The sequence below is a fragment of the Rhodococcus sp. W8901 genome, from assembly GCF_013348805.1.
GTDB lineage: Bacteria > Actinomycetota > Actinomycetes > Mycobacteriales > Mycobacteriaceae > Prescottella.
Window position 1 is genome coordinate 5,084,901 of the sequence record NZ_CP054690.1, and the last position, 230,686, is coordinate 5,315,586.

At 67.8% G+C, this 230,686-nt stretch carries 196 protein-coding genes and 7 pseudogenes (1 of these 203 running past the window's edge); 75 read left to right on the plus strand and 128 right to left on the minus strand.

Features of this window, described 5'->3' with window-relative positions:
* Positions 1 to 1,078, minus strand: partial view of a penicillin-binding transpeptidase domain-containing protein gene (locus HUN07_RS23715; protein WP_174913333.1) — the 5' portion only. It extends 686 nt beyond the left edge of the window; 1,078 of the gene's 1,764 nt are visible here — the first part of the coding sequence; the start codon lies at positions 1,076 to 1,078; its stop codon lies off the left edge, out of view.
* 107 nt (positions 1,079 to 1,185) lie between these two features.
* Here HUN07_RS23715 and HUN07_RS23720 point away from each other — a divergent pair, with 107 nt between their 5' ends.
* On the plus strand, positions 1,186 to 1,773 hold the full coding sequence (locus HUN07_RS23720) for a hypothetical protein (RefSeq protein ID WP_114723268.1): 588 nt from the start codon (positions 1,186 to 1,188) through the stop codon (positions 1,771 to 1,773).
* Between the two features lie 89 nt (positions 1,774 to 1,862).
* Here the strand turns inward: HUN07_RS23720 and HUN07_RS23725 are convergent, their stop codons facing one another.
* Positions 1,863 to 2,099: a hypothetical protein gene (locus HUN07_RS23725; RefSeq protein WP_174913336.1), complete on the minus strand. Its 237-nt coding sequence runs from the start codon at positions 2,097 to 2,099 to the stop codon at positions 1,863 to 1,865.
* Positions 2,100 to 2,106: 7 nt separating this feature from the next.
* On the opposite strand from HUN07_RS23725, the gene HUN07_RS23730 reads away from it, so the two are divergent.
* The 3 genes from HUN07_RS23730 (at position 2,107) to HUN07_RS23740 (ending at position 3,510) form a co-directional block, all read left to right on the plus strand.
* A complete protein-coding gene (locus HUN07_RS23730; protein WP_174913339.1) occupies positions 2,107 to 2,520 on the plus strand; it encodes an alpha/beta hydrolase in 414 nt (137 codons plus the stop codon).
* A gap of 122 nt (positions 2,521 to 2,642) precedes the next feature.
* Complete coding sequence (locus HUN07_RS23735; RefSeq protein WP_174913342.1) at positions 2,643 to 3,107, plus strand: hypothetical protein; 465 nt, start codon at positions 2,643 to 2,645, stop codon at positions 3,105 to 3,107.
* A gap of 4 nt (positions 3,108 to 3,111) precedes the next feature.
* Entirely contained in the window at positions 3,112 to 3,510 is a 399-nt protein-coding gene (locus HUN07_RS23740) for a YbaB/EbfC family nucleoid-associated protein (RefSeq protein ID WP_114723266.1), read from the plus strand.
* Between the two features lie 187 nt (positions 3,511 to 3,697).
* Here the strand turns inward: HUN07_RS23740 and HUN07_RS23745 are convergent, their stop codons facing one another.
* The 3 genes from HUN07_RS23745 to HUN07_RS23755 all read right to left on the minus strand — a co-directional run bounded on the left by HUN07_RS23745 (position 3,698) and on the right by HUN07_RS23755 (position 7,340).
* Entirely contained in the window at positions 3,698 to 5,023 is a 1,326-nt protein-coding gene (locus HUN07_RS23745; RefSeq protein ID WP_174913344.1) for a YncE family protein, read from the minus strand.
* Positions 5,024 to 6,263: 1,240 nt separating this feature from the next.
* Positions 6,264 to 6,863, minus strand: a complete 600-nt coding sequence (locus HUN07_RS23750; RefSeq protein WP_114723263.1) for a hypothetical protein — start codon at positions 6,861 to 6,863, stop codon at positions 6,264 to 6,266.
* A 78-nt stretch (positions 6,864 to 6,941) separates the two neighbouring features.
* Entirely contained in the window at positions 6,942 to 7,340 is a 399-nt protein-coding gene (locus HUN07_RS23755) for a carbonic anhydrase (RefSeq protein WP_114724323.1), read from the minus strand.
* Positions 7,341 to 7,611: 271 nt separating this feature from the next.
* Between HUN07_RS23755 and HUN07_RS23760 the strand changes: the two genes are divergently transcribed.
* From HUN07_RS23760 to HUN07_RS23780, 5 genes are all read left to right on the plus strand, one after another.
* On the plus strand, positions 7,612 to 9,207 hold the full coding sequence (locus HUN07_RS23760) for an ATP-binding cassette domain-containing protein (RefSeq protein WP_114724324.1): 1,596 nt from the start codon (positions 7,612 to 7,614) through the stop codon (positions 9,205 to 9,207).
* A gap of 656 nt (positions 9,208 to 9,863) precedes the next feature.
* Positions 9,864 to 10,538 carry an energy-coupling factor ABC transporter permease gene (locus HUN07_RS23765; protein ID WP_114724364.1) on the plus strand — a complete coding sequence of 225 codons (675 nt, stop codon included), beginning with the start codon at positions 9,864 to 9,866 and terminating at the stop codon, positions 10,536 to 10,538.
* Entirely contained in the window at positions 10,535 to 10,882 is a 348-nt protein-coding gene (locus HUN07_RS23770; protein ID WP_114724326.1) for a PDGLE domain-containing protein, read from the plus strand. Before HUN07_RS23765 ends, HUN07_RS23770 begins: the two co-directional genes overlap by 4 nt.
* Before the next feature lies 1 nt (position 10,883).
* Entirely contained in the window at positions 10,884 to 11,642 is a 759-nt protein-coding gene (cbiQ, locus tag HUN07_RS23775) for a cobalt ECF transporter T component CbiQ (RefSeq protein ID WP_174913347.1), read from the plus strand.
* Between the two features lies 1 nt (position 11,643).
* Positions 11,644 to 12,411 (plus strand): energy-coupling factor ABC transporter ATP-binding protein, encoded by a 768-nt coding sequence (locus HUN07_RS23780; RefSeq protein WP_114724328.1) that lies wholly within the window; start codon positions 11,644 to 11,646, stop codon positions 12,409 to 12,411.
* On the opposite strand, the gene HUN07_RS23785 is transcribed toward HUN07_RS23780, so the two are convergent.
* The 19 genes from HUN07_RS23785 to HUN07_RS23870 all read right to left on the minus strand — a co-directional run bounded on the left by HUN07_RS23785 (position 12,383) and on the right by HUN07_RS23870 (position 28,793).
* Positions 12,383 to 13,165 (minus strand): DUF6390 family protein, encoded by a 783-nt coding sequence (locus tag HUN07_RS23785; RefSeq protein ID WP_174913349.1) that lies wholly within the window; start codon positions 13,163 to 13,165, stop codon positions 12,383 to 12,385. The two genes, HUN07_RS23780 and HUN07_RS23785, sit on opposite strands and share 29 nt — an antisense overlap.
* Positions 13,162 to 14,292, minus strand: coding sequence for a hydrogenase formation protein HypD (hypD, locus tag HUN07_RS23790; RefSeq protein WP_114724330.1), 1,131 nt, complete (start codon positions 14,290 to 14,292; stop codon positions 13,162 to 13,164). Before hypD ends, HUN07_RS23785 begins: the two co-directional genes overlap by 4 nt.
* 28 nt (positions 14,293 to 14,320) lie before the next feature.
* On the minus strand, positions 14,321 to 14,593 hold the full coding sequence (locus HUN07_RS23795) for a HypC/HybG/HupF family hydrogenase formation chaperone (protein ID WP_174913352.1): 273 nt from the start codon (positions 14,591 to 14,593) through the stop codon (positions 14,321 to 14,323).
* 32 nt (positions 14,594 to 14,625) lie between these two features.
* The gene (hypE, locus tag HUN07_RS23800) at positions 14,626 to 15,723 is read right to left on the minus strand and encodes a hydrogenase expression/formation protein HypE (RefSeq protein ID WP_174913355.1); all 1,098 of its coding nucleotides are present in this window, start codon (positions 15,721 to 15,723) and stop codon (positions 14,626 to 14,628) included.
* Positions 15,724 to 15,725: 2 nt separating this feature from the next.
* Positions 15,726 to 16,442, minus strand: a complete 717-nt coding sequence (locus tag HUN07_RS23805; RefSeq protein WP_174913358.1) for a D-sedoheptulose-7-phosphate isomerase — start codon at positions 16,440 to 16,442, stop codon at positions 15,726 to 15,728.
* Positions 16,439 to 17,194, minus strand: a complete 756-nt coding sequence (locus HUN07_RS23810; RefSeq protein ID WP_174913361.1) for a hydrogenase assembly protein HupF — start codon at positions 17,192 to 17,194, stop codon at positions 16,439 to 16,441. Before HUN07_RS23810 ends, HUN07_RS23805 begins: the two co-directional genes overlap by 4 nt.
* A complete protein-coding gene (gene hypF / locus HUN07_RS23815; protein ID WP_174913364.1) occupies positions 17,191 to 19,596 on the minus strand; it encodes a carbamoyltransferase HypF in 2,406 nt (801 codons plus the stop codon). The genes HUN07_RS23810 and hypF overlap by 4 nt, the downstream gene beginning before the upstream one ends.
* On the minus strand, positions 19,593 to 19,859 hold the full coding sequence (locus HUN07_RS23820) for a HypC/HybG/HupF family hydrogenase formation chaperone (RefSeq protein WP_174913367.1): 267 nt from the start codon (positions 19,857 to 19,859) through the stop codon (positions 19,593 to 19,595). Before HUN07_RS23820 ends, hypF begins: the two co-directional genes overlap by 4 nt.
* A 3-nt stretch (positions 19,860 to 19,862) precedes the next feature.
* Complete coding sequence (locus HUN07_RS23825) at positions 19,863 to 20,357, minus strand: hydrogenase maturation protease (protein ID WP_114724337.1); 495 nt, start codon at positions 20,355 to 20,357, stop codon at positions 19,863 to 19,865.
* Between the two features lie 4 nt (positions 20,358 to 20,361).
* Entirely contained in the window at positions 20,362 to 20,481 is a 120-nt protein-coding gene (locus HUN07_RS27665) for a DUF6893 family small protein (RefSeq protein ID WP_397484761.1), read from the minus strand.
* Complete coding sequence (locus HUN07_RS23830; protein WP_174913370.1) at positions 20,478 to 21,926, minus strand: hypothetical protein; 1,449 nt, start codon at positions 21,924 to 21,926, stop codon at positions 20,478 to 20,480. The genes HUN07_RS27665 and HUN07_RS23830 overlap by 4 nt, the downstream gene beginning before the upstream one ends.
* The gene (locus HUN07_RS23835) at positions 21,923 to 22,564 is read right to left on the minus strand and encodes a DUF6084 family protein (protein WP_174913373.1); all 642 of its coding nucleotides are present in this window, start codon (positions 22,562 to 22,564) and stop codon (positions 21,923 to 21,925) included. Before HUN07_RS23835 ends, HUN07_RS23830 begins: the two co-directional genes overlap by 4 nt.
* On the minus strand, positions 22,561 to 23,232 hold the full coding sequence (locus HUN07_RS23840; protein ID WP_174913376.1) for a DUF5947 family protein: 672 nt from the start codon (positions 23,230 to 23,232) through the stop codon (positions 22,561 to 22,563). Before HUN07_RS23840 ends, HUN07_RS23835 begins: the two co-directional genes overlap by 4 nt.
* Positions 23,229 to 24,161, minus strand: a complete 933-nt coding sequence (locus HUN07_RS23845) for a NifU family protein (protein ID WP_174913379.1) — start codon at positions 24,159 to 24,161, stop codon at positions 23,229 to 23,231. The genes HUN07_RS23840 and HUN07_RS23845 overlap by 4 nt, the downstream gene beginning before the upstream one ends.
* An 8-nt stretch (positions 24,162 to 24,169) precedes the next feature.
* Positions 24,170 to 25,963 (minus strand): nickel-dependent hydrogenase large subunit, encoded by a 1,794-nt coding sequence (locus HUN07_RS23850; protein ID WP_174913382.1) that lies wholly within the window; start codon positions 25,961 to 25,963, stop codon positions 24,170 to 24,172.
* Positions 25,964 to 26,003: 40 nt separating this feature from the next.
* On the minus strand, positions 26,004 to 27,089 hold the full coding sequence (locus HUN07_RS23855) for a hydrogenase expression protein HypE (RefSeq protein ID WP_114724365.1): 1,086 nt from the start codon (positions 27,087 to 27,089) through the stop codon (positions 26,004 to 26,006).
* 117 nt (positions 27,090 to 27,206) lie between these two features.
* Positions 27,207 to 28,022, minus strand: a complete 816-nt coding sequence (gene hypB, locus HUN07_RS23860; RefSeq protein WP_174913385.1) for a hydrogenase nickel incorporation protein HypB — start codon at positions 28,020 to 28,022, stop codon at positions 27,207 to 27,209.
* A 3-nt stretch (positions 28,023 to 28,025) separates the two neighbouring features.
* Positions 28,026 to 28,355 carry a hydrogenase maturation nickel metallochaperone HypA/HybF gene (locus tag HUN07_RS23865; RefSeq protein WP_174914986.1) on the minus strand — a complete coding sequence of 110 codons (330 nt, stop codon included), beginning with the start codon at positions 28,353 to 28,355 and terminating at the stop codon, positions 28,026 to 28,028.
* A gap of 84 nt (positions 28,356 to 28,439) precedes the next feature.
* Positions 28,440 to 28,793: an ArsR/SmtB family transcription factor gene (locus HUN07_RS23870; protein ID WP_114724344.1), complete on the minus strand. Its 354-nt coding sequence runs from the start codon at positions 28,791 to 28,793 to the stop codon at positions 28,440 to 28,442.
* Between the two features lie 54 nt (positions 28,794 to 28,847).
* On the opposite strand from HUN07_RS23870, the gene HUN07_RS23875 reads away from it, so the two are divergent.
* The gene (locus HUN07_RS23875; RefSeq protein WP_174913388.1) at positions 28,848 to 29,636 is read left to right on the plus strand and encodes an alpha/beta fold hydrolase; all 789 of its coding nucleotides are present in this window, start codon (positions 28,848 to 28,850) and stop codon (positions 29,634 to 29,636) included.
* 54 nt (positions 29,637 to 29,690) lie between these two features.
* Here the strand turns inward: HUN07_RS23875 and hutC are convergent, their stop codons facing one another.
* Positions 29,691 to 30,446: a histidine utilization repressor gene (gene hutC, locus HUN07_RS23880; protein ID WP_174913391.1), complete on the minus strand. Its 756-nt coding sequence runs from the start codon at positions 30,444 to 30,446 to the stop codon at positions 29,691 to 29,693.
* Positions 30,447 to 31,173: 727 nt separating this feature from the next.
* On the opposite strand from hutC, the gene HUN07_RS23885 reads away from it, so the two are divergent.
* A complete protein-coding gene (locus tag HUN07_RS23885; protein WP_174913394.1) occupies positions 31,174 to 32,049 on the plus strand; it encodes an HpcH/HpaI aldolase/citrate lyase family protein in 876 nt (291 codons plus the stop codon).
* Positions 32,050 to 32,635: 586 nt separating this feature from the next.
* Here the strand turns inward: HUN07_RS23885 and HUN07_RS23890 are convergent.
* Genes HUN07_RS23890 through HUN07_RS23900 form a run of 3 tightly spaced genes read right to left on the minus strand, consistent with a single transcriptional unit; the run spans position 32,636 to position 35,257 of the window.
* Positions 32,636 to 33,352 (minus strand): maleylpyruvate isomerase family mycothiol-dependent enzyme, encoded by a 717-nt coding sequence (locus tag HUN07_RS23890; protein WP_174913397.1) that lies wholly within the window; start codon positions 33,350 to 33,352, stop codon positions 32,636 to 32,638.
* A gap of 8 nt (positions 33,353 to 33,360) precedes the next feature.
* Positions 33,361 to 34,182, minus strand: coding sequence for a fumarylacetoacetate hydrolase family protein (locus tag HUN07_RS23895; protein WP_174913401.1), 822 nt, complete (start codon positions 34,180 to 34,182; stop codon positions 33,361 to 33,363).
* A 4-nt stretch (positions 34,183 to 34,186) separates the two neighbouring features.
* Complete coding sequence (locus tag HUN07_RS23900) at positions 34,187 to 35,257, minus strand: cupin domain-containing protein (RefSeq protein ID WP_174913404.1); 1,071 nt, start codon at positions 35,255 to 35,257, stop codon at positions 34,187 to 34,189.
* 237 nt (positions 35,258 to 35,494) lie between these two features.
* Here HUN07_RS23900 and HUN07_RS23905 point away from each other — a divergent pair, with 237 nt between their 5' ends.
* From HUN07_RS23905 to HUN07_RS23915, 3 genes are read left to right on the plus strand one after another with little or no spacing between them, the layout of a single operon-like run.
* A complete protein-coding gene (locus tag HUN07_RS23905) occupies positions 35,495 to 36,628 on the plus strand; it encodes an LLM class flavin-dependent oxidoreductase (protein WP_217487159.1) in 1,134 nt (377 codons plus the stop codon).
* Positions 36,629 to 36,646: 18 nt separating this feature from the next.
* Positions 36,647 to 37,243, plus strand: coding sequence for an NADPH-dependent FMN reductase (locus HUN07_RS23910; protein WP_174913407.1), 597 nt, complete (start codon positions 36,647 to 36,649; stop codon positions 37,241 to 37,243).
* Positions 37,240 to 38,700, plus strand: coding sequence for an aldehyde dehydrogenase family protein (locus tag HUN07_RS23915; RefSeq protein ID WP_174913410.1), 1,461 nt, complete (start codon positions 37,240 to 37,242; stop codon positions 38,698 to 38,700). The genes HUN07_RS23910 and HUN07_RS23915 overlap by 4 nt, the downstream gene beginning before the upstream one ends.
* Positions 38,701 to 38,754: 54 nt before the next feature.
* Here HUN07_RS23915 and HUN07_RS23920 read toward each other — a convergent pair whose 3' ends face one another.
* From HUN07_RS23920 to HUN07_RS23940, 5 genes are all read right to left on the minus strand, one after another.
* Positions 38,755 to 39,756 carry an AraC family transcriptional regulator gene (locus HUN07_RS23920; protein ID WP_254623044.1) on the minus strand — a complete coding sequence of 334 codons (1,002 nt, stop codon included), beginning with the start codon at positions 39,754 to 39,756 and terminating at the stop codon, positions 38,755 to 38,757.
* A 141-nt stretch (positions 39,757 to 39,897) separates the two neighbouring features.
* Positions 39,898 to 40,737: an IclR family transcriptional regulator gene (locus HUN07_RS23925; RefSeq protein ID WP_174913416.1), complete on the minus strand. Its 840-nt coding sequence runs from the start codon at positions 40,735 to 40,737 to the stop codon at positions 39,898 to 39,900.
* Between the two features lie 112 nt (positions 40,738 to 40,849).
* The gene (gene dmpG, locus HUN07_RS23930) at positions 40,850 to 41,881 is read right to left on the minus strand and encodes a 4-hydroxy-2-oxovalerate aldolase (RefSeq protein WP_114724359.1); all 1,032 of its coding nucleotides are present in this window, start codon (positions 41,879 to 41,881) and stop codon (positions 40,850 to 40,852) included.
* Positions 41,878 to 42,822: an acetaldehyde dehydrogenase (acetylating) gene (locus tag HUN07_RS23935; RefSeq protein WP_174913418.1), complete on the minus strand. Its 945-nt coding sequence runs from the start codon at positions 42,820 to 42,822 to the stop codon at positions 41,878 to 41,880. Before HUN07_RS23935 ends, dmpG begins: the two co-directional genes overlap by 4 nt.
* Positions 42,819 to 43,643: a 2-keto-4-pentenoate hydratase gene (locus tag HUN07_RS23940; protein ID WP_174913421.1), complete on the minus strand. Its 825-nt coding sequence runs from the start codon at positions 43,641 to 43,643 to the stop codon at positions 42,819 to 42,821. The genes HUN07_RS23935 and HUN07_RS23940 overlap by 4 nt, the downstream gene beginning before the upstream one ends.
* 69 nt (positions 43,644 to 43,712) lie before the next feature.
* Here HUN07_RS23940 and HUN07_RS23945 point away from each other — a divergent pair, with 69 nt between their 5' ends.
* A complete protein-coding gene (locus tag HUN07_RS23945) occupies positions 43,713 to 44,474 on the plus strand; it encodes an IclR family transcriptional regulator (RefSeq protein ID WP_174913424.1) in 762 nt (253 codons plus the stop codon).
* Positions 44,475 to 44,476: 2 nt separating this feature from the next.
* On the opposite strand, the gene HUN07_RS27170 is transcribed toward HUN07_RS23945, so the two are convergent.
* Entirely contained in the window at positions 44,477 to 44,701 is a 225-nt protein-coding gene (locus tag HUN07_RS27170) for a hypothetical protein (protein ID WP_254622655.1), read from the minus strand.
* Between the two features lie 22 nt (positions 44,702 to 44,723).
* Positions 44,724 to 45,218, minus strand: a pseudogene (locus tag HUN07_RS27550) (Lrp/AsnC ligand binding domain-containing protein); the annotation flags it as partial.
* Between HUN07_RS27550 and HUN07_RS27180 the strand changes: the two are divergent.
* Both HUN07_RS27180 and HUN07_RS27185 read left to right on the plus strand, forming a co-directional pair.
* Positions 45,209 to 45,361, plus strand: a pseudogene (locus HUN07_RS27180) (M20/M25/M40 family metallo-hydrolase); the annotation flags it as partial. The pseudogenes HUN07_RS27550 and HUN07_RS27180 sit on opposite strands and share 10 nt — an antisense overlap.
* A 64-nt stretch (positions 45,362 to 45,425) precedes the next feature.
* Positions 45,426 to 45,767: a M20/M25/M40 family metallo-hydrolase gene (locus HUN07_RS27185; RefSeq protein ID WP_254622656.1), complete on the plus strand. Its 342-nt coding sequence runs from the start codon at positions 45,426 to 45,428 to the stop codon at positions 45,765 to 45,767.
* A 133-nt stretch (positions 45,768 to 45,900) separates the two neighbouring features.
* On the opposite strand, the gene HUN07_RS23960 is transcribed toward HUN07_RS27185, so the two are convergent.
* The 3 genes from HUN07_RS23960 to HUN07_RS23970 all read right to left on the minus strand — a co-directional run bounded on the left by HUN07_RS23960 (position 45,901) and on the right by HUN07_RS23970 (position 48,644).
* Positions 45,901 to 46,542: a TetR/AcrR family transcriptional regulator gene (locus HUN07_RS23960; protein ID WP_254622657.1), complete on the minus strand. Its 642-nt coding sequence runs from the start codon at positions 46,540 to 46,542 to the stop codon at positions 45,901 to 45,903.
* A 127-nt stretch (positions 46,543 to 46,669) separates the two neighbouring features.
* The gene (locus HUN07_RS23965) at positions 46,670 to 47,770 is read right to left on the minus strand and encodes a CaiB/BaiF CoA transferase family protein (protein WP_174913429.1); all 1,101 of its coding nucleotides are present in this window, start codon (positions 47,768 to 47,770) and stop codon (positions 46,670 to 46,672) included.
* Positions 47,771 to 47,864: 94 nt separating this feature from the next.
* Positions 47,865 to 48,644, minus strand: a complete 780-nt coding sequence (locus HUN07_RS23970) for an enoyl-CoA hydratase (protein ID WP_114724363.1) — start codon at positions 48,642 to 48,644, stop codon at positions 47,865 to 47,867.
* A gap of 229 nt (positions 48,645 to 48,873) precedes the next feature.
* Here HUN07_RS23970 and HUN07_RS23975 point away from each other — a divergent pair, with 229 nt between their 5' ends.
* The 7 genes from HUN07_RS23975 to HUN07_RS24005 all read left to right on the plus strand — a co-directional run bounded on the left by HUN07_RS23975 (position 48,874) and on the right by HUN07_RS24005 (position 56,765).
* The gene (locus HUN07_RS23975) at positions 48,874 to 49,674 is read left to right on the plus strand and encodes a crotonase/enoyl-CoA hydratase family protein (protein ID WP_174913432.1); all 801 of its coding nucleotides are present in this window, start codon (positions 48,874 to 48,876) and stop codon (positions 49,672 to 49,674) included.
* A 59-nt stretch (positions 49,675 to 49,733) separates the two neighbouring features.
* On the plus strand, positions 49,734 to 50,927 hold the full coding sequence (locus HUN07_RS23980) for a thiolase family protein (protein WP_174913435.1): 1,194 nt from the start codon (positions 49,734 to 49,736) through the stop codon (positions 50,925 to 50,927).
* 28 nt (positions 50,928 to 50,955) lie between these two features.
* Entirely contained in the window at positions 50,956 to 51,717 is a 762-nt protein-coding gene (locus HUN07_RS23985; RefSeq protein WP_174913438.1) for a 3-hydroxyacyl-CoA dehydrogenase, read from the plus strand.
* Positions 51,718 to 51,963: 246 nt separating this feature from the next.
* On the plus strand, positions 51,964 to 52,965 hold the full coding sequence (locus tag HUN07_RS23990; RefSeq protein WP_174913441.1) for an NAD(P)H-dependent flavin oxidoreductase: 1,002 nt from the start codon (positions 51,964 to 51,966) through the stop codon (positions 52,963 to 52,965).
* Positions 52,966 to 52,985: 20 nt separating this feature from the next.
* Positions 52,986 to 54,143 (plus strand): acyl-CoA dehydrogenase family protein, encoded by a 1,158-nt coding sequence (locus tag HUN07_RS23995; RefSeq protein ID WP_174913444.1) that lies wholly within the window; start codon positions 52,986 to 52,988, stop codon positions 54,141 to 54,143.
* Positions 54,144 to 55,069: 926 nt separating this feature from the next.
* The gene (locus HUN07_RS24000; protein WP_174913447.1) at positions 55,070 to 56,071 is read left to right on the plus strand and encodes an LLM class flavin-dependent oxidoreductase; all 1,002 of its coding nucleotides are present in this window, start codon (positions 55,070 to 55,072) and stop codon (positions 56,069 to 56,071) included.
* A gap of 97 nt (positions 56,072 to 56,168) precedes the next feature.
* Positions 56,169 to 56,765 carry a TetR/AcrR family transcriptional regulator gene (locus HUN07_RS24005; protein WP_174913450.1) on the plus strand — a complete coding sequence of 199 codons (597 nt, stop codon included), beginning with the start codon at positions 56,169 to 56,171 and terminating at the stop codon, positions 56,763 to 56,765.
* 66 nt (positions 56,766 to 56,831) lie between these two features.
* Here HUN07_RS24005 and HUN07_RS24010 read toward each other — a convergent pair whose 3' ends face one another.
* The 4 genes from HUN07_RS24010 to HUN07_RS24025 form a co-directional block, all read right to left on the minus strand.
* Positions 56,832 to 57,932 carry a nuclear transport factor 2 family protein gene (locus HUN07_RS24010; protein ID WP_174913453.1) on the minus strand — a complete coding sequence of 367 codons (1,101 nt, stop codon included), beginning with the start codon at positions 57,930 to 57,932 and terminating at the stop codon, positions 56,832 to 56,834.
* Between the two features lie 16 nt (positions 57,933 to 57,948).
* Entirely contained in the window at positions 57,949 to 58,806 is an 858-nt protein-coding gene (locus HUN07_RS24015; RefSeq protein ID WP_174913456.1) for an aspartate/glutamate racemase family protein, read from the minus strand.
* 189 nt (positions 58,807 to 58,995) lie between these two features.
* Positions 58,996 to 60,654: a long-chain-fatty-acid--CoA ligase gene (locus tag HUN07_RS24020; protein ID WP_174913459.1), complete on the minus strand. Its 1,659-nt coding sequence runs from the start codon at positions 60,652 to 60,654 to the stop codon at positions 58,996 to 58,998.
* Between the two features lie 311 nt (positions 60,655 to 60,965).
* Positions 60,966 to 61,817 (minus strand): helix-turn-helix domain-containing protein, encoded by an 852-nt coding sequence (locus HUN07_RS24025; RefSeq protein WP_174913462.1) that lies wholly within the window; start codon positions 61,815 to 61,817, stop codon positions 60,966 to 60,968.
* Positions 61,818 to 62,393: 576 nt separating this feature from the next.
* Here HUN07_RS24025 and HUN07_RS24030 point away from each other — a divergent pair.
* The 3 genes from HUN07_RS24030 (at position 62,394) to HUN07_RS24040 (ending at position 63,845) form a co-directional block, all read left to right on the plus strand.
* Positions 62,394 to 62,762 (plus strand): nuclear transport factor 2 family protein, encoded by a 369-nt coding sequence (locus HUN07_RS24030; RefSeq protein ID WP_174913464.1) that lies wholly within the window; start codon positions 62,394 to 62,396, stop codon positions 62,760 to 62,762.
* Positions 62,763 to 62,907: 145 nt separating this feature from the next.
* Positions 62,908 to 63,480 carry a VOC family protein gene (locus HUN07_RS24035; RefSeq protein ID WP_114722033.1) on the plus strand — a complete coding sequence of 191 codons (573 nt, stop codon included), beginning with the start codon at positions 62,908 to 62,910 and terminating at the stop codon, positions 63,478 to 63,480.
* Positions 63,481 to 63,485: 5 nt separating this feature from the next.
* Positions 63,486 to 63,845: a nuclear transport factor 2 family protein gene (locus HUN07_RS24040; RefSeq protein WP_254623046.1), complete on the plus strand. Its 360-nt coding sequence runs from the start codon at positions 63,486 to 63,488 to the stop codon at positions 63,843 to 63,845.
* Positions 63,846 to 63,948: 103 nt separating this feature from the next.
* Here the strand turns inward: HUN07_RS24040 and HUN07_RS24045 are convergent, their stop codons facing one another.
* From HUN07_RS24045 to HUN07_RS27190, 6 genes and pseudogenes are all read right to left on the minus strand, one after another.
* A complete protein-coding gene (locus HUN07_RS24045; RefSeq protein ID WP_114722035.1) occupies positions 63,949 to 64,731 on the minus strand; it encodes an IclR family transcriptional regulator in 783 nt (260 codons plus the stop codon).
* Complete coding sequence (locus tag HUN07_RS24050; RefSeq protein ID WP_174913470.1) at positions 64,728 to 66,305, minus strand: long-chain-fatty-acid--CoA ligase; 1,578 nt, start codon at positions 66,303 to 66,305, stop codon at positions 64,728 to 64,730. The genes HUN07_RS24045 and HUN07_RS24050 overlap by 4 nt, the downstream gene beginning before the upstream one ends.
* Entirely contained in the window at positions 66,305 to 67,453 is a 1,149-nt protein-coding gene (locus tag HUN07_RS24055; protein ID WP_174913473.1) for an alpha/beta hydrolase, read from the minus strand. The genes HUN07_RS24050 and HUN07_RS24055 overlap by 1 nt, the downstream gene beginning before the upstream one ends.
* 2 nt (positions 67,454 to 67,455) lie before the next feature.
* Positions 67,456 to 68,031, minus strand: coding sequence for an NADPH-dependent FMN reductase (locus HUN07_RS24060; RefSeq protein ID WP_174913476.1), 576 nt, complete (start codon positions 68,029 to 68,031; stop codon positions 67,456 to 67,458).
* Positions 68,028 to 68,489, minus strand: a complete 462-nt coding sequence (locus tag HUN07_RS26700) for an ABC transporter ATP-binding protein (protein ID WP_254622658.1) — start codon at positions 68,487 to 68,489, stop codon at positions 68,028 to 68,030. The genes HUN07_RS24060 and HUN07_RS26700 overlap by 4 nt, the downstream gene beginning before the upstream one ends.
* Before the next feature lie 59 nt (positions 68,490 to 68,548).
* Positions 68,549 to 68,653 (minus strand): annotated as a pseudogene (locus HUN07_RS27190) (hypothetical protein); the annotation flags it as partial.
* A 1,078-nt stretch (positions 68,654 to 69,731) separates the two neighbouring features.
* Between HUN07_RS27190 and HUN07_RS24070 the strand changes: the two are divergent.
* The 5 genes from HUN07_RS24070 to HUN07_RS24090 all read left to right on the plus strand — a co-directional run bounded on the left by HUN07_RS24070 (position 69,732) and on the right by HUN07_RS24090 (position 76,021).
* Complete coding sequence (locus HUN07_RS24070) at positions 69,732 to 71,339, plus strand: ABC transporter substrate-binding protein (RefSeq protein WP_174913479.1); 1,608 nt, start codon at positions 69,732 to 69,734, stop codon at positions 71,337 to 71,339.
* A gap of 460 nt (positions 71,340 to 71,799) precedes the next feature.
* Entirely contained in the window at positions 71,800 to 72,753 is a 954-nt protein-coding gene (locus tag HUN07_RS24075) for an ABC transporter permease (protein WP_174913482.1), read from the plus strand.
* Positions 72,746 to 73,876: an ABC transporter permease gene (locus HUN07_RS24080; protein WP_174913485.1), complete on the plus strand. Its 1,131-nt coding sequence runs from the start codon at positions 72,746 to 72,748 to the stop codon at positions 73,874 to 73,876. The genes HUN07_RS24075 and HUN07_RS24080 overlap by 8 nt, the downstream gene beginning before the upstream one ends.
* A gap of 28 nt (positions 73,877 to 73,904) precedes the next feature.
* Entirely contained in the window at positions 73,905 to 75,035 is a 1,131-nt protein-coding gene (locus HUN07_RS24085) for an ABC transporter ATP-binding protein (RefSeq protein ID WP_174913488.1), read from the plus strand.
* On the plus strand, positions 75,035 to 76,021 hold the full coding sequence (locus tag HUN07_RS24090; protein WP_174913490.1) for an ABC transporter ATP-binding protein: 987 nt from the start codon (positions 75,035 to 75,037) through the stop codon (positions 76,019 to 76,021). Before HUN07_RS24085 ends, HUN07_RS24090 begins: the two co-directional genes overlap by 1 nt.
* Positions 76,022 to 77,042: 1,021 nt before the next feature.
* Here HUN07_RS24090 and HUN07_RS24095 read toward each other — a convergent pair.
* The 11 genes from HUN07_RS24095 to HUN07_RS24150 form a co-directional block, all read right to left on the minus strand.
* The gene (locus HUN07_RS24095) at positions 77,043 to 77,804 is read right to left on the minus strand and encodes an SDR family oxidoreductase (RefSeq protein WP_174913493.1); all 762 of its coding nucleotides are present in this window, start codon (positions 77,802 to 77,804) and stop codon (positions 77,043 to 77,045) included.
* A 209-nt stretch (positions 77,805 to 78,013) separates the two neighbouring features.
* Complete coding sequence (locus HUN07_RS24100; protein WP_174913496.1) at positions 78,014 to 78,748, minus strand: class II aldolase/adducin family protein; 735 nt, start codon at positions 78,746 to 78,748, stop codon at positions 78,014 to 78,016.
* The gene (locus tag HUN07_RS24105; protein ID WP_174913499.1) at positions 78,745 to 79,947 is read right to left on the minus strand and encodes an NAD(P)/FAD-dependent oxidoreductase; all 1,203 of its coding nucleotides are present in this window, start codon (positions 79,945 to 79,947) and stop codon (positions 78,745 to 78,747) included. Before HUN07_RS24105 ends, HUN07_RS24100 begins: the two co-directional genes overlap by 4 nt.
* The gene (locus HUN07_RS24110) at positions 79,944 to 80,141 is read right to left on the minus strand and encodes a ferredoxin (protein ID WP_031940479.1); all 198 of its coding nucleotides are present in this window, start codon (positions 80,139 to 80,141) and stop codon (positions 79,944 to 79,946) included. Before HUN07_RS24110 ends, HUN07_RS24105 begins: the two co-directional genes overlap by 4 nt.
* A 41-nt stretch (positions 80,142 to 80,182) precedes the next feature.
* Positions 80,183 to 80,965: a 3-(cis-5,6-dihydroxycyclohexa-1,3-dien-1-yl)propanoate dehydrogenase gene (gene hcaB / locus HUN07_RS24115; RefSeq protein WP_174913501.1), complete on the minus strand. Its 783-nt coding sequence runs from the start codon at positions 80,963 to 80,965 to the stop codon at positions 80,183 to 80,185.
* Positions 80,962 to 81,273: a hypothetical protein gene (locus HUN07_RS24120; RefSeq protein ID WP_072844410.1), complete on the minus strand. Its 312-nt coding sequence runs from the start codon at positions 81,271 to 81,273 to the stop codon at positions 80,962 to 80,964. Before HUN07_RS24120 ends, hcaB begins: the two co-directional genes overlap by 4 nt.
* Positions 81,270 to 81,857, minus strand: coding sequence for a 3-phenylpropionate/cinnamic acid dioxygenase subunit beta (locus HUN07_RS24125; RefSeq protein WP_174913503.1), 588 nt, complete (start codon positions 81,855 to 81,857; stop codon positions 81,270 to 81,272). The genes HUN07_RS24120 and HUN07_RS24125 overlap by 4 nt, the downstream gene beginning before the upstream one ends.
* Before the next feature lie 2 nt (positions 81,858 to 81,859).
* Positions 81,860 to 83,287, minus strand: coding sequence for an aromatic ring-hydroxylating oxygenase subunit alpha (locus HUN07_RS24130; RefSeq protein WP_051919460.1), 1,428 nt, complete (start codon positions 83,285 to 83,287; stop codon positions 81,860 to 81,862).
* A 36-nt stretch (positions 83,288 to 83,323) separates the two neighbouring features.
* Positions 83,324 to 83,779 (minus strand): hypothetical protein, encoded by a 456-nt coding sequence (locus HUN07_RS24135; protein WP_174913506.1) that lies wholly within the window; start codon positions 83,777 to 83,779, stop codon positions 83,324 to 83,326.
* A 218-nt stretch (positions 83,780 to 83,997) separates the two neighbouring features.
* A complete protein-coding gene (locus HUN07_RS24145; protein WP_174913509.1) occupies positions 83,998 to 84,546 on the minus strand; it encodes a hypothetical protein in 549 nt (182 codons plus the stop codon).
* 205 nt (positions 84,547 to 84,751) lie between these two features.
* Positions 84,752 to 85,996 carry an acyl-CoA dehydrogenase family protein gene (locus HUN07_RS24150; protein ID WP_114722055.1) on the minus strand — a complete coding sequence of 415 codons (1,245 nt, stop codon included), beginning with the start codon at positions 85,994 to 85,996 and terminating at the stop codon, positions 84,752 to 84,754.
* A 164-nt stretch (positions 85,997 to 86,160) separates the two neighbouring features.
* Between HUN07_RS24150 and HUN07_RS24155 the strand changes: the two genes are divergently transcribed.
* On the plus strand, positions 86,161 to 86,643 hold the full coding sequence (locus HUN07_RS24155) for a MarR family winged helix-turn-helix transcriptional regulator (RefSeq protein WP_114722056.1): 483 nt from the start codon (positions 86,161 to 86,163) through the stop codon (positions 86,641 to 86,643).
* 35 nt (positions 86,644 to 86,678) lie between these two features.
* Positions 86,679 to 87,077, plus strand: a complete 399-nt coding sequence (locus tag HUN07_RS24160) for a DUF5313 family protein (RefSeq protein ID WP_114722057.1) — start codon at positions 86,679 to 86,681, stop codon at positions 87,075 to 87,077.
* On the opposite strand, the gene HUN07_RS24165 is transcribed toward HUN07_RS24160, so the two are convergent.
* Entirely contained in the window at positions 87,074 to 88,276 is a 1,203-nt protein-coding gene (locus HUN07_RS24165; protein WP_174913510.1) for a PucR family transcriptional regulator, read from the minus strand. The two genes, HUN07_RS24160 and HUN07_RS24165, sit on opposite strands and share 4 nt — an antisense overlap.
* A gap of 131 nt (positions 88,277 to 88,407) precedes the next feature.
* The gene (locus HUN07_RS24170; RefSeq protein WP_174914990.1) at positions 88,408 to 89,115 is read right to left on the minus strand and encodes a MerR family transcriptional regulator; all 708 of its coding nucleotides are present in this window, start codon (positions 89,113 to 89,115) and stop codon (positions 88,408 to 88,410) included.
* A 112-nt stretch (positions 89,116 to 89,227) separates the two neighbouring features.
* Here HUN07_RS24170 and HUN07_RS24175 point away from each other — a divergent pair.
* Positions 89,228 to 90,446 (plus strand): annotated as a pseudogene (locus tag HUN07_RS24175) (erythromycin esterase family protein).
* A gap of 479 nt (positions 90,447 to 90,925) precedes the next feature.
* On the opposite strand, the gene HUN07_RS24180 reads toward HUN07_RS24175, so the two are convergent.
* The 3 genes and pseudogenes from HUN07_RS24180 to HUN07_RS24190 all read right to left on the minus strand — a co-directional run.
* Entirely contained in the window at positions 90,926 to 91,072 is a 147-nt protein-coding gene (locus tag HUN07_RS24180) for a hypothetical protein (protein WP_174913513.1), read from the minus strand.
* A gap of 508 nt (positions 91,073 to 91,580) precedes the next feature.
* Complete coding sequence (locus HUN07_RS24185; RefSeq protein ID WP_441346786.1) at positions 91,581 to 91,985, minus strand: hypothetical protein; 405 nt, start codon at positions 91,983 to 91,985, stop codon at positions 91,581 to 91,583.
* Positions 91,986 to 92,740: 755 nt separating this feature from the next.
* Positions 92,741 to 93,079: pseudogene (locus HUN07_RS24190) on the minus strand (transposase); the annotation flags it as partial.
* 69 nt (positions 93,080 to 93,148) lie between these two features.
* On the opposite strand from HUN07_RS24190, the pseudogene HUN07_RS24195 reads away from it, so the two are divergent.
* Positions 93,149 to 94,262: pseudogene (locus HUN07_RS24195) on the plus strand (IS3 family transposase).
* Between the two features lie 1,328 nt (positions 94,263 to 95,590).
* Positions 95,591 to 96,171, plus strand: a pseudogene (locus HUN07_RS24200) (HNH endonuclease); the annotation flags it as partial.
* 16 nt (positions 96,172 to 96,187) lie between these two features.
* Here the strand turns inward: HUN07_RS24200 and HUN07_RS24205 are convergent.
* The 4 genes from HUN07_RS24205 to HUN07_RS24220 all read right to left on the minus strand — a co-directional run bounded on the left by HUN07_RS24205 (position 96,188) and on the right by HUN07_RS24220 (position 99,766).
* The gene (locus HUN07_RS24205) at positions 96,188 to 97,468 is read right to left on the minus strand and encodes an RNA polymerase sigma factor (protein ID WP_174913519.1); all 1,281 of its coding nucleotides are present in this window, start codon (positions 97,466 to 97,468) and stop codon (positions 96,188 to 96,190) included.
* 6 nt (positions 97,469 to 97,474) lie between these two features.
* Positions 97,475 to 97,822: a YciI family protein gene (locus HUN07_RS24210; RefSeq protein WP_114722061.1), complete on the minus strand. Its 348-nt coding sequence runs from the start codon at positions 97,820 to 97,822 to the stop codon at positions 97,475 to 97,477.
* Between the two features lie 114 nt (positions 97,823 to 97,936).
* Entirely contained in the window at positions 97,937 to 98,914 is a 978-nt protein-coding gene (locus HUN07_RS24215; protein ID WP_174913522.1) for an alpha/beta fold hydrolase, read from the minus strand.
* A 9-nt stretch (positions 98,915 to 98,923) separates the two neighbouring features.
* Complete coding sequence (locus HUN07_RS24220) at positions 98,924 to 99,766, minus strand: alpha/beta hydrolase (RefSeq protein ID WP_174913525.1); 843 nt, start codon at positions 99,764 to 99,766, stop codon at positions 98,924 to 98,926.
* 92 nt (positions 99,767 to 99,858) lie between these two features.
* Here HUN07_RS24220 and HUN07_RS24225 point away from each other — a divergent pair, with 92 nt between their 5' ends.
* A complete protein-coding gene (locus HUN07_RS24225; RefSeq protein WP_114722158.1) occupies positions 99,859 to 100,479 on the plus strand; it encodes an FHA domain-containing protein in 621 nt (206 codons plus the stop codon).
* 5 nt (positions 100,480 to 100,484) lie between these two features.
* Here HUN07_RS24225 and shbA read toward each other — a convergent pair whose 3' ends face one another.
* The gene (gene shbA, locus HUN07_RS24230) at positions 100,485 to 101,102 is read right to left on the minus strand and encodes an RNA polymerase sigma factor ShbA (RefSeq protein ID WP_114722064.1); all 618 of its coding nucleotides are present in this window, start codon (positions 101,100 to 101,102) and stop codon (positions 100,485 to 100,487) included.
* Between the two features lie 156 nt (positions 101,103 to 101,258).
* On the opposite strand from shbA, the gene HUN07_RS24235 reads away from it, so the two are divergent.
* On the plus strand, positions 101,259 to 102,248 hold the full coding sequence (locus HUN07_RS24235; protein ID WP_114722065.1) for a sigma-70 family RNA polymerase sigma factor: 990 nt from the start codon (positions 101,259 to 101,261) through the stop codon (positions 102,246 to 102,248).
* Between the two features lie 3 nt (positions 102,249 to 102,251).
* Here the strand turns inward: HUN07_RS24235 and HUN07_RS24240 are convergent, their stop codons facing one another.
* Positions 102,252 to 102,656 carry a VOC family protein gene (locus HUN07_RS24240; protein WP_114722066.1) on the minus strand — a complete coding sequence of 135 codons (405 nt, stop codon included), beginning with the start codon at positions 102,654 to 102,656 and terminating at the stop codon, positions 102,252 to 102,254.
* A 157-nt stretch (positions 102,657 to 102,813) separates the two neighbouring features.
* On the opposite strand from HUN07_RS24240, the gene HUN07_RS24245 reads away from it, so the two are divergent.
* On the plus strand, positions 102,814 to 103,059 hold the full coding sequence (locus tag HUN07_RS24245; RefSeq protein ID WP_114722067.1) for a hypothetical protein: 246 nt from the start codon (positions 102,814 to 102,816) through the stop codon (positions 103,057 to 103,059).
* Between the two features lie 31 nt (positions 103,060 to 103,090).
* Here the strand turns inward: HUN07_RS24245 and HUN07_RS24250 are convergent, their stop codons facing one another.
* Positions 103,091 to 103,381 (minus strand): hypothetical protein, encoded by a 291-nt coding sequence (locus HUN07_RS24250; protein ID WP_114722068.1) that lies wholly within the window; start codon positions 103,379 to 103,381, stop codon positions 103,091 to 103,093.
* 225 nt (positions 103,382 to 103,606) lie between these two features.
* Here HUN07_RS24250 and HUN07_RS24255 point away from each other — a divergent pair, with 225 nt between their 5' ends.
* Positions 103,607 to 104,488 (plus strand): alpha/beta fold hydrolase, encoded by an 882-nt coding sequence (locus HUN07_RS24255; RefSeq protein ID WP_174913527.1) that lies wholly within the window; start codon positions 103,607 to 103,609, stop codon positions 104,486 to 104,488.
* Here HUN07_RS24255 and HUN07_RS24260 read toward each other — a convergent pair.
* Positions 104,443 to 104,703 (minus strand): hypothetical protein, encoded by a 261-nt coding sequence (locus HUN07_RS24260; RefSeq protein ID WP_174907159.1) that lies wholly within the window; start codon positions 104,701 to 104,703, stop codon positions 104,443 to 104,445. The two genes, HUN07_RS24255 and HUN07_RS24260, sit on opposite strands and share 46 nt — an antisense overlap.
* Before the next feature lie 5 nt (positions 104,704 to 104,708).
* Here HUN07_RS24260 and HUN07_RS27195 point away from each other — a divergent pair, with 5 nt between their 5' ends.
* The 8 genes from HUN07_RS27195 (at position 104,709) to HUN07_RS24300 (ending at position 114,094) form a co-directional block, all read left to right on the plus strand.
* Complete coding sequence (locus HUN07_RS27195) at positions 104,709 to 105,266, plus strand: hypothetical protein (protein ID WP_254622659.1); 558 nt, start codon at positions 104,709 to 104,711, stop codon at positions 105,264 to 105,266.
* A 17-nt stretch (positions 105,267 to 105,283) separates the two neighbouring features.
* Positions 105,284 to 107,740: a LuxR C-terminal-related transcriptional regulator gene (locus HUN07_RS24270; RefSeq protein WP_254622660.1), complete on the plus strand. Its 2,457-nt coding sequence runs from the start codon at positions 105,284 to 105,286 to the stop codon at positions 107,738 to 107,740.
* 126 nt (positions 107,741 to 107,866) lie between these two features.
* A complete protein-coding gene (locus tag HUN07_RS24275; protein WP_174913532.1) occupies positions 107,867 to 108,832 on the plus strand; it encodes a pirin family protein in 966 nt (321 codons plus the stop codon).
* Between the two features lie 211 nt (positions 108,833 to 109,043).
* Positions 109,044 to 109,808, plus strand: coding sequence for a pirin family protein (locus HUN07_RS24280; protein ID WP_174913534.1), 765 nt, complete (start codon positions 109,044 to 109,046; stop codon positions 109,806 to 109,808).
* A gap of 45 nt (positions 109,809 to 109,853) precedes the next feature.
* A complete protein-coding gene (locus tag HUN07_RS24285; protein WP_174913537.1) occupies positions 109,854 to 110,087 on the plus strand; it encodes a hypothetical protein in 234 nt (77 codons plus the stop codon).
* 39 nt (positions 110,088 to 110,126) lie between these two features.
* The gene (locus HUN07_RS24290; RefSeq protein ID WP_174913540.1) at positions 110,127 to 111,059 is read left to right on the plus strand and encodes a PaaI family thioesterase; all 933 of its coding nucleotides are present in this window, start codon (positions 110,127 to 110,129) and stop codon (positions 111,057 to 111,059) included.
* 93 nt (positions 111,060 to 111,152) lie between these two features.
* A complete protein-coding gene (locus HUN07_RS24295; protein ID WP_174913542.1) occupies positions 111,153 to 112,073 on the plus strand; it encodes an intradiol ring-cleavage dioxygenase in 921 nt (306 codons plus the stop codon).
* Positions 112,074 to 112,135: 62 nt separating this feature from the next.
* Entirely contained in the window at positions 112,136 to 114,094 is a 1,959-nt protein-coding gene (locus tag HUN07_RS24300) for a M13 family metallopeptidase (protein ID WP_174913545.1), read from the plus strand.
* 64 nt (positions 114,095 to 114,158) lie between these two features.
* Here HUN07_RS24300 and HUN07_RS24305 read toward each other — a convergent pair whose 3' ends face one another.
* From HUN07_RS24305 to HUN07_RS24350, 10 genes are all read right to left on the minus strand, one after another.
* Positions 114,159 to 114,485 (minus strand): YnfA family protein, encoded by a 327-nt coding sequence (locus HUN07_RS24305; protein ID WP_174913547.1) that lies wholly within the window; start codon positions 114,483 to 114,485, stop codon positions 114,159 to 114,161.
* Positions 114,486 to 114,507: 22 nt separating this feature from the next.
* Positions 114,508 to 115,602 (minus strand): ABC transporter ATP-binding protein, encoded by a 1,095-nt coding sequence (locus HUN07_RS24310; protein WP_114722076.1) that lies wholly within the window; start codon positions 115,600 to 115,602, stop codon positions 114,508 to 114,510.
* 21 nt (positions 115,603 to 115,623) lie between these two features.
* Positions 115,624 to 116,955 carry an ABC transporter substrate-binding protein gene (locus HUN07_RS24315; protein ID WP_174913550.1) on the minus strand — a complete coding sequence of 444 codons (1,332 nt, stop codon included), beginning with the start codon at positions 116,953 to 116,955 and terminating at the stop codon, positions 115,624 to 115,626.
* 36 nt (positions 116,956 to 116,991) lie between these two features.
* On the minus strand, positions 116,992 to 117,894 hold the full coding sequence (locus tag HUN07_RS24320) for a carbohydrate ABC transporter permease (RefSeq protein WP_441346787.1): 903 nt from the start codon (positions 117,892 to 117,894) through the stop codon (positions 116,992 to 116,994).
* Entirely contained in the window at positions 117,891 to 118,823 is a 933-nt protein-coding gene (locus tag HUN07_RS24325) for a carbohydrate ABC transporter permease (RefSeq protein WP_174913552.1), read from the minus strand. Before HUN07_RS24325 ends, HUN07_RS24320 begins: the two co-directional genes overlap by 4 nt.
* Before the next feature lie 150 nt (positions 118,824 to 118,973).
* On the minus strand, positions 118,974 to 119,996 hold the full coding sequence (locus HUN07_RS24330; protein ID WP_174913555.1) for a L,D-transpeptidase: 1,023 nt from the start codon (positions 119,994 to 119,996) through the stop codon (positions 118,974 to 118,976).
* Between the two features lie 113 nt (positions 119,997 to 120,109).
* The gene (locus HUN07_RS24335; RefSeq protein ID WP_174913558.1) at positions 120,110 to 121,801 is read right to left on the minus strand and encodes an FAD-dependent oxidoreductase; all 1,692 of its coding nucleotides are present in this window, start codon (positions 121,799 to 121,801) and stop codon (positions 120,110 to 120,112) included.
* Between the two features lie 132 nt (positions 121,802 to 121,933).
* Positions 121,934 to 122,140: a dodecin gene (locus HUN07_RS24340; RefSeq protein ID WP_114722081.1), complete on the minus strand. Its 207-nt coding sequence runs from the start codon at positions 122,138 to 122,140 to the stop codon at positions 121,934 to 121,936.
* Between the two features lie 13 nt (positions 122,141 to 122,153).
* Positions 122,154 to 123,302, minus strand: coding sequence for a serine hydrolase domain-containing protein (locus tag HUN07_RS24345; RefSeq protein ID WP_254623049.1), 1,149 nt, complete (start codon positions 123,300 to 123,302; stop codon positions 122,154 to 122,156).
* Between the two features lie 280 nt (positions 123,303 to 123,582).
* Positions 123,583 to 125,076 carry an aldehyde dehydrogenase family protein gene (locus HUN07_RS24350; RefSeq protein WP_174913561.1) on the minus strand — a complete coding sequence of 498 codons (1,494 nt, stop codon included), beginning with the start codon at positions 125,074 to 125,076 and terminating at the stop codon, positions 123,583 to 123,585.
* A gap of 125 nt (positions 125,077 to 125,201) precedes the next feature.
* Here HUN07_RS24350 and HUN07_RS24355 point away from each other — a divergent pair, with 125 nt between their 5' ends.
* The 7 genes from HUN07_RS24355 (at position 125,202) to HUN07_RS24385 (ending at position 134,433) form a co-directional block, all read left to right on the plus strand.
* Positions 125,202 to 125,807: a TetR/AcrR family transcriptional regulator gene (locus HUN07_RS24355; protein ID WP_254622661.1), complete on the plus strand. Its 606-nt coding sequence runs from the start codon at positions 125,202 to 125,204 to the stop codon at positions 125,805 to 125,807.
* 42 nt (positions 125,808 to 125,849) lie between these two features.
* Positions 125,850 to 128,093: an acyl-CoA dehydrogenase gene (locus tag HUN07_RS24360; RefSeq protein ID WP_174913564.1), complete on the plus strand. Its 2,244-nt coding sequence runs from the start codon at positions 125,850 to 125,852 to the stop codon at positions 128,091 to 128,093.
* 34 nt (positions 128,094 to 128,127) lie between these two features.
* The gene (locus tag HUN07_RS24365; protein ID WP_174913566.1) at positions 128,128 to 129,747 is read left to right on the plus strand and encodes a class I adenylate-forming enzyme family protein; all 1,620 of its coding nucleotides are present in this window, start codon (positions 128,128 to 128,130) and stop codon (positions 129,745 to 129,747) included.
* Positions 129,744 to 130,580: an SMP-30/gluconolactonase/LRE family protein gene (locus HUN07_RS24370; RefSeq protein WP_174913569.1), complete on the plus strand. Its 837-nt coding sequence runs from the start codon at positions 129,744 to 129,746 to the stop codon at positions 130,578 to 130,580. Before HUN07_RS24365 ends, HUN07_RS24370 begins: the two co-directional genes overlap by 4 nt.
* Positions 130,581 to 130,601: 21 nt before the next feature.
* The gene (locus tag HUN07_RS24375) at positions 130,602 to 133,211 is read left to right on the plus strand and encodes a hypothetical protein (RefSeq protein ID WP_174913572.1); all 2,610 of its coding nucleotides are present in this window, start codon (positions 130,602 to 130,604) and stop codon (positions 133,209 to 133,211) included.
* 402 nt (positions 133,212 to 133,613) lie between these two features.
* Complete coding sequence (locus HUN07_RS24380; protein WP_114722088.1) at positions 133,614 to 134,156, plus strand: HNH endonuclease; 543 nt, start codon at positions 133,614 to 133,616, stop codon at positions 134,154 to 134,156.
* 25 nt (positions 134,157 to 134,181) lie between these two features.
* Entirely contained in the window at positions 134,182 to 134,433 is a 252-nt protein-coding gene (locus HUN07_RS24385; RefSeq protein ID WP_114722089.1) for a WhiB family transcriptional regulator, read from the plus strand.
* An 86-nt stretch (positions 134,434 to 134,519) separates the two neighbouring features.
* Here the strand turns inward: HUN07_RS24385 and HUN07_RS24390 are convergent, their stop codons facing one another.
* Positions 134,520 to 135,152 (minus strand): TetR/AcrR family transcriptional regulator, encoded by a 633-nt coding sequence (locus HUN07_RS24390; RefSeq protein WP_368077025.1) that lies wholly within the window; start codon positions 135,150 to 135,152, stop codon positions 134,520 to 134,522.
* 108 nt (positions 135,153 to 135,260) lie between these two features.
* Here HUN07_RS24390 and HUN07_RS24395 point away from each other — a divergent pair, with 108 nt between their 5' ends.
* A complete protein-coding gene (locus HUN07_RS24395; RefSeq protein WP_174913575.1) occupies positions 135,261 to 136,406 on the plus strand; it encodes a hypothetical protein in 1,146 nt (381 codons plus the stop codon).
* A complete protein-coding gene (locus HUN07_RS24400) occupies positions 136,399 to 137,430 on the plus strand; it encodes a phosphotransferase family protein (RefSeq protein WP_174913578.1) in 1,032 nt (343 codons plus the stop codon). Before HUN07_RS24395 ends, HUN07_RS24400 begins: the two co-directional genes overlap by 8 nt.
* Before the next feature lie 32 nt (positions 137,431 to 137,462).
* On the opposite strand, the gene HUN07_RS24405 is transcribed toward HUN07_RS24400, so the two are convergent.
* The 5 genes from HUN07_RS24405 to HUN07_RS24425 all read right to left on the minus strand — a co-directional run bounded on the left by HUN07_RS24405 (position 137,463) and on the right by HUN07_RS24425 (position 142,106).
* Positions 137,463 to 138,509 (minus strand): DNA polymerase domain-containing protein, encoded by a 1,047-nt coding sequence (locus HUN07_RS24405; RefSeq protein ID WP_174913580.1) that lies wholly within the window; start codon positions 138,507 to 138,509, stop codon positions 137,463 to 137,465.
* Between the two features lie 3 nt (positions 138,510 to 138,512).
* Complete coding sequence (locus HUN07_RS24410) at positions 138,513 to 139,586, minus strand: ATP-dependent DNA ligase (RefSeq protein ID WP_174913583.1); 1,074 nt, start codon at positions 139,584 to 139,586, stop codon at positions 138,513 to 138,515.
* A 63-nt stretch (positions 139,587 to 139,649) separates the two neighbouring features.
* Positions 139,650 to 140,177: an OsmC family protein gene (locus HUN07_RS24415; protein WP_114722163.1), complete on the minus strand. Its 528-nt coding sequence runs from the start codon at positions 140,175 to 140,177 to the stop codon at positions 139,650 to 139,652.
* Positions 140,178 to 140,426: 249 nt separating this feature from the next.
* Positions 140,427 to 141,587, minus strand: coding sequence for a magnesium and cobalt transport protein CorA (locus HUN07_RS24420; protein WP_174913586.1), 1,161 nt, complete (start codon positions 141,585 to 141,587; stop codon positions 140,427 to 140,429).
* A 237-nt stretch (positions 141,588 to 141,824) separates the two neighbouring features.
* Entirely contained in the window at positions 141,825 to 142,106 is a 282-nt protein-coding gene (locus HUN07_RS24425; protein WP_254622662.1) for a hypothetical protein, read from the minus strand.
* A 21-nt stretch (positions 142,107 to 142,127) separates the two neighbouring features.
* Between HUN07_RS24425 and HUN07_RS24430 the strand changes: the two genes are divergently transcribed.
* Positions 142,128 to 142,367 (plus strand): hypothetical protein, encoded by a 240-nt coding sequence (locus HUN07_RS24430; protein ID WP_254622663.1) that lies wholly within the window; start codon positions 142,128 to 142,130, stop codon positions 142,365 to 142,367.
* Here the strand turns inward: HUN07_RS24430 and HUN07_RS24435 are convergent.
* Complete coding sequence (locus HUN07_RS24435) at positions 142,357 to 143,208, minus strand: helix-turn-helix transcriptional regulator (protein ID WP_174913588.1); 852 nt, start codon at positions 143,206 to 143,208, stop codon at positions 142,357 to 142,359. The genes HUN07_RS24430 and HUN07_RS24435 overlap by 11 nt on opposite strands.
* 147 nt (positions 143,209 to 143,355) lie before the next feature.
* Here HUN07_RS24435 and HUN07_RS24440 point away from each other — a divergent pair, with 147 nt between their 5' ends.
* Complete coding sequence (locus HUN07_RS24440) at positions 143,356 to 144,960, plus strand: acyl--CoA ligase family protein (protein ID WP_174913591.1); 1,605 nt, start codon at positions 143,356 to 143,358, stop codon at positions 144,958 to 144,960.
* Positions 144,961 to 145,134: 174 nt separating this feature from the next.
* On the opposite strand, the gene HUN07_RS24445 is transcribed toward HUN07_RS24440, so the two are convergent.
* Complete coding sequence (locus HUN07_RS24445) at positions 145,135 to 169,674, minus strand: non-ribosomal peptide synthase/polyketide synthase (RefSeq protein WP_174913593.1); 24,540 nt, start codon at positions 169,672 to 169,674, stop codon at positions 145,135 to 145,137.
* Positions 169,675 to 169,899: 225 nt separating this feature from the next.
* Between HUN07_RS24445 and HUN07_RS24450 the strand changes: the two genes are divergently transcribed.
* From HUN07_RS24450 to HUN07_RS24465, 4 genes are all read left to right on the plus strand, one after another.
* Positions 169,900 to 170,667: a TetR family transcriptional regulator gene (locus HUN07_RS24450; RefSeq protein ID WP_114722096.1), complete on the plus strand. Its 768-nt coding sequence runs from the start codon at positions 169,900 to 169,902 to the stop codon at positions 170,665 to 170,667.
* A gap of 178 nt (positions 170,668 to 170,845) precedes the next feature.
* Positions 170,846 to 172,003 (plus strand): acyl-CoA dehydrogenase, encoded by a 1,158-nt coding sequence (locus tag HUN07_RS24455; protein WP_174913596.1) that lies wholly within the window; start codon positions 170,846 to 170,848, stop codon positions 172,001 to 172,003.
* A 166-nt stretch (positions 172,004 to 172,169) separates the two neighbouring features.
* Positions 172,170 to 172,343 carry a hypothetical protein gene (locus HUN07_RS24460; RefSeq protein ID WP_174913599.1) on the plus strand — a complete coding sequence of 58 codons (174 nt, stop codon included), beginning with the start codon at positions 172,170 to 172,172 and terminating at the stop codon, positions 172,341 to 172,343.
* Between the two features lie 162 nt (positions 172,344 to 172,505).
* A complete protein-coding gene (locus HUN07_RS24465) occupies positions 172,506 to 173,354 on the plus strand; it encodes a 3-hydroxybutyryl-CoA dehydrogenase (RefSeq protein WP_114722098.1) in 849 nt (282 codons plus the stop codon).
* Positions 173,355 to 173,526: 172 nt separating this feature from the next.
* Here HUN07_RS24465 and HUN07_RS27320 read toward each other — a convergent pair whose 3' ends face one another.
* The 5 genes from HUN07_RS27320 to HUN07_RS24485 all read right to left on the minus strand — a co-directional run bounded on the left by HUN07_RS27320 (position 173,527) and on the right by HUN07_RS24485 (position 178,364).
* Positions 173,527 to 173,655 (minus strand): hypothetical protein, encoded by a 129-nt coding sequence (locus HUN07_RS27320; protein WP_258557907.1) that lies wholly within the window; start codon positions 173,653 to 173,655, stop codon positions 173,527 to 173,529.
* Between the two features lie 294 nt (positions 173,656 to 173,949).
* Positions 173,950 to 174,129 carry a hypothetical protein gene (locus HUN07_RS24470; RefSeq protein WP_254622665.1) on the minus strand — a complete coding sequence of 60 codons (180 nt, stop codon included), beginning with the start codon at positions 174,127 to 174,129 and terminating at the stop codon, positions 173,950 to 173,952.
* Between the two features lie 44 nt (positions 174,130 to 174,173).
* Complete coding sequence (locus tag HUN07_RS24475) at positions 174,174 to 175,334, minus strand: Rieske 2Fe-2S domain-containing protein (protein WP_174913605.1); 1,161 nt, start codon at positions 175,332 to 175,334, stop codon at positions 174,174 to 174,176.
* A gap of 113 nt (positions 175,335 to 175,447) precedes the next feature.
* Positions 175,448 to 177,799 (minus strand): ATP-binding protein, encoded by a 2,352-nt coding sequence (locus tag HUN07_RS24480; protein WP_174913608.1) that lies wholly within the window; start codon positions 177,797 to 177,799, stop codon positions 175,448 to 175,450.
* A gap of 112 nt (positions 177,800 to 177,911) precedes the next feature.
* Positions 177,912 to 178,364 carry a hypothetical protein gene (locus tag HUN07_RS24485; protein ID WP_174913611.1) on the minus strand — a complete coding sequence of 151 codons (453 nt, stop codon included), beginning with the start codon at positions 178,362 to 178,364 and terminating at the stop codon, positions 177,912 to 177,914.
* Positions 178,365 to 178,592: 228 nt separating this feature from the next.
* Here HUN07_RS24485 and HUN07_RS24490 point away from each other — a divergent pair, with 228 nt between their 5' ends.
* The gene (locus HUN07_RS24490) at positions 178,593 to 180,056 is read left to right on the plus strand and encodes an MFS transporter (protein WP_174913613.1); all 1,464 of its coding nucleotides are present in this window, start codon (positions 178,593 to 178,595) and stop codon (positions 180,054 to 180,056) included.
* A 7-nt stretch (positions 180,057 to 180,063) separates the two neighbouring features.
* Here the strand turns inward: HUN07_RS24490 and HUN07_RS24495 are convergent, their stop codons facing one another.
* From HUN07_RS24495 to HUN07_RS24530, 8 genes are all read right to left on the minus strand, one after another.
* Complete coding sequence (locus HUN07_RS24495; protein WP_174913616.1) at positions 180,064 to 181,482, minus strand: amidase; 1,419 nt, start codon at positions 181,480 to 181,482, stop codon at positions 180,064 to 180,066.
* A 40-nt stretch (positions 181,483 to 181,522) separates the two neighbouring features.
* Entirely contained in the window at positions 181,523 to 182,512 is a 990-nt protein-coding gene (locus HUN07_RS24500; RefSeq protein ID WP_114722104.1) for an ABC transporter ATP-binding protein, read from the minus strand.
* Positions 182,512 to 183,591: an ABC transporter ATP-binding protein gene (locus HUN07_RS24505; RefSeq protein ID WP_174913619.1), complete on the minus strand. Its 1,080-nt coding sequence runs from the start codon at positions 183,589 to 183,591 to the stop codon at positions 182,512 to 182,514. The genes HUN07_RS24500 and HUN07_RS24505 overlap by 1 nt, the downstream gene beginning before the upstream one ends.
* Positions 183,588 to 184,697, minus strand: coding sequence for an ABC transporter permease (locus HUN07_RS24510; protein WP_114722106.1), 1,110 nt, complete (start codon positions 184,695 to 184,697; stop codon positions 183,588 to 183,590). The genes HUN07_RS24505 and HUN07_RS24510 overlap by 4 nt, the downstream gene beginning before the upstream one ends.
* Positions 184,690 to 185,643: an ABC transporter permease gene (locus tag HUN07_RS24515; protein ID WP_174913622.1), complete on the minus strand. Its 954-nt coding sequence runs from the start codon at positions 185,641 to 185,643 to the stop codon at positions 184,690 to 184,692. The genes HUN07_RS24510 and HUN07_RS24515 overlap by 8 nt, the downstream gene beginning before the upstream one ends.
* Before the next feature lie 63 nt (positions 185,644 to 185,706).
* The gene (locus HUN07_RS24520; RefSeq protein WP_114722108.1) at positions 185,707 to 187,320 is read right to left on the minus strand and encodes an ABC transporter substrate-binding protein; all 1,614 of its coding nucleotides are present in this window, start codon (positions 187,318 to 187,320) and stop codon (positions 185,707 to 185,709) included.
* A gap of 31 nt (positions 187,321 to 187,351) precedes the next feature.
* Positions 187,352 to 189,016 carry an amidohydrolase gene (locus HUN07_RS24525; RefSeq protein ID WP_174913625.1) on the minus strand — a complete coding sequence of 555 codons (1,665 nt, stop codon included), beginning with the start codon at positions 189,014 to 189,016 and terminating at the stop codon, positions 187,352 to 187,354.
* A gap of 176 nt (positions 189,017 to 189,192) precedes the next feature.
* Complete coding sequence (locus HUN07_RS24530) at positions 189,193 to 189,903, minus strand: GntR family transcriptional regulator (RefSeq protein ID WP_174913628.1); 711 nt, start codon at positions 189,901 to 189,903, stop codon at positions 189,193 to 189,195.
* A 561-nt stretch (positions 189,904 to 190,464) separates the two neighbouring features.
* Here HUN07_RS24530 and HUN07_RS24535 point away from each other — a divergent pair.
* Positions 190,465 to 192,069, plus strand: a complete 1,605-nt coding sequence (locus HUN07_RS24535; RefSeq protein ID WP_174913631.1) for an ABC transporter substrate-binding protein — start codon at positions 190,465 to 190,467, stop codon at positions 192,067 to 192,069.
* 73 nt (positions 192,070 to 192,142) lie between these two features.
* Here the strand turns inward: HUN07_RS24535 and HUN07_RS24540 are convergent, their stop codons facing one another.
* From HUN07_RS24540 to HUN07_RS24550, 3 genes are all read right to left on the minus strand, one after another.
* Positions 192,143 to 193,876, minus strand: coding sequence for an N-acyl-D-amino-acid deacylase family protein (locus HUN07_RS24540; protein WP_174913633.1), 1,734 nt, complete (start codon positions 193,874 to 193,876; stop codon positions 192,143 to 192,145).
* Complete coding sequence (locus HUN07_RS24545; RefSeq protein ID WP_254622666.1) at positions 193,869 to 194,849, minus strand: alpha/beta hydrolase; 981 nt, start codon at positions 194,847 to 194,849, stop codon at positions 193,869 to 193,871. The genes HUN07_RS24540 and HUN07_RS24545 overlap by 8 nt, the downstream gene beginning before the upstream one ends.
* 79 nt (positions 194,850 to 194,928) lie before the next feature.
* On the minus strand, positions 194,929 to 195,555 hold the full coding sequence (locus HUN07_RS24550; RefSeq protein WP_174913636.1) for a TetR/AcrR family transcriptional regulator: 627 nt from the start codon (positions 195,553 to 195,555) through the stop codon (positions 194,929 to 194,931).
* 97 nt (positions 195,556 to 195,652) lie between these two features.
* Here HUN07_RS24550 and HUN07_RS24555 point away from each other — a divergent pair, with 97 nt between their 5' ends.
* Together HUN07_RS24555 and ilvD are read left to right on the plus strand one after the other, a co-directional pair.
* Complete coding sequence (locus tag HUN07_RS24555; RefSeq protein WP_174913639.1) at positions 195,653 to 197,302, plus strand: flavin-containing monooxygenase; 1,650 nt, start codon at positions 195,653 to 195,655, stop codon at positions 197,300 to 197,302.
* 65 nt (positions 197,303 to 197,367) lie between these two features.
* On the plus strand, positions 197,368 to 199,080 hold the full coding sequence (gene ilvD, locus HUN07_RS24560) for a dihydroxy-acid dehydratase (protein ID WP_174913642.1): 1,713 nt from the start codon (positions 197,368 to 197,370) through the stop codon (positions 199,078 to 199,080).
* A gap of 16 nt (positions 199,081 to 199,096) precedes the next feature.
* Here the strand turns inward: ilvD and HUN07_RS24565 are convergent, their stop codons facing one another.
* From HUN07_RS24565 to HUN07_RS24580, 4 genes are all read right to left on the minus strand, one after another.
* Entirely contained in the window at positions 199,097 to 200,398 is a 1,302-nt protein-coding gene (locus tag HUN07_RS24565) for an MFS transporter (RefSeq protein ID WP_114722115.1), read from the minus strand.
* A gap of 44 nt (positions 200,399 to 200,442) precedes the next feature.
* Positions 200,443 to 202,080 (minus strand): class I adenylate-forming enzyme family protein, encoded by a 1,638-nt coding sequence (locus tag HUN07_RS24570; protein ID WP_254623051.1) that lies wholly within the window; start codon positions 202,078 to 202,080, stop codon positions 200,443 to 200,445.
* Between the two features lie 305 nt (positions 202,081 to 202,385).
* A complete protein-coding gene (locus HUN07_RS24575) occupies positions 202,386 to 203,042 on the minus strand; it encodes a S1 family peptidase (RefSeq protein WP_174913645.1) in 657 nt (218 codons plus the stop codon).
* A 188-nt stretch (positions 203,043 to 203,230) separates the two neighbouring features.
* Positions 203,231 to 204,013: a DUF6319 family protein gene (locus tag HUN07_RS24580; RefSeq protein WP_114722118.1), complete on the minus strand. Its 783-nt coding sequence runs from the start codon at positions 204,011 to 204,013 to the stop codon at positions 203,231 to 203,233.
* A 191-nt stretch (positions 204,014 to 204,204) separates the two neighbouring features.
* Between HUN07_RS24580 and HUN07_RS24585 the strand changes: the two genes are divergently transcribed.
* On the plus strand, positions 204,205 to 205,248 hold the full coding sequence (locus HUN07_RS24585; RefSeq protein WP_174913647.1) for an adenylate/guanylate cyclase domain-containing protein: 1,044 nt from the start codon (positions 204,205 to 204,207) through the stop codon (positions 205,246 to 205,248).
* 6 nt (positions 205,249 to 205,254) lie between these two features.
* Here the strand turns inward: HUN07_RS24585 and HUN07_RS24590 are convergent, their stop codons facing one another.
* Complete coding sequence (locus HUN07_RS24590; RefSeq protein ID WP_174913649.1) at positions 205,255 to 205,938, minus strand: TetR/AcrR family transcriptional regulator; 684 nt, start codon at positions 205,936 to 205,938, stop codon at positions 205,255 to 205,257.
* Between the two features lie 73 nt (positions 205,939 to 206,011).
* On the opposite strand from HUN07_RS24590, the gene HUN07_RS24595 reads away from it, so the two are divergent.
* Positions 206,012 to 207,577 carry an MFS transporter gene (locus HUN07_RS24595; protein ID WP_174913651.1) on the plus strand — a complete coding sequence of 522 codons (1,566 nt, stop codon included), beginning with the start codon at positions 206,012 to 206,014 and terminating at the stop codon, positions 207,575 to 207,577.
* A 19-nt stretch (positions 207,578 to 207,596) separates the two neighbouring features.
* On the opposite strand, the gene HUN07_RS24600 is transcribed toward HUN07_RS24595, so the two are convergent.
* The 13 genes from HUN07_RS24600 to HUN07_RS24660 all read right to left on the minus strand — a co-directional run bounded on the left by HUN07_RS24600 (position 207,597) and on the right by HUN07_RS24660 (position 221,148).
* Positions 207,597 to 208,841, minus strand: a complete 1,245-nt coding sequence (locus tag HUN07_RS24600) for a phytanoyl-CoA dioxygenase family protein (protein WP_174913653.1) — start codon at positions 208,839 to 208,841, stop codon at positions 207,597 to 207,599.
* An 86-nt stretch (positions 208,842 to 208,927) separates the two neighbouring features.
* Positions 208,928 to 209,734 (minus strand): ATP-binding cassette domain-containing protein, encoded by an 807-nt coding sequence (locus HUN07_RS24605; protein ID WP_114722122.1) that lies wholly within the window; start codon positions 209,732 to 209,734, stop codon positions 208,928 to 208,930.
* Positions 209,731 to 210,786, minus strand: a complete 1,056-nt coding sequence (locus HUN07_RS24610; RefSeq protein ID WP_174913654.1) for an ABC transporter ATP-binding protein — start codon at positions 210,784 to 210,786, stop codon at positions 209,731 to 209,733. The genes HUN07_RS24605 and HUN07_RS24610 overlap by 4 nt, the downstream gene beginning before the upstream one ends.
* Positions 210,773 to 211,660, minus strand: coding sequence for an ABC transporter permease (locus HUN07_RS24615; RefSeq protein WP_254622667.1), 888 nt, complete (start codon positions 211,658 to 211,660; stop codon positions 210,773 to 210,775). Before HUN07_RS24615 ends, HUN07_RS24610 begins: the two co-directional genes overlap by 14 nt.
* Positions 211,657 to 212,598: an ABC transporter permease gene (locus tag HUN07_RS24620; RefSeq protein ID WP_114722124.1), complete on the minus strand. Its 942-nt coding sequence runs from the start codon at positions 212,596 to 212,598 to the stop codon at positions 211,657 to 211,659. Before HUN07_RS24620 ends, HUN07_RS24615 begins: the two co-directional genes overlap by 4 nt.
* Positions 212,599 to 212,634: 36 nt before the next feature.
* Positions 212,635 to 214,206 carry an ABC transporter substrate-binding protein gene (locus tag HUN07_RS24625; RefSeq protein ID WP_174913656.1) on the minus strand — a complete coding sequence of 524 codons (1,572 nt, stop codon included), beginning with the start codon at positions 214,204 to 214,206 and terminating at the stop codon, positions 212,635 to 212,637.
* Positions 214,207 to 214,569: 363 nt separating this feature from the next.
* On the minus strand, positions 214,570 to 215,718 hold the full coding sequence (locus tag HUN07_RS24630) for a steroid 3-ketoacyl-CoA thiolase (RefSeq protein ID WP_174913658.1): 1,149 nt from the start codon (positions 215,716 to 215,718) through the stop codon (positions 214,570 to 214,572).
* An 80-nt stretch (positions 215,719 to 215,798) separates the two neighbouring features.
* Positions 215,799 to 217,019: an alpha-hydroxy acid oxidase gene (locus HUN07_RS24635; RefSeq protein WP_174913661.1), complete on the minus strand. Its 1,221-nt coding sequence runs from the start codon at positions 217,017 to 217,019 to the stop codon at positions 215,799 to 215,801.
* A complete protein-coding gene (locus tag HUN07_RS24640) occupies positions 217,016 to 217,933 on the minus strand; it encodes an NAD(P)-dependent oxidoreductase (protein WP_174913664.1) in 918 nt (305 codons plus the stop codon). The genes HUN07_RS24635 and HUN07_RS24640 overlap by 4 nt, the downstream gene beginning before the upstream one ends.
* Positions 217,930 to 218,241, minus strand: a complete 312-nt coding sequence (locus HUN07_RS24645) for a galactose-1-phosphate uridylyltransferase (protein WP_114722129.1) — start codon at positions 218,239 to 218,241, stop codon at positions 217,930 to 217,932. The genes HUN07_RS24640 and HUN07_RS24645 overlap by 4 nt, the downstream gene beginning before the upstream one ends.
* Positions 218,238 to 218,993, minus strand: a complete 756-nt coding sequence (locus HUN07_RS24650; protein WP_174913667.1) for a class II aldolase/adducin family protein — start codon at positions 218,991 to 218,993, stop codon at positions 218,238 to 218,240. The genes HUN07_RS24645 and HUN07_RS24650 overlap by 4 nt, the downstream gene beginning before the upstream one ends.
* Before the next feature lie 65 nt (positions 218,994 to 219,058).
* Entirely contained in the window at positions 219,059 to 219,931 is an 873-nt protein-coding gene (locus tag HUN07_RS24655) for an alpha/beta fold hydrolase (RefSeq protein WP_174913670.1), read from the minus strand.
* Between the two features lie 11 nt (positions 219,932 to 219,942).
* Complete coding sequence (locus HUN07_RS24660) at positions 219,943 to 221,148, minus strand: amidohydrolase family protein (protein ID WP_174913673.1); 1,206 nt, start codon at positions 221,146 to 221,148, stop codon at positions 219,943 to 219,945.
* Positions 221,149 to 221,246: 98 nt separating this feature from the next.
* Between HUN07_RS24660 and HUN07_RS24665 the strand changes: the two genes are divergently transcribed.
* On the plus strand, positions 221,247 to 221,978 hold the full coding sequence (locus HUN07_RS24665; protein WP_114722133.1) for an IclR family transcriptional regulator: 732 nt from the start codon (positions 221,247 to 221,249) through the stop codon (positions 221,976 to 221,978).
* Between the two features lie 13 nt (positions 221,979 to 221,991).
* On the plus strand, positions 221,992 to 222,201 hold the full coding sequence (locus HUN07_RS24670; protein ID WP_174913676.1) for a transposase: 210 nt from the start codon (positions 221,992 to 221,994) through the stop codon (positions 222,199 to 222,201).
* 56 nt (positions 222,202 to 222,257) lie between these two features.
* Here the strand turns inward: HUN07_RS24670 and HUN07_RS24675 are convergent, their stop codons facing one another.
* Positions 222,258 to 223,619, minus strand: a complete 1,362-nt coding sequence (locus tag HUN07_RS24675; protein WP_174913678.1) for a flavin monoamine oxidase family protein — start codon at positions 223,617 to 223,619, stop codon at positions 222,258 to 222,260.
* A gap of 841 nt (positions 223,620 to 224,460) precedes the next feature.
* On the opposite strand from HUN07_RS24675, the gene wzm reads away from it, so the two are divergent.
* Positions 224,461 to 225,324 (plus strand): galactan export ABC transporter permease subunit Wzm/RfbD, encoded by an 864-nt coding sequence (wzm, locus tag HUN07_RS24680; RefSeq protein ID WP_174913681.1) that lies wholly within the window; start codon positions 224,461 to 224,463, stop codon positions 225,322 to 225,324.
* 398 nt (positions 225,325 to 225,722) lie between these two features.
* Here wzm and HUN07_RS24685 read toward each other — a convergent pair whose 3' ends face one another.
* Entirely contained in the window at positions 225,723 to 226,910 is a 1,188-nt protein-coding gene (locus tag HUN07_RS24685) for a glycosyltransferase 87 family protein (RefSeq protein WP_254622668.1), read from the minus strand.
* Between the two features lie 482 nt (positions 226,911 to 227,392).
* On the opposite strand from HUN07_RS24685, the gene HUN07_RS24690 reads away from it, so the two are divergent.
* Complete coding sequence (locus HUN07_RS24690; RefSeq protein ID WP_174913686.1) at positions 227,393 to 228,481, plus strand: TetR/AcrR family transcriptional regulator; 1,089 nt, start codon at positions 227,393 to 227,395, stop codon at positions 228,479 to 228,481.
* A gap of 44 nt (positions 228,482 to 228,525) precedes the next feature.
* Positions 228,526 to 229,821, plus strand: coding sequence for an ATP-dependent Clp protease ATP-binding subunit ClpX (gene clpX / locus HUN07_RS24695; RefSeq protein WP_174913689.1), 1,296 nt, complete (start codon positions 228,526 to 228,528; stop codon positions 229,819 to 229,821).
* Positions 229,822 to 229,988: 167 nt separating this feature from the next.
* On the opposite strand, the gene HUN07_RS24700 is transcribed toward clpX, so the two are convergent.
* Together HUN07_RS24700 and HUN07_RS24705 are read right to left on the minus strand one after the other, a co-directional pair.
* On the minus strand, positions 229,989 to 230,222 hold the full coding sequence (locus HUN07_RS24700; protein WP_174913692.1) for a hypothetical protein: 234 nt from the start codon (positions 230,220 to 230,222) through the stop codon (positions 229,989 to 229,991).
* Positions 230,219 to 230,644 carry a hypothetical protein gene (locus tag HUN07_RS24705; protein ID WP_174913695.1) on the minus strand — a complete coding sequence of 142 codons (426 nt, stop codon included), beginning with the start codon at positions 230,642 to 230,644 and terminating at the stop codon, positions 230,219 to 230,221. The genes HUN07_RS24700 and HUN07_RS24705 overlap by 4 nt, the downstream gene beginning before the upstream one ends.
* Positions 230,645 to 230,686: the final 42 nt, after the last annotated feature.

A 230,686-nucleotide genomic window follows, 5' to 3' on the forward strand; every position in this document is an offset into this window, starting at 1 on the left:
ACGTCGTCACGGTCTTGAACGTCGACCCGGGCGGGTACAGCCCGGTCAGCGCGATCGCCCCCTGCGCGTCGGCCGCGGCGTTCTGCGCGACCGCGAGCACCGCCCCGGTGGACGGCTGCAGCGCCACGATCGCGGCCGGTTGCGCCACGCCCGCGAGCGCGTCCTCGGCCGCGGTCTGCAGCCGCAGGTCCAGCGTCGTGTCGATCATCGGTGCCGGTGCCGCGTCCCGGCCCGCGAGCCGACGCGCCGTCCCGTCCGGGCCGACCATCTGGACCGCCCACCCGGCGGAGGCGTCCTGGCCCGCCTGCCACACGTTCGCGAGGTCACCGAACACCGGCGACGCCAGCGCCCGGTCGACGGTGAGCAGACGCGTCTGCTGCGCCAGGTCCACGCCCGGGATCGCGGACAGCCGGTCTCGGATGGGTGCAATGTCGGATTCCCGCAACGTGATCGCGGTGGTCGGCTTGCCGTCGGCCTTCGCGAGCTCGCCGCGCAGCGACTCCGCGGTGATCGTCGGCACGATCGGGGTGAGCAACGGCGCCACCGCTGCCGGGTCCGCCGACGGCTGTAGATTCACCAGGGTGACCATCTGCTCGGCCATGATCGGCCGGCCGTCGGCGGCGCGCACCTCCGGTGGCCTGCCCGTGGTCGGGGTGAAGCGGACGGTCGAATCGGCACCCAACTCCGGGACGAGCAGCTCAGGAGTCCACGAGAGTTTCTGTTGCCCATCCAGATTCACGAGCGTTCCGTTGGTGGAGTAGGTCCAGTCCCGTCCGTCACCGAAATCCCAGTCGGCCTCGAGCGTGAACGCGTCCCCGCCCGTCGAGACGGTGAAGGAGTGCACCTGTGCGCCCAGTCCGTCGAACATCGCGGTGATCGCGGCGGACGCGGCGGCGGGATCGCTCGTGAGGTCCGCGGCCGCCTGGACGTTGCCGCCCGCGAGCGCGTCGGCGAACTGCTGCTCCGGCGACGGCGCATCGCCGCCACCGCATCCCGCCAGCACGAGGGCGGACACCGCCGCCAGCGCGGTCAGTGACGTTCGGGGGCGCAACGGCAATCGCAAGGGCAATACGGACATGCCCTGATGATGCCCCAGAAACCGACCTCGTGGACGGTGGCGCACGGCCGTGAACGGAGTAATCATGTAATCAGTGCAGCAAGTGGATCGACCCGAGGAGGACGATCATGAGAAGAGCACACGGCCACGGCGGATACGGACCCGGTGGCCGCAGATTCGGAAGGCCCGGCGGCTGGCAGCAGGCCGACGCCCCGGACGCCTCGGACGCCGTCGACTGGTTTGCCGGACGGCTCCCGGACGACTGGTTCGTCGGACCCGCCACCGTCGAGGTGGACCGGGAGGAGATCGTCGTGACCGGCGAACTGCCACCACCCGAGGAAACCGAGGGTGCGGAGAATCCGGCGGCCACGGCGGAGGGCCGGGTCGCCCGGTTCCGCGAATCCACCCGACCCGAACGCATGCAGATCGCCGACGAGGCGGAGGCCCGCTACGGACGAAAGGTTGCGTGGGGTGTCACGATCGGTGATCAACGAATCCTGTTCACGCACCTGGCCGTTCCGGTGATGACACGACTGCGACAGCCTGAACGCAGGGTCCTCGACACTCTCGTCGACGCGGGGGTCGCGCGCTCCCGCTCCGACGCGCTCGCCTGGACCGTGAAACTCGCGGGCCAGCACAGCGAGGAGTGGCTCGCCGAGCTGCGCGAGGCGATGCGCAAGGTCGACGACCTCAGATCGGAGGGGCCGAAGATCTAGTCGAGGCGCGCTCTCGCGGCCCTCGGAGCCGGATTCGTCAATGTTAGTGTGTCGCTTGATTCGTAACCGGGGGGATTATGAGCGTGCCTTTACAGGTCGACGTCGATGCGCTGCGGGGACTGGCGAAGTCCCTGCGCGACATCTCCGCCGACATCGGCGCCATCAGTGTGCCCGCAACTACCGAGATGCCGGGCTTCCGGATCGAGGCCGTCGCACGCGACGCCCAGGCCGCAGTTCTCGATGCCTACCACGGTCTCGGCGAGAGCATCCACTCCATGGCCGAAGCCGCCGACGTCGACGCGACCGGTTACGAAGCCGCCGAGCACGCCTTCCGTGAGCAGCTCACCCGCTCACAGCTACGGCACGACGGTGATCGGGCACGCCGCCAGCGACGGTCACACCCTGGACGCCGATCAGCTCCTGCTCGTCGCGAGCCCGGGGATCGGGGTCTTCGAGGCGACCGAGCTGTCGCTCACCGGCGTCGATCCGAGCCCGACCGGTGACCACGTCTTCGCGACGACCAATGCCCACGATCACATCCGGTTCACGCCCGACCAGGTGCATTTCACGCAACCGATCGACAACGATTTCGGTGCTCGTGTCTTCACCGCCGACGAGGATTCGAAGGGCCCGTGGTGGGCGCTCGGGATCGATCTGGACCTGCACAGCACCTACGGGGACCGCGACAACCCCGCGTTGAGCAAGATGGGGCAGATCGTCGCCGGGAAGGGAGACGAGGTCGCGTGACACTGCGGACCAGGATCGGCGCTGCCGTCGTGGCGGCAGCTGTCGTGACGACCCTCGCGGCCTGCTCCAGCGACCCCGGGGATGCCGTTGTCGCGCAGCCAACCACCCAGGAGAGGGTCACCATGAGTCCACCACTGACCGAGCGCGAGGCCCGAGCTGCGATCGAGGACCATCTTTCCGGGACCCTCGCGGCCCTGCCCCGACAGATCTCGTTCTCGCTGCAGAACCCCTTCGCCGCGCACGCGAAGTTCACCGGCGGCGGCAGCGTTCCGTGTGACGAGGCAGCGTCCGGGCCCGATGCCGATCTGACGTTCAGCGTCACCTACTGGGTGATCGGGGTTCCGGAGTCCGAGACCGGACGCTATCTGGACGTCTTCCGTGCGGCGTGGCAGCAGCAGGGGTGGAATCCCCTCGCGAACGCCGGCGACGGACCCGAACGGCGTGTCCGGGCCCGGACCCCGGACGGTTACGGGTTCACGGTCACCGACAACGGTCAGGGCATTCTGACGATCGCCGCCTCGTCGCCGTGTTTTCCCGGCGGGACCCGCGACGGGGGATCGATGCCCGCCGACATCACCAATCCGTGACGCGATGATCGACAGTGGATTCGAGGAGTTCGGCGCGAAGGTGCGCCGCGCACAGGACGTGGTGGAGCGGCTCCGCGGCCGGGCCGGCCGGGACGGGGTGACCATCGAGGTCGATGCCGGAAATCGTCTCACCGCAATCGAACTCGCCCCCGAGACGATGCACCTCGGCGCCGATCGCCTCGCCGAGCTGATCCGCAGCACCTTCGCGGGCGCGGTCGCCGACCTGCAACCACGGATGCGACAGGCGCTCGCCGAGGTCACCGATGATCCACAGGTGGCCGGCTTGAACAGATGGATCAGGTCGCAGGGACCCGAAGCCGCCCCACGGCCGTCGTCGTGCCGCGACGACACCGACGAGCCCAGCTACCTGGATCAGCGGGGCGGCAGCATCTTCGAACGCTGATGCACGGAAGCTACGAGCGGTTCTCCCACTAGCGCTGATGTCGGTCGCGCGACGCCGGTCGAATACCGTCCCGTGCAGTGCCAACGACAGGGGGCCGTCCCACTGTGCTGTCGGCGTGAAGGCCTGTGGCCGCCTACCCCGGTCGGGTGGGCGGCCACAGGACGTGAGCGGTGATGGTGCTGGCGGATCAGAATGTCCAGCTCGAGGAACCGACACTGCCGAACGAACCGAACGAACCGGCCGCGGGCGGGGTGGTGTCGGTGATGTCGAGAACGATCGGCAACACGGCAGCATCGCCGATGCCGTTGGTGGCGGTGAGAGTCAATTCGAATCGTCCACTGGTGGTGGGGGTTCCGGAGAGCACCCCGTCCTGCGACAGTGTCAGTCCGTCGGGCAGAGTGCCGGCGAGGACGCTCACGGTGGGGGCGGGCTGCCCGGTGACGGTGAAGGTGTGGCTGTAGGGCTGGCCGATGATTCCCGTGGCCGGGGTTCCGGCGAGGGTGGGGGACTCGTCGATCGCGATGACGGACACCGTGCCACTGCCCTGGTTGGTGACGTAGACGCGGTTGCCGCCGACCGCCACCCCGGACGGATTCGTGCGGACATCGATGGTGTCGATGACCGCGGGCGGGGTCGCGGCGGTGTCGATCACCGACACCGTCCCACTGGTGCGGTCGGTGACGTAGGCGCGGTTGCCGTTGACCGCCACCCCGTACGGATTGGCGCCGACCCTGATGGGTGCGCCGATGACGGCGGGCCGGCTCGCCACGGTGTCGATCACCGACACCGTGCCACTGCCCTGGTTGGCGACGTAGGCGCGGTTGCCGTTGACCGCCACTCCGTACGGATTGGCGCCGACCCTGATGGGTGCGCCGATGACGGCGGGCGGGATCGCGGCGGTGTCGATCACCGACACGGTGCCGTCGCCCCAGTTGGTGACGTAGGCGCGGGTGCCGTTGACCGCGACCCCGGACGGCGACGCGCCGACCTCGATGATGTCGGCGACCGCGGGCGGGGTCGCGGCGGTGTCGATCACCGACACGGTGCCGGGACCCCAGTTGGTGACGTAGGCGCGGGTGCCGCTGATCGCGACCCCGGACGGCGACGCGCCGACCTCGATGATGTCGATGACCGCGGGCGGGGTCGCGGCGGTGTCGATCACCGACACCGTGCCGTCGCTCTGGTTGGTGATGTAGGCGCGGGTGCCGCTGATCGCCACCCCGACCGGATTCGCGCCGACCTCGATGATGTCGATGACCGCGGGCGGGGTCGCGGCGGTGTCGATCACCGACACCGTGCCGTCGCTCTGGTTGGTGACGTAGGCGCGGGTGCCGCTGATCGCCACCCCGACCGGATTCGCGCCGACCTCGATGGAGTCGGTGACGGTGTCCGCGCCGGCCGGGCCGGCAACCGCGGTGGTCAGGACGGCGGCAACAGCGAACCCGCCGACGGCAAGTGCCGCCGCGCTACGAGACAGTCGCCCACGTGGGCGTAGCCGATCAACGATGGCCATAAGAGGATGTTCCCTTCCAGAGTGGTCCGCACCCCGTGCCGGGCACGCGGCAGCCACCGTCCGACAGCCACCTGGTAAAGAACATAACGGACATCCGTCCAGAAAAAGCCTGCGCCCGGCCCACATCGGCATCGGCATCGGCAACACCCCAACAGGTCAGCCGCTCGACTCGGGTCACATCGCCAAAGCCCTCGGCTTCAGCCGCGCCACCCTCTACGGCTACATCAACACCCACATGCCGGACCATCGCCGAACAGTGCACGACACTTCCGGCACGCAAATGTCAGAAGCCGACAGCACACGACGGTAAAACGCCAGGTGACAGCGCAGTCCACTTCTGAAACTGACAGCCGATCGACTGACTCACCGGAATCCTGCTCGTCCGACTTCCCCGAGGACCCGAACGCACCTGGCCGGCCGGCGGAAGTGATCACCGCGGACGGGTCGGCAACGCGCGGGCGCAGTTGCGCGCCAACCGATCAGACACGTGGTCACCACTCCAGCGTCTGACCGTCCACTCGAACACGGCCGAAGAACCGCTTCTCTATGTCTGACCCGTTGCGGTTGTAGCCGTTCATGATTTCCGCAAGCTCGCCGGCGAGGGCTCGTAGCGCAGCGCTGACGGTCTCGACACCACCTTCGCCGTCCCATCCCCAATCCCTGGGGACGCCACGAATCGTGATGTCGATATTGCATCATGCGGCGTCTCCACAGTGAAGCTGATCCCCCGAGGGGCATCGCCGATTGGATCATTGACAGCGACCTGTTCTGGTGCAGCCGCCGCCGGGAACGTCACTCGCGCAAGCGCAATGTCTTCGCGGATCATGTCTGCGATTCGCGACAGACTGGCATGCCGACCCACCCGATCGTGGCGCGCACCGTATGTACGGTCACCGTAGCCGCACTGGGTGCGTGACTTGTTCAGAACTGCTCGAGCATTCGTTCTGCTGCTGCCCGTTCACTGTCTCCAGTGCGTGGGTGCTCGATCAGAGCTCGCAGGCGCATGATGCGAAGGCTAGCGTTGTCGGCCACCCACGCAGGGTATCGCGCACCTACCTTCGGTGTGCTCAGACCGGATTCCGTGGATCGTATGTGCTTCAACCGCCACCGATCGCAGGCCCGAATGGTGCCCTGTATGACGATCGTTGAACCACGGTCGCCGGGATCGACTCCGGATCGAACGGGTATGGCGAGGCGATCGGGGTGGGGCTCGTGACGTCTCGTCGAGCCCGGGCAGCCGCTAGGGCTGGGGGCTACCGGCCTGCCTGCTGTGCCGGCCGGTCAGCCAGGCTCCCCGGACGAGCATCAGCACGCCCAGAGCGATGCCCCATCCGAGTTCCGAGAGCACGACGCCAACTCCTGACTGGCCGGTGACATCAGTACTGGCGACCGCACTGAACGCGGTCGTGAACCCGGCCGCCGTGCCCGCCGCGGCGGCCAGCCCGCCGGCCACCGCCCAGCGGGAGAGCTGAGCCGAGGCCAGACACAACAGCACCACAGTCACTCCGCAGGCAACCACTTGCCAGGTGGGGAACTGGTTCGGTGCGGGCAGTCCGGGGCCACGGAACTCTCCTCGGTAGTCGGCGGACCAAGTCAACCAGCCCGCACACGACAGGAACCCCAGCACAAACGCCATCAGGCCGGTCGCCCATAGCCCCAACCTGCCACCGCCGGTCTGCATTCCGACCAGATCCCCTCTGCCCGAGGAGTACGCCAGGCCGGCCCGCTCCGACCGCCAAGCGGACCGGATGATGCCCGCACCGAAGATGGTGGGCACACCCACGAAGATGAATTCCATCCAGAGGAACTGCGACCAGGAAAGGTCGAAATCGACTGTCATGGAAGGAGTATGCACGCATACGAACTCCCGATCTCCCTGGCCGGGGCGGACCTCTGGTTTGTTCCGGGTCGGCTCCCGCTAGCGCCAGTCCCCGACCTCGGTGAGCCGCCCGGTGGCGACGTCGAACACGAAGCCGCGCAACGACTCGGTGAGCGTGACGAACGGGCTGCTCGCGACGCGGCGCAACGACTGCCGGACGTCTTCCTCCACGTCCGGGAACGCCTCGGCGGACCAGTTCGGCTTGATGCCGGTCTCGTCCTGAATGGCGCGCTTGAACGCGTCGTCGGTGACGACGCCGCCCGCATTGCGGATCACGTGCGCCTCGCCGTCACCGAGCCCGAGGATCCGGTATACGTCCAGTCGCGCGTCCATGCAGGCGACCACCGCGACGTGCCTGCTCGGCGGCAGCGGCAGCGGGCCGGAAAAGGTCTCGGCGTAGCGCTTGTTGTTCTCGAGGTATTCGTCGGTGACCGTCATCGATGTCTCCCGGGTTCCTGGGGGTCGCATGGGTCGAGTACCCGCACACGAGTTCCATGATCGTCGTGGTCACCGGTCTGCGGAACCCTTCCGCTCCCCGCGAGCGGAATAAATGGGTTGCGCGAGCGTTGAACCGCCCATAACGTGTTCGACGTCGATGTTCCCGTTCGATCGGAGAGAGCCCTTGCTCCTGTAGAGGTGACCCCGCGCCAGAGCGCGGCGTGTGCTGCGGCACACGCCTGCGCACCGCACGCAACCTCTCGGAGTATTCATGGCACATCCTTCCTCGTCCGTCGCCCTGTCCGACCTCACGTTCTCGTGGCCCGACGGCACCCCCGTCCTCGACGGACTCGACGCCGTGTTCGGCTCGGGCCGAACCGGCCTCGTCGGTCTCAACGGTTCCGGCAAGTCGACGCTCCTGAAACTGATCGGCGGACGGTTGCGACCGGACCGTGGTTCCGTCACCGCGCACGGCACCGTCGCGTATCTGGCGCAGGACCTGACACTCGACCCGACTGTTCGGGTGGACGTCGTGCTCGGCATCGCCGACATTCGACAGGCGCTGTCGCGCATCGAATCCGGGGCGGGCACCGAATCCGATTTCGCCACGGTCGGCGACTCGTGGGACATCGAGGAACGCGCCGTGTCGACGCTGCACCGCCTCGGACTGCAGCGCATCGTCACCGGCGTCGGCGATCTCGACCGCACGGTGGGCGAGTTGTCCGGCGGCGAGACCACACTGCTCGGGCTCACCGCGCAACTACTGCTCCAACCGGACGTCCTGCTGCTGGACGAGCCCACCAACAACCTCGACGTGGACAGCCGCGACCTTCTCACCGCCGCGGTCCTCCAGTTCCCCGGCACCGTGCTGACCGTCAGCCACGACCGCGGCCTGCTCGAGACGATGGACTCGATCGCCGAACTGCGGGACGGTCGAATTCGCTTGTTCGGCGGCAACTTCAGCGACTACCAGACGGCCGTCGAGGCCGAGCAGGAAGCCGCCCGCGCTGCACTGCGCGACGCCCGCAGCGACGTCCGGAAGCAGGGACGCGAACTCGTCGAGGCGCAGATCAAGCTCGACCGTCGAGCGCGGTACGGCAAGAAGATGTCCGAGAACAAGAGGGAACCGAAGATCGTGATGGGCCTGCGCAAGCGCGCAGCGCAGGAGTCGGCCGGCAAGCTGCGGGGCAATCACATCGAGAAGCTCGACGACGCCAAACGGATTCTCGCCGATGCGCAGGACCGGGTGCGGGACGATCGCGAGATCCGCGTCGATCTGCCCGACACCGAAGTGTTTCCGGGACAGCAGGTGATCGAGCTGACCGGCACGCGCCTGCGTTCCGGTCAGTCAGTCGACCTCACCGTCACCGGTCCCGAGCGGATCGCGTTGACCGGACCGAACGGGATCGGCAAGACCACGGCGCTGCAGGAGATCGCGCGGAGCGGCACGAAGGTTCCGTTCGCGCTACTCCCCCAGCGTCTCGACATCTTCGACGACGAGAAGTCGGTGGCCGCGAATGTTGCCGCCGCCGCCCCACACGCGTCGGCCGAACAAGTCCGCGGCAGTCTGGCGCGATTCCTGTTCCGGGGAGCCGAATCCGACGCGGCGGTCGCGACGCTGTCGGGCGGCGAGCGGTTGCGCGCCGCGCTCGCGATGCTCCTCGCGGCCGATCCCCCGCCGCGGTTGCTGATCCTCGACGAGCCCACCAACAATCTGGACCTGCCGAGCCTTGCCCACCTGGTGCAGGCGATCAACGGGTTCCGCGGGGCGCTGATCGTCGTCAGCCACGATCGGCAGTTCCTCGACGACATCGGTATCACGCGCCGGCTCGAACTGGACGATTCAGGCCTACGGGAAATCGACTGACCCACGAATTGCACGCTGAGCCGGGAGTGACAATTCTCTCCATCTGCGGGCCGATTTCGCCGGCGCTGCCACGAGCGGCCAAGGCGTACCAGTGCCGAAAGACCCCAATGGACTCGGCCGCGTCGAGTCCTGAGAAGAACAGACCATTTTCGTTGAATTTACTGTCGTCAACGAATACGAAAGCGGGTCGGTGGGCCACCCGAATTCCATTAGCATCGAATCCGGCGCAGCGCGACAAAACCCCTTCCAACCAGCACGATCCCATCGAACACGTGCGAAAGCCCCAATGAACAGTCTCGATCACCTCGACCCGCAACTCGACCTGATCGATTCGCGGTCCGACGAAACCGATATTCGACGGCCCGCCCGCCCCTCCAGGCGGATCCCGCTGATTCTCTGCGCGGTCCTCTTCACGATCGGCCCGACCGTCCTCGCCCTTGCCATCGGAGTGAGAGTGGCCGAGTCCCTCAGAATCCTGGTCCTGACCGCGACAACGTTGGGATGCGCATACGTCCTCCTGCGCCCCCGATAGATCGTTGGCAGACACCGGAACCGGACGATTCCGGAAAGCCTGTTCAACTGTTCAGATGACTCGATAGACTGCGGGTACCGATCCCCGGCCCCAGGAGGGCACCGTGGTCATCGAATACTCCGCAATGCACATGAGCGACGGCATCCTCGACGCTCCCACGTCGGCCCTGTTCTGGGCTGTCGCGGCCGTGGGTGTCGGCATCGCGATCTGGCGCGCGCGAACCGAATTGGACGAGCGGACCGCCCCGATGGCGGGACTGGTCGCGGCATTCATCTTCGCGGTGCAGATGATCAATTTCCCGATCCTGCCGGGAGTCAGCGGCCACCTGCTGGGGGGCGGTCTCGCGGCGATCCTGGTGGGGCCGTACACCGGCGCACTGTGCATCACGATCGTGCTGACCGTGCAGGCGCTCCTGTTCGCCGACGGCGGTCTCACCGCACTCGGCGCGAACATCACGAACATGGCGCTCGTCGGGACGGCGGTCGGGTACACCGTGGCCGTCGCGTTGCGGCCCTTGCTGGTTCGAGGCGGCGATGCCGGGATCGGCATCCTCGCGTTCTTCTCGGCCTGGTGTGCAACGGTTCTCGCAGCATCGATGTTCGTGGTGGAGTACGCGATCGGCGGCGCCGCCGTGACGTCGCTGCACACCGTCGCCGCGTACATGTTCGGCACCCACGCGCTGATCGGGGTCGGCGAGGGGATCATCACCGCGTTCACGGTCGTTGCGGTCGCCCGCGCCCGCCCGGACCTGGTGTACCTGCTGCGCGCGCGGCCGGTGCGGGCGGCGGTGACGCCATGACCAGGACCGTCCGCACCCGCTCGTGGTTCCTGGTCGGCTTCGCGGTCGCAGCACTGCTGATCGCGGGCGTGCTCTCGTACTTCGCCAGTTCCAGCCCCGACGGCCTGGACGCGACCACGCAGCGCGGGTGCGAGGTGGTCGAGACCGATGGCGCCGAGCAGTTGGTGGGCGACTGCATCGCGCAGAACGCCACCGATCACCACCTGTCCTCGTCGCCGCTGGCCGACTACTCGATCCGCGGCAACTCCGCGCTCACCGGCGTGGCCGGGATACTCGGGGTGGTGGCCGTGTTCGTGGCGGCCGGATTGCTGTTCCGCGTCCTCGCCCGCCGCCGGGGGCCGTGACGTGTCGGGTTCGCACACCCACCCGCTCTATCTCGAGGGCGCATCCCCGGTACACCGACTGCCCGCCGAGGTGAAGATTCTCGCCGCGTTCGTCGGGGTGTTCGCGATCGTCGCCACACCACGCGAGGCGGTGTGGGCGTTCGCGCTGTACCTCGCGATCCTCGTGGTGGTCTGGTGTATCGCGGGCATCGGATTGCGTTGGCTGGCACCCCGGATGCTCATCGAACTGCCGTTCGTCGTCCTCGCGGTGCTCCTGCCGTTCGCCGAGTCCGGTGACCGGATCACCGTCGTCGGGCTGTCTCTGTCGGTCCCGGGGCTTCTCGCGGCGTGGAACATTCTGGTCAAGGGCACCCTCGGCGTGCTGGTGTCGCTGACGCTGGCGGCCACGACCCCCGTCCGCGCACTGCCGGCCGGGCTGTCCCGGCTGCACGTGCCCGACATCGTCGTCACGGTCGTGACGCTGATGCTGCGCTACGTCAATATCCTTGCCGGGGAGATCGATCGGATGCGGACCGCGCGGATCGCCCGCGGTGACGACCCCCGCACGCTGCATCAGGTGGGAGCCACCGCCCGTGGCGTCGGCGGAGTCTTCCTGCGCGCCTACGAGCGAGGAGAACGCGTGCACCTGGCGATGGCGTCCCGGGGTTTCACCGGCACGGTGCCGCTGTCGAGCGCGCCCGCCGGCCGGGTGGACTGGTGTGTCGGCCTGGCGCCGACCGTATGCGCGGTGGCGATCGCGACGACTGCATGGATGGTGTGAGATGGCTGCTCCGACAGCGATAGACGTCCGGCAGCTCACCTTCGAGTATCCGGACCGGCGCCGCGCGCTGGACGGCATCGATCTCACGGTCACCGAGGGCGAACGGGTCGCGGTGCTGGGACCGAACGGCGCCGGCAAGACCACCCTGATGCTCCAGCTCAACGGCGTCCTCACCCCCACGGCCGGCAGCGTGCGGATCGGCGGGCTCGAACTGGGCCGCGATACCGTCCGCGAGATCCGACGCCGGGTGGGTGTCGTCTTCCAGGATCCCGACGACCAACTGTTCATGCCCACCGTCGCCGAGGACGTCGCGTTCGGCCCCGCCAACTTCGGGGTCCGCGGCAGCGACCTCGAACACCGGGTGGCCGACGCCCTCGAACAGGTGGGGATGACCGAGCACGCGCAGCGCAGCGCCGGGCACCTCTCCGCCGGGCAGCGCCGCCGGGTCGCCCTCGCCACGGTGCTGGCGTGCCGGCCGGAGGTCCTGGTGCTCGACGAGCCGTCGAGCAACCTCGATCCTGTGGCCCGACGCGAGCTCGCCGAGGTCCTGGGCGGGCTGGACACCACGCTGCTGCTCGTCACGCACGACCTGCCCTACGCGGCGCAGCTGTGCGGGCGGGCCGTCGTACTGGACGACGGGCGCGTGGTCGCCGACGACCGGATAGAGCGGGTCCTCGCCGACGACGCCCTGCTCGCGGCACACCGCCTCGAACTACCGTGGGGCTTCGTGCTTCCGGCGGCTACACCGGGCCCTGGGACGGGGCACTGACGGCCTCGCTCGCGAGCCGCTCGTTGGTCCGCCCCAGCTGCCAGTCGGTCCAGTGCTCCAGGGACGCCGCCTCGTCGGTGTCGAGCCGGTCGCACACCAGGTCCCAGTGCACCGCCACCCGGTCGCCCATCCGCAGGTCCGGTACGAACGAGCCGGCCGGGACGCGTCGGCGCACCGCCCGGTCCTCGAGCGGGCCCAGCATCAGCTTCGTCCCGTCGAACTGCAGTCCCCGCGAACGCACGACGGCGGTGTCCGGCCGCAACTCCAGGACGACGCCGTTGCGGATCCGGCACGAGTCCAGCACGTGCAGCGGCTGCGGCATCCCGGTGCCGAGCAGTCGGGTCCACGGGTACACCCCGAACACGTGGAAGGCGTGGGTGGGCGCGGCCTCGGGCAACAGGTCGTCGGTGAGGTACTTCCAGTAGTGTCCGGCCCGCTCCCCCAACCGGACCAGCAACTCCCGGCCGAACCGTTCCCGGTCCACGGCGGCAGTCAGTTCGTTGCCGGTCCAGTAGCCGCGCACCACCCTCTCGTCGAGCGGGTCGTCCATCCCCGCCAGCTCGGCGAGCAACTGCTGGTACGGCCACGCACCACTGAACTGCCGGGCCGCGGCACCGACGTCGACGCCCGATCCGGTCCCGCACGCCACCGCCTCGAGGCCCACGGCGCCGGCCGGACCGCAGTAGCCCAGCGCGTTCGGCGCATAGGCGTACCGCGCGAACAGGATCCGTCCGGAATCGATGCCGGTGGTCACTCCGGTCTCCGCCCCACCAGCAGCGCCGTCTCGCGGTGCAGCCTGCCGAAGTTGTAGTACGCCGCACACGCGCCCTCCGGCGACACCATGCACGTGCCGATCGGGGTCTCCGGTGTGCACGCGGTACCGAACACCTTGCACTCCCACGGCTTGATGACACCCTTGAGGACCTCTCCGCACTGGCAGGCCTTGGGATCGGCCACCCGCACGCCCGGCATCGAGAACCGTTCCTCCGCATCGAATTCGGCGTAGTCGGGGTGGATCTTCAGGGCGCTCTGCGAGATGAATCCCAGCCCCCGCCACTCGAAGTGCGGTCGCAGCGCGAACGTCTCGCTCATCAGCTTCAGCGCCTGCGTGTTCCCCTCCGGGCGCACCACACGGATGTACTGGTTCTCCACCTCGCAGCGACCGTCCCGGATCTGCTGCAGCAGCATGCAGACCGACGCCAGGATGTCGAGGGGTTCGAACCCGGCCACCACCATCGGCTTGCCGTACACCTCGGGGACGAACCGGTAGGGCCGCAGGCCCACCACCGTCGACACGTGTCCCGGGCCGAGGAACCCGGACAGTCGCAGATCCGGCGACTCGAGGATCGCCTTGATCGGAGGCACGATCGTCACGTGGTTGCAGAAGATGCTGAAGTTGGTCACCCCCATCTGCCGGGCCCGCACCAGGGTCACCGCGGTGGACGGTGCGGTGGTCTCGAATCCGACCGCGAAGAACACCACCTGCTTGTCCGGGTTGTCGACGGCGATCTTGAGGGCGTCGAGCGGTGAGTACACGAACCGCACGTCGGCACCGCGGGCCTTGGCCTCGATCAGGTTGCCGTGCGATCCCGGCACCCGCATCATGTCGCCGAAGGTCGTGAAGATGACGTCCGGCTGCTCCGCGAGGTACATCGCGTCGTCGACGCGGCCCATCGGGATCACGCACACCGGGCAGCCGGGTCCGTGCACCAGTTCCACGGACTGCGGGAGCAGGTGCTCGATGCCGTGCCGGTAGATGGTGTGGGTGTGGCCGCCGCACACCTCCATGAACTTGAACTCGTCGTCGCCGGCGAGTTCGGTGATGGACCGGACCAGCGCGCGAGCAGCCGCCGGGTCGCGGAATTCGTCCACGAATTTCATGCTGCAACCTCCTCGTACCGGTGCCGCTTCAGTTGATGCGCGACGAGTTGAAGGCGTCGATCTCGTTGACGTAGTCGGCGCCCATCTTCTGGACCTGGTCGAGCGTGAGCGCGGCCTCGGCCTCGTCGATCTTCGCCATCGCGAAACCCACGTGGACCAGCACCCAGTCGCCCACCATCAGTCCGTCGTCGGCCAGCAGTCGCACACTGATCGTCCGTTGGACACCGCTGACATCGACCTTCGCGAGGTGTTGCTCGGTGTCCACCATCTGCACCACCTGGCCCGGGATACCCAGACACATGATCGTTTCCTCCTCTCGAACCGCTCGTCCGCTCAACAGATGCGGGGCAACGGATCTCCCACCAGCATGTCCACGATCCGACTGCCGCCGAACGCCGTCCGCAGCGCGACGATGCCCTCGGGCTCGGCGAGCACCTCCCCGACGACGGCGGCGTTCTCGCCACCCGGACAACTGCGCAGCGCCGTGACCGCTGCCTCCGTCTCGGCTTCCGCGACCACCGCCACGAACTTGCCCTCGTTCGCGACGTACAGCGGATCGATGCCGAGCAGGTCGCACGCGCCCAGGACCTGCGGCTGCACCGGCAGCGCCTCCTCGTCGAGGACGACGGCGAACCCGGTGGACTGGGCCAGCTCGTTGCACACCGTGCCGACGCCGCCACGCGTCGCGTCGCGCATCCATCGGGTCGACGGGGCCGCCTCGAGCAGCGCGTGCACCAGACCGTTGACCGGGGCGGTGTCGGAACGGATGTCGGCCTCGATCGCGAGTTCGCCGCGGGCCAGCATCACCGCCATGCCGTGCTCGCCCATGGTGCCGGAGATCAGCAACCGGTCCCCGGGACGGACGTACTCCGGCCCCAGCTTCCGGTCGACGGGCAGTGAGCCGACGCCGGCGGTACAGATGTAAACGCCGTCCGCCGCACCCTTGCCGACCACCTTGGTGTCCCCGGTGACCACGTGGACACCGGCCTGCGCCGCCGAATCGGCGATGTCCCGGACGATCTCGCGCAGCAGCGCGATGGGGAAGCCCTCCTCGATGACGAACGCCGCCGACAGCCACAGCGGCCGGGCACCCGAGACCGCGAGGTCGTTGACGGTGCCGTGGACGGCGAGGTTGCCGATCGATCCTCCCGGGAACTGCAACGGCTGCACCACGAACGAGTCCGTGGAGAACGCGATCCGCTCCCCCGCGGGGAGGGTGAGGGCGGCCGCGTCCCCCAACTGCTCGAGCTGGGGATTGCGCAGCGCCTCGACGAACACCGAGTCCACCAGCGCGGCGGACGATTTCCCGCCTGCTCCGTGCGCCAGCGTCACCACGTCCTCGAGCAGCCGGGGCCGGCGCTTACGGAAGGATGCGATGCGGTCCAGCACCCGGTCCTCACGCTCGGCGGCCGTCGTGGGTTCTGTTGCCATGGCTAACCCTCCTGTCCCGTTGTCGCGGTCGAATGGTCGTGTGACGTGTGTTGCCGTGCCATGTGTTCCTGGGCCGCCGACCACAGCCGGTAGCCGACGAGGGCGTGGCTCTCCTGGATGCGGTGGATGCTCTGCGACCGGATGGTGAAGCAGTAGTCCAGGTCGTCGCTGACGGCCATGCGGCCGCCGTCGTGCCCGGCGAAACCGATCGTGAGGAGCCCGCGCCGCCGCGCCTCCGCGAGGGCGATCATCAGGTCGTCCGAGTTGCCGGACGTCGACAACGCGATCGCCATGTCCTGCGAGCGGGCGTGCGCGATGATCTGCCGCGAGAAGATCAGATCGAACCCGACATCGTTGCCGAGCGCGGTGACCACCGCCTGGTCCGCGGCCAGCGACCACGCCGCGACGGGCCGCCCCAGGGCCGGTCGGCTGAAGAGCGACGCGAGCGTGGCGGCGTCCGTGGAACTCCCGCCGTTGCCGAAGGTGTAGAGCCGACCGCCGTCGGCGAACCGCTCGGCCATCCGGGCACCGGCCTCCCGGATCTGCTCGCCCCATTCGGAGATCGAGTCCCGCTGCAGCCGGGCACTTTCCGCGGCCTTGCCCCGGGCCGATGCGGCGAGGTCGTCCAGTAGCGCGTCGGCGCCCTCCTCGTGGGCGTCGATGAAGGGGTACAGGAAGTCCGTGCCCTGCGAGCCGGATTCCGGTGTCGTGCCGGTCATGACCGCGCCTCCTCGTCGGGATGTACCCGGGTGATCGCCGCGCCGCCGTGGATCAGCAGCAGATCCCGTTCGGCGACGTCACCGATCAACGTTGCGTCCACCCGCTCCTCCCCCGCCGCGGTGCGAACGAGTACCTCGTCGAACGAATTCACCGGTACCATCACCACTTCCGCGAGCCTGCCCTCGTCGCTGCACGTGACGCACACGTCGTCGGCACAGTCGGAGGCGTCGGTGCCGTCGGAGGCACGGAGCAGTCCCGGATGCTCGAAGCACACGTGAGTGAGCTCCCACAGCAGGTGGTACATCAGCACGAACCGTCCGGTAGCGGGAACCATCGGGTCGTCGGAGTCCACCCACAGGATGTGGGTGGCCGCGCCTGCGTCGGGTCGTGGTCCCGAGCCGATCCAGATCGTGTCGGTGCCCCACGCCGGAGCGCGGCGCATGATGTCGCGGACCTGCGACTGGTCCGCGGACGCCACCGCGAGGATCACGTCGCCGGGCCGAGCCGCGACGCGGCACTGCGCCACCGGATCCGGTTCCACGAGCGACACCGACGGCAGCGCACGTTTACCCATGATCACCGGGTGCACGAACTCGACCGCCACGTGGTGTGCGTGCGGTTCCCACTGCGGCGAGACCACCCACAACGTCGCGCCGTTCTGGAACCTGCGGGCCAGCGACAGCGCCGCCGACGCCAGATCCGCGGACAGTTCGCGGTCGATCAGTTCGCCCCTGGTGTCGCTCGTTGTCATGGTTGCACCCCATCGATCGCTTCGGTCCTTGTCCGGCGCTCCGCCCCGAGTACCGCGAGCCCCAGCACCGCCTGCCCCAGCGAGAGTCCACCGTCGTTGGGCGGCACCACGTGGTGGGTCAGCACCGTCAGGCCCGCCACCTCCAACCGGCGCCGCAGCAGCGACGTCAGCAGCCGGTTCTGGAACACTCCGCCCGTCAGTCCCACCGTGTCCATTCCTGCCTCCCGCACGAGGGCGACGGCGAGCCCGGCGGTGGCCTCGGCCAGTGCGCGGTGGAATCCGAGCGCCAACTCCGGAACCGGCACTCCTGCACGGAAACCCGTCACGAGCCCATCGAGCAGGTCCCCGAGGAGCAACTGCCCGTCGGCGACCCGCATCTCGATCGGCGCCGGGGTGCGGGCGGTGCGGGCCAGCGCCTCGAGTTCGATCGCGGCCTGCGCCTCGTAGCTGACCCGGTGCCGGACCCCGAGCAACGACGCGACGCCGTCGAACAGCCGACCGACGCTCGTGGTCCGGACGCACCCCCGTCCGGACGCCAATTGGGCGGTGACCACGGCTCGTTCGTTCGCCTGCAGCGCGCGTACGCACGGCAGATCACCCGTGTCCGTCGTGTCGGTGATGTCGATACCGACCTCGTGCAGCAGCGCCAGCGCCACCCGGGCCGGGTTGCGGACCGCGACGTCGCCGCCCGGCAGCGAGAACGACTGCAGGTGCCCCACGCGGTCGGTGTCGAGGAGGTCGGCACCCACCCGGATCAGCTCACCGCCCCACACGGTGCGGTCGCAGCCGTAGCCGGTGCCGTCGAAGGCGATGCCCAGCAAAGGCGATCCGATCAGCCGGTGCTCGGCCGCCAGCGCCGCGACGTGCGCGTGATGGTGCTGGACGGTGCACAGGTCCACGCCGGTCCGGGCACTGAAGTCCTCCGCCCAGCTCCGGGTCGAGTACCCGGGATGGTCGTCGGCCACCACCAGTGCGGGCCGGACGTCGTGCAGCGCCGACAGCAGCGTCACCGTCGCGTCGAAGGCGCGTCGGCTCTCCAGGCTGCCCATGTCGCCGAGATGCCCCGAGCAGAAGGCGAAGTCCTGCCGGGTGAGGCAGAAGGTGTTCTTCACCTCGGCGCCCACGGCCAGCACGGTCGGGCCGGCCCGGTCCAGCAGCACCGGCAGCGGCGCGTAGCCGCGGGACCGCCGGATCGGCGCCGCGTCGCCGTCCACGACCGTCAGCACCGAGTCCTCGCACGGGACCGCGATGTCCCGGTCGTGCATGAGGAAGACGTCGGCGATGCCGCCGAGCCGGTGCCGCGCATCGTCGTTGTCGAAGCACAGCGGCTCGCCGCCGCGGTTGCCGGACGTCATCACCAGCAGCCGCGGCGGCCGGACGTCGCTGCCCGGCACCGGGGCGAACAGCAGGTGGTGCAGCGGCGCGTACGGCAGCAGGACGCCCAGCTCGTCCAGGCCCGGCGCCACCTCCGGCACTCCTGCGGTTCCGGCCGCCTTCCGCAGCAACACGATCGGCCGCGCCGGACTCCGCAGAACCTCGCGCTCGGCGGTGCTCACGGTGCACACCTCCTGCGCCACCGACGGGTCCGCCGCCATCACCGCGAACGGCTTGGCGGGACGGTGCTTGCGCTGTCGCAGTCGGCGCACCGCCCCCGGATTGCCGGCATCGCACACCAGGTGGAAACCACCGATCCCCTTGACCGCGACGATGCCGCCCGCCGCGAGCTCCCGGTGCACCCGCTCGAGCACCGCGTCGTCGCCGTCGATCCGGCAGCCGTCCGTCTCGAGGAAGATCCGCGGTCCGCAGTCCGGGCAGCAGATCGGTTGCGCGTGATACCGGCGGTCGGTGGGGTCGCGGTACTCGCGGGCGCACGGCGGGCACATCGGGAACACCGCCATCGTGGTTGCGGGCCGGTCGTACGGCAGGTCGGTGACGACGGTGAATCGGGGACCGCAGTTGGTGCAGTTCACGAACGGGTGCCGGTACCGACGGTCGGCGGGGTCGGCCATCTCGCGCGCACAGTCCACGCAGATCCCCACGTCGGGCGGGACGAGGGTGCGCGCACCGACGGTGTGCACGCTGGGCACGATCCGGAACTCCCGGGCACCGTCTCCGTGTGCCGGTATCTCCTCGACCGTCACGCCCAGCACCACGGCCAGCGGCGGCGCGTCACATCTGAGGCGCCGCGCGAACTCGGTCAGTGCACCGGACGGACCCTCGGCCTCGACGAACACGGACACCTCGTCGTTGCCGCAGTGCCCGGCGAGGCCGAGGTCCTCGGCGAGGCGCGCGACGAACGGGCGGAACCCCACCCCCTGCACCACCCCGCGCACGGTCAACCGGTGCCGCACCACGGCGGCCCGGCCCGCGACCACCGCAGTGTCGGCGGCCTCGGCCGTCACGGCGGACCGCCGCGGTCGCCCTGCGGTTCCCGGGGGCGCCCCATCAGTTCCAGACCCGCCATCGCCTGCTCGGCACCGGCCTGGTCGACGCGTTCCACCGCGAAACCCATGTGGATCACCACCCAGTCGCCGGGGGCCAGGCTCGCATCGTCGAGCATGCCGATGTTGACCTTGCGTTCGCTGCCCTCCACGTCCACGAGTGCCAGTTGACCGCCGTAGCCCTCGAGCATGCGGACCACCCGCCCCGGGATTCCCAGACACATCGCTCAGCCCTCCACTCCGACACCGGCGCCGAGGTCGGCGAGGACCGCACGAACCACGTCCGCGGCGGCAGGCACCGCCCGCGCGACCGGTGCGGACAAGCCGATCCCCTCGTCGACGTCGCGCACCTGACACCCGACGACGACGGTCCGCGGCAAGGTGCCGCCCAGGGCCGCGAGGCTCGCGAACACCGACGCCGGGTCCATCCCGTGCGCGTCGAGTTGCGGTGCCGTGTCGGGATGCTCGCGGCCCACCTCGAACGCGCGGACCGCGCCGGGCGTACCCCGGTCCGGCACCGCGTCCACCAAGATCAGGCCGTCCCAGCCATCCAGAAGGTCGTACGCCAGGTGCATGCCCCGGATCCCGTAGTCCACCGCGCGCACACCGGCCGGGAGCGGGCCGCCCGCCACCGCCTTCAGCACCGCCGGCCCGAAACCGTCGTCGCCGAGAAAAATGTTGCCGATGCCCGCGAGAAGGACACGCGGCGGGGCGGACGTCATGTCGTCACATCCGACGCATCCGCAGATACCGCTGCATGTCCGGGATCGAGCGCACGGCGATCCACGCACCCGCCGCCGCCACCGCCGCGAACAGCACGGTGGAGAACATTCCTACTGCCCTCATGACTCATTCTCCTCTCGCTCGTTCGCCGAAATGCCCTGCGAATCGAGTGGTTCCACTTCGTCAGGCGCGAAGTACAGGTAGCGGCCGTACCAGTCGTGCAGTTCGGCCGCGGGATCGTCCACGAGCACCACCCCGACGTGTGTTCCGCCGTCCACATCCGCGTGCACGGTCGCCACCCGGGCCACCTGGCCCGCGAAGAACAGGTCCTGCGCGTCGGCGCGCCGCGACGGCCGCAGCCGCACCAGACTCCCCTTCGCGACCCGCACCCCGCCGACGAGGACACCGTCGACGCCGGGCCGAACGGTGGTGTCGGCGGCGGGATCCCACCACGGGACGTCGTCGGGCACCTCGGGAACGAGGCCACCGGGGGTGACGAACGTCGGGGGCTCGGCGAGCCCGGATCCGAAGGCGCGCGGATCGCGGAGCGCACCGTGCAACTGCTGCATCTCGGCGGGCGTCATGCTGTCGCACCGATCGATGATCTGCGCCGCCCGTGGATCGGTCGCGCGGGCCTGCGCCTTCTCCGCGTCGGTCATCGTCATGACGCGCAGGGTGAGGATCTCGTCGATCTCGGTGGCGTCGAACAGGTCTCCGCCGCTCTCCTGCGCCACCTCCGGGTGGTCGTACAGGATGATCGGCGACGCCAGGACGATGTCGCTGGTCCCCGGTGCGAGCGGATCCTGATCGCCCGCGAGCACCGGGTAGCACCGGAACTGGCGGCAGCCGGCCACCGCGTCGGCGAACCTCGCGGGCGGGTCGAGCAGCGACACGAAACGCACACCGCCGGCCGAGAGGACCAGGTGCGCGCCGATGAACGAATGCCGGATCGCGGTGTCCTTGTCCGTCACCCCCGACCGCACCAGGTCGTCCAGCCGCCCGTCGTTCGTGACGTCGACGCCCAGCCGGACCGCGCCGTCCACGTCCACCGCACGCAGATCGACCCTGCCCCGCAACGGGAACCGCTCGCGGACCAGACGTCCCGCGGCGCCGAGCTGTTCGGTGTCGGTTCCGCCCGGCACCCGGATCTCGCTGCCGGCGCCGACGAGCAGTTCGGGCAGCGTGAACGCGCCGAGCGGGATCTCCACCTCCACGGCCTCGTCCCAGTTCACCCACGTCTGCCCGGCCGACACGAGTTCGGGAACGGGCGTGTAGCCGCCCCCCTCTGCCGCCTCTGCTGCCTCGGCCGTGCGGACCTGCAGCTGCAGGAACCGCAGCACCGGCTCGAGCACGACGTCGTCGGATGCTCGGTCCAGCACGCAGTCGACGTGCATCCACGAGTCCTCGCCGATGCCCCGCTCGCCGGCACCGACGGGACCCACTACACCGAACTGCCAGCGCGACTGGTTCTTTCCCGATGTGGACCGATAGGGGTAGAGCAGGTAGCCCTCGTAGAGGACGGCGTCGGCCACCGCCCGCAGCCGCGCCAGATCGCCGACCCCCGTCATGTCGCCACCTCCCCGGCACCGTCGAGCAGTTCGGTCACGGCCTGATCGATCCCGAGCAGGCCCCGGGCCGCCTTGAACCGCGCCAGCGCCGCGATCGTGTCGTGGTCCAGCCGCACCCATCCGTTCGACGGGAAGTTCTGCCGCACCACGTCGCGCCACACCTCGACCGGCATGTCGAACTGCGCCTCGCGATCCCACGGGACCTGCTCCACCGAGAACCCGCCGGCTCCCTTCGTGAAGACAGTGCCGCTGAACAGGAAACTGAGGGGGACCGTGTCACCCTCGAGTGCGTGCAGATACTTCGACGCGGTCACCTCGAAGTCGTACGTGCACGGCATCACCAGTTCGGTCACACATTCACCCGTGAACCCGGGCACCACCGCCGTGGTGTGCAGCCACGGGAAGGTCGACAGCGTCGACCCCCAGCGCTCCCGCGGCCCGAACAGGTCCAGCAGACCCGCCTCCTCGGCGTCCGAATAGCGACGGCGCCGCGGCTCTATCCGGATCTGGCAGCGCAGCACCAGCGCGTGCACGGTCGCGCCCGTGCTCTCGGCGATCCGCACCCGCGCAATCAGGTTGGGGGTCACCGAGAACGGCTCCGGCCCGATCGACAGCACCGAGAAATCCACCGACGTCACGGCGCACCTCCCTCGCCGGCGGCGACACTGCGGCGTTCGATCCGCGCGAAGAAGTCGTCGAGTTCGCGGCGGGCGTCCTGCCCGCCGTCGAAGCCGCGCCAGCAGCGCCGCAGCCGGCCGACCAGTTCGTAGCACGCGTCGATCGGCAGCAGGTGGCACTCGGCGCCACCGGGTCCGGTGGTCGGGACCCGGATCAGCAACGCCTCCACGTCGGCGACCACGGTGCGGAGCGCGGGATTGGCCGCCACCACCGAATCCCAGGCGGCGATCGGCAGATCGGATTCCGTCGCACCGGCGGGTCCGGGGTAGAACGCGACCGTGCGATCCTGCTCGGAGTTGCGGAAGAAGAAGGCCAGGCCCACCGGGATCTCCAGCCCGTCCCATTCGCCCGGCCCCAGCCGGAAGTCCGGGAACGACAGGTACCGGTCGGGCACGGCCCGATACTTCAGCGCCGCATCGGGTTCGGTGAACAGCAGGTAGCACGGACGGCACACGCACATCAGCTGACGTCCGGCCATGTTCACGACGTGCGAGTGCTCGTCGGCGATCGGGGCCGCGCACATCTCGCACCGCTCGCCCACCGGCGCGTCCGGTCTGGTCACCGCGATACGACGCAGCACCCCCAGGGCCGGTCCGGTGGGGGTGCCTGGGCCACGCGGCGCGGTCACCCGGTCACCGCCGTGGGCACGGCCACCGAGAGCACGCCGTCACGCACCAGGACCGGTAGCGGGTCGAGGTGATCGTCCGGCACCTCCACCCCGGCGCCGGCCCGGCGGACGTCGTAGTGGGCGCGACAGCTCGGGCACCGCAGGACCGCATCGTTCACCGGCCCACCGGCGCGGCGCGCCATCGTGGTGCCCGCCATCGAGTTCCCGCACGCGGGGCATCGGTCCCGGTACGCGAAGAGATCGTCGCCCACGCGACAGACGAGCATCGTGAGTCCCCCGACGGTGAACCCGCCGACCTCCCCCGGAGCGAGCTCGGCGAATTCCGGTACCGCCAGCCAGTTTCCGTTCTGCGGAGTGGTCTCACGCACGTGCGAGAGCAGCGAATCGGCGGTGAACACGCCCGGCGTGGGTGCGGTCTCGCGCTCGTCGGTCTCCACCTCGATCGTCGTGGTCTCCGGGGCCGCGGCCTGCACGGCGCCCTCCACCGCGAGCTGTAGCGTCACCGCCGACGACGGACAGCCGTGACAGCTGCCGAGCAGGCGCAGGCGCACGACGCCGTCCGACACATCCACCAGTTCGACGTCGCCGCCGTGCGAACCCAGGTAGGGGCGGACGCTGTCGAGCGCCGTCCGCACCCGTGTCTCGACGTCGTGCGGATGCAGACCGCTCACCAGCAGCACGCTCGACACCAACTCGTCCCGCGCCAGCTCGTCCACCAGCCCGGGGGTGCAGCCGGCGGCGGTCAGGATCCGGTCCAACGCCTCGCCGTACAGGTCCACCACCTCGCGGACGAGCTGCTCGGCCCGTTCACGCGCGACCGGACCTCCCACCGCGGAGGCGTCGAGCAGCGCCTCGATCCGATCGCCGGCTCCCCGCCAGCGATCGGATTCGTGCGGCTGGATCCGTGTCTCGTCGTCTATCGGCCCCATTCCTCACCTCATTCCCCGGTCATGGACTGCGTCGGAGAATGGAGCTTGTCGAGACTCTTCCCGTCGCCGAGGTACATGTGCACACCGCACGGCAGGCAGGGATCGAAGCTGCGCACGGTACGCATGATGTCGATGCCCTTGAAGTCGTCACGGCCGTTCTCCTCGTAGATCGGAAGATCCGTGACCGCGTCCTCGTACGGACCCGGGATCCCTTCGGCATCACGCGGACTCGCGTTCCAGGGCGTGGGCGGGTACGGGTGGTAGTTCGCGATCTTGCCGTCCCGGATCACCATGTGGTGCGACAGCACCCCGCGCACCGCCTCGGTGAAGCCGCAGCCGATGCCCTCGTCGGGCACCTCGAACGACTCCCACGTCTTGGTGCGGCCGGCGTTGATCTCGACGAGCGCCTTGCGCGCGAAGTGCAGGGCCATCGCGGCCGCGTACGCCTGGAAGTAGGTGCGCGCCCGGTTGCGCTCGATCGTGTTGCTCCACTGCGGGATCCGCCACTCGAAGCTGGCCGGGCCCTTCAGCGCCGTCTTCGGGAAGTCGATCTTGACGCTGTGCCCGGTGGCCATGACCTCGTCGGTCTCGACCATCCCGGCCAGCGCGGTGGACCACATCCGGGCCAGGGCACCGCCGCCGGTGTCGAGCGCGAGATTGCTCTTGCCGTCGAACCACCGCGGCGACATCACCCAGCTGTACTTGTCCTCGAGGTCGCGCTTCTGCGGCTTGGGATTGGTGTGCTGGTTCCACGGGTGGCGACGGTCCACGGGATTGCCCAGCGGATCGGTACTGACGAACATCTCCTGGTCGGACCAGTCGTCGTAGTACGACGACCCCAGCATGATGCGGATGCCCAGGTTGATGTCGACGAGGTCCGTCGTCACCAGCTTGTTGTCCACGACCACGCCCGGGGTGACGAACATCTTCCGACCCCAGTCCGTCATGTCCTTGTACGCGAAATTGCACACCTCGGGATCCTGGAAGGCACCCCAGCACCCGAGCATCACCCGACGCTCGCCGACGTGCTCGTAACCCGGCAGCGCCTCGTAGAAGAAGTCGAACAGGTCGTCGTGCATGGGCACGACCTTCTTCATGAACTCGATATAGCGCATCAGGCGCGTGGTGTAGTCGGTGATCAACTGCACCGTCGCGACCGTCCCCACTCCACCGGGATACAGCGTCGACGGGTGGACGTGCCGACCCTCCATGAGGCAGAACATCTCTCGGGTCAGTCGACTGACCTGGAGCGCCTCCCGGTAGAAGTCGCCGGTGAACGGGTTCAGTGCCCGCATGATGTCGGCGATGCTCCGGTAGCCGTGCTCGTCGGCGTGCGGCGCCGGGGTGTTCTCGGCCTGGGCGAGCACACCGGGATTGGTCTCGGACACCATCTTCTCGCAGTAGTCCACCGCGACCAGGTTCTCCTGGAAGATGTTGTGGTCGAACATATACTCCGCGGCCTCGCCGAGATTGGCGATCCACTCCCCCAGATGCGGCGGCTGGACCCCGTACGCCATGTTCTGGGCGTAACACGAGCAGGTCGCGTGATTGTCGCCGCAGATCCCGCAGATCCGGCTGGTGATGAAGTGCGCGTCGCGCGGATCCTTACCCTTCATGAACAGCGAGTAGCCGCGGAAGATCGACGACGTGCTGTGGCACTCGGCGACGGTCTTGTTCTTGAAGTCGACCTTGGTGTAGATCCCGAGACTGCCGACGATGCGGGTGATGGGATCCCAGGCCATCTCGACGAGGCCCTTGTCGTCGGTCGCCCCCTGTTTCGGCTCGGGCACGGTTGAAGTCATCGAGATGCCTCTTTTCCCTCGGCGATCGCGTGTGTTCGCGCTACCAGGTGCGGACGGCCCCCGTCCTGAGCAGGCGCCCTGGCGCGCGCCAATGCGGTTCCTTCTCGAGCGTCCTGCCGGTGACGTTCCGCAGCGTGCGGATCACCGATCCGTACACCTCGGACACCGAACTCGAGAGAATGCCGCCTGGGGGTTCGTCCATGAACGGCATGAACTTGTCCGGGAAGCCCGGCATCGTGCATCCGATGCAGATGCCGCCCACGTTGGGACAGCCACCGATGCCGGCCATCCAACCACGCTTGGGCACATTGCATTTCACGACCGGACCCCAGCATCCGAGCTTGACGATGCATTTGGGTGAGCCGTACTCGGTCGCGAAATCGCCTTGTTCGTAGTAGCCGGCGCGATCACAGCCCTCGTGCACCGTCTGCCCGAACAGCCACTGCGGCCGGAGCTGTTCGTCGAGCGGGATCATCGGTGCCTGCTCGGTCACCTGGTACAGCAGGTAGGTCAGGGTCTCGGACAGGTTGTCCGGCTGGATCGGGCAGCCCGGCACGCACACGATCGGCAGGCCCGCCTTGGACTTCCAGTCCCATCCGAGGTAGTCGGGTACGCCCATCGCCCCGGTCGGATTGCCGGCCATCGCATGGATACCGCCGTAGCAGGCGCACGTGCCGGCCGCGACGATCGCCGTCGCCTTCGGCGCGAGCCGGTCGAGCCACTCGCTCGTCGTGACGGGCTGCCCGGTCTCCGGGTTGTTGCCGAATCCGCACCAGTAGCCCTCGTCGTGCAGGTTCTCGTTCGGGATCGAACCCTCGACGACGAGCACGAACGGCTCCAACTCTCCGCGGTCGGCCTTCCAGAACCATTCGAGGAAGTCGTCGGCGCCGCCCTCGGGCCCGCACTCGAAGTCGATCAACGGCCAGTGCACGGCGATCTTGGGCAGTCCCGGCAGTGCGCCGAAGACGATCTCCTCGACGCTCGGCTGGGTGGCGGCGGTGAGCGCGACGGAGTCACCGTCGCAGCTGAGCCCCGCATTGATCCACAGGATGTGGATGAGCCCCTCGTCCGTCTCGTCGGCCTTGGCGTGCTCTGGCTTCTTCGCAGCTTTGGTCGGTGTCGACATGTCGGCCACTCCCCGGGGCTCACCCGCCCCTGCGTCACCGGAGTCGACCCTCGGCCCACTTGCGTGACGCCCACCACAATTAAGGCGCGGACCGGGAGATATGTCAACGGCAGATGGTCATCCCAGCCGACGCTCGGCGATCCACCGGTACCACCGGTCCATCCCCTCGCCGCTGGTCGCGGACAGATTCACAACCTGCACACCGGGATTCACCGATCTTGCGTTCCGTTCGCACACCGCAGGGTCGAACGAGACATACGGGAGCAGGTCGGTCTTGTTGACGATCACGAGGTCGGCGACCGCGAAGATGTGCGGGTACTTCAACGGCTTGTCGTCGCCCTCCGTCACCGATATTAGGACAACCTTACCTTGCTCGCCAAGGTCGAACAGGGCGGGGCACACCAGATTTCCGACATTCTCCACGAACACCAGCGACTCGTTCGCGGGACGCAGCGTGTCGAGCGCGCCGCGCATCATCTCGGCGTCGAGGTGGCATCCCGAGCCCGTATTCACCTGTACCACAGAACATCCCGTGGCTCGAATGCGTTCGGCGTCGAGCAGTGTCTCCTGATCGCCCTCGATCACCGAGATCGGACCGGTATCCGACAGGTCTCGCACTGTGCGCTCGAGCAGCGTGGTCTTTCCCGAGCCGGGCGAGCTCATCAGATTGAACGCGAGCACCCCGCGCTCGGTGAGCCACGCGCGGTTCTCCTCCGCGAGGACGTCGTTCTTGGCCAGGATCTTCTCTTCGAGCGTGATCGTCTCGGTCCCGGTCGGCTCGTGCGAGTGGCCGTGCCCGTGCGCATGGCCGTGACCGTGTTCGTGTTCGTGTTCGTGTTCGTGCTCGCGAGGGTCCACGCCGGGGACACTGATCCGGGTTCCGGCCGTCCCGCCGGCCTCGTCGACCTTGCCGCAGCCACACGTTGCACACATGGTTCAACCCACTTCCATCGACATGATCCGCAGTTCACGGCCCGAGAGGACCTCGACGTCGGCGCTGCCGCACGGACACAGCAGAACCAGATCGCGTAGGGGGAAGTCCGTGTCACAGCCGCGGCAGTGCGCCAGTCCGGGAGGCTCCTCGATATCGAGGCGGGCGCCCTCGGCGACCGTCCCCTCCGTGACCAGTTCGAAGCAGAACTGCATCGCATCGGGCACCACCGCGCACAGGCAACCGACCTGCAGTCGGATGCTGCGCACGTTGCGGTCGCCGGCGCGCTCGCACACCGCGTCGACGACACTCTGGGTGATCGCCATCTCGTGCATCACGGGTCCCCTCCGGACGGAGGCTGTCCGAAGTCACGATAGGCCGCACCCGCGACCGGCAACAGGGGATTCGGTGAAGCGACGTCAGCTCGCGTCGTGCTCGTGGAAGTGGGTGGCCCCGATGGTGTGCAGCAGCTCGTGCACGGTGTCGTCGACCAGGCGGTAGCGGACGGTGCGGCCGGACCGCTCGGCCGACACCCAGCCCTGTTGCCGCAACAGACGCAGCGCGTGGGACACCGCGGTGCCCGTCATCCCAAGGGCCACCGCGAGATCGGTGACGCAGATGTCGGGGGCGTGGTGCAGGCACAGCAGCAGCCGCAGCCGGTTGGGGTCGGAGAGCAGCTCGAAGCGGTTGGCCCACGCTCCGATGTCCGGCGTCTCGAGCGCCAGCGCCGCGCGGCGGGCGTGATCCGGGTCGATAGCGGGAATCTCGGGCACGGCCTCAGTGTAGGTCTGCTAATCCCGATCGCGACCTAACGTAGAGGGGTGGTCATGCAGCAGGCAGTCAACCCCGTCGACGGTGTCGGGATCGCGTATCGGGTGATCGGCGACGGGCCACCGTTGGTGCTGGCGCACGGCACCGCGCTGTCCAGTGCGATCTGGCGCGCGTTCGGGTACGTCAAGGCCCTGCGCGATCAGTACCAGTTGATCCTGCCGGACATGCGCGGCCACGGCCGCAGCGATACGCCGTACGACGCGGACTCGTACGCGATGGACCTGGTGGTGGGCGACATCGTCGCGGTGCTCGACGCGTTGGGTCACGACCGGGCCCATTACCTGGGCTACTCGTTCGGCGGACGCGTCGGGCTCTCGCTCGCGGTGAGCGCCCCCGAACGCCTGCGCACCCTCACCGTCGGCGGCGGCAGTTCCCGTCCACAGGCCGGTTCGTTCGACAAACTGTTCTTCCCTGGTTGCATCGATGTCCTCGACCACGAGGGCATGACGGCCTTCCTCGACCGGTGGAACGCGTACCGCCCCTGGCCACTCGACGCCGCCACCCGGGCCGCGTTCGACGCCAACGACACCCGCGCCCTGGTCGCGTACCTCCGCCGGTCCGAGACCGAGCCCGGAGTGCCCGACGCGGCACTCGAAACACTCGACCTGCCGACACTGCTGTTCGTCGGGTCGGAGGACCGTCCGCGGCTGTCCGACACGAAGAAGCTGGCGTCGCTCATTCCGGGGTCGCGGCTGGCGGTCATTCCCGGCTTCGACCACGCCACCACGGTCGCGGCGTCCCCCGAGGTCCTGGCGGTCGTGAAGCCATTCCTGGAGGAGCACTGATGGTCAAGGATTTCCGACGGTATCCGTCTGAGATCCTTCACCATCAATGCCTCCTCAGCGAGCGAAGGCACCCTCGAGCCGGTTGTGCGATCCCGGGTGGATCAGCCGCGCCGTACTCACCAACCCGTGCTCGGACCAGGTCCGGCGCCGGATCAGCAGGCACGGCTCACCGCGGTCGATCTGCAGCAGGCGGCATTCCTCCGGGCTGGCCAGGACGGCTTCGACCACGTGTTCGCCCCGCACGAGCGGCGCGACACGACTGAGGTAGTCGTTGGGCGTGATCGTGGTGAAGTCCTGGTCGAGGTAGTCCGGCGCCTCGGCCGGGTTCACCAGACGGTCCTCCACCTGGATCGGCTTGTCGTCCTCGTAGTGCACGAGAACCGAGTGAAACACCTTGGCACCGACCGCATCCCGGAGGAATGCCTGCGAGTGGTCGGCCTCCTCTTCGCGCACGAAGATCACCTCGGTGCGGTGCCGGTGACCCCGCTCCTGGATCTCGTCGGCGATGTTCTTGACCTCGAACAGCGGTGACGGGGTCTTGGTGCTCGCGACGAACGTGCCGATACCCATCATCCGGACGATCAGGCCGTCACTGGTCAGTTCGCGCAGCGCGCGGTTGATCGTCATCCGGGACAGACCGAGCGCGCCTACGAACTGGTTCTCGGACGGCAACTGGTCGCCCTCCGACCAACGGCCCGAACGGATCTGCTCGGCCACCAGCTTCTTGACCCGTTCGTAGGCGGGCACGGACTCGCCGCCGACCTCGCCGAACAGCGCGGCAAGTTCCGCGTCGACGTCAACAACTGCCATAACCTGCACCCACTCCTCGCGACGAGGTCTCACCGCCCCGTTCGTCGACTCGGTCCACGAAGTCTACCGACCAACTCGACCCACCATCCGCCGCAACGGGCCGAACGCTGCGATCTCCGCCAGCGCCGTTCGAGCCGGCCGGAGCCTCGGCTCGTTGCGCCTGTCCGCGAGCAAAGACGCTGCTCGGTGGCGTCCGCGTCGCCAGAACCTCGGCCCCGAGGTGCTCGACGATGCTGCGGGCCCCTTGACACAAGCTTGTATAGGCAGGAATATACAAGTCATGGTTGCGGAACGTGAGCCAGCGCACAACAGCTACGCCCACGCGGGTGCGGACGACACCAGAGTCGGCCCACAGACGCGTGAGCCGGCCGCGTCCTCACCGCCCGGCCACTAGGAGTCACCCGATCGACATCACCTCACCCGGCCACGAGCTGCACTGCTTCTTCAGCCCGCCTGGGCAGCGAATCAAAGTCTGGGCAACAAGCGTGTTCACCCGATCAGAACCCGTTGTCGAGCACGACCGCCATCCCGGCGGGTTGAAGGTTCGTCTGCCACCGACGGATTCCGCGGCCGACCATCGAGAGCCCACCCCCGAACAAGAGCCTCCGCTACCGCCGGCCACCGATGACTTACGCCAGCTACCGACGACCTGGGCTGCCGCAGGCCGACACGGCCGCCTGAATCGACACACCACCGACAGCGACGAGCAAGAACGGTTTTGAGCAGAATGACCCACCAACCCCCGATCACCCACCGCCACCACCTCGACGCCTCCCACGCTCGATCGTGGCTTCTCGTCCCTGCCGACAAGCCTGAGCGCTTCGCCGAAGCCTTCGAGTCCGCCGCCGACGCCGTGATCCTGGATCTCGAAGACGCCGTCATCGCGTCCAACAAGGACAAAGCTCGTGCAGAACTGACACGGTGGACGCGGTCCGGCGGCCGAGCATGGGTCCGCATCAACGACGCGACCACAGAGCACTGGAACAACGACCTCGCAGCTATCGCAGCACTCGACAACATCGAAGGCGTGATGCTGGCGAAGACCGAAACAGCGGAACAAGTCGACGCAACCGCGCAGCGACTCCATCCCGGAACACGAGTCATCGCACTGGTAGAGACCGCGGCCGGCATGGTCGCGGCCACCTCGATCGCGCAGTCGCCCGCGACTTTCCGACTGGCATTCGGAAGTGGGGACTACCGCCGCGATACAGGCATGGATCAATCACCGCTTGCCATGGCATACCCGCGATCGCACCTGACGGCCGCCAGTCGCGCGGCAGGACTTCCCGGACCGATCGACGGGCCGACCGTGTCCTTCAGACAGTCCGTTCTGGAAGATGAGACCACGAATGCTGCTTCACTCGGCGCGACGGGCCGGCTGTGTATGCGACCCGAGCAGACCTCGACGGTGAACAAGCTCCTCTCGCCCACCGACCACGATGTGCGCTGGGCTCGCAAGGTGATCGATACGCTCGGCGAGGACGGTGAACGCGTCAACGACGGCAGCGACCTGCCGCGTCTGGCTCGCGCCCGGCGCATCACTCGCCTGGAGAGGCTCTTCGCCGCATACGGTCTTCCGTCCGACCTGACATCGACGTCGTGAACCATGACGGCAACGACGAACCTCGCCCCTCGAATCCACTGTGGCAGCGGTGACTTCAGCATGAACGACCAGAACTACAACTACATGGTCACCTTCGCCAGGAAGCGGCGCCATCGGGGCGGCGGTTCCGGTGAGGACATTCTGGTGGAATTCGGGCTCTCACAGTCCGAGTACTTTCGCCAACTACAGAGCCTGCTCCGTCAACGTATCGGCGCCGCTGCCGATCTTCCCGAGGACCTCCGCGAAGAACTCACAGCTATCTGTCGGCAGCGGCTGGGTCGTCTGCCAGTTCCAGCAGTGGACCGCAGATCTCCCGCTCGAGCAAGGTCGCACCGAATCTGATTGCGGAAGGATACCGATGCCGACCTCCACCGAAAGTGTGTACCCACCAATCGCTTTCACCGAACGCGGGGGCGAGCAGCAGGTGATGCCGGATCAGCGACCCACGTCCCTGTCGATGACCGTATCGCGGACCGCGCGGGTGTGCGATCGGATGAGCGCGAGCGGGAAGCCTCATCCACCGCATCGTCACCGGGCACGTTCCACCGGCGCGCTGAATCGACAACGGCGCCGTCCAGGTTCGGATCTACAGCCAGCGAGGCGGTTGTAGATCCGAACCGGCGGTCAGCCCGACCGCCCCACGACCGGACGCCCAGCGCACGACGGACACGAGTGAGCCCACGACCACGCCCGTGACCGGCGCGTCCTCCTGCACGACCACCAGCCTGCGCCCGCCGACCTCGAGCACGAGCCCCGCACCGTCGCCCCTGCGTCGCCACATCCCGACGACGTCGTCGAGGAGCGAGTCGAGGACGACGTCGGGGAACTCGTCGAAGCGCCCACCGTTCCCGAGGTCGACCGTGTGGATCCACACCTCGCGGCTGCGCATCCATGCGGTCTCCGACGCCGGCACCATCCGCCCCTGCGCGGTCCGCACCTGCGCGGCCCACGCCTCCCGAGGGACGGTGCGCCACTGCTCGTCGAGCCGGGCGGCTGTGTGGGTGAAGAGGTTTCGCAAGGACCCGACACTCAGCGTGGCGCCCTCGTCGATCTCCCGGGCCCGCTGCTGCATCGATTCGTACATGGGCGTCTCCACACCCGTCGCAGCCCAGTCGAGGATCCGGCACAGCGCGGCGGCGTTGTAGCCGACGTGCGCGACGAGGTGCTTTCGCGTCCACCCTTCGAGCAGGCTCGGACCCGACAGGTCCGCGTCGGACACCGCCGCGAGCCGCTGCGCGAAGTACGCGGTCCCCTCACGCGCGAGGTCCAGCCGCTCGGACAGATCCAGATCGTTGAAGGCCACGAACGCTCCTACCTGACGACGGTCTTGTTGCGCACCGAGCCCAGTCCCTCGATGCTCACCTCGACCGTATCCCCGTCACCGATGTAGCGCGCGGGCTTGCGGGCATGGCCGACACCCCCGGTGGTACCGGTGATGATCACATCACCGGGCTGCAGCGTGACGATGTGCGAGATGTAATCGACGAGCCCAGCCGGGGTGAACACCAGGTCGTCGGTGGTAGCCGACTGCATCACCTCGCCCTCGAGTCGGGTCTCGATGCGGGTACCGAGCCGATAGTCCGTATCGAGGACCGGACCGAAACCGCTGGTCTTCTCGAACGTCTTGCCCTGGTCCCACTGCAGCGTGCGGTACTGGTAGTCACGCATCGTGTAGTCGTTGATCACCGAGTATCCCGCGATGTACGCGTCCGCGTCTGCCTCGGACACCTGGTAGGCCTGCCTGCCGATCACCACCGCCAATTCTGCTTCCCAGTCGAGCTGCGATGCGGCATAGGCGGGCACGATCACATCGTCGTACGGCCCGGTGAGCGCCTCCTTGAACTTCGAGAACAGCGTCGGATACTCGGGTAGTTCCCGGCCCATCTCCCGGATGTGGGTGCCGTAGTTCAGACCCACGCACACGATCTTCCCGGGGCTCGGGACCACCGGGGCGTAGTCGGCGCCGACCAGATCCACGGTCGCGCCGGACGCGGTCGCGGCGATCGACCTCCATTCCGGGTGATTCAGCAGGGCAGACAGATCCGGGTATCCCTCGATCACGGTCGCGGTGGTGTCGGAATCGACGCGGACGGCAGCGGTGCTGCCGGCCAGGCGCAGAGTGGCGAGACGCATGGGATCAGGCTCCTTCAGAAACATGGGTGCGATGAAAATGCAGACGCTCAACGATCGGAGCATCCGAGAAGGCGAACAGGTCTATGCCCCCACCGGTTTCGAGGGACCACGGCACCCACGACGGGACGACGACCATGTCACCCTTCACGACGTCATGTGCCTGATCGCCGAGTAGGAAACGTCCCTCGCCGTCGAACACCTGGAACACCGTCGACCCGACATCCCGGCGCGTGCGGGTCGTCCCACCGCCACGCAGACGGTGGAACTCGGCCCGGATCGTCGGCATCACATCGCCACCCGTCGTGGGATTGGTGTACCGGATCGCAGCGTGACCCGGCTCCGGCGTCGCGGCATAGCCCTCGTCCTCGAGAGCCAACTGCTCCGAGAGGGCACGGTCGGTGTGCTCCCAGCGGTAGCACGCGATCGGTGAACTCGTCTTCGCATCCACGCCGACCAGCGGCCGCAGGCCCGGGTGCGCCCAGAGCCGTTCGGAGCGCGAGACATCGGGAGTCGAGGTGTCAGTGACACCATCCGAGCCGAACTCGAAGAACCCCGTGTCCGTGTAGTGCACGAACGGAATGTCGAGCCCGTCGATCCACGCCATCGGCTCGTCTGTCTCGTTGTGGTGGCCGTGGAACGCCCACCCCGGGGTGAGCAGGAAATCACCGCGGCGCATCGCCACCGGATCCCCGTTCACGACCGTCCACACCCCCTCGCCCTCGACGACGAATCGGAAAGCGTTCTGCGAGTGACGATGTTCCGGAGCGGTCTCGCGGGGTCCGAGATATTGGATCGCCGCCCACAACGTGGGCGTGACGTACGGAACGCCACCCAGACCCGGGTTGGCGAGCGCGATCGCACGACGCTCACCACCCCGTCCGACCGGGACCAGATCCCCCGCCCGCTGTGCGAGCGGATACAGCGTGGACCACTTCCACACGAACGGAACAGCTTTCGACGTCGGCACCATCGGCATCAAATCGCCCAGCTGCGTCCACAGCGGGTTGAGATTCTCGGCGGCGAAATCGGCGTACAGCTGATCCAGCTCGGGTTCGTGGGTTTCGGCGGCAGTCATGCACCCTCCTCGTGAGCACTCACGTACGACATCCGCATCAACGTACGTAGGAGACCCACGGAAAGCCCATGCAATTCTTCTATGCGGAACTTGGCCCGGCCGCTGCGCAAATCGGCCGGGCCACTTGCGTTTCGTGCATAGTTCCGGCGCCTTTCCCCTGCCTACCTTGCCTGCACACGACACGGACCGACGTGGAAACCTCCCGTTCGATGGCGTGTCCGTGCAGAGGAGAACGGTATGACCACCCCGAGAATGTCCTATGACGAACTGCTCGAGGCCCGCCGTGCGAGCGGTGTGGCGATGTTCAACGACAACCGTATGAAGCTCGGTATCTTCGGCTCGAACGTGAGCCACGGGCTCATGGCCACCCATGCCGAGACCACGTACGAGCTGACATGGGAACACGGTAAGAAGATCGCGCAACTGGCCGACCGTCTCGGCTTCGAGGCGATGCTCCCCGTGGCGCGCTACCGCGGCATGGGCGGGGAGACGAACTTCAACGGCTCCAACTACGAGACCCACGCGTGGGCTGCCGGCATCGCCGAGGCCACCGAGAACATCATGGTGTTCACCACGATTCACGTGCCGACCAAGCACCCGATCGTGGCCGCGAAGGAGTCGGTCACGGTCGACCACATCTCGGGTGGCCGGCACGGCCTGAACATGACCATGGGCTGGTACAAGGCCGAGATGGAGATGTTCGGCGGCACCCAGCGCGAACACGATGTCCGCTACCGCTTCGGCTCCGAATGGATCGAGATCGTCAAGCGCATGTGGACCGAGGGCGAGGGAGTCAACTTCACCGGAGAGTTCTTCGAGATCAAGGACGCGTTCTCGTCCCCCAAGCCGATCCAGCAGCCGTACCCGGTACTGGTGAACGCCGGCAACTCTCCGGCCGGACTCGAATTCTGCGCTCGTGAATGCGATTTCAACTTCATCGCGTTCTCCGACCCCGCCGAGGCGAAGGACACCGCGTCACGCGTGCGCGGCATCGCCCAGCAGCAGGGTAGCGACCTCGGCATCCTCAGCTACGGGAACATCATCTGCCGCGACACCGAGAAGGAGACCAAGCAACTTCTCGACCACATTCTCGAGCAGGGCGACTGGGACGTCGCGCGCCAGGTGTCCGGCGGACTGGGTTCCGAGAGCGGGTCCTTCGACAAGATCAAGGCGATGCAGGAGCGGTTCATCCTCGGCTACGGCGGCTACCCGCTCATCGGCACCCCGGAGCAGATCGTCGACCAGCTCCTCGAGCTGGAGCAGGCCGGCGTCGGCGGGATGATGGTCGGATTCCTCGACTACGTCCAGGAACTCGAGTACTTCGGTGAGCGAGTGCTGCCGCTCATGCGCGAAGCCGGCCTGCGTCAGTGACCCGGAAGCGGTTGTGACATGAAACTTCTCACCGTCTACGGGAGCCCGACACCCCCGGGCAAGCTCGCTCGCGCGCTCGGCCTGATCGAGGACGACGTACGGGCCCGGTATCCGGGTTGGATCGTCGATCGTCTGTGCCCCGAACCCACCGCGGATCCCGTCGTAGGGCTGTGGGGCGACGATGCCGTCGACCGCGTGCGTGCCGCGGACACGGTGGTACTCGCCTCCCCGGTGTTCCGCGGGTCGTTCACCGGCACGCTGAAGCTGCTCGTCGACGCTCTGCCCAACGAGGCACTGCGCAACAAACCCGTCGGGATCCTCACCGTGGCGGCCGCCCCGCACCACTTCCTGTCCGCGGAGCGGCACCTGCGTGACGTCCTGGCCTGGTTCGGCGCGCTCACCGCCCCGAACGGCGCGTTCTTCGTGGACCGCACGTTCGCGTCCGACGACGTTCCCGCCGACGCTCGCGCCGACCTGCGCGAATTCGTCGAGCAGGTGACGGTGCTGGCCGAGCGCCTTCCCGGACACCACTTCGGTCCCGACCCCCTCCATGTGCGATTCACCCGGTCGCAGGCGTCCGACGCCTCGACCCCGGCGACAAGGAAGACGACATGACCACGATCGAGTCGGCGCTGCGAGCCGATACGGCCCGCAACTACATCGGCGGCCGCTGGGTGCCGTCGGAGACGACCGGCACCTCGTACTCACCGGCGACCGGCGAACCCCTCGGCACCTACTACGAGGCCGACGCCGAGCAGGTGCACGACGCGATCCGGATCGCCAAGGACACCTTCGCCACCCACGCGTGGCGCCGTGACCGCCACCTGCGGGCCCGGGTACTCGAGGAAATGGCGGACCGCATCGAGGCCGCCTCCGGCGAACTCGCGATGCTGCTCGCTCGCGAGAACGGAAAGATCCTGCCGGAAGCCGACTTCGAGCTGAGCCTCACGCCGTCGAAGCTGCGGTACTACGCCGCGCAGGCACTCACCGATTCCGGCCGGGGCGGTCGGGTACGGGACGGCGTGTACTCGATGCTGCTGTCCGAACCGATCGGGGTCGCCGGCGTGATCGTGCCGTGGAACTCGCCGGTCGTGCTGTCGGTGCGATCGTTCGCGCCCGCGCTCGCCGCCGGATGCACGGTCGTCATGAAAATGGCGGCACAGACTGCACTCGTCAACGCCCGACTCGCCGAGCTTCTCGCCGACTGCCCGTCCCTGCCGGACGGCGTGCTCAGCATCTTCACCGAATCCGGCAACGACGGAGCGAGACTGCTCGTGTCGTCGCCGGATGTGAACGCCCTGAGCTATACCGGGAGCACAGCCGTCGGCCGGCAGATCATGGCCGACGGGGCGGCCACCCTCAAGCGGCTGTCACTCGAACTGGGTGGCAAGACACCGATGATCGTGTTCGACGACGCCGACCTCGGTGCCGCGATCGGCACGATCGTCGCCGGTATCACCACGTTCACGGGACAGTTCTGTATGACCGGAAGTCGCATTCTCGTCCAGCGGTCGGTCGCGGACCGAGTACGGGAGGCACTCGTCGAGGCACTCGAGCGGGTGAAGGTGGGTCCGGGCGACGAGGACACCTCCCACATGGGCCCGATGATCGACGTCGCGGCGCGGGACCGACTGGAAGCACTCCTCGCCGAGCACGCCGACGACGCCCGGGTCCTGGTCCGGGGTGGACGTCCCGACGATTCCGATCTGGACCGGGGCGCCTACTTCCGTCCTGCACTGCTGGCCGTCGACGACGTGGACTCGCCCCTCGTCCAGCGCGAACTGTTCGGTCCGGTTGCGACGTTCGAGGTGTTCGACACCGAGGACGACGCCGTTCGGATGGCGAACGCCACCGAGTACGGGCTGGCTGCCTCGGTGTGGACACGCGACGGTGCGCGTGGACTGCGTATGGCGGACACTCTGGACGCCGGCACTGTCTGGACCAACGGATGGGCGGTCGTGCTCGATCAGTTCGAGGAGGGCGGCTACAAGCAGAGCGGGCTCGGACGTCTCAACGGCCACCGGGGGCTCGAGGAGTTCCAGGAGTACAAGCACGTGGTTCAGGTGATCTGAGCCGCACGGGGGTGGGGCGTCGACGCACCGGACGACGCCCCCAACCCGCCGGCATCACGAGCGGCACCGCCGCAGAGTCTCCGACGGGGACTCCCCGTACGCCTCCCGGTACAGCGACGAGAACCGTCCCAGGTTGTAGAACCCCCACGCCGTGGCGACGTCGGTGACCGTCACCTCCGGCGCGGACGGATGCAGCAAGTCGTCGCGCACGCCGCGCAGCCGCACGTCGCGGATGTATTGGAGCGGCGAGCGGTCGAAGTGACGCAGGAACTGGTTCTGCAGGGTGCGGGCACTCGCGCCGGCCGCCACCGTGAGGTCCGCCAGCGTCGGCAGGGTCCGCGCGTGGTCGTGGACATAGTCGACCGCGCGCTGCAGTGCCTCGGGCACGTCCGGTGCGAACGGTTGGTCCAGCAGCTCGCGATGCGGTCCGCCCGCGGCCAACACGAGATTCGTGAGCGTCAACGATTCCAGATGCCGACGGGAATTGTCGTACCTCGTGAGAATTCCTTCGTCGTCCCATTCGGAACGAATGAACTCTATACAGCGAATCAATCCGCGGCCCGCCGCCGAATTCAAATCAACCACTAGGTCGAAATCAACGGGATCGACAATTCGCGTCCGGGTCAAATTCCCGAGATGACCCTCCAGGTCTACTCTCGGCACCCGAAGTGCGAACTGCGCGGTGTCGGAATCCCATTCGATCGTCTGGAGATGATGTGGCACCAACATCGCCGCGCCTGCCATTGCGGTGGTCTCGCCCCGAACCGAATCTCCGCGAGAGACGCGACTGCCGCCCAACAGAGTGATGTTGACGTGATACCAGTGCTCGCTCGGCGGCAGCGTAATTGTCGCTCCCACACCATAAGTCAGATAACCTAACGTGAGCGACCCGTTCTGCACGGCGTTCAGTCGCGCATCGAGGCGACGCTCCCCCCGAGGTTCCAGAACGTGCGGTTCGTATACCTCCGACACGACCGCCTGGGCCAGGTCGACGTCGTCGGTACGTAATCGCCCGTGCTGATGGAGCGGTTCGAACGCCGAGGATGGCAGCGACATTCCGACCTCCGCGAGAATGGTTTCCGGACAGGGGATTCCCGACAATCCCCGGCAATATCGTCGATGATAGCCAGGAGAACGACGGAGATCGACCCCTCGGAACAATTCGCGGGAATCACCGCGGTGCGGAAAACGTCCGCCTCAGCCGACGTGCGCGATCTCGACTTCGATGTCGCGCACGGTGCTGCGCAGTTGCGCGACCAGACGCCCGTCGACGTGCTGCCGGTACCGAGCCGTCGGAACCGCTGCGGTGAGCGCGGCGATCGCCTGTCCCCGACCGTTGCGCAGTGCCAGGCCGAACGCGGCGACACCCGCCTCGGTCTGTTCGACGTTGACCGCGAAGCCCACGGCTCGTGCCGCCTCGAGTTCTGTACGGAAGATCTGGAACGCGCCCCTCTCGAGCCGACGGTCCACGTCGTAGCCCGGCGTCGACATCGGGTCGACGTCCGGCTCCTCCGGCTGCCGCAGGTACAGCTGTTCGAGCGTCTCCGGCGACAGCTCGGCCAACAGGATCCGTCCGCCCGCGGTGCGTTCGGCGGGCAGTACCTGCCCCTGTCGATCACCCACCCGCAGCGTGGAATCCGTCTCGGCCGAGTAGAGGAAACGTACCTGCGAGCCCACGCGGACGAGGAGGTTGACCGTCTCACCGCTCAGCTCGGCCAGGGCGTCCAGATGTGGGCGACACACATCCGTCAGCTCTCGGGTCCACCCGTGCTGTGCGGGGCCCACTCCCATCGCCGGCCCAGGGTGGTAGACACGCTGCTCGTCCTGAACGGCGAACCCGCGGTACATCAGCATCGCGAGCAGTCTGTGCGCGGTGGACGGCGCGGTCCCCAGTTCCTCGGCGGCCTCCTTCAGCCGGAGGGCGCCCACGTCACGCAGCATCTGCAGCAGACGCAGCGCGTTGTCGACCGATCCGAGCGCGTACGGCGGCCGAGTGATCGTCGTCGATGCCTTGGTGGTCGACGGTTTCTTCTGCATGACCGAACTCTATGGCTCCCGGATCCTCGGACGCACGTGCCGCAACCCTCGAAAACAGCTCGGGCGCTGTGACCGGAGAAGGTCACAGCGCCCGAGAGGGAGATGCCCGAGATCAGGCGCTCTGGCCCTCGCGCTCGGCGACGAGCGTCAGCGCGATGTCGACGAGCATGTCCTCCTGGCCACCGACGAGGCGACGCTTGCCGGCCTCGAGGAGCAGCGTGCGGACGTCGACGCCATAGCGGGCCGACGCGGCCTCGGCGTGACGCAGGAAGCTCGAGTACACGCCGGCGTAGCCGAGGGTGAGAGTCTCGCGGTCGACGCGGACCGGGCGGTCCTGCAGCGGGCGGACGATGTCGTCGGCGGCGTCCTGCAGCGCGAAGACGTCGCAGCCGTGCTTCCACTCGTGCAGGTCTGCGACGGCGATGAAGGGCTCGATGGGGCAGTTGCCCGCACCGGCGCCGTGCCCGGCGAGCGATGCGTCGACGCGGTAGACGCCTTCCTCGACGGCGACGACGCTGTTCGCGACCGACAGCGAGAGGTTCTCGTGCGCGTGGATGCCGATCTCGGTGCCCTCGTTGAGGACCTCCTTGTAGGCGCGGACGCGGTCACGGACACCGTTCATGGTCAGGCGTCCGCCCGAGTCGGTGACGTACACGCAGTGCGCGCCGTACGACTCCATGAGCTTGGCCTGCTTCGCGAGCTCCTCGGCGGGCGCCATGTGGCTCATCATCAGGAAGCCGGAGACGTCCATGCCGATCTCGCGGGCCGTCTCGATGTGCTGCGCGGAGACGTCGGCCTCGGTGCAGTGCGTCGCGATGCGGACCGAGCGCACACCCAGCTTGTAGGCGTGCTTGAGCTCCTCGATGGTGCCGACACCCGGCAGCAGCAGGGTGGTCAGGCGGGCGTTCTCGAGGACGTCGGCCGCAGCCTCGATCCACTCCCAGTCCGTGTTGGAACCCGGGCCGTAGTTCACGGAACCGCCGGCGAGCCCGTCACCGTGCGCGACCTCGATCGCGTCGACACCGGCAGCGTCGAGAGCCTTGACGATGCGCTTGACGTCCTCCGGCGAGATGCGGTGACGCACGGCGTGCATGCCGTCGCGCAACGTGACGTCCTGGACGAAGATGGTGGGGTTCGTGCTCATCGGGTGGCTTCCTTCTTCTGGGCGATCCGCTCAGCGATCTGCAGTCCGGCAGAGGTCATGATGTCGAGGTTGCCTGCGTAGGCGGGCAGGTAGTGCCCTGCGCCCTCGACCTCGAGGAAAATCGACACCTGGTGGGTCGGGCGATTGCCGCCGTCGATCAGGGTCTCGACCGGCTGATCGGCGGGGATCTCCGAGATCTGGACCTGCTGCTTGAGACGGTAGCCGGGCACGTACGCCGAGACGTCGCCGACCATCTTCGCGACCGACTCGCGGATCTGGTCGTGGGTGGCCGGGTCCGACGCGTCCACGAGGCAGAAGACCGTGTCGCGCATCATCAGCGGCGGCTCGGCCGGGTTCAGGATGATGATCGCCTTGCCGCGCTTGGCGCCACCGACGGACACGATCGCACTGGACGTGGTCTCGGTGAACTCGTCGATGTTGGCGCGGGTGCCCGGGCCGGCGGACTTCGACGCGATCGACGCGACGATCTCGGCGTAGGCAACCGGGACGACCCGGGAGACGGCCGCGACCATCGGGATCGTGGCCTGGCCACCGCAGGTCACCATGTTGACGTTCGTGGCGTCGAGGTGCTCGTCACCGTTGACGGCGGGCACGACGAACGGGCCGATCGCGGCGGGGGTGAGGTCGATCATGCGCTTGCCCAGCGGGCGCAGACGCTCGTCGTTGACGACGTGAGCCTTCGCCGACGTCGCGTCGAAGACGATCTCGATCTCGTCGAAGTTGGGAAGGCCGACGAGACCCTCGACGCCCTCGGCGGTGATCGGCACGCCCATGGACGCGGCGCGCGCGAGACCGTCGGATGCGGGGTCGATGCCGACCATCGCGCCCATCTCCAGGTGCTCCGAATGGTTCAGCACCTTGATCATCAGATCGGTGCCGATGTTGCCCGATCCGATGATCGCGACCTTGACCTTGCTCATGCCTCGGTTCCTTCCTTGAAACGGGTGGTCACGACACCGAGTCCGGACACGGAGACGGTGACGACGTTGCCGGCCTGGACCGGTGCCATCGGGCCGAGCGCACCGGACAGGATGACCTGACCGGCCCGCAGCGGCTGACCCAGCTCGCGCGCCGTGCGGGCGAGCCACACGACGGCCTCGATCGGGTCGCCGAGGCAGGCTGCACCGTTGCCGCTGGACACCTCACGACCGTCGACGGCCATCGACATGACGACGTCCACGGGCTCGAACTCGTCGAGGGTGCGGCGCTGCGTGCCGAGGACGTAGACGCCGGACGACGCGTTGTCGGCGACGGTGTCGCCGAAGCGGATGTCCCAGTTCTCGATGCGGCTGTCGCAGATCTCCAGCGCCGCGACGGCGTACTCGATCGCGTCGCGCACCTGGGCGGCGTCGAGCGGGCCGTCGATGAGATCGGCGCCGAGCACGAAGCCGACCTCGCCCTCGATCTTGGGCTGGATCAGCACGTTCATCGGGATTTCTTCACCGTCGGCGAACTGCATGTCGTCGAACAGGACGCCGAGATCGGGCTGGTTGACGCCGAGCTGCTGCTGGACAGCCTCCGACGTGAGGCCGATCTTGCGGCCGACGACGACGGCGCCCGCCTGCATGCGCAGGTCGTTGACGCGGTTCTGCACGGCATACGCGGCCGCGAGGTCGTCGGCGCCGATCAGGTCGCGGATGGGCGCACAGGGCACACCGGCCGCGGCGGCCGACGCGAGGCGTTCCGCGGCAGCGGCGATAGCGGACTCGCTCACCGCGGTGGAGTTCGTGGGCTGGCTCATGACGCCTACTGTGCTGGGCGGAAGCCCCGCAGGCCAACCTTTCGTCTCACTCAGCGATACGCTCGATGCATGACCGGCGCCACCAACCTCGACACGGTCCTCGGCAAGGCGGTGACGATCCTGCGTGCCTTCCGCCCCGAGGACCACGTGGTCTCCCTCGCCGAGCTGGTCCGCCGGACCGGACTGCACAAGGCGACCGTGCACCGCCTCGCGAAGGAACTGGTCGCGAACCGACTGCTCGACCGCGTGGACGACGGCTACCGCCTCAGCGGCGGCCTGTTCGAACTCGGCATGCTCGCCTCGCTCGAGCGCAGCCTGCTCGAGATGGCGATGCCGTTCCTGCAGGACCTGTACGAGCGCACCCACGAGACCGTGCACCTCGGGGTGCGCGACGGCCACGACGTGGTCTACGTCGCGAAGATCGGCGGCCACCGCCAGGCGAACGCCCCGTCACGCACCGGCGGACGGATCCCCCTGCACTGCTCCGCGATCGGCAAGGCACTGCTCGCGAACTCCGATCCGGAGCTGCGCCGCGAGGTCCTCTCCTCCCCGATGGTCCGAAGGACCCCGCACACCGTCGTGGCGCCGGGAATCCTGCGCGGCCAGCTCGACAAGGTGATGGAGACCGGGGTGGCCTTCGAGCGCGAGGAGTCGGCGCTGGGCATCGCGTGCGTGGCCGCACCGGTCTTCGGACCCGACGACCGCATCGTCGCGGCGATCAGCGTCACCGGGCCCACCACCCGCTACCGGCCCGAGAGCCAGGTCGACGCCGTCCGGGCGGCCGCCGAGGGGCTGCGCAGCACCATGTCCCGCCGCGAGCGGCTCCGCTGACGTCAGCCCCGCGCCGCCTCCACCGGATCCGACCAGACGTCCATGGGAACGCACTCGACGCTGCGCCCGACGTCGTCGAGGATGCGCCCCATCCGCTCGAAGAACCGGAGGGTGATGGAGCGGTCGAGAATCTCGAGCGACGGCACCGCCCGCCGCAGCAGTTGCTCCACGCGGTGCACGTCCTCGAGCGAACGGACCCAAAAGTCGGCGGCGTGCGGTACTGACACTGCAGTCGACTTCCGCCGCGATGTCGGTGAGGGGCGTGCGGCCGTCCTGGAACAGGGCCCGGATCAGCGCCCGGTCCGCCTCGCCGAGCGGGCGCGGCGGCGACGCGGCCCGCTGCCCGCGGGCGTCCATCTGTGCACGCTGGTCCGCATCGAGGGCCTGCAACTGCCAGTCGCCGCCCATCGCGTACGGACGGATCACGAGATGCGTTCGGGTCGATCGGATTCCGGGAAGCGACTCGACGGAGGTCAGCAGCATGTCCGATAGCGACGCCAGGTCGGGCACGCTGACGGTGAGTAGCAGATCCCTTGAGCCACTGGTGTGTTCGACGGTCAGCACGTGCGGCCACCGCACCAGGGCCTCGGCGGTCGCGAGCACCTGTCCGGCCTCGCACTCGATCTCGACGAGTGCGGCCGTCTGCGGCCCTGCGGGATGCGCCGTGACCCAGGCCGACGCTCCCGGTGGGTGAGCGCGTGAACATCGACTACGCCTCGACGGTCCCGGGACACATGCACGCATGCGGACACGACCTGCACACGTCGATGCTGGTGGGCGCCGCGCACCTGCTGTCGGCGCGGCGCGAGAACCTCGCCGGCGACATCGTGTTCATGTTCCAGCCGGGCGAGGAGGGATACGACGGTGCCGGACACATGCTGGCAGAAGGAGTCCTCGAGGCGTCCGGCACGCGTCCGGTGGCCGCGTACGGTCTGCACGTGAGGCCTGCGCGTGGACGTCGACTACTCCGAGCAGTATCCGGTGACCGTCAACGACGACACCGAGGCCGAGTTCGTCGCCGATGTCGTCTCGCAGGTGCACGGCCCGGAACGGTTCGCGTGGCGACCGGACCCGGCGAGCGGGTCCGAGGATTTCTCGCGGGTGCTGACCGAGATTCCGGGCGCGTTCGTGTTCCTCGGCGAGTGCCCCACGGACCGGGATCCGACGGCGGCCGCGTACAACCATTCGCCGCTCGCGGAGTTCGATGACAGCGGCCTCGGCGACGGCGCCGCCCTCTACAGCGAACTGGCGCTGCGCCGACTGGCTGTGGCGGCCCCGGAACAGGCAGCCTGATCCGGTCCCCGGTCCGCACGTTTTCCCCACGCGGGCCGGGGACGGGATCACGTGGCCAGTAGTCCCTTCGAGATGCATCACCTGAATCTCGTTGCTGCCAAGACTTTCAGCCCACCCGTTGGTCGTGCCGCGCCTACCCCGAGACCTCGGGCATGTCCGGTACCCGGGTCGCACCGACCATCCTGAGAGCGATCACGACGTACTTCCGGGCGACTACCTCCGGGCTGTGTATGCCCTCCGCGTGGTACCACCGGGGAATCACCTGGCACATACCGAGAATCGCCCGGGTGGTCTCGGCGGGATCGTCCACGTCGAACTCCCCGGTCCCGTTTCCGTCAATCACGATGTCGAGCACCAGGCCCTCGACACCCTTCCGGACCGCGCGGTAGCGCTCCCAGTTCTCCGGCCCCAGGTACCGCGCTTCGCCCTCGAGGGCAGCCAGCAGTGCACGGTTGGTCATCTGCAATACGATCGTGAAGATCACGTTGGCCAAGCGCTGTACCGGATCGTCGTCGCCTGCGGCGTTCGCAGCGAGCGACCGGGAATGCAGGTCCCCGATGCTGCGCTCGAGAAGCGCGATGAGCAATCCTTCCTTGCTCTGGTGGTGGTAGTACAGGGACGGGACGGTGACGCCGACCCGACGAGCAATCTCCCGCACCGATGCCCCGTGGAAGCCCGACTCGTAGAAGGCGTCGAGCGACGCCGACAGAATGGGCGTCAGCTCCAACCGCTCCAGGCTGCACCAGTCACCCGGATCATCTGCATCTTCAGCCACGTCTGTCGACAACTTCGCCACCTGACCACACCTATCGTTCACGTTGTGCTGATGATCCGAGATTACTCGAGCGTCCTTCGATTTCCGATCGGCTCCGGTACCGCCGGCCGACCCGGACACCGGAGAGTCAGTGCCCCAACCACTCCCGCAAAACTTCGGGGCCGTCTGCCCCCACCGGCCGCGGCGGGGTCGGCATTCCCGGCGAGCTCCGCGAGAACCGCGGTGCCGGCGCGGCCTGGGTGACGCCGTCGACATCCACGAGTGTGCCGCGCTCTCGGAGATAAGAGTCCTCGGCGACCTCGTCGAAGGACAGCACCGGTGTCACGCACGCATCGGTGCCGTCGAACACGTCGATCCAGTGTTCGCAGCCCTTCGAGGCGATGACCTCGGAGAACCTCGCCCGCAACGTCGGCCAACCGGACCGGTCGTTCTGATCCGGCAGGTCCGCATCCGTGAGCCCCAGCCCGTCCAACAGTGCCCGGTAGAACTGCGGCTCGATGGCACCGACCGCCACGGCTCGCCCGTCAGCGCAGGCGTACGTGTCGTAGAACGGCGCGCCACCGTCGAGGAGATTCGTACCTGCGCTCGACGACCACTGACCGAATCCACGCATCGCCCACATCATCTGGGACAGCACGGCTACCCCGTCGAGCATGGCCGCGTCGATCACCTGGCCGCGACCCGACTGCTGTCGCTCGAACAACGCCGACAGGATGCCGACCAGCAGGAACATCGAACCGCCGCCGAAATCGCCCACCAGGTTCAACGGTGGCACGGGGCGCTCGTCCGGCCGCCCGATCGCGTGCAACGCGCCGGTCAGCGAAATGTAGTTGATGTCGTGACCGGCCCGTGAGGCCATGGGGCCGGTCTGCCCCCAACCTGTCATCCGGGCGTAGACCAGCCTCGGATTTACTTCGGCGCACGGTTCGGGCCCGAGCCCGAGACGTTCGGCCACACCGGGCCGGTACCCCTCGATCAACACGTCGGCCTTCGAGATCAGCCGCAGCACCATGTCACGCTCGGCGCTGTTCTTCAGGTCGGCAGCAACCGAACGCCGGTTGCGCAGCATGTGGTCCGGATTGCCGTCCAGTGCGTCGGGGGTGCTGGAACTCGGCCGTTCGATGCGCACGACGTCGGCACCGAGATCACCCAGGATCATCGCGGCGTGCGGTCCGGGGCCGATACCGGCGAGCTCTATCACCCTCAGCCCGTCGAGAGGTCCGGTCATGAATCAGTCCTTTCCCGATCGGCACCCGGATCACTACCGGCACCGTTCAGAGGTTTCAGAGGTTTCGATCGATCGGTGTCGACACCGACTACGGTCAGCGCCCGAACCGCGCGGCGCGCTTGTTCTGGAACGCGTCGACGCCCTCCGCGAAGTCCGCGGCGGCGAGCAACTCGAGTTGCCCCTCCCGCTCACGCTCGAAGGCCGTGTCGAGCTGTCCGAGCGTCGCGGCGTTGATCGCGGCCTTGGTCTTTCGGAAGGCGACAGCGGGCCCGGCGGCCAGGCGCCCCGCGAGTGCCTCGACCTCCGTGTCGAATTCGTCGTCGGCATAGACCTGCGCGATGAGTCCCGCATCCAACGCTTCGGCAGCCCCGAGGCGCTCCGCCAACAGCGCCAACGCCATCGCCCGCGCCCGCCCGACCGAGGCGGCAACCAACGCGGTGGCACCGCCGTCCGGCATCAGGCCGATTCTGGTGAAAGCAAGTAGAAAGTAGCTGGATTCGGATGCCACCGTGAGGTCACAGGCCAATGCCAGCGACACACCGACTCCCGCGGCGGGGCCCCGGACGGCTCCGATCACCGGTTGCGGGAAGGTGCGAATCGTGTCGGCGACCCGGTTGGCGGCATCGATCACTGCCGGCGACGGCGGAGCGGAGAGGTCCAGGCCCGCCAGGTCGGCCCCGGTGCAGAACGCACGACCGGAGCCGGCAAGGACTGCGACCCGAACATCGGGGTCGGCGGAGTGCTTCTCGAACGCATCAGCAATCGCGTCCAGCGTCTCGGTGCGGACGGCGTTCATGCTCGCAGGTCGGTCGATGACGACGCGCAGGACACCGTCCTCGACGGTACTGACGACACCCGGTTCGGTCGTTGTCACAGTGAGCTCCTTCGGTTGTCAGTTGCAGATTCGGAGGGCCACTCGAGCAGTGGCTGATGAGTCTCGCGCAAGGAACTATCCGAGTCACTCGGCGCGTCGGTGCAGCGTCACAATGCCCATCAGAATCAACTTAGCGTGCGATAGATAGCACCCACCGTTGGCGCTCCCCGCCCGCCATGGTACCAATTTAGCGATCGTTAAGTAAGTAGGATCATCTTGAAGGAGTCCCATGGCCGACGAGCCGACCGGCACCGAGCCCGCCGCGCTGTACGAGCGTCGCGGCAGCGTCGCGATCATCACCCTCAACCGCCCGCGCGCACTGAACGCGGTCGATGCGGCGCTCTCGACCGCGGTCGGCACCCTGCTCGAGCAGGCCGACGCGGACGACGAGGTGCGGGTCATCGTTCTCACCGGCGCCGGACGCGCGTTCTGCGCCGGCGCGGACCTCAAGGCACTGGGCAGCGGCGCCCCGCTCGACGCCGACGGCCACCCCGAATGGGGCTTCGCCGGCTACGCCCAGCACTGGATCAGCAAGCCGACGATCGCAGCGGTCAACGGTTTCGCGCTCGGCGGCGGCACCGAACTGGTCCTGGCGTCGGACCTGTCGGTCGTCGACGAACACGCCCAACTCGGCCTGCCCGAGGTCACGCGCGGGTTGTTCGCCGCGGCCGGTGGTGTGATCCGCATGCAGCAGCAGATCCCCCGCAAGATCGCCCTCGAACTCGCACTCACCGGCGCACCCATCACCGCGGTCGACGGCCTGAACCTGGGTCTGGTCAACCGCGTCGCGCCGGCCGGTACCGCGCTCGAGGTCGCCCTCGAACTCGCCGCGAAGATCGCCGCGAACGCACCGCTCGCGGTGCGGGAATCGAAGGCCATGATCCACCGGACGGCCGCCTACTCCGACTGGGAACAGGACGTGTGGGACCAGAACGCCAAGGCCATGGAAATCGTGTTCACCAGCGCGGACGCGCAGGAAGGACCGACCGCGTTCGCCGAGAAGCGCCCGCCGGTCTGGCAGGGCCGCTGACCGGAGACATCGCCGCGGACGGCACGGACCGTCCACGGCCCCATTCGAAAGGAACTCCCATGACGAAGGCTGTCATCGTCGACGCCGTCCGCCTCGCGTCCGGCAAGGGAAAGAAGGGCGGCGTCCTGTCCGGCACGCACCCGGTCGAGATGCTTGCCCAGGTTCTGCGCGCTCTGGTCGACCGCAACGACCTCGATCCCGCGATGGTCGACGACGTGATCGGCGGTTGCGTCCAGCAGGTCGGCGAACAGGCACTCAACATCGCCCGCACCGCGCTGCTCTCCGCCGGGTTCCCCGAATCGGTGCCCGCCACCACCATCGACCGCCAGTGCGGATCGAGCCAGCAGGCCGCGCACTTCGCCGCGCAGGGCGTCATCGCCGGCGCCTACGACATCGTCATCGCCTGCGGTGTCGAATCGATGAGCCGCATCCCGATGGGAACCTCTCCCATCGGCCAGGACACCGCCGGCCCCGGCATCGCCGCCCGGTACCCGGAAGGGCTGATCCACCAGGGCATTTCGGCCGAACTGATCGCCGCGAAGTGGAAGCTCGACCGCGAGACCCTCGACGCGTACTCCGCCGAATCGCACCGTCGTGCTGCCGCGGCGATCGAGTCGGGATTCTTCGACGCCGAGATCGTGCCGATCACCGTCACGGCCGGATCCAGCGAGACGTACGAGCACTCCACCGACGAGACCGTGCGCGCCTCCACCACCGCCGACGGACTGGGCGCCCTGAAGTCCGCGTTCCGCAGCGACGAGTTCTCGCAGCGGTTCCCGGAAGCGCAGTGGCACATCACTCCCGGCAACTCCTCGCCGTTCACCGACGGCGCCTCCGCGGTCCTGATCATGAGCGAGGAGATGGCGTCCAAGCTGGGCCTGACCCCGCGCGCCCGGTTCCACTCGTTCTCCGTCGCCGGCGACGACCCGATGTTCATGCTCACCGCCCCGATCCCGGCCACCCACAAGGTCCTCGCCAAGTCGGGCCTGAGCATCGACGACATCGACGCCTACGAGGTCAACGAGGCCTTCGCCCCCGTCCCACTGATGTGGGCACACGAATTCGGCGTCGACCCCGCCAAGCTCAACCCCCGCGGCGGCGCCATCGCCCTCGGCCACGCCCTCGGCTCCTCCGGCACCCGCCTGCTCACCACCCTCGTCAACCACCTCGAGGCCACCGGCGGACGCTACGGCCTGCAGACCATGTGCGAAGGCGCCGGCATGGCCAACGCCACCATCATCGAACGCCTCTGACACACAACACGTCTCGAAAGGACACCGCATGATCGTCAGCGACAGCGTCGCCCTCGTCACCGGCGGCGCCTCGGGCCTCGGCCTCGCCACCGCCAAGGCCCTGCTCGCCGACGGCGCCAGCGTCGTCATCCTCGACCTGCCGTCCTCGAACGGCGAGACCGTCGCCAAGGAACTCGGCGACCGCGTCCGCTTCGCCGCCGGCGACGTCACCGACGAGGCCTCCGTCACCGCCGCCCTCGACCTCGCCCAGTCCCTCGGCCCGCTGCGCGTGACGGTCAACTGCGCCGGCATCGGCAACGCCATCAGGACCGTCGGCAAGAAGGGCGCCTTCCCGCTCGCCGACTTCACCAAGATCATCAACGTCAACCTCGTCGGCACCTTCAACGTGCTGCGCCTGGCCGCCGAGCGCATCGCCCAGAACGAGCCGATCGACGGCGAACGCGGCGTCATCATCAACACCGCCTCCGTCGCCGCATTCGACGGCCAGATCGGCCAGGCCGCCTACTCCGCATCCAAGGGCGGCGTCGTCGGCATGACCCTGCCCATCGCCCGCGACCTGGCATCGCTGCTCATCCGCGTCGTCACCATCGCACCCGGCCTGTTCAAGACCCCGCTGCTCGGCTCGCTGCCCGAGGCCGCACAGGCCTCCCTCGGCCAGCAGGTGCCCCACCCCTCGCGCCTGGGCGACCCCGCCGAGTACGGCTCGCTCGCCGCACACATCGTGTCCAACCCGATGCTCAACGGCGAGGTCATCCGCCTCGACGGCGCCATCCGAATGGCCCCGCGCTGATCACTTCGAGGTGAGGATGGGGCCGACGGCAGGATCCGATCGTGGGTCTGCGGGTGTTCGGTTCCCTGCGGTTCGGCCCCATTCTCGACAGCGCACCGGAAACTTTGAGCGAGCGCGGTTTCCACGAAGCAACGGTCCGCTCCCCGAAACCGAACCGGCCACCGACGGCATCGAGTCCGTTCTATCGGGCCCGACAGGATCGGCTACCTGACCGATCATCGAGAACCTGTACAGCGAGGAGAAGTTGTGCTGTCTACCGCCTTCACCGAAACCTTCGGCGTCCGCCACCCCATCGTCCAGGGCGGCATGCAATGGGTCGGCCGCGCCGAACTCGTTGCCGCCGTGGCCAATGCCGGCGCACTGGGCATGATCACCGCGCTCACCCAGCCCACCCCGGACGACCTCGCCAAGGAAATCGCCCGCACCCGCGAGCTGACCGACCAGCCGTTCGGCGTGAACCTGACGATCCTGCCCGCGATCACTCCGCCGCCCTACGACGAATACCGGCAGGTCATCATCGAATCCGGCGTCAAGATCGTCGAGACCGCCGGCTCCAATCCCGCACCGCACCTGCCCCACTTCCACGCCGCCGGGGTCAAGGTGCTGCACAAGTGCACCAGCGTCCGGCATGCGGTCAAGGCCCAGGACGCCGGCGTCGACGGCATCAGCATCGACGGCTTCGAGTGCGCGGGACATCCCGGCGAGGACGATGTCCCGGGTCTGGTGTTGATCGCCGCCGCCGCCGAACAGATCACCATCCCGATGATCGCGTCCGGCGGCTTCGGCGACGGTCGCGGCCTGGTGGCCGCCCTCGCACTCGGGGCCGACGGCATCAACATGGGCACCCGCTTCATGTGCACCGAGGAATCCCCGATCCACCGCACCATCAAGGAAGCGATCGTCGCCGCGACGGAGACGGACACCGAGTTGATCTTCCGGCCGCTGCGCAACACCGCACGGGTGGCCAGCAACGCCGTCAGCCGTGAGGTCGTCGAGATCCTCGACCGCGGTGGACAATTCGATGACGTGCGCGAGTTGGTCGCCGGGGCCCGCGGCCGGCTCGTCTACGAGAACGGCGACTCGGAGGCCGGGATCTGGACCGTCGGCACCGTCCAGGGCATCATCCACGACATCCCCACCGCAGGCGCACTCGTCGAACGCATCGTCGCCGACGCGGAGGCCCTGATCTCCGAGCGCCTCGCCGGGCTGCTCGGCAGCGACCGGGGAACCCACACCGTCAGCGCCTGATCCAGCGAGGAGCAAAGAGAATGCAGCGCACCCAGTTCGAAGCCGACCACGAGGCGTACCGCGAGACGGTTCGCGAGTTCCTGGCACGCGAGATCGAGCCGAACTACGAACGGTGGGAGCAAGAGCGGCTGATCAGCCGCTCGGCGTGGCTCGCTGCCGGCAAGTTCGGCATCCTCGGACTCGGCATCTCGGAGGAGTTCGGTGGGGCCGGCGTCACTGACTTCCGTTTCCGCCAGGTCGTCTTCGAGGAAGTCGCGCGGGCAGGCACCACCTCGTTCGGAACGGGGATCAACACTCAGGACGACATTGTCGTCCCGTACATCGCGAACCTCGGCACCGTCGAGCAGAAGGCCCGTTGGCTGCCCGGGATGGCCGCCGGTGAGGTGATCGGCGCGATCGCGATGACCGAGCCCGGTGCCGGTTCGGACCTCCAGGGCATTCGGACCACTGCGGTACGTGACGGCGACGAATGGGTGATCAACGGCCAGAAGACATTCATCACCAACGGAATCCATGCCGACGTCGTAATCGTGGTGTGCCGGACCGATCCCGAGGCGGGCTCGAAGGGCTTCTCACTGATCGTCGTCGAGCGTGACACCCCCGGGTTCACGCGCGGGCGAAAGCTGCACAAGGCCGGACTGGCCGGCCAGGACACCGCAGAGTTGGTCTTCGAGGACGTCCGGGTGCCGGCCGAGAACCTGCTCGGAACCGAGGGCGCAGGATTCATCCACCTGATGGAGAATCTGCCGCTCGAGCGAATCTCGATCGCCGTGAGTGCCATCACGTCCGCCCGCGCCGCCTACGAGTGGACCAAGAACTACGTGTTCGAGCGAAAGGCATTCGGAAAGCCGATCGGCGATCTGCAGAACACCCGCTTCGCGCTCGCTGAAATGCGGACGGAGATCGAGGTCACCGAATCACACATCGACCGCAGCATTCTCGCGCTGAACGCCGGTGAGCTCACTGCAGTGGACGCGTCGATGAGCAAGTGGTGGGCGACCGAACTCCAGAAGCGTGTCATCGACCGCTGCGTGCAACTGCATGGCGGCTACGGCTACATGATGGAATACCCGATCGGCCGCGCCTACGTCGATTCCAGGATCCAGACCATCTACGGCGGTACCACCGAGATCATGAAGGAGATCATCGGCCGGGATATCGCCGCCGAGTTCCGGTGACACGAACTCTCCGAACCACACCGGCGGGCATCCGGCGCGGAGGGAGATCGCCGGACTTCGGCTAAATGCGAACGGCGTACGCCACTGCGTCGAGCACCGGAAAGCTACTCCGATTCGACTGGCCCCGCGACGGTCTGGTTCTCAACAACAAAACGGCCCTGGTCTGATCGAGCCCCTGAGGCCGTACATCCGGCGAGCAGCGGTTCCGTCGGGCGTGCACACGGCGACCCGCCATGTGCACGCCCAGTGCTCGCCGGTCCGCCAATCGTCACCGGCACCATCCGCATCGGCCAGTCGTGCGACCGCCGCAGCGGATATCCAGGCATGCCCATCGACTGCCTCCCCCACCCATGCAGCCTCGAGAGCCTTTCCAACCCGAACGATCTCGTAGTCGGCCGGCGCACGCACCGCAAAGTCGGTGAAGGTGTCCCGATCCTCCAACAGGACCGCACCGAACTCGTTTACCACCAATTGCATGACTGCTCCTCAATCCTGAGTGTGCTGGGACGGCCGGGATTTTCCTGCCGAGGTTCGCTCGCGCCCGGGGTCCCACGACCGCCTCCGGCCGCGAGGCGCGACTCCCGGAGGGCCCCATGGGGACGATGCGTGCGCGACTCTAAGCCGACCTTGTTTCGAAACTCAAGTGGCGGAGCCAACTTCAGCGGCCGGAGCGTTGTCCCGCGCCACGACGCACCCCAAACCCTCCAATCCGCTGCCCTTCGCCCTGCTATCCGCGACTCCCGGGACTGCGAGTCCGGTCGCCGAACATACCCCAACTCGAGAGTCCCAGCGTCCTAGCACCTTTCGGCGTCATCGACACGCGCGACCTTGCCCCCAAGATCTTCGCTGAAGGTCTTGACGTGACATAAAACTAAAACTAACGTCACTTTTACCTATTGTGCTGGCACCACTGGAAGGAACATCACATGGAACTGGGCGTCATGAGCCTCGGCGACCACCTACCCAACCCGCACACGGGGATTCGCACTTCACAGGGCGAGCGTCTGCGCTCCATCGTCGACAGTTCGGTGGAAGCGGAGAGCTTGGGATTCTCCATGATCGCGCTGGGAGAGCACCACTTCAACGACTACATCATCTCTTCACCGCAGCTCATGCTCGCTGCAATTGCCGAGCGCACCGAGCGGATCCGGCTGGCCACTGCCGTGACCCTGCTGGCCACCTCGGACCCGGTCCGTGTGGCAGAGGATTTCGCAACGCTCGACCAGCTGTCCGGAGGTCGGGCCGAAATCGTCGTCGGACGCGGTATCAACCCCGAAACCTACGCGGCATTCGGTGGTCTGGACCCCAAGCAGGGCCACGCCATCATGAGCGAGAAGGTCCAACTGCTGGATCAGCTCTGGAACTCGAAGGAGCCCTTCGACTGGTCCGGCGAGTTCCGCGGACCGCTCGAGAACGTACAGCTCAAGCCCTCACCGCTCGCGAGCGCGCCCCGCTTGTGGATGGGCACCGGCACCACCGAGGAGTCCGTCCGACGCACGGCCGCACAAGGGCTGCCCCTGATGCTGCCGAGCATCTTTGCCCGCATCGACACCTGGGGCCCGCTCGTGAAGATCTACCGCGAGCTCATGGAGGAGCAGGGCAAGCAGGCGGTGGTCGGCTCCTGCAGCTACGTTCACGTCGCACCTGACAGCCAGACCGCACGCGAGCAGTGGCGCCCCTACCTGACCGGGTATGTCACGTGGGCACGCCAACTGCTCGGCAACAAGTCCCCCGTGAACTACGAGGAACTGATCGAGGGAACGGCTATGTGCGGCAGCCCCGAAGAGGTTGTCGAGCGCATGAACACGTTCAAGGAGATCATCGATCCCGACGTCCACCTGGCGGTCTTCGACGTGGGTGGGCTCCCGCACGAGATGCTCATGGACACGATGGCGCTGTTCGCCGCCGAGGTCATGCCCAAGCTGTAAGCGCATCCCCGTCAGCGATATCGATACAAACCAGGACTGCAGCGACAAGATCGAAGGGGCCATCAAGGTGCACACAACGAGTACCGGGCACCAGAGCGTGGGCACGAAGGGGCAGCAGACCGCACAGCTCATCAAGACCGCTGCACGCACCGTCTTCAAGCGCGACGGCTATCTCAATGCCAGGATGACCGATATCGCTGACGAGGCCGGCAAGTCTCCGGCCACGCTCTACAACTACTTCGACAACAAGCGGGAGATCCTCCACGCGATGTTGGAGGACTTCTTGAGCCGCGTCCTCGATCAGGGGAACCCTGATCCGCAGGGCGTGTACACCTCGGAATCACTGAGATCGGCCATCGCCGTGTTCTGGCGCACCTACACCGAGTTCCTTCCTGAATTGGTCGGAATCACGCACGCTGCGTCGGTCGAGGACGAGTTCCTGCAAGCATGGATGCAGATTCGTGAGGTAGGCGTCAAGCAGATTGCCGGACGAGTCAAAGTGCTTCAGCGACAAGGGCTAGTGGATCCGAAGCTGGATCCGTACGTCGCCGCATCAGCGCTCTCCTCCATGCTCGAACACAGTTGTTATCTGTGGCTGGGCATGGATGCAGGAGGGATTGGGCGACCTGGGTCGGATGACGAGGCGATCGGCACCCTCACCTACCTGTGGTCGCGTGCGCTGGGAATCGAATGACCTGAGCACGAATGAGCGCCGGTGAACACCGGCGCTCATTCGTTGCACGTCAAAGCAATACGACAATCAGTTCAGCAGCGAAGCTATCACCGGAAGTGATGCGTCGGCATCTCCACGCTGGCCTCGCATGCTCGACGGGGTTTGAGCCAACGAGCCTTCCGCGACGCCGTGGTCATGACGCCACTCGACAAAGGTTCGGTGCTCGACCATGCGCCAGCGACCGTCACGGCGCTCGAATCGATCGATGTATCGACCACCTGCAACGCCCTCGTAATCCTCACTTCGTCCGTCCCAGAAAGTAGTTGAGGGAGCAGTCGGCGGAACTCGGTGATAGGCGGTGACGTAGGTTTCCACTTCGGCGACGTCACCGTCGAAGGAAAACAGCATGTTGCCCGTCTGATGATGGGTCCGCTCGAGGGAGCCCATCGACACCCGGGCGTTCTCCACCATCTTCTGCCAAGGCAGCTCGTTTCCGATGAAGACAGTTTTCCCGTCCTCATGGAATACGCTCGCCATCAGTTCCCATCGGTTCCGATCCACTGCGTGGCAGAAGCGGTTGACAACATCGGCGATTTCCGCGCGGTCGACAAGCCGACCGGCGTCTACTCGACCGAGATCGTTTGTGCGCCAAGCCTCTACGACCGATCCCGAGATGCCGTCCTCTCGCTGTCCCCTCGCCTGCCCCGAGACAGCGGCAAGGCCGCCTTCTCGCGATGGACGGTGATTGCGCCACTCCGTGAGCAGGCGCCGGTCCGCAATCCGCCAGCGACCGTCGCGGAGTTCGAATCGGTCGATATAGCGAGCGCCGAGCATGACTTCGTACGCCTCACCCGTGCCACCGAAACCACCACCGACAGGCGCATCATGCGGAATGGCATGGAATGCCGTCACATACGTTTCGACGTGCGCGACGCTCCCCTCGAAAGCAATCATGATGTTGCCGACCTGGTGGTGCGTCGCCTCGACCGGCTCGAGAAGTGCGGAGCCTTGTGCGACGAATTCGCGCCAGCTTCCGCCGATCGATGACAATCGGCAGGTTGCGTCCTCGTGGAAAACCGAGTCCATCAACCACCAACGCCGACGATCCGTCGCATGGCAGTACCGATGGATGACATCTTCGATTTCGGCTCGGGCAGCTACTGATTCGAGTGTGTACGCAGTACTCATGTATCTCTGTCCCCTCCTACGCTTCGGCGGGCACGTTTGCCGGCAGATCACACGAAGCAGTGCCGTCGTCATTGAGGACACACACCGGGCAGTCTTCCTGATCGGCGCCGAGCGCGCCGTCCGCCGCCTGAACCATCTCGGCGAAGAGTTCCTGACGCTCCGATCGCGGCACCCGCGGATCCCGCGCCGGGCGCAAACCGAGCTCGATCAGCGTCTCGAGCTGGCGGTAGCCGGCCATCGTCGGGTCCACGATGGGGACGCTCGAGCGGGCAGCGAGGATCTCGGCGACCGGGCTCATGCAGTTGCACCCCAGGATGACCGACTTGGCGCCGTCCTGCACTGCGAGTTCGATCTCGGCCAGGATGCGCTCGATAATGTCCTCGCGTCCGGCCTTCATCTGGGTGAGGAAGTTGTCTTCATCAGCCAGAGTGCTCTGCTCAGCGTGGGTTGAGACGTAGCGTACCGAGATACACTGCCGTCCAACAGGGTTATCGCGCAGTAGACGCTCGTAGACGAAGTCCATCGTCTCCGGCCAGATCGTGACGATGCTGAACTTCTCGCCGAGAGCCGCTGCTGCCAGCAGGCTTGCCTCACCGCTACCGACCACCGGGATATCGGAGGCGGCGCGCGCTGCTGCCAGACCGTAGTCCGGAACCCCGCCGATCAGAACTCCGGCGCACCCGTCGCGAGCGGCCCGCATTGCAGCCTCCGCGTAGACGACATCGGAGAGCAGGAGGTCGACCGCGTCGATCGGCGCCACTCGGATCTCCGTGTACACCGACTCGACGGAGTACCCGGGCGCGATCAGGCGATCGGGAACCGGGCTCTTCTGCTGGCCGGTATTCATTTCGAGATATGCGATCCGCTTGGTCAACTGAGCCTGCCTGACTTCGAGGTGATTCGAGCCACTTCCAGCGACTCCTGTGAGGAGGCTATCAGAAGGTGTTTCTACGACGAAGAAGAAGAATCCCTATCTCGAAAGGCCGGAAAGACTTGTACAACACACAGATACAGCAAATCCCGAGCAGTGCGACAATCGCACTGCTCGGGCCTGAAGACAGAACTACGCGCCTCGGTAGAGGTCCCCGTGCTGAACGCGCATGACCTTCTTGTCAAGCTTTCCGACACTCGTACGCGGAAGCGCGTCGACGTACAGAATCGTGTCAGGGACTTGCCATTTGGCGAACGCACCCTGAAGCAACTCGTGGATCTCGGCGAGCGGAACTTCCTCGCCGTCCGTGGTCACCATGATCACGACCGGACGTTCCTGCCATTTCGGGTGCTCGACACCGATCACCGCCGCCTCAGCCACCCGAGGATGGGCAATGATCGCGTTTTCCATGTCGATCGACGAAATCCATTCGCCGCCACTCTTGATGACATCCTTGAGCCGGTCCGCGAGCTTGAGGTAGCCATTCTGATCGATGGTCCCGATATCGCCGCTGCGCCAGTAACCGTCGAGGAACCTGTCGGCGTCGTCATCAAGCATGTGGTACCGCGCGGTAATCCACGGTCCCCGCAGCAGGACCTCGCCCTTACTGTTGCCGTCGTGCGGCAAGTCGTTGCCCTCCGGATCTACGATCCGCACATCGACACCGCCCGCGGGAAGACCCTGATAGCGCTTGATGCTCCACCATTCGTCTTCCGTCACCTTGCCCTGCAAGGTCACCTTGCGGCCGTAGTTGACGAAAGCCATCGGCGCAGTCTCGGTAGCCCCGTACGCATGGATGAAATCGGCACCGGTCAAGTCGTAGAACCCACGCATGAGCGAGAGCGCGGGCTCGGTGGCGCCGGACAGCAGCCGGGTGCGACTGAAGTCCGGTTTGACGTCGAGCGTCTCGATGTAGTCGAGCATCGGCTGGAAGATCGCCGGGGCGCCGTTCGCGACCGTGACGTTCTCGGCGATCATCACGTCTGCCAGCATGTCCGTGTCCTGTGCCGAATAGCGGCCGGGCAGAACAATCTTGGCCGCGACGTAGACGGCAGACTGCGGAAGACCCCAGGACTGACTGTGGAACATCGGCGTGATCAGCATGACCGCGTCGGAGGCGCTCATCGCGTAAGACGAGGCCTGCGTCAGGGTGTGCAGGTAGATCGCTCGATGCGAGTAGTACACGCCCTTCGGCCGGCCGGTGGTGCCAGTCGTGTAGCAGGCGCTGTAGGCGGAGCTCTCGTCGATCATCGGCCAGTCGATCTCCGGGGACGCCTTCGCCACCAGGTCCTCGAAATGACGGACGTTCGGCAACGTGGTGGTGATCTCCGAGAGGGGCCTGTCGGACATCACCACCCAGGTGACCTCCGGCGCAAACGGCGCCACCGACTCAGCGACGCTCAGCAGGCTCTCGTCCACCAGGACGACAGACGCGCCACCGTGGGTGGCGACATACCCCACGTCCTCGGGCGCCAGGCGCAGGTTCATCTGCAGCATCACCGCTCCGGTGCCCGGGATGGCCCAGTAGAGCTCGAAATGCCGCTTACTGTTCCAGTCCAGGATCCCCACCACATCACCGGGTTTCACGCCCAGGCCGGTCAGGGCGTTGGCAATCCGCTTGATGCGCGCGTAGGCGTCGGCGTAGGTGTAGCGGTCCCATCCCCCGTCGCCGGTGCGATAGACGATCTCGCGCTCCGGGTAGTTGCGGGCCGAATGACGGATCAGCGTGGTCGTGTTGAGCTGATACGAGTCGTCGTTCGTCGACGGGTGCCCCTTGACAATCGCGGTCATTGCGCGCTCCTCAGATCCGGTTGTCCTACTGGTGCTGCTCGCGCCCACCGACGACGCCTAGGGCCCTGCCCACGATGCGGGATTCACGCACCTGCACTGGCACCCTGGGCTTTGATACTCCGTGGGACTGACCACCCAGACACCGCATTATTCTGCATGGCAGAGCAACTCTCTTATCCAGAGTTGCACAGGCCAACAATGCAAGTCAAGACACGAAGGTCGAAAGCTGAAGCCGCCCGGAAGCCCTCAACCATCCGACACTGCGTGGAGAGTTGCAGCGTGGAGCCGACGAATCGTCTCGCATTGCTTCGTCAGTCCCGCGAACGCGAAAGACCCGACGGGCCGGCGCCGGCCATGGCCAGCGCAAGGTCCGTGTACTCCCGTGCAATCTCGTGCGGCGGCGGACTGACGCCAGGCGTGTACCAATCGGCCACGGCAACGCACATCGTGACGATCGCAGTGGCGGTCGATGACGCCGGCACGGTTCCGACCCGCCCTGCATGACGGCAGGCCTCCACTGCTGCCTGCACAATGCCCCGGACCTGCAGCCGTGCCTGGAGGTGCAGCGATCGGCCGGACTCGTCGAGCGACCGCAACTCAGTGGACGCAAGCACCGCCGAGGCCTGGCGGTACGTGTGGAAAAGGATCACGCACTCGACCAGGTTCGCCAACCGTTCAGCGGGTGAATCCGCGTCGGCGTCTGCAGCCACGCATCGGCTTATCAGCTCGGCCATCGCGCCTTGCAGCAATTCAGTGAGCAGAACGTCCTTGCTCTCCACGTGGTAGTAGACGCCGGCCATCGACAAGCCGCACCGGTCGGCGATCATCCTGACGGTGGCAGCGTGGTAGCCGACCTCCACAAAGACATCCAGCGCCGTTCGAAAGACCGGAGGGAGGTCCAGCGGCTCGAAGTCTCGCCAGTCGTCGAACCGTGGGCCGGCGGGCTCGGGCGGACGCAGATCCAGCGGCACCCCGAGCGCGGCCGAGAGAGCCTGCAAGCGCTCGTGACCCGGCAGGCTCTTCCCGTTCTCGAACTCACTCAGAGATGACGGGCTCATCCCGACCAGCTGAGCAAGCTGCCGGAGCCCGACCTCGCGCTCGATACGCGCCGCGCGAATCCTGGCGCCCAGCCCTTCCCCACCGATTCGTCCCGACCGCTCCATGAGCACCACGGTATCCCGCCGTCGCGCGATCACCCGGCTGGACGACCACCATCCACAACGACGGTCCGTCCGGTCATGTACGCCGCATCGTCGCTCGCGACGAAAGCACTGCCGTCCCGCGGCCGATGCCGGATCCGGCGCCCGTGACGATTACAGATTTGGCCTCAAAACGGCTACGACCAGCCACTCCGACACCCTCTCCGACGCGCCAATTCTGTCAAGCAGAAGCAATCTCTGCCACGGCAGCGGCGCATGCCGAATGGATCGTCGTCAATAGCATGGTCACCCATCCGTTCGAAACTTAGCGATCGATAGGTCTTGACGAACCAAACGGACGGCAATACGGTCTTCGTGAGACATCCGAGCGATGCGTGTCACAGGACAAGGCGAGTGCGAGCCGGCGGCCGCAGGACCCAGGAGTGGGACCACCTGCGCGCCGTCGATCCACTTCCTCAACCAAGGCGCCATCGTGCTCGAGTACGTAGCCCGGACCCGCAAGTTGCGCAACGCCAACATCTCTCATGCACCCGTAAGCAAGCTCAGTGCCACCTACGGCGCCTAGTCAGGAGTACTCCAATGAGCGACATCCTCGAGTTCGCAGACCAGTTCTTCAACGCCGTCTCGGACGGCGACATCGACGCGGTGGCCGGCTTCTACCGCGACGACGTGACCGTCTGGCACAACTTCGACAACCTCGACCAGTCCCGTGAGGACAACCTCGCAACCCTCGCGGGAATCTCCGGCCGCTATGACGACTTCGGCTACGAGGACATCCGCCACACCGCCCTCGAGGACGGTTTCCTCCGTCAGCACGTCATCAAGGCCACGATCGGGAAGAAGACCGTGAACGTCCCCGCGGTCCTGCGCGTGTACGTCGAGAGCGGCAAGATCCACCGCATCGAGGAGTACTTCGACCGCGGCCAGCTCAGCGCCGTGTTCGGCTGACCCGACCCGCGCCCCGGCGCCGGGCGCCACGACGACCACCGTTCGCAACTTAGCGATCGATCGATATTGACTATCCGAACACTCAGACCTACCGTCGAGCCGAGAAGACGGCGAGACGGCCGCCACGCAGCGAGGAGAATGTGACATGACAAACACGGAATTCGAACTAGGTGGCGTGTGCCACCTGGCGCTGGTGTGCCAGGACATGGAGCGCACCGTCGACTTCTACACCAACGTCCTGGGCATGAAGCTGTCCATGACGCTCTCCCTGCCCGGCGGCGGCCAGCACTTCTTCTTCGACATGGGCGGCGGCCAGTTCATCGCGTTCTTCTGGTTCGCCGACGCTGCCCCGCACGCCCCCGGTATCGCGGCGCCCGCGGCCATCCCCGGTATCGGCAAGGAGATCGCGTCGGCGCACGGCTCGATGAACCACGTCTCGTTCAAGATCCCGCTTGACAAGTTCGACGAGTACAAGGCCAAGCTCGAGGCCAAGGGTGTGCAGACCGGACCGATGCTCAACCACGACAAGTCCGAGCGCGGGATCAGCCTCCAGGACAGCGACTCCACCTTCGTGAAGTCGATCTACTTCTTCGACCCGGACGGCATTCTGCTCGAGTTCGCGGCGTGGACCCGTGAGCTGCGCGAGGACGACGTCGCGCACGCGCCCCGGACCGCGGACGGCGGCCTCGGCGCTCCGGTTGGGGCTGCTGCCAAGTGAGTGAGATGCTCGCGCTCGCAGACAAGATGTTCACCGCCCTCAGCCGAGGCGATGTCGCCGTCCTCGACGAGATCTATCACGCGGACGTGAAGATCTGGCACAACTGGGACAACGCCGAGCAGTCCCGTGAGGACAACCTCCGCATCCTCTCGGGCATCCCCACCCGCTACGACGACTTCGGCTACGACGAAGCCCGCTGTACCGCCCTCGAGGACGGCTTTGTGCGTCAGCACGTCATCCGGGCGACCATCGGGGGCAAGACCGTCAACGTCCCCACGATCTTCCGGGTGTTCGTCGACGGCGGCAAGGTCCGCCGCATCGAGGAATACCTGGACGCCGGCCAACTTCGCAAGGTCTTTGCCTGAATAGAGACGTGATCAAGAGAAACAGCCCCGCCGATCGATTGGATCGGCGGGGCTGTTTCCGTGCCTTATCCTGCCGCGCAGGAAGATTCGTTCTGTCCCGAGATCACAGGAAGAACGCAGCGACCTCGTCCACCGCCTGGGTCAGTGCGGCGGCGATCTCCTCGCGGGTCACGTCGGACATCCGACTCTTGGGCGTGGAGACGTTCAACGTGTAGCGCGCCCCGCCGTACTCGCCGAGCGAGACCGCCACCGACGCGACTTCGTCCTCGGACTCCTCGTCGCTCGTGGCGAACCCGACCTGGCGGACCTCCGCGAGCCGGCGCAGTAGAACCGACCGCTTGGTGATCGAGTGCGAGGTCAGGCCCCCCGTCAACTTCTCCTTGGGGTAGAGCTCGCGCACCACACTGTCGTCCAGCGTGGCGAGCAGGGCCTTGCCCGACGATGTGCAGTGCGCAGGCATCGTCATGCCCATGCGGGATCCCACGCGCACCGCCCGAGCACTCTCGACCGAGTCCACGAAGGTCACCGTGTTCCCGTCGAGACGGGCCAGGTGGACCGTCTCGCCGAGGCTGGCCGAGAGCCGCTCGAGGACCGGGTGCACGCGCGCCCGAACGTCGGTCTGGCGCAGGACCGCGAACGCTATCGTGGTCAGCGCCGGACCCGGCTCGTAAGCCCGCGAGCCCTCGACCTGACGAACGAAACCGCGGTACTGGAGCATCGCCAGCAGCCGGTGCGCAGTCGACGAGGCCACCGAGAGATACTCGCTCACCTCGGTCAGCCGGATGCTGCGACGATCGCCGAGCAGCAGCAGGATCCGAAGCGCATTGTCGACAGACTCGATCGGGTACTGCGGACGATTCGGAGGTGCATCTTCCTTTGCAGTCACGCAGGTAGGGTAACGGCCGGGGTGCGCAACGCGTTCTTGGTGACCTTGCCCGAGGCGTTTCGCGGCAGCGCATCGACGATCACGAGGTCGGTCGGCAGCTTGTAACGGGCCAACCTCTCCCCCGCCCAGGTGCGCAACTCCTCGATGGTCAGATCCGCGGCGCCCTGCTTCAGCGCGACCACCGCGACCGGGGTCTCGCCCCAAGTCGCGTGGGCCCTGCCGATCACGGCAACCTCGGCGATGTCGGGGTGCCCGGCCAGCGCATTCTCGACCTCGGCGCAGTAGATGTTCTCGCCGCCGGAGATGATCATGTCCTTCGCGCGGTCCACGACGTAGATGAAGCCTTCGTCGTCCATCCGCACCAGGTCACCGGAGTGGAACCAGCCGCCGGCGAAGGCCTGCGCCGTCGCCTCCGGGTTGTTCCAGTACCCGGTCATGAGCCCCGGGCCGCGGTAGACCATCTCGCCGACCTCACCGGGCTGCACGTCCACCATGTCGGGGTCGACGATGCGGGCCCAGACACCGGGCGCCGGGCGCCCGACGGAGCCGAGCTTGCGGCGCGAGTCCTTGGCCTCGAGCACGCACGTGACCGGGGACATCTCAGTCTGCCCGAACAGTGCGAGGCTCGACGCGCCCGGCAGCACCTCGCCCATCTTTCGGAGCAGGGTGTCGCTGGCCGGTGCCCCGCCCCAGGAGCTGACACGGAGCCTGGACAGATCACGCGGGGCCCGTGCCTGCTCGTCGCAGACCGCCTGCCACTGCGTGGGTACGAGGAACGTCGACGTGACCCGCTCGGATTCCGCTACGTCGAGCAGGGCGCCCGCATCGAAGGAGACACTCGGCAGGACGACCATGGTGGCGCCCATCAGGATTGACGGCGCCACCAGGCCGATGGTGCCGATGTGGAACAGCGGCGCGGCGCAAAGGCTGACCTCGTCGTGCATCTCGAAGCGGAACGCCATCACGTTCGTGGTCGACTGCGCCGCCAGGTTGCGGTGCGTGAGCACGGCACCCTTGGGGCGTCCGGTGGTGCCCGAGGTGTACATCAGCAGCGCCGGCTCCGCCTCGTCGACCTCGTCGACCGATCCGCCCGAACCGGAGTCGGTGAGGAGAACGTCGTACGACGTCGCGCCATCGGCGCTCTCGCTGCCGACCTGGAAGACCTGCACCGGACCCTCGACCTCCGCAGCCGCGGCGATTCCGGTAGCGCTCGCCTGCTCGTCCACGCAGAGGACGGCGGACCCGCTGTTGTCGAGCGTGAACGCCACCTCGCCGACGCTGAGGCGGAAGTTGATCGGCACGGCAATAGCGCCGATCCGGTTGGCTGCGATCATGATCTCGATGTACTCGGCCTGGTTGCCCATCAGCAGCGCAACACGGTCCCCGCGCCCCACGCCGCGCTCGGCGAGTGCGGCAGAGACGGCAACCACTCGCTGCTGAAGCTGTGCCCAGGTGATCCGGCGCTCGCCGAACACGATGGCCGGGAGATCGCCGCGCTCGAAGGCGTGCCGGGCGACCTGGTTGACCCAGTGCTGCTTTCGGGCGAGCCCCAGCTCGTCGTTCTCGGTGCTCATCACCACTGTTCCTTGGGGAAACGCTCGGCGATCCAGTCGCACATGACCTCGGCGACCTTCTCGCGGGCACCGACCGGCTCGACGAAGTAGTGATCGCCCGGCAGGTCCTTGCGCTGCTTGTCGGTGCTGGCGATGGCGTTGTACAGCGCGTCCGCATCGCTGGGGAACACACCCGTGTCACCGTCGGGGTTGATGACGAACGCCGGCACGGTGATCTTCTCCATGTGCATTTCCGCGCGGCACTGGGACTCTTCGAGACTCCACATGTGCAGCCAGTTCCGCAGCGTGCTCCCGGCGCCGATGCCGCGGTCGCCGCGGTTTGCCACAGCGGTCGAGCCGCGGTAGCACTCGCCCGCAGGCCGATTGGTCGGCTCCATCGTCGCGTCGACCATGCGAGGGTCCGCCCAGGTACGCGGAACACCGAAGTGCCGGTCGAAGTAGCCGGCGGCGGTGACCCGGGCGAGCTCTTCCCTGGCCCACGCGGTGATCCGGTGGTTGCGAGCAACCTGCGCGGCACGGTATCGCTCGATGAACTCCTCGGAGTACGGCGGGCCGTTCTCGGGGTTGAACAGGTCGAGTTCGGGGTCGGTCAGCGTCGGGTCGTTCTCGTCGATGACGGCTGCGTCGAGCCACGAGGTCAGCACATCAGGCCGGCCGCCGTGCGCGGCGAGGGAGATGTAGGCGTCACCGGGGATGAGCTCATTGATGCCCACTGCCGGTTCCATGTCACGGGCGGGGCGGATACACGGCTCGACGGCTTGCGCCTGGTAAGCCGCCATCAGCGACCCGCCGCCGGAATTACCAAGCAGGATAACCTGATCCACACCTGCATGTTCCTTCAACCAGCGGACGCCCACGCCGATGTCGACCAGGGCCTGGTCGAGATTGAAGAGCTCCTCGTAGCCGCGGTAGCGGGTGTTCCAGCCCAGGAATCCAACACCGCGCTCAGCCATGAACTCAGCGACGTAATGCTCCGAGAAATCAATCTGGTAATGCGTAGCGATCATCGCGATGCGCGGCTTCTTGCCGGCCGGCGTGTAGTAGATCCCCTGGCACGGATAGCCGCCAGCCCCGGCGCGCTTCGCACCCGGGGACTCGCTGCTGACGAATTCCTTGTGGACGTTCGGGCTGGTGGTAGCGCCGGTCATGGTTAGACAACCTCGTATTCGTTGAGACTTGCGTATTTCTTCAGGTGCGTAAACATCAAATCGACCCGTTCGAGGACGATGGGATCCGTCAGCCGGCCCTGCTCGTCGAAGTGATCGGGCGCGAAACTGAGAAGAATCTCGGGTCCCGGCAACACCGGGGACCGCGAGAAGACGAAGGTGTGACGCAGTTCGAACTGGCTGCGCGCTGTGCCGAGGCGGCCGGGCGTCGCGCCCATGAGCGCCACCGGCTTGCGCTCGAGCACCGAGCGGCCGAGTGGCAGCGAAAGCCAGTCGAGCGCGTTCTTCAGGACGCCGGGGATGCCGCCGTTGTATTCCGGTGTGGCGATCAGCAGAGCATCAGCAGCTTCGACCTCGGCGCGCAGCGCGTGGACGCCCTCTGCCTCGTTACCGAAATCGTCTTCATTGAGCAACGGGATCTCGCCCAGCAGCTTCGTGATCCGCACGTCGACGTCGGCAGGCGCCATTGCCGCGGTCGCCTCGAGGAGCTTGCGGTTCCACGAGTCTGCGCGGAGGCTGCCTGCGATCGCGCAGATTACAAATTTTCCGTCTTCCATCATGCAGCTCCCAGATAGGCCGCGACGACAGCTTCGTCGCGGATAACCTCGGCGGGCTTGCCGAGGGCGATTCGTTGACCGAAGTTGAGGACGCAGACGCGGTTCGAGATGCCCATGACCATCTTCATGTCGTGCTCCACGAGCAGGATGGCCACGCCGAGGTCCCGGTTCACCTGCACGATGGTCTCGGTCATCTCGGCGGTCTCGTCGTGGTTCATACCCGCGACGGGCTCATCGAGCATGATCAGCCGCGGTTCCATCGCCAGCGCTCGCGCCAACTCGATGTGCTCCTGCGTGCCGTTGTGCCGCGAGAGCAAGAGGTTGTCCAGCACCGTCATCGCCGGGAAGACCTCCACGTTCTGGAAGGTCCGGGCGATGCCCTTCTTCGCGATCTTGTGAGCCGGCAGCCCGAGGATCTCCGCGCCCGCGAAGCGCACCGAACCGGACTGCGGTGCGTACACGCCGAGCAGACCCGAAACCCACGCATCTGCGTCGACTTACCCGCGCCGTTGGGCCCGAGGAAGCTCACGATCTGGCCCCGGGAAATCGGGAGGCTCACGTCCTCGAGCGCCAGCAAGGCTGCGCCGTAACGGACGCTGGGCCTGTCGATGACCATTGAGTTCATTTGCTACCTCCGGAGATTCGGGCTCGGATCCAGTCGATAGGTCGCTTGAAGAGCGCGACCGACCTTTGGGCTCGAAGTACGAGGACCAGCACGATCACAAGGCCGTACAGGAACTGAGAGAGCAGGTGCGCGCCACCGCCACCGCCGGCGCTCGCCTCCTTCGAGACAAGCGGAAGCTATTGCGAGACAAGCCGTGAGCATCGCAGCGACCGCGACGGCCCGAATCGTCTTCCTCAACCTCATCAAAACGTCCCTATTGCAATCTGCGACCAGACGCGCATCGAATCTGTGTTCCTGCGCATTGAACAGCCCTGCAGCCCGCGAGTCAAGACCTTACTAGCGATCGATAAGTGCCAATCGTCGGCCTCGCTACCTGCATATACCCCTCCTGATTTCTCTCTGCAGAGAGCATCTCTGCCAAACATGCAGGTCCTCGTCGCGCGGGCGGAGTACGAGAGTCACCAGCTGTGGAGCGCCCCGGACTCGACGGGCGGCGAACCCGTACGGGCGTCCGCAGTTGAACCAGTCGACCCATTCCAGGATGGCCACTTCGACCTGGCCCACGGTCCACCCCGAGATTGCCGGCGCGATCGCGCACATGTGCGCGGTGAGCGCCCCGCAGATCGACAGATCGGCCCACCCACGCGACGCCCAGATCGAGACGGTCATCCGGGTTCGGCAAGTTTCGGCGAGTCCACCCAACCTTCTCCACCGATCAGCTCAGCGTGCCGCCCGCCGAAACGACGGACAGCGACAGCGACAGCGACAGCGATGATGTCGACCGAGATCGCGCGAAGCACCGCCCCCTGTATCGAAGTACCGGTAGACGCGAGGCTGTGGCCGCGCGTGAACACCACCAGCCAATCAAGGGAGTCGGCCACATCGTCTCCCAGGGCAGGTTGGCGAGCGCGCGACCACTGCACAGGCTTCAATCTTCTCTTCCAAGAAGAAATCACTTCTGCTACGGTCTCTGCGTGATGTGGGTCTCTATTGGTGATCGGTGGCCGACAGCAACCTAACTCCCAGCCTCAGCCTGAACGCGCGGTCAGGCCTGACAACACCCCCCTGAAGGATGGTAATGAAGCGAACAATTCATCGGCGGGCGCTTTCCACCTTGGTCCTAATTTCGACTTGTGGGCTCCTAGCCGCCGGATGCGCATCCTCCGCCGGCTCATCCGACGGCGGTGCCGAACCGAAAATCATCAGGGCCGAGGTGATTGGCGAGCAGGCGCCTGAGGGAAACGCTATTGGAAATGCGACTCTAACTTATGCGTCGCATTCGCTGACCAATACACTGGACCCAATCAAGGGCAGAACTTCCCCCTGGCTCGGCGGCACCGAAATGGCCGCAATTTACGACGTCCTGGTGCGGTGGGACCCAGAGTCTGCAAACTTTGCGCCGCAGCTCGCCGAGTCGATCACCGAGGCTGCCGACAGACTCTCGTGGACCATCAAACTCCGCGACGGGGTGAAGTTCAGCAATGGCGACACTCTGGACGCATCAGCCGTTATTGCCAGCACCAATCGCATGACCGAGGGCAAGGCCACGTACAGCGACCAATTCATGGCGAACGTGCGATCCATGGAGGCGCCCGACCCGCGTACCGTCACCTATTACCTGAACAATCCGTGGACCGACTTTCCCGTGCTCCTGACCACAGGGTTCGGCATGATCACCCACCCGGACTCATTTCGGGACGGGAGCTTCGTCGAGCCGATCGGTGTTGGGCCGTACACTGTCAAATCCGTCAATCCCGGCGTCGAACTCGTTCTCGCGCCACGCGAGGACTATTGGGGCGGGAAGCCGAGAATCGGCGGACTCAAGTTCGTAGACCTTCACGGTGAGCAGCCGATGGTCGATGCGCTCAAGGCGGGCGAGGTGCAGATGGCGTACCTCAGGGGTGGAGACGCCATCGAGACGATGCGGGCCGAGTTCCCCGGATACTACGAGCCGGTCAGCATGGTCGACAACGGCCTTATCAATATCCGGGAAGGCCGCGCTGCGCACGATATCCGTGTCCGGCAGGCAATCGTGAAGGCAATCGATCCTGTCATCATCAACGAACGCGCCAGGGACGGGCTGAACTCGCCCGGACTCGAGCTGTTCCAAGAGTGGTCCACCATGCACGGCGCGATCCCCGGTCCCACTCAGGACGTTGACGCCGCCCGCGAGCTCGTCGAAGAGGCCAAGGCGGATGGATACGATGGAAAATTGACGTTCGCCTCGTTGCAGGATCCAGCGTCGGTAAATCTGGCATTGGCGATGCAGTCAATGCTCCAAAATGTCGGCTTCGAAGTCAAAATCCAGCCTAATGCGACTAAGAATGATATTGCCAAGACATTTTATGTCACTCATGACTTCGACGTGAGCGTTGGTGGCACAGCGGTGCCCGATTCCGCGCCGCTCCCCAGGCTTCAAGGCCTGCTCGTGAGTGGATCCAGCCAAAACGTGAGTGGCTACAGCAATCCCAAGATGGATGAAGTGATCTCCCAGATTCAGGCTGCCGCCACCCCGGAGGAGCGTAGGGCTGGATTCGAGGAGATGCAGACGATCCTCAACGAGGATGCGCCGATCGTGCCGTTGGGTTCGGGCGCAAACTTCGTCACCTGGGCACCGAACGTCCACGGCGCAAAGGCTGGTATGGATGGGTTGGTGCTCTTCGACAAGATCTGGATCTCAGACTAGGCACCGTCCTGACCTCGAGGCCCTTGGGACCTCGGGCGCCGCCCCCCAAAAAAACAACCTGACCATGCCCGCGGTGTGCAAGTTGGGGGGGCGTCAGGAGGCAGTGCCACCAGACGGATCGAAGCCCGGCGACGAACGCAGTCCATGGGAAGAATCGAGGGCACCCTCTTCCATCCAGGACTAGGCATGGACACTCTCCTCGCAGGCGACCCGGCCCAGAGAATCGTCGGGCAGGGTTGACGCTGCTGGGCATGGACACCTCGCCTGAGGGATTTCAGGTTCATCGCCGGCCCTCAGAAGATTGGGATCAAAGCGATTGGCAACCTTGATAATTCGTTCATCGTTGCCAATGCACGACACTGCGCGCCATACGGACTTTGCGGCCGTTACATCGGTCGGCTCAGCAATCACATCGAAGTGAGGATCAACGGATGATTTCAGAAAGGAGACGACTGCAGCAATGACCAAGGCCGTGTTCAAGAAGATTGGCGAACTTGTTGTTGTGCTGTTCGTCGTCAGCCTCGGCACCTTTGGACTGGTGTCACTTATCCCCGGCGATCCGTCGGTGGCCGCACTCGGAGAGGGGCACACCCCCGAGGAGTACGCCCAGGCCCGGCTCGAGATGGGTCTGGACGACCCGTTCTTCACGCGCTACTGGCACTGGCTCTCCAACGCCCTGCAAGGTGACCTCGGAAAGTCGCTGGTACCACCGCAGAGCGACGTGATGGAGCGCATCGGCGCAGCCCTGCCCGTGAGCGTGCAGCTCGCCATAATGGGCCTGTTCATCGCGCTCGTCGTGGCGATCCCGCTCGCGATGTGGTCCGCGCGTCACCAGGGCGGCCTGATCGACCGGATCATCAGCGCCTGCACCTTCGGTGTGCTGTCGATCCCCAGCTTCCTCTCCGGCCTGCTGCTGATCATGCTGTTCGTGAACCACCTCGGCTGGTTCCCCCGCTCGCAGTGGGTGCGCATCTCTGAGGGCGTCGGCGACAACCTGTACCACGCGATCCTGCCGGCGATCGCGATCAGCCTGCTCGAGATGGCGATGTTCCTGAGGATCCTGCGCAGCGACCTGATCACCACCCTGCAGGAGAACTTCATCCTGGTCTCCAAGGCCAAGGGCACGTCCAACATGAGACTGCTGGTGAGCGACGCGCTGCGGCCGTCCTCGTTCTCCCTGATCACGATGCTCGGCCTGGTGATCGGCTCGATGATCGGCTCGACCGTCATCGTCGAGACGCTGTTCTCGCTGCCCGGTTTGGGCTCACTGATCGTGCGTGCCGCCCAGCAGGGCGACATGCCGATGGTCCAGGGCGCCGTGCTGGTGATCGCAGTCATCTACGTGGTGGCTAACGGAATCATCGATATCTCCTATGGATACCTCGACCCGAGGAGCCGACGAGCCCATGTCTAATCTCACCCATCCCGACCTCAACGACCCTGAACAGGCCATTCCGGCCGCGGCCCAGGGCGCTGCCGTGATCGTGGCCGAACCACCGACACCTGACACCGTGCCGGGGACCACGAGCGAGCGACGCGACCTCTACGTCCGCGGTGGCACCCTATTGGCGATCGGTGTCATCGCGTTGGGCTTTGCGCTCGGCGCAGGCCCCGTCGTAATGACGCTGCGCGTCATCGTCGGCATCATCGGCCTCATCGGCATCTACATGGGGTTCCGCCGCATCGGCCTGGCCAAGTTCGGTGGGGACTTCGACCTGACGTTCGTCCTGTCCTGCATGTGGCTGGTCTTCATCGTGGGTATCGCGATCCTCGCGCCACTGCTTCCGCTGGCTGAGTACAAGGACACGAAGAAGACGCTCTCGGCCAGGGGCTTCGCTCCGCCGAACCTCTTCTCCGACCATCCGCTCGGCACCAACAACTTCGGCCTCGACATGCTGGCCCGCTCGATCTACGGCGCGCGGTCCTCGCTCGTCGTCGCCGTCACGGCCGTGCTCATCGGGATCATCATCGGCGGCGCGATCGGCATCCTCGCCGGCTACTTCGGGGGCGTGGTCGACTCCGTGATCGGTGTCCTGACCAACTCGCTGCTCGCTGTCCCGGCACTGATCCTGCTGATCGCTCTGGCCGCGGTGCTCGAGCCGAGCCTGATGAACATCTCGTTCGCGCTCTCCGTACTCGCGATACCGTCGATGATCCGTATCGCGCGAGCGAATACGCTGACATTCTCGCAACGGGAGTTCGTGCTCGCCGCCCGCGCGATGGGCGCAACCCGCTGGCGCGTGATGGTGCGCGAACTCGCTCCGAACGTGGCGTTGCCGCTCGCCTCGCTGGGCATGGTGATGATCTCCGTACTGATCGTGGCGGAGGCCTCGCTGAGCTTCCTCGGTCTCGGCATCCAGCCGCCGATTCCGACCTGGGGCAACATGATCGCCGAGGGTCAGGGCGGCGTGCTCGAGAAGCACGCGTTCATCGTATTCGTTCCCGGCATGTTCCTGTTCCTGACCGTCTTCTCTTTCAACATCGTCGGCGAGAAGGCCCAGAAGGCCACCGGCGGCTCGCGCGAGGCCAAGCTGTGATGGCCCTGTACGGCAAAGGAAGTGACCGATGAGCAAGCATTCGAACAACACTGAGACGAACAGCGGCTCCGCCGTTGCCCCGGCAGGCACCCCGCTCCTCACGGTCGAGAACGTCTCCACGCACTTTCGCACCAAGCGCGGCCAGCTGCGCGCAGTCGACGGCGTCTCGCTCACCGTCGACGCCGGCGAGACCCTGGGCCTGGTTGGCGAGTCCGGCTCCGGCAAGTCGGTGCTGGGCCAGACCGTCATGGGCCTGATCTCCAGCGATGGCGCCACCACGGTGACCGGCAAGATCGTCTTCGGGGGCCGCGACATGCAGACGCTGACCCGCAAAGAGCAACAGAAGCTGTGGGGCAACGACATCGCGATGGTGTTCCAGGATCCGATGACGGCGCTGAACCCGTTCAAGCACATCGGCACGCATCTGACCGAGTCGATCCGTGCCCACCTGGGCCTCGACAAGGTGCAGGCCCGTGAGCGCGCCATCGAGCTGCTTCGCAAGGTGCGTATCCCCGAGCCGACCCGGCGCGTGGACCAGTATCCACACGAACTCTCTGGCGGCATGCGCCAGCGCGTAGTCATCGCGATGGCCCTGGCCTGCGATCCGACCCTCACCATCGCCGACGAGCCGACCACCGCGCTCGACGTCACGGTCCAGAAGCAGATCCTCGAACTGCTCGACCAGCTCCGCAAGGAGATGGGGATGGCAGGGATCTTGGTCAGCCACGACCTCGGAGTCGTCGCGGGCCAGACGGACCGTGTAGCCGTGATGTACGCGGGCCGCATCGTCGAGACGGCGCCGACCCGCCAGCTCTTCGACGCGCCCCGACACCCGTACACGCAGGCGCTCCTCGCCGCCGTTCCCCGCATCGCGGATGAGCCCCACCAGGTGCTCGACGCCATCGAGGGCGGCCTGCCCGACATGACCAAGCCGATCCGCGGCTGCTCCTTCGCGACCCGCTGCCTCTACGCGCAGGAGAAGTGCCGGACGCAGACGCCGGAGCTGGTGGCCACGGCCGATACCGCGGATGCCAGGCATCCGCACGAGGCGGCCTGCCACTTCCCAGTCGGCACCCCTGAGGGCGACGCGGCACTGGCGGCCAACCACAAGGCCGGGCGCACCGCGACCGGCCGCGAGCTGACTTTGGAGGCTGTGTAATGGCTGGCAGTGGCACCGCGCATCTGCGGGTGGATGACAAGCGGATCCTCACCGTCGAGGACCTGGTCGTGGAATTCCCGGCCGGCAAGCAAACCGTGCACGCGGTCTCGGGCATCAGCTTCGACCTGGTCCCGGGCGAGACGCTGGGAATCGTCGGTGAGTCCGGCTGTGGCAAGTCCACGGCCGGCAGGGCCATCATGCAGCTGCCGAAGCCCACCTCGGGCGAGATCGTGCTCGACGGCATCGACTTGGGCGGGCTCTCGTCGAAGAACCTGCGGACCATACGCGCGCAGATGCAGATGATCATGCAGGACCCGATCTCCTCGCTGAACCCGCGCCGCAAGGTCAAGCACCTCATCACCGAGGGCGTGCGAATCTGGGGCGTCACGGGCAAGGCCGAACTGGAGTCCATGGGCCGCGAGATGCTCAACGCTGTGGGCCTGAACCCGGACATGGTGTGGGAGAAGACCCCCCACGAGCTCTCGGGCGGCCAGTGCCAGCGCATCTGTATCGCGCGGGCGCTGATGCTCAAGCCGAAGCTGCTGATCTGCGATGAGCCGGTCTCCAGTCTCGACGTGTCCGTACAGGCGCAGGTCCTGAACCTTCTCGAGGAGACCAAGAAGGAATTCGAGTTCACGATGATCTTCATCGCCCACAACATGGCGGTGGTCAAGAACATCAGCGACCGGATGATGGTGATGTACCTCGGCAAGGTCTGCGAGGTCATCCCGACCGATGACGTGCAGAGCACGGCGCGGCACCCATACACGCGGCTGCTACTGGCGTCGATCCCTGATCCGGATCGCGCCCGCGACGCCGAGGACGAACTCGTGGCCATCGAGGGAGATCTGCCCTCGCCGCTGAACCCTCCGTCGGGATGCCGCTTCCGCACGCGCTGCTCGTTGGCGACCGAGCGCTGCGCGCAGGAGGAGCCGTTGTTGCGGGAGGTCGGCAAGGGCCACTTCGTGGCCTGCCACAACGTGTAGTCCGAGCCTGTTTCGCTCCCTCGCGGGCGAAACTGCAGTTGGCGATCGTCATACGTTTTCTGCAGGCTGGTCGACAGCGTCCGGCGGGGTCGCGGAATCGGAGTGCGGGAATGCCGTGAGCACAACGGCCTTCCTGCCGCCCAGCATTGCACCACCCTCAGGGAGGTCCCGCATGCTATCGGTGGTCATATATCATTGACGGGCAAGGACTTCCGGATAGCCGGACGCGAACTCCAGATTGATCGCGGCCACCACCACCGACGCCTGCTCGATCGAGACCCCAGACACGCAGGTTCGGCATGACGTGAGTCCTGGCCTACGGCCACCCCGCCAACAGACTGTTGCACCACAGCAGTTTTCAGACCGACATGCAGGTCGGACATCACCAATCCGACCTGCGACGAAGGCGATATACACCCTGCGCTGATCACATGCGGATCGGGTTGGTAACCGCGGCTGTCTACATGGCCGTCGAGACGCAGGCACGGTCGGCTGACAGATACAATCATGCACTTGGACAGAGACTCTCAGTGCACCGCTGCGGCGACGACTCAGGCCTGCGAGCGGCATGGACTCTGTGCCAATGGGACGGACCCGGACGTGTTGGGATAGCGCCGGCGTCGAATCGCTGTGATCGACTCCAAATACGAACTCTGCTACCGAGCAAGCTACGTCCAGAACGTTGAACTAGTTGCCGCAGTCGATAACTGACTGATCTACTGCAACACTACGCGGGGGCACTCCACGATCAGGATGCTCAGCCCACTGCAGTGAGGCGCCTGTGCCGTGGCGGGCAGGGACGTGTCGGCATGATTGAGATAGGTCATCGCGCAGTATCTTGGGTTGAGTCACTTGATCGGTAAGGCGTTCACCACTACACGATGACCCGCCGCTGTCATGGCAGCGATGCGCGGCCAATCCGGCTGGTCAGGGTCTCACCGAATGTCCACCTCCCCTGGACTCCTCCTATGGGAGCCCAGGCTGCGAGATGCGGTGCCGGCTGCCCGGCACCACGGCGTCGTCATCCTGCCGTGAAGCCTGCGTCGATTGTCAGGACACTCCCGATCGCCGATGCGGCACCCGGCGAACTCAGCCACATAATGCCCGAGGCGATCTCTTCAGGTGTGCTGTACCGTCCCAGCGGGTATCCGGCGCCGCCTTTGGATGGTGCCTCGCCTTCGAAGGAGTCCACGATCCGGTCGGCCATAGGTGTCTGGACGCCAGATGGACATACCGCATTGATGCGCACTCCGTTTCGCGCATACTGCAATCCGGCGCTACGAGTGAGGCCGAGGACGGCATGTTTGGAAGCGCTGTAGATGGCAGAGCGAGCGGAGCCGACCAAACCCGCGCCGGATGAGACGTTCACGATGGTGCCGCCCTCCGCCTGTTTCGTCATCTGTTCGATCTGCGCTCGCATGCAGTGCCAGACGCCCCGAAGATTCACGTCCATGGTGCGATCGAAGAGTGCGTCATCCTCTTCCAGGAGCTTCTTTGTTGCTCCTTCGACGCCGGCGGCATTGACAGCGGAGTCCAGTCTTCCCCATCGAGAGACAGTCGCCTCAACTGCTGCTCGCACTTCGTCACCCTGTGTAATGTCACAGTGCAACGCCAGTGCCTCCGAACGGATTTCCTCGATCTGATTGACGACTTCCGCGAGCGCTTCCTTATTGCGATCGACGACAGCCACCCTTGCGCCTTGTGCCGCGAACGCCAGTGCCGATGCTTTCCCGATACCGGATGCTGCTCCGGTAACGAAAATCGTCTTGTGTTCAAAGTCCACTACACTAAACCTCTCGGGACAGTGAGCTAGTGCTCACCGATAGCTTGGAAGTCAGAATCTACTTCTGCGGTCAGTTCTGCGGTGGAGATCAGCGGGTCATCCGCGAAAGATTGTCGATCCGACGAGCAGAACAGCTGTCTGCGTGTGCCATCGGACAGACCTCGTGTCGTGGATCGAGCCAAGTTGCAGGATGCTTCCCCGCAATGTCCTCAAGGTTGCGTGCCGAGCCGAGACACCTCGTGGCGCCACGCGGCGCCCAAATTGAGACCAGCACCCAGGTTCGGCAGGTCCGCCAGATCCGCGGCACCGATCGGCACCAGCGTGCCGCCCGCCGAGACGATGGACAACGACAGCGAGGCGATCACGTCGACAGAGATAGCGCGAAGCACCGCCTCCTGCACCGACGCGCCGGTGGACGTGAGGCCATGGCCGCGCATGAGCACCACCGGCCGATCGTCCAGGGAATCGGCCACATCGTCGCCCAGGGCAGTGTTGTGAATCAAAGCGGCCCTGGGGAATACGGGCACTCCCCCGTGTGCCAGCACCGCTCCCGGGATGTCGTAGGCCCCGACGATGGGCAGGATGGGCAGCCCTGCGAGATCGGCGGCCACGACATTGTGCGGGTGCGCGTGAACCACAGAGGTGACGTCCGGACGGCGCGTGAGAATCCGGCTGTGCAGCGGCAACTCGTACGGCACGGTGTAGCCGCCGTCCAGTTCGCCGGCAGCACCCGGCTCACCGGTGAACCCCACCAGGCGGATGTCCTCGGGCGTGGTGTGCAGCAACCCACGCTCCTGCGGCCCCCGACAGCGGATCAGCATCCGCGACTCGTCGATCCGGAAGCTGATGTGCCCCAAGATCCCCGGGGCCAGCTGCCGGGCGGCGAGCACGCGGCAGCCCTCGGCGACCAGCTCCCGGAGCTCGTCCAGTTCCCCGGGCCTCATGCCTGCACCGCCGTGCCGGCGATCTGCGCGTGGACCTGGTCGGCCGAGCCGCCGGCCGCGATGGTGCGCCGCAGCTGGACCGAGGCCTTGGGCCAGTTCACGGTCAACCCGCCGCTGGCCCGCCCGTCCGCGTCCTGCCAGATCGCGGCAAGCCGGAAGGGCTCCGCCTGCTCCACGACGACCGGGGTGCCCGTGATGTCGCGGGTGCCGAACAGCTGAATCTTCCAGTCGTACTGGTCGCTCCAGACGTAGGCCACCGGGTCGTGCGGGACGGGGGCATCGGGCGCGAAGATGTTGCGCGCCACGCAGTTCGCCTGCTCCACCGCGTTGGTCCAGTGCTCGACGCGGGCCGCCTTCTCCTGTCGCGGCTGGTACCACCGGGCGATGTCGCCGACGGCGAAGATGTGCTCGGCGCCGGCCACACGGCCGAACTCGTCGCACTCCACGCCGTCCTCCAGCGCCAGGCCCGAGGACTCCAGCCAGCGTGTGTTCAGTACCGCGCCGATACCGACGACGACGGCGTCCACGAGGACGCTCGCCCCGTCGGAGAGCTCGGCCCTGATGCCGCCCTCCACGTGCTCGAGGGTATCGACCGTGGCACCGAAGCGCGTGTCCACCCCGTGCGTACGGTGCAGCTGCGAGAAGCGCTGGCCCAGTTCATCTCCCATCACTCGCGCCATGGGGGTGGGCGCCGGGTCGACGATCGTGACCTCGATGCCCTGTTTACGGGCGAGGGAGGCGACCTCCGCGCCGATGAAACCCGCGCCGACGACCAGCAGGTGACTCGCGCCCAGCAGGCTCTCCCGCAGCGCGCGGGCGTCCGCGATGGTGCGCAGCACGTGCACGCCGGGGCCCGACCACGGCGCCGGCCGGGCGGCCGCGCCGGTCGCGATGACCAGCTCCTCGTAGTCGAGAACAACCCCATCGCCCAGCACGACCTGCCTGTCCTGCGGACGCAACTCGACTGCGGCCCTGCCCAATACGAGCTCGATGTCGAGCTCGCGCGCCTCCTCCGCGGTGAGCAGCGGAACGTGTGCGTCGCCGTCGAGCGGGGCCTTGGACAGCGGCGGCTTGTCGTACGGCAGATGCGACTCGGCCTCGACCACCGTCACCTTGCCGACGTAGCCCTCATTGCGCAGCGCCCGGGCCGTGCGGATACCGCCGACCGAGCCGCCGACGATGAGAACCCCGCCACTCACTCGTCCTCCAGCCAGAGGGCGTTGGCCGGGCAGCTCTTCGCCGCGGTCTCGACCCGCTGGCGGTCGGACTCGTCCACGCGGGTCTTGAGCAGCACCACGAGGCCGTCGTCGTCCATGTCGTAGACGTCGTCCGCCGCGACCACGCAGTTCGCGTAGCCCTGGCACAGTTCGAGGTTCGCCTTGAGAATTGCCATTTTGGGATCCTTCCTTCAGTAGGTCGCGCGGACCACGGCGTTCAGACTTTGATGCCCATACCGCCGTCCGAGTGGACGACGCGGCCGGAGATGCCGCGCGACCGTTCGGAGGCGAGGAATACGTAGCTCCAGGCGTGGTCGAGGCCGTCGAGCGCGACGCCCAGCGGATTGCGGCCCGCGAGTTCCTTCGCCCGGTCCGGGCCGTCGAGCCGGTTTTCCGTCAGGCCCAGCGTCGCAAGCCCGCTCAGGTCGGTGCCCAGGGTGCCGCCGGGGGCGACGCCGTTGACGCGGACGTCCGGCGCCAGCTCGTACGCAAGGGTGGTGACCAGCCCGCGCACCGCGAACTTCGACGAGACATAGAGCGTGCCGCCGCGGCCCGGGTAGTACGCCGAGGTCGACTCGGTGAGCACGATGGAGCCGCCCGACTCGCGCAGCGCGGATATCGCCGCCTTCACGCTGTGCAGGTGCGACTTGACGTTGACGGCGAACATCTCGTCGAACGCCTGGTCCAGCATGTCGGCGTCGATGCTCTCGAGCTTGCGGTAGAAGTCGAAGATGCCCACGCAGTTGACCAGGACGTCCAGCCCGCCGAAGCGGTTCACGACCGCCGACACCGCGGCGTTGTTGGCCGCCGCCTTGGTGGCGTCGCCCTGCACGACCTCGACCTCGGGGTGCTCGGCCGCGAGGGCCTCGCACTTGGCCACGTCGAGTTCGAGCACACCGACGCTGGCACCCTCCGCGAGGAAGGCGTCGACCACGCCGCGCCCGATGCCCGAGCCGGCCCCGACGATCAGTGCGCGCTTGCCCTCGAGCCAGCCGGTCACGAGGCGTCCTCGGTGGCGATGAGCGACTGGAACGGCTTGCCGACCATGGCCGAGAGCGTCGTCTCGTTCTGCCAGGTCAGGGCCTCCAGCTCGAGCGCGTCCAGGGTGATCCACTGACCGGACTTCGGCGACTCGATGAGCAGCCGCACGCCGTTGCGGGTGTGCACCTTCGAGATCCGCATGTCCGAGAACTCGTTCGCGATGACGATGGTCTCGCCGTCGCGCTGGTCCTGCAGGACACCGAGCCGCGAGTTGGCCCGGGCCGCCGCCGCGGCGTCCTCCGCCTCACCCTCCCAGGAGAGCTTCACAGGAACACCGCCAGGTTCTGCATGCGCAGCACCGACTCGTCCGCGGCGATGTGCCGGCGGGCGAGCCGCCAGACGCCGTCCTCGAGACGCAGCAGGTCGACGCGGCCGACCGAGAGCAGCGAGGGCTCCAGCACATCGCCACGGCTGCGGAACAGCAGGACGGCCGACTCCACGACGAGCTCGTTCTCGTTCTCGGTCGCGAAGGTGCGGACGTTGGACAGGTGGTGGCGCAGGCGCGAGGGCGGGTCCTCTGCCCAGGCGTGGCCGGTGTCGAAGCGCGCGACGCGGCGGCTCAGCGAGTACTTGTCCTCGTCGAAGTGCGCCATGTCCTTGGCCGTGTCATAGCCGGTGCCCAGCGCGGTGGTGACGCGGATCGGCATGAAGTAGTGGATGTCCTCGGCGAGGGTGTCCAGCCAGGCGTCATAGTCCTGCTGGTCCAGGAGGTAGGACTCTTCCACCAGCCAGCGATGCGCCGTCAGGTGCCGCTGGTCGTCGAACGCCAGCGAGGCACCCACGGGCGTCGTCGTCGACGCAGCCTGGCCCAGCGGGGAGCTGGCGGAATCGATGGGGATGTAGGTGCTCATGGCTACGCCTCCGCCTTCTCGCTGCTGCACTGTGCCGCCGTCTCGCTGCTGCACTCGCCGTCGACCTGCGGCGCACCGACGTGAATGTTGGCCGGCACGGGCGCCGGCTTCTCGAGGTAGTCGGCCCACTCGTTGAGCAGGTGCCGCTGGTTGTACTCGCCGTAGCCGACGTGCGCGACGCCCGGACCACAGAACTCGTCCTCGGTCAGGGGCTGCACCACCGGGCTGTCGTCGTGCAGCATGCCCATACGACCGTTGAGCAGCAGTCGGCGGGCCATCGACCCACCGGCGGTGTTGGTCAGCGAGACCCAGTTCTCGACGTCGTCCTGCTCGAACATGCCGCTGCTACCGAAGCACATCAGGTAGGCCTTGTAGGAGAGCTTCTTGAACTCCTCCGGGGCCTCCTTGTCGACGACGAACCAGGACAGGACCTCGGTCTCGTCGGCGCTGATCGGCTGCCACTGGCGGATCGAGATGAAGGGCAGGACGTCGTCGCCCTCGGCGACCTTCGGCCAGTTGTGGACCAGGCTGATGTTCGGGAAGACCGAGGCAGCCGAGATCATGAAGCCGTCGCGTCCGATGACATCGATCTGCTCCTGGGACCACTGCCCCTTCATCCGCTCGACCATCTCGTCGGGGTAGCCGACGTAGTTCATCTTCTCTTCGAAGGTGCCCGGGGGCAGCTTGTACGTGGTACCGCCGCCCTTGCCGGCCCAGTACGTGTTGCCGTCCTTGCGCTTCTCGGCCTTCGGCTCACGGAACAGGCCGATCTCCACGACGCTCGTGTGGGTCTGGGGCGTGTGGTACATGTCGCCGGCGAAGTTCTCGGCGCCGATCTTCCAGTTGGCCTTGACCCGCCAGCGCTGCGGCCCGCGGACCTCGACGCCGCTGGCGCTCTGCTTGGTGTAGTAGTCGAGGTAGAACTTGAAGTCGCCGAGGAAGTCCTCGAGCGGCTCGGCGTCCGCGTCCATGGACACGAAGATCAGGCCGTTGTAGATGCCCAGGTTAGGGGCGGGCAGCAGCCGCTGGCCCTTGCGCGCGAAGCCCTCCTCGCCGCCGTAGGCCTCCTTGTGGAACGGCATGCCGACGATGCGGCCGTCGTTCTTGTAGGACCAGCCGTGGTACGGGCAGCGGAAGTGCGAGGCGTTGCCCTGCTCGGCGCGGCACACCTGCATGCCGCGGTGCAGGCACATGTTGAACATCGCGTGGATCTCGCCGGACTGGTCACGGCTGACGATGAACGAGTTGTCCATGACCCGGCGCACGACGTAGTCACCGACCTGCGGCAGCTCCGACTCGTGGGCGACGAACATCCACGCCCGGCTGAACAAACGCTCCTTCTCCGCCTCGAAGACCTCGGCATCGTTGTAGATGTGTGCGGGGAGCATGCCCCGCCGGACGTTGGCGAGGACGTCGGCCGCGTCGCGCATGGGACCTCACTTCGAAAGGAGTTCAATGTTTCTGTATTACAGAAATAGATTCTGCATGCTGGTCTCGGCTGAGTCAACCACTTCCCAGCGGCGAGCCCCGGGAATCCGCGCAATGCGGAGCAGCTTGCGCTCCATGCGCAGCGACGACAGCCCGGATGCGCCGATCACCTGAGCGGCCGCGATCAGAAGGAGGACAGCATCGGAACGGTGTTCGATGGGCGCCAGGACCGAAGCCGTCACCGACAGGCCGGAGGACGGGGAATGAGCGGGGATGGCGAGAACCGCAGACCCGCCATCGGAAGAAGTGGAACAGGCGATCGAGAGCCGTTGCCGGTACACCACGGACTCCACCGCCATGGCCACATAGATTGCGAGCCAGAATTTTTGCCGAAGAACCCACCGTGACACAAGGTGCACCCGCGCGGCGACCGACACCTCCGTCAGCGAGGCCGTGATGGTTAGCGCGGGATGCGCCTCGATCGTTCGGCCCATGAAGCATCTGCGGGTCGCGCGGCGAGGTCCCGGCCGGCCGCGCCCCGCCACCTACGACACCGGGGACTACCAGGGTCGCAACGTCATCGAGCGCGGTTTCAACGAGACCAAGCAATGGCGCGGGCTCGCCACCCGCTGCGACAAACTCGCTCTCACATACCGCGGCGGAGCCGCCTCGGAGCCATCATGCTCTGGCTCACCGCAGTAGGAGATACGCCCTAGAGTCCCCTGAGCCCGAGCAGTCGGCTCGCGATGCGAGGTGGTCGATCCCCTCGCCCCCTCAATCGATCTACGAGCTCAGGCGTGTGGGGTGGGAACGAGTCGAGGATCTCAGCGGGCCCGAACGCGATGGGTTCGCCTCGTTTCGCACGGTCTCGAGCATCCGTCCAACCCGCGATGAGGAGATACCATCCCGCTTCCGCGACTACGGGCGAGTCTGGAGTCAAGACCGCTTCGATCTCCACGACGCCGTCGCTGAGCGAGGCGCCATCCTCGACCGTCCGAGATATCACCACGACCTTCGCCGATGGATCGTTGTTCCAGACCGTCGCGTTGGCCCACCGCTTGAAGAGCTCGGCCTCCTTGCGTTCTCGGGCGTCTTGACGCCACCAGAATGCGAGGAGCCCCGCCACGATGAGCCCAGTGGAGCCCCAGAGAACGAACTCGAACATGCCCACATCATAGGACTCGATACGCCCGCCTTCCCGAGAATCGGGCGTATCCGAGAAGAGCATGCGGAGGTCGGCAACAACCTCGTCAATGAACACGGTCAGACGGCGATGAGCGTGAACAGTCCGAAGTACCCTGGCCCCGCCGTGGGCGATGACCAGCCATTGAGGAGACACGCTCTAGTTGATCAATCTCCCGGCGTCGACTACCGCAGCGGGTTGCGCCGTCGCCGAAGCCCACGGCGACTCACAGGGGCAACGCCGGCCCGGTCCGCGCGGGGCGCCACGCGGACCGGGGACGGGATCACTTGGCCAGCAGGCCCTTCGCGATGTGGGTCACCTGGATCTCGTTGCTGCCGGCGTAAATCATGAGCGACTTGGCGTCACGCGCCAGCTGCTCCACCTTGTACTCGGCCATGTAGCCGTTGCCACCGAACAGCTGCACAGCCTCCATCGCAACCTCAGTGGCCGCGCGCGACGAGTACAGCTTCATCGCCGACGCCTCCGCGAGGGTCACCTTGTTGCCGGCCGCGGTGCGCTCGATCGCGTTGAACACCATGTTCTGCACGTTGAGGCGGGCGACCTCCATCTCGGCCAGCTTGAGCTGGATGAGCTGGAACTGCGCGATCTCCTTGCCCCACAGCTTGCGGTTCTTGGCGTAGTCGATGGACAGCCGCTGGCACTCGTTGATGATGCCGAGCGCGATCGACGCGATACCGATGCGCTCGGCCGCGAACGACTCCTTCGCACTCTCCTTGCCGTCGCCCTTCGCCGGGGTCTCGGTCTCGCCGAGCAGGCGGTCCTTGGTGATGCGGACGTTGTCGAAGAACAACTCGCCGGTGGGCGAGGAGTTCATGCCCATCTTCTTGAACGGCGGGCTCTGCGTGAAGCCCTCCATCCCCTTGTCGAGGACGAAGCCGAGGACCTTGCGGTCGCGGCGGTCGACGGAGGCGTCGCCCTCGTCGAGCTTGGCGTAGACGATCGTGACATCGGCGTAGGGGCCATTGGTAATGAAGGTCTTCTGGCCGTTGAGGATGTAGTCGTCCCCGTCGCGGCGGACGTACGACTTCATGCCACCGAATGCGTCCGAGCCCGAGTCGGGCTCGGTGATGGCCCACGCGCCCACCTTCTCCATCGTGACGAGGCCGGGCAGCCAGCGCTTCTTCTGCGCGAGAGTGCCGCGGCTACGGAGGGTGCCGGCGGCGAGGCCGACGCTCACGCCCAGCGACGTGACCAGACCCAGGCTCACACCCGCGATCTCGCTGTTGAGGATGACGCCCATGCTGCCGGCGCCGCTGAAGCCGCCCGACTTCTCACCGGACTCGGGCAGCGTCTCGCCGCGCTCGCGCGCCTCCTCCTTCGCGAAGGACTTCTCGAGCGCCTCGGTCGCCATCTCGTCCATCCCGAAGGTGGAGTACAGCTTGCGAATGATGTCGAACGGGGGCAGCTCACCGCTCTCGAGCTTGTCGACGTGTGGCTTGACCTCCTTGTCGATGAAGCCACGCAGGGCGTCGCGGAACATCAGGTCGGTATCGGACCACTCGTACATGTGAACTCCAGTCGGTGCGTATCGAAGAGCCGGGCAGCAGCAGGTGGGACCGCCCGTGGCGGCCGTCACACCCGAATATAGAACAGGTTCTCGTTGCGTGAGCCGCCCGCTCCCAGTGCGGGGATTTAGTTAGTGCACGACTTAATCGTGTATTATTCATCGTCATGACGACGACCATCGAGCAGGACATCGACTGGGGCGACACGGACCCGCTGGCCCTGGACCGCCAGGTGTGCTTCGCGCTCGCGGTGGCCAACCGTGCGGTACTCGCCGTCTACCGCCCCCTCCTCGAGCCCATGGGACTGACACACCCGCAGTACCTCGTGATGCTCGCGCTGTGGGGCGACGCACCGATGTCCGTCAAGGAGATCGGGCAGGCCCTGCAACTCGACTCACCGACGCTCTCGCCGCTACTGAAGCGACTCGAGTCGAGCGGGCTGATCACCCGCACCCGCAGCAGCGCCGACGAACGACAGCTCATCGTCGAGCTCACCGACGCAGGCAAGGCCCTGCGCGCTCGTGCCGAACTGATTCCCGGCGCGGTGGTCCAGCGCCTGGGCGTCAGCCTCGCCGAACTCGAGGAACTCCACTCCGTCCTCACCCGCGTCAACGCCGCCGCCCTGCGCGCCGGCGCGCTGCACGAGTGAACCGCCCCTTCCAGACAGGTACAGGTACACAGGACATGTCCAGCAACACCACTTCGAAGGTCAAGCGGCCCAACCCGTTCCAGTGGGTCGCGTATGCGTGCGGCCGCAGGCTCCCCGACTCGATGCAGGACTGGGTCCGCAACGACCTGATCGGCGACTGGGCGGTGCCGCGGCACATGGTGCGCAGCATGGTGCCGTTCATCCCCATCTTCGCCGCGTTCTTCCTGTTCCCCGGTCCGCTGTGGCTGCGCGGTTCGATGGTGCTGCTCGGAGTGTTCCTGGCGCTGTTCTTCGCGGCTGCCTACATGGAGCAGAACCGTCGTCGGCGCCTCGAGAAGCACGGACTGCCGGCCGACCTGGAGAATCCGAGGAAGGTCGCCCGTTACAACGCCGAGAAGGCCGCGTACGAGAAGGCGCACCCGCACACGTTCTAGGCGTTCCCTCCCCGCGCACGTCGGGCGTCGAGGGCCGAGCCGAGCGTCATGATGCCCTCGTAGCAGCCGGGGTCGATGCCGGCGAGGTCCCGGATCCGGCCCAGCCGGTTGTTGACGGTGTTGGGATGCACCCCGAGGGCGTGCGCGGTCCGGGCCCGATCGAGATCGTGGTGAAGGTAGGCGTCCAGGGTCTCCAACAGCTCGGGGTACGGATCGAGCGGCAGCAGCCGGTCCGCCAGGTACTGCTGCCCGGCGGTGGGCCGGGACAGCTGGAACGGCAACGCCAGATCCTTCAGCTGGTACACGCCGGGTCCACGACCCATACGCGACGCCAGCTCGAGGAGTTCACGGGCCAGTCCCCCCGATGCTTCCAAGCCCCCGCGCCCGGCGGGCTCGGTCACCGCCGCCGTCACCGGGGCGGCAGCGGTGTTCGACACTGCCGCCGCCAGTTCGACGGCCACGCGGTACCAGTCGGCGTCCGCGGCGGCCTTGCGAGGCACCAGAAGCGTCGCGCCGTCCACCTCGAGGATCGCGAGGATCGGCGGCGGCCCCCAGCCATCGATCACGCGCCGGGTCCGCGACTGATCGGACCATCGGCCGGGCGGATCCGGCGGTGGGCCACCACGCCTGATCACGAGGACCGAATACTCGTCCGCCAACTCGATCCCGCACCAGCGGGCGGTGGGGTCGGCATCCTGCCCGGCCAGCAGCAGACGCGCGAGCAATTCCTTCGACGGCTGCTCGTCCCCCTCCAGTGCGATCCGCTCACTCTCGTAGGACTCGACGACGGCCCGCGTGACGACCTCCTGCAGGCGCAGCACCGCGGCCGCGATGTCGACCAGCGCCGCGGCCCGCTCCCCCGCCGCAGCGACACGGCACTCGTCGAGCAGGATGCGGCCGAAGCGGTGCCAGCTGTGGAGCACCGCGGACAACGACGCGCCGTCGGCCGCGGCCTGCACCGCGCCCTCCCGGACCGGCCGTAGCTCGTCCGCCGTGAATGTCCGGTTCTCCCGGATTGCCCGGGCCGCCAGCGCGAAGAATCGACGGGTGCTGCGCTGCAACAGTTCCGGATGTCGCGAAGCGGGAACAACGGGTCGGTCACCCTGTTCGAGTGCAACGAACCTGACGTCCAATCTGTCCAGGATCGCGATCACCGCGGCGTCGGGCGAATATCGAGTCAGCTCGCCCTCGGACGGCATGCCCGGAACGATACGCCGCACCCGCGCCGACCGCGGCAGATCGGACGGGCCGGTCCGGATGCCACACCTGAAGGCCGACGCTCCGGCAGCCACCGAAACTCGTTCGAACACGTGGCTCAGTGCCCTGATCGCTACCGCGAATGCCGCGTCTGGTCGAGCATGGCGAGGTAGGTGTCGAGCTGGGCCGCGCTGGTGAGAAGGTTACGACTGCGCGCGGTCAGCCGGTCCTGCCAGGAGTCGAGGAAGGCGCTCAACGCGGCCGCACCGCCGGCCTCGCGCAGCGACGCGATGAACTGAGCGACCTGAGGCAGCAGATACCCGCCTCGGCGCAGCTGTCGTGCGATCTCGGCGTCGCGCACACAGTCCGGCCCGTAGTGGCGATAGCCCGTTGCGCGGTCGCGTTCGGGGCGCAGGATGCCGTGGGTCTCCCAGGTGCGCAGCGTCGCCGGATGCACGCCGAGCCGGCGTGCGAGTTCACCCACGGTCAGCGGTGAGCCGTGGGCAGGGGCCGGCGTCGTGACGGACAGGCCGCCCAGCGCCGCCTCGACCTCGGTGCGGGTATCGCGTTCGGCAAGCAGCGCGACGTGCGCGGCGTCGATGAGCCGGTAGACGGACTCCGTGTCACCACGGTTGGTCGCGCGCATGATGTCCATCGCCTGCTGATGCCCGTGGCCGCCGCGCAACGCGAGGAAGGCGCGTAGAGCCTGCGCATGCAGGGGCGTGTAGCGCCGATACCCGGCCTCGCTGCGCTCGGTCGGCGGGAGGACGCCCGCGTCGTCGTAGTTGCGGATCGCCTGGGCGGACAACCCGTGTTCCCGGGCGAGATCGATGGGTCGCAGTGTGTACCTCCGTTTGAGGCTTTGAGCTCTCGGTGCCAGGGAAAACTTGGGAAAGCTTCACCCGATTCTTCAGCGATAGCGTCGAGGGTAGTTCTTTCCGGAAGGAATATTCATGTCCACAGCCACATCGCTCCTCGCCATCGGCCGCGAAGTCGACGACGCGGAGAGCCTGGGCCGCGCCGTCGACGAACTGCTCGCCTCGCGGGCCGAGCCGCCGACCCTGCTCGCTCTCGGCGAGCCCACACACGGGATCGAGGCGTTCCCGTTGCTGCGCAACGAAATCCTCCGTCATCTCGTCGAACGGGGATACCGGTCGATCGTGTTGGAGACCGATTTCTTTGCCGCGGCCGCTGTCGACGACTACGTGACCGGAGGCCCGGCAGAGCTGGACACGGTGCTCGCGACTGGGTTCAGCCACGGGTTCGGCGCGGTGCCGGGGAAACCGCGAACTCGTCGAATGGCTCCGCGAGCACAACGCCGGCCGCGCACCGCAGGATCAGGTTCGCTTCCACGGCTTCGATGCGCCGTTGGAGTTCTCCGGCGCACCGAGCCCGCGACGTGCACTGTCCTCGGCCGTCGAGTACCTACCGGGCGCACTGCGGCCCGAATCGGTCCGTGACCTCGACGCCCTGCTCGGCGAGGACACGGATTGGACCAATCCGGCGGCCATGTTCGACGCGGCAGCGTCCATCGGCGACTCCGACCGCGCTCGCGCCCTGCGCATCGTCGCCGACGACGTCGCCAGCGCGCTGCACCGCGCGGCACCCGGCCTGCGTCGCGCCGACCCGGCCGGCTACGACCACACCGTCGCGCACGCGCGCACCGCCCAGGGCCTGCTGCGCTATCACGCGGCCATGGCGCGCCCCGCAGACGATCGCATCGCGACCCTGCTCAGCCTGCGCGCGGCGATGATGGCCGAGAACCTGCTCGCGCTCGTCGCCCAGGAGCGGCACCGCGGGCCGAGCCTGGTGTTCGCACACAACGCACTCCTGCAGCGTGCGCAGTCCGACGTGCCGGTTGGGAAGGTCGGCGTGAACTGTTGCAGCGCAGGAGAACTCATCGACCTCACTCTCAGCGAGCACTACATGTTCCTGGCGACCGACGGCAGTCCCCACAGCGATCCGGGAACCCTGCAGGGCGCACTGGCCGAAGCGACCACGCGGCGCGCCCTCTTCCCGGCACCAGCCCTGCGCGCCACGCTTCCGGCAGCGATCGGCACCGGCGAACCGATCGTGCCCGGGCACATCCCGCTCAGCCCGGCAGACACGGACGGCGCCGATGCGGTCATCTTCATCGCCGACACCGACGGAAAACAGCATCGGTACTGGTAGCCAGTACCGATGACCGATGCCGAAGCGGATGCACAGCGGCCGGCATGGAACTACTGGCGGGAAGGAGGAGCATTCGCGTGCCCTCACGCCGGGTGTCTTGCGTCAACTATTTGGCAGTCTCCCTCGCATGCTTCCGTTAGCGCGGCGCGCTCGCTCCCAAATCCCGTCGGCGACTTGACCCGACTGAACTCTCGGTGACCATCACTCTGTGGAAGATTGGGCTCATGCAAGGACACCGCCCTGCACTCATGGAAGCCGCTGCCCGATTCGCGGAGACGATTCCGTCCAGCTAGCCATTCTCGACAATCCGGCGAGACTCGCCATCACGAACGGAGCCTCGGTCCGATTCCGTCGGTCCGAACCATGCTTCAGTCGAGCACCGTGATCACGCACAAACGAGTCGAAAGTCCACTAGGCACGGATAGGTCGAGGCCAGCCACCGCAGGGTCTCGAACGGCAACGGCAAGAACCAGAAGGTGTCACCCATCGTCGAAGCTCCTCACGTGCAGGGCCAGCCCCTCAGCCAGCAGGGCGTTCTCCACGGCCCACTGACGCACCTCCGGGGAAAACAGAATGGCTGGCATCAGCCACACGAACCACGGCCAATCTCCGCCCATGTCGATCACCTCGTCAGTGTGGCGATGCCCCACAGCCAGAGCTGGTGGAGCGCGTCATACAGCCGGGGCGGCATTGTGGCGACGCCGGTCACCGGATCACTCCGATGGACAGGAGCCAGGAGACGGCCGCCCAGTACAGCGGGTCGAACGGACCCAGAAACCGGGATCCAGCATGGTTCACCTCTTGGTCGAGCGAAGGATCAATTGCACCGGCCCCCGAGAGAGCACGGCAGCACGCTGATCAGCCACAGGCGCGCGTCGTCGGACAGGAAAGGTATGAACCAGATCCATGTATCCAAGGGGATCAATGCCTTTCGTTTCGGATCAGACGGTCCAGTCGTCCAGACAAGTCGCGAGATCCCAGAGCTGGCACGGCGTGACCGCGCGTAGCCCTTTCCCGCCACGCCGGGGGCCAGTCCATCGTCCACCACCACAACTGCAGGTTGAGCACGATCATCCCCTTCGATATCCAGCGGTAACCTCCCGCCGGGCCGCCCCGAACCGGCGGGGCCATCGCCTACGGAACGTCGACGGTTGCGAAGCCCGGTGTGGTCGTGCCAGGTTCGGGTATGACGGTGACGACGACCTGCCCGGTCCCGGTCGGCAGGATTGCCGCCGGGTAGCCGTACTGGGCGACCGACATCCGGGCGGAGCCGGCAGCTCCGCTCGACAGGTTCAGCCAGTGCACGTCGCCCAGGATTTGGCAGTGACCAGCTCCAGGCTCGCCGGTCACCTCGCGACCGCCTTCCGTCGGGCCGGTGATCGTCACCGTCCCAGGCTGCTCCCCGACCACGGCCTCACAGCGGACCCGGGGAGCGTCGAAGCTGCCGTTCGGGTTCCCGAACGGCGCCGGGTTGATCTGGAACGGAACAGTGACCGCAGCGGAAGCGACAGCCGCCGGCACCAGGACCGAACCCGCCACAATCGCAGCACACACAACCGATCGGCGAACGAAGTCGATCATGGCAACCTCCAAGAACAGTCGCTGTCGTTCCCATGCCAGATCAGACCGAGGTTGTAGAGCAGGAAGACGAGCGTCATCAATGGGCCATAAAAAGCGAAATCCATTCCGAAGTTCATTCAATTCACCTCCTGCTCAGGGGCAGTACCCGCCCAACCAGCATGGGGCGTGCTGTGTAAGCCACTGTTGCCACTCAGGAGGGACTGGCCAGAACAGGAACCAGTTGTCCATCGTCGAGCACCTCCAGTCTCAAGCAGCAGTTGTCCCGCCCGCGCGATCACCCCTCAGAGCGGGTTCCACCAACCAACGAAGAGATTCCACTCGTACAACCCTGGCCAGCCCGAGTCCATCGGATTCGAGTAGTACAAATCTGGAAGTAGACCAATCACGACCGCCCCGTGCAGATACTTGGTGGGGCGTGTCATGTTACCTGGTCAGGGCATCAAAAGGCCCCCAAGCCCGAAATCCGTGCACTCGCTTCAGTGCGCGGCACGATCGACGAACACGTCCTCAACGACGACCGGGACGGATCGGCTCTCATCCGACCTCGGAGGCACCCCACGTCCGACGCGTATCCCGCGTCGATCACTTCCGGACCGGATGGGCACTGCTCCAACACGACCGCCACACCCGACAACGCCGGATTGATCCGGACGCGTAGGGCCGTTCGGCGGGGAGTGTCAGATTTCCGGTGGATCCGGTTCTGGCGCATCGGTTTAGTTCTCACTCGGGGTGATGCGGCCTTCGAACGTGATCGCGAAGGCGTTCAGGGCCGGCTTCCACCTCGCTGCCCATCGTGCTCTTCCCTTCCCCGTCGGGTCCAGGGCCCGGGTCGCCAGATACAGGCACTTGATCGCGGCTTGCTCGTTGGGGAAGTGCCCTCGAGCCCGGATCGCCCGCCGGTATCTCGCGTTGATGCTCTCGATCGCGTTGGTACTACATATGACTCGCCTGATCTCGAGGTCGTAGTCGAGGAAAGGCACGAACTCACTCCACGCGCTGCGCCACAGCTTGACGATCGCGGGATATCGCGGACCCCATTTTCCGGCGAACTCGTTGACCTGCCCCAGGGTTTCTTACCCATTTCGGTGTGAAGATCGAGCCCTGCTGAGAGGCTGCGATCCATGCCCCGACCGTATCCGCCGGAGTTCCGCTTCCGGGCCGTCGCACTCGTCCGCGCCGGCAAACCGATCACCACCGCTGCCACGGAGCTCGGCATCAGCGCCGGCGCGTTGCACAACTGGGTCCGCCAAGACCAGATCGACCGCGGCGAGCGCCCCGGGATCGCAACCCACGAGAGCGCGGCGCTGGCGAAGGCCAACAAGCGCATCCGGCAACTCGAGGCCGAGGTCGCCCCACCCCAAAAGGGTTCACCCGGTGATCGATTCGCTCGTCGACGCCGGACACCCGGTCAAGGTCTGTTGCCGTCTGCTCGGGGTCAGCAGCCCCGGTTACTACATGTACAAGACCCGCCCGATGTCACCGACGCGGATGCGCCGCCAGTGGCTCACCGGCTTGATCAAGGAGGTACACGACGCCTCGCGCCAGACCTACGGATCCCGGCGCGTGCACGCCGAACTGACCCGTGGCATGGGCATCGTGGTCAGCGAAAACCTGGTCGCCGAGCTGATGAGGCTCGCCGGCATCGCCGGCCTACCCGGTCCGGCCAAGGTCAAGCGCTTGAAGGGCGTCGCGACAGCTGACGATCTCGTGCATCGGAAGTTCCACCGACTGTCGCCAAATGAGTTGTGGGTCACCGACATCACTGAGCATCCCACGCGCGAGGGCAAGGTGTACTGCTACGCGGTGATGGACACCTTCTCCCGCAAGATCGTCGGCTGGTCGATCGACAACTGCCAGGACTCCACCCTGGTCGTCAATGCGCTCGGCATGGCCATCAAGAACCGCACACCGCCACCCGGCGGGATCGTGCACGCCGACCACGGGGTCCAATTCACCTCGTGGGCTTTCACAAACAAGATCCGCTCCGCCGGTCTGATGCCCTCGTTCGGCACCATCGGCGATGGATACGACAACGCGATGATGGAATCGTTCTGGTCGTCGATGCAGATCGAGCTCCTGAACCGGAAGAAATGGCGCACTCGGCTCGATCTGGCGAACGCGATCTTCGACTCCATCGAGATCTTCTACAACCGACAACGGCGGCACTCGCAGCTCGATTATGTGTCGCCGATCGAGTACGAACTATGCTTCGAGAACCCGTCCATCCCCGCCTGATCTTCACACTGCCGGGGTAACGAACCTTGGGGCAGGTCAACGAGTCGACCGAAGTGGGGGCAGTCCCCCTCGACGACACCCACGATTAGGTGTGCTCGCGGCAGGGATCCGAACACACCCACAAGCCCCAACGCAATTGTTTATGCAATTTCATTCACAATTCTGTATGCCAAACAATTGGTGGACCCGCACGGGGAGAAAAGGCATTCCACACCCATATCCCCATGGGGGCCGGGGGCGGTATTCCTCGGTAATTCGGCCGATTGGCAAGGCGACCCGCGCCCTCCCTTTCCCTCTCTGCTTCAGAAAATCGCGTTGACCTGCGCGGTTAGGGGGTTGATCTGCGGTTTTGCTCAAAACCTCGTCAAGATCCTGTCGAAACAGGGGCTAACTGGGTGGTTCCGAACCGTTCCCAACGGCCGGATTCGGCGACGAATATTCGGGCGGCTCGGCCAATTATTTGGACCTTCCGTTCGGCCGGGGTCTAGCCTGGCATGACAGGGTCGGGACCGACGGACACCCGGAGGCACATCCCTGGTGGCTGGATGTGGGGACTCCCATTGCCGTGGGAGTGGCGGCGCACGATCTGGGCCGTGATCCTGTGTGACCTCGGCGGACACTGTCCCTGATTGGAGGTGAGTTGAATGTCGGCAGGAGATTGGGCCTTTTGGGGGCCAGTTGCTGGCCAGGTCGTCTACGTGCTCTACCTACTCGGTGTGAAGATCAACTGACACGGAACAACAGCGGGCCATCGGCGGACACTGCCCCTGATTGGAGGTGATCGAGATGGGAGCAACGGCTTGGGCCTTTTGGGGAAACCTCGCACCGCTCGCCTACGTTCTTTCGTTACTCGGCGTGCCGGTCGAATGACACCAGAACGACAGCGGGCCAGTCGTTCCAGCGCGCTCTGGCTGCTCGGCATCCCAACCGCACTGAAAGATCGGAGTTGAACGACGATGGGCGACACCTTCTGGTTCCTCCCGTTTCCAGATGAGACCCTGCGATGGCTGGCCGCGACGTATCCGTGCCTGGTCGATTTCCGGCGCAGTTGCTTCCCTGGGTAGAGCAGGATCGCGGCCGTGAACCCGTGCGACCTCGGCGGACACTGCCCCAAGAAGGAGACGGTCGACAATGGACTTCCGGCCGATCTGGTGGCTCATGCCCTACGGCTTTGTGCCTGATCCGATTCGAAACTGGGTCTTGGAGAACGCACCGTGCTGGCTGGGTGGTTGGTGCCCCTGAGATCGAAGGATGACAAGCGGGCCAGCACTCGAATCAGTGCTGGCCTGCTGTCGTGTGATCGGTCGTGGGCTACCCCTGTTTCGATCGGGGTCGCCCCCGCCGAAGGCGGCGAACGCCCGCACCTGTCACTACACGTGAACGCCCGCGACCTCGCCCGCACCGAGCCGAACACTGACGACCACGCCGACACAGGCAGCACCACGTTCGCCGATCACGCGGACACGTTGGGAGACAAGGACGTCGCCTGGATGCCGTGGATGGGGCCGCTCACCATCGCAACCGCCCGCCGCATCGCCTGCGACTGCGACCTCACCCCGATCGTCATGAAGGACGGGGTACCACTCGACCTCGGCCGCACCACCCGCACCGTCTCGAAGAAACAACGCCGAGCCCTCGTCGCCCGCGACAACGGCTGCGCCTTCCCCGGCTGCGGCGCACCACCCGCCCACTGCGAAGGCCACCACGTCAAACACTGGGCCGACGGCGGACCCACCGACCTCGACAACCTCGTACTCCTGTGCCGCTACCACACCGACTGCTCCACCACTCGCACTGGCAAGTCGAGATCGGCACCGACCGCCACCCGTGGTTCACCCCACCGAGTTCGGTCGACCCGTACAAGAAGCCGATACCAGCGCACAATCGGGCGGGGCCACTCGCCGCGTAGGAGCGGGAGAGACGTTCTAGTCCTCTGTGTCCGCGAGCCGACGCCGCAGGTGCTCGCGCTCGGGTTCGGTCCCGGCCAGTTCGAGGGCGCGGCGGTACGCCTCGGCGGCCTCCTCGCGTCGTCCGACCTGGGCCAGCAGTTCCGCGCGCGCCGCGGCGTACGGATGGTGGTCGCGCAGAAGCGGTTCGTCGGCCAGATCGTCGAGCAGCGCGAGACCCGCCTCCGGCCCGTCCCGCATCGCGACCGCCACTGCCCGGTTGAGCGCGACGACCGGAGACGGAATGAGCGCGAGCAACACGTCGTAGAGCCCCACGATCTGCGGCCAGTCGGTGCTCGCGACATCAGCGGCCTCGTCGTGCAGCGCGGCGATCGCGGCCTGCACGCCGTACGGTCCGGGCCGTCCCCCGGTGAGAGACACCAACACCAGGGCGCTGCCTTCCTCGATCATCACGCGATCCCACCGGTCACGGTCCTGATCTTCGAGCAGCACCTGCGCACCGCCGGGCCCCGTGCGGGCGTCGCGACGGGCGTGGGTCAGCAGCATCAGCGCGAGGAGACCGGACACCTCACGCTGGTCCGGCATCAGCCGGTGCAGGATCCGCGTCAGGCGGATCGCCTCGTCTGCGACGTCGACACGCTGCAGGTTCTCCCCGGCGCTGGCGGCGTAGCCCTCGGTGAAGATCGAGTACAGGACCTGTAGGACACCCGGAAGGCGCTGCGGCAGCTCGTCGGCGCCGGGAACCCGGAACGGGATCCGTGCCTGCCGAATCTTCTTCTTGGCCCGAACGATCCGCTGCGCCATGGTGGCGGTGGGGACGAGGAACGCCCGCGCAACCTCACCGGTGGTGAGCCCGGCGAGGCACCGCAGGGTCAGGGCCGTCCGATCCTCGGCCGGCAGCGCCGGGTGCGCGCACGTGAAGAACAGTTGCAGCCGGTCGTCGGGAAGTTCGCTGCCGACGTCCGGCGGTGGCGTGGAAGCTGCGCGATCCGCCTCGACCTGGAGGACCGCGACACGGGCGGCGAGCGCCTGGTCGCGCCGCAACCGGTCGACGGCCTTGCGCCGCGCCGTCGTCAACAGCCAGGCACCGGGCTTGGACGGCACCCCGTCCACCGGCCAGTGCCGCAGCGCCGACTCGATCGCGTCGGAAGTTACCTCCTCCGCCAGGTCGAGATCACCGAATCGGCTCACCAGCGCGGCGAGCAGGCGGCCGCGTTCCTCCCGGAAGACCGCCTCGACGGACGCATCCGCGCCGGAGGCCTCCTGGTCGGCCCCGCGGCCACCTGCCTGCCCGTCCATCGACGGTCAGTTCCCGAAGTCGGCGATCGGACGCACCACGATCCGGCCGCCGCCGCGCGAGCCCGGGCAGCGTGCCGCCCAGTCGAGCGCGACGTCGAGGTCCGGCACGTCGATCACGTAGAAGCCGCCCAGGACCTCCCGTGTTTCCGCGAACGGGCCGTCGGTGGTGATCGTGCGGTCGCCGCCCCGCCCCACCTGCACGCTCGTCGCGGTGGTGAGATCGGCCAACGACTCCCCCGAGACGAAGATGCCGGCGTCCTTGACCTCCTTGTCGTAGACCATCCAGTCCTCGGGGGTGCAGCCGGCGGCACCGGCGTCGGCGGATTCGGCGTTGATCAGCAGCAGGTACTTCATGGTTGTGGCTCCTTCGTTTCGAGGCGGGTTGAATGCCGTACACCGTGACGACGAACGGACCGCGGCCGAATCGACAGGTCCTCCGAGATTCTCCGAACTTTCTCCTCCGGTCGGTCAGTCGAGCCCCGCCAGGAATTCGAGCATCGCTGCGTTGACGCGTTCCGGCGCCTCCATCTGCACGAAATGTCCGACGTCCGGGATCACGTGGGTGGACACGAGGCCGGGGACCATCCGGCTCATCGTCTCGAACGGATCCTTGCCCATCATCTCGAGCACCGGGTCCTTCGCGCCTGCCACGAACGTGACGGGGACGGTGATCGGACGATCGTGCAGCTCCTCGTTCTGCTCCCACACGTAGTCGTCGGCGCGATACCAGTTCAGTCCGCCGGTGAAACCGGTCCGCGTGAACTCCCGTACGTAGTAGTCGAACTCGTCTTCACCGAGCCACGACCACGGCAGTACGGGCGGCTCGGGCAGCACGTCGAGGTACCCGTTGCCCTCGGACGGGAAGTCCCAGCAGTCGAGATAGCGATTGGCACCGCTGAGCGCGTGGAAGATCTTGGCGAGGAACGCCTTCGGGTTGTCGCCGAGCTCGCGGTCGGCCGGGCCGCGCTCTTGGAAGTAGTGCAGGTGCACGAAGTGCTGGGAGGCGAGGTACCGGAACCCGATCGTCGGCTGGATCGGCTGGCGCGGCATGCGCGGCACGCTGAGCTGCATGAGCGCCCGCACGCGGCCGGGCGCCCACGTGGGCAGGTCCCACACCAGCTGCGCACCGAAGTCGTGGCCCGCGAAGACCGCGTCCTCGATCCCGAGGGCGTCGAGGAGCCCGACCATGTCATCGACGGTGTGCCGGCGATCGTACGAACGCGGATCCGACGGCGCGTCGGTGCGGCCGTAGCCGCGCATGTCGGGGGCGATCACCCGGTAGCCCGCCGCGGCGAGCGCGGGCAACTGATGCCGCCAGCTGTACCAGAGACCCGGGAAGCCGTGACACAGCACGACGGGTGGGCCCTCCCCCTGCTCGGCGATATGCATGTCGATGTCGCCGACGCGAACGCTCCGGTGGCTGTGTGCGCTGACAGGATCCGTCATTTCGGGATATTACGTCACCTGCAGGCGCGGGCGGAGCCAATCGACGACGTCGTCGAGCACCTTCTCCTGTTCGGGCTCGTTGAACACCTCGTGGTACAGACCGTCGTACGCCTTGAACGTCAAGTCCTTCGATCCGGTGCGAGAGGCGATCATCCGACTGCCGGAAATGTCGGCGAGATGATCCTCGGTGCCGTGCATGACGAGCATCGGCAGGGTCAGAGACGGCAACCGGGCCGGGAAACTCTCGGCGGCGATGATCATCCCGCGCGCGATGCCCGCCTTGACCTTTCCGTGATAAACCAGCGGGTCGGACTCGTACGCCGCGACCACGGCAGGGTCGCGCGAGACCGCCTTCGCATCGAGGGTCTCGACGGGTACACCGGGGGCGAAGCGTCCGAGGAGCTTCCCGATCTCGATCACGACCTTGGGCTTACCCGTGGCGACGTCGACCGCCGGCGCCGACAGGATCAGACCCGCCAGCTCGTCCTGATGGTCGAGCGCATACGACAGCGAAATGGCGCCACCCATGCTGTGGCCCAGCAGGAATCGGTCGAGGCCCGGATTCTCGGTGATCGCGATCGCGGACAACTGGTGGAGATCGTCGGTGAATTCCGACCACTCGCGCAGCTCGATCGGCTTGCCACCCGACCGGCCGTGACCGCGATGGTCGGGCGCGTACACCACCAGACCCAGCCCGGTGAGCCGCGCGACCACGTGGTCGTACCGGCGAGCGTGCTCGCCCAGACCGTGCGCGAGCAGGAGGATGCCGGTCGGCGGGCCGTCCGGCCGCCAGACGTCGTACACGATGCGGGTGCCGTGCACCCCGGTGAATTCCGACTCTGTGTGCTGCACGAATGCGAGTGTAGGTCGGTCGACGCCGACATGGGGCGCTTGTCAGTCGCCGGTTCGGCCGGGCACGATGAAAATGTCCCCGAGGAGTGGCGATGAGTGCAATCGATGCGCCCTGCCTGCGGTACACCGACCAGACGGGGTGTCCGCGCGAGTTGACGCTGTCCGTGGATACCCCGCGCGTGACGGTGGGCCGCTCGTCCGAAGCGGACGTGGCGCTGGTGTCGGATCCGGAGGTGTCGCGGCTGCACGCGACGATCGAATGGATCGGCACCGACTGGACGATCGCCGACGACGGCCTGTCCCGCAACGGCACCTTCGTCAACGGTGAACGCATCTCGGGCCGACGACGGCTACGCAACGGCGACAGCATCCGGATCGGCAACTCGGCGTTCGTCTTCCGCGATCTGTCCGGGCAGGGTGGGGACCCGACGCGCATCGCCGTGGACATTCCGACCGTCCGTTCTCTGACGCAGACGCAACGGACCATCCTGGTCGCCCTGTGCCGGCCGTACAAGCACAACGCGGCGTTCGCGAACCCGGCGTCCAATCAGCAGATCGCCGACGAGGTGTTCCTCAGCGTGGATGCGGTCAAGACACACCTGCGGGCCCTGTTCGCCAAGTTCGGCGTCGAGAAGCTGCCGCAGAACCAGAAGCGACTCCGGCTGGTCGAGAAGGCGCTGCACAGCGGCGTGATCACCGAGCACGATCTGTGAGGGGCTCAGGCCGCCGGTTCCACGACCCGGGGTGACTGCGCCCGGAGTCGGCCGAGTGCGCGGTGCTGCGCGATCCGGACCGCCCCCGCCGTCGTGCCGAGGGCCGCCGCAGTCTCCGCCGCCGACATCCCCCACATCACCCGCATCACCACGACCTCGCGGTACCGCTCCGGCAGCGAGTCGACGAGCGCGCGGGCATGCGCACCGCGTTCGGAGGCGATTGCCCGCTCCGCGGGGCCGGCGTCCGGGCAGACGGGGTCGGTGGCCTCGTCGAGCGGGTCGCAGGTTCGTCCGGCGGCGCGGCGTGCGTCCACCACCTTGTGCCCGGCGATCGCGTACACGTAGGTCAGGAACGACGCGCCCTGCTCCCGGTACCGCGGCAGCGCCGTCAACACGGCGACGCAGACCTCGTGGGCGACGTCCTCGGCGACCTCGCGCAGCGCCCCACGCCCCAACCTGGCGTAGCAGTAGCGGCGCACCAGGGGGTAGACCACGGCGAGTACTTCCGAACGCGCTTCGTCGTCGCCTTCGACGGCGCTGGGCACCCAGTCCTCCAGGACCTCGCGGGCCCGAGCGGCGGTGATCTCACCGATCCGCTTCGTGTTGCAGACGATCCCGTACATGTCGTTCTCCCTCGCCGGGCGGCACGGTCGACCGCTCCATACATTCGATCCTCGGCGCGTCGCGGCCGTCCCGACAGACACCCTCGGGTGGGAGTCGCACACCCCGCCGACGTCGAGCTGTTCCGCTTGTCGGGGGGCGCCACTAGGGTTCGGGACATGACCGTTGAGCAGAGCGTCGACGACCAATTCCTCGCTGCCGCAGATCCTTACCGGCGCGAACTACTGGCGCACTGCTACCGGATGATGGGGTCGATCCACGACGCCGAGGACCTGCTGCAAGAGACGCTCGTGCGAGCGTGGCGTGGGTATGGCAACTTCGACGGGCGGTCGTCGATCCGCACGTGGCTGCACCGGATCGCGACCAACACGTGCCTGACGGCGCTCGAGGGCCGGGCCCGCCGCCCGCTGCCGACCGGCCTGGGCGCGCCCAGTTCCGACCCGTCCGACGACCTGATCGAGCGCGGCGAGGTGCCGTGGCTCGAGCCGATTCCGGATTCGATGGTGTGGGGCGATTCGGGCCGGGGTGCGGACGATCCCGCGACCGTCGTGGCGGAACGCGAATCGGTGCGGCTGGCGTTCGTCGCGGCGCTGCAGCACCTGTCGGCCCGTCAGCGCGCGGTGCTGGTGCTGCGGGACGTGCTGCAGTGGAAGGCTGCCGAAGTGGCCGCCGCCCTGGACACGTCCACGGCGGCGGTGAACAGTCTGTTGCAGCGGGCCCGAGCACAACTGTCCGAGGCGACGCCCACCCCGGACACCCTGGTCGAACCCGAGTCGGACGAGACCCGCGAACTGCTGCGCCGGTACGTCGACGGATTCGAACGGTACGACATCGACGGGCTGGTGGAGATGTTCACCCGCGACGCCGTGTGGGAGATGCCGCCATTCGTCGGGTGGTACGTCGGTGGTGCCGACATCGCGCGCCTCATCAAGGAGAAGTGCCCCGCTCAGGGCGCCGGCGACATGCGGCTGCTCCCGACGTCGGCGAACGGGCAACCCGCGCTCGGCCTGTACATGCGGGACGAGGACGGCATCCACCGACCGTTCCAACTGCATGTCCTGGACGTCACCGAGCACGGGGTCGCGCACGTCACGTGCTTCTTCGACACCGAACTGTTCGACAGATTCGGCCTGCCCGCCCACCCCTGACGGCTACTGCCCGGTCGCGGCCGGATCCATCCACATGACCTCCCAGACGTGGTTGTCGAGGTCGCGGAAGGACCGCCCGTACATGAACCCGTGATCCTGCGGGTCCATCCACTTCGTTCCGCCGGCCGCGATGGCGGCGTCGACCAGCGAGTCCACACCCTCGCGGCTGTCGGCGGAGATGCACGTGAGCACCTCGCGGCTCTTCGTGGTGTCGCAGATGTCGTCGGCGATGAAGTCGCGGAAGCGGCTCTCCTGCAGCAGCATGATCCACGCCGAGTCATTGACGGCCATGCACGCGGTGCTCTCGTCGCAGAACTGCTCGTTGAACTCGAAGCCGAGGTCCCCGAAGAACTTCCGGGTGGCAGCGACGTTCTCGACCGGCAGGTTCACGAAGATCAATCGGGACATCGGGGGTCTCCTGACTCGAGGGGGATGTTCGGGTGGGGTGAGCCTGCGAGATGCTCACACCAGGACAGACCTGTGCCGCGCGAAAAACTCATCGCACGCACCGGACGGACCGGGGAAAGGGGTATGCACACCGGCGTCGCGGTGGTGTCATGGATTCATGAGTGAGGACAAGCGCCACTTCGTAGCAAACCGACTCGACGGCATCATCCACACGCTCGAGCTGAACGCACCGACCGAGGACGAGCCGTCGCCGGTGCCCACCGCGAACGGCTTCACCGGATCGCTCGCCGAGGCACAACGCCACCGCGCCGAGCTGGAATCCGCGACCCCCGAGCGGGTGGACCAGATCGCCGCGGGCTACCCGGAGATCGCGACGGACTGGGCGCAGAAACAACCGACCTGACGGCCGCGACACGGCAGTCGGTACCCCCAAGTCAGTACCCCAGGCCGTCCGGCAGTCCGAGATCGTCGAGTCTCTTGATCCGGCGGTGCTCACGCAGGACCAGTACCGGCCCGACCACCAGGCTCACCGCGCAGATCGTCCCGGCGATCCACGCCCAGCCCTGGAACCCGTAGCCTGCCGCGACCAACGCCATACCGAGCGTCACGATCCCGATCCCGACCAGCGCGTAACCGGGCCAGTTGCGGGTGTCCTCGATCGCTTCGCCCGGATGTTCGTGCACCCGGCCGGAGGAGTTCCGCGGGTCGTCTTCGAAGTAGTTCACAAAAGCCTCCCGGTCCGATGTTCCGTTTGCGCTCTCGTACTGCACTCGTGGTGATTGTCCCCCTGCACCGGAACTCTTCGCACGATTACCGACAGTTCGACAACCCACCCGAGGTGTCCGCCTCCGCCACCTCGGTGAGTCCGCGCCATCCCCCGGGCCACTGTCCGCACCGCGCCCCACCCACGAGATTGGTAGATACACACCACCTCGACCCGGGAGGGCGTCATGACCACGAAGCGCAGCACCGACGCCGACCACGGTCGTCGGCACATCGTGCAGTCCGAGGACGGGGTGGCGCTCGCGGTACGTGAGTACGGGCCGTCCGACGCACCGGTGACCGCGGTGTTCGTGCACGGGCACTGCCTGCACTCGCATTCGTGGGCGCGACTGCGCTCGCACCTGGTCCGCGAGTGGGGTCCGTCGGTCCGGATGGTCTTCTACGATCACCGCGGCCACGGCGCGTCGGGCAGCGCGCCCGCCCACACGTACACGATCGACCAACTGGGACGCGACCTCGACGCGGTGATCCGCGCGACCGTTCCGACCGGGCCCGTCGTGCTGGTGGGTCACTCGATGGGCGGCATGGCCGCGCTGGCCTACACCCGTCAGAACCCGGCCGCGGTCGGCTCGCGCGTCGTGGGCGTCGGCCTGCTGTCGACCGCCGCGAGCGGCATCACCCGCTCCGGGCTCGGCCGGTTCCTGCGGCACCCGGTGATGTCACTGTTCCAGTTCGGTGTCGAACGGATGCCCCGGCTGATGCAGCGCGTCCTGACGCACACCCTCGACAACCAGACATCGGTCGTGACGATGTACGGATTCCTCCGGTCGTTCGTCGGACTGGACGAGTCCGGTTCCCTCGCGGCGCTGCGCACCATCCCGTCGCTCGTGCTCGGCGGCACGGCCGATCTGCTGACACCGTTCGAACATTCGGTGGCGATCGCGGCCGATCTACCGTCCGCCGAACTGGTGCGACTGCACGACGCGGGGCATTCGGTGATCCTGGACCAGGCCGCCGACGTCGCGCACGCGGTGGTCCGGCTCGTCGCCCGGGCCAGCGACCACTACGCGGCCGCACCGTCCACGACACCACTGTCGGCGGTCGTGTGACGGCCCCGCGACGTCGCCTCGAGTGCGTCGGATTCGGCACAGTCCCTGAGCAATTCGGACCGGTAGTACTCACCGGGTTCGTCGGCGCACGCACACTGCTCGACGCCCTTCGCGAGCTTCCCGCCGGACGACCGCGGAAGCTCGTCCACGACCACGAGATGCTCGGGGTGGAACTCCTTGGAGACGGCGGGATGGGTCTCGACTTCCTGCCCCACCTGCGGTGCCGAGATGTTCTTGCGTCCAGGCCTTCGCCGCCGGCACACAGGTCGCATGGTTCGCGGAACTGTTCGCCACCAAGTCGCGCGCCGCGGGGATCGGCATCGCGGTCTCGCTCGCGGCCGCGATCTTCGGCGGCACCGCGCCGTATCTCAATTCGTGGCTGACGTCCCGTGGCACCCCCGACCTATTCACGTGGTACGTCCTCACGCTCGCCCTGTGCGTCGCGCTCGCAGCCTTCTTCACCCGCGAGACCAAGGGCGTGTCGCTGACCGCGATCGAGCCCCCCCGAACAGGCCCCTCACACCTCCTGAACCGCGTCGGCGATTCCCCGCCTGCACCCGGAGGGTTGTGGAAGTATTTACTTGACGTGCACGTGGCCTCGAATTGTGGTCACGTGCACGTTCAGGGTTTCGTGGGGGCACGATTCCGACCATCGACGAATGTCGGTGGACGACTGGGGGTGTGTGAGTGGGACCGCAATACGAACAACCGAGTCCGGGCCGACAGCGCGACCGTGCACGAAGATTCCTGCTCGATCGCCCTCGGCTGTTCGCGCTGATATCGGAACTACCCGCCTTGACCGTTGTTCGTGGGCCCCGCGGCGCAGGGAAGACCGCCTTCGCGACGACCTGGATCGCATCCGCGCAGCGCCCGTCGGGGCCGATCCTGATGATGGACACCCCCGCACCACACACCGCACCGGACGACTACTGGAACACCGTCACGGCCCGCGTCGACGCGGCACTCGAATCCACTCCCGCGGCGGCCTCCGACCCCGTCGTACTCGTCCTCGACGACATCGATCGTCTGCATGATCCGGCGGCCGAACTCCGCATTCTCGGACTCCTCGACCTGGATCCGCGGTTGCACGTCGTCGCGACGACGCGGGATTCGTGCGTCTTCAGCGACGCGATGCTCGACGTCGACCATGTCGCGATCTCACCCACCGATCTGCTGTTCACGCTCGACGAATCACGTGCGGTGCTGTGTGCGCACGGCACCGAAGCGGCACCGCACCTTCTGGCGATGGTGCAGGACCTCACCGGGGGCTTCCCGCCCCTCGTGCAGGCCGCCGTGGCCGTCGTCCGCCCGTTCGGCATCGACTTCGAGCAGAGCCGAGAACTCGCCCTGAGCGCCCTCGAACGATCGATCGACCGATTTGTCGATCGGGAGATCCTGCGCGACGAGGAGCTCTCGGAACTGCGGGACTTCATGCTCACGACGTCGGCGGCGAAAACCCTCACCGCCGAGATCGCCGCGATGCTGACCGCGGACCACACCGCCCCCGACATGCTTCGGGAACTCGAAGCAGCCGGCGTGCTGGTCCGCCTGCCGTGGCCGAAGGACACCGAGTGGCAGTACCCACCGCCGATCCGGGAGTCCCTGATGCGCGATGTCCGCAACGAGGCCCCGGAAGGTCCGCTGCGCGCATCGAGCGACCTGGCTCGATGGTTCCTCCAGCAGGACGATGTCGCTCAGGCACTCGTCTACGCCGTCGAGGGGCTGGACTGGGACCAGGCGGTGTCGATTCTCAAGGCCAACTGGGTGGTGCTGATCTCGCGGCACTTCCGCCTGGTCCGCGAAAGCCTGGCGGCGCTGCCCGAACACGCGGCCGCCGACGACCTCACGATCCGAGCGGGCCGGGAGCTGTTCCTGCGGTTCGGCGCCGACTCGGCGCAGCTGCCCGATCTCGCGCCGCCGACCGTCGATGTCGATACGGCGGCGCGCGGCCCGGCGATCGCGGACGTGCTCGCGGTGAGCAGCGTGCAGTCGTTCATCCTGCGGATCGCCGGCAATTTCACGCAGGCGTCCGAGCTGACCGTGCGCATGTCGGAACTCGGTGATCGCGCGCTCGAGTTGCAGCCCGACACGGTGTCCGCGTTCCTTCCCCTGCTGCGGCTGCAGTGGGGTATCACGCAGCAGTTGCACGGCGACCTTTCCCGATCCTCGGCCGAACTCCGCCGTGCCTACAACAGCAACCGTCCGGCCGGAACCGACTTCGTCGCCCGCAACGCCGCCGGAAGCCTCGCACTCAACTACGCCCTGATCGGCGAGTTGGGCCACGCCGAGACCTGGCTCGAGCGGGAACGCCGACACGAGGACGCCGCGGCCTGGGTCACCGCGATGGTTCGGGTCGGCGGGCTCGTAGCAGGCGCGCTGGTCGCCCTGGACCGGATGGAGCTCGACGTCGCCGCCAAGATCCTCGCCGAACTGGGCGACCTGCCGGACGACGAGGAGCTGTGGGCATTCGCGCTGTACGCGCACTGCCAGCTGGAACTCGTGAGCGGGCAGGCCGGAGCGGGACTCGACCGGATGCACCGGGCGAGCGCGGTCTACGAGCGGTGGTTCACTCCGGGATCGATCGCGGCGGCGCTGCTCACGGCGACCGAGGCCGACCTCTACTCGGCGCTGGGGCGAGGCAACGAGGCGTGGCGGACCGTCGAGAAGACACCCGGCCGAGGACCGTGGACGTCGATGGCCCGTGCACGCATGAACCTCTCGAGCGGACACCCGGCAGCGGCACTGGCCGACTGCGTGCGGCCGACGGTCACGGACTGTGCCCATCCGCGGATCCGGATGGAGTCGGCCCTGGTCCAAGCCGCTGCACATCTCGAGTTGTCGCACGAGCCCCAGGCCCAGGCGATGCTGCAGCGGGCCGTCGCACTGTTCGACCAGACCGGGTTGGTCCGACCGTTCGCGTCCCTGCCGGTCGGTCGCATCGCGCAGATGTCGACGCTGGGCGTGGCGCTGCCGGAGAAATGGCTGGCTGCGGTTCCGCCTCCGGAGTCGGGGGTCTTCCCGGACCGAATCCGGTTGGTGGATCTGAGCGACCGCGAGTCCGCGGTGCTGAACGTCCTGGCGTCCACGTCGTCGGTCGCCGAAATCGCCACCACGCTGTTCGTCTCTCAGAACACCGTCAAGACGCAGCTGCGGAGCGTCTACCGCAAACTGGGCGTCCATTCGCGGGCCGACGCGCTCCTCACAGCGGCCCGGCTCGGGCTCATCGGTCCCCCACCCGGCACGGCAGGCTGACCCAGGGGCTGGTCTCGGGGCCGATCTTCGCTACGCCCCGACCGGGTGGGGAATAGATCCGTTCGTGCGGTGTTGAGCTACGGTGAACTAGTTGAATCCTCAACTAATAGATCCGAGGAGGGCTCCATGCCTGCCGTGACCGTCGACAACATCCTCGCGCTGCCCCGCATCGAGGCGGCCGACCCGACTGCGGTCGACCGTCCCGTTCTGGGCATCGCCACCGCTCCGGTCGGATACGAGGGCGAGGGCTTCCCCGTCCGCCGCGCATTCGCCGGGATCGACCTGGCCCACCTCGACCCGTTCATCCACATGGACCAGATGGGCGAGGTCGACTACGCACCGGGCGAGCCCAAGGGCACCCCGTGGCACCCGCACCGCGGCTTCGAGACCGTCACCTACATGATCGACGGGATCATGGAGCACCAGGACTCCAACGGCGGTGGCGGCACCATCGGCGGCGGCGACACCCAGTGGATGACCGCCGGCGGCGGCATCCTCCACATCGAGACCCCGCCCGAACACCTCGTGATGAGCGGCGGCCTGTTCCACGGCGTGCAGCTGTGGGTCAACCTCCCCAAGAGCAACAAGATGGCCGCGCCCCGCTACCAGGACATCACCGGCAGCAAGGTCGCGCTCCTCTCGAGTCACGACGGCGGCGCACTGATCCGGGTCATCGCGGGCGAGATCGCCGGGCACCAGGGCCCGGGTTCGACGTACACCCCGATCGCGCTGTCGCACACGACCGTCGCACCGGGCGCGAGCGTCACCCTGCCGTGGAACCGCGACTTCAACGCGATCGTCTACGTGCTCGCGGGCGACGGATACGTCGGCGCCGATCGCCGACCGATGTCGTCCGGCCAGACCGCGGTCTTCGGCCGCGGGGACTCGATCACGATCGCGGCGGCCGACACCCAGGACTCGCGCACCGAGGCGTTGGAGGTGTTCGTTCTCGGTGGCCAGCCGATCCGCGAACCCATCGCGATGGCCGGTCCGTTCGTCATGAACACCAAGGCAGAGGTCATGCAGGCGTTCGAGGATTTCCAGGCCGGTCGACTCGGCTCGATCCCCGCCGCGCACGAATCACTCGACTGAGTCGACAGACCGACACCAAAACTACTGGCGGGCAACCGATCACGAATGACGGCGATTTCCTCGCCGTCGTGATCGGTTCGCCCGTCACTCGTCCGTGAACACTCCGAGACCGATTCGACACCACTGATTCGGCGCCGACGGGTTCCACTTCGTACGCTGGTGACGCGACAGCGCGAAAGCCCCGAACGCGACTGTCACCGAGGAGGACCGCATGCCAGCTCTCACCACGCCCCACATCGACGTCCACCGCTCGGGCGACCGCCTGAAGACCCGGATCCAGTGGTTGGACTCGAAGCACTCGTTCTCGTTCGGCCATCACTACGACCCGGACAACACCCATCACGGACTGCTGCTGGTGAACAACGACGACATCGTCCAGCCTGGGCAGGGCTTCGACACCCACCCCCACAAGGACATGGAGATCGTCACCTGGGTGCTGCGGGGATCGCTGGTGCATCAGGACTCCATCGGCCACTCCGGCGTCATCTATCCCGGCCTCGCCCAGCGGATGAGCGCGGGCACGGGAATCCTGCACTCGGAGAAGAACGACTCGTGGCGGCTGCAGGGTGACGAGCACACCGAGCCGGTGCACTTCGTCCAGATGTGGGTCGCGCCCGACGAGCCCGGGATCACCCCCGGGTACGAACAGCTCGAGATCGACGACGAACTGCTGTCCGGCGGGCTGGTACCGGTGGCGTCGGGCATGCCGCAGCATCGGGACCACGCGGCGATCCGCATCAAGAACAAGTACGCGTCGCTGCACGCCGCCCGCCTCCAGCCGGGCAAGTCGGTACGGATCCCGGAGGCGCCCTTCGTGCACGTGTTCGTGGCGCAGGGCACCGCGGAGATGGAGGGCGTCGGGACTCTCTACGAGGGTGACGCCGTCCGGCTCAGCTCGTCCGGCGGGCAGACGATCTCCTCCGAGATCGGCGCGGAGATCCTGGTGTGGGAGATGCACGCCCGTCTCGGCGGCTGAGATTCCGACGGTCCCACATGCCTCCGGCCTGGTTACGAGGAGGGCATGACACCGGTGGCCCGCACCACCCACCTCGATCTCGAGACCGGGACCGGCATCACCACCGGCGAGGTCTGGGACTCGGCGGGGCAGGAGACGCACTACGGCCCGGCGGCCACCCTCACCGTCACGTCCGAGGTGGTCCGGGCGGGACGGCGTCTGGCCCTGATCGAAACCCGGCTCACGACGCCCGACGGCAGCCTGCTCGTGTCGGCTCGCGCGAGCGCGCAGGTGGGATAGCGGTTCGGCGCCGTCGAGCGTTGGTGGTACACAGGACCGATGACCGCGACAGCCGACGACCTCCACACCCGCAAGCCCGCCCCCGAGCGGGTCGACCGGCTCAACCTGTTCATGGGAGTCGGGGCGCGGGAGATCCGGCCCGGGCATCTCGTGCTTGCCCAGGAAGTCGGCGCCCGCTTTCACGACCACCGCGGGCAGACGATTCTCGGCTCGGTCGGTGTGCTCGCCGACGCCTGCCCCGGCGGCGCGCTGGGCAACTCGATGCCCTCCGACGCCGGCATGGTGCTCTCGCAGATCTCCGCGACGCTGGCCACGCCGATGCCGGCCCACGGAATGGTCGTCTCGACCGGTGACGTCGTCAACCTCGACGTCGACGCCGGCATCGGACTCGCGGCCGGCGCCATGCGCGACGGCGACGGCAACACCGTCGCCGTCCTGCAGTCGCGCGGCGTCTTCGTCACGCGCCCCCGCGCGAACGCCGACGCGGTGCTGAGCGGCGAACGCCTCCCCGTGCCCGCATCCGAGCCGTGCGCGGCACCGGACGAACTGGCCGGACGTGCCGGCCTGGACATCGTCGACGGCATCGCATCGGAGCGGATCGCGCGCGGCCCCCTCGCCGGGCTGCTCGACGTCCGCCTCACCGATGTCGAGCGGGGCAGCCTCACCGCGACGTTCGCGCCGCGGGACTGGATGAGCAACTACCTGGGTTCGATCCAGGGCGGCATCCTGATCACCGCGGCCGACCTGGTCAACGGCCTTGTCGCCCAGACTCTCACCGCGATCGACCAGCAGTACCGGATCCTGGACCTGCGCATCGACTTCGTCCGCTCCCCCGCCACCGACGGCCCCGACATCCGGGCCGAGGCGGAGGTAGTCCGCGCCGGGCGACGGCTGGCGCTCATCGAGTCCCGGCTGGTCGACGACTCGGGCCACGTCCTGATCCGGGCCGCCGCGAGCGCGCAGCTGCTGTAACGCTCACAGCCGACTCCCAGCTGGTATCCAGCCTCACGGCAGTCGTCCGACGCACGATGATCCTCGAAGCAACCGCAGCGAGGAGGATCTCGAGTGAACAAAGACGTGGAACTGAGCCGCCAACGGATCAGCCGGCGACGGGCGCTCGCCCTGGGCGGGACGATCAGCCTGGGCGGGCTGATCGCCGCGTGCAGTAACGGCGGCGGCTCCGGCTCCTCTGCCACCGCCCCCGCGACCGCTGCCGCGTCGGGCGGCACTGTCGACGCCCAGTTGCTGGCGCTGCTCGACCAGGCACCGCGGTGCGTCATGGCGGTCGAGGAGACGCAGGGCCCGTACTGGTTCGACGTCGACTCCATCCGCAACGACATCCGTGAGGACCGTCCCGGTCTGGAGCTGAACCTCGCGATGCGCGTCCAGGATCTGACGAACTGCAGCCCGGACGGCAGTGCGACCGGTGTCGCGAACGCCGTCGTCGAGATCTGGCACTGCGACGCCGGCGGCGTCTACTCCGGTTTCGAGTCCGGCTCGCAGGCCGCCAACCAGGGCGGCGGCATGGGTGGCGGCATGGGTGGCGGCATGGGCCGGCCGCCGCAGGGCGGCCCGGGCGGCGGTATGGGCATGGGCGGTTCCGGCGAGACGTCCGACGGCTCGTACAGCGTCGGCGACCAGGAGGCCACCACCACCGACGACGGCACCTACCTGCGCGGCGCCCAGACCACCGATGCCGACGGGATCGTCAAGTTCACGACCGTCTTCCCCGGCTGGTACACGGGCCGGACCGTGCACATCCACCTCAAGGTGCACATCGACAAGAAAACGGTGCTCACCACCCAGCTGTTCTTCGACGACACCTTCACCGACGAGATCCTCTCCACCGTCTCGCCGTACACCGACCACACCGGTCGCGACACCCGCAACGCCTCCGACGGCATCTTCGACGAGGCCGGTCTGATGGCCACGTCGCGGCAGTCCGATCGGGTCCTCGCCGCGATCAACCTCGGTATCGACGCCTGATCCCCTCGCCCCGCCTCCGGCAGGACCGGCCACGCGCTCGCGGTCGGTGTAAAGATGGAGCGATGACGACTGCGCAGCATTCCGGCATCGACCTCACCCATCTCGACCCGGGCACCCGCCCGCAGGACGACCTGTTCGTGCACGTCAACGGCAAGTGGCTGGACGAGTACGAGATCCCCGCCGACCGGGCGGTGGACGGCGCGTTCCGCACGCTGTACGACAAGGCGGAGGAGGACGTGCGGACGCTGATCCAGGAGGCGTCCGCGTCCGGCGCGGCGCCCGGCACCGACGCGCAGAAGATCGGTGACCTGTACTCGAGCTTCATGGACGCCGACGCCGCCGAGGCGGCCGGGATCGCCCCGATCGCCGACGAACTGGCCTCCGTCGCGAACGCCGCGAACCTGAGCGAGCTCGCCGGGATCGTCGGACGCCTGCAGCGCACGGGTGTCGGCGGCGCGATCGGCCAGTACGTCGACACCGATGCCAAGAACTCGGCCCGCTACCTGGTGCACTTCACACAGTCCGGGATCGGGTTGCCCGACGAGTCGTACTACCGCGAGGACAACTACGCCGAGGTGCGCGACGCGTACCGCGCGCACATCCGGAAGATGTTCGAACTCGCCGGTGTCGAGTACGACGCGCAGCGCGTCTTCGACCTCGAGACCAAGCTCGCGGCCGGACACTGGGACGTCGTCAAGCGCCGCGACGCCGAGCTCAGCTACAACCTCGTCACGCGCGGCGACCTGCAGTCCCGGCACGGCGGATTCGACTGGGCCGCCTGGTTTTCCGGCCTCGAGGCCACCCCCGAGCAGCTGGCCGAGATCGTCGTCCGCCAGCCCAGCTTCGTCGAGGCGCTCACCGAGCTGTGGACGTCGCAGCCGATCGAGGACTGGAAGGCGTGGGCCACGTGGCGCGTCCTGCACTCGCGGGCCCCGTACCTGACCGAGGCCATCGTGGCGGAGGACTTCGCGTTCTACGGCAAGACGCTCAGCGGCACGCAGGAGAATCGTGAGCGTTGGAAGCGCGGCGTCTCGCTGGTACAGGACCTCCTCGGCGAGGCGGTCGGCAAGCTGTACGTCGAGCGGCACTTCCCGCCGGAGTCCAAGGCCCGGATGCAGGAGTTGGTCGCGAACCTGCAGGAGGCGTACCGCCGCAACATCTCCGACCTCGAGTGGATGAGCCCGCAGACCCGGCAGGCCGCGCTGGCGAAGCTCGAGAAGTTCACCCCGAAGATCGGCTACCCGGACAAGTGGCGGGACTACTCGGCCGTCGAGATCGACCCGGCGGATCTGGTGGGCAACTATCGCAGCGGGTACGCCGCGGACCACGACCGCGACATCGCCAAGCTCGGCGGCCCCGTGGACCGCGACGAGTGGTTCATGACGCCGCAGACGGTCAACGCGTACTACAACCCGGGCATGAACGAGATCGTCTTCCCCGCAGCGATTCTGCAGCCGCCGTTCTTCGACGCCGACGCCGACGACGCCGCCAACTACGGTGGCATCGGCGCCGTCATCGGACACGAGATCGGCCACGGCTTCGACGACCAGGGCGCCAAGTACGACGGCGACGGCAACATGGTCGACTGGTGGACCGACGACGACCGCACCGAGTTCGGCAAGCGCACCAAGGCACTCATCGAGCAGTACAACGAGTTCGAGCCCAAGGACCTGCCCGGCCATCACGTCAACGGCGAGTTCACGATCGGCGAGAACATCGGCGACCTCGGCGGTCTGTCGATCGCGCTCGCGGCCTACCGGATCGCGACCGAGGGCGCCGACGCCCCCGTGCTCGACGAGCTCACCGGCCTGCAGCGCGTGTTCTTCGGCTGGGCGCAGGTGTGGCGGACCAAGGCCCGCAACGAGGAAGCGATCCGACGGCTGGCCGTCGATCCGCACTCGCCGCCGGAGTTCCGCTGCAACGGCGTGATCCGCAACCTGGACAGCTTCCACGAGGCGTTCGACGTCAAGCCCGGTGACGAGCTGTACCTGGATCCGGACAAGCGCGTCAATATCTGGTAGGCGGCTTCGCCGCCTGTGCGCCTTTCTGGTGGACCGACCAGAAAGGCGCACGGGCGCGCAGCGGCTACCGCGCGTACATGATCACGCCGACGCCGCACAGGCAGATCGCCGCGCCGATGATGTCGTACCGGTCGGGGCGGAACCCGTCCATCACCACCGCCCACAGCAGCGACCCGGCGACGAACACGCCGCCGTATGCGGCCAGGATGCGCCCGAAGTTGGCGTCGGGCTGCAGCGTCGCGACGAGTCCGTAGATGCCGAGCGCCACCATGCCGGCGCCCACCCACAACCAGCCGCGATGCTCGCGGATCCCCTGCCACACCAGCCAGGCGCCGCCGATCTCGAACAGCGCGGCCAGGACGAACAGCAGGATCGAACGGGTCACGGTCATGGGACGGATTATGCGCGAGCCGTCAGCGCAGCCGCTCGCCCGAGTACGCCGAGAAGAACCGGATCTCGTCGAGCTTCGGCAGCAGATGCAGCCGCTCGCCGGCGCTCACCGACACCTTCCGGTCCACGCGGACGACGACCCGTCCGCCCTTGCTGGACCAGGTCTCGTCAGTGGGGTCGGCGTTCACCGCGTGGACGAACGATTCGGCGCCGAGTTCCTCGAACAACTCCGCGACCACCGTGAGCGAGCCCTTGCGCCACTCCCCCACCAGGGTCCACGACTCCGGGCGCACCCCGACGACGACGCGGTCCTCCCCGCGCGCCGACGCCGGCAGCGGCACGCGCAGATCCCCGAGCACCGCGGTGGTCCCCTCGACCGGCGCCTCGAGCAGACTCATCCCGGGTGATCCGATGAAACCGGCGACGAACGTGTTGACCGGATCGTCGTACAGCTCGCGCGGGCGGGCGATCTGCTGCAGTCGGCCGTCGCACATCACCGCCACCCGATCGCCCATCGTCATCGCCTCGACCTGGTCGTGGGTGACGTAGACGGTCGTCGTACCCAGCCGGCGCTGCAGCCCGGAGATCTGGGCGCGGGTGCTCACCCGGAGCTTCGCGTCGAGATTGGACAGCGGCTCGTCCATGCAGAACACCGCCGGGTGCCGGACGATCGCCCGCCCCATCGCGACGCGCTGCCGCTGCCCGCCCGACAGCTTGGCGGGCTTGCGGCCCAGCAGCGGCTCGAGTTCGAGCATCCGCGCGGCTTCGAGGACGCGCGCGGTGCGCTCGGTCTTGTTCACCCCGGCGTTGCGCAGCGCGAAGCCCATGTTCTCGGCGACGGTCATGTTCGGGTAGAGCGCATAGTTCTGGAAGACCATGGCGACATCGCGCGCTTTCGGCGCCAGCCCCGTCACGTCCGCACCGCCGATGCGGATGTGGCCCGTCTCGACGGATTCGAGACCGGCGAGCATCCGCAGGCTCGTGGATTTTCCGCACCCGGACGGTCCGACGAGGACGACGAACTCGCCGTCGGCGATGTCGAGGTCGAGTCGGTCCACTGCGGGCCGCTCGCCGCCCGGGTAGCGGTGGGTGACCGCCGAGAACTGCACGTGTGCCATGGTCTTCCTTCTGTCGTCCTGCTACTGGGGCAGCTTCGGGGCGATCTGCCGGTCGATCGTCTGCTGCAGCTGCGCTGCGACGGACGCGAACGTGGACTTCACGTCGGCGTTCTGCAGCGCGATCTGCTCGAGTCCGGTGCCGATGACCTGGTCGCCACCCGGGACGAACACGCGGGCGTAGTCCTGCGACCGCGTGTGCGCCAACTGTTCGACGGCCGTGCGCGAGTTGGGGTTCGCATCCAGGAACGCCTTCATCGACGGCTCCTCCACGGACGACTTGCGCACCGGCATGTAGCCGACGTTCTGCGAGAAGTACGCCGTGTTCTCGGTGTTGGTGATGAAGTCGATGAACTTCAGCGCGTTCTTCTTCCGGTCGTCGGAGATGCGCGACGGGATCGCCAGCCCGGCACCGCCCGTGGGGCAGCCGGGTCGGCCGTCGGACGCCGGCAGGAACGCGGTGCCGAAGTCGAACGCCGCGGTCTTCTTGATGCCCGACAGGTCACCGGTCGACGCGATCGTCGAGGCGAGGATCCCGGCGGCGAACTCGTTCGCGATGTCACTCGACACCGCTGCATACTTCTTGCCGAAGACCATGTCGCGCAGGAAGTTCCCGGCCTCGATCGTCCTGGGATCGTCGAACTTCAGCGTCCACTGATCGGAGTAGGCACCACCGAAGGTCCAGATCGGGCCCTCGTACGTCCAGCCCAGGTAGTTCTTGGCGTCACCCCACCCGTGCGCGAGCTTGCCGCCACCCACCACACGCTGCAGTTCGGGGCCCCACTGGTCGAACTCCTGCCACGTCGCGGGACCGCGGTCGGGCAGCCCGGCCTGCGACCAGATCTGCTTGTTGTAGTAGAAGATCGGGGTGGAACGGGCGTACGGCAGCGCGTAGTGCTTGCCCTGGAACAGGTAGTCGGCGAGCAGCGAGTCGACGTAGTCGGACGTGTTCACACCCACCTCGCCGAACAGCGGATCGAGCGGCTCGATCGCCCCGGTCAGCGCGTAGTTGAACCACCAGACGTCGGACAGCACGACGACGTCCGGAAGCGCACCGCCCGACAGTGCGGCGTTGAACTTCTGCGAGACCTCCTCGTAGTTCTTGCCGCCGTCCACGAGATCGACCTTCAGGTCGGGGTACTTCGCCTCGAAGCGCTTGATCAGTTCCCGCTCCACGTCCTGCGACTTGCCGGGATGGTTGGACCAGAACGTGATCGTGTTCGTCCCGCCCGACCCGGACGCGCTCGAATCCGACGAGCCGGAACCCGATCCCGAACCCGCGCACGCGGTGAGGGCGGCCCCGGCCGCGAGTGCCCCGGTCAGTCCGAGGAATCCGCGACGGTTGATGTGTGCCATGTCTTCGTGCCTTTCCATGCCTGGTCCGAAATGTCGTCAGCCCTTGACCGCACCGGAGGTGAGGCCCTTGATCATGTGTCGTTGCAGCAGAAGGAAGATCACGAGGATCGGCAGCATGGCCAGCACGGTGGCGGCCATGACCGGTCCCCAGTTGGTGAGCCCGTCGTTGTTCTGCAGCTGGGTCAGCCCGATCGGCAGCGGGGCGACCGAGGCGTCGTCGGACATGAGGAACGGCCAGAGATACTCGTTCCACTCGTTGACGACGGTGATGATCGCGAACGCGACCATCGTCGGCCCCGACACCGGCAGCACCACCCGCCACAGCAACCGGATGTGCCCCGCGCCGTCCATCCGCGCCGCCTCGATGATCTCCGACGGAATCGACAGGAAGTGGTTGCGCATCAGGAACGTCCCGAAGGCGACGCCGGCGAGGGGAACGATGATGCCCTGGAAGGTGTTCCGCCACCCCCACTCCGCGACCAGCGCGTAGTTCGAGATCACCGTGATCTGGTTGGGCACCATGAGCGCCGCGATGATCGCCAGGAACACGAAGTTCTTACCCGGGAACCGCAGGAACACCAGCCCGTACGCGCTGAGGACACCGAGCACGAACTTGATCGCCGCCAGCGCGGTCGTGATGATCACCGAGTTGCGCAGGAACGTCGTGAACGGCACCGACGTGAGCGCCTCCCGGTAGTTCTCGGGATGGAACGTGCTGGGCCACCACGTGACCGGCTGGGTGTAGATGTCCGGCCGTTCCTTGAACGACGTCATGACGATCCAGAACAGTGGCAGCGCCACCATGACGAGTGCACACACCATCGCCGCGTACCCGAGGGAGGTCAGCGCGCGTTCGCGACGACGCTGTGCCCGCGCGGCCGGGGCGACGATCTCCGTCGGCAGCGACGGGGCGACCACATGCTCCTCGAGCGCGGTCACGACCGCTCACCCCGATCCATCACGCGCACCTGGTAGACGGTGACGGCGAGCAGGACGAGGAACATGACGGTCGCGACGGTCGCACCGTAACCGGCCCGGAAGTTGCGGAACGACTCGTTGTAGACCTGGTAGACCATCGTGGTCGTTCCGGTCCCGAGCGGGCCTCCGCGGGTCATCACGTTGATGATGTCGAACACCTGCAGGGAATTGAGCATCACCGTGATCGACAGGAAGAAGGTGGTGGGTCGCAACTGGGGCAACAGGACTCGGCGGAATCGGGTCCATCCGCTCGCGCCGTCGATCTCGGCGGCCTCCGACAGCTCGGGACGAAGGCCCTGCAGCGCGGCCAGGTAGATGACGAACGTGTAGCCGAGGTTCTTCCACATGTACGTGACCGTCACCATGAACAGCGCCCAGCCGGGCTCCTGGTAGAAGTCCGGCACCGAGGTGAACCCGATGCGGTGCAGCAGGTCCTGGACGAGGCCGAAGTTGGGATCGAACACGAACTGGAACGCGACGCCGATCGCGGCACCCGAGATCACGAACGGCGCGAAGATCGCCGAGCGAACCAGGTTGCGCCCCAAGAGCTTGCGGTCGAGCAGCAGCGCCAGCGCCAGGCCGAGCACCATCGATCCGACCACCGTCGCCAGGGTGAACACGACCGTGTTGGTGACGATCTGCCAGGTGTCGTCGCGGCTCCACCATTCCCGGTAGTTCTCGAACCCGATGAAGGTCGCCACCGGATCCGAGATGTTCCAGTCGAAGAACGAGAGCCGGATGTTGTCCATCAGTGGCCGGTACGTGAACACCGCCAGCAGCACCAGGTTGGGTCCCACCAGGACCGCGAAGAGTGCGTAGTCACGCCACGGGCGGCCGAGCAGTCCGCGGCCCGGTGGCTGCGGCAGGGTTCTCTCCGGACTCGATGTCACCGCAGCAGTGTTACCGCCGACTGCGAATGGCCGGTGAATGCGCGCGAGATGGGATCTGAACGTCGTGCGGCGATCGGAATCGCAACTATTTGCGCACGAAAAAGGCGCTGCGCGAGTGGTTCTCGCGCAGCGCCTTCGGGTCCGGTCGGGTCAGCGGTTCCAGTCACCCAGTCCGTCGCTGCCACTGAGGATGCCGCCGGCGGTGTTCTGCACGATCACCGGGTCACCCTTCTTCGCGTTCTCGTAGAACCACTTGCCGTCCTCGGTGCTGACGTTGAGGCAGCCGTGGCTGACATTGCTGTGTCCCTGCTGTTGCACCGACCACGGCGCCGCGTGAACGAAGATGCCGCTGTAGGAGATTCGGGTCGCGTACTCGACGTACGTGCGGTAGCCCTCGGGGGCGTCGATCGGCACACCGTACGTGGACGAGTCCATGTACATGTCGCGGAACTTCTCGCCCACGATGTACGTGCCGTTCGGCGTCTCGTGACCGGGCTTGCCGAGCGACGTCGGCATCGTCTTGACCACCTCACCGTTGCGGGTGACGGTGATCTGCTTGGTGTTGTCGTCCGCGACGGTGACCAGGGCGTCGCCGATCGAGAACGTCGAGTGCGAATCACCGGCGTCGACGCTCACCTGGATGTTCGCCGGCCAGAACTGTTCCGGCTTCCACCGCACCTGGCTGTCGTTGATCCAGTAGAAGTGTCCGGCAACCGGCGGATTCGTGGTGACCCGGATGGCCCGCTCGGCGACGGCGCGGTCGCCGACGGCCTCGTTGAACCGGATGATGATCGGTTGCGCGATGCCCACCACCTCACCCGGTGCGGGATTGAGCGACGGCGCCGAGAAGTCCGCCGGGCCGATCGGGGCGACGGCGGGCGTGGCCGGCATGAGCGAGCCCGGGGGCAGCACCGCCCGCACCTCCGGCGGCAGGTCGAATCCGGGCGGGAGCTGCAGAGGCGGCGTCGGGATCTGGGGCAGCTCCACCCGCGGCAGCTCGAAGGTCGGCATCTGGAAGCCCGGGATCTCGGGTCCGCCGGGGAACAGCGGCGCGGCCTGCGCCGGCCCCACCAGCACGGCACCTGCCGCGGTGGCTCCGACGACGAGGGCTGCGGCGCGGGCGAACCAGCGCCGGGTCCTCGAACCGTGTCCTGCGATCGACTTCCCGGTCATGCGCCCATCCCCTCGTTCGACGACACCGTGTCACGGGCGCCACCGCGATCGGCGGACGCCCGATACATCTTATTTAGACATATCGGGCGGTCACCGACAACACCGACCCGCCGTCAGCCGGCCGCACCCTCGCCGCGGGCGGCGTCGAGCATCGCGGCCAGGTCGACGATCTTGGTGCGGGAACGTCCGCTCTCCGATCCGAGCGCGCGCTCCTTCTTGTCGATGCGCTGCCAGCCCTGGAAGTCGATGACATCGGGCTGGCGCCCGCCGATCAGCTCACCGAGCTGCTCGCGGTCGCCGCCGGGCTGCCCGAGCAGTCCGGCAGAGAAGTCCGACACCAGCATCTCCACGGTGGCCGCTGAGCAGTGCTTGTTGGTGCCGATGACGCCGGTGGGTCCGCGCTTGATCCAGCCCGCGACGTAGACGCCGGGGATCGGCGTACCGGTCTCCGGGTCGATGACGCGACCGTTCTCGTTCGGAACGACGCCGCGGCGCTCGTCGAACGGCAGGTCGGCGACGGGCAGGCCCTTGTAGCCGATGGACCGCAGCACCAGACCGGTCGACAGTGTCTCGGTCCGGTCGGTCGCGTGCGCGGACAGCTTGCCGGCATCGTCGGCGACCAGTTCGTTGCGCACCAGGCGCAACTCCTCGACACGGCCGTCGCCGCTGATCTCCGCGGGCGAGGCCAGGTAGCGCAGCACGATCCGCTTGCGACCGTCGGAGGTGGTCCGCTTCGCGAACTCCTCGACCTGACGCACCTTCAGCTTCTCGGACGGCTCGGAGTCCGGCCCGTCGACCCACGCCCGGCTGGCGGCGTCCAGGATCGCCTCGTCCGGGTCCACGACGATGTCGACGTCGGCCATCTGGCCGAGCGCGATCAGCTCGGGGTTGGTGTACGCGGCCTGCGCGGGTCCACGACGGCCGACGATGACGACCTCGCGAATGTTGCTGTGCCGCAGCGCCTCCACGGCATGCTCCGCCATGTCTGTCTTGGCCAGCTCGTCCGGATCGGTGACGAGGATGCGGGCGACGTCCAGCGCGACGTTGCCGTTGCCGATGATGACCGCACGCTCACCCGACAGGTCGAACGTGTGGTTCGCGTAGTCGGGGTGGCCGTTGTACCAGGCGACGAACTCGGTGGCGGCGTGCGAACCGGGCAGGTCCTCACCGGGGACCCCGAGACGACGGTCGCTGGCCGCGCCCACCGCGTAGATGACGGCGTGGTGGTGCGCGAGGAGTTCGTCGTGGCTGACGTGCTGCCCGACCTCGACGTTGAAATGGCACTGCACGGTGCGCTTGCTCATCGCCGACCGGAAGACGTCCGCGACACCTTTGGTGCCCGGATGGTCGGGAGCGACGCCGGCACGGACGAGGCCGTAGGGGGTGGGCAGGCGGTCGAACATGTCGACCTCGACGCGCGGGCGGGCGGTGAGTTCGATCGCGGCGTAGCAGGCGGCGGGACCGGAACCGACGATCGCGACGCGCAGCGTCCCCAGCGCGGGGTCCAGCGGCTTGGGCTGGGTCAGCTCCGGCCAGTCCGGACCGATGGGGTGCTTCTCGAAGTACGCGGCGTTGATCTCCGGGTACAGCGCGTGCGCCTCGCTGAGCTCGTTCTCACCGAAGATCGCGTCGACGGGGCACTCGTCGACACACGCGCCGCAGTCGATGCACGTCTGCGGATCGATGTAGAGCATCTCCGTCGTGGCGAACTCCGGCTCGTCCGGAGTCGGATGAATGCAGTTGACGGGACAGACGTCCACACACGATGCGTCGTTGCAGCATGCCTGCGTAATCACATAAGCCACAGTTCTTCCCTACCTGTGAGTGCCCGGACCGAAATCTCTCGATCTCGACCCAAGACTATAACGTGTTTCAGTTTGGGTCGAGGCTCCGTTGTACCGGAAAACGATCGGGCGTGCCCCCGGGGTCGCTCGAGTTCATTCCAGCCGGAAACCGACCTTGAGCGTCACCTGCGTGTGCGCGACGACCCCGCCCTCGATGTGACCGCGGGTCTCGACGACCTCGAACCATTCGAGATTGCGCATCGTCTCGTGCGCGCGACCGACGGCGTTCGCGATCGCCGCGTCGACACCGTCGGGCGACGATCCGACGATCTCGATCACCCGGTAGACGTGATTGCTCATCGCCAGTCCTCCTTCACGAACGCATGATCGCCTGTGCCTCGGCGCCCAGCTTGGCCAGTCGCAGATCTCCGAGCGCGGAGACCGCGTTGCCGAGTCTGTTGGTCACGAACGCCAAGGCCAGACCGGTCTCGGGGTCCGCGTACGCGCCCGATCCGCCCACCCCGTAGTGACCGAGGCCGCGGGTGGGCTGCGTGCGACTGGCCAGGATCGGAGGGTGGTAGCCCAGGCGCCAGCCGAGCTTGACGCCGAGCACGTAGTCGCGGTCCCGGGTCTGCACGGCCCCCATCTGTTCGAGGGTCTCGGGCTTCAGGAACCGGGCGCCGTCGATGACGCCTCCGTTCGCGATGGCCGCGTACATCCGGGCGAGGGATCGGGCGCTGAACACGCCGTTCCATCCGGGCATGACGGCGTCGTGCACCGCGGGGTTCCGCACGAGCTCGTCGAAGCCGTCCGGCATCGCGGCCTCGGCGAGTCCCCGCAGGGGACCCACCCGGGACAGGACCGACGCCGTGAGCTGCCAGTCCAGTCCGCCGGGGTTGATGTGCGGGAACAGCTTCGCGATCCGCGGCCTCTGGGCCTGCGGGACCTGGTACCAGAACTCGTCGATCCCGAGGGGTTCGGCGATCTCCTCGCGGACGATGTCGACGAACGGTTTGCCGGTGGCGCGCGAGACCGTCTCCGCGACCAGCCATCCGAACGTCACGGCGTGGTAGCCGGGCCCGCGCAGACGACGCGGATCCGGTGCCGCCGCGGCGAGTGCCTCGACGACGGTGTCGTAGTCGAGCAGACCGAGGCGGCCGGGCACCAGTCCACGGACCTTGTGCAGACCGGTGCGGTGGGTCAGCACGTCGCGGATGGTGATCGCTTCCTTACCCGCCGCCGCGAACTCCGGCCAGTACGTGGCGACGGGGGCGTCGTAGTCGACGATGCCCCGCTCGGCCAACCGGTGCGTGACCGTGCTCGCGACACCCTTGCCGGTGGAGAAGGACAGCGAGACGGTGTCCCGGTTCCAGCGACGATCCCGGTCCGCGTAGCCGGCCCAGATGTCGAGGACCTTCTCGCCGTGCACGTAGGCGACCAGCGCACCGCCACCGTTGTGGGGCTGGCGGTACATCGAGAAGAAGCGGTCGGCGAGCGGCAGGAACCGCGGGTCCACCACCATCTCGGTGCGTGCGTGCGCGGTTGCCGGCGTGCCTGCCGCCGGCGCCACCGGGACGCGTTCGGGGGCTCCCGCCGCCGCGCGCGATCCGCTTCCACGCTCCATCTGGATCGTCATCGCGACCTCCGATCCCACTCCTCACACCATTGTGATTGGCGCAGCCTACGGGCGGAAGAGGCCGCCGCGCGGAGAAACAGACATTCGAGATAAGCGGGGCTCGAAAACGTCCTGGTCAAACGCTCGAATTGGTCCATATCTGCTGTCCTCACCTTGCGCCCGGGTCTCAATGGTTGATCACACGGAACTGCAGGAACTCGTCGACGGCGCGGCCACCGATCATTCCGAATCCGCTCGCTGCCACCATTTCGAACGGCGATGTCGCGTCGGTGACCTCGTGTCGATTCACCGACACGGATTGGGCATCGACACGTTCGGCGACCTTGGCCGCTCGGTCGATGTCGGTCCCCCATACCGATGCGCTGAGAGCGTGTGGTGGTTCGCCGATCCACCCGAGGACCCGGTCGAGGTCGTCGAAGCCGACGACGGTGAACACCGGCCCCGCGGCCGCCGTCTCGACCGCGGCACCCGGGACACCCGCATCGCCGATCTCACGCAGCAGCGTCGGTTCGAGGAAGTGCCCGGGGAGGTCGGTGCCCCGCCCGCCGCCGTGGACGAGAGTCGACCCCGCGGCCACGGACCGGGCGAGGAAGTCCTCGACCACCCTCAACTGACGCGCACTGTGGAGCGGACCGATCGACGTCTCCGGGCTCGACCCGTCGCCGACGGTCAGCATGCGCATGTTTTCCGAGAGCGCCTCGCAGAACGCATCCACCATCTCTGTCGGCACGTACGCGCGCCCGGGGCCACCGAGAGTCTGCCCCGCATTGAGGAATGCGCTGCCCGCCAATGCGGTTGCTGTCGCGTCGACGTGCGCATCCGGGAGAACCACCGCCGCACCGCCGCCCCCGGTCGTCGTCGCGACGGGCGTCAGGAACCGAGCGGCCTTGCTGATGATCTTCCGGGCACCTCCTCGGGAGCCCACATAGGAGACTCGGCCGATCCCGGGATGGCCCACCAGGGAGCTTCCGGTGTCGTCGTAGCCGACGGATGTGCCGAGGACCCCGTCCGGCAGCACGGCCTCGAGGACATCGACCACTCGCGTGACCGACAGCGCCACGGTGGGCGGCGTCTCGACGATGACCGTGTTGCCGGCAACCAGGGCGGGGGCGATCTTCGCGACCATGCGGAGGATCGGCAGGTCCCACGGGATCAGTACCGCGACGACTCCGACCGGCCTGTATTCGATGACCGCCGTGCGGTTTCGGCCGGCGCACACGGGAGCGTCGTCATCCCAATCGATCCGGGCGGTGTCGGCAAGGAACTTCGCGGCCGCGCGGATCTCACCGGCGGACTCGTCGAGGGGCTTGCCGTGTTCCATCGTGAGCAAGGGCGCGACGGCGTCCGCGACACCGAAGAGTTCGCGCGAGCAGATCGCGAGGAGCTTCTGTCGCGCGTCGCGATCACCACGCCATGTCGCGAATGCGCGCTGTGCCCGCGAGACCAGGCCGTCGATCTGTCGGGCCGTGGCGACCTGGACACTACCGATCGATTCCAGGGTGGCCGGGTTGACGCAGACCCGAGCCTGCGGCCCGGGGCACACCCGGGCTTGCGTGAGAATCGTCGAGACGCGGCCCGTCTCGCGCTGGTACGCCACCCGACCGAACCTGTCGCCGTCCTCGCGCGGTGCGGGGAATCTGGTCGTGTCTCGATTGTTCATCGTGCACTCCTTGTGCATTCACCCGCAGCAGCGCGAGCACCGGACGAGAAGAAACCGGGTAGGACCCCTCGGATCGGGCGATTCGAAACGGCCTCACGATTAACGTAACGGGTTACTATGTAATAGTGAAGTCTGAGATTTCGGCCCGCGCAGGGCGTCCTCGCGACCCGGGCAAGGATCAAGCCGTGCTCGCCGCGACCCGTCGCCTGCTGGCGACGGTCGGCTATCAGCAGACGACGATCTCCGCGATCGCCCGAGCCTCCGAGGTGAACACGCCGGCCATCTATCGGCGGTGGCCGTCTCGTGAGGCGCTGATCGAGGAGGCTGTGCACGGCACCGGCGGGCATCCGCTACCCGAAGAGACCGGGGACCTGCGGGCCGATCTGGCCACGTGGGTGCGCATCTTCCTGGCCCGCGCGGCGCGTCCGGCAGCCCGTGCCGGCGTCCCGGGCCTGTTGGCCGACTCGCGGTCCGAGGACGCGCGCAGACGCCTCCTCGCCATCGGAGCCCCCGTACGCAAGGCCTTCTCCGACCTACTCGAAGGGGCGGTCACCCGCGGGGAGATAGCCCCGGGGGCGGACCCGATGTTCCTGTTCGACCTGATGTCGGGCACCACGATGATGCGCGGACTCATGCAAGGCGCCGAGGGCGCCGATACCTTCGTCGATTCGCTCGCCGACGCCCTGTACGTCCTGGCGGCGCACGCAACCGAATCGGCGGGCACCAGCTAGCACCACCGGCACCTGACGGGCCACCTACTCCAGGAGAACTCGATGGCACTACCGATCGATGACGATCAGCGCGCTCTTGCAGACTCGGTCGCGGCCTTTGCCCGCCGCACCGCGCCGATTGCCAGTACCCGCAACCAGTTCGACGCCTTCTCCACCGGTACCGGCCCGGACCCGGTGTGGGATGCGGTGGTGCGACAGGGCCTGCACAACATGCATCTTCCGGAGTCCGTGGGCGGCTCGGATTGCGGGCTGCCGGCGCTGACCGTCGTGGTCGAGGAGTTCGGCAGGGCCCTGTTCCCCGGACCGTACGTTCCCACCGTGCTCGCCAGTGCCACAGCGTCGACAGCCTCGACCGGTGCCGACGATCTGCTCGCCGCCTTCGACGGCGGCGCCACCGGCGCTCTCGTCGCCGGGAACCGGCTGACGGCAAGGGCTGTGGACGGGGGGTGGGCGGTCGAGGGGACCTCCGATCCCACGCTGGGGCTGCCGGGCGCCGACCGAGTCCTCGTGCGTGCCGCGCTGGCGGACACCCCCGGCGAGGACCTGTGGTTCTGGCTCGAGCGAACCGAACTCGACGGGTCCACGACCACGGCGAAGGTGGCATCCTGCGAGGCCGTCGATCTGACGCGATCCGTGGGACGGCTCGAACTCGCCGGTCACCGGATCGGCCACGGCCGGGCCCTGTCCGGACTCGACCCGGACCGGGTCGATCTCGTCGTCGCCTCGCTGTTGGGAGCGGAGGCCGGCGGGATCGCCGCGTGGTGCCTGGAGACGGCCGTCGAGTACGTACGCGCCCGCCACCAGTTCGGGCGCCCGGTCGGCAGCTTCCAGGCAGTCCAGCACAAGGCCGCACTGATGCTGGTCCGCTCCCAGGTCGCCTGCGCGGCCGTGTGGGATGCGGCCCGTGCCGCCGACAGCGCTTCCGACCAGCGGCGTCTCGTTGCGGCGCAGGCGGCGCTCACCGCGGCCCCGGCGGGCGTCGACCAGGCACTCGACTGCATCAGCCTGCTCGGCGGTATCGGGTTCACCTGGGAGCACGACGCGCACCTGTACTGGCGGCGGGCGGTCTCCGTCGCCTCCGCGGTGGGTACCGAGGACGCCTGGTCGACTCGACTGGGAGAAGCCGCACTGCACACTCGGCGCGACTTCTCGTTCATCGACGCGGACTCGCTACCGGAGGTGCGGGCACGGGTCTCGGGTGTGCTCGACGACGTTCTCGCACTTCCCGAGGACGAGATTCCGACGGAAGGGTGGGCACCGTCCCGGGGCGGCGCCCGCCGGGCCCGACTGGCGGCCGAAGGCCTGACCGCGCCCCACTACCCGGAGCCGTACGGCCTCGATGCGGGCCCGGTGGAGCAGGCGGTGATCGCCGACGAGTTCGCCCGGCGCGGACTTGCCCAGCCCGACACGGGAATTGCGGAGTGGGTGCTTCCCACCCTCATCGCCCACGGCAGCGAGGAGCAGCAGAAGCGGTTCGTGCCCGCGACCCTGCGAGGTGAACTCGTCTGGTGTCAGCTGTTTTCCGAGCCGGGCGCCGGATCGGATCTCGCGGGCCTGTCCACCCGGGCCCGCAAGGTCGACGGGGGTTGGGTGCTCTCGGGACAGAAGGTGTGGAACTCGCAGGCGCGGGAGGCGGACTGGGGCGTGTGCCTCGCCCGGACCGACTCGGACGTACCCAAGCACGCCGGCCTGACCTATTTCCTCGTCGACATGAACAGCACGGGCGTCGACGTGCGTCCGCTTCGCCAGGTCACGGGAATCTGGGAGTTCAACGAGGTCTTCCTCGACGAGGTGTTCGTGCCCGACGACTGTGTCGTCGCCGGCCCCGGTGACGGATGGCGGTTGGCCGTCACCACCTTGTCGAACGAGCGACTCAAGATGGGCACCGCCAAGTTCGGCCACGGTTCCGCGGACATGGTCCGCCGGTTGCTCGACGGCGGCGAGTACGGCAGCAGCCGGGACGAGGTTGTCCGAGTGCTCGGCCGCAACACCGCACGCGAGCTCTCGGTGGGAGCGATGAACCTGAAGACCGTGCTGCAACGGCTGCACGGGTCCGAGGACGCCACCGGGTCGGCGACCAGCGTGCAGAAGGTGTTCCACGCGATCGCCCAACGCGAAGGCTCCCGCGCGCTGGTCGCGTTGCTCGGCCCGCTCGGTTGCGTGGGCAGCCCGGAAGAGCCGTATGTTCAGGACTACCTGGGAGTCCCGGCCGTCCTGATCGGCGGCGGCACCATCGAGATCCAGCTCAACGTCATCGCACAACGCGTGCTGGGACTCCCGCGCTGATCGCTGTTTCGCCGTTCTGGAAGGAGCTCTACCGATGACAACCCGCGATGACATCGTCGCCCGACTCACCGCTCCCGGCCAACCGTTCGAGATCGGGATCGAGGACGTGCTCGGTCAGCCGCTTCCCGTCTATACCCGTCGGCACCGCTCGCTCGGCGAACTGCTGCACGCATCAGCGAAGTTCGGGGACCGCGACTACCTGGTGACGCGGGAGAGCCGACTCACGTTCGAAGAGCACCGGTGTCGCGTCGCCGCGCTGGCCGCGGCGCTTCGCACCGAGTACGACGTACGCCCCGGCGACCGGGTGGCGATCTGCGCCGCCAACAGCCCGGAGTGGATCGTCACCTTCTGGGCCGCCGTCTCACTCGGCGCCGTCGCGGTCGGCATGAACTCGCTGTGGACCGGACCGGAGATGGCCCACGCGCTCGCACTGACCGAACCCAAGGTTCTCGTCGCGGATCGCATTCGGATGGATCGAGTCGGTGACAGCGGTGTGCCGACGCTGTCGGTCGAGACCGACCTGGACCCGATCTTCGTCGCTCACGCCACGGATCGCCTGCCCGATCACGTTGCCGCCGAAGATGATCCGGCGGTGATCCTGTTCACCAGCGGCACCACGGGACACCCGAAGGGCGCGACGCACTCGCATCGCAATGTCCTCACCGCGCTCTGGTTCCATCTTCTCAACGACGCGGTCGCCACCGAACTCGGTGCGGCGCCGGCGAATCGCAGGTTCCTCCTGGCGACGCCGCTGTTCCACATCGCCGCGCTGCACAACCTCGCGGTGGTGCGTCTCGTTGTCGGCGACACCGCGGTGATCCACCAGGGGCGGTTCGACGCCGACACGGTTCTCGGTCTGATCGAACAGGAGCGTGTCACGAACTGGGGCGCCGTCCCGACGATGCTCTCGCGGATTCTCGAGGGTGACCTGAGTCGGTACGACCTGTCGTCGTTGCGCACGGTCACGGTGAACAGTGCGCCCTCGTCGCAGGCGCTGCGGGAGAAGTTGCGTGCAGCGCTGCCCGAGGCGGGCCGATCACTCGGCACCAGCTACGGAATGACCGAGTCCTCCACTGCTGCGACGATCGCGTCCCCCGCGGAACTGCTCGCCGATCCCGCAACCGTCGGGCGTCCCATCCTGACGATGCAGGTCGAGGTTCGTGACGCCGACGGCAACCGGGTCCCCGACGGCGTCGAAGGCGAGATCTGTCTGCGCGGGCCGGGAATCATGCTCGGGTACTGGAAGAATCCCGAGGCGACCGAGCAGGCGACCGCCCCGCACGGCTGGTACCGCACCGGAGATCTCGGCACCATGAACGGCGAATACCTGAGCGTGTCGAGTCGGCGTTCGGATCTGATCCTCCGTGGCGGCGAGAACGTCTACCCCGCCGAGATCGAGAATCGGCTCGCCCTGCATCCCGAGATCCGCGAGTGTGTGGTGCTCGGGGTCGATCACGAGGACCTGGGGCAGGAAGTCGCGGCCATCGTCGTGGTCGCGGATCGCAGCACCGTCACCGAGGCCGAGTTGACGGAGTTCACCGGCGCCGCACTGGCGCGCTACAAGGTGCCGACCCGTTGGACGATCAGCACGGAGGATCTACCGCGCAACGCCACCGGGAAGGTCATCCGCGCACAGGTCGAGTCGAGGGTATGACCGTCGAACTGATCGCCGACGGCCTCGGTTTCACCGAGGGCCCGGTCTATCTGCCCGACGACCGGGTGGCTGTGGTGTCCATGAGTCGCGGATCGGTGATCGTGCTCGATCGGGATGGAACCATCGTGGTCGAGCACCGGGTGGGAGGCGGCCCGAACGGCCTCGCGATCGGCCCCGACGGCGCGCTCTATGTCGCTCAGAACGGTGGGATCTGGGCCGCGCAGAGCACCGCCGAACCGGGAATCCAGGTGATCCGCGATGGCGAGGTGGAGTACCTGGCGAAGGGGATGGGGGCACCCAACGACCTGGTCTTCGGACCGGACGGGCGACTGTGGGTCACCGACTCGCGCGAACAGTTCGACTTCTCCCGACCCGATCGGGCACTGCCCGGTCGGGTCTGGGCCGTCGACATCGTCAGCGGGGACAGCGAACTGCTCATCGAGGGGCCGATCTTCGTGAACGGCATCGGGTTCGACACCGATCGAACGCACCTCTATCTGACGGAGACCGTCAGCGCCGACATCACGAAATACGATGTCGTGGGTAATCATCCGGAGGGTGGAGCCCTTCTACGGACCCTGCCCGATGCGAACCCGGACGGGTTTGCGGTCGATGCCTCCGATCGTCTCTGGGTCGCGACCACGAGCGGCGACCGGATCGACGCCGTCGGCCCGGACGGCACCGTCGAGGCAAGCCACCCGCTGCCCAAGGGCAGCATGCCCACCAATGTCTGTCGCGGACACCCTGACACGGACGAATTCTTCGTCACCGCGGCCGGCGCGGGGGCCGTCCTCAGGCTCACCCGCCGCCGACCGAGTCGACGCACTCGGTGATCCGCCTGGGAAGGATCGAAGATGGTTCGTGACACCGTGCGCCGTGCGCGCGAGCTGCTGGCGGCAGGTGATCAGGAGCTCGCGCACGAAATCCTGACTCTGGCGCTGGACGCGCAGAGGTTTGCCGCTCAGGACGTGGAGGCGATAGCGGTGGCTGAGGCGACCGGGATGATCGTCCGGATCGAGGCGCCGTCCGGACCACGCGATGCCGTCGAGCGGCGTATCGCGAGGATGGCCGAACTCACGGACGGCTTCGACGCCGACGCCGTCCGGGAGGCGCGCGCGTTCGCTGAGCTCGAGGCGATCGAGTGGGTCCACCTGTACGAGCCCGATGATGCGATCGTGCTGGTCGATGTGATGCGAGCGGCGGAGTCGTTCGCAGCGCGTCACATCGGGGACGATCAACCGCTCGGTGTGCGGCAGGCACGAGGGGAGGCGATGTACACCGCCGAGATCTTGCGACGGCACCTCGGACGAGATCGCCATCAGGTGGCGGTCGGACTCGAGACGCTGGCGCTCACGCTCACCGCGGAATCCGACGAGCGGTTGCGTCACTTGCGTATTGCAGCGCTCTATCAGGCGGCGCAGATCCGTTACGACAGCGAAGATGACGCGGAGTCCGCGATCTCGCTGATGCACCGCGTCATCGCCGAGGCCGAGTCTCTCCCCTCGGCGCGGACGCTCCTGCATGCCGCGTCTCTCTGTCTGGTCGACGACGAGATCGGCCGGGGGGTGCCGGCTCCGACGGCGATCACCCACGGCCTGCGCGCCCTGAATCTGCCCGTCGAGCCCGGCTTCGAGACGGCCACCGAACAGGCTCGGCATCTCGACCGACTGCTCGAGCGGCTACCCGGCACCGAGCGCGACCTCGCCGCCGTCGAGCACTCCGCCGCACTGGTGGACAGGTATGCCACCTGCGCGTCCGAGGATGCGCGTGAGGCGATCCTGTGGTGGGTGCTCAGGCGTGTTCGCGAGGACGCCGACGGGGCAACCGCGGCCGATCGAGAGGTCCTCGCGCACGCCGACCACGCGTTCGCCACCGACACGAGTCCGGCCACGGCGGCGGCACGGGTTCGCGTTGCGTCGCGGCTCGCCGAAGTGACCTCGCGCCTCGGGGACCCCGAGAGTGCCGTGCGGCTCTATGAGCAGCTCGATGCGCGATTCCCCGGGCACGAGCACGACGAGCGTCTCGTCGTGCCGCTCGCCCTGGCGATGGTCGACCGGGCACTTCGTCTCGCCGACATCGGACGTCGCGACGACGCACTCGACGCGCTGGCGAAGGTGCCGCACCGCTACGCAACTGCCGCCGGTGTGCCCGGGGTCCCGGCCGCGATCGCCCAGGCGATGTACTGGCGAGGACGTCTACTGCGGGAGGCAGGCGAGCTCGTCGCGTCTCGTCGCGTCATCAACGACACCGTGGATCGCGCGGCCCCCGACACCGACGCCGACGTGCGCCTGTGGGCGGCCAACTCACTCTTCTCCGTGTGGCAGTCACCCGGACTCGATTCCACCGAGATCGACAGTGCCCTGAATCGTTTCGCGGACCTGTTCGCAGAGGATCCGGACGTGCGCATCCGCCGCCTGGACGCCCGGCGCCGCCTCACTCAGTCGACACGCGCGGCAGAACGAGGCGAACGCGAGATGGCGGCGACCCTGCTGCAGGGGCTGGTGGCCGCCCACGCCGACAGCGACGACCCGGACGTCCGCGACACTGTCGAACTCGCGACCGAGAATCAACGGATCCTCGCGATCTCCTCCCCCACCGATGCGGTCCCCGCCTCGGCGGGAGAGGCCCGCTACCGCGATCTGCGCGAACGCCTGTACGAGGCCGACAGGGCGGTCGACGACGGGAAACCCGCGGAGGCCGAAAGGATCCTCGCGGCGATTGCGGCCGACACCGGCGCGGACCCCGACGAGAACATCGTCATGCTCGGGCTCGCGGCGTTGGACGTGCTCGGAGGTCTGCTGCTCGACGCCGGGCGGTGGGAGGAGCTCGTTGCCGTCGCACGCAGCGCCGCCCTGCGTCGCCCCGGTCTCGACACCCGGGCACGCCGGGTGCACGCACGCGGTCACCTGCGACTCGGCATTGCGCTCGGCCGGCTCGGCGAGGAGCATGCAGCGATCGAGGCCTACGAGGCGCTCGAACGGCTCGCCGACGGAGCGACCGACGGCGACATTGTGAACGCCCGCGAGGTGGCCGCCTACAACCGCGCCGTCATGGTCGACGGACTGGGCGACCCGGTCGCCGCGATCGCCGCCTACGACCACGTCCTCCGGATCCACGACCTGTCCGTCGACTCCGCCGAACGCCGGCTCCGCCGCGTCAAGACACTGCGCAACAAAGCGCTACTCCTGACCGGTCTCGGACGCCTACCCGAGTCGATCCACGCCCACCGACTGATCCTCGACATCGCGGGCGCCTTCCCGGACGCCGAGATCGCCGAACGAGGCCGCAAGTCTGCCTTCGATCTGGCGGCCTGCTACACGCAACTCCGCGAGTATCGTGCCGCGTCGGACCTCTACACCTGGATGCGATCCGCCCATCACCTCGGATTCGCCCGAGACGAACTCGCGAGCATCACAAGATCCGCCAAGACGGCAGCCCGCGCAGCCAGACGCGCACGTCAGTGAGCGCATTCAGCTCGTGGTACAGCGCCGGCCCGCCCAGTGCCGGACCAGCGGAGGTCCCATCCGAGCTGCACCGGCCATCTGTAAAAATTCCCCAGCGCCCTCCCCTGAACCGTGGCACACTGGGCGGCCGGCCACACGACCAGGAAGGGGAACACTCGGATGCACACCACCTCATACCCGCAGCGCATGTCGCAGCCGATGATCCGAATCCTGGATCGGACTGCCGAAAACCCCGGCAACACAGCCGGATTCAGCGTCCCCTGACGCCCCTCCTCTCGGGGCGCACCTGCCCCGAAACCTCGGTCGCCATGAGGTGACCTGCCGGCCGACCGGCCACCACGGGCCGTTCGCACCCCGAGAACCCGCCACTCCCCCTGGGAGAGAACGAGGTTGTCGATTGCCATGGCCCGCCCATCCACCACCGCCGTCACCACCCGAACCTGGATGAACACCCGTGTGCGCGTGCTCAACGCCACCTACGAGGACTTCGACCTCGTACCCGCCGCCCGCGCGGTTGTGACGCTCGCCGCGGAACTCGCCGTCACCTTGGTCGAACACACCCCGCGGTTCCTGGTGCGTTCCCAGCACATCGCGATCCCACTGCCGCGCACGATCCAGCTGCTCGAGTACGTTCACACGCCGCCGCGGCCGGGCGTCGACGACGACACCCGAGCAACGTTCCCAGCGATCCTGGCGCGCGACCACCACCGGTGCGCGTACTGCGGTGGCCGGGGCGCGAACACCGTCGACCACGTTTACCCGCGCAGTCGTGGCGGCGGCGACACCTACGGCAATCTCGTCGCCGCCTGCGCGGACTGCAACGGCCGCAAGACCGACCGGACACCGGAGGAGGCCGACATGCCGCTGCTGTGGATCCCCCGAGCTCCGCGGGATGACGTCAAACGGCAGCGCGCGATCTGGCGCGACCTGGCCCCGACACCGTGAATCGTCTTGAAAGGAGGCACAACCGATGACCATCATGATGACCTTGGCCGAGCTGCTGCCGGCCACCGACGGAAGCACCGACTGGGACGAGGCCGCCTGCCGGGGTGATCGTCACCCCGACCGCTGGTTCCCGGACCCGAGCGAGCCCTTCGACTACGCCGCCCTCGTCTGCGCCCGCTGCCCGATCGCCGCGGCCTGCGGCGAGTACGCCGCCGGCACCCGCCAGTCCGGTGTGTGGGGCGGACACGAGTACCTCCGCGGCAAGCTGATCCGGTAAGCCGGAGGGCATTTCACGACGGGACACCAGTGAGCCGAGTCCGCCGAAGCACCACACCTGGGACGCAGTCTACAAACCGCGCAGAACTACGAAACCGAGTCGAACTCGCTGCGGTCGACCGAGACCAGCAGGACCAACGAGTCGGCGGTGCGGGCACAGAACGCATCGGCGTCGACGAGTCCGTTGGTGAGGCCGCGCACGATGGTGGCGGAGACCAACAGGTCGAAGGCGGCGTCCGCCGCCGCGGTCGTCTCGTCGGCGGACCGGTCGGGGAACTCGGCGGCCACGCGTTCCGCGAGCGCCACGCGTACCGGATCCTCGGCGCTGAGTATCAGACGCTCGTACGCCCCGTGGTCGTGGAGATAAGCGGAGAGCAGTCCCGGAATCGCCGCGCGGGCAGCAGGTTCGGCGATCTGATTGAGGAACAGCCTGGTCCACGCCAGCAGGTCGTCACGCAGGCTCGCGGTGGCCGCGGGCAGCGAGGCGTCAGGCCCCCCGAAGACGGCATCCTCGACGATCGATTCCTTCGTGGCCCAACGGCGGTAGATCGCCGACGTCCCGACCTTCGCGCGTCGGGCGATCGCAGTTATGGTGGTCTTCTGGTACCCGTTCTCCACGAGCACTTCCCTGGTTGCAGCGAGAATGGACCGGTCGACTTGAGGGTCCCGGGGCCGGCCCACACCGACTACTCCGGGCCGGCGATCGCTGCTCGTCTTCACACAACCGGACAGTACCGGACGAGTTTCGCCGAATCTATTACGTTGCAGAGCGCTCCGTAATAGATTCCGGGGAGGTCAGCCAGCCATCCACCGAAAGGACGACTCCCGATGATCACCCCGCACGACGAACTGCTCATCCACCAGCTCCCCACCACCCTCGACCACGTCTCGCAGAGCGACCTGCGCTGGACCGAGCGCATCGTGATGTACGGCTTCGACAAGTCCGGCGAGATCAGCATCATGACCGGCCTGGCGAAGTACCCGAACCGCAACGTTCTCGACGCCTACGCGATGGTCACCCGCAAGGGCGAACGGGCCCGCGTCGTCCGCATGTCCACCGAGCTGAACCCGCAGACCGGCGCCCTGAACGCGTGGAGCGTCGGGCCGTACACGTACGAGATCGTCGAGCCGTTGCGCAAGGTGCGTTCCACCGTCGAGTCCAACGAGCACGGCCTGAGCCTGCAGCTCGACTTCACCGGCGACTTCCCGGTGTACGAGCAGACTGCAGCCTTCCACCGCAGCCGTGGCCGGGTCCGCGAGGACGCCCGCCGCTTCTACCAGAACGGCACCATCAGCGGCTGGATCGAGATCGACGGCGAGCGCATCGAGATCGACCCCGACAACTGGTGGTTCGGCCGCGACCACTCCTGGGGCGTGCGCCACGGCGGCGGTGGCGGCAGCCTGCCCGAGGGCGGCAACATGCAGCCCTCGGAGGTGCCCGCCGGCGTCTTCTACTACATGGGCATCTTCCAGTTCGAGGACGAGGTGGTGCACTTCGCGCAGCGCGAGACGCACACCGGAGAGCGCTGGCAGTTCGAGGGCGAGGTGCTGTTCCCGATCGACTCGGGCAAGGACCCGCTGCCGATCATCGACGTCGAGCACGACCTGGATTTCCGCGACGACCTCCGCGTCGTCAAGTCCGGCACGTTCACCGTGCACCGCGCCGACCGCAGCACCGACGTCATCGAGGTCAATCCGGTGTGCGACTTCTGGCCGGGCCTGGCCGGCTACGACGAGTACAACGGCTACGCGTCGGGCATGTACCGCGGCAAGGACTTCAGTGACAGCTTCGACGTCGACATCACCGACGTCGACGAGATCCGCAAGGTCAGCATGCTCAGCGAGACGCTCTGCGAGGTCCGGATGGGCGACAAGGTCGGGCACGGGCTGGTCGAGATGGTGTTCATGGGCGTGAATCCGCGCTACGGCTACACCGACTGGAGCGCCAACCGATCCGGTGCGAACAATGGCTGAGCGCGTCGCCGCGGAAGACCTGGCGGCGGCCCTCGAGCCCATTGTCCGGCAGCGCATTCCGGGCGCGCAGAACGCGAAGATCGTCAACTGGATGCGCACCGAGCGCGGGTTCTCCACCGAGACCTACCTGTTCGACCTCGAAGGTGCCGAGCACGAGTCGGCCGGGTACGTCTTCCGACGCCCGCCCGAGGTCTCGCTGTTCCCCGACTACGACCTCCGGCGCCAGTACCTGGTCTCGGAGCGGCTCGCACCGACCGATCTCCCGGTCCCCGCCGTCCGGTGGATCGACGCCGGCGACAACCCGCTCGGCACCCCGTACTACGTGATGGACCGCATCGGAAATGCCGAGGCGCCCAGCGACTTCCCCTCGTACCACACCGCCGGCAACTACTTCGAGGCCGACGAGCAGGGTCGGGCGAAGATGTGGTGGGAGTGCGTGGAGACGATGGCGCGGGTGCATCTCCTGGACCCCGACGAGCTCCGGCTCGGGTTCCTCGCGATGCCCAAGTTCGGGGACAAGCCGGTCGAGCAGATCGTGAACTACCTCGACTGGGCCGTGCGCTGGGCGGCACCGGAACTGCCGCCGGTGATGGAGAAGGCACTGACCTGGCTCGGAGCCAATCTCTACGACCCGGAGCACGTGACGTTGGTCTGGGGCGACGCCCGCATGTCGAACATCCTGTACACGCCGGACCTGTCGGTCGCCGGCGTACTCGACTGGGAGATGGCGTATCTGGGTGACCACGAGGCCGACCTGGCCTGGGTGCTGTTCCTGGACTGGGCGTGCAGCGAGTACGAGGGACACCCGAGCCTGCCCGGCACCCCGACGCGGGAGGAGACCATCGCCCGCTACGAGCAACTGACCGGCTGGAAGGTGCAGAACCTGCTGTTCAACGAGGTGCTCGCGGCGGTGCTGCTGTCCGTGCCCCTGTTGCGTCTGTCCACCCATCTGAACCTCGGCGACAACGTGAGCATCACCGGGTTCTGCATGGCGCGCCTCGAACAACTGCTGAACGCCGACTGACGGGCCCCGGCGAGTAGGTCGAGCCCGGCAGGTCAGTCCTTCTTCAGGTCCCGGTCGCGGCTCGGCTGCACCCGCTTGGGCTCGCCCGGCATCTTCGGATAGTTCGGCGGGTACGGCATGTCACCCAGCCCGGCCGCGAGGTCACGCTCGGCCATCTCGAGCAGCCCGTCGAGCGAATGGGCGACGTCGTCCAGCGTCGCCATCGGGTCACCGCGACCCGCGAGCAACGCCGGCACCGTCGCGATGGTGAAGTCGTCGGGCTCGACGGACGCCAGTTCGTCCCACGTCACCGGGGTGGACACCGTCCCGATCGGGGTGCGGCGGGCCGAGTACGCGGACGCGATGGTCTTGTCCCGGGCGTTCTGATTGAAATCGAGGAAGATGCGCCTGCCGCGTTCCTCCTTCCACCACTTCGTGGTCGCCCGGTCGCCGCTGCGCCGCTCGACCTCCCGGCACAACGCGATTCCGGCGCGCCGTACCTCCACGAAGTCCCACCGCTGTTCGATCCGGATGTACACGTGCAGTCCGCGTCCGCCCGACGTCTTCGGGAACCCGATCAGGCCCAGTTCATCGAGCAGCGGATGCAGGACGTCGAGCGCGACGCGACGGGCGTCGTCGAAGTCGGTGCCGGGCTGCGGGTCCAGGTCGATCCGCAACTCGTCGGGATGCTCGACGTCCGGGCAGCGCACCGCCCACGGGTGGAACGTGACGGTGCCGAGGTTCGCGGCCCACACGATGTCGGCGGCGCTGCGCACCCGCAGCACGTCCGCGGTGCGGCCCGACGGGAACGTCACCTCGCACGAGTCGACATGCTCGGGCCGTTTCGCCGGCACCCGCTTCTGATAGATCTCCTCGCCCTCGACGCCGTCCGGGAAGCGCTGGATGTGGGTCGGCCGGTCCCGCAGCGCGCGCAGCAACTCCCCGCCGGTCGCGACCCTGCGGTAGTACTCGACGAGGTGCCGCTTGGTGCCGCCTGCCGCGCCGAGCCGCGGGTAGTAGATCTTGTCCGGATTCGACAGCCGGACGGCCACGCCGTCGACGTCGAGCTCCTCTGCCGGAGAACGCTTGGTGGCAGCCATGGTTCAGCCCTCCCCTGTCAGGACGTCGGCGAGGTCGTAGCGGAGCGGAACCTCGAGTTGCTCGAACGTGCACGACTCCGGCGCCCGGTCGGGGCGCCACCGCAGGAACCGCGCCGCGTGCCGGAACCGCACCCCGGCCTGGCTGCCGCGTTCGCCGAGCCCGCCCTCCATCTGGTCGTACGCCACCTCGAGGACGCGCTCGGGGCGGAGCGGAATCCAGCTGCGGTCGGCGCTCGAGCGCCAGCGGGTGGCCTCCCCCTCGGCCACGACGTCGTCGCCGACCCGCAACGGTTCGAGTTCGGCGAGCAGCTCGACGCGACGCTTCGCGGTGAAGGCCGACGCGCCGCCGACCATGTGCAACTCGCCGCCGTCGTACAGCCCCAACAGGATCGATCCGATGCCCGGCTGACTCTTGTGCGGCCGGTAGCCGATCGCGACGACGTCGGCGGTTCGAGAGTGCTTGACCTTCACCATCTCCCGCTTGTTCGGCAGATAGTGGCTGTCGAGCCTCTTGGCGACGACGCCGTCGAGTCCCGCTCCCTCGAACGTCTCGAACCAGCGCTGCGCGGTGGCACTGTCGAGGGTGGCCGCCGTGACGTGACAGCTCGGTCCACCGCCGACCGCATCGAGCAGTGCGTTGCGGCGTTCGGCGAACGGGCGCGCGGTGAAGTCGTCGTCGCCGAGCGCCAGTAGATCGAATCCGATGAACTGCGCCGGGGTCTGCTCCGCGAGCAGCTTCACCCGGCTGTCGGCCGGGTGGATGCGTTCGGACAGCGAGCCCCAGTCCAGCCGGGTCCGGCCGCCGATCTCCCGGGGGACCACCAGCTCGCCGTCGACGACGCAGCGTGGCGGCAGTTCGGCCCGCACCGCCTCGACCATCTCGGGGAAGTACCGGGCCAGGTCCTTGCCGCCACGCGAGCCGAGCACCACGTCGTCGCCGTCGCGGAACACGATGGCGCGGAATCCGTCCCATTTGGGCTCGTACGACCAGACGGATTCACCGGCCGGCTGTTCGGGCACTCCGGACGCGGCCTTGGCCAGCATCGGCTGCAGCGGTGGTGCGATAGGCAGGTCCACGGCGTCCATAGTGACACCCGCACCCGCTGTTCGCGCGCTGTTCGCCGCGGCCGGTGCCCCCGATCAGCCGTTCGCGGCGGGCGTCTCGAGGACCGAGGTGACCGGAGTGGGGTTACGCGTCAGGTCCAGGACGGGGCAGTGCGCCTCGGCCGCCTCGTGCAGTTCGAGGTAGCGCTCCCGCGACTCCGGGCCGGTGACGTTCACGACGACGCGGACCTCGCCGAAGCCGGGCCGCACGGTCTCGTCGAACCCGAAGAAGCCCCGCACGTCGAGGTCGCCCTCGGCGCGGGCGGTGATGTCGTCGACCCGGATACCGAGCTTCTCGGCCCAGAACCGGTATGTCACGACGTGGCACGACAGCAGCGAGGCCAGGTAGTACTCCACCGGGTTGGGGGCGGTGTTCTCGCCGCCGAGCGCCGGCGGCTCGTCCACCTCGACCGTGTACTTACCGAGCGAGACGGTGCTGGCAACGGCGTCGTGGGCCCGGGCCGACGCGCGGAAGACGACGTTCGCCTTCGCTGCGTCCCGGGAGACCGCGTCGGCGGTGGCGGAGACGATCGAGGACAGGTGTGAAACGGATGCAGTGGTCACGGGTGAGATCCCATCGTTCGTGTGCGTGAATGCCGAGTGCGTGATCACGGCGCGTCCGATGACGGCGCGCGTGAAGTGATCCCGGCGGCGAGACACTCGCGCCGGGGGCGGGTCGGATCAGACCCGCCGACACCCGGACGTACACACGTGCGCGAAATCGACATGGCGGCGCCGCGTCAGCAGCGCACCGGAGTCGATCGCGCGAAGTGAGGTCACGCCTGAGACTGTAGCCGGACCGCCCGGCCCGGTCTACAGCCAGCCGCGACGCTTGAAGATCGTGTACAGCCCGGTACAGGTGAGCACCATGAGCATCAACGCGAACGGATACCCGCCGGCCCAGTGCAATTCGGGCATGTTGTCGAAGTTCATGCCGTACACGGTGCCGATCAGGGTGGGCGCGAACAGGATTGCTGCCCACGCCGAGACCTTCTTGATCTCCTCGTTCTGCGCGTAGCTGGCCTCGGTCATGTTGCGCATCTCTTCGTTCTGCGCCTGCGAGACCAGCGTCGCGTTCAGCGCGAGGATGCTGCCGAGCAACTCCCGGAAGCCGTCGACCCGTTCGACCACCGTCGTCGCGTGGTCGGTCACGTCCCGCAGGTACTTCTGCAGTTCCTCGTCGGTGTTGTACTTGTCGAAGCCCGCGGACAGTGCGCGCAGCATGCCGAGCAGCGGCTTGGTGGCGCGCTGGAACTCGACCACCTCTCGGGAGAGTTCGTAGATACGCCGGGACACCATGGGGTCGCCGCTGAAGACCTCGGTCTCGATCTCGTCGATGTCGTTCTGCAGACCCGCGACGACGGGCGCGTAGCCGTCGACCACGGCGTCGAGGATCGCGTACAGCACCGCCTCGGGCCCCAGCTTGAGCAGTTCCGGGTCGCCCTCCATGCGGTCCCGGACGGCCGACAGGTCCGGGGACTCGCTGTGCCGGACGGTGAGCACGAACGTCGGGCCGCAGAAGATGTGCAGTTCGCCGAAGTCGACGCTCTCCGATTCGTCGAGGTACCGCGCGGCGCGCAGCACGACGAACAGCGTGTCGCCGTACCGCTCGAGCTTGGGCCGCTGGTGCGCGACGATCGCATCCTCGACCGCGAGCTCGTGCAGGTCGAATTGCTCTGCCGCAGCGTTCAGTTGAGCGTCGTCCGGACGGTAGAGACCGATCCACGCCATCGACGACTCGTCGGGCAGGCTCGCGAGTGCTTCCGCGAGGGTCGCCGGCGAGGAGATCCGGCGGCCGTCGCGGTAGACCGCGCTGTTGACGACGCTGGACTCCACGACGCCGGATTGGGCCGCGGCCGGTGGCGTCTGCCCCGGGTGTCGCGGTGCCATCGAATGCTCGGGCGAGACCACGTCGTCGGCGGTACCGGCGGCGCGGCGAGGGAGGATCGAGCGAATCGGACGCTTTTCACGCATACGAATACAGCTTTCGGGAAGGTCCGCGATCCGGACCGCCGATCGCGGTCCCACGGACACCAGTCGAACGCCATCGGAGTGGATGGCGTGGATTGTCCTGTTTAACTGGTACTCGGAGGTTGGCTACTCATTACTAGCCCCACCTCCTCTTCCTCGAACCCCGCAGATCCGCGGGCGCGGGTCGACCCGAACGACGACACCCTACTCCGGCAGCACCGGACGCGACAACCGGAGCGGTCAGTCGATGCGCTCCATGTCCGACCGATACCGCGCCGCGTTGGCCACGTACGTGGCGACACCGCGACGCAGCCCCTCCGCGAAGGCGTCCGGATCAGGATGCGGCGCAACGGCTGCCGGCGCGCCGAGCCCTCTCGATCGGGGCGGGACGACCGTGCCCTCGGTGAGCAGCGCGGTCGCGCCGACGAGGCTGCCCGTGCCCACCACCACACGCTGCAGACTCGTGGACATCGATCCGATGAGGCACCGGTCCTCGACCACCACGGCGTCGGCATCGGACACGGACTGGCGTTCGCCGGCGGCATGCAGCGCGTCAGTACAGCGGTCGCCCTGCACGCCCGCGGGTCCAGTGGCGCGGTCCTGGCCGCGTTCTTCACGCTCACGTATGTCGGGCTCGGCGTGCCCGCGATCGCCGCGGGTCTCCTCGTCACCTACCAGGGCTTGTCGACCGCGGTGGTCGAGTTCTCCCTCGTTGCCGCCGTCACCTGCCTGATCGCGTTGGCGCTGAACATGATCCGACGGTCCAACGACGCTACGGGATGAGCCCCTGCCGCCGTGCCTCGACCACGGCCTCGTGCCGGCTGCGGACCTCGAGCTTGGTCATGATGTTGCGCATGTAGCTCTTGACGGTGTCGAGGCGCAGACCCAACCGCTCGCCGATCTCCGCGTTGCGGCAGCCGAGCGCGACGTGGACGAGTACCTCGAACTCGCGGGGCGACAGCGTCACCCTCGCGGGCTCGGTCGCCCCGACGGTGAGCCCGCGCAGCTTTCCTTCCACCGCCCTGACCTCGGCGCCGAGGGCGTCGTCGTCGAGGCGGTCCGCGATCGCCCGCAGAGCCAGGTAACTCTCGGTGATGCCCGCCGAGATCTTCGGGTCCCGGTACGCGTCCGGTGCCGTGCGCGCATTCTCGATCATCGCGACCCGGCGGTCGACCTCGTCGCGGATCTCGATCTCGTGGGCGAGTTTGCGCGCCGACCGCATCACCGATTCGGCCATCACGTCACCGATCGGCAGGTTGGCGCGCAGGCCGCCGTACACCGCGGCGCGGGTGGTCCCGCGCACCACGACAGGCGCCGCGAGCAGCGACTCGATCCCCTCGCTGGCCACCTCGTGGTCGTAGTCGTGGGTGATGTGCCGGGAGTTCGCGTAGTCCTGGACCGCACCGGGCCGCTGTTCGGCGATCACCCGACCGCCAAGTCCACATTCGGTGTCGATCACGAGATCACGCAGCATCGCACCGCGGGTCCCGACGAATCCCGACAGCCGCACGCCGGGTCCGGCAACCAAGCCTCCGAACAGCACCGGCAGCGTCGTGCTGGTGCGCAGGTAGCGGAGTTCGGCGCGGATCGCGTCCTCGTCGCTCGGCCTCAGGATGTCGGTCATCAGTTCGTTCGGTGCGCTGTTCGTCGGAGTTCCGGGCACCCACCGCGGATACCCACTTCAGAGGGTAGCGGCCGCCGGACTGTGCCCCATAGCGTCGGATCCGGCGGTGTGTAACGCCCGTCACTTGCGATCACCACGGAGGTACTCGTGTCCGAACTGTCCGCCTCGGCGAACCACACACCGCTCAGTCCGCTGCGCTTCCTGGACCGCTCGGCATCGGTGTTCCCCGACAAGACCGCGATCATCCACGGGGACCGCCGCTACACGTATCGCGAGTTCGCGAACGAGGTGGCGCAGCTCGCACGGGTGCTGCGCAGCCGCATCGAACCGGGCGACCGGGTCGCCTACCTGTGCCCCAACACCCCCGAGATGCTGATGGCGCACTTCGCGGTGCCGCTGGCCGGCGGTGTGCTGATCGCCCTCAACTCGCGACTGGCCGGACCCGAGCTCGAGTACATCCTCGACCACGCCGGGGCCCGGATCCTGTTCGTGGACTCCGAGCTGGTGGGCTCGGTGCGTACCGTGCGGGAGAACGTCGGCAGCGTCGCCGAGATCGTCGAGATACCGGACTCGACGATCCCGCGCCCCGACGTCCCCGCCGGTGTGACGACCGCGCAGTACGACGAGTTCCTGCGCAGCCGCGACGGCCTGTCCGACGAGCCACTCCGCTGGGGCGTCGACGACGAGCAGCAGGTCATCGCCATCAACTACACGTCCGGCACCACCGGAAAGCCCAAGGGCGTCATGTACTCCCACCGCGGCGCCTACCTGAACTCGCTGGGCGAGACGTTCCACAACGGCTTCGACGGCAACACCAAGTACCTGTGGACGCTGCCGATGTTCCACTGCAACGGCTGGTGCACGCCGTGGGCCGTGACCGCCGCAGCCGGCACCCACGTGTGCCTGCGGGCGGTGCGTGCCGACGCCATCTGGGACGCGATCGACGACCTCGGAATCACCAACCTGTGCGGCGCCCCCGCCGTGTGCACCACGATCGCCGGCGCCGAGCAGGCGCACCCGGTGGACGCGCTGCGGATCACGACCGCCGGCGCTCCCCCGTCGCCGACCGTCATCGCGCAGCTCGAGACCCTCGGCGTGACCGTCGTGCACGTGTACGGCCTCACGGAGGTGTACGGGCCGTACACGATCTGCGAATTCCAGGAGTCGTGGAACGACCGGTCGCCCGAGGAGCGGGCCGCGCTGATCTCCCGGCAGGGTGTCGGCATGCTGCAGGCCGAGAACGCCCGCATCGTCGACGACAACATGGCGGACGTGCCCGCCGACGGCGAGACGATGGGCGAGATCGTGTTGCGCGGCAACAACGTCATGCTCGGCTACTACCGCGATCCGGAGGCCACCGCGCAGGCGTTCGCCGGGGGCTGGTTCCACACCGGCGACCTGGGCGTCATGCACCCGGACGGCTACATCCAGCTCAAGGACCGCGCGAAGGACATCATCATCTCGGGCGGCGAGAACATCTCGACGGTCGAGGTGGAGCAGGCGATCATCGCGCATCCCGCCGTGCTGGATGTCGCCGTCGTCGGTGTGCCGCACGAGAAGTGGGGCGAGCGGCCCAAGGCGTTCGTCATCGTCAAGCCGGGACACACGGTGACCGCCGAGGAGATCGTCGAGCACACCCGCGCGCTGCTCGCGCGGTACAAGGTGCCCGAGGAGATCGTCTTCCCGCTCGACCTGCCGCGCACCCCGACCGGCAAGGTGCTCAAGTTCGAGCTGCGGAAGTCGCACAGCTGACACGGGTGGTGCCCCGCCGGTCCACCCGGCGGGGCACCACTCGACCGGGAACCACACTGTGCCGCGGAGAAAATCTGTACGGAGTGCGAGGTTTTGTACAAAACGGCGGACCACGGAATTCTGTCTGTCCGGCGCGATCCCCCGTTCGGTGGCCTACGGTCCCGGTCGAGTCGGTCAGCCCCGCCGCTCGAGATATCGCGCCAGCGCGGGACCGATCACCGCGACCGAGTCCGGTTCGATCATGTCGTTGTGCCCGCAGTCGACGGGGCACTCCTCGATGTCGCCGGTGACGAGTGGCCTCCACTCCCCCGCGGACCGGTCGCCGCCGCCGTCCTGCCCGCGGGCCGCCGGGAACACCAACAGGTCTCCGTCGAACACACCGGGCACGAATCGGTGCACCAGCAGCCGCGAGTTGGCGTATCCGTCGTTGATCCGTTCGAGGTGATCGGCGGTGACAGCATCGGCGGTCCCGAAGTGGGAGTTGAGCATTCGCGCGGCGCCCGCATAGTCGATCGTATGCTCCGAAGCCGGGAGTTCGAAGCCCAGACCGCGCAGCAGGTCAGCCAGATCGAGCCGGCCGAGCAGGGGATCCGAACCGCCGTCGGGATAGGCGTCCATGACCGCCAGCGCCGCGACGGACCTCCCCCGCCGCTGCAGTTCGACGGCCATCGCGTGGGCGATCACGCCGCCCAGCGACCAGCCGAGCAGGTCGTACGGCCCGTCCGGCGCGACGGCGGTCATCTCGTCGACGTACCGCGCGGCCAGCTCCTCGAGCGAGTCGTACTGCGGCCCGCCCGCGATCACCGGCAACTGCAGTCCGAAGACCGGCCGCTCCGACGGCAGGTACTGCACCAGTCCCGTATACCCCCACGACAGCCCGATTCCGGGATGCACGCAGAACAGCGGGCGCCCGGACCCCGTGCCCCGCAGCGGGATCAGGGGGCGAAGGGCGTCGTCCACCCCGCCGGAGGTGGTGTCGGCGATCCGTCCGGCGAGACCCGCCGGCGTCGGATCGAGGAACAGTGCCTGCAACGCGACGGTGGGTCCCAGGCGGGTCCGCAGCTCGGTGACGACCTTCGTCGCGAGCAGCGAGGTCCCGCCGAGATCGAAGAAGCTGTCGTCCAACCCGATCCGCTCGACGCCGAGGACGTCGGCGAACGTGTCCACCACCGCCGTCTCGATCGGGCCGCTCGGCTCGCGGAACACCGTCGCCGGCGACATGAACTGGGGCGGCGGCAGCGCGGTGCGGTCGAGTTTGCCCGTCGGTGTCAGTGGGATCCGGTCGAGGACGGTCACCGCCGCGGGAACCATGTGCGCGGGCAGGTGACGCCCCACGTCGCGGCGCAGATCGTCGGCGTCGACGTGGGCGTTCTCGGCCGGGCGCACGTACGAGCACAGCAGTGTGTTGCCGGCCGGTCCGGGACGCGCGAGCGTGACGGCGAATCCGACGTTCGGCTGCGCAGTGAGCACCGCGTCGACCTCGCCCGGCTCGATCCGGAAGCCGCGGACCTTGACCTGGAAGTCGCTGCGCCCGATGTACTCGAGGGTGCCGTCCCCGCGCCATCGGACGAGATCGCCGGTGCGGTAGATGCGCCCGCCGCTCCGACCGAACGGGTCGGCGACGAAGCGGCCGGCCGTGAGCCCGGGCCGCCGGTGGTAACCGCGGGCCAGCGCGGAGCCGGCGATGTACAACTCGCCGACGACCCCGCGCGGGACCGGGTGCAGACGCGGGTCGAGGACCAGTTCGGTGACACCGCGGATCGGACCGCCGAACGTGACCGGCTCGCCCGGCCGCATCCGTGCGCTGATGTTCGCCATGATCGTGGTCTCGGTGGGGCCGTACGCATTGAGCATCGTGCGTCCCGGAGCCCAGCGCATCACCAACTCCGGCGGGCACGGTTCCCCCGCCACCACGAGCGTCCGCAGACTCTCGAGCCCGACGGGGTCCACCGAGGCCAGCGCGGTCGGCGTGACGAATCCGTGCGTCACCCTATCGGTTTCGAGCAGCGAGGCGAACTCGGTGCCGCCGTACACGTCGGAGGGGACGACGACCATCGTGGCGCCCGCGCTCAGGGCCATCACCGTCTCGAACACCGACGCGTCGAAGCTCGGTGACGCGAAGTGCAGGGTCCGCGCCTGCGGCGTCACGCCCAGTCGTTCCCGCTCCTCGGCCGCCAGGTTGGCCAGCCCCCGGTGCGTGAGCACGACACCCTTCGGCGTGCCGGTCGAGCCCGAGGTGTAGATCAGGTACGCGGGGTGATCGGCACGGAGCGGGTGGATCCGCTCGGTGTCGGAGATCGGTGTGGCCGACTCGGCCGCGACGGCGGCCGCGACCTCGGGATCGTCGAGGACCAACCAGTCGACCGAATCCGGCAGTCGCTCCCGGCACGACCGCACCGTCACACCCACTCCGGCACCGGAATCGGTGAGCATCCGCTCGATGCGCTCCGTCGGGTAGCCCGGGTCCACCGGCACGAACGCCGCACCCGTCCTCGCCACTGCCCACACCGCGAGCACCGACGACACCGAACGTGACAGCCCCAGCGCGACATATGTTTCCGGGCCCGCTCCCATGGCGATCAGGAGCCGGGCCAGCCGATTCGACTCGTCGTCGAGTTGCCGGTACGTCACTTCACGGCCGTCGCACACGACCGCGACGGCGTCGGCGTTTCGCGCCGCGGACTCGAGCAGATCGGCGAGCAGGATCGTCGGCGCATCCGGCCCGCCTCGCGCGGGGGCCAGCCCCGCCAGCTCGTGCGGGTGCAGGATCTCGAGGTCACCGACGGGCCGGCCCGGATCTGCCAGCGCGGTCTCGAGGATCCGCACGAAACGCTCGGCGAAGCCTTGCACGGTGTCGCGGTCGAAGAGATCGGTCGCGAACGCGATGCCCCCGGAGATCCCCGCGGGCGCACCGTCGCCGTCGAGCAGTTCACCGAGCACGAACTCGAGGTCCTCCTTGACCATCCCGGCGCCGATCGACAATCCCTCGAGCGTCAGCCCGGACAGCTCGAGTCGGGCGCTCTCGAGATTCTGGAACTCGAGCGCGACCTGGAACAGCGGTGAGTACGCGGTGGATCGGGCCGGATCGAGCTTCTCGACCACCCGCTCGAACGGCACGTCGGCGTGTGCGAAGGCTCCGAGATCGATGTCCCGGACCGTCGCCAGAAGCTCCGAGAACGATTGCCGTGCAGCGATCCTGGTGCGCAGCGCGAGTGTTCCGACGAACATTCCCACCAGCTCGTCCAGTGCGCGCTCGCCGCGCCCGGCGATGGGGGTGCCCACCACGATGTCATCGGTGTCACCCAACCGGGCGAGCAGCACCGCGAGGGCCGCGTGGATCGTCATGAACAGGCTTGTTCCGTGGTCACGTGCGAAGGTCAGGAGTCGTCGGTGCAGCCCAGGGTCGAGCGCGAACTCCACACGGTCGCCACGGAAGGACTGCTGAATCGGCCGCGGTCGGTCCGTGGGCAGCCCCAGCAGGTCGGGCGCACCGGACAGCGTCTCGGTCCAGTAACCGAGCTGCCGGGACTGGACCGATCCGGGATCGTCCTCGGCGCCCAGAAGTGCCCGCTGCCACAGCGTGTAGTCGGCGTACTGCACCGGCAGCGGATCCCAGTCCGGACCGTGCCCGACGGTGCGTGCGACGTAGGCACGCATCAGATCACGCGCCAACGGCCCCAGCGAGTAGCCGTCGATCACGATGTGGTGCGCCACGAGGACCAGCACGTGCACGTCGGACCCCACCTCGAGCAGCGCCCCCTCCACCGGAACCCGCTCGGTCACATCGAATCCCGTGGACACCATGGCACGGGTGCGGTCCCGCAGTTCGGCCTCGCCCGCGACCACGACCGGGTCGAGAACGACCGCGACCTCGGCGACCGGACGGACATCCTGGATCGGCCCGGCGGCGCCGACCGGGAACCGCGTGCGCAACGACTCGTGCCGCGACAGGACGTCGTCGATCGCCGCTCTCAGCGCGGGCGCGTCGAGGGCACCGGTCAGGCGCACCGCCAGCGGCACGTTGTACGCGGGCGACGACGGGTCGAACTGGTTGATGAACCACATGCGCTGCTGCGCCGCCGACAGCGGGATCTCCGCCGGGCGCGGCGCCACCTCGAGCACCGGGCGACCGGAAGGGCCGGTGTCGGCGTGTTCGATCCGCTCGGCGAGCGCGGCCGCCGTGGGTGCCTCGAACAGCGCCCGCACACCGAGGTCGATGCCGAGGGATTCGTCGAGTCGCGCCACGGCCCGCGTCGCGGACAACGAGTTGCCCCCGATGTCGAAGAAGCTGTCGCCGGTGCCCACCCGGTCGACTCCGAGGACCTCCGCGAACACCGCCGTGATCGCCTCCTCGACGGGATCGGTCGGGGCGCGGAACACCGTGGTGGTGAAACCGAACTCGGGTTCGGGCAGCGCGCGGCGGTCGAGCTTGCCGACCGGGGTGAGCGGGATGTCGTCGAGCACGACGAACGCCGTCGGCACCATGTACTCCGGTACCCGCTCGGCCAGCCGCGCCCGCAGATCGTCGATGTCGATCCGGCGGCCGTCGTGCGCGACGACGTAGCTCACCAGCACCGTGTCGCCGCCCGGCCCGCGGCGGCCGAGGGTGGCCGCGAACCGCACATCGGGATGCCCCGTCAGGACGGCGTCGATCTCGCCCAGCTCGATCCGGAAGCCGCGGACCTTGACCTGGAAGTCGCTGCGCCCGCGATACTCCAGCTTGCCGTCGGCCGTCCACGCACCGATGTCCCCGGTGCGGTACATCCGCTCGCCCGGCGCACCGAACAGGTCGGGCAGGAAGCGGGCCGCCGTCAGTCCCGGGCGCCGATGGTAACCGCGGGCCAGTCCGGGCCCGGCGATGTAGACGTCGCCCGAGACACCGACGGGGACCGGCTGCAGGCGGGAATCGAGCACCGTCTCGGTCACCCCCGCGATGGGCCGGCCCAGGGAATGCGCTGCCTCCTGGTGCGCGACGAACTCCTCACCATTGACGACGATCGTGGTCTCGGTGGGGCCGTAAACGTTCAGGACGCGGCACTGCGGCAGCCAGTCGTCCACCAGTTCCGGGGGCCAGGCCTCGCCGCCGACCAGCACGCACTCGAGGTCGTCGAGCCCGGACGGATCCACCGACGCGAGCGCGGCCGGGGTGATGAACGCGTGCGTCACCCGCTGCTTCCGCAGCACCGCGGTCAGTTCGGATCCGCCGTAGACCGTGCGCGGGACGATCACCATCGTCGCGCCGACCGCGAAACACAGCAGATACTCGAGGACCGAGACGTCGAAGCTGGGCGACGAGAAGTGCAGGGTGCGTGCCTCCGCGGTCACACCGCTGACGTCCCGCTGCGCGTCCGCATAGTTGCCGAGGCCCCGGTGTGTGACGGTGACAGCCTTCGGTCGTCCCGTGGATCCGGACGTGTAGATCAGGTAGGCGGGGCTGTCGAGCCGCAGCGGCGCGGTCCGGTCGGTGTCGGTGACCGGACCGGGGGACGCGTCGGCGCACTCGGCCGCGAACGCCTCGTCGTCGAGGACCAGCCATCGCGGGCCGTCGGGCAGTCGCGCCCGGTGCTTGGTGGTCGTCAGGGCGATGTCGGCGCCCGAGTCGGCGAGCATGGCCGAGACCCGCTCGGCCGGGTAGTCCGGATCGACGGGTACGAACGCGCCGCCCGCACGCGCCACCGCCCACATCGCGACCACCGACTCGATCGATCGCGGTATCCCCAGCACCACCCGCGATTCCGGCCCGACACCGCGGGCGATCAGCGTCCGCGCCAGTCGGCTGGACCACGAATCGAGCTCGCCGTAGGTGACCTCGCGACCGCCGTTGACGAGAGCGGTCACCTCCCGGTCGCGGGCCGCGGCGGCGTCGAGGATCTCGGGGAGCGTGCGGAGTTCGGACCGCGGCCCGCCGCGCACCGGGACCAGGGCGCGACGCTCGACACCGGTCAGGAGGTCGAGGTCCGCGAGCCGTCGCTGCGGATCGTCGGCGAGTTCCGCGAATGCCTGCAGCACCCGCAACAGCCGCGCGGCGATACCGGCCACCGTCGCGCCGTCGACCAGGTCCGGGCGGAACTTCATCGTCACGTGCAGCCGGTCGGGCGCCGACGCGACGACACTCAGCGGGAAGTGTGCGGAATCGCGAGCCTCCACATCGGTCAGCCGCATCCCGTCGAGGTCGGTGTCCGCCGCCACCGCACCACGGGCCGGGTACGACTCGAACACCGTGAGCGTGTCGAAGATCGAGCCCGGGCCGGCGGCGCGCTGGATCTCGGGCAGCCCGACGTGGTGGTGGTCGAGCATCGCCGACTGCGCGGCCTGGACCCGGTCCAGCAGCTCGCCGAGGCGCGCGTACGGATCCAGCCGGACCCGGACCGGAATCGTGTTGATGAACAGCCCGATCATGGTTTCGATGCCCGCGACGTGCGGCGGGCGGCCCGACACCGTGGCCCCGAAGACCACGTCGTCACGTCCGGTGAGCAGCCCCAGCACGATCCCCCACGATGCCTGGACGACGGTGTTCAGCGTGACGCCACGGGCCCTGGTGAGTTCCCGGAGCCGGTCCGACGTCGCGGCGTCGAGTCGGTACGCGAGGTCACGCGACTCGGTGTACGCCTCGGTGGCCGCGGCGCGGCCCGGCAGCAGCAGCGTGGGGTCGTCGACGTCGGCGACGGCGCGCACCCACGCGTCGACCGCGGCATCCCGGTCCTGCCGGGCCAGCCATTGGAGGTAGCCGCGGTGCGGGCGCGGGCGCGGCAACGCGTCGTCGTCGCCGCCCGTCAGGTACAGCGTGACGAGCTCCTCGAGCAGGAGCGGGGTGGACCATCCGTCGAACAGGATGTGGTGATTGGTGAACACCAACCGGTGCGCGCCACCGGGAATGTGCACCAGCATGATTCGCACGAGTGGAGCGACCGTGACGTCGAACGGGGTCGCGCGGTCCTCGTCCAGCAGCTCCGTCAGACGCGTGGCCGCGGCCCGCTCCCCGAGGACGGAGAGGTCGATCTCGCTCCACCGCGCCTCTCCTCCGCTGCCCACCACCTGCACCGCGTCGCCGCTCGGTAGTCGCGTGAAGGCCGTCCGCAGGTTCGGATGGCGGCCCAGCAGCGTCCGGCTCGCGCGGCGCAGACGGGGTCCGTCCACCGCACCCTCGAGGGTCAGGATCAGCTGCACCAGGTACGCGTCCGTGGACTCCTCGGCCAGTTCGGCGTGAAACAGCATGCCGCGCTGCATCGGCGAGAGCGGCCACACGTCGGCCAGGCCCGGGTACCGCTGTTCGAGACGGTCGATCGCCGGTTGCCCCAGTTCCACCAGATCCAGGTCGGACGGGGTCGATCCGCCCGCCCCGGGTGTGCGCGCGTGTGCGGCGAGCGCGTGAGCGGCGCGGCTCCACAATTGCGCCAACCGATCCACCTCGCCCGATGTCAGGACGCCCCGCGGGAAGTCCCACGTCGCGGCCAGGCGAGGTCCGTCCGGTCCAGACAGCGTGACGGCGTTGACGTCGATCGCGAACACCACCGGCAGGTCCGGCGCGACGACGCCACGCAGGCCGGAATCCTCGACGGGAAGCCAGGTTCCGGTGCCGCGATCGGGGGTACCGGTGTCGAACCGGCCGAGGTAGTTGAAGCTGATGTCCGGCAGACGACGCGGCGCGAGTACGGCCGCCGTCGCGTCGTCCAGGTAGCGGAGCATGCCGAACCCGATGCCGTGATCGGGAATTGCCCGCAGCTGCTCCTTGACCGCCTTCACCGCGGCGCCGATGGCATCGCCGCCGCCGGCCGCCCGGTCGATGTCGATCCCGGAGAGGTCGAATCGCACGGGGTACAGCGACGTGAACCAGCCGACGGTCCGGGACAGGTCGGCACCGGGCAACACCTGCTGCTCCCGGCCATGGCCTTCGAGAGCGACGGTGACCGTGTCGCCGTCACCCCCGCGCTCGCGCCGCCACTGGACCAGCGCGAGGGCCAGTGCGGTGAGCAGCCCGTCGTCGACCGATCCGTGGAAGAGATCGGGCACCGCGGTCGTGAGGGCGCGCGTGACGTCGGCCGGCAGTTCCACCTCGACGCGGTCGAGCGTGGACGCGACGTCCACGTGCGGATCCAGGTCGCGACCGACCGGGCACCGCCCGTCGGCAGCGGTCGCCGATCTCCACAGGTCCAGCTCGGACACCCGAGACGGTGCGGCCGCCGCGAGTCCGTCCGCCCACGTCCGCATCGACGTCCCGACCGGTGGCAGAGCCGGATCGGTGCCCGCCGCCACCGCGGAGCAGGCCGCCGCCAGATCCGGGACCAGGACCCGCCACGACACGCCGTCGATCACCAGGTGGTGAGCCACGATCAGCAGCCGCACGCCGTCGGCCGCGGCGAACCGCACGAGCTGGATCATGCTGCCGGACAGCGGGTCCAGTCGATCCGCCGCCGAGTCCAGGGCGGTGCGGGCGGCCTCGGTGAAACCGGCACCGGACACCGTATCGACGGGAACGACCCGAACGATCGCGACGGCGTCGACCGCTCCGGGAGGTCGCACCTCGATCCGCCGGCCGGTACCGGATCGCTCGTCGGGACGCAGCCGGGACCGCAGCATGTCGTGACGGTCGAGGACCGCGTCCATGCCCCGGGCCAGGACGTCGGCTCCGATGTCGGGCGGAATGTCGAGCAGCACCGACTGCGAGTACCGGCCGAAGTCCCCGCCCCGGTCCGCGAGCCAGTGCACGATCGGAGTGGTGACGACGTCGCCGACCCCGGCACCGGGAAGCTCCGGCAGCGGCGGCGGCCCCTCCAGTTCGGCGAACTCCGCCACCTCGGCGAGACCGGCCACGGTGCGCCGTTCGAAGACGTCCCGCGGCGTCAGCGTCACTCCCGCGGACTTGGCGCGGGCCACCAGCTGGATCGACATGATCGAGTCGCCGCCGAGCCCGAAGAAGGAGTCGTCGGCACCCACCGATCCGACGCCGAGGATCTCCGCGAACAACCCTGCGAGAATCCGCTCGACGTCGGTGGCGGGTGCGCGTCCCGCACCCGCGCTCGGTGCCGGAACCGGTAGTGCGGCGCGATCGACCTTGCCGTTCAACGTCATCGGGAACGCGTCGAGCACCGTGATCGCGGCCGGCACCATGTAGGACGGCAGCCGCTGCCCGACCGCCGCGAGCACCTCTTCCTGGTCCACCACGTGGCCGGCTTCGGGCACCACGTACCCGAACAGCCTCAGACCGCCGGCATCCCCGGCACGGCCGAGCACGACGGCCGTCGCCACGCCCGGCACCGCCAGCAACGCCGACTCCACCTCACCCGGCTCCACCCGGAATCCGCGCAGCTGCACCTGGAAGTCCCTGCGCCCCAGGTACTCGAGCGCCCCGGATGCCGTTCGGCGGACCCGGTCGCCCGAGCGGTACATCCGCTGTCCGGCCGCGAACGGGTCGGCGACGAAGCGGGACGCGGTGAGACCGGCACGACCGCGGTAGCCCCGCGCCACCTGCGGACCGGAGACGTACAGTTCGCCGGCGACGCCGGGCGGCACGGGATGCAGGCGATCGTCGAGCACCCGGACGCGGACGCCGGGAAGCCCGACACCGACCGTCGACCCCAGCGGACGCTGCGCCCGGTCGGCGCGCACCGCCGCGGCGTCGATCCGCTGCCAGGTCACGTGCACGCACGTCTCGGTGATGCCGAACATGTTGACCAGGGCGGGGGTCCGGTCGCCGTGGCGCTCGATCCAGTCGGACAGCCGCGCCGCGTCCAGTGCCTCGCCGCCGAACACCACGTGGCGCAGCGCGAGATCGCCCGCGGAATCGGCATCGGCGTCCGCGAGCGGGTAGAAGGCCGACGGGGTCTGGCTGAGCACCGTCACGGACTCGTCCCGCAGCAGTCGCAGCAGCGCGTGCGGGTCGCGCGCGGTGTGGTAGTCCACGACCACCACCCGGCCACCGAATCCGATCGCGCCCCACAGTTCCCACACCGCGAAGTCGAACGCGAACGAGTGGAACATCGTCCACACGTCACCCGGCCCGAGCCCGAGGACGTCCCGGGCACCGGTCAGCAGCGTCGCGACGTTGCGGTGGCTCACCGTCACGCCCTTGGGTCGCCCGGTCGAGCCCGAGGTGTAGATCAGATACGCGGGCGAATCCGGGTGCAGCGGGCGAGTTCGGTCGTCGTCGGTGACGGGCACGGCCGGGTGCCGGTCGATCTCGTCGCGGATGCCGGGCGCGTCGAGGCACACGACCGGGAGGTCGTCGGGCAGCTCGACGTCCACCCGCTCGCGGCGGAACGCCTCGTCCACCACCGCGCACGCGGCCCCGGCGTCCTCGATCACGAACCGGATCCGGTCGGCGGGGTATCCGGGGTCCACGGGGAGGTAGGCTGCGCCGGCGCGCACGATCCCCACCAGGGTCGTGACGAGGTCCGCGGTCCGGCCCATGACGACCGCCACCACCGATTCAGGCCCCACTCCGCGATCGATCAGCCACCGCGCCAGTCGGTTCGAACGCTCGTCGAGTTCCCGGTAGCTGATCCGCTGGGCGGCGGCGACCACCGCGTCGGCGTTGGGCGTGGCGGCCGCGGACGCCGCGAACAGGTCCGCGAGTGTCGTTGCGGCCGCGATCGGCGCCGCGTCCTCGGATGCGGTTCGCGAGGGCGCACCGGTCAGGTCGAGGTCGCCGACCGGTCCCGCCGGGTCGGCCGCGACCGCTGCGAGCAGGCGGGCCGTCAGATCGGCCAGTCCCGCCACCGTCGAGTGGTCGAAGATGTCCGAGGCGTACAGGATTTCACCGGACAGCCTGGCCGCCCCGTCGCCGCCGTCGGAGGTCTCGCCGATCCCGAACTGCAGATCGAACTTCACCTCGCCGGGGTCCACGTCGAGCGCCTCGACGGTGAGACCCGGCAACTGCACTCGTGGTCGATCGACGTTGCGGAACTCGAGCATCACCTGGAACAGCGGCGCGTACGACGTGCTGCGTCCCGCGCCGATGCGTTCGACGAGACGCTCGAACGGCACGTCGGCGTGCGCGAACGCATCGACATCGCCATCGCGGACCACGTCGAGCAGATCCGCGAACGACGCCCCGGGATCGACCTCGGTGCGCAGCGGCAGGGTGTTGACGAACATGCCGACCACATCGTCCAGTTCGGCCTCGCCGCGTCCCGCGACGGGAGTGCCGACCACCACGTCGTGATCGGATCCGATCCGGGACAGCAATGCCACCAGCGCCGCGTGCACCACCATGAACAGGGTCGAATCATGCTGCCGTGCAATGTCGACCAGGCAGCGGTGAATGTCGGGCCCCAACGTGAACGAGACTCGCCCGCCGTGCGTCGACCGGCGCACACCGCGGGGCCGGTCGAGCGGCAACGCCGACACGGGAGGCGCACCGCTGAGCCGCTCGAGCCACCACGACTCCTGCCGGGCGAGCCGCGACTGAGGCTCGTCGGGCGCCCCGAGGACCTCTCGCTGCCACAGGGCATAGTCGGCGTACTGGATCGGCAACCGATCCCACGCCGGTGCCCCGCCCGTCACCCGGGCCGCGTACGCGGTCGCGACGTCGCGGGCCAGCGGCCCGATCGAGAACCCGTCCGCGACGATGTGGTGCACCACCAGGACCAGCACGTGCACGTCGTCCGCCACCCGAAGCAGACTCACTCGGACCGGAACCTGCTCCGCCACATCGAAACCCGCACCCACCAGATCAGCGACCCGGGCCGTCACGTCCTCGGCGGCGACGAGCCGGGGAGTGAGGGTCCCCACCACGTCGTCGGCCGGCACCGTCACCTGCGTCGGCCCCGACGCCGACACCGGGAACACCGTCCGCAGCAGCTCCTGCCGCTCCACGACGTCGACGAGCGCGGACCGCAGCGCGGCCACGTCGAGCGTCCCCGACAGCCGCAACGCCATCGGCACGTTGTACGCGGCGGACGCCGGCTCGAACTGGTTGACGAACCACATCCGCTCCTGTGCCCACGACAGCGGAATCCGTTCGGGCCGTATGCCCGCGCGCAGCGTCCGCCGGTCGTCGGCCGCGGCACTGCCCGCGCGGGCGGCGAGCTGGCCGGCGGTGCCGCATTCGAACAGGTCCCGCACGTCGAGCCCCGAGCCGAGGGACCGGTTGATCCGCGCGACCGCCCGGGTCGCGCTGAGCGAGTTGCCGCCGAGCCCGAAGAAGTTGTCGTCCACACCGACTCGCTCGACGCCGGTGACCTCCGAGAAGACCGCCACCACGTGTTCCTCGGCCGGTGTGCTGGGGGCGCGGAACCGCGTCGCCGCCGACGTGAAGTCGGGTTCGGGGAGGGCGTCGCGATCGAGCTTGCCGACGGGTGTCAGCGGGATCTCGTCGAGGACCACAACAGCGTTCGGCAGCAGATGTCCCGGGAGCCGCTGGGCCGCGAAGTCGGTCAGCGCCGACACGTCGATGTCATCGTCCGTACCGGGCACCACGTACGAGACCAGCAGCGGATCCCCGGCGCTGCGCCGGTGCGCCGCCGTCACCGCGTGTGCCACCGCGGGATGCGCGACGAGGACGGCGTCGATCTCGCCCAGTTCGACGCGGAACCCGCGCACCTTGATCTGGAAGTCGCTGCGGCCCAGATAGTCCAGCGCACCGTCCCGGCGTCGGCGCACGACGTCACCGGTGCGGTACATGCGGGTGCCGGGCGGTCCGAACGGACACGCGACGAACCGTGTCGCGGTCAGTCCCTCCCGGCGGTGGTATCCGCGCGCCGTGCCCGCCCCGGACAGATACAGCTCGCCCGGAACCCCGGCCGGGACCCGGCGCAGGAACCCGTCGAGCACGATGGCGTCGGTACCGCGGACGGGTGTGCCGATGGGAATGTCGGCGCCGGGGACCAGCGGTGCGCTGATCGTGGACAGCACCGTCGATTCCGTCGGTCCGTAACCGTCGAGCATGATCCGCCCCGGAGCCCAGTCCGCGACCAACTCCGGGCCCACCGCATCGCCCGCGACGACCAGCACATCGAGGTGGTCGAGGCGCTCGGGTTCGACGGTCGCCAGGGCCGCCGGCGTGATGCACGCGTGAGTGATCCGCTCGCGGCGCAGCAGGTCGCGGAGCGGGTCGCCGCCGTAGACGTCGGGCGGCGCCACCACGAGCGTCGCCCCCGCCGCGAAGGCCTGCAACATCTCGAGCACGGAGACGTCGAAGCTCGGCGAGCAGATGTGCAGGCACCGCGCGTCGGCGGTGATCGGGTAGCGCGACTGCTGCTCGGCCAGCAGGCTCGCCAGTCCGCGGTGGGTCACGCTCACCCCCTTGGGTCGGCCCGTCGACCCCGACGTGTAGATCAGATAGGCGACGTCGTCCACGAGCATCCGGCGTGAGCGTTCCTCGGCGGAGATCGGTTCCGCGGCAACGCCCTCCGGCGGGTCGTCGAGGACCAGCCACCGCACCGAGTCCGGCAGTTCGGCGCGGTGGGCGCGAACCGTGACACCGATGCTCACCCCGGAGTCGGTGACCATGTGCCCGATACGCGAGCGCGGGTAGGTCGGGTCGACGGCCACGAACGCCGCGCCGGTCTTCGCCACCGCCCACACCGCCAGCACCGATTCCACCGATCGAGGGAGCGCGCACGCCACCACCGCGCCCGGCGACGCCCCGGCACCGATCAACGTGCGCGCCCATCGGTTCGACAGTTCGTCCAGGTCCCGATACGTCAGGCGGCCGTCGCTCGCGTCCACCGCGACGGCGTCCGGCGCGCCGACGGTGCCCGGGACGGCCGCGGTCAGGAGATCCGGCAACAACCGCGGCGGCCGCGGGGGCCCGCCCCGCGCCGGCACCCGCGTCTCCCGCTCCCGACCGGACAGCAGGTCGATGTCCGCCACCGGACGCGCGACGTCGTGGGCGATCGCCGTGAGAGCGAATCGCAGTCGCGCGCCGATGGACTCGGCCTCGGCCGAGGTGACACTGCCCACGCGGTGCTTCAGGGACACCTGGAGGCGCTCGGTCAGACCCACCATCACGGTCAGCGGGTAGTGCGTGGCATCGAGACCCTCCACCCCGACGACGCGCAGGCCCGCGATGTCGGTGCCGTGTTCGAGCGCCGACCGGTCCACCGGATACGACTCGAACACCGTGAGGGTGTCGAACACCGCGCCCGGTCCGGCCGACTGCTGGATGTCGGCGAGTCCGATGTGGTGATGGTCCAGCAGCGCCGACTGCTCGCCCTGCACGCGGGCCAGCAGATCCCCGATGGTTTCACGTGGATCGAGCCTGACGCGCACCGGCACCGTGTTGATGAACAGGCCGATCATGGTCTCGATGCCGGAAACCGACGGGGCACGGCCGGATACGGTGGCACCGAACACGACGTCCGACCGGCCCGTGAGGACGCCGAGCACGAGCGCCCAGGCCACCTGCACGACGGTGTTGACGGTGACACCGCGTTCCCGCGCCGCGTGCGTGAGCGCCGCGGTCTCGGATGCGCTCAGTGCCACCTCGGTCACCGCGACGTCGTCCGTCTGCTGCTCGTCCGCATCGCCCGGGGGGGACGTCAGCACGGTCGGCTCGGTGGCGCCGGTGAGGGCGGCACGCCACGCCTCGACGGACCCGTCCTGGTCCGCCAGCCACACCAGGTAGTCGCGGTACTCGCCGCCGCGCGGCAACACCGACGCATCGGCCTCGGCCGCGTACAGCGTCAGCAACTGCTGCAGCAGAAGCGGGGTCGACCAGCCGTCCAGCAGGATGTGGTGGTGCGTCACGAGCAGCCGGTACCGCCCGGGAGCGAGGCGCACGAGTGCGAACCGCATCAGCGGGGCGCGGTCCATCGGGAACGGAGTCGCCCGGTCCTCGCTCAGCAGCGCCCGCCAGCGATGCTCGCGCGCGGGCTCGTCCAGCCCGGACAGGTCAATCTCGATCCACGGCACCGCGACGTCCGCCGCGATCACCTGGAGCGTCTCACCCGCACCGTCGTCCACGAAGCACGCGCGCAGGTTCGGGTTCCGATCGAACAGTGCGCGGGCCGACGCGAGGAGCCGTTCCCGATCGGGCTCGCCGCGCAGATCCACGACCAGCTGCACCATGTAGGCGTCCAGGGAGTTCCCCGCCATGCGGGCGTGGAACAGCAGCCCGGCCTGCAACGGCGTGAGGGGCCAGACGTCGACCAGCCCGGGACGCTGCGCCTCGAGGGCGTCGATGGAACGCTGGTCGAGGTGGACCAGTGGGAGGTCGGACGGCGTGAGCCCGCCGGCGTCGGGCGATCGTGCGTACTCGGCGAGCGCCCCGAGCGCGTCCCGCCACAGCTGTGCGAGCCGGCGGACGTCGATCTCGGCGAACACCCCCGTCGCGAACGACCACGACGACTGCAACGCGGGACCGCCGGGGCCCGAGCCGATCCCGGCGGAGATGTCGAGCGGCGCCGCCACCGGCATGTTCGGATCCTGCGCACCGCCGAGTCCGTCGCCCTCGACCGGCATCCATATCCGCGATCCGGTGCTGTCCCCGGCGGCGAGCCGGCCGAGGTAGTTGACGACGATCTGCGGCGAGCACCGGAGCCGAGTGCCCGCCTCGCCGTCGAGCTCGGTGAGCAGTCCGTAACCGATGCCGCGGTCTGGGATGGACCGCAGGTGCTCCTTGACGAGTTTGACCGCGCTGCCCGCGGCGGGCCCCCCGCCGAACGCGTCGTCCAGGTCGATCGACGACAGAGCGGGCCGCGCCGGGTGGATCGACGTGAACCAGCCCACCGTGCGACTCAGGTCGACGCCCGGTACGACCGTCTCCTCCCGCCCGTGACCCTCGATGCCGAAGAGGGGATCGATTGCGGCGCGGCCGCGTTCGGTGTTCCATCGGCCCACCGCCATCGCGAGGGCGGCAAGCAGGACGTCGACCGCGGTGCCGTGGATCGCGGCCGGCAGCGCCGTGAGTAACGGGGCGGTGAGGTCGGCGGGGAGGTCGACCGGCAGCACCTCGACCGTCGCATGGACGTCGCGGCCGGGATCCGCGGCACGCCGGCCCAGTGGCGGATCGCCCGCGCCGACGATGCCCTCCCACAACGGAGTCTCCCGGCGTCGGCGCTCCGCGACGGACAACAGTGCGTGGGCCCACCGGCGCATCGACGTGCCCACCGACTCCAGTGCGGGGGTGCGGCCGCTCGCGGCCTGTGCCCACGCGGACGCCAGATCCGGCACGATCACCCGCCAGGACACCCCGTCCACGACGGTGTGGTGCACCACCACCAGCAGCCGGCCGCCACCCGCCGGTCCGTCGAACCACACGACCCCGACCATCCGCCCCGCCCCCGGGTCGAGTCGGTCGGCGGCGGCGGCGAGTGCGGCGCCCGCGAGGCTCCCGAGGGTGTCCCCGTCGGACGACGCCACCGGGATCCGGGTGAACGTGTCCTCCGCGCGGATGCTCCCGATCGGGAGAACCTCCATCCGCCAGCCTGTTTCGTCACCCGAATCACGGGTCAGCCGAGCACGCAGCATGTCGTGACGATCCAGTACCGCCTGCACCGCGTCGACGAGGTCGCTCTCCCGCACGTTCGGCGGCAGGTTCAGCAGCACCGACTGGGAGAACCGGCCGATCCGGTGGCCCGCACGCCGCAGCAGCCACGCGAGGACGGGGGTCAGCGGCACCTCGCCGATCCCCGCGCCGTCGAGTTCCTCGACCGTGTCGGCCTCGGCGCCGCCCCGCGCGGCAGCGACTGCGGCGAGCGCGGCGACCGACCGGTGGTCGAAGACGTCGCGCGGTGTGACCGACAGCCCCGCGGACTTCGCCCGGGCAACCAGCTGGATCGACATGATGCTGTCGCCCCCGAGGGCGAAGAACGAATCCTCCACGCCGACCGCGTCCAGCCCCAGCACGTCGGCGAACAGGCGGGACAGGGTCGCCTCGGTGTCGGTCGCGGGTGCTCGCCCGGTCGACACCTCGGCGCCGAAATCGGGGTCCGGGAGCGCGCCGCGATCGAGTTTGCCGTGCACGGTCATCGGGAGTTCGGGCACCACGGTGATGTGCGCCGGCACCATGTACGACGGCAGCCGCGCGGCGAGCACGTCGTGCAGGTCCGCGGTGTCGATGTCGGCGCCGGCCGCGGGCACCACGTAGGCGATCAGGCGCTCCCCGATCCGCCCCACCCGGCGGACGTCCACGACGGCGTGCCCCACGATCGGCTGTTCGGTCAGGGCGGCCTCGACCTCCCCGGGATCGATCCGATAGCCGCGTAGCTTGATCTGCCGATCCGCGCGTCCCAGGTACATCAGCGAGCCCGAACCGATCCAACGCACCAGATCCCCGGTGCGGTAGAGCCGTTCACCGTCGCGTCCGCTCGGATCGGCCACGAACCGGGACGCGGTGAGCGCGGGGCGTCGGTGGTATCCGCGGGCCAGCGCCGGACCCGCGAGGTACAGCTCGCCCGGCGCGCCCACCGGCACCGGCTGCAGTCGCGGGTCGAGGACCAGCGCGTGGAATCCGGGGGCCGGACCGCCGATCGTCACGGGACCGTCCGGCACCAGGCGATCGCTGATGCTGCCCACGACGGTGGTCTCGGTGGGACCGTACGCGTTGTACATGACGCGGTCCGGTGCCCAGCGCGCGACCACGTCGGTCGGACACACCTCGCCGCCGGCCAGCACGCACCCGAGATCGGTGAGCCCACCCGGGTCGGTGGCCGCCAGCGCCGTCGGGGTCATCAGGCAGTGCGTGACGCGCTCGGCCGCGAGCAGCGTGCGCAGTTCGCCGCCGCCGTACACCGTGGGCGGGGCGATCACCATGGTCGCGCCGGCGCCGACCGCGAGGACCAGTTCGAGGATCGACGCATCGAAACTGGGCGACGCGAGGTGCAGGACGCGGGACGAACACGTCGCCGCGCAACGCGCCTGCAGGTGGGCGGCGAAGTCCACGATCCCCCGGTGGGTGACGGCCACCCCCTTGGGAACTCCGGTGGATCCGGACGTGTAGATCAGATACGCGACATCGTCGAGACGCACCGGCGAGACCCGCTCGGCATCCCCGACGGGCCCGTCCGACCACACCGAGAGGTCGTCGCCGTCGAGCAGCCACCACGGCACGGACCCGGCGAGTTCGGTCCGCACGTCCCGGTCGGTGAGTCCGAGGCGGGCCTGGGAGTCGGCGAGCATCAACGCGATTCGCTCGGGTGGGTGCGCGGGATCCACCGGCAGGAACGCGGCGCCGGTCTTCGCGACCGCCCACAGTGCGATCTGGTAGTCGGGTCCGCGCGGCATGCCGAGCGCCACGACCGAGCCGGGTCCGATACCCGCGCCGATCATCCTGTGGGCCAGCCTGTTCGACCGGCGATCGAGATCGCCGTAGGAGAGGTCGACGCCCCGGTAGCGGATCGCCGGCCGCTCCGGGTCGGGCGCGGCGGCCGTCGCGAGCAGCGCGGCGAGCGTCCGCGGCACGGCGCCGGGCGAGCCGCGGACCGGTGCCAGCGCGGCGCGTTCGGACGGATCGAGGATGTCGATGTCCCCGACGATCACGTCGGCCGAGGTCGCCGCGGCCCGCAGGATCCGCACCAGCCGGTCGGCCAGGCCGCGGACCGTCTCGACGTCGAACACGTCGGTCGCGAAGACGAACCCGGCCGACATGCCCGCGGGATCGCCGACCGGGTCGAACTCCTCCGCCACGCTCAGCTGGAGATCGAAGTTGGCGACCTCGTCGCCGTGATCGAGCGCGCGGACCCGCAGCCCGGGCAGTTCGACGTCCGGGCGCGCGATGGTCCGGAACTCGAGCATCACCTGGAACAGCGGGGAATGCGCGGTGGACCGCGGCGGGTCGATCGCCTCGACCACCCGCTCGAAGGGGGTGTCGCCGTGCATGAACGCGCTCAGGTCGGCCTCCCGGACCCGGCGCAACAGTTCCGCGAACGAACAACTCCCGCCGACGTCGCAGCGCAGGACGAGGGTGTTGACGAACATGCCGACCATGTCGTCCAGTGCCGCCGCGCCACGGCCCGCGATGGGCGTGCCGACGGCGATGTCGTCGGTCCCGCCGACCCGCGCCAGCAGCGTGGCCAGCGCCGCGTGCATCACCATGAACACGCTCGAATCGTGTTCGCGGGCGAGTTCGACGATGCGCCCGTGCAGATCGGCCGGGAGCTCGAGCTCGACGCGGCCGCCCTGCTGGGACCGCACGTCGGGTCGGGGCCGATCGCACGGCAGGTCCAGCACGGCCGGCAGGCCCGCCAAGGTCGTGGTCCAGTAGTCCAGCTGGCGGGCGAGCGGCGAGTCCGGGTCGTCGGCGTCGCCCAACCAGTCCGATTGCCACAACGCGTAGTCCGCGTACTGCACGTCGAGCGGCATCCACGACGGTGTGCCCGTGGAGATCCGGGCCGCGTAGGCCGCCGCGAGATCCCGCGCGAGCACCCCGAGCGAGAACCCGTCGGACAGGATGTGATGCAGGACCACGGTGAGCACATGCTCGGAGTCGCCGATCCGGAACAGACCGGCGCGCAGCGGCGTCCGCACCGTGACGTCGAACCCCCGCGACATCACCGCACGCATCCGCCGCCGGAGATCGTCCTCGTCGCCCACGTCCTCGCTGTCGACCGCGAGATCCAGCCGGTCGACGGGTAACACCTCCTGGCGCGGACCGGCGTCGTCGAGCGGATAGATCGTCCGCAGCGACTCGTGCCGCGCTACCACGTCACCGATCGCCGCGACGAGCGCATCGCGGTCGAGCGCCCCGGACAGTTGCAGGGAGAGCGAGATATTGTACGCCGGCGAGTCCGTGTCGAACTGGTTGACGAACCAGATCCGCTGCTGGGCCGGCGAGAGTGGAATACGCGCGGGCCGCGGCCGGGCGACGAGCGGTGGGCGGGTCCGCGGGCCCGCCGTCGCATCGGTCTCGCGGGCCCGGCGTGCCAGCCCCGCGACGGTGGGCGCGTCGAACACGTCCCGGATGCCGAGGTCGGCGCCCGTCGCGTCACCGACGCGCGCCGCCAACTGCGCGGCCACCAGCGAATTGCCGCCGAGTGCGAAGAAGTCGTCGTCGACACCGACCCACTCGAGTCCCAGCAGGGCGCCGACCGCCGACGCGACGGCCTCCTCGACGGGATCACGGGGCGCGATGCGCGTGCGCTCGGCGTCCTCGGGTGCGGGTAGCGCCGCGCGGTCGAGCTTGCCGTGGGCCGTGGTCGGCAGCCGGTCCAGGACGGTGACCACCGACGGCACCATGTAGCCCGGGAGCGATCGCGCCGCAGCATCTTTCACCGCGACCGGATCGATCGGCGCCCCGTCCGACGGCACCACGTACCCGAGGATCCGGATGCCGGCCGGACCGTCGTCTGCGATCGCGACGGCGGAGCCGACCCCCGGCACCGCGGCCAGCACCGACTCCACCTCGCCCAGTTCCACCCGGTACCCGCGCACCTGCACCTGGGCGTCGGCTCGTCCGGCGAATCGCAGCGTGCCGTCGGTAGTCCAGGTGCCCAGGTCGCCCGTCCGATACATCAGGGTCCCGGCCGCGAACGGATCCGGCACGAACCGGCCCGCGGTCAGCCCCGGGCGGTCGAGGTAGCCGCGCGACAGTTGGGCACCGGCCACGTACAGTTCGCCGACGATGCCGGGCGGCAGGGGGTGCAGGCGCCCGTCGAGCACCCGAACCGCCATCCCGGGCAGCGGGTATCCGATCGAGCCCGGGATCCCGTGTGTGGCCGAATCGGCGGAGACCGGGACGTGGGTGACGTGCACGCACGTCTCGGTGATCCCGTACATGTTCGACAGCCGCGGAGTGACGTCGCCGCGGCGCTCGAACCACGCCGACAGCTGAGACGGATCCAACACCTCACCACCGAAGATCACCTGCCGCAGCCGCAGCGCCCGCTCCCCGTCGCCCGACCCCCGGTCCGCGTCGATCAGCTGACGGAAGGCGCCGGGAGTCTGGTTCAGGATCGTCACCGCCTCGTCCCGCAACAGCGCGAGGAAGTCGCGGGGGGACCGGGCCGTGTCGCGGTCGACCACCACGACGGTCGCGCCGTGCAGCAGCGCGCCCCACAGTTCCCACACCGCGAAATCGAAAGCGTACGAATGGAACATCGTCCATACGTCGGTCGCGTCGAAGCCGAAGAGCGGCTGCGTACGCTCGAGCAGCGTGACCACGCTACGGTGCGGGACCGCGACGCCCTTGGGCCGGCCCGTCGAGCCGGACGTGTAGATCACGTACACGGTCGCGTCGGGCCGCAGTGGCGCGGTGCGGTCGGAGTCGGTGACCGGGTCCGGCGACATCTCGGCGACCCCGGTGCGAACCGAGGCGTCGTCGAGATCCACGAGCGGGACGTCGACCGGCACCGACGACAGCCGCCGGGCACCGGCGAAGTCGACGAGGACGCACGCCGGGCGGGCGTCGGCGAGCAGGAACGCGATGCGCTCGTCGGGGTAGTCGACGTCCACGGGCACGTAGGCGGCCCCCGCGCCGACGACCGCGGCGAGAACCACGGGTAAGTCCACCGACCGCGTCATCGCGACGGCCACCCGGGTCTCCGGTCCGACCCCGCGCTCGATCAGCCAGCGGGACAACCGGTTCGCGCGTTCGGACAGCTCCCGGTACGTCAGCCGTGTCGGACCCGCGACGACGGCGACCGCAGCCGGATCCGCCGCGGCCGCCCGAGCCAGCAGGTCCGGCAGCGTCGCGGCGACGCCGAGCACGTCCGGTGGCAGCGCGGACAGCGCGCGTTGGGATTCGTCGGCGATCTCGAGGTCGCCGACGACCGCGTCACCGTTCGCGGCGACCGTCACGAGGATGCGCTGCAGGCGCTCGGCGAAGCCCGCGATCGTCTCGCGATCGAACAGGTCGCATGCGAAATGCAATGCGGCCGACAGGCCCTGCGGATGCCCACCCTCGTCGACATACTCCCGCACGCTCAGCTGCAGTTCGAACTTCGCGACGCCGGTGTCCACCTCCCGCACGTCGGCGAGGACGCCCGGCAGCTCCACCGCCGTCGTCTCGGGATTCTGCAGTTCGAGCATCACCTGGACGAGCGGCGCGTGCGCCGGCGAGCGGTCGGTCGCCAGTTCCTCGACGAGCCGCTCGAACGGAAGCTCCGCGTGGGCGAGCGCACCCAGATCGGTGTCGCGGACGTGCGCCAGCACCTCGACGAACGTGGACGCGGGATCGACGTCGCTGCGCAGGACGAGAGTGTTGACGAACATGCCGACCAGGTCGTCGAGTTCGGCGGCGGCGCGTCCGGCCACGGGGGTGCCGATCGCGACGTCACGACCGGCGCCGAGGCGCGAGAGCAGCACCGCGAAGGCGGCATGGAGCACCATGAACAGCGTGCAGTCGCGTTCGCGGCCCAGCTCGAGCAGCCGCAGGTGCGTGTCCGGGGCGATCTCGAACGTGACCGCCCCGCCCGCTGTCGACACCGTCGGTGGGCGCGGACGGTCGTGCGGCAGTGCGATCGCGGGGGGCAGGTCCGCCAACCGGGCCGTCCAGAACCGCAGTTGTCGGGCTGCGATCGAGTCGTGGTCGCACTCGTCGCCGAGCATCTCCCGTTGCCACAGGGCGTAGTCGGCGTATTGGACCGGCAGCGAGGTCCAGGTCGGCGGCCCGCCGGACCGACGTGCGCCGTACGCGACCATCACGTCGCGCGCCAGCGGCAGCACCGACTGCCCGTCCGCCGCGATGTGGTGGACGACCACCGCCAGGACGTACTCGTCCGCTCCGATCCGGAACAGCCGGATGCGCAGCGGAAGCTGTTCGCGCACATCGAACCCCACGACGGCATCCGCCCGGATGGCGTCCCACACGTCGTCGCGTCCCGCCGCGATCGGGGTCACGTCCGCCGCGGCGGACTCGGCGGGCACGATCACCTGGTGCGGGCCGCCGACGTCCGCCGGGAACAACGTGCGCAACGCCTCGTGGCGCTCGACGACGTCGGCGATCGCGGCACGCAGGGCCGCGGTGTCGAGCTCCCCGGTCAACGTCACCGCGAACGCGATGTTGTAGACCGGCGAATCGGTGTCGAGCTGGTTGACGAACCACATCCGCTGCTGCGCCGGCGAGAGCGGCAGCCGATCCGGTCGATCACCGCGGGCAGGTACCGGCACCGGCACCGGACCGGTCGGCGATCCGTCCGGTCCGACCAGCGTGCCGACGTGTTGCGCGAGGCGGCGCGCCGTGGGCATCTCGAACAGGTCCCGCACCGTCAGCGTCGCATGCAGCGCCGCGTTCAGGCGGGCCACCACCTTCGTGGCCACCAGCGAGTCGCCGCCGAGATCGAAGAAGCTGTCCTCGGGAAGGACCGGTCGGGGTGTCCCCAGGACCACGGTGAACACGTCCGCGATCACCTGTGTGGTCCGGCCGTCGGCGGCCTGCGGGGACGGGCCGGGCACTTCGGTTTCCGTGTCGAGGATCGGCGACGGAGCGGACGCCTCCGCCACGGGGGACGGCACCGCGGCGACGTGCACGTCCGTGACGGGCGACCGCAGGTCGGTGGCGACGAACTGCTCGAGGAACTCCAGGAAGCGTCGGTGGTAGGACGCCTCGACCTCCTCCGGGTACCGGTGCGGGTTCGCCCGGAAGTCGACGAAAGTTCGGACCGGCGTTCCGGATTGGTAGACGTTGACCAGCAGGTCGTCCACCGGCCCGGACGTGATGATGTGGAACTCGGTCGCGAGCGGACCCATCACGATCTCGGGATGGAAGAACATGACGTTGACGATCGGCGCCGCGACGTCGCCACCGCGGTCGCGCTGGATGTCGGCGCGGCTGCAACGCTGATGACGCAGTGCCGCAACCATTTCGAGCTGCACTCGATCGGCGAGGTCACCGATCGTGTCGTCGTCGCGGATCTCGACCGGAAGCGGCAACAGGTTGACGGTCATCCCGCCCGACCGCCGCAGCACGGCGGTGGTGCGGGCGGAGACCGGGATGTTCACGACCACGTCGCGGCGGCCCGTCGTCCGGCTCAGGAAACACGCGAAGGCGGCGACGATCCGAGCCGCCGCGGACGCGTCGGACCCCTGCGGTGCCGCCGTCCGTTCGAGTCGCCGCATCGTCGCATCGGACAATGCTGCAGTCGCGAGCCGACTTTCGGCCACCGCGGGCGCGCCCGAACCGATGAGCGCCACGCCGCGCACGCCGTCGAGCCGGTGCGCCCAGTACGCGCGATCGGTGTCGTGACGGCCCGACGCCCGGTAGCGTTCGTCGATCTCGTGAAGGGTGTGCAGGTCGACCGCGGCGGGCGGATCCGGCTCGCGCCCCTCCACCGCCGCCGTATAGAGGTGAGCGATGCGGTAGAGCATGGTCGCAGCGCCGTAACCGTCGAGCGCGATGTGATGACTTCTGCTGTACCACAGGAAATGTCGGTCACCCACCCGCAGGATCACAGTCTGGACGAGGCGGTCGACCGACAGGTCGAGCGGTGTCGCCACCTCTCGCTGCATCCACGCGTGCGCGGACGCGACCGGGTCGGCCTCGGCGCGCAGGTCCATCAGCGTGATCGACGTGTCCCGCGCCGGGTCGACGTACTGCACGGGCTCGCCGTCGACGGTGACGACGCACAGGAACGGTGACTGGAACTCCCGGGCCGCGCGAACGTTCGCCGCGCGCAGCACGTCGATGTCGAGCGGGCCGTCGATCTCCACGTACTGCGCGATGAACAGCGGGACGTCGGGCACGAGCTGCTGCGCGAACCACAGGGCACGCTGTGCCTCCGACAGTGGAAATCGGTCAGGGAACCGATCGCCGGACCGGCCGGCGGGGCGCGCCGGGCCCGATCGTGAGGTAGCGCTCGACTCAGTGCGGGGTTCTGGGTGAGGTTCAGCAGAATCCACGTATCGCCCCCAAGAGAGGTTGGTTCGCCGCGGCGGCTCGCGCCGTCGTCGTCGAACAAACACTCCCTAGGGCGGAAGCCGTCCCACGACGGGCAGCGCCTATGTGCAGTATCCGCCCGCCGCGTGGCTGCGGTCCAGATCGGCAGGTCAGACAAGGTGGACGGACCGGCCGGGAGTGCAGGTGGACGATCGGCCGGACCGGATCGGGCATGGATACTGGCACGCATGAGTGAGCGCGTCGAGGGCACCGGACCCGACAGCAACGGCGATCCTGCGGACTTCCGAGTCCATGTCGCGACCCAGGCCATCCGGCTCTTCGCCGAGCACGGCTACGAGGCCACCACGGTCGACCAGATCGCTGCTGCCGCGGGCGTCTCGCGGCGCACGTTCTTCCGGCAGTTCCGGTCGAAGGAGGACGTGATCTTCGCCGATCACGAATCACTGCTCGAGCAGGCGGCCGACTACCTCTCGGGCACCACCGAGGATCCGTGGATGGCGGTGTGCGAGGCCGCCCGCCTGGTCTTCAACCGGTTCCGTGAGAACCGCGAGCTGTCGGTGCGCCGCTACCAGGTGGTCCAGCGGGTGCCCGCGCTCCGCGACCGGGAACTCGTCACCGGCTACCGCTACGAGCGCCTGTTCACCGACCACCTGCGTGGCGCCGTCCCGTCCGCGAAGCCGCTGGACGTCGTCGGGTTCGCGGCGAGCGTGACGGCGTGCCACAACTATCTGCTGCGAGCGATGATCCGCGGCGACGAGAATGCAACCTCCGAGGAACTGCAGCGCGCGCTGCTCGAGATCCGGCGCAAATTCGGAGCCGGCACGCGCGACACGACCGCCACCGCCGTGACGTCGACGGACTCGACGAATACCCGCCCGACCGACGCCGTGACGGTGGTGACCTATCCGCCGGGAACGCCGCCCGCAGAGGTGGCCCGTCGGGTGCGCCTGCAGCTCGAGGCCACCGAGACCGGACCCTCACCCACCAACCCTTGACTGGCACTTAGTGCCATGCTTGACTGGGGCCATTCGTGGACCCACGTGCGCGATCGGCTGAAACATGTCGAGAGGTACGCCACAGCACGACGACGCGAACCTGGCACTGAGTGCCCCAGTCACTCGGTGCCAGCCGACCGTCTCAACCGACCGTCCCGCACAACCGAGGAGCGTCCCCATGGCCGGCAATCCCGATTTCCCCCTCTTCCAGCTGAACGAGGAGCACGACGAGCTGCGGGCCGCGATCCGCGCTCTCTCCGAGAAGGAGATCGCGCCGTACGCGAAGGAAGTCGACGAGAAGTCCCGCTTCCCCGAAGAAGCTCTGGCAGCCCTCGTCGCATCGGGATTCAATGCCATCCACGTCCCCGAGGCGTACGACGGCCAGGGCGCCGACTCGGTCGCCACGTGCATCGTGATCGAGGAAGTCGCCCGCGTCTGTGGTTCGTCCTCGCTGATCCCCGCAGTCAACAAGCTCGGCACGATGGGCCTGATCCTCAAGGGTTCCGAGGAGCTCAAGCAGCAGGTGCTCCCGGACATCGCCGGCGGCAAGATGGCGTCGTACGCACTGTCCGAGCGTGAGGCCGGCTCCGATGCCGCCGCGATGCGTACCCGCGCGAAGGCGGACGGCGACAGCTGGATCCTCAACGGCTCCAAGTGCTGGATCACCAACGGCGGTCAGTCCACCTGGTACACCGTCATGGCCGTGACCGACCCCGACAAGGGTGCCAACGGCATCTCCGCGTTCATGGTGCACAAGGACGACGAGGGCTTCGTCGTGGGACCGCTCGAGCACAAGCTGGGTATCAAGGGCTCCCCCACGGCCGAGCTGTACTTCGAGAACTGCCGCATCCCGGGTGACCGCATCATCGGCGAGCCCGGCACCGGCTTCAAGACCGCACTCGAGACCCTCGACCACACGCGTCCCACGATCGGTGCGCAGGCGCTCGGTCTCGCGCAGGGCGCGTTCGATGCCGCGTTGGCATACACCAAGGACCGCAAGCAGTTCGGCACGTCCATCGCGTCGTTCCAGAACACGCAGTTCATGCTCGCCGACATGGCGATGAAGATCGAGTCGGCCCGCCTCATGGTCTACACCGCGGCGGCTCGCGCCGAGCGCGGCGAGAAGAACCTCGGCTTCATCTCCGCGGCCGCGAAGTGCCTCGCGTCGGACGTCGCGATGGAGGTCACCACCAACGCTGTCCAGCTGTTCGGCGGCGCCGGCTACACCACCGACTTCCCGGTCGAGCGCATGATGCGCGACGCCAAGATCACCCAGATCTACGAGGGCACCAACCAGATCCAGCGCGTCGTGATGTCACGCGCACTGCTCAAATAACGAACGGTTTCGCTGCGACGGTTCCACAGCTCGAGGTCCCCGGCGTTCAATGAGGGTGTAGCACCTGGGGTGCCGCAGTAGGTGACAGCACGGTTCGATCCGGGATCTGCAGTAGGCAGGCCGTTCGGGGGCCGGTGCCGTGGCCGACGCAGAGGAGTTGGTACACATGGGATCGATCAGCATTCTCGGGGATCTGGTGGACGTGTTGGCCCAGTTGATGGCCCTCATGGGCGGTCAGGGAGGCGGCGGGACCGGCGGTCTGGGCGGCCTCGGAGGTGGTGGCCTCGGAGGTGGTGGCCTCGGAGGTGGTGGCCTCGGAGGTGGCAGCCTCGGCAGCTGACGGTTCGACGACACCCACGACATCCGTCACCCCGGCATCGGTGCTTCCGACGCCGGGGTGACGGATGCGGGGTGACCGATCCGGGTCCCCGGATAGCAGAATGATCCTCGACAGCACGTCGCCCGTCGGGCGTCGTGAAGAGACGACAGTGGAGATTCAACTGTGGAGCTAGTTGGTGTAATCGGCGGCGGCACGATGGGTGCCGGCATTGCCGAGGTTTGTGCCAAGGCCGGAAGCTCGGTCCTGATTCTCGAGACCAAGCAGGAGTTCGCCGAGGCCGCCCAGGCCCGGATCGCGACCTCGATCAACCGCGGCGTCGCCCGCGGCAAGATCACCCAGGAGGAGGCGGACGCCGCCATCGCACGGGTGCGCGTGACCCTCGACATCGAGGAGTTCGCGGACCGCGATCTGGTGATCGAGGCTGCCCCGGAGATCGAGGCGCTCAAGGCCGAGATCTTCGGCAAGCTCGACAAGATCGTGAAGCCGTCGGGCATCCTCGCGACCAACACCTCCTCGATCCCGGTCATCAAGATCGCGAACGCCACGCAGCGTCCGTCGCAGGTCGTGGGTGTCCACTTCTTCAACCCGGTGCCGGTCATGCCGCTGGTGGAGATCGTGGTCAGCCTGGTCACGTCCGAAGAGACCGTCGCGGCCGTCACGGATTACGCCCGTAACACCCTGGGCAAGAAGGCCGTCCGGGCCGGTGACCGCGCGGGCTTCATCGTCAACGCGCTGCTCATCCCGTACCTGTGCGACGCCGTCCGCATGCTCGAGTCGGGCTACGCGACCGCCGAGGACATCGACGACGCGATGAAGGGTGGCTGCGGCTACCCGATGGGCCCGCTGACGCTGCTCGACACCGTCGGCCTCGACGTCGCACTGGCCGCCGCCGAGTCGCTGTACGCCGAGTTCGGACAGCCGAACTACGCGCCGCCGGCCCTGCTGCGCCGCAAGGTCGACGCCGGGCACCTGGGCAAGAAGGTCGGACAGGGCTTCTACAGCTACAAGTAGTCCCCGACCCGATCACGGCAAAGCGCCCCGTCGTCTCTCCAAAGACGATGGGGCGCTTTCTGTTTCCGTCCGAGTGACAGCGGCAGCGGCTGTCAGGACGAATGCCGACAACCTCCGTCCACCCCCGGCGACTCGGCCGGGGTGTGGAACGGAGGTGTGGTTCGACAGTCGTTCAGCTGAAGGCGTTCAGCGCGCCGACCAGGCCAAGGACTGCGGCAACGCCCGAAAGAAGGCCACCGATGCCGCTGACGACCGGCTGGATCTGCTTGATCAGGGCGAGATCAGCGTCGGAAGAACCCATGTCAAAACTCCTCACAGTGAATGTGTATGTACGCGCTCTTTGCGCGTCCGATGTGCTGCACGGCGCTCACGAGAGTACGCAAGATCCGGGCAGAGATTCTGCAAGACAGTCGATTTCGCTTCCGACCAGCTCGAATCTCTGTGAGTAATATTCACGTGACCCGGCAACGATCCGAGAACGGCAAGGTGTCCGGCAGGAAAACAGTAGCGGTCGGTTCTGGTCGGTCGACCGGCCGCACTGTCGCTGACGAGATCACGTGTGCCCGGGCCGGTGATCCGGCCCGGGCGCACGAGATCACTCGTCGACGACGGAGATCCGCCCCTCGACGGCCGCGCGGGCGATGGAGTCCTGCATCGCCGGGCAGCTACGCGCCAGCGATGCCGGATCGGTGGCACCGCCACCCAGTTCCCGACACGCCGCCCGCGCCTCGGCGGTCCACTGGACCGAAGTGTGCTGCCAGCTGTTCTTCGTCACGAGGACATGGCAACCGCATCGGTCGCAGTCGACGGGCTCCACCGCTACACCGTTTCCGCAGCGGCGCGGCGGGCGAGGTTGTCGGCGACTTCGAGCTTCCATGCATCGACGGGCTTGGTGGTGTCGAGTTCGAACTCGAAGCGGTCCACCATGTCCGGGGTGACGTCGGCGACGTCGACGTAGAACTGCTCGTACCACCGGCGCAGCTGGTAGACCGGGCCGTCCTCGTTGGTCAGGAGCGGGTTGTCGATGCGGGTCTTGTTCTTCCAGATCTCGATGTCCTGTTCGAACCCGATGCCGATGTAGCCGATCATCGCGTCCACCAGTTGGTCGGCGATCTCGGCCGGGACCTGCTCGGTCTTCTTCACCGAGATGCCGTGCATGAGCACGAACTGGTTCGGGGAGATCGGGTAGTGGCAGTTGATCAGCACGGACTCGACGTCGTACTTGTCGTAGTGGTAGACGAGGTCGTCGATCATGAACGACGGCCCGTGGTACGCGGCGACGGAGGTGTTGCCCACCAGCTTCGGGACATCCGGGTCGGTCCACTCGGTGACGTCGTCGCGGCCGACGCCCTTCTGTTCCTGGATCGCGACGTGGCCCTCGAAGATGTTCTTGAAGTAGGTGGGGAACGAGTAGTGCACGTAGAAGAAGTGCGCCATGTCCACGACGTTGTCGACGATCTCGCGGCAGTTGGTGTCGATGACGATCGACTTCCACTGCCACGCGGTCCACTCGGCGTCACCGGTGCGCATCGCGGGGATCGCGACCTCCGGCGGCGGCGGGTTGCCCTCGGGATCGTTCCACACAAACAGCAGGTCGTCCTGCTCCGTGGTGGTCCAGGCGCGGGTCTTGGCGACCGGCGGCACCCGGCGGGCGTAGGGGATGTCGGTGCACTTGCCGTTGCCGGCCCAGCGCCAGTCGTGGAACGGGCACGCGACGGTGTCGCCCTTGATCTCGCCCTGGCTCAGGTCGCCGCCCATGTGGCGGCAGTATGCGTCGAGGATCTTCAGATCGCCCTTGCTGTCGGCGAACACGACGAGCTTGGTGCCGAAGGCTTGCACGGAGTGCGGCTTGCCGTCTTTGAAGTCGGCGACGAGACCGAGGCAGTGCCAGCCGCGGGCGAATCGCGCCGGGGGCGCTCCCGTCTCGATGATTCGGATCTCGTCGGTGGTGTCGGCGTCCCCTGAGGACACTGAGGTCATGGTGAGTCCTTTCGTTCTGCGGGGCACGTATGCGGGCTGTACATGCGCCCCCGCTCGACCCTCCAATCTCGCGCCGCGAAAGCTGCTGTTCCAGAGGTCCTCCCGTTGAACGGTCATTCGATCGACGAGTCTTGATCCAGGGATTCGTCCCTGGTCCGCTCGACGATCCAAGCCGCGATCTGCGTCCGTGAGGTGAAGCCGAGCTTGGTCAGCACGTGCTCGACGTGCCCCTGGGCGGTGCGCGGAGAGATGACCAACTGCTCGGCTATCGCCTTGTTGGTGAGCCCCTGCGCCACCAGATCGGCGACCTGTCGCTCGCGTCGGGTCAGACTCGTCGCTGTGGCGGCGGGCTCGGGTTCGACGGCCGCGGGCTCTTCCCGGAGTGCGAATGAAACCGCGCCCTCGAAAGTCAGTTCCCGGCCGCGGCGAAGCGCCGCCTCGTACCCTCGCTCGCCGATCGCACCGACGATCTGGCGCCGGCACTCGTCGCGGTGAACGAGCAGGCTGGGAAATCTGACCGTCGGACCGTCCACAATCTGCCACATCGCCATGGCCGCCCCCCTCAGCGTGGCGGCACGCCCGAACTCCTGGGCCGCGGCAGCGATCCATGCCATCACGTCCAGGAACCACGCGGCGCTCAGCGGATCGTCCACCGACCGGGTCAATCGCAGCCCCTTCTCGAACAATGCGACCGCGTGCGCGGGGTCGCCCCGCTGCAACTCCGCCATGCCCGTGGCCCACAACGAGTAGGTCCGGAAGACCGCCTCACCACAGGGTTCGGTGATGGCGAGCACCTCGGCGTGCCACGCCGCCGCCCGCTCCGCCTCACCGAGCAATGCAGTGGCCAACCCGAGACCCGCCAGGTCCTCGACGACCTGCATCCGCATGCCCTCCGAACGGAAGACTTCGAGACTCGCTTCCAAACACGCGACCCCCCGATCGAAGTCACCGGCCGCGAGTGCCAGCAGTCCCTCGACGTGTGTGATGAAGGCATCCGACACGGCATCGTCGTGCCCCAGGTTGAGTTCGCGCCCCTCCTGCACGCGGGCCATCCCGCCCTCGACATCGCCCTGCATCGCGGCGAGAGCGCTGCACGCGTACAGCGCCCTGGCACGATCCGCCGTCTCGGCCGCGGTCGGGCGCGCCAGCGCGCGCTCGAGCCAGCGCCGCCCCTCGCTGAGCCGACCGCGGGAGAGCCAGAACGGATACAACGCGGTGGCCATCCGCAGCCCGGCGGCGGCTTCCTCCTCGTTCCCGGCGATGCTGAACGTCAGCGCGTCGCGCAGGTTCGGCTGCTCGCGTTCGAGCCGAGCGATCCACTCCACCTGATGGGGACTGATCCACTCGTCCGCGGCCCGCGACACGAGCCGCTCGTACCAGTCCCGGTGCCTCCGCACGAACGCCAGATGCTCGCCGGACTCACGTAGTTTCTCCTGTCCGTAGTCGCGGATCGTTTCCAACAGCCGGTACCTCACGGCAATGCCCGGCTCTTCCCGGATCAAGATCGACTTGTCGACCAGAGACGCGACGCCGTCCAACAGCTCGTCCTCGGCGGAGCCCTCGGAGCAGATGCCCTCGGCTGCGTCCAACTCGAAGCTGCCTGCGAAAACCGCCAACCGGCGCCACAGCATCTGATCCTGCTCCGAGCACAGGTCGTGGCTCCAGTCGACACACGCACGCAGCGACTGCTGTCGAGTCGGCGCCGAACGGCTGCCCCTGTTCAACAACCGGTAGCGGTCGGTCAGCCGGTCCAGGATCTGCGCCGCGGACATCGCCCGCAATCGCGCCGCTGCCAGTTCGATCGGTAACGGCAGACCCTCCAGCTGCCGGCAGATCCCGACGACGTCGCCCCGGTTCTCCTCGGTGAGCCGGAACTCGGGAACGGCGGCCGTGGCGCGCTCGACGAACAACGTGACCGCCTCGTACTGGGGAAGCCCGTCCAACGGTGGTGCGCGCTGCGGATCCGGGACCGTCAACGGCGGAACCCGCAGGATCGCCTCCCCGCCGATTCCCAGGGGTTCGCGACTCGTCGCCAGAATCCGAAGGTGGGAACACCTCCGCAACAGCGCCTCGCACAGCGCCGCGACCGCCCCCACCAGGTGCTCGCAGTTGTCCATCACCAACAGGAGCCGACGCGACGCCAGGTACTCGACCAGCATGTCCAGCGGCGGCCGTGCGGCGCGGACCCGCAACCCGACGGCAATCGCGACCGTATCCTTCAGCGACTCCGGGTCGTGGACCTCGGCGAGTTCGACCAGCCGCACACCGTCACCGAAGGCCCTTCGCGAATCCTCGGCCACCCGCAGCGCGAGCCTGGTCTTACCGACCCCGCCGATCCCGGTCAGTGTCACCAGGCGCGCGGTGGACAGCAGCCGCCGCGCCTCGCTCGACTCGCGACGACGGCCGACGAAACTGGTCAGCGCCATGGGCAGGTTCCCGACCATGCCACGTACGGCGAGCGTCATCGAACCGTCACTTCCGTCACCCTGCCCCGACATTTTCACGGTACGCCGGGAGGGATGCCGTCGAGCGCGTGTCAGATCACCCGCCTCGACGATTCCGAGATGTTCTCGCCGCTCACCCGCAGGCGGGTGATGTCAGCCCAGCCACGCTCACGATGCCGCACGCGCTGTCCTGCGACAGCTTCCAGACTCCGTCCTCCGCCACGAAGTTCATGACGCTCTCCGGGGTGGGCTGACCGTCGAGGCGCATGGCCACCGTCGCGACCACCGAGCCGTCGCCGAGATCCGTCACGTCGACGACCTCGACCACCGCCTTGTTCGCCTTCGCGGCCGCCACCACCTGGTCGATCAGTTGCGGATCGGCCGCGGCGCCCTGGACGAGCGTGATCTTGTCGGCCGCCGGGATGCCGGCGTCGAACGCGCGGGCGAGGTTGGCGTTCAGCTCCGCCGGCGTGGGCGCGGCGACCGGCGGCTGTGTCGATGTGACCGGGGTGGTCGTGATCGGGACGGGCAGTTCCGGGTCCGTCTCGCCGGAACACGACGAGAGCAGAAGAGCCGCAATACACATCGTTCCGACTGCCGCCGCTCGCCCGACCCGCTTCGCTTCGCCCCACGTCGAGTACATGCCGTTCCCCCCTCGTTCGCCTGTGAATCCGATCGGGGCACGGTAGCCCGACACACACACCGAATGCGGCGATCCGGGCGGGTGACCGGTGAACTCTCACAGTCCCCTCATGAACCGCGGCCATCGGTCGGGGGTTCCCGTCACCCCGATCAGAGGCGCACCATCGAAGACATGACCGCTCCGGCGCTTCACCTGAAGTCGGCGCGGGGCCGGTGGGTCGTGACGGCCACCGTCCTCGGATCCTCGCTCGCGATGCTCGACGGCACTGTCGTCAATGTCGCGCTGCCACGCATCGCCGAGGACCTCGGGGCCGAGGTCGCGGGCGTGCAGTGGACGCTCAGCGGCTACACCCTCACACTCGCGTCGCTGATCCTTCTCGGCGGCGCACTCGGCGACCGATGGGGACGTCGTCGCGTATTCATCTGGGGAACAGTGTGGTTCGCGGTCGCCTCGGGGCTGTGCGCGCTGGCTCCGGACGTCACGACGCTCGTCGCGGCCCGGCTCCTGCAGGGAGTCGGTGCGGCGCTGCTGACACCGGGCAGTCTCGCGATCATCTCGGCATCGTTCGAGGACGACGACCAGGGTGCCGCGATCGGAATGTGGTCCGGGCTCGGCGGGGTGGCGGCCGCCGTCGGACCGCTGCTGGGCGGGTGGCTGGTCCAGGTCGCGGGCTGGCGGTCGGTGTTCCTCATCAACCTCCCGCTCGCGGTCGCGGTCGTGTGGGTCTCGGCGCGGCACGTTCCGGAGACCCGGGACCCGCACCCGCCCGAGCGACTCGACTTCGCAGGATCGATTCTGGCGGCGCTCGCGCTCGGCGCCCTCACGTACGGGCTGATCGAGAAGACGGCGTGGATGAGCGTCGCCGGGATCGCGCTGTTCGCGGCGTTCGTGCTCGTCGAGCGCCACGCCCGGTATCCCCTCGTGCCGAGTTCACTGTTCGCGTCGCGGGTGTTCGTGGCCGCGAACCTCGTGACCTTCGCGGTGTACGCCGCGCTCGGGGGCGTGTTCTTCCTGCTGCTGCTGCAGCTGCAGATCGTGTCCGGGTACTCCCCGCTGGCGGCGGGTGTCGCATCGCTCCCGATCACGATCCTGATGCTGCTGCTGTCGTCGCGGGCCGGCCGGTGGGCGCAGGTCCACGGGCCACGGATCCCGATGACCGTGGGTCCGCTGCTGGCCGCCGCCGGGTTGCTGCTGATGCTGCGGATCGGCCCCGACGCGTCGTATCCGACGCAGGTCCTGCCCGCTGTCCTGGTGTTCGGCCTGGGCCTGGCCGCGCTCGTCGCGCCCCTCACCGCGGCCGTGCTCGGCTCGGTGTCGTCGGACCAGGCAGGGATCGCGTCGGGTGTGAACAACGCGGTGGCCCGCACGAGTCAACTGCTCGCGGTCGCAGCCCTGCCCGGACTCGCCGGCATCGGCACCGAGGCGCTCACCGATCCCGCCGCGTTCGGGTCGGGCTTCCGGATCGCGATGCTGATCTGCGCCGCACTACTGCTGATCGGTGCCGCGATCTCGGCAGCGATGATCCCCCGCCGCACGGTGGCCGAGGAACCGGCAGCGGAGGAGGCGGGCGAGTCCGTCGCGTGCCAACCGCACTGTGACGTCACCGCGCCCGCCGTCCAGCCGCCGCCAGACTGACCGCCGGTCAGTCCTGGACCGCGGGCCACACCGGGGCGGTGTTCCACGGGTACGCCGCCTCGAGTTGCGACGCGATCCGGATCAGCAGATCCTCACGCCCGTGCGCGGCCACCAGTTGGGCACCGAGCGGCAGACCCGTCGAATCCTTGCCCAGCGGGAGCGAGATCGCGGGCTGACCGCCGCTGTTGAACGGCGATGTCAGCGCACCGTAGATGCCGGCGTGCTTCCACATGGCCTCGAGATTCATCGCGTCGAGCAGGCCCAGCGGCGGGGTGGGAGCCCCGAGCGACGGAGTGAGCAGCAGGTCGTACTCGGTGAAGAACCGGCCGATGTCCCGCGCCGTCCGCTCGAGTTCGGTGTACGCGAACGCGAGATCGGTCGCGGAGTCCGACTTGCAGCGGTCGTACTGCACGCGGGCCATCGTCTCGAGATCGTCGTCGCGCAGTTCCCGGCCGAGTTCGGCCAGACGCTGGTCGATCTCGACCGCCATCGGAGCGGACATGAGGTACCGCATGGCCGCCGCGAGCGCGTCCGGGTGGAACACGGGGGCGGCGGTCTCGACGCTGTGCCCCAGCTTCTCCAGCAGAACGCCGACATCGGAGGCGACGGCCGCGCAATCCGGGTGCACCGGTTCACCGTTCGGCATGACCGTGGTGATGCCGATGCGGAGCCTGCCGGGATCGGCACCGACTTCCTGCACGTACGGGCGTGCGGGCGGAGCAATGCCGAACGGCGCACCCACGGCGGGACCGCACGTGAGATCGAGCAGCAGCGCGGTATCGCGCACGCTGCGCGTCACCGCGTGCTCCACCGACAGCGGCCCCGCGAGCGGCGAGCCCGACGGCATCCGCCCGCGCGACGGCTTGAGGCCCACGAGTCCGTTGGCGGACGCCGGAATTCGGATCGAGCCACCGCCGTCGCTGGCGTGCGCGGCGGGCGCGATGCCCACCGCGACCGCCGCGGCCGCGCCGCCCGACGAACCACCCACCCCGTGCGTGAGGCGGCGGGGGTTGCGCGTCGGCCCGAACAGGACCGGTTCGGTGCTCGCGTTCTGGCCGAACTCCGGGGTGTTGGTCTTGCCGATGACGACGAGGCCGGCCCGGCGGTAGCGGGCAACGAGTTCGGTGTCGCGCTGCGCGACGCGTCCCGCGAACAGTCGCGAGCCGTTGCTGGTCGGCAGGCCCGCCACATCGGCGTGAAGATCCTTGATCAGGAACGGGATCCCGCGCAGCGGGCCGTCCGGAAGACCGGCGTCGACCTCGGCCAGGGCCGCCTCGGCGCGCTCGCTGACCACCGCATTGACCGCAGGGTTGCGCTCCGCGAGGCGGCTGATCGAGAACTCCACGACCTCACGAGCCGAGACGTCCCCGTCCCGGATCGACGCCGCCAGTCCGGTCATGTCCTGGTCGTCGAACAAGTTCTCCATACAATCCTCCAAGCGTTCGCCTGTCGCCGAGACGGCGGTGTCAGACGTTGTGGCAAGCGACGTAATGGTTTTCGCCGACATTTCGCAGCTGGGGCTCCTCCGCGGCGCAACGCTCGGTGGCGAGCGGACAGCGCGTCCGGAATCGGCATCCGGACGGGGGATTCAGCGGCGAGGGCAGGTCGCCCTCGATCTGCTCGATCGTCTCGACGTCGTCCCGGTGCCGATCGGGGTCCGGGATGGAGGCGAGCAGCAACTTCGAGTACGGGTGCAGCGCAATGTTCTCCATGTCGGAGGACGGCGAGACCTCGCAGACCTTCCCCAGGTACATCACCATCACCCGGTCGCTGATGTTCTTCACCACCGCCATGTTGTGCGCGATGAAGATCATCGTGAACTCGAACCGCTTCTTGGTGGCCTCGAGCAGGTTGAGGATCTGTGCCTGCACCGACACGTCGAGACTGGACACCGGCTCGTCACAGATCAGCAGCTTCGGCTCGAGCATCATCGCCCGTGCGATGCAGACGCGCTGGCACTGGCCACCGGACAGCTCTCCCGGCAGCCGATCCCACACCATCTCCGGGTCGAGTCCCACTGCCGTGAGCAGGTTCCGCGCGCGTTCCTCGAGCTTCGCGCGGTCCCTCGAACCCCAGATGCGCGGCCCCTCGGTCACCAGGTGCTTGACCTTGCGGCGCGGGTTCAGCGACGAGATGGGGTCCTGCATGATCATCTGCATCTGGGCCCGCACCTTGCGCAGCTCCGACGCGCTGAGCGCCGTCAGCTCGGTCCCGTCGAGCCGGACGCTCCCCGACTTCGGCTTGGGCAGCTGTAGGACCGCGCGTCCCGCGGTCGACTTGCCGCAGCCCGACTCGCCGACGATGCCGAGGGTCTCGCCCGCCACGAGGTCGAAGCTGATCCCCGACACCGCGTGCACCGTCTGGTTGCGGCCGGCCGGGAACTCGACCACCAGATCCTCGACCGCCAGGACCGGCTTCCGCTCCGTCCGCGCCTGCGCAACTCCGCTTGCCGTCATCAGATGCTCTCCACTCTCACCTTGGTGCCCGACGCGGCACCGGCCTCCGCCTGGGTGTCCGCGGTGTCCTGCGCCTCGGGGCCGCCGAGCGGGAAGTGGCACGCCACCTCGTGCGGGTGCCGCGCACCCGCGGTGTCGGCGCACACCGTCAGCTCGGGAACCACCTCGAGGCACTTCTGCTGTGCATAGCGGCAGCGGGACGCGAACGAGCACCCCTGCTGCGGCTTCGTCATGTCCGGCAGGCCACCCTCGATCGATTCGAGAGTGGTGTGCGGCTCCTGCTCGAGCCGAGGCACCGCGGCCAGCAACGCCTCGGTGTACGGATGCCGAGGGCTGCCGAACAGCTGCCGGGTGGGCGCCGTCTCGACGATCCGTCCGGCATACATGACCGCGACGCGATCCGTCTGCCCGGCAACCACGCCCAGGTCGTGACTGACGAGGATTCCGGCCATGCCCAACTCGACACGCAACGATTCGAGCAGCTCGAGGATCTGCTTCTGAACCGTCACGTCGAGCGCGGTTGTCGGCTCGTCGGCGATCGTCAGTTTCGGGTCGCACGCCAGCGCCATCGCGATCACTACGCGCTGACGCATGCCGCCGGACAGCTCGTGCGGGTACTGATCCATCCGCCGCTCGGGTTCGGGTATCCGGACCTTGCGCAGGAGTTCGATCGCCCGCGCCCGAGCCTCGTCCTTGCCGAGACCCAGGTGCGCGCGGAGGGACTCTGTGACGTGGGTTCCGATGCGCTTGAACGGGTTGAGCGCCGACATCGGATCCTGGAACACCATCGCGATGTCCTTGCCCCACAGCTGCTGCTGCTCCTTGCGGGTCAGGGACTGCATGTCCCGGCCCATGAAGCGCACGCTGCCGGTCACCTTGGCGGGCCCGTCGGTCGACACCAGCCCCATGATGGTCTGGCCCAGAACCGATTTGCCGGACCCGGACTCGCCGACCAGCCCGAGGGTCTCGCCGGCGTCGAGCCGGAGCGAGACGCCGTCCACGGCGCGGAGCTGTCCGCGCTTGGTGCGGAACCTGGTGTACACGTTGTCCACCGTCAACAATGGCTCGTTGCTACTCACAGCTTCACCTCCCGTGTTCCGCCCGTGCGCTTCTGGGCCTTCTCGCCGACCAGGTTGAAGGAGAACACCGTCAGGAACAGGAACAGGCCCGGCACCAGAACGATGTACGGATGCTGCTCGAACACCTTGCCCTGACCCTCGGAGATCATGTTTCCCCAGGTCGGTGACGGCGGCTGGATGCCCAGCCCCAGGAAGCTCAGGGATGCCTCCGCGACGATCATCACCGAGATCATCACCATGCCCAACGAGAGGAGCGGCAGCGCGACGTTGGGCGCGATCTCTCGCACCATGACCCGCCACTTCGTGGCTCCCATCGCCCTTGCCGCCAGCACGAATTCACGTTGCGAGAACACCAGGGTGTTGGCACGAGCGATGCGGACCATGCTGGGTATCGCGAGCACGGCCAGCGCGAAGGAGATGTTGCGCAGGTTCGGCTCGAGGACCGACGCGAGTGCGATCAGCAGGATCAGCGCGGGCACCGCGAGCAACGAGTTCGTGAACACCCCGATGATCCGGTCGACCTTGCCGCCGAAGTAGCCGGCGATGATGCCGATCGCCCCACCCACGAGGATGCCGATCAGGACCGCGGCAACCGCGACGATCAGCGAGGAACGTGCTCCATAGATGGACCGGGCCAGCATGTCGAGGCCGAAGTTGTTGGTGCCGAGTGGATGCGCCGAGAACAGGCTCGGTTCGGCGTAGCTCTTGGCGCTGAGGGTCTTGGTGGTGTCCTCGTGTTCGGCCAGCGGCAGGAGCGGCGCGATCACCGCGGCCACGATGAGCACCGTCAGCCACGCGCAGGACAGGATGAAGGTCAGATCGAAGTCGGATCCGAAGCGGGCCAGTCCGAGGCGGCGCACGCCCATGTAGAGCGCCACGAGCCCGACCGCGAAGATCGCGAGGCGTGCTCCCATCACCACTCCCGCGGCCCCGAGTCCGACACCGGCGGCGATCAGGCCCACCACGGTGAGGATCGCACCGACCCGGTACAGGTTGCGGCGCTCGGCGAGATCCGATGCGTTCGCCAGCTCCTCCGCGTTCGCGTCGTCGAGTGCCCGGCCGGTGATGGCCGGCATTTCGATGTCGTCGGTCGTCGTGTCAGACATGGGCTCGTCGGCTCCTTGGGTCGAGGTATCCGTACGCGATGTCGATGACGCCGTTGGCGACCACGTAGACGAGAGCGATCACCAGGACCGCCCCCTGCACCATCGGCATGTCGCCCTGCTGTGCGGCGCGGACGATCAGCGACCCCATGCCCGGCAACGAGAACAGCGTCTCGACGATCACGGTGCTGCCGATCATCGAACCGAGGACGATGCCGAGCATCGTGATGAGCGAGAACGACGACGGCCGCAACGCATCACTGAAGAGCAGTCGGGCATTCGACATGCCCTTCGCCTTGGCGACGAGGATGAAGTTCTCCTTCAACGTCATGACCAGGTCGCTGCGCAGGATGCGGATGAACATCGCCATCTCCAGCAGGCTGATCGTGATCGCCGGAAGGATTGCGTGGTAGAGGTTCCGGCCGAGTCCCTCCGATACCCGCACCCACTGCGACCGCGGGAACCAGCCGAGATAGTTGACCATGACCATGATCAGCAGCAGGCCCGACAGGAAGCTGGGGATCGAGAGCACACCGAACGTGCAGGCGCTGATCGCACGGTCGATCCAGCCACCCTGGTGACGGGCGGACCACATCGCCAACGGCACCGCGACGACGATCGCGATGAACAGGCCCATGACGGCGAGCTGGACACTCACCGGCATTGCGGCGCTGATGCTCTCGGTCACCGGCCCTTGCGGCGGCACCATCGACTGCCCCAGGTCGCCCTGCAGTGCACCGGACAACCAGTGCCAGTATCGCGTGAGGAAGGGGTCGTCGAGACCCATGTCCGCCCGCGCCTGCGCGTACTCCTCGGGTGTGTGCCCCTCGCCCAGCATCGCGACGGACGGATCACCCGGGATGAGTGACACGAGCGCAAACGTACCGAGACTGACGACGAAGAGCACGACGATCAACTCGACGATCTTATCGATCACTGTTCTCGCCATCTCCGCACCGCCTCCTTCCTGAATCCATGAGCATCCCTGCTGTCCGTGTGGGCAGATCGCCGGCTAGGAAGCCGAATCCGCGGTGAGCCAAGCATTTCCGAAAAGCATGATGCCGTCGGCGCTGGGCGTGATCCCGTGGACGTTCTTGCTCCACGGGATGAAGAACTTGCCGGTGCTGACCGTGACCATCGGCGAGGTCTCGTTCACGAGGGTCTGCATTTCCTCGACGACCCCGAGTCGGGCCTCGTCCGTGGGAGCGGTCTGCAGGTTGCCGAGCAGTGCGTCCATCTCCGGGTTCTTGTACCCGAGGACGTTCGAGGCCGAACCGCTGAAGAAGTTGCCGTACAGGCGCACGAACGGCGACTCGTCGAGGACGTTGAACGCCGAGTACGAGATGTCGTAGTCGAACTGCGCGTATGTCTTCTTCACTAGATCGTTGATGCTCGTCGCGTAGACGATGTCGACGGTGAATCCGACCGCCTGCAGCATCGACTGGAAGGCCAGTGCGCTGCGCTGGGTTTGCGGATCGTTGAGCCCGACGTAGGTGAGCTTGCCGTCGTATCCGTCGGCCTTGGCCTCCGCGAGGTACTTCTTCGCCGCCTCCGGGTCGTAGCCGGTGCCGGCCACATCGCCGTGCCACTTGGACCCCGTCTGGAACATGTCGCTGCCGGGCAGGCCCTGCCCGCCCTCGACGCGCTCGTTGAAGGTGTCGGGGTTGACCCCGGCCACAATCGCCTTGCGGACCCGCTCGTCGGCGCCCGCTCGACCCTCACGCTGGTTGATGAGGCCGACTCCACCCATGTTGAAGGTGTAGACGAAACCGGTGTCGCCCGAGTCGAGGGCGCTGTGAACTGCCTCCGCACCACGCAGATACGCGACCTGGACGCCACCCGTGTGCAGGGCGTCGAGCTTGCCCTGCTCACTGACGATGGCCGGGAAGCGCAGCTTGTCCAGGTGCGGCTTGCCGTCCCAGTACGACGGGCTCGCCGTCAGGACGAGCTCGTCCTGGGAGGCGAACTTCTCGACCCGGAACGGGCCGGCGCCGACCGGGGCGAAGGTGCCGGTCGCCATCGACGAGGGCGCCACGATCATGCCCGGTCCGGTGGTGAGCATGATCGGAAACTCGTTCCACGCCTGCTTGAGCGTGAACACCACGGTGGCCGGATCGGGCGAGGCGACGTCGGCGACGGTGGCCTTCCACACCTGGGTGTGGGTGCCCTTCTTCTCCAGGTAGTGGTTGATGCTCCACTGCACCGCCGCAGCATCGACCGGGGTGGCGTCACTGAACTTCGCGTCGGGCCGGAGCTTCAACGTCCACACCGTGTTGTCGGCGTTCGCGGTCAGCGACTGCGCGAGTTGTGGCTGATACTCCTTGCTTTCGGAGTCGTAGCGCATCAACAGGTCGTAGATCGCCGCCATCTCGCTGCCACCGGTGGCGCCGCCGTCCTGGCGGTCGGCCGGATCGAGACTGCTCACACCGTTGTAGGTGGCGTACGAGACCGTGCCGCCGGACTGCGGATCGCCGCCGTCCGGCTGCTCCCCCACGATCCCGGACCTCACATCGGAAGCGTCGGTCGACGAACCCGACCCGCCGCTCGCGCAACCGGCCAGCATTGCGGTGGCGGTTGCCAGCGAGGTGAGCCAGATACCGGCCCGCGCGAGTGCGTGACGTTTCATTCGAACCTACTTTCAGGAAGTGATTGCAGAGCTATGGGGAAACTGGGGAAGCTGGGGAAACGCAGCTGAGTCTCTCGGCCGCGTACACGACGTCGCCGCCGAAGACGGTCGCGAGAACTGGAATGTCCTTGATCGCGAGGGGATCACAGGTCAGCGGGTCGTCCCCGAGGACGACGAAGTCGGCGAACAGGCCGGGACGGATCGATCGCTTGACATCGGATTCGCCGCCGAGCCGAGCAGCCGACGCGGTGTATCCGCCCACGGCGGTCAGCGCCTCGACCCGCTGCTGCGGGCCGAGGACGTCGCCCTCACGGGTGATTCGGTTCACGGCCGTGTGGATCGTGAACAAAGGATCGACCGGGGTGACGGGGCTGTCGCAGTGCAGCGCGGAGGGCACCTCGGCCGCGGCGATCGAGGCCACCGGACTGATCCTGCTGCCGCGTTCCGGACCCAGGAAGCGGTCGCGGTGGCGGTCGCCCCAGTAGTAGACGTGATTGACGAACACCGAGGCAGCGACGCCGAGTTCGCGCATGCGCTGGATCTGGTCCTCACGAAGCGTCTGGACGTGCTCCAATCGGTGCTGCAGACCCGCGTGTGGGAGGCCGGCGCTCCCGGACGCTGCGAACGCCTTCTCGATCGCATCGAGTGCGAGGTCGATTGCGCGGTCACCGTTGGTGTGGATCGCGACCTGACGTCCGGCGCCGTGGCATCGCGCCACCATCTCGTCCAAGTCGCTGGAGGGAATCGCCATCTCGCCGCAATGGCACTCACCGAGATCGTGGTACGGCTCCGAGAGTGCGCCCGTATGCAGCTGGATCGAGCCGTCCGAGATCAGCTTCACACCGCCCACACCCAGGAAATCGTCGGCATCCCAACCGCCGTCGGTGTCGACGGCGAAGCCGTCCAGAGTGCCGAAGCCGGCGTACAGGCGCCCCCGCAGCGTGAGCTCGCCCGAATCACGAAGACGTCGATAGGACTCGATCATGGGGGGTGTCACGAACATGTCGTGGAAGCTCGTCACACCGGCGGAGGCCATCTTCTCGAGCGCACAACGCAGCGCGGCGTCGAGGTCGTCGCCGGACGGCATGCTCTCGTCCGGACCGACCACCAGTCGCATGGCAGGAATCTCACGGAACTCGCCGGTCGGGTTACCCGACGCGTCGCGCACGATCACCCCGCCCTCGGGATCCGGGGTGGAACGATCGATGCCATTGCTCCGCAGCATGAACGAGTTGACGTAAACGCCGTGTCCCGACAGGTGTCGGACGACGACCGGCCGATCCCCCGCGGCACGATCCAGATCGTCGACGGTGAGGCCACGATCCTCGGCGACCAGACTGTCGTCGAAACCGGACGCCACCACAGGCAATCCGGCTGCGGTGGTCGCCGCGCGCGTCGACAGAGCCTCGACGAGTGTCCCGATGTCCGGGCACGAATCCACTCCGGCGTCCACGGTCGTGCCGTTCATCCCCGACATGTGCGGGTGCACGTGCGTCTCGATGAAGCCGGGAAGAACCGTGCACCCCCGGAGGTCCACGATCTCGGTACCGGGGCCGCCCAGCGCGCGAATATCCGAGTCGGTACCGACCGCGACGAAACGGCCGTTCGAGATCGCGAACGCCGTCGCGCCGTCGGCACCTGTCATGGACCGAACCACACTGCCGACGTAGACGCGGTCGGGGCCGGATCCGTCCATGGGCGATCCCGTCGCCGAGCTGCTGCCGAGCACCGAACCCCCTAGATGAGATGTGCGTCACACCCTGTTTCGAAGAGGCTAACGCACAATAGAATTCATGTCAGTACCCGGGGTCAAAGTACCGCCGAGTAGCTTTTCCGACCGGGCTTCGGACGCCCGGCGAGGTGCGCGGGACGTCAGTCGGCGGTGAGCTGCGAGCCGACCGACGTTGCGACGCGATAGCGATCCGCCGGATGGATGTGGACCCCGACCGCCTCGAGAACGTCACTCGAGTCGAAATACCGATGCACGACAACCAGTGCGGCACTTCCACTCTCCACATCGAGCGCCTCGGAGACCGCACCCGCGAGTCGCGTGGCACTCACTTCCTGCTCGATGCGCTGCCGCACGAGGTTGGCGATGTCGAACTTGGCGGTGAGCAGCATGTCCCGATACGGCAGATCCGCCCGCAGGTACAGCTCGCTCCAACAGATGGGCGGAAGATCCGACTCACGGATCACGCGTGGACCCTTGACGCAGAACCACTCGGTACCCGTGGGCAGACCCGTCAGCGCGGCCAACTCACGGTCCACCACAACACTATTGGTCACCGGGTGCCGAATTCGAGTGTGCCGGACGAACGACAACATGCCGGCCCTGCTCGTGACGAACGCCTGGTGTCCGCCCATCGTGACCGGGGAGGACACAGTGGTCCCGGCACCGCGGCGCCGACTGATCATCCCGGCATCCTCGAGATGCTTGAGCGCTTGACGCACCGTGCCGCGGGCAAGGGATCGGCTTTCGCACAATTCGTGCTCCGTCGGCAGCTTGTCTCCGACGCTGAACTCCCCCGACTGGATCCGGGCGATCAGCTCCTGCGCCAGCAGGACGTGCTGAGGGTCGGTCACGGGACGGCGGTTCTCCACACGTTCCGGAACACGTCCAACACACCCATTACCTGGTACATCGAGAGAATCCTCCCGCCTGGTGCTGCCGCCGATGGTCACGCGGGTCACGCGGACGACCGACCGGAACCGGCCGCAAGCCCGCGCAGCAGGACGAGAACTTTGTCTATACAAACCTGCGCCTCGCTAATCTAGGATGCATTTCTCAATTGCACAAGACCTGACGCGATTCGGTTTTGCCGAGCCGGTCGAACGTTTCATTTGCCCCGCAGCGCGGGCGCAAACAGTCCACTCCTCCACTGCGGCCCGACCGTGTGCACAACTCACGAATTTCTCTGCGACACACTGAGATGGAGGTTCTGCATTTCATTCTTTTTCAGCGGTGTCGGGCCAGCTAGAGTCCGTGTCGCAATGGACCGAGTGGATTGGAACACCCTCCGTCCAGCACTCGGCGGCCGGGCGCATAGCCCTGTCGAGTCCCGAGATTCAACTCGATCATGCGGACGCGTCACCTGGCTCGTACCGGCGGGCAGGCGTCAACCCCAAAAGCGTGGAGGTTGGTTCATGAGTAAGTATTCGAGAAGGCTCGGCCGCACGCTGGCGGTCGCGGTCGCCGGCGCGGTCGCACTCGCCGGCTGCGCGAGTGCGGAAGGGTCCGACGACAACGGGTCGTCCGGAACGACGACCACGGCCTACGGCATCCTGGGCGACCAGGGCGACGGTGGGACGCCGGTGTCGGGCGGTACGGTCAGCTTCGCGTCGTACGCCCCCGTGACGAGTCTCGACCCGACGGTGACCCAGCCGGCCGGCGCGACCGGCGGCACCGAGATGGCGGCGGTCTACGACGTCCTGATGCGGTACGACACACAGTCGAAGGACTTCCAGCCACAGCTGGCCAAGTCGTTCGACGAGAGCGCCGACCACCTGACGTGGACGCTCGAGCTTCGCGACAACGTAACCTTCAGCGACGGAACACCGTTGGATGCGAACGCGGTCGTCGCCAGCATCGACCGGTACAACCAGCGTCGCGGCGCCAACTCGCAGGTCTACACGCAGATGGTACAGAGCAACGTCGCGCAGGATCCCTCGACGGTGGTCTTCACGCTGAAGCAGCCGTGGCGGACCTTCCCCGCGATGCTCGCCTACGGGCACGGCATGATCGTCGCGCCCGCGTCCCAGCAGGGCGACAAGTTCACCCCGATCGGCGCCGGCCCGTTCACGGTGGTCAGTCTCCAGCCGCAGCAGGAGCTCCAGCTGAAGGCCCGAGCCGACTACTGGGGCGGCGCACCGAACCTCGAAGGCCTGAAGTTCGTCGCCATCGCGGGCGAACAGCCCAAGGTCGACGCGCTGAAGACCGACGGCGTCGACATGATCTACCTCCGCAATGCGCAGACCGTCAACGCCGCCAAGGCCGAGTTCCCGGGCTACATCGAGACCACGAGCATGTCGATGGTCGGCCAGCTCAACGGCGCGCCGGGACGTCCCGCTGCGGATCCACGCGTCCGCCAGGCGATCGCGTACGCAGTCGATCCCGAGGTCCTCAACCAGCGCGTGCGCGCCGGCGAGGGCATGCCGGGCACCGACATGTTCCAGCCGTGGTCCGAGTGGTTCGGTGACGTCAGCGGCGTGAGCCCCGATGCCGCCAAGGCGAAGGAACTGCTCGACCGGGCGAAGGCCGACGGCTTCGACGGCAAGCTCACCTATGTCGGCGTCAACGACCCCGATGCACAGCAGCTCGCGCTCGCCGTTCAGGCACAGATGAACTCGGTCGGCTTCGACGTGGCGCTGGAGTACACCAGCAGCATCACCGACATGGTCAAGCGTCTCTACATCGACCGCAACTTCGACATGAGTTACGGCGCCTACAGCATCGCGGACGTCGCGCCCGAGATCCGGCTGTACAGCTCGCTGTCGAGCACCTCGACGAACAACATTCTGAGCTACAAGAATCCGCAGATGGACGAGCTGCTCAGCAAGGTGCTCTCGGCTCCCGACGAGACCGCCAAGCGGGCCGCGATCGTGGACATCCAGAAGCTCGTGAACACCGACCAGCCGTTCCTCTCGTGGGGTGCCGGGGCCAACTACGTCGCGTGGTCGCCCGACGTGTATCGGGCCAATCCGACCGTCGACGGAATCATCCTGTTCGACAAGGCTTTCAAGTCCAACTGACCCCCTCCGGTTCCACCCGGTCCCCGAACGGGAAGTCCCCGTCACTCCGCGGAGTGACGGGGACTTCCCCGCTTCAGGAGGCGCCGGCCGCGTCCGGAGCGGGCTGGGCGCCGCGCACCAGCCGTCCGGGTAGCGCGCCCGTGTGCTCCCCGTTCTCGAATACGATCTCACCGGCGACGACGGTCGCGACGTACCCCGACGCGGTCTGCATCAGCCGCCGGCCTCCGGTCGGCAGGTCGTAGAGCACCTCGGGACGATCCGCCTGCAACCTGTCGAAGTCGATGACGTTGAGGTCGGCACGGTACCCGGCCCGTACCTGACCGCGATCCAGCAATCCCACTACGGCGGCGGTGTCGACGGTGTGCCGCTTGACGAGCCACTCGATCGGGAACAGCCCGCCGGCCTTACGGTCTCGCCCCCAGTGCGTGAGCAGGGTCGTGGGGAAGCTCGCGTCGCAGATCGCGCCGCAGTGGGCGCCGCCGTCGCCGAGCGCCGGCACCGTGTCGGTGCGGGCGATCATCTCCCGCACCGCGTCGAGATTGCCGGCCGCGTAGTTGAGCATCGGGAAGTACAGCAGTCCCCGCCCGCCGCACTCCATCATCGCGTCGTATGCCACCACGGCGGGCGCCACACCGTTGCGCTCGGCCAGCGCCGCAACGGATTCATTCGGTCCGGGTTCATAATTGGGCGGATCGCCGAGCAGGTAGACCTGATCGAACCTGGTGGAGAGCCGCTCGACGAACTCGCTGTCCGTCACCGGCCGTTCGGCCAGAATCGTGGCCCGGACCTCCGGACGGCGTAGCCGCGCCACCCGCTCCTCGCGCGGCAGGTCGGCGAGCGCCGCGTAGCTGGGGTAGGCCATGAAGGGGTGCCAGCTCAGCTCCCAGCCGAGCATCACGCCGACCGCCCGGGGCGCCACCTGACCGGTGATCGGAATGTTCTGCTTCGCAGAGATTTCCGACAGACCGTCGAGCAGCGAACGCCACTTGTCCGGGGCCCGGTCGCTCTGCACGATCGACACCGACATCGGCCGCTGGGCCGCTTCGACGATCGCGCTCACGAACTCCATCTCCTCGGGCTCGTCCATGAAGTCCGAGATGAAGTCGATGACACCGCCACCGGCCTTCGCGAGGCCGAGCGCGAGTCCGGTCAGTTCCTCGCGCGACGCGGTGAGGCTGGGCGTCGGCTCACCGTTGGACGTCTTGTGCACCGCGGACCGCGACGTCGACCAGCCCAGCGCGCCGGCCTCGACCGCCTCGGCCACGAGGTCGCGCATCCGCTCCATCTCCTCGTCGGTGGGCCGGGCGAGATGGTCACCGCCCCGACGGCCCATGACGTACGTGCGGAGCGCGCCGTGCGGTAGCTGCGCCGCGAAGTCGATCGCGTGCGGCGTGTCGATCGCGTCGAGATAGTCGGGGAAGGTCTCCCAGTTCCATGTCATCCCTTCCGCGAGAACACTTCCGGGAATGTCCTCGACACCCTCCATCAGGCTGATCAACCAGTGACGTTGTTCCGGTACGACGGGTGCGAACCCCACGCCACAGTTGCCCATCACCACCGTCGTCACACCGTGCAGCGACGACGGCGTCAGCAGTGGGTCCCAGGTGACCTGGCCGTCGTAGTGGGTGTGGATGTCGACGAAGCCGGGCGTGACGAGCCGACCCGCGGCGTCGATCTCGCGGCGTCCCCGCTCGGTGACGTCACCGACCAGGGTGATGCGGCCGGCGTCGACGGCCACGTCCGCTGCACGAGGCTCGGTCCCGGTTCCGTCGACGACGAGGCCCCCACGGATCACCAGATCATGCATGTTCGTCTCCGACGGTCGAGTTCACTTTGCTGGCACCGGTTTCGAGCAGCCGAGCGGCAGCGGAGGCAATCCGGTCCGCCGCGGTGCGCGCGGTACCCGAGACGGCGGTGAACTGGAGGAACCCGTGCGGAAGCGACGGGTAGTCCAGCAGGTCCACGGCGACGCCGGAGGCCGCGAGTCGTTCGGCGTACTCGACCCCCTCGTCGAGCAGCGGATCGTGACCGCCCACGACCACCACCGCGGGAGCAGTGGTCGAGAGGTCCGCGGCACGGATCGGGGCGAGCAGCGGCGACGTCCGCTCGGCGGGGTCCGGGCAGTAGTGGTCGAGGAACCACCGCATCTCCCGGGCGCCGAGGAACACACCCGAATTGGCGTCGTACGACGCGCGGGTGAGATCGGAATCCAGGACCGGATAGACGAGTACCTGCCCGACGACGTCGATGTCACCGTCGGCGCCGACGAGATTGGCGCACACCGCAGCCAGGTTGCCGCCGGCGCTGTCGCCGGTGACGACGATCCGCGGCTCCAGGCCCTCCGCGGCGCCGGCCACCCAGCGCAGGGCCGTCATGGCGTCGTCGATCGCGGCCGGGAACGGATGCTCGGGTGCGAGGCGATAGTCCACACTCACGACCGCGGCACCGGCGGCGTCCGCCATGAGCCGGCAGAAGGCATCGGCGTAGTCGAGATCCCCCGTGACCCAACCACCGCCGTGGAAGTGGACGATCGTCCCCGCGACCCGGGGTTCCCCGGGGCGGTAGAGCCGGACCGTGACGTACTCGTCCACTGCGTGCGTCGTGACCGAGGCGACCTCGGGTCCGGCGGCACACGACTGCAGCGCACCCCGGATCCGGAGGCGCGCGTCGTCCGGATCCAACTCCACCATCGGCGGGAGCCCGGCGCCGGCAACCGCGTTCGCGACGGCCTGGAGCGCGGAATCCAATTCAGTTCGGTTGTCCTGCACCACTCTTGTCATGAACTAGAATCTAACTCTAGTCTGTAGCTATGACAACGGTCACACCGGAGCCGGTGACTACCCGCGAGGCGGAAGCGGCTCAGCGCGCCGTCGCGGGCGGAAAGATCATGTCGACCGTGCGGTCGAGCAGTCGGTGGACCTCGGCGACGTCCTGGCGCCCGAGCCCGAACAGGATCAGCTCGTGTGCAAGCACCGCGGTCACGACCGCGACGACGTCCGCGGCGTCCTCGTCCGGCAGATCGAACAACTGCTCGCGGTACGAGCCGAGCACCTGCGCCGAGAACTCGGCGAACAACGCACACACGATCGGATCGGCCGACTGGCGCAACACGTTCTGCAGGCGCAGATACGTCGGGCACTCCTCGAACCGGTGGACCGAGTGGTGTAGGCGAATCCGGATCCGTTCGGCCGGAGGCAGTTCCGGATCGGGTGCGCCGCCGTGCTTGATCGGATCGGTCGCCGACCAGTCTCGCAGGACGGCGGCGTACAGGTGTTCCTTGGACGTGAAGTACCGGTACACGGTCCCGAGGGCGACCCCCGACCGTTCCGCGACGTCGCGGATCTGGATGCGTTCGAAGTCGTCGTCGACGAGCAGTTCACCGGCCGCATCGATGATCCGTTGACGGCGCTCCCGCTGCCCCTTCGGCAGCGACGCGGGGTCCTGCAGCGCCGGCCTGCCCAGCCGATCCGGCACCCCTGCATCCACGTTCGTACGCCTCCCGTCGCACCCGCCTGATCAGCGGGACACCCGCACCGATGCTACTGGCACCCCTCCCAACCACCACGAAACGAGGTCGACCGCGATGCCCGACAGCACGTCCCGAGAATCCCGAGAATCCACTGCGTCCTCCACACCCACCTACGACGCCGTCGTCGTCGGTGCCGGGTTCGCGGGCCTGTACACGCTGCACAGCCTGCGCCGGCGCGGTCTGACCGTTCGACTGTTCGAGGCCGGCGATGGTGTGGGCGGCACGTGGTTCTGGAATCGGTACCCGGGGGCGCGGTGCGATGTCGACAGCGCCGACTACTCGTACTCGTTCGACGACGACCTGCAGCAGGACTGGGTGTGGACCGAGCGTTTCCCCGCCCAGCCGGAGATCCTGCGCTATCTCGAGCACGTCGCCGACCGGTTCGGTCTGCGTGAGGACATCACCTTCGGCTCTCGCGTGACGTCGGCGCACTTCGACGACGCGAGCGGGCTGTGGACGGTCACCACCGACAGCGGCGACACCGTCACGGCCCGCTGGACCGTCATGGCCACCGGACCGCTGTCGTCGGCCCGGATTCCCGACATCGCAGGCCTGGCCACGTTCACCGGCGAGATCCACCACACCGCGAACTGGCCCGAGCAGGGCGTCGACTTCGGCGGCAAGCGCGTCGGCGTGATCGGCACCGGCTCGTCGGGAGTCCAGGCGATTCCGGTCATCGCGGAACAGGCGGCGGAGCTGACGGTGTTCCAGCGGACTCCGGGATTCGTTCTTCCGGCACGCAACCGGCCGCTCGGGCCCGGCGAACTCGCCGAGATCAAGGCCGACTACCCCGCGCGCCGGCAACTGCAGCGGCAATCGCACGGCGGCTGGATCCTCCCGCCGCCGGTCGGACTCGCACTCGAGACCGCACCGGATGTTCGGATCAAGGAGTACGAGACCCGCTGGGCCGCGGGCGGGCTCGCCTTCCAGACCACGTTCGGCGACGTCATGACGGATGCCGCCGCGAACGAGACCGCCGCCGAGTTCGTGCGCTCGAAAATTCGTGAGACGGTCACCGATCCCGTCACCGCGGAAGTGCTGTGCCCCAAGGGCTATCCGCTGGGATCCAAGCGGGTGTGTGTCGGCACCGACTACTACGAGACCTTCAACCGCGGCAACGTCGAGCTGGTCGACCTGCGTGCCACCCCGATCGAGGAGATCGTGTCCGAGGGCATCCGCACGGACGCCGGCGTCCACGAACTCGACGCGATCGTCTTCGCCACCGGGTTCGACGCCATGACCGGCGCGCTCGGCGCCATCGACATCCGTGGACGGGACGGGGTGACGCTGCGCGACACGTGGGAGGCGGGCCCGCGCACCTACCTCGGCCTCTCGGTGGCCGGGTTCCCCAATCTGTTCGTGCTCGCCGGGCCGGGTAGTCCGTCGGTCCTCTCGAACGTCGTGGTGTCGATCGAACAGCACGTGGAGTGGGTGATCGGCTACCTCGACCACATGCGCAGCACCGGTGCCCGGTTCGCGGAGGCCACGCTCGAGGCGCAGGACGAGTGGGTGGAGCACGTGACGGGCATCGCCGTCGGCAGCCTCTACATGCAGGCGGACTCGTGGTACCTCGGTGCCAACGTCCCCGGGAAGCCGCGCATCTTCATGCCGTATCTCGGCGGCGTCGGCAACTACCGGAACCTGTGCGCGCAGATCGCCGCGGACGGCTACCGAGGGTTCTCCACAACCACCGAACTCGGATAGATGCAGCGTGGTTACATGGACGAAAGCACCGCCATCCGTGACGATCGATCGTTGGGAGAAGCGCCGTGACCACTTCGAAGGATTCCGCGGGACCGGACATCAAGCCGCGCAGCCGGGACGTCACGGACGGCCTCGAGAAGACCGCCGCCCGCGGCATGCTGCGGGCGGTGGGCATGGGCGACGACGACTGGGACAAGCCGCAGATCGGGATCGGGTCGTCGTGGAACGAGATCACCCCGTGCAACCTGTCGCTGGACCGACTGGCCGACGCGTGCAAGGACGGCGTGTTCGCGGCCGGCGGCTACCCGCTCGAGTTCGGCACCATCTCGGTCTCGGACGGCATCTCGATGGGCCACGAGGGCATGCACTTCTCGCTGGTCTCCCGTGAGGTGATCGCGGACAGCGTCGAGACGGTGATGCAGGCCGAGCGACTCGACGGTTCGGTGCTGCTCGCCGGCTGCGACAAGTCGCTGCCCGGCATGCTGATGGCGGCCGCGCGGCTGAACCTGGCCAACGTCTTCCTCTACGCCGGCTCGATCCTGCCGGGCATCGCGAAGCTGTCCGACGGCACCGAGAAGGAAGTCACCATCATCGACGCGTTCGAGGCCGTCGGGGCCTGCTCGCGCGGACTGATGAGCCGCGAGGACGTCGACGCAATCGAACGCGCGATCTGTCCCGGCGAGGGCGCCTGCGGCGGCATGTACACCGCCAACACGATGGCGTGCGCGGCCGAGGCGCTGGGGATGTCGCTGCCCGGCAGCGCCGCACCCCCGGCCACCGACCGCCGCCGCGACGGGTTCGCCCGGCGCAGCGGACAGGCCGTGGTCGAGTTGCTGCGCCGCGGGATCACCACGTCGGACATCCTGACGAAGGAGGCGTTCGAGAACGCGATCGCCGTCGTCATGGCGTTCGGCGGCTCCACCAACGCGGTACTGCACCTGCTGGCGATCGCACACGAGGCCGAGGTGGCGCTCACGCTCGACGACTTCGCTCGCGTCGGGGCGCGCGTCCCGCACCTGGCCGACGTCAAACCGTTCGGCCGTCACGTCATGATCGACGTCGACCGGATCGGCGGCGTCCCGGTGATCATGAAGTCCCTGCTCGACGCCGGACTGCTGCACGGCGACTGCCTCACCGTCACCGGCCGCACACTCGCCGAGAACCTCGCCGAGATCGCTCCCCCGGACCCGGACGGCAAGGTCCTGCGCGCGCTCAGCTCACCGATCCATCCCACGGGCGGCATCACGATCCTCGAGGGCACGCTCGCGCCGGGCGGCGCGGTGGTGAAGTCGGCCGGGTTCGATTCGTCCGTATTCGAGGGAACCGCACGCGTTTTCGATCGTGAGCGTGCGGCGATGGATGCGCTCGAGGACGGGACGATCACGGCCGGCGACGTCGTCGTGATCCGCTACGAGGGCCCCAAGGGCGGACCCGGGATGCGGGAGATGCTGGCGATCACCGCCGCGATCAAGGGCGCCGGCCTCGGCAAGGACGTGCTGCTGCTGACCGACGGCCGGTTCTCCGGGGGTACGACGGGACTGTGCGTCGGGCACGTCGCCCCCGAGGCCGTCGACGCCGGGCCGATCGCGTTCGTCCGCGACGGCGACCGGATCAGCCTGGACGTCGCCAACGGGGTGCTCGATCTCCTGGTGGACGAGAAGGAGCTCGCCACCCGCCGGAGCGGATGGGAGCCCCTGCCTCCCCGTTACACCCGTGGCGTGCTGGCGAAGTACACCAAGCTCGTCGGGTCGGCGTCCGACGGTGCCGTGTGCGGCTGACACCGTCGGCCGGAATCTAGACGTTCTCGAGTCGGATTCCCTTGGTCTCCCTCATGAACAGGCACGCGACACCGGTGAAGACGCAGAGCACCATGATGTAGACGCTGAAGGCCCACCCGATCCCCTGCCCCACCAGGAGTTGGTTCAGGTAGGGCGAGGAACCACCGAACACCGCGACGGAGATCGAATACGCGAATCCGATCGCCTGCGTGCGGAGCTTGGTCGGGAAGCTTTCCGACAGCGTCGCGGACAGGACCGACGCGGGAATCGAGACGACCAGGAGCGCGACGGTCGTCGCCACGAGCAGCGTCCACCCCGACGACGTGATCATCGCGGTGAGCGGGAACTGCAGCACGAACATCAGCCCCGCGAACGCGAACAACATGGGCCGGCGACCGATCCGGTCCGAGAGCAGCCCCCAGAAGGGAAGCGAGACGAGCGCGATCAGCTGTGCGATGACGAGCATCCAGTAGGCGGTGTCGGGATTCATGCCCTCCTGGGTGATCGCATAGGTCGAGATGTACGACGTCCAGGTGTAGTGCGCGGCGGTGATGCCGGACGTCATACCGATCATGAGCAGCACGGCACGGACCACGGTCCGTCGAGGAATGCGGGTGTCGTCCGAGTTGTCCTGCGCGTCGAACACCTCGCTCTCCTCCATGCTCCGGCGAAGGTACAGCGCTGCCAGCGCCAGAACCGCACCGATGAGGAAGGGGATACGCCAACCCCACTGCGCGACCGCGCTCTCCGACAGCGTCGAGGTCACGACACCACCCACCGAATAGGCCAGCACGGACCCACCGAAGATCGCGATGAAGGCGACACTGCCCCACATGCCTCGACGGTTCGGCGGTGCGATCTCGCTGACGTACGAGTACGCGGTCGCGGACTCGCCACCGTGCGCAAATCCCTGAACAACGCGGGCGGCCAACAGAATCACCGAGGCCCAGACGCCGACGGACTCGTACGTGGGCATGATGCCGATCACCAGGCTGCCACCGGCCATCATGAGCATGGTGGTGATCAGGACGAATTTCCGTCCCCGCCGGTCGGCGATCCGCCCGAACACGATGCCGCCGAGCGGGCGCATCAGGAACCCGACGGCAAAAACGGCGAGCGTGGACAGCAGGGCCGACACCGGATTCGAGTTGTCGAAGACAACCGCGGCGATGAACGGCGCGAACACTGCGTAGGCGCTCCATTCGTACCACTCCAGCACGTTCCCGACCGCACTCGCCAGGAGCGACTTCTTCTTCGAGCCGATGCCCGTGGCGTTCGCCTGTCCGGGGCGTTCTCTCTCGGCAACTTCAGATGTCACGATTCTTCAGCTTTCGTCAGAATTGGTTTGCTGTGGAACGGAACTCACATCGTGGCGCCGGCGCGGCCACGGAGTTCGGTTCGGCGGATCTTGCCGGTGAGTGTCTTGGGAATGGAGTCGACGACGTGCACCTGCCGCGGCCGCTTGTAGGCCGCCAACCGGTCACCGACGAACGCGACGAGCTCGCTCTCCGACACGTGGGCGCCGGGATTGAGCGACACGTACGCAACGACCCTCTCGCCCTGATAGTCGTCCGGCTCGCCGGTGACACCTGCCTCGTAGACGGCCGGGTGTTCGTGCAACACACCTTCGACCTCGCGTGGCCACACCTTGTAGCCGGACACGTTGATCTGGTCCTTGAGCCGGTCGACCAGGTAGACCCATCCGTGCTCGTCCATGATCGCCACGTCGCCGGTGTGGAGCCGGCCGCAGGGAAAGGTCTTCGCCGTGTCCTCCGGCCGACCCAGATATCCCGCGATGATCTGAGGCCCGGCGAGGGTCAGTTCGCCTGCCGTCCCGGCGAGGACCGGTTCGCCGTCGGCACTCACGACACGAGCGTCCAGCAGCGGTAGCGGGATCCCGATCGACAACGACCCGCTGGCCGGATCGACCGGTGCGCGGGCACCGGGAGGAACCGCGATCACCCCGGACGACGTCTCCGTCATCCCGAACGCGTTGTGGATGTAGTGCCCGAACCGCTCCTCGAACTTCCGGACGGTCGCCGGCGGGATCGGAGCACCGCCCGAGTAGAGCGCCTTGACCGATGCGAAGTGCTCCGGGGAGGCGTCGGGCACCCGGTAGAGGGCGTTGAAGACGGTGATGGATCCGATCGTGAACGTGACCCGGTGCTCGACGAACGTCTCGAGCGTCACCTCGGGGTGGAACCGATTCGCGAAGACGAGTGTGCAGTCACGAATCAAGGCGACGACCGCGTTGATCACTGCACCGGTGATGTGGAACAGCGGCGCGATCGCGAAGACGACGTCGCCGTCGGCGGTGCCGACGAAGTCACCGAATGTCGTGGCGACGGCGAGCACGTTCGCATGCGTGTTGAGGCTGGCCTTGGGAGTGCCCGTCGTTCCGGAGGTGTAGGCGACGATCGCCGTATCGTCGCCCGAAACGTCCGGTCGCGGGGGACGCGCACCGCGATGGCGGGCCACCACGTTCACGAGGTCCTCACCCACCCGGCTCGTCGCCCGGACCGGATCGGCAAACACCCTCGGGTCCGACCTGTTCTGGAAGTCGAGGTCGCTCGTGGTGATCAGCCATCGGACCGAGCTGCCCCGCAACGTGTCCGCCGTTTCCTCCGCAGAACGGTCCGAACAGATGACACCGACGGTGCCCGCGTCGTCGACCAGGTGCCGCAGTTCAGCTCCGCGATACATCGGGTTGAGGAGCAGGGCGGCCGCACCGATCTTCCACAGGGCCACCATCGAGATGGCGTACTGCGGGATGTTCTGCAGGTAGATCCCGACACGGTCACCCCGCCGGACCCCCTTCTCCGACAACCCGACCGCGAGCGCGTCGGACTGTTCGTCGACCTCGGCGGCGGTGAGCACACCGTCGAAGTAGCGCAGGGCCACACCATCGGGATTCGCCGCGACGCGGGCATTCCAGGCATCGACGAGCGACGCGAACGGGATCGACGGATCCGTGACCGTTCCACTCGGATACAGCGACATCCAAGGGCGTGCGTCGGGCATGGCACCAGCCCCCTTTCGGCAGTTGACAACAGGGCAACAGCAGGACTCGGGACGCGAGCAGTGGGACCCCGGCGAACCCGCCAAACTGAACAGACCGACCGATCGCTCGTTCGGGTACAGGGAGTGTTGCCTGTCACACCTGGCGTGTCAAGTGGGAGCGGGCGGCCCGGGTATCGCACATGCACCGACACAGCGGGAAACCTTGAAGGACGACGTGGTCCGCCCACGAGAATGTGCCGGACCCTCGACGAGGATCCGGCACATCGGCGAAACGGGAACTACACCTAGATCGGTCTGTAGCCGGCGCCGGGGCCACCGGTCGCGTTGATGCTGTCGATGATCGACGTCATGTTGGTGCCGAGTTCGGGACCGAGGCAGGCGACGCCGAGATAGGCATTCACCATCGCGACCAGCGTCGTCCCGACGACGACCGGTGAGCCCGAATCGCCCTCGATGACGCACATCTGCGTCCACGTCTCCTGCGATTGGAGCACGTCCCCGTACACGACGCCGCATGTGTGACCGGTGGTCCGCCCCTGCTTGCACGCGACCGCCGGGAACTGCGCCGGTGTACCGATCCCGGTGATGGTGACCTCGCCGATCGTGTTCACCGGCGCGACCTTCGCGGGATCGAATTCGATCACGGCGTAGTCGTAGTCGTGGTTGGACACCGCGAAGTGCCCCACCACCCCGGCGTCGGGTGCGGACTCCGGCACCACCGCCGCCCCGGCCTCACCGCAGTGCCCCGCCGTGATGCCGACCAGCCTGCCGGCGTTGTCGTGCCCGATGGTGGTGAGCGTGCATTCGTACATGTTGTCGATCACGATTCCGGACCCACCGCCGAGAACCGCCTTCGGCGGTGCGGCGGTGGCGGTGCCGACTCCGAGCATGGCGGCGATCACCGCCAACGCCGCGAAGATCAAGGAAAGTCGCTTGAGCATGTTGCCCTCCCGGTTGGCGCTACGAATGTGCCATCGGTCGATCACCGCCACATGCCTGCGCACTACCCTGCATGCACGCCCTCGCCGCGATCATGCGCGCGCGAGTCGGCGGGACACTCTATCGGCAACCTTCCCACCTCCGTCGATGCCGACGGGCCTCGTTGACCCGATCGTCACCGAATCGCCGACTAGGTGGTCGAGCCCAACGCTTCGAGCGCCCGTCGCGCATCCTCGAGTTCCTTGCTCAATGCCTCGATCCGCTGTTCCGCCGCCTCACGAGCAGCGGAGATGACCGATTGGACGGCCTCGAGCGCGACGGGCTCCCCGAGTTCGCGGACGGCGCGATCCACCGCGTCCGGACTGACCGGAACCGCCTTGCTCGGGCGCTTCGCACCATGCGCGACGGTGACCGTCCACTCGTTCTCGGGGCCGGCGTGAATCGTCACGCTCACGCTGCCCGCCGCGACCTTCTTGGTTCGGCGGGGTGCAGGCGCGGCGCTGGGTGCCGGTGCGGGAACCGCGGGAACGGACACCGACTCGGCCTTCGCAGCCGGCGCTGCCGCGCGCACCGGCGCGGGTGCCGCGGCCGGCGTGGGTCGCGCCGCGGGACGCGGGGTGGAGACCTGGGCGGGCACCGGAGCCGGGGCCGGGGTCGGGGCGACCTTGCGCGCGGTCGCGGGCTTGGCTGCAGCCTTGGCGGGGGGCTCGGGCGCCGTGCGCGTCATGCGCAGTTCCTCCGCCTCGAACGGCAGTTCGTCGTTGACTCCCTTGGGGCGGATGATGACCGTATTTCCTTCCACGGAAACAACTTTGGCCGAGCATCCCGCCTCGATACCGAGGCTGGGCGTGGCTTCGCGGAGGTACACGGTGGCGCGCTTCCCCTCGGCGACGGCCGCGGCCAGTGCCTCGAGGTTCTCCGCGGTGAGGTGTTCCGGTGACGAGCCTGATCCGGAACGTCTGCGGGGCGGCATGATGTGGATCCTCCTGAATACCTACAAGAACACTGAAACCAAGAACACTGAAACCAAGAACGCTGAAACCTACCCCGCTACTCTGGCACAGCCCACCGACAGCCCCGACGACCCACGGGTCGGCGGAAGCGGCCACTCGTCCCGGATCGGTGATTCACTCTTGGGGCAATTCGTCGCGAAAGGGGCCTGCCGTGGAGCTCTCCGAGAACCTCGATGCCGGTGTGCTCGGCGTCATCCAGTCGGAGGTCGAGCAGACGCTGCTCGGTGGCCCGCGGCGATACACCCGGGACCAGATTGCCGAGCTCGCCGACGTGCCACTCGAGCGGGCGCAGCGGTTGTGGGTGTCGATGGGATTCGCGATCGACGCGGATCCGGACGCCGTGATGTTCACCGACGGCGACGTCGCCGCCCTGCGCGCCCTGGTGGGTTTCGTGGACGGTGGAGCGCTGGCCCCCGATGCCGCGGTCGCCGCCACCCGGGCGCTGGGGCAGTCCATGTCCCGGCTGGCCGAGTGGCAGGTTGCGGTACTGAACTCGCACCTGGCCGACGAGCTGGCCACCGCCCACGCACAGTCCGGCACGCTCGACGAGCAAGCCCTGCGGACCGCGGTCGGGTCGCTCACATCGCAACTGCTGCCCACCGTCGAAGCACTGCAGTCGTATGTGTGGCGGCGGCATCTGGCGGCGGCCACCGCGCGCCGGTCCGGCAGTGTCGGCGAGGACACCAGCCACCGGGCACTCGTCGTGGGGTTCGCGGACATGGTCGGGTACACGAGTCTGACGCGTCGGATCCGCGTCGACGACCTGAGTTCACTGCTCGAGGAGTTCGAATCGCAGACGACGTCGATCATCACGCAGGGCGGCGGGTGGGTGGTCAAGAACGTCGGCGACGAAGTGATGTTCGCGGCGGAGAAGGCGGCCGACGCGGCGCGAATCGCGCTGGCGCTGCAGTACGCGGCGCACACCGACACGGATCGACCCGACCTTCGGGTGGGGCTGGCGGCGGGATCGGTGCTCATGCGGTTCGGCGATCTGTTCGGCGAGGCGGTCAACATCGCGGCACGACTGACGAGCGCAGCCCGGCCGGGAACCGTCCTGGTGGACGCGGACCTGGCGGCGATGCTCGCCGACGACGACGGCGTCACGCTCAGGTCGTTGCGGCCGCTCCGGGTCCGCGGGTACTCGCGGCTGCGCGCGTTCGCGCTGCGGCCCGGCCGCGGTCCGGACGGTCCGTGACGCGGGTCAACTGCCGTCCGACGGGGTGTCCGCCGCCGGCTGCGAACCTCGGGCCGCGAGGAAGTCGTCGACGATCCGCACACAGGCGTCCGGCCCCAGCGGTGCGAGGGTTGCCAGCTTGGTGAAGACGAGCGGTCCGACCAGTTGCGCGAGGGCGAGGTCGTAGTCGAAATCACCCAGGGACCGGCGCGCCTCGTCGGTGCCGAGCACGCGATCGAACGCGGTGCGGTACTGCACGACGACATGCTCGCGCAGCGACCTGAGTTCCGGCTTGTCCGCGTGGGGATGGTCGACCCCCTCCAGATCGGACGCGCTCGAGTAGTCGTCGAGCGCCGGCCCCATTCCCAGCCAGCACAGCGCGGTCACGTGCATCGGCGCCTCTTCGATCAGCCGGGCCTGACTCACCATCAACTCGACCAGTTGCGTCCGCAGATCGCCCGACAACGGGACCGCGGGGGCGGGCGGGATGAGCCGTCCGAAGGCCGCCGCCACCAGTTCGGTACCGCTGTCGAAATGCCGGTAGAGCGTCGCCCGCGCCACCTTCGCGAGTTTCGTGACGGCATCGATCGTGACGGCGTCGGTGCCCCCCTTCGCGAGAAGCGTGGTCGCGGCGTCGAGCAACCGCGCACGTGAACGCGCCTTTCGCGGATCCTGCTCCGACTCCGTCACTTCCGCTACGTCACCAGCCATCCGTCATCACCTCTTGTGGAACCGTCAGTTCCCCTACGATACTGACAGTCTTGTTTCGTACGGGGAGGCCCGCATGGCTGGAAAGTACACCGGAAACGCGGAGCGGATGACGTGGGGCCAGATCTGGACCCTCACCGTGTCGTGCGCAGCGGTGGCCCTCGTCGTGGCGGCAATGGCAGCCCTCAACACCGCGCTGCCCGACCTCGCCCGCGACACCGGGGCCACCCAGTCCCAGCTCACCTGGATCGTCGACGGCTACACCCTCACCCTCGCGTGCCTGCTGCTGCCGGCCGGCGCACTGGGCGATCACTACGGCCGCCGTGGGGTGCTGGTGTTCGGCCTGTTCGTGTTCGGGGTCGCCTCCGCCCTGCCGATCCTCGTCGACTCCCCAGCCTGGCTGATCGGCGCCCGCGCGGCCTCGGGCATCGGCGCGGCGTTCGTCATGCCGGCGACACTGTCCATCCTGACCGCGAGTTTCCCGGCCGCGCAGCGTTCCAAGGCCGTCGGCATCTGGTCCGGCGTCGCAGGATCCGGCGGTATCGCCGGTCTCATCGGCTCCGGACTGCTGCTCGAGCAGTGGTCCTGGCACTCGATCTTCATCGGGCTCGCGGCCGTCTCGGCCGTGCTGTTCGCGCTGTCCTTCACGATCCCGTCGTCCCGCGACGAACACCCGTCGGCGTTCGATGTCCGTGGCGGCGTGCTCATCGCCGGGGCGATCGGGGTGTTCGTGCTCGGCATCATCGAGGCACCGCAACGCGGGTGGCTCGACCCGCTCGTGCTCGCGGCCGTCGTCGGTGGGCTCGCCGCGGCCGCTGTGTTCGCGATGGTCGAACTCCGCGTGGCGCACCCCCTCCTCGACGTCCGACTGTTCCGCAACCGTACCTTCGGTGTGGGAGCGACTTCCCTTCTGCTGCAGTTCTTCGCGACGTTCGGCCTGTTCTTCCTCATCGTCCAGCACCTGCAGTTGGTCCTGGACTACTCGCCGCTGCAGTCGGCCCTCGCACTGGCCCCGATCGCCGTCGTGGTGCTCGCGCTGTCGGTGCTGGCACCGCTGCTCATTCCGCTGCTGGGGCTGCGGGCGATGACGTTCGGAGGCCTCACGGTCATGGCTGTGTCGCTGGTCCTGCTGGGTCGGCTCGACGAGACCAGTTCGTACCCGGATGTCGCCGTGCCGCTCGTGGTCGCCGCCTTCGGGCTGGGGCTGTGCACCGCGCCCGCGACCACGGCCATCGTGCAGAACACCCCGACCGCCAATCAGGGTGTCGCGTCCGCGGTCAACGACGCCACCCGCGAGATCGGCGCCGCGATCGGCGTGGCACTGGCGGGCAGCATCCTCGCAGCCGGTTACGGACGGCACATCCAGCCCGCGGTCGATGCCGTCCCCGAGCAGGCCGAGCAGCCCGTCGGCGACTCGCTCGCGGCCGCGCTCGAGGTCTCCAAACTCGCGGGCCCGCAGGGGGATCAGCTGGCCGAGTTCGCGAAGGAGTCCTTCCTGCACGGTATGCAGGAGGCCTCGTTCGTACTCGCCGGGGTCCTGTTCGTCACCGCAGTCGTGCTCGGTGTGTGGGCGCCGGGCGGACGCGGCATCGCCACCGCACCCGAACCGGAGAACGCCGACGTGCTCGCCGAGGTCGACTGATCGGACGGGCGTCCGGCGGTCAGTGGGTGGCGGCCCGCGCCGACACCTTGCCGGTCGCATCGGCGTGGAAGAGTGCGTCGTTGTAGTGACATCCCGGAGGCACCCACTCGAACGTCTTCTCTTCCGAGAACTTGTAGTAGAGGGCGCGCCGACCCGCATTCCGGCCGACGGGTGGTGGGGTGCTGTGCATGAGGTCGCCGAAGTGGAGGGTGAGGTCACCCGGCTCGGTCTCGAGCCTGACGACGGGCAGGTTGCCCTCCTCACCCCACTGCAGCCAGTGGTTGGTGTACCGGTGCGAGCCCGCCAGGACCATGAGCTGACCGTTCTCGGGATCGGCGTGGTCGAGCTGGATTCCGGCCTGGATGAGCGGGCACAGAACCGGGTGGCCACCGATGCCGTCATCGGTGTGCCAGCCGAGATCGCCGTCACCCTTGACGACGTCGGAGGACTTGACGAAGACCATCGGCCCGTCGAGACGGTCATCGCACACGCGGAAGGCAGGGTTGCCCAGGCGCGCGAATTCGGTCATCCGAGGTTCGAAACAGAGTTCCTGCAACACCTCCGAATGGCGACCGAGGTAATTGATGCGGGTGACCACTTCGTCACCGTCGGCATTGAGCGACCACCACGAGTACGGATCGCCCGGGGTCGTCCGGGACCGGACGAACTCGACCTCTTCGCGGAACGTCGTGATCTCCTCCGGGGAATACACCTCCTTGACGTGCAGGAATCCCGCGGTGTCGAGGAAATGACGCATCTCGTCGCGATCACCGTCGACCGGGAAGCGACGAAGCAGGTCGAGGGGCTCGCCGTCGAGCCCGACGAGCGTGCCCCGCACGGCATCGGTGTAGATCGGCCGGCCCGAGATCAGGGACCGTGTGGCCGGCTGCCATCGCTTCCAGCCGTCGAGGCTGCCCCGCACCACCGTCGCGCGCTCGGTGCGAACGGAACCGCTCGCCGTCAACAGCTCGTTCAGGTACGACGAGAACGTCGTCTCGTCGAGTTCGACGAGCGTCTCGGCGTTCTGCTCGCCCTCCACCACCCGGATGCCGTCAGCCGTGGCGGCCCAGGTGAACGCCCGGCCGCCGGGAACCCGGAAGCCCAGCGGTGGCACACCCGCGAGATCATCGACCAGCAGCACGGCGTTTCGGGCGTTCAGTGCCGGCAGCTGGATCGTGTGGAACTCGTCGAACGAATACCGCGGGAAGGAATCCGCGATTGCCTCGACCCAGGGAAGACCTGTTCCTCGCGTATCGGTGCCCATTCCACACTCCTCCGACGTTTCTTGTTCTCTCCAGATGGTCCACGGAACGAGCCGATTTCGATCTCCAACGCGCCGAGCGGCGCGGATCAGCCCACGCGCGCCGATCGTGGGATCGGGATCGGGATGGCCTCCAACAGCTTCCGGGTGTAGTCCTCCCGCGGATGGTCGTAGATGTCGCTGACGGTGCCGGTCTCGACGACCTCGCCGGCTCTCATCACCATCACCCGGTCGGCGATCACCTCGATGAGCGCCAGGTCGTGGCACACGAACAGGTAGGCCAGGCCGAGTTCCTCCTGCAGGTCCCGCAGCAGGTTGAGGACCTGCGCGCGAACCGAGACATCGAGCGCGGCAACGGGTTCGTCGCAGACGATCATCTTCGGTTCGAGCGTCAACGCCCTCGCGATCGCGACACGCTGGAGCTGACCGCCGGACAACTCGGCCGGATACCGTCCGAGGTAGCGGGAGCCGATTCCGACCTTGTCGAGCAACTCGCGGACGCGTTGTGTGCGGGCGACGCGATCGAGGTCGGAGTGCACGAGCAGCGGTTCGGCGACCGCGTCGGCCACTGTCATCCGGGGGTCGAGGGAGGAGTGCGGGTCCTGGAAGATCATCTGCATGCCGCGGCGCATCTCGCGCAGCCGGGCCGGTTTCGCCGCCCGAACGTCCTCGCCGTCGAAGGTGACGGTGCCGGAATCGGGTTCGATCAGGCGCAGCACCATCCGACCGACGGTGGACTTACCGGCCCCGGATTCTCCGACGACAGCGAGACATTCGCCGGCATCGAGTGTGAACGAGACATCCCGCACCGCATGGGTCCACCCGGTTCTCCGGCCGAGGAAGTCGCGACGGGTGGAGAACGATTTGGTCAGGTTCGTGACCTCGAGCAGGCTCATGGGGCCTCCACTCCTTGCAGTTGCAGATCCGTCACACGCAGGCAGCGCGCTGCCCGGCCCGCGGTCGTGTCGGTCAGCGCGGGATGCGTGGTGTCGCACGAACCGGCGCGGGCATGGGTGCAGCGGTCGTGGAAGTGGCAACCCACCGGCCACTCGCCGGCAGCGGGGATCCGGCCCGGGATCGCGGCGAGGCGTCTGTCGGCGCCCCGGCCCGGACGCGGGATCGAGGCGAGCAAGCCGGACGTGTAGGGGTGCTGCGGGCGGAAGAACACCTCGGCGGCGCGGCCGTCCTCGATCACCTCGCCCGCGTACATCACCACGACTCGCTCGCACAGTTCCGCGACGACGCCGAGGTCGTGGGTGACGAACAGCAGCGCGACCCCGGTCTGCTCCTGCAGGTCCCGGAGCAGATCCAGGATCGTTTCCTGCACAGTCACATCCAGCGCGGTGGTGGGCTCGTCCGCGATCAACAGCCTCGGGTTGCAGGCCATGACCATCGCGATCATCACCCGCTGGCACATGCCGCCGCTGAACGCGTGCGGATACTCCCGCACCCGCTCTGCGGCCCGCGGAATCTGCACCAACTCGAGCATCTCGACCGCACGCGCCATCGCGGCCTTGCGGTCCAGCCCCAGGTGCTTACGCACCGACTCGGCGATCTGATCGCCCACCGTGTAGGCGGGATTGAGGCTGCGGATGGGCTGCTGGAAGATCATCCCCATCCCGGTGCCCCGCAGCTTGCGCCACTCCTTGGCGGGCAGCGCCGTCAGGTCCCGCCCGTCGAACTCGACGCTGCCGTTCGAGACCCGCCCACCGGTGTCCGGGGTCAACCCCATCACCGCGAGTGAGGAGACCGTCTTGCCCGATCCCGATTCACCCACCAGTGCAACGGATTCACCCGCGGCGACGTCGAACGACACATCCTGGACCGCGGTGACCCAGTCCTTGCGGCCGGCGCGGAACTGCACCGTGAGGTCGCGCACCCGCAGCAGGGGCGCGGTGGGATCGGCTCCCCGGTTCAGCGGACGGGTGAGGGTGTCAGTTGCTGCCATTGCGACTCCTCGTCAGGGCGCGGCGCACACCGTCGCCGAGGTAGGTGAACGCGAGCACGGTCAGGAAGATCATCACGCCGGGCGGCCACACCAGGTAGGGCGCGAGCTGCATGTTCGACGCGGCCGTGGACAGCATCGACCCCCAACTCGCGGCCGGCGCCTTCGCGCCGAGGCCGAGGAAGCTCAGACTCGCCTCCGCCGCCACGGCGGTGCCGAGCGAGACCGAGATGACCAGCACGATCGGCGGCATCACGTTCGGCAGGATGTGCCGGACGATGGTTCGGGACGTGGTGCAGCCCAACGCGACCGACGCCTCGATGTAGGTGTCGCCCCGCACGTCCATCGTCGATGCCCGGGTGACACGGAAGAACCGTGGGGCCATCACCAGACCGACCGCGAGCATCGCATTGGTGATCCCCGAACCGAGGACCGCGACGATCGTGATCGCCAGGACCAGCGACGGCGCACTCATCAGTGCGTCCATGATCCGGGTCAGGACGGTATCGACCCAGCCGCCGCTGTAGCCGGCGATCACACCCAACGGCAGGCCCAGCACCAGCGCGAGCGCCACCGCCTGCAACGACGCCTGCAACGAGATCCGGGCACCGTAGATCAACCGGCTCAACACGTCCCGGCCGTAGTCATCGGTCCCCAACCAGTGTGCCGACGACGGCGGCTGCAGCCGCGCGAGCAGATCCTGCGCATACGGATCGTAGGGCGCCAGCAGCGGCGCGAAGACCGCCATGACCACCAACAGCAGCACGAACGCCCCCGCCACCGTCGTCGCGGGGCGGCGACGCACGAAACCCCAGACTCGGCCGGCGACGCCGGGAGTGCTGTCGCCGAGCGCTTCGGTAGGCAATGTCGATGTCATGCGCGCACCTTCGGATTGAAGTAGCCGTACGAGATGTCGACCAACAGATTCACGATCACCACCACACACGTGGTGAACAGCACGAACCCGAGCAGCACCGGCACGTCATGGTTCTGCACACTGTTGACCGCGAGCGATCCCATGCCCGGCATGCTGTAGATGATCTCGATCGTCACCGCACCGCCGAGCACCTCGGCGACCCGGAATCCGAGCACGGTCACCACCGGGATACACGCGTTCTTGAGCCCGTGTTTGAGGACGACGCTCGCCTGACCCAACCCGCGTGCCTTCGCGTTGAGGATGTAGTCGCTGCCCATCACCTGCCCGAGGGACGACCGCAACTGCAACGTCACCTCCGCGGCGGGCAGCAGCGCCAACGCGACACCCGGTAGCACCAGATGCTGGAACCACGGCACCACACCGTCCGAGAGCGGCGCGTAGCCGAATGCGGGGAAGATCTGGTTCGACACCGCGAACAGCGACACCAGGACCAGGCCGAACCAGAATGCCGGGATTGCGATCGCAACAGACGCGATCACGTTGATACCGCGGTCGACCACGCCACCCGGACGCAGCGATCCCAGCACCCCGAGAATCACACCGATCACGACGGCCAGCACCATTGCGAACCCGACCAGCGAGAGCGTGGTCGCCATGCGCCGGAACAGAAGTTCGGCCACCGACTGGTCCGACAGCAGCGACACCCCGAGATCACCGCGCAGCACCGACCCGACCCAGTCCAGATACCGCACAAACACGTTCTGATCCAGATTCAGGGTGGCCCGCAACTGCTCGAGCCGCTCCGGGGTCGGGTCCTCCCCCGCGAGGATCACCGCCGGATCACCCGGTGCCAGATCGATCAACAGAAAAATCAACAACGGTACGACCAACAGCAGCGGAATCGCCGCCAGCAACCGTTTTCCGGCATAGCGCAGCATCTTCGGCCTCTCGGCAGGTGTCGGTGTTCGGTGCGACTACTTGGTGATGCCCACGTGACGGACGTCGAAGATGCCCAGATTCACCCAGGGCATGTTCTCGGTGCCGACGACCTTCGCAGTGGAGATGGTCGCGTTCGTCTGGTTGCAGATCGGCACGAACATCGCCTCCTTCAACGTCAGGTCCCAGATCTCGTGATACATCGGGGCCCGCTCATCCTGCGACAGAGTCGGATTCGCAGCCTTCGCGGCAAGCTCCGCGATCTGCGGGTTGCCGTTCGCCAGGTCGTACGGGCCGGTCACGAAGGTGTTGACCGTCTCGGCGGGATCCACCTTGGGGCTGAAGCTGTTGGAGACCATCGACTGGAAGTCACCGGCGATGTAGCGGGGTTCGTTCTGCGTGTTGGGGACCGGGTTGAGTTCGGCGTCGATGCCAGCCTGCGACAGCGTCGACTGGATGACGTTCGCCGGCTTCTCGGTGTTGGTGCCCGCCGCGAAGGTCAGCGTGACCTTGGCTCCGCCGGCCGCCTGCACCAGGCTCTTCGCCTTCTCGAGATCGAACTGGTACGGGTACTCGTAGGACGGGTCGGCCGCCCAGCTACCGGCCGGATACAGCTGACGGTTCGGGGTGCAGGTGTCGGAGAACAACGCGCTGATCGCCGCGGGATCGATCGCCGACGCCACCGCCTGCCGCACCTCAGGCTTGGCGAGATCGCCCTGCGCCCGCACGAACACGCCCAGGACGTTCCGGAAGGGAACCTCGGTGACGTCCAGCGTGCCACTCTTGGACAGCGAGTTCGCCTCGACGATCTCGTTGGCGGAACTCACCCAGCTCAGATCGGTGGCGCCGGTCTTGAGCCCGTTGAGTCGGGTACTCGCGTCGGAGATCCACTTGAACTCCATGCCCGCGACCTTGCCGGCCTCGGGGTCCCAGTTCGTACCGTCCGCACGGGCCAGGGTGACCGACTCCTCGGGCACGTAGGCCGTCACGACGTACGCACCGGATCCGCTCTGGCCCGGGTTGTTACGCAGATCGGCCTTCGCCTCGATGGCCTTCGGGCTGACCATCATTCCGACGTTGCTGCTGAACACACCGGGTAGTTCCACACCGGTACCGGGTGCCAACTGCAGACGGACGGTGCTGTTGTCGACCACGTCGACCGAGGTGATGTTCTTCAGCGCGGCGACGACCGTGCTGCCCTCCATGGTCTTGCCGCGCTCGATGTTCGCGGCCACCGCCGCCGCATCGAACTGAGCGCCGTCGTGGAAGGTGACGCCCTGGCGCAGCTTCAGCTCGAGGTAGGAACCGTCCGGAGCGAACTCCCACGACTCGGCCAGGCCCGGCTGGAGATCGCCGTTTTCGTCCACCACCGTCAGCCGGTCGAAAACCGGTGTGAGGTAGCCCCATCCGCCGTAGCTGGTCTGCATGTACGGGTCCAGGTTGCGGGTGGGCGCGCTCGCCGTGACCCGCAGGATCGCGGTGGGGTCGAGGTCACCGGATGCATCGGACGTCGTCGAAGACGAAGCCCCACCACCACATCCGGCGAGAACCGCGGCGGCCGTAGCCAGCACAGCCAGGTTCCTCGACCTGCGAAGCCACTTGTCCATCATGCAATGCCTCCTGAAGATCCACGACGAATCGGCTCGTCCCGCACGCGTGATCGCGCTTTCCTTCGCGCGCGGCTGGAATCGGACCACCTACCCGACCGGTCGGGTCGACTCGGACGGTTCGCGCCATCATCGGAGCTACTGGGGAGTAGCCCGAAAAAGTTGCAGCAAAGGATGTTTCGGACCTTTGCCGCCGCCGAATGGGACCCTAGCAGGCCGCGGCATTCAGCGTGCGGCAAATCACACCGGAGTGGAATCGTGAATTTTACAGACCCGGCCGTGCTCGTTCCGAGCAGCCGGAACAGGCGCGCGACAGAACATCGTGCGCCTTCCGAATACAGTGTATGGCAATGGTTTTCACATAGTTCAGATCCGCTCGACGATCGCCCCGGACGCCATCGCCCCGCCGGCGCAGACGGCGACGAGCGCACGTTCGCCGTCACGGCGCTCGAGCTCGTCCATCACCGCGGCAATCAGTCGCACGCCCGACGACCCGACAGGATGGCCCAGAGCGATGGCTCCGCCGTTGACGTTGAGACGGTCCTCGTCGACGCCGTGCACCCGGGCCATGGACATGGGCACCGCCGCGAAGGCCTCGTTGACCTCGAAGAGATCGATGTCCTTGACGGACAGGCCTGCTCGGTCGAGCAGGTACTCGGTGGCCTGCACCGGACCGTCCAGGAGGAAGTGCGTCTCCGCGCCGATGAGGCACTGCGCGACGATCCGGGCACGCGGGCGCAACCCGAGCTCCCGGGCGACGTTCTCGTCCATCAGCACCGCGGCCGCGGCGCCGTCGGAGATCTGCGACGAGGTCCCCGCGGTGTGCAGCCCGCCCTCGAGAACGGGGTTCAGGCGCGCGAGTGCCTCCATCGACGTCTCCCGCAGGCCCTGGTCACGGGACACCGCGGTGGGCGCCTGCCCGTCCGCACCGGGAACCTTCACGGGGATGATCTGGCCGTCGAATCGACGGTCCTCCCACGCGGCGGCCGCACGCTGCTGCGACCGTAGGCCGAACGCGTCGAGGTCCTCGCGCGTGAATCCCCGTCGCCTCGCGATTCGGTCGGCGCCCTCGAACTGGGCCGGGATGTCCACACTCCAGCCCGGCGGCTTGGGGCTGCCGAAGTCGCCGCTGATGTTGGACAGCAGAGGCACCCGGGACATCGCCTCGACGCCGCACGCCATGCCCGCATCGATGACGCCGGCAGCGATCTGGGCCGCGATCAGATTCACCGACTGCTGACCGGAACCGCACTGCGAGTCGATCGTCGTCACGCCCGTCCGCTCCGGCAGGCCCGCGTGCAGCCACGCGTTGCGACTGACGTTCGACGCCTGCTCGCCCGCCTGGGTGACGCAGCCGCCGATCACCTGCTCGATGATGTTCGGATCGAGATTCAGACGCTCGAGCAGTCCCGACTGGACCGCACCCAGAAGTTGCGCGGCATGCAGGCCGGACAGCCAGCCACCACGTCGACCGATCGGCGACCTGGCCGCATCGACAATCACCGGTATACCCATTGCAGTCCTCCTCGAGCAGCGCGAACGTCTGGAACGTGATTCTTGATACCGAGGAATCCACGGCCGTTGTGGCGCAAGTCTCACTGGGTGGTAACGGTCGACATTCCAATCTCGTCCCGCTCGCCGCCGCGCACGGGACGCACGTGCGATCGGTCGAGATCCCGGATGTCGCGCACACCGAGGAGCGTCAGACCCCGCTCGATCTCCGACTTCAGGATCGTCAGCACGTGCTCGACGCCGCGGTCGCCTGCCACCGCCATCCCGTACAGGCACGGTCTGCCGATCAGCACCGCGTCCGCGCCGAGTGCGAGCGCCTTGAGCACGTCCGTGCCGCGCCGGATCCCGCCGTCCAGGAGCACCTCGGCCCGCCCGGCGACGGCGTCGGCCACCGACGGCAGCGCCGACACCGACGGCACACAGCCGTCCAGTTGGCGGCCACCGTGATTCGACACGACGACGCCGTCGAGACCGAGGTCGACAGCGCGGACGGCATCCTCGGCGCGCAGCACCCCCTTGATGTAGAGGCGGCCGTGCCAGTTGTCCCGCATCCAGGCCAGGTCGTCCCAGTTCAACCGCGACTGCACGAGGTGCCGCTCCTGGATCTCGATCGAGGCGAGCGCCGCGGTCACGCCGTCGCCGGACGCGAGGTTGCGGCCGCCGATCCGCCGATGCCGTACGACGTCGTAGGCCCATCTCGGGTGCCGGGAGACGTCGAGCAGTCGGCGTGGCGTCAGGACGGGCGGCACGCCCATCCCTTCGCGCTTCTCGCCCTCGCGGTTGCCGACGGTCGGGACGTCGACCGTGACGAACAGTGACCGGAAGCCGGCGGCCCACGCGCGGCGCATCAGGGCCGCGGCCACCCCGCCCGCACCGGGGTACAGCTGGAACGCGTGCGACTCGGTGGCCGCGTCGGCGACCTCCTCGACCGACCACGTCGATGCCGTGCTCACGACACAGCGGGTTCCCACGCGCTCCGCCGCGCGGATCGCGTCGAGGTCTCCGCTCCACCGGGTGAGGCCGTTGAAGCCGGTGGGCGCGGTGAGCACCGGCATCGAGAGCGGCAGCCCGGCCACCTCGGTGGCGAGGTCGTGGGTGTCGTGGCCGGCCAGGACACTCGGCACGAGCCACCAGTCGTCGAACGCCGAACGGTTGCCCGCGACGGTGCGCAGGTCGTCGGCCCCGCCCTCGACATAGGTCCACACCATGCGCGGCAGACGTCGTCGCGCGGCACGGCGGTAGTCCTCGACGTTGAGCAACTCGTCGGAGTCCTGCCAGCGCCAGTCGAACCCGAACGCCTTCATCGGGACACCGCCACACGGGATCCGTCGGTTCCGTCGGCGTACGCCGCGATCTTCCGCACCGCGGCGGCCCAACAGCGGTCGCGGACGTCGTCGGTGATGCCCGCCGCGTGCGGTGTCACCACCACCCCCGGTGCGGTCCAGAGACCGTGATCGGCGGGCAGCGGTTCGGGATCGGTGACATCGAGGATCGCGTACACGCGCTCCTCGCGGGTTGCCGCGAGCAGTGCCTCCGTGTCCACGAGCTCGCCGCGTCCTGCATTGACCAGCACCGCACCGTCCTTCATCGTCGTGAGGAACACCGCATCCACGAGGTGCACCGTCGAATCGTCGAGCGGCAGCGCCAGGATCACGACGTCCTGGTCACCGAGTTCGGCCCGGCCGCGTTCGACGTCCATGACTCCCGCACGCGCCGTCCGTCCGACCAGGGTGACCGTACAACCGAACGGTTCGAGTCGTCGGCGAAGGTTCTCGCCGATGTCGCCCGCCCCGAACACGAGCACGCGCTTGTCCGACAACGTCCCGGTGGGGTGCGCCTGCCACCGCTGCTCCTGCTGCTTGATCCGGTAGCCCGCCAGATCGCGGACGTGGGCGAGCAATTGCGCGACGACCCACTCGGCCACCGCCCCGCCGTGCGCCCGGTCCGCGTTCGACACGCGCACGCCGTCGGGCACGACGTTCGTCCAGCGCTCGACGCCCGAACTGAACAACTGCACCATCCGCAGCCGGGGCAGCTGCGCGAAGAGGGGGCCGGCGTCCGCGGGATCGAATCGGTGCGCCACCAGAACCTCCGCGTCGCACGCGATGTCCGGCAGCCGACGGCTCTCCGGGTCGTACACGACGGCGCAGACGTTCGGCACCTGCGCGAGGGCCGAGATGCCGCGCTCCTCGGGAACGAGCACCAGGATCGGCGTCATCGGACGATCTCCGCGCCCTCGGCCCTCCGCGCCGCCACCCGCGCGAGGATGTCGGCCGGCCAGATCGGCCGCGCATGCCGGCGATAGTGCTCCCAGGTCGCCTCGAGTACCTCGGATTCGGTACAGCCGCCCAGCAACTCGGCCCAGTAGTACTCGTCGAGGCGTTCGCCGGGTGCACGCCGCTCGATCCCGGAGATGATCCGGATGACCTCGCGGCACGTGAAGATGTCCGCCGCTCGTTCCGCCGAGGCGGGACGGACCTCGGCCGGGCCCGCTCCCGCCCCCTCCGCGATCGATGGCACGGTCATCGCGGCCTGGACAGGATCTTCTCGGCGAGAACCGGATCCGCCCGCAGCCCCGAACGCACCGCCGCCTCCCAGAAGCCGTGGTACCCGTTGCCGTCGTTCTTCAGTTGCCGGTCGAGCCACCAGTCCGGGAGCGACGTCTTGTCGGGACCGCCGGCCACCCGCACCATCCATGCGTTCTTGCAGCGTTGCTCGAGGGCGACCGCACGGAGGAACATTGCCCGCGCGGTGTCCGCGATGACGAAGACGCCGTGTCCACCCAGCAGCGCCCGATCCGCGTCGCCGATCGCGCGGACCGCCTTCTCGGCGGCCTCCATGCTGTTGACGGCGCCGTCGTACTCGTCGACGAGAACCAACTCGCCCCCGCCGAGGCTGGAGCTCTGGTCGTACGCCGGCGGCACCTCCTTGATGTCGCCCCACACCGTGCCGTACTCGGAGTGGTTGTGCAGTGCGTACACCACGTCCGGGCGGGCGTTGTGCAGCGCCAGATGCAGCGGGATGCCGAGCGGTACCGGCCAGGATCCTTCGATCAGTTTGCCCTGCAGATCGATTCGGAGAATGTCCTCGGGGTACATCTCCTCCCACGTCAGCAGCCACGGATTGCACAGCAGCGTGCCGTCGCCGAGGTTGTAGGTGATGTGACCGGCCAGGTGGTCGCGGTATCCCTCGTTCCAGAGGGTGCGGCCGAGCATCACGATCTCCTCCCGGGGATCGAGTTCCGGGATCAGGCGATCTGCGGTCGGTGTGAATGTCATTGACGTTTCTCCTCTCGGTCCCGAGGCGTGCCGGCCTCGGGTGGTGCTGGGCCTGGGTGTCGGGTTCAGGCGAGTCGCCCGCACCGCCAGGGCTCGAGGAACTCCCCGACGGCCCTCACGACATCGGCGGGAGAGTCGTCGATGAAGAAGTGTCCTCCCGGAATCGGTTCCCCAGTCACGTTGTGCGCGAATCTCTTCCATACGTTGAGCGGATGCTCACGCCGGGCGAGCAGACCCCGGTCGCCCCACAGGACGAGGACGGGGCAGGTGATCCGGCGGCCGGCGTCGAGCGCGTCGTGTTCGAGGTCGACCGACGCGCCGGCTCGATAGTCCTCGCACGTCGCGTGGACCACGGCCGGATCCCGGAAGTAGCTCTTGTAATGTTCCACGTCCTCGTCCGACATCGAGGTCGGTGCCCCTCCGGCCAGACCCAGCACGTTCTCCATCCAGGCATCCGGATTTCCGTCGATGAGCTGCTCGGCGAGCCGGTGCGGCCGGATCAGGAAGAACCAGTGGAAGTACGCCGTGGCCAGCTGCCGATCGGTGGTCGCGTAGACCTCCGAGGTCGGCAGGATGTCCAGCAGCGCCGCCTGTGCCACCGTCTCCGGATTATCCAGACACATGCGATGCACGACCCGGGCACCCCGATCGTGGCCGGCGACCGCAAATCTCTCGAAGCCCAACCTGCGCATGACTTCCACCTGGTCGCCGACCATCGACCGCTTGGAGTACGTCGCATGGGCGTCGTCGCCCGCCGGCTTGCTGCTCTCGCCGTAACCACGAAGATCGGTGGTGACGACCGTGAAACGGTCGGCGAGTTCATCGGCAACCCGCTGCCAGACTCGCCGCGTCTGCGGGTAACCGTGCAGCAGCAACAGCGGCGGCCCCGAGCCCACCACCCGAGTGGCGATCTCCACGTCACCCACGTCGACGAGCAAGCCCCTCCCCCTCAGCCTCGGGGAAGGACGATCTCGGGCAGCGGATGCCGGTACAGCTTGGCGGCGTTCTCGCTGCACATCATTCGCAGGTCCTTCGCGGGGAACCCGCCCCAGTACTGCTCGACGACGCTCTGCGTGTGCGGCCACGTGCCGTCCCCGTGCGGGTAGTCGGTCTCGAGCATGATGTTCTCGACTCCGATCACGTCGCGCAGCGCGATCGTCGACGGGTCGTCGAGCGTGCAGAACCAGAAGTTGCGGCGCAGGATGTCCGCCGGACGGTCGGCCCAGCCCAGGCCGTAGCCCGATCGGTCGATGATGTTGTCCAGTCGGTCGATCAGCATCGGCACCCACCCGATCCCACCCTCGCTCATCGCGATCTTGAGCGTGGGGTGGTCCTTGGGATAGCCCGACCACAGCCACTCGCTGCAGGCGGCGAGGGAGAGCTGCCCGAACATCGTGGCGCCCAACTGGAGTCCGGGCGCACCCTGCGGGTACTGGTACATGCCGGAGCTGCCCACGTGCAGGGAGATGACGGTGTCGGTGTCGACGCACGCCTGGATGATCGGGTCCCAGTGGTCGCGATCCCACAGGGAGGGAAGCCCGATCGCGTGCGGACGCTCGGGGAAGGTCACCGAGGTGAAGCCGCGCTCGGCGTTGCGCTCGATCTCCTTGACGGCCTCGACCGGATCGGTGAGATAGGTGATGCCGCCGGGGATCACACGGGTCGGATACTCGAGGTACCACTCGTTGTAGAGCCAGTCGTTCCATGCGCGCACCGCCGCGATGCCGACCTCCTTGTCGGAGGCATGCGCGAATACACGGCCGCAGAACCCGGTGATCTGGGACGGGAAGTTGAGCATCGCCCAGATGCCGCCGAGATCCATGTCCTTGACGCGCGCATGGATGTCGTAGCAGCCCGGCCGCATCTGGTCGAAGCGGAACGGCTCGTACTTGACGGATTCCTTGCGTCGGCCGGCGACCGCGTTCATGCCGACCTGGGAGTAGATGTTGCCGTCGAACTCCCAGACCTGCGCGCCCTGTTCGTTCTCGAGGATCTTCGGTCCACGGTCCTTCAACGCCGCGGGCATCCAGGTCTCGAACAGGTGCGCCGGCTCCACCACGTGGTCGTCGACGGAGATGACCGTGTACTTGACCTCGGCCTGCTCGGGCTCGGGGTTGAAGAGGGCGGGATCGAGTTCCTGATTGACAGCCGTCACGGAAATCTCCTTCGTCGAATCGCGGTGCAGCGCAGCCCTTTGCGGAGGTAGTATCGATATGCGATACTCTCTATCACTTTCAGATACACACAGTAGGAGTGATCCAGATCGCAGTCAAGACACTCGGCACACTCGCGCGCGGTCTTCGTGTCGTCGAGGCGGTTGCCGCGCACCAGCCCATCGGTCTCACTGCGCTGTGCCAGGAACTCGGCGAGGACAAGAGCGCCATGCAGCGCACGCTCGCGACGCTGCACGAGGCCGGCTGGATCCGCCCACTGGCGGATGCGCCGCCACGGTGGGAACTGTCGACCAAGCCGTTGGTCGTCGCCGGTCGCGCACTCGACACGTCACCCCTGCCCGCACGCGCCCGCCCACTGCTGGCTTCCATCCGCGACGAGACGGGCGAGACCGCGCACCTCGCGCTGCTCGACGGAACGACGATCGTCGTCGTCGACGTCGCCGAGGGCCGGCAGATGGTCCGCACCGCACTGCATGTCGGCGCGGTCCACCCGCCGGAAACCAGTGCCGCAGGACGCGCCATCTTTGCCCACCTCACCCCCGAGGGGCGCACAGATCTGGCGGACGCCCCCGGCATGCTGCTCACGGATGCCGAGTACGACGAGATCCGCGAGCGCGGCTGGTCGCTGTGCGAGGGCGCCGTCCAGCAGGGATCGACAAGCATTGCCGCGGCAGTCACGGACCTGAGCGGGAAACCGTTGGGCGCACTCGTGGTCAGCGGGCCCGACAGTCGGCTCAACCCCGAGAAGTACGCCGCGGCCGGAACTCTGCTCCGGAACGCGGTCGCCGAACTCGGCGGAGGGCGCCACTAGGGCGTAGCGGGACGTGCCGACGGATTTTGTTCCGTGGCAGACGATCTGGAAGCGTCACCGCCGCTACGTCGACGACGGGACCTGGGACACGATCTTGACTGCGCTACTCGCACACGCCGATGCGAACGGGCTGGTCGACTGGACCGTGTCGGTGGACTCGACGATTCGCCGAGCCCACACGCACGGCTCGAACCTCGCGCGCGACACAGGAGACACGCTCTAGGGGGTCGCCGATCCAGACGGTGTCATCCAGGGGATGCGCTGTAGCCGGGTGCGTGGTCATCCGATCCTGGAGATGAGGCCGGCCTCGCGGCGGCCTGAGAGCAGCGCCCCGTGGACGGTGGAGGCTTCGGTGGCATGCGTGGCCTCACCGGCGAAGAAGACTCGGTTACCGATCGGTTCGGCGACGATGGCTCGGTCGTCGGGTGTGGAGTCGATTCCGGGGTACGAGTAGGAGCCGCGGGCGTAGGGGTCGGTCGACCAGCGAGTCAGCCGGTACGCACGGGGCTCGGGCACACTCTCGCCGTACATGGCACGCAGGCCACGCATCCCCTCGGCGACGGTCGCGGTGTCATCGAGGTTTTCGATGCGGCGCGCTACCGACCCGCCGCGTAGCGCCACGATCACCGGCACACCGGTGACGGAATGGAGCGGATACCACGCGGCCATCGACTCGTTCGGCAGGCCGAACTGGGCGATGACCTCGGCGTCGTCCCAGAACTGGGTGTCGAAGCGCAGGTACAGCTTGTTGTAGACGCCCATGCCGAGGCGCCCGATCGCCTCCTGTTTCGCCGCGGGCAGCGGCGGGTCGAAGGCGACGGCACCGGCCTGCAACACACCCAACGGCAGGGTGACAACCACGTGGTCGGCGGCGAAGACACCGCGGTCGGTGTGCACCCGGACCCCGGCGGCGTCGTGGGCGATGCGATCGACGACGTGGCCCACGCGCACGTCCAGGCCCTCGGCGAGCCCGGTCGCGATCTCGTCGTAGCCGCGGGGGAAGACCACCTCGTCGCCGCCGTAACCGTCTTCATACCGCGCGATCCACAGCGGGACCTGGCCGGCGTCGGCGCCGAAGGCGTCCTGGATGAACTGGTGGACGGTGTCCCGGACGTGGTCGGCGCGGATCCCGGTCAGGCCCAGCTGCGTCAGGACCGGGTCGACGGCGGCCGCGAAGGAGGTGTTCGCGAACGCCGGCTGTGCGGACAGGTCCTGAATCGCGGCCATGGCCGCCTCGACGTCGGTGCCGTACTCGGTCATCGCGGCCGGGTCCAGGTGTCGGCTGCCACTGTAGGTGGTGATCTCGTCCGTATTGAGCACCACGGTGGGAAGACCGAACTCGTCGCGCAGCTCTGTGACGGGGTTGCCGTCCACGCCGTGGATCCAGGATGCGCCCAGATCCAGAGGCATGTCCTGCCAGGTGCGATCGGTCGACAGTCGGCCTCCCACACGGTCGCGTGCTTCGATCACCGTGACCTGACGCCCGTCCCGGACCAGGTCGCGCGCCGCGGTGAGTCCCGCGATCCCGGCTCCGATCACCAGAACCGAACCGGTGGGCTGCGTGGATGCATCGGCACTCCGGCACATCCGGCCTGCGGTGGACGCGTTTGCGAGGATTTTGGACGGGCCATTCGGACTCATAATGGTTCCTTCCTCGAGGGACGTTCGATGCGGGTTGCCCCCACGCCACGCTCCAGGGTCATCGCCTCGACCACGTCGGCGCGTTGTCGGCTCAGCGGTCTTCGGGGCGCGGGATTTCAGTGGGCGGGATCTCGGTGACACTCCAGCCCGTGAAGAATCGGCGGGCATTCACGAAATAGTTCCGCAGATGCCGGAAGAGCGCCGTTACCTCCCAAAACTGCATATTCATACCCAATGGTCTCATATGCTCCGGAAGCGCAGCGTGTTCGTCCCGTTTCGCCTGACCTCCGGTAGCCCACCAAAATGCAGGGCTGCGGTGCGGGGGTCGCAACGGCCTCCCCTGCACGCTCGGCAATCGCCATGCGTCACAGTGGAAACGGCCGGTGCATATGGTCCGCGTATGGGGAAATCACCGAATCGCGTGCGCCCATCCTGGAGCGTGCTTGTTGGATTCGGCGTGGCGTTCGTACTCGCCACGAGCCGGCTGCTGCTCACAGCACCCGGGCAGCTGCCGTCGCACTTCGACGGGTCCGGAGAGATCACCGAATGGACACTCCGCGGCGCTACTGGTGGGCGTGACGCGAATGCGCGCAGGCTGACCGCGATGGCGGTCGAGATGCAGCGAGGATGGGCGGGACACACCGCGCTATTTTGGCCGATCCCGGAGACGTCGTAGCTACTCGCTTGAAGTCGTCCTTCACCGGACTACCCAGCCAGATAGCTGATCCGCGTTGCCGGCAGAGTGGTCCGGGGCAGGAAATCACACAGAAATGATGTTCGCGGTGGGGCGAAGCACGTTGCTTACCTGGGACTGCACGCGAAGCCGCTAGCCTCGGGTTCCATGCCACTAGTCTCGGACGAAGTGCTGGCCCCTACCTCCGACATCCACGTTGCTGATTCTCGGACGTTCCGGCGGGCCTTCCAGGATCTGAGGGAGGGGTTCGCTCAGCGGGAACTGTGGCTCACCCTCGGGTGGCAGGACATCAAACAGAGGTACCGTCGTTCGGTGATCGGCCCGTTCTGGGTCACCATCGCCACTGGCGTGCAGGCGACTGCGATGGGCCTGCTCTACGCCGGTTTGCTTCATATTCCTCTGAACTTCCTCCTTCCCTACGTCACTGTCGGATTGATCGTGTGGAACCTGATCAACGCATCAATCCTGGAGGGCTCCGAGGTCTTCATTGCCAACGAGGGTCTGATCAAGCAGTTGCCGTCGGCCCTGAGCGTGCATGTCTATCGCCTGGTGTGGAGGCAGGTGCTGCTCTTCGCCCACACTCTGGTGGTGTACGTGGTTTTGCTGTTCGCATTCGGGGTGTGGCACAACATGCACTGGACTGCGGTAGCGGCCATCCCCGCATTTGCGCTGCTCGTCCTCAACTCGCTGTGGGTATCGATCGTGTTCGGCATCTTCGCCACCCGCTACCGCGACATCGCACCGATCCTCGGCAGCCTGACGCTGCTGCTGTTCGTGCTCACTCCGGTCATGTGGACCACGCAGGCCCTCGGCGACCGGGCCGGAGAACGTGCACGCATCGCGGAGATCAACCCGCTCTACCACTATCTCGAGATCATCCGGGCGCCGCTGCTCGGACAGGACCAGCGGGCGTACCACTGGTACATCGTGCTGGGCTTCACCGCCGCCGGGTGGGCACTCGCGATCCACGCCCTCCGCAAGTATCGGGCTCGTGTGCCTTACTGGGTGTGACTCGCTGACAACAACGAGCCGAGTCCGTCACCGAGGCCCTGACCTATCCGTAGAAGAGGGGGCTCGTGGGTCGAGTCCCAGCAACGAGGCCCGCAGCGGCGGGCGCCAGCATTGCCCCGGGACCTGGGCCATCGGCTAAGCGCCAGGCGCCGCGCCCTCCGGAACGACGTCGCCCTCATCAACACTCAGCACTGCACCGGTCTCCGCGTCGATGAGAACGGACGTGACCTTCGACGACATCAGAAGCTCCCTTTCCTCGTCCGAAATCCGATCCAGCGAACCCGAGTTGGGGTCCTGAGCACCCCGCTGAGGGCAACCTCGGGGGTGCTGCCCCTCGGGCATCCGAAAGCAGTCCCAGGAACAGCGAGGACTGCTGGCCCGAAATCACGATGGGGCAGTCAGCGGTTGGCACGGATGGCGCGGATGTCGCCACGGCTCAACTCACGGGCTGCCGACCTGTTTCGATAGGCCCCGAAGGCAAGCCACACCAAGAACCCGAACCCGACCGTCACGTAGAGAGTGCCGAATCCGTGCTGCCACAGGGCCCAGTCGAGCTCGCGATCCCCGGCCGTCGGCAACAGGTGTTGCGGGCCGATCAGGAAGAGTGCACCGATACCGGTGGCGGCGACGGCATTCCATGCAGAAGGCGCGCGCACCACCGCGAGCGCCAGGACCAGCAGCGCTGGGGCTGCCCACACCCAGTGGTGCGACCACGACACAGGCGAGGCCAACAGGACTGCCGTCGCGTTCGCGATCAACGCAACGACCAGATCGTCGTGGTCGATTGCGCGGCGGATCGCGATCACCGCGACCACCAGCATCACGACGACTGCGACCAACCACAGGACCGACCCGAGGTGCTCGGGCGGCCCGAATCGCGAGATGACCGCCTTGAAGGACGCGTTGTTGGCGAAGTAGGCCGGGCCGATCCGGCCCGTATCCGGGAGGGTCTGCAACCAGTATTTCGTGGACGCCTCGGGCATCACGGCGAAAGCCAGCGCGGTGAATCCGAGGGCCGCGACGACGATGCGGCCACTGGTCCGCCAATCGCGTTTGAGCAGGAAGAGCAGCAGGAAAGCTATGGGGGTCAGTTTGATCGCGGCCGCGAGCCCGATCAGTAGCCCGCGTGGCCATTTCGGCTTCTCCGTCAGCACATCGACTGCGACCAATGCCATCAGAACCATGTTGATCTGCCCGAAGCTGATGGTTTCGCGAACGGGCTCGAGTTGCAGTGCGACGGCGACCGCGACAGCAGTCATGGTCCACGAGGCCCGCGCGCCCACATCCGGCCTCACACGTGCAAGGACCATCCGTAGTGTCACCGCCAGCGCGGCGACAGATACGAGGGTGAACACGAGCTTGCCGAGCCCGAGGGGCATCAGCGCGAGCGGGACGAACAACATTGCCGCGAGCGGCGGGTACGTGAACGGCAGCCCGAAATCGCCGACCACGGGCGGCAACGCGCCGTAGATGTCTCCGCCGTCGAGCAGCACCCTCGCGCCCATGCGGTAGACGAGCAGGTCTATGTAGTCGTTCCCTGCGAGGAAGCTGACGGTCAGGCCGGCCGAAATGGCCAACGCCGCCACCGCAACAGCGGCGCCTGCACGGCTGCGGAAGAACAGTTCAGATGATGTCAGACCGACTCGGTTTTGCCCTGAATGCCGCACTAGACAAACCTAACAGCCGGTATTCAAATATTCGGCGACATGCCGATCGGGCACCTAGGGGTCCCAGGCGAGCAAGGGCGTGATAGTTCGAGCCAGGGCGTGCTCGCCTTCCAGAGATTCGGCAGATGACGTCCACGACGGCACGGTAGGCAGGCTCAACGTGCGCGAGCTTCAGCAAGGACGTCATCGACAGCCGTCGATGCACTGGTCAGGCGCCCGACAGTTGCACTTCCCGCGCTCGGGCACCCCCCCGGCATCACCGATAGCTCTGTTGAAGGGCGGTCCAGTGATCGAACACTCCCCCGGCGGAGCACCCCCGTGTACATTCGGATGCTAACAACATTCGGATGATTACAGCATTTGAAATGGGATGAATCAGAGGGAGGGGAGGAATCGGAGCGATGGCGCGGCTGACGAGGGTCCAGCAGCAAGAGCTCAACCGGCGCAGGGTGCTCGCGGCAGCCCGAGCCGAATTCTCCGAGCGCGGCTTCCGCAAAGCGACCGTGGACGACATCGCCATCCGCTCGGACCTCACCCGGGGCGCGGTGTATTCCAACTTTCCCGGCAAGCGTGCCCTGTATCTAGCGGTCCTCGCGGAGGAGGCGGAGAACGCCGGCGAAGTCCTGAACACTTATGCAGATGACCCGGAGGGCGCGCTGGCGGTGTTCGCGAGCACTTGGGTGGATCGACTGCCCCGGACCAACAACTACGAGTATCAGGGATCAGTTCAGCTCACCTCTCCGATGCTCGGCGTGGACCTCATCCCCGAAATCCTCACTGACGAACGGTTTCAGCGGCCGTTCGCCCAGTTGGTGAAGCTCGATGCCATACTTCTCGGCTTGGCCCTCGAGGGACTCTCCCGGGCCGCCGAGCGCATGGTCGGCGTCGCCGAATCCGTGCTCACCGTTCTGTACGGTGCAAGCGAATTATCCTTCGTTGCACCCGATTTCGTGGATCACTCCAAGGTGATCGCAACCTGTCGACACATCACTGGAATCGTCATCGACGATCCGTGGATTCTTCCGGCAACTGACGTCGCTGTGAATTCCGTCGACGAGGAGTGGACCGTCCCCAGGGCAACCGATGTTGTTCGCGGCAAGCCGACGGCGATCGACGACGGAATCGTTGCCGTAGTCGGGATGAACCGGCTCGAGTGCATCGAGCACCTGGTCCGTACGGCACCCCGTGAATCGCCAGTCACCGCTGTTCTCGTAACCGCTGACATCGCCGAGCTAGCGCCACTGGCACGATTGGCACTCGCCGATATGTGCCGGTCGCTGCGCCAAGCCTTCCCCTCCGCCGCGTGGCCGCGCGTGCAGGTGATGGTCGACCCCAACGGTGAGATCGCCGCGGCCTGCGGGTTGTCGAACGTCGATGACGACACCGAGGCTGCCGTCTCCATCTCCGATGGACGCATCACCTCGCGCAGCATCGGCCCCGGTGCCTGCGCACGCGCCGACGCCCTCACCGCACGAACTCGAGACCACTGACGCGCACATTTCATCCACCCATCAGCGTTGACGAGGAGTGAGACATGGCACAGATCAGCGACAGCGGTGGCCTGTTGAAATGCTCGTTTTGCGGCAAGGGCCAGAAGCACGTGCGGAAGCTGATTGCCGGCCCCGGCGTCTACGTCTGCGACGAGTGCATCGACCTGTGCAACGAGATCCTGGAAGAAGAGTTGGCCGAACCCGGAATTCTCGAACGCGAAGGCATGCCCACCCCGGCCGAAATCTGCGCTCACCTCGACCAATACGTCATCGGTCAGCACGCTGCCAAGCGGTCGCTCGCTGTCGCCGTCTACAACCACTACAAGCGAATCCGCGCCGCGCGCGACAGCAGCGAGGCCTCCGACGGTGACACTGTCGAACTCACGAAATCGAACGTCCTGATGCTCGGGCCGACAGGCTGTGGAAAAACCTATCTCGCACAAACTCTCGCCCGCATGCTCAAAGTCCCCTTCACGATCGCCGATGCCACGGCCCTCACCGAAGCCGGCTACGTCGGCGAGGACGTCGAGAACATCCTCCTCAACCTGATCCAGGCCGCGGACTTCGACGTTCATCGAGCCCAGACCGGGATCATCTACATCGACGAAATCGACAAGGTCGCCCGCAAGAGCGAGAACCCGTCGATCACCCGCGACGTCTCGGGCGAAGGCGTCCAACAAGCTCTCCTGAAAATCCTCGAAGGAACCCAAGCAAGCGTTCCCCCACAAGGCGGCCGCAAACACCCGCACCAAGACTTCATACAGATCGACACCACCAACATTCTCTTCGTCGTCTCCGGAGCCTTCGCAGGGCTCGAGAAGATCGTTGCCAACCGAGTCGGTCACCACGGCATCGGGTTCGGCACCGAGATCCGATCCAGAGACACCGACACCCCAGACGACCTCGACGACGTGATGCCCGATGACCTTCACAAGTTCGGCCTCATCCCCGAGTTCATCGGCCGCCTTCCGATTGTGACGGCAGTGCGCCCCCTCGACAAAGATGCGCTCGTCAAGATCCTCACCGAGCCGAAGAACGCGCTCGTCAAGCAATACGCACGCCTCTTCGAAATCGACGGCGTCACACTCACCTTCACGGCCGATGCTCTCGATGCGATCGCCTCCCAAGCGATCATCCGAGGAACCGGAGCCCGGGGCCTGCGAGCCATCATGGAAGAAGTGCTCCAGCACTTCATGTACGACATCCCCAGCCGCGACGACATCGCAGACGTGGTCATCGACGAAGACATCGTCCGCGCCAACACCAACCCATCCATCGCCGAACAGCGCCGCGACCGAAGCAACGTAACGCACGACACCACCGGCCGCGAAGCAGGCTGATCCAGCACCCCAGCACGGCTCGGGCAATCCATCTACATTGACCACGATCGACGCTGTCCTCGACATGGTTGTTGTCACACCGCAGGTCAGAGCCCCGGGAAATGACAACTCCGGTGGCGATTCACAGCCCGTCAGCCCGACGACCGACGGACCCGGCCGGCGGCGGGCTACCGCGACGGCCGGGCTTCGTCGATCAGCGTGGTCCGAACGAACCACACGATGCGCTCGGTCACATCGAAGTCGTATGTGACGCCGATTCGTAAGCGGTCGGTGATGGTCCTGTGCGGTGATCGCAGTCCAGTCGTGCTGAGGGCAGCAGCACCACCGAGAGCTGTCACGGTGATGACCATCGTGGCGAAGAACTGGTGCCGGCGGATCCATTGCGCCACAGTCGTCCTCACTTCGGAAGCACCTGCTGCTGCAGGTGTTCGAGGGTCGACTGTGGCGTGGACCGCGTGATGATCCGGGAGGTCGAGCCGCTGACGGTGTTGATGAGCACGTCGAAGTCGTAGACCTGTCCGGCTACCAGGCTGTCGATGATCGCGCCGGTCTGCGGGGTCGACAGAGTCCCGCAGGTCGTGCCGATCTTCGCCGATTCCTTGCCGCGGAACCATCCAGGTTTCCGGATCGAGAGCACTTCGCAGCCTTCGGCGTGCCCGGTGCTTGTGGTCCGGTCAGTGGTGGACACGAGGCCGACGATCAACAACGGCGCCGGCACGGCGATCATGGCGGCCGCGCAGATCATCGCGATCCGCGCGCCCCGCACACTCCACATGCCCTGACTGTCGGCCAACTCCCCCACCTGCACTTCCAGATCCTCCACCCCTGGGCACGTCCTCGACCCGGAGCACATCCCCGGGATCGA

What these genes read in the sequence shown, in the direction of transcription:
- HUN07_RS24135 (WP_174913506.1), bottom strand. Translation starts at nt 83,779, where the DNA reads ATGGGCCGAACGATCGAGGCGCATCCCGCGCTAACCATCACGGCCTCG.
- HUN07_RS24515 (WP_174913622.1), bottom strand. Translation starts at nt 185,643, where the DNA reads ATGGCGAGAACAGTGATCGATAAGATCGTCGAGTTGATCGTCGTGCTC.
- HUN07_RS24570 (WP_254623051.1), bottom strand. Translation starts at nt 202,080, where the DNA reads ATGTCGCTGTATCCGAGTGGAACGGTCACGGATCCGTCGATCCCGTTC.
- HUN07_RS23740 (WP_114723266.1), top strand. Translation starts at nt 3,112, where the DNA reads ATGATCGACAGTGGATTCGAGGAGTTCGGCGCGAAGGTGCGCCGCGCA.
- HUN07_RS24130 (WP_051919460.1), bottom strand. Translation starts at nt 83,287, where the DNA reads ATGCGCGACGCGGCCGACGTCCTCGCCAACGTCCGGCGGGGCATGCTC.
- HUN07_RS24525 (WP_174913625.1), bottom strand. Translation starts at nt 189,016, where the DNA reads ATGGACGGATCCGGCCCCGACCGCGTCTACGTCGGCAGTGTGGTTCGG.
- HUN07_RS24125 (WP_174913503.1), bottom strand. Translation starts at nt 81,857, where the DNA reads ATGAGCACCTACATCCCCATCGATTCCGCCAGCTCCCCGCTGGGCCAG.
- HUN07_RS24690 (WP_174913686.1), top strand. Translation starts at nt 227,393, where the DNA reads ATGGCGCGGCTGACGAGGGTCCAGCAGCAAGAGCTCAACCGGCGCAGG.
- HUN07_RS24640 (WP_174913664.1), bottom strand. Translation starts at nt 217,933, where the DNA reads ATGACGCCGATCCTGGTGCTCGTTCCCGAGGAGCGCGGCATCTCGGCC.
- HUN07_RS24340 (WP_114722081.1), bottom strand. Translation starts at nt 122,140, where the DNA reads ATGAGCAATCACGTCTACCGGGTGATCGAGATCGTCGGATCGTCGCCC.
- HUN07_RS23865 (WP_174914986.1), bottom strand. Translation starts at nt 28,355, where the DNA reads ATGCACGAGATGGCGATCACCCAGAGTGTCGTCGACGCGGTGTGCGAG.
- HUN07_RS23920 (WP_254623044.1), bottom strand. Translation starts at nt 39,756, where the DNA reads ATGTCGCTGCCATCCTCGGCGTTCGAACCGCTCCATCAGCACGGGCGA.
- hypE (WP_174913355.1), bottom strand. Translation starts at nt 15,723, where the DNA reads ATGGCAACAGAACCCACGACGGCCGCCGAGCGTGAGGACCGGGTGCTG.
- HUN07_RS24365 (WP_174913566.1), top strand. Translation starts at nt 128,128, where the DNA reads ATGACAACCCGCGATGACATCGTCGCCCGACTCACCGCTCCCGGCCAA.
- HUN07_RS24155 (WP_114722056.1), top strand. Translation starts at nt 86,161, where the DNA reads ATGACGACGACCATCGAGCAGGACATCGACTGGGGCGACACGGACCCG.
- HUN07_RS24080 (WP_174913485.1), top strand. Translation starts at nt 72,746, where the DNA reads ATGTCTAATCTCACCCATCCCGACCTCAACGACCCTGAACAGGCCATT.
- HUN07_RS24615 (WP_254622667.1), bottom strand. Translation starts at nt 211,660, where the DNA reads ATGACATCGACATTGCCTACCGAAGCGCTCGGCGACAGCACTCCCGGC.
- HUN07_RS24040 (WP_254623046.1), top strand. Translation starts at nt 63,486, where the DNA reads ATGCTCGCGCTCGCAGACAAGATGTTCACCGCCCTCAGCCGAGGCGAT.
- HUN07_RS23720 (WP_114723268.1), top strand. Translation starts at nt 1,186, where the DNA reads ATGAGAAGAGCACACGGCCACGGCGGATACGGACCCGGTGGCCGCAGA.
- HUN07_RS24450 (WP_114722096.1), top strand. Translation starts at nt 169,900, where the DNA reads ATGAGTGAGCGCGTCGAGGGCACCGGACCCGACAGCAACGGCGATCCT.
- HUN07_RS24285 (WP_174913537.1), top strand. Translation starts at nt 109,854, where the DNA reads ATGACACCGGTGGCCCGCACCACCCACCTCGATCTCGAGACCGGGACC.
- HUN07_RS23755 (WP_114724323.1), bottom strand. Translation starts at nt 7,340, where the DNA reads ATGACGGTCACCGACGAATACCTCGAGAACAACAAGCGCTACGCCGAG.
- HUN07_RS23825 (WP_114724337.1), bottom strand. Translation starts at nt 20,357, where the DNA reads ATGACGTCCGCCCCGCCGCGTGTCCTTCTCGCGGGCATCGGCAACATT.
- HUN07_RS24540 (WP_174913633.1), bottom strand. Translation starts at nt 193,876, where the DNA reads ATGCATGATCTGGTGATCCGTGGGGGCCTCGTCGTCGACGGAACCGGG.
- HUN07_RS24000 (WP_174913447.1), top strand. Translation starts at nt 55,070, where the DNA reads ATGGAACTGGGCGTCATGAGCCTCGGCGACCACCTACCCAACCCGCAC.
- HUN07_RS23845 (WP_174913379.1), bottom strand. Translation starts at nt 24,161, where the DNA reads ATGGGGCCGATAGACGACGAGACACGGATCCAGCCGCACGAATCCGAT.
- HUN07_RS23965 (WP_174913429.1), bottom strand. Translation starts at nt 47,770, where the DNA reads ATGACCGGACCTCTCGACGGGCTGAGGGTGATAGAGCTCGCCGGTATC.
- HUN07_RS24280 (WP_174913534.1), top strand. Translation starts at nt 109,044, where the DNA reads ATGCCAGCTCTCACCACGCCCCACATCGACGTCCACCGCTCGGGCGAC.
- HUN07_RS23770 (WP_114724326.1), top strand. Translation starts at nt 10,535, where the DNA reads ATGACCAGGACCGTCCGCACCCGCTCGTGGTTCCTGGTCGGCTTCGCG.
- HUN07_RS24495 (WP_174913616.1), bottom strand. Translation starts at nt 181,482, where the DNA reads ATGGAGAACTTGTTCGACGACCAGGACATGACCGGACTGGCGGCGTCG.
- HUN07_RS24275 (WP_174913532.1), top strand. Translation starts at nt 107,867, where the DNA reads ATGCCTGCCGTGACCGTCGACAACATCCTCGCGCTGCCCCGCATCGAG.
- HUN07_RS24210 (WP_114722061.1), bottom strand. Translation starts at nt 97,822, where the DNA reads ATGAAGTACCTGCTGCTGATCAACGCCGAATCCGCCGACGCCGGTGCC.
- hutC (WP_174913391.1), bottom strand. Translation starts at nt 30,446, where the DNA reads ATGGCAGTTGTTGACGTCGACGCGGAACTTGCCGCGCTGTTCGGCGAG.
- HUN07_RS24520 (WP_114722108.1), bottom strand. Translation starts at nt 187,320, where the DNA reads ATGAAACGTCACGCACTCGCGCGGGCCGGTATCTGGCTCACCTCGCTG.
- HUN07_RS24630 (WP_174913658.1), bottom strand. Translation starts at nt 215,718, where the DNA reads ATGGGTATACCGGTGATTGTCGATGCGGCCAGGTCGCCGATCGGTCGA.
- HUN07_RS23885 (WP_174913394.1), top strand. Translation starts at nt 31,174, where the DNA reads ATGACCCACCAACCCCCGATCACCCACCGCCACCACCTCGACGCCTCC.
- HUN07_RS24020 (WP_174913459.1), bottom strand. Translation starts at nt 60,654, where the DNA reads ATGACCGCGATTGTCAAGGGGCACCCGTCGACGAACGACGACTCGTAT.
- HUN07_RS24400 (WP_174913578.1), top strand. Translation starts at nt 136,399, where the DNA reads ATGGCTGAGCGCGTCGCCGCGGAAGACCTGGCGGCGGCCCTCGAGCCC.
- HUN07_RS24010 (WP_174913453.1), bottom strand. Translation starts at nt 57,932, where the DNA reads ATGAGTACTGCGTACACACTCGAATCAGTAGCTGCCCGAGCCGAAATC.
- HUN07_RS23855 (WP_114724365.1), bottom strand. Translation starts at nt 27,089, where the DNA reads ATGTCGACACCGACCAAAGCTGCGAAGAAGCCAGAGCACGCCAAGGCC.
- HUN07_RS23805 (WP_174913358.1), bottom strand. Translation starts at nt 16,442, where the DNA reads ATGACCGGCACGACACCGGAATCCGGCTCGCAGGGCACGGACTTCCTG.
- HUN07_RS24205 (WP_174913519.1), bottom strand. Translation starts at nt 97,468, where the DNA reads ATGGACGGGCAGGCAGGTGGCCGCGGGGCCGACCAGGAGGCCTCCGGC.
- HUN07_RS24455 (WP_174913596.1), top strand. Translation starts at nt 170,846, where the DNA reads ATGGCCGGCAATCCCGATTTCCCCCTCTTCCAGCTGAACGAGGAGCAC.
- HUN07_RS24545 (WP_254622666.1), bottom strand. Translation starts at nt 194,849, where the DNA reads ATGACAAGAGTGGTGCAGGACAACCGAACTGAATTGGATTCCGCGCTC.
- HUN07_RS24375 (WP_174913572.1), top strand. Translation starts at nt 130,602, where the DNA reads ATGGTTCGTGACACCGTGCGCCGTGCGCGCGAGCTGCTGGCGGCAGGT.
- HUN07_RS23925 (WP_174913416.1), bottom strand. Translation starts at nt 40,737, where the DNA reads ATGCAGAAGAAACCGTCGACCACCAAGGCATCGACGACGATCACTCGG.
- HUN07_RS24050 (WP_174913470.1), bottom strand. Translation starts at nt 66,305, where the DNA reads ATGAGCACCGAGAACGACGAGCTGGGGCTCGCCCGAAAGCAGCACTGG.
- HUN07_RS24555 (WP_174913639.1), top strand. Translation starts at nt 195,653, where the DNA reads ATGCCCGACAGCACGTCCCGAGAATCCCGAGAATCCACTGCGTCCTCC.
- HUN07_RS23850 (WP_174913382.1), bottom strand. Translation starts at nt 25,963, where the DNA reads ATGACTTCAACCGTGCCCGAGCCGAAACAGGGGGCGACCGACGACAAG.
- HUN07_RS24345 (WP_254623049.1), bottom strand. Translation starts at nt 123,302, where the DNA reads ATGGTGGTGGACCCGCGGTTCCTGCCGCTCGCCGACCGCTTCTTCTCG.
- HUN07_RS24485 (WP_174913611.1), bottom strand. Translation starts at nt 178,364, where the DNA reads ATGTGTATTGCGGCTCTTCTGCTCTCGTCGTGTTCCGGCGAGACGGAC.
- HUN07_RS24240 (WP_114722066.1), bottom strand. Translation starts at nt 102,656, where the DNA reads ATGTCCCGATTGATCTTCGTGAACCTGCCGGTCGAGAACGTCGCTGCC.
- HUN07_RS24600 (WP_174913653.1), bottom strand. Translation starts at nt 208,841, where the DNA reads ATGGGCACCGATACGCGAGGAACAGGTCTTCCCTGGGTCGAGGCAATC.
- HUN07_RS24500 (WP_114722104.1), bottom strand. Translation starts at nt 182,512, where the DNA reads ATGACGGCAAGCGGAGTTGCGCAGGCGCGGACGGAGCGGAAGCCGGTC.
- clpX (WP_174913689.1), top strand. Translation starts at nt 228,526, where the DNA reads ATGGCACAGATCAGCGACAGCGGTGGCCTGTTGAAATGCTCGTTTTGC.
- HUN07_RS24090 (WP_174913490.1), top strand. Translation starts at nt 75,035, where the DNA reads ATGGCTGGCAGTGGCACCGCGCATCTGCGGGTGGATGACAAGCGGATC.
- HUN07_RS23915 (WP_174913410.1), top strand. Translation starts at nt 37,240, where the DNA reads ATGACCACGATCGAGTCGGCGCTGCGAGCCGATACGGCCCGCAACTAC.
- HUN07_RS23750 (WP_114723263.1), bottom strand. Translation starts at nt 6,863, where the DNA reads ATGACAGTCGATTTCGACCTTTCCTGGTCGCAGTTCCTCTGGATGGAA.
- HUN07_RS24645 (WP_114722129.1), bottom strand. Translation starts at nt 218,241, where the DNA reads ATGACCGTGCCATCGATCGCGGAGGGGGCGGGAGCGGGCCCGGCCGAG.
- HUN07_RS23875 (WP_174913388.1), top strand. Translation starts at nt 28,848, where the DNA reads ATGCAGCAGGCAGTCAACCCCGTCGACGGTGTCGGGATCGCGTATCGG.
- HUN07_RS24610 (WP_174913654.1), bottom strand. Translation starts at nt 210,786, where the DNA reads ATGGCAGCAACTGACACCCTCACCCGTCCGCTGAACCGGGGAGCCGAT.
- HUN07_RS24100 (WP_174913496.1), bottom strand. Translation starts at nt 78,748, where the DNA reads ATGAGGCCCGGGGAACTGGACGAGCTCCGGGAGCTGGTCGCCGAGGGC.
- HUN07_RS24380 (WP_114722088.1), top strand. Translation starts at nt 133,614, where the DNA reads ATGGCCCGCCCATCCACCACCGCCGTCACCACCCGAACCTGGATGAAC.
- HUN07_RS24235 (WP_114722065.1), top strand. Translation starts at nt 101,259, where the DNA reads ATGACCGTTGAGCAGAGCGTCGACGACCAATTCCTCGCTGCCGCAGAT.
- HUN07_RS23975 (WP_174913432.1), top strand. Translation starts at nt 48,874, where the DNA reads ATGGCCGACGAGCCGACCGGCACCGAGCCCGCCGCGCTGTACGAGCGT.
- HUN07_RS23945 (WP_174913424.1), top strand. Translation starts at nt 43,713, where the DNA reads ATGACCGGCGCCACCAACCTCGACACGGTCCTCGGCAAGGCGGTGACG.
- HUN07_RS24300 (WP_174913545.1), top strand. Translation starts at nt 112,136, where the DNA reads ATGACGACTGCGCAGCATTCCGGCATCGACCTCACCCATCTCGACCCG.
- HUN07_RS24290 (WP_174913540.1), top strand. Translation starts at nt 110,127, where the DNA reads ATGACCGCGACAGCCGACGACCTCCACACCCGCAAGCCCGCCCCCGAG.
- HUN07_RS23940 (WP_174913421.1), bottom strand. Translation starts at nt 43,643, where the DNA reads ATGAGCCAGCCCACGAACTCCACCGCGGTGAGCGAGTCCGCTATCGCC.
- HUN07_RS24535 (WP_174913631.1), top strand. Translation starts at nt 190,465, where the DNA reads ATGAGTAAGTATTCGAGAAGGCTCGGCCGCACGCTGGCGGTCGCGGTC.
- HUN07_RS24435 (WP_174913588.1), bottom strand. Translation starts at nt 143,208, where the DNA reads ATGACCGACATCCTGAGGCCGAGCGACGAGGACGCGATCCGCGCCGAA.
- HUN07_RS24315 (WP_174913550.1), bottom strand. Translation starts at nt 116,955, where the DNA reads ATGGCACACATCAACCGTCGCGGATTCCTCGGACTGACCGGGGCACTC.
- HUN07_RS23760 (WP_114724324.1), top strand. Translation starts at nt 7,612, where the DNA reads ATGGCACATCCTTCCTCGTCCGTCGCCCTGTCCGACCTCACGTTCTCG.
- HUN07_RS27665 (WP_397484761.1), bottom strand. Translation starts at nt 20,481, where the DNA reads ATGAGGGCAGTAGGAATGTTCTCCACCGTGCTGTTCGCGGCGGTGGCG.
- HUN07_RS24305 (WP_174913547.1), bottom strand. Translation starts at nt 114,485, where the DNA reads ATGACCGTGACCCGTTCGATCCTGCTGTTCGTCCTGGCCGCGCTGTTC.
- HUN07_RS24075 (WP_174913482.1), top strand. Translation starts at nt 71,800, where the DNA reads ATGACCAAGGCCGTGTTCAAGAAGATTGGCGAACTTGTTGTTGTGCTG.
- HUN07_RS23735 (WP_174913342.1), top strand. Translation starts at nt 2,643, where the DNA reads ATGAGTCCACCACTGACCGAGCGCGAGGCCCGAGCTGCGATCGAGGAC.
- HUN07_RS24420 (WP_174913586.1), bottom strand. Translation starts at nt 141,587, where the DNA reads ATGCGTGAAAAGCGTCCGATTCGCTCGATCCTCCCTCGCCGCGCCGCC.
- HUN07_RS24575 (WP_174913645.1), bottom strand. Translation starts at nt 203,042, where the DNA reads ATGCTCAAGCGACTTTCCTTGATCTTCGCGGCGTTGGCGGTGATCGCC.
- HUN07_RS24085 (WP_174913488.1), top strand. Translation starts at nt 73,905, where the DNA reads ATGAGCAAGCATTCGAACAACACTGAGACGAACAGCGGCTCCGCCGTT.
- HUN07_RS24245 (WP_114722067.1), top strand. Translation starts at nt 102,814, where the DNA reads ATGAGTGAGGACAAGCGCCACTTCGTAGCAAACCGACTCGACGGCATC.
- HUN07_RS24330 (WP_174913555.1), bottom strand. Translation starts at nt 119,996, where the DNA reads ATGACCGGGAAGTCGATCGCAGGACACGGTTCGAGGACCCGGCGCTGG.
- HUN07_RS23765 (WP_114724364.1), top strand. Translation starts at nt 9,864, where the DNA reads ATGCACATGAGCGACGGCATCCTCGACGCTCCCACGTCGGCCCTGTTC.
- HUN07_RS24460 (WP_174913599.1), top strand. Translation starts at nt 172,170, where the DNA reads ATGGGATCGATCAGCATTCTCGGGGATCTGGTGGACGTGTTGGCCCAG.
- dmpG (WP_114724359.1), bottom strand. Translation starts at nt 41,881, where the DNA reads ATGAGCACGAACCCCACCATCTTCGTCCAGGACGTCACGTTGCGCGAC.
- HUN07_RS24055 (WP_174913473.1), bottom strand. Translation starts at nt 67,453, where the DNA reads ATGACCGGCGCTACCACCAGCCCGAACGTCCACAAGGAATTCGTCAGC.
- HUN07_RS24635 (WP_174913661.1), bottom strand. Translation starts at nt 217,019, where the DNA reads ATGAAGGCGTTCGGGTTCGACTGGCGCTGGCAGGACTCCGACGAGTTG.
- HUN07_RS24385 (WP_114722089.1), top strand. Translation starts at nt 134,182, where the DNA reads ATGACCATCATGATGACCTTGGCCGAGCTGCTGCCGGCCACCGACGGA.
- HUN07_RS23935 (WP_174913418.1), bottom strand. Translation starts at nt 42,822, where the DNA reads ATGAGCAAGGTCAAGGTCGCGATCATCGGATCGGGCAACATCGGCACC.
- HUN07_RS23780 (WP_114724328.1), top strand. Translation starts at nt 11,644, where the DNA reads ATGGCTGCTCCGACAGCGATAGACGTCCGGCAGCTCACCTTCGAGTAT.
- HUN07_RS24030 (WP_174913464.1), top strand. Translation starts at nt 62,394, where the DNA reads ATGAGCGACATCCTCGAGTTCGCAGACCAGTTCTTCAACGCCGTCTCG.
- HUN07_RS24580 (WP_114722118.1), bottom strand. Translation starts at nt 204,013, where the DNA reads ATGCCGCCCCGCAGACGTTCCGGATCAGGCTCGTCACCGGAACACCTC.
- HUN07_RS23830 (WP_174913370.1), bottom strand. Translation starts at nt 21,926, where the DNA reads ATGACGGGGGTCGGCGATCTGGCGCGGCTGCGGGCGGTGGCCGACGCC.
- HUN07_RS23795 (WP_174913352.1), bottom strand. Translation starts at nt 14,593, where the DNA reads ATGTGTCTGGGTATCCCGGGCCAGGTGGTGCAGATGGTGGACACCGAG.
- HUN07_RS23910 (WP_174913407.1), top strand. Translation starts at nt 36,647, where the DNA reads ATGAAACTTCTCACCGTCTACGGGAGCCCGACACCCCCGGGCAAGCTC.
- hypB (WP_174913385.1), bottom strand. Translation starts at nt 28,022, where the DNA reads ATGTGTGCAACGTGTGGCTGCGGCAAGGTCGACGAGGCCGGCGGGACG.
- HUN07_RS24675 (WP_174913678.1), bottom strand. Translation starts at nt 223,619, where the DNA reads ATGAGTCCGAATGGCCCGTCCAAAATCCTCGCAAACGCGTCCACCGCA.
- HUN07_RS24490 (WP_174913613.1), top strand. Translation starts at nt 178,593, where the DNA reads ATGACCGCTCCGGCGCTTCACCTGAAGTCGGCGCGGGGCCGGTGGGTC.
- HUN07_RS24430 (WP_254622663.1), top strand. Translation starts at nt 142,128, where the DNA reads ATGCAGCGCGTCAGTACAGCGGTCGCCCTGCACGCCCGCGGGTCCAGT.
- HUN07_RS24350 (WP_174913561.1), bottom strand. Translation starts at nt 125,076, where the DNA reads ATGAACAATCGAGACACGACCAGATTCCCCGCACCGCGCGAGGACGGC.
- HUN07_RS24625 (WP_174913656.1), bottom strand. Translation starts at nt 214,206, where the DNA reads ATGATGGACAAGTGGCTTCGCAGGTCGAGGAACCTGGCTGTGCTGGCT.
- HUN07_RS24650 (WP_174913667.1), bottom strand. Translation starts at nt 218,993, where the DNA reads ATGACATTCACACCGACCGCAGATCGCCTGATCCCGGAACTCGATCCC.
- HUN07_RS23985 (WP_174913438.1), top strand. Translation starts at nt 50,956, where the DNA reads ATGATCGTCAGCGACAGCGTCGCCCTCGTCACCGGCGGCGCCTCGGGC.
- HUN07_RS24225 (WP_114722158.1), top strand. Translation starts at nt 99,859, where the DNA reads ATGAGTGCAATCGATGCGCCCTGCCTGCGGTACACCGACCAGACGGGG.
- HUN07_RS24595 (WP_174913651.1), top strand. Translation starts at nt 206,012, where the DNA reads ATGGCTGGAAAGTACACCGGAAACGCGGAGCGGATGACGTGGGGCCAG.
- HUN07_RS24590 (WP_174913649.1), bottom strand. Translation starts at nt 205,938, where the DNA reads ATGGCTGGTGACGTAGCGGAAGTGACGGAGTCGGAGCAGGATCCGCGA.
- HUN07_RS24165 (WP_174913510.1), bottom strand. Translation starts at nt 88,276, where the DNA reads ATGCCGTCCGAGGGCGAGCTGACTCGATATTCGCCCGACGCCGCGGTG.
- HUN07_RS23900 (WP_174913404.1), bottom strand. Translation starts at nt 35,257, where the DNA reads ATGACTGCCGCCGAAACCCACGAACCCGAGCTGGATCAGCTGTACGCC.
- HUN07_RS24510 (WP_114722106.1), bottom strand. Translation starts at nt 184,697, where the DNA reads ATGTCTGACACGACGACCGACGACATCGAAATGCCGGCCATCACCGGC.
- HUN07_RS24480 (WP_174913608.1), bottom strand. Translation starts at nt 177,799, where the DNA reads ATGACGCTCGCCGTACGTGGCATGGTCGGGAACCTGCCCATGGCGCTG.
- HUN07_RS24620 (WP_114722124.1), bottom strand. Translation starts at nt 212,598, where the DNA reads ATGCTGCGCTATGCCGGAAAACGGTTGCTGGCGGCGATTCCGCTGCTG.
- HUN07_RS24060 (WP_174913476.1), bottom strand. Translation starts at nt 68,031, where the DNA reads ATGATGGAAGACGGAAAATTTGTAATCTGCGCGATCGCAGGCAGCCTC.
- HUN07_RS24025 (WP_174913462.1), bottom strand. Translation starts at nt 61,817, where the DNA reads ATGGAGCGGTCGGGACGAATCGGTGGGGAAGGGCTGGGCGCCAGGATT.
- HUN07_RS23905 (WP_217487159.1), top strand. Translation starts at nt 35,495, where the DNA reads ATGACCACCCCGAGAATGTCCTATGACGAACTGCTCGAGGCCCGCCGT.
- HUN07_RS24070 (WP_174913479.1), top strand. Translation starts at nt 69,732, where the DNA reads ATGAAGCGAACAATTCATCGGCGGGCGCTTTCCACCTTGGTCCTAATT.
- HUN07_RS24255 (WP_174913527.1), top strand. Translation starts at nt 103,607, where the DNA reads ATGACCACGAAGCGCAGCACCGACGCCGACCACGGTCGTCGGCACATC.
- HUN07_RS24215 (WP_174913522.1), bottom strand. Translation starts at nt 98,914, where the DNA reads ATGACGGATCCTGTCAGCGCACACAGCCACCGGAGCGTTCGCGTCGGC.
- HUN07_RS23745 (WP_174913344.1), bottom strand. Translation starts at nt 5,023, where the DNA reads ATGGCCATCGTTGATCGGCTACGCCCACGTGGGCGACTGTCTCGTAGC.
- HUN07_RS24150 (WP_114722055.1), bottom strand. Translation starts at nt 85,996, where the DNA reads ATGTACGAGTGGTCCGATACCGACCTGATGTTCCGCGACGCCCTGCGT.
- HUN07_RS24370 (WP_174913569.1), top strand. Translation starts at nt 129,744, where the DNA reads ATGACCGTCGAACTGATCGCCGACGGCCTCGGTTTCACCGAGGGCCCG.
- HUN07_RS24160 (WP_114722057.1), top strand. Translation starts at nt 86,679, where the DNA reads ATGTCCAGCAACACCACTTCGAAGGTCAAGCGGCCCAACCCGTTCCAG.
- shbA (WP_114722064.1), bottom strand. Translation starts at nt 101,102, where the DNA reads ATGTACGGGATCGTCTGCAACACGAAGCGGATCGGTGAGATCACCGCC.
- HUN07_RS24035 (WP_114722033.1), top strand. Translation starts at nt 62,908, where the DNA reads ATGACAAACACGGAATTCGAACTAGGTGGCGTGTGCCACCTGGCGCTG.
- HUN07_RS24310 (WP_114722076.1), bottom strand. Translation starts at nt 115,602, where the DNA reads ATGGCACACGTGCAGTTCTCGGCGGTCACCCACCGCTACCCGGGCGGC.
- HUN07_RS24605 (WP_114722122.1), bottom strand. Translation starts at nt 209,734, where the DNA reads ATGAGCCTGCTCGAGGTCACGAACCTGACCAAATCGTTCTCCACCCGT.
- HUN07_RS24395 (WP_174913575.1), top strand. Translation starts at nt 135,261, where the DNA reads ATGATCACCCCGCACGACGAACTGCTCATCCACCAGCTCCCCACCACC.
- HUN07_RS23810 (WP_174913361.1), bottom strand. Translation starts at nt 17,194, where the DNA reads ATGACAACGAGCGACACCAGGGGCGAACTGATCGACCGCGAACTGTCC.
- HUN07_RS24475 (WP_174913605.1), bottom strand. Translation starts at nt 175,334, where the DNA reads ATGACCTCAGTGTCCTCAGGGGACGCCGACACCACCGACGAGATCCGA.
- HUN07_RS23995 (WP_174913444.1), top strand. Translation starts at nt 52,986, where the DNA reads ATGCAGCGCACCCAGTTCGAAGCCGACCACGAGGCGTACCGCGAGACG.
- wzm (WP_174913681.1), top strand. Translation starts at nt 224,461, where the DNA reads ATGCCACTAGTCTCGGACGAAGTGCTGGCCCCTACCTCCGACATCCAC.
- HUN07_RS27320 (WP_258557907.1), bottom strand. Translation starts at nt 173,655, where the DNA reads ATGGGTTCTTCCGACGCTGATCTCGCCCTGATCAAGCAGATCCAGCCG.
- HUN07_RS24110 (WP_031940479.1), bottom strand. Translation starts at nt 80,141, where the DNA reads ATGGCAATTCTCAAGGCGAACCTCGAACTGTGCCAGGGCTACGCGAAC.
- HUN07_RS24360 (WP_174913564.1), top strand. Translation starts at nt 125,850, where the DNA reads ATGGCACTACCGATCGATGACGATCAGCGCGCTCTTGCAGACTCGGTC.
- hypD (WP_114724330.1), bottom strand. Translation starts at nt 14,292, where the DNA reads ATGAAATTCGTGGACGAATTCCGCGACCCGGCGGCTGCTCGCGCGCTG.
- HUN07_RS23980 (WP_174913435.1), top strand. Translation starts at nt 49,734, where the DNA reads ATGACGAAGGCTGTCATCGTCGACGCCGTCCGCCTCGCGTCCGGCAAG.
- HUN07_RS23895 (WP_174913401.1), bottom strand. Translation starts at nt 34,182, where the DNA reads ATGCGTCTCGCCACTCTGCGCCTGGCCGGCAGCACCGCTGCCGTCCGC.
- HUN07_RS24405 (WP_174913580.1), bottom strand. Translation starts at nt 138,509, where the DNA reads ATGGCTGCCACCAAGCGTTCTCCGGCAGAGGAGCTCGACGTCGACGGC.
- HUN07_RS23820 (WP_174913367.1), bottom strand. Translation starts at nt 19,859, where the DNA reads ATGTGTCTGGGAATCCCGGGGCGGGTGGTCCGCATGCTCGAGGGCTAC.